Origin of the sequence: Micromonospora antibiotica (assembly GCF_017599305.1) — a bacterium.
Lineage (GTDB): Bacteria > Actinomycetota > Actinomycetes > Mycobacteriales > Micromonosporaceae > Micromonospora > Micromonospora antibiotica.
Genome location: NZ_JAGFWR010000005.1, coordinates 113700 through 344385 on the forward strand (window position 1 = coordinate 113700; position 230686 = coordinate 344385).

Annotated in this window: 186 protein-coding genes, 5 tRNA genes and 3 pseudogenes (2 of these 194 only partly in view); 82 read left to right on the top strand and 112 right to left on the bottom strand. The window is 71.4% G+C overall.

Annotated features, from left to right (window positions below):
- The 3 genes from JQN83_RS12335 to JQN83_RS12345 all read left to right on the top strand — a co-directional run.
- On the top strand, positions 1-18 hold the 3' portion of the coding sequence (locus JQN83_RS12335; RefSeq protein ID WP_208567252.1) for a cold-shock protein. Its footprint begins 180 nt before the window's first position; 18 of the gene's 198 nt are visible here — the last part of the coding sequence; the start codon falls outside the window, past its left edge; the stop codon is at positions 16-18.
- Between the two features lie 219 nt (positions 19-237).
- Positions 238-2397 (top strand): RNA degradosome polyphosphate kinase, encoded by a 2160-nt coding sequence (locus JQN83_RS12340; RefSeq protein WP_244252338.1) that lies wholly within the window; start codon positions 238-240, stop codon positions 2395-2397.
- A gap of 120 nt (positions 2398-2517) precedes the next feature.
- Positions 2518-3402, top strand: a complete 885-nt coding sequence (locus JQN83_RS12345) for an NUDIX hydrolase (RefSeq protein ID WP_208567254.1) — start codon at positions 2518-2520, stop codon at positions 3400-3402.
- A gap of 316 nt (positions 3403-3718) precedes the next feature.
- Here JQN83_RS12345 and JQN83_RS12350 read toward each other — a convergent pair whose 3' ends face one another.
- From JQN83_RS12350 to leuC, 3 genes are all read right to left on the bottom strand, one after another.
- Positions 3719-4450 carry an HU family DNA-binding protein gene (locus JQN83_RS12350; RefSeq protein WP_208567452.1) on the bottom strand — a complete coding sequence of 244 codons (732 nt, stop codon included), beginning with the start codon at positions 4448-4450 and terminating at the stop codon, positions 3719-3721.
- A 172-nt stretch (positions 4451-4622) separates the two neighbouring features.
- Positions 4623-5210, bottom strand: a complete 588-nt coding sequence (gene leuD / locus JQN83_RS12355; protein WP_208567255.1) for a 3-isopropylmalate dehydratase small subunit — start codon at positions 5208-5210, stop codon at positions 4623-4625.
- 15 nt (positions 5211-5225) lie between these two features.
- On the bottom strand, positions 5226-6668 hold the full coding sequence (leuC, locus tag JQN83_RS12360; protein WP_208567256.1) for a 3-isopropylmalate dehydratase large subunit: 1443 nt from the start codon (positions 6666-6668) through the stop codon (positions 5226-5228).
- Positions 6669-6717: 49 nt separating this feature from the next.
- Between leuC and JQN83_RS12365 the strand changes: the two genes are divergently transcribed.
- Complete coding sequence (locus JQN83_RS12365) at positions 6718-7404, top strand: IclR family transcriptional regulator (RefSeq protein WP_088646078.1); 687 nt, start codon at positions 6718-6720, stop codon at positions 7402-7404.
- Between the two features lie 285 nt (positions 7405-7689).
- On the opposite strand, the gene JQN83_RS12370 is transcribed toward JQN83_RS12365, so the two are convergent.
- From JQN83_RS12370 to JQN83_RS12385, 4 genes are all read right to left on the bottom strand, one after another.
- Positions 7690-7765 (bottom strand) — tRNA-Glu (locus JQN83_RS12370).
- Positions 7766-8325: 560 nt separating this feature from the next.
- Positions 8326-8398 (bottom strand) — tRNA-Glu (locus tag JQN83_RS12375).
- Positions 8399-8538: 140 nt separating this feature from the next.
- A tRNA-Gln gene (locus JQN83_RS12380) sits at positions 8539-8610 on the bottom strand.
- Between the two features lie 108 nt (positions 8611-8718).
- Positions 8719-9522, bottom strand: a complete 804-nt coding sequence (locus JQN83_RS12385) for a fumarylacetoacetate hydrolase family protein (RefSeq protein WP_208567257.1) — start codon at positions 9520-9522, stop codon at positions 8719-8721.
- 155 nt (positions 9523-9677) lie between these two features.
- Here JQN83_RS12385 and JQN83_RS12390 point away from each other — a divergent pair, with 155 nt between their 5' ends.
- The gene (locus tag JQN83_RS12390; RefSeq protein WP_208567258.1) at positions 9678-11327 is read left to right on the top strand and encodes a hypothetical protein; all 1650 of its coding nucleotides are present in this window, start codon (positions 9678-9680) and stop codon (positions 11325-11327) included.
- 71 nt (positions 11328-11398) lie between these two features.
- Positions 11399-12283: a 3-methyladenine DNA glycosylase gene (locus JQN83_RS12395; RefSeq protein WP_208567259.1), complete on the top strand. Its 885-nt coding sequence runs from the start codon at positions 11399-11401 to the stop codon at positions 12281-12283.
- Positions 12284-12436: 153 nt separating this feature from the next.
- Here JQN83_RS12395 and JQN83_RS33770 read toward each other — a convergent pair whose 3' ends face one another.
- The 8 genes from JQN83_RS33770 to JQN83_RS12435 form a co-directional block, all read right to left on the bottom strand.
- On the bottom strand, positions 12437-13609 hold the full coding sequence (locus JQN83_RS33770) for a cellulose binding domain-containing protein (protein WP_208567260.1): 1173 nt from the start codon (positions 13607-13609) through the stop codon (positions 12437-12439).
- An 89-nt stretch (positions 13610-13698) separates the two neighbouring features.
- A complete protein-coding gene (locus JQN83_RS12405; protein ID WP_208567261.1) occupies positions 13699-14097 on the bottom strand; it encodes a DUF4180 domain-containing protein in 399 nt (132 codons plus the stop codon).
- 178 nt (positions 14098-14275) lie between these two features.
- Entirely contained in the window at positions 14276-14701 is a 426-nt protein-coding gene (gene arfB / locus JQN83_RS12410; RefSeq protein ID WP_208567262.1) for an alternative ribosome rescue aminoacyl-tRNA hydrolase ArfB, read from the bottom strand.
- A 79-nt stretch (positions 14702-14780) separates the two neighbouring features.
- Positions 14781-15644, bottom strand: coding sequence for a S1C family serine protease (locus tag JQN83_RS12415; RefSeq protein ID WP_208567263.1), 864 nt, complete (start codon positions 15642-15644; stop codon positions 14781-14783).
- 57 nt (positions 15645-15701) lie between these two features.
- Complete coding sequence (locus JQN83_RS12420) at positions 15702-16661, bottom strand: VWA domain-containing protein (RefSeq protein ID WP_208567264.1); 960 nt, start codon at positions 16659-16661, stop codon at positions 15702-15704.
- Positions 16658-17659: a DUF58 domain-containing protein gene (locus JQN83_RS12425; RefSeq protein ID WP_208567265.1), complete on the bottom strand. Its 1002-nt coding sequence runs from the start codon at positions 17657-17659 to the stop codon at positions 16658-16660. The genes JQN83_RS12420 and JQN83_RS12425 overlap by 4 nt, the downstream gene beginning before the upstream one ends.
- Positions 17656-18705 carry an AAA family ATPase gene (locus JQN83_RS12430; protein WP_208567266.1) on the bottom strand — a complete coding sequence of 350 codons (1050 nt, stop codon included), beginning with the start codon at positions 18703-18705 and terminating at the stop codon, positions 17656-17658. Before JQN83_RS12430 ends, JQN83_RS12425 begins: the two co-directional genes overlap by 4 nt.
- 233 nt (positions 18706-18938) lie before the next feature.
- Complete coding sequence (locus tag JQN83_RS12435; RefSeq protein WP_208567267.1) at positions 18939-19460, bottom strand: hypothetical protein; 522 nt, start codon at positions 19458-19460, stop codon at positions 18939-18941.
- Positions 19461-19855: 395 nt separating this feature from the next.
- On the opposite strand from JQN83_RS12435, the gene JQN83_RS12440 reads away from it, so the two are divergent.
- The gene (locus JQN83_RS12440; protein WP_244252346.1) at positions 19856-20791 is read left to right on the top strand and encodes an endonuclease/exonuclease/phosphatase family protein; all 936 of its coding nucleotides are present in this window, start codon (positions 19856-19858) and stop codon (positions 20789-20791) included.
- A gap of 15 nt (positions 20792-20806) precedes the next feature.
- Here the strand turns inward: JQN83_RS12440 and cimA are convergent, their stop codons facing one another.
- Positions 20807-22390 carry a citramalate synthase gene (cimA, locus tag JQN83_RS12445; protein WP_208567269.1) on the bottom strand — a complete coding sequence of 528 codons (1584 nt, stop codon included), beginning with the start codon at positions 22388-22390 and terminating at the stop codon, positions 20807-20809.
- A 287-nt stretch (positions 22391-22677) separates the two neighbouring features.
- Here cimA and JQN83_RS12450 point away from each other — a divergent pair, with 287 nt between their 5' ends.
- Positions 22678-23136 carry a PRC-barrel domain-containing protein gene (locus JQN83_RS12450; protein WP_208567270.1) on the top strand — a complete coding sequence of 153 codons (459 nt, stop codon included), beginning with the start codon at positions 22678-22680 and terminating at the stop codon, positions 23134-23136.
- Between the two features lie 112 nt (positions 23137-23248).
- Positions 23249-24004, top strand: a complete 756-nt coding sequence (locus JQN83_RS12455) for a tyrosine-protein phosphatase (RefSeq protein WP_208567271.1) — start codon at positions 23249-23251, stop codon at positions 24002-24004.
- A gap of 20 nt (positions 24005-24024) precedes the next feature.
- On the opposite strand, the gene JQN83_RS12460 is transcribed toward JQN83_RS12455, so the two are convergent.
- Positions 24025-25122, bottom strand: a complete 1098-nt coding sequence (locus tag JQN83_RS12460; RefSeq protein ID WP_208567272.1) for a branched-chain amino acid aminotransferase — start codon at positions 25120-25122, stop codon at positions 24025-24027.
- A gap of 109 nt (positions 25123-25231) precedes the next feature.
- Complete coding sequence (locus tag JQN83_RS12465) at positions 25232-26263, bottom strand: 3-isopropylmalate dehydrogenase (RefSeq protein WP_208567273.1); 1032 nt, start codon at positions 26261-26263, stop codon at positions 25232-25234.
- Between the two features lie 220 nt (positions 26264-26483).
- On the opposite strand from JQN83_RS12465, the gene JQN83_RS12470 reads away from it, so the two are divergent.
- Complete coding sequence (locus JQN83_RS12470) at positions 26484-27359, top strand: FAD:protein FMN transferase (protein WP_208567274.1); 876 nt, start codon at positions 26484-26486, stop codon at positions 27357-27359.
- Between the two features lie 356 nt (positions 27360-27715).
- Positions 27716-28072 carry a hypothetical protein gene (locus JQN83_RS12475; RefSeq protein WP_208567275.1) on the top strand — a complete coding sequence of 119 codons (357 nt, stop codon included), beginning with the start codon at positions 27716-27718 and terminating at the stop codon, positions 28070-28072.
- Positions 28073-28236: 164 nt separating this feature from the next.
- Here the strand turns inward: JQN83_RS12475 and serA are convergent, their stop codons facing one another.
- The 5 genes from serA to JQN83_RS12500 form a co-directional block, all read right to left on the bottom strand.
- Positions 28237-29835 (bottom strand): phosphoglycerate dehydrogenase, encoded by a 1599-nt coding sequence (serA, locus tag JQN83_RS12480; protein WP_208567276.1) that lies wholly within the window; start codon positions 29833-29835, stop codon positions 28237-28239.
- Between the two features lie 554 nt (positions 29836-30389).
- Positions 30390-31403: a ketol-acid reductoisomerase gene (gene ilvC, locus JQN83_RS12485; RefSeq protein ID WP_208567277.1), complete on the bottom strand. Its 1014-nt coding sequence runs from the start codon at positions 31401-31403 to the stop codon at positions 30390-30392.
- A 70-nt stretch (positions 31404-31473) separates the two neighbouring features.
- On the bottom strand, positions 31474-31989 hold the full coding sequence (ilvN, locus tag JQN83_RS12490) for an acetolactate synthase small subunit (protein WP_208567278.1): 516 nt from the start codon (positions 31987-31989) through the stop codon (positions 31474-31476).
- Positions 31990-32055: 66 nt separating this feature from the next.
- Positions 32056-33942 (bottom strand): acetolactate synthase large subunit, encoded by a 1887-nt coding sequence (locus JQN83_RS12495; protein WP_208567279.1) that lies wholly within the window; start codon positions 33940-33942, stop codon positions 32056-32058.
- A gap of 239 nt (positions 33943-34181) precedes the next feature.
- The gene (locus JQN83_RS12500; RefSeq protein WP_208567280.1) at positions 34182-36593 is read right to left on the bottom strand and encodes a putative bifunctional diguanylate cyclase/phosphodiesterase; all 2412 of its coding nucleotides are present in this window, start codon (positions 36591-36593) and stop codon (positions 34182-34184) included.
- A gap of 110 nt (positions 36594-36703) precedes the next feature.
- Here JQN83_RS12500 and ilvD point away from each other — a divergent pair, with 110 nt between their 5' ends.
- A complete protein-coding gene (gene ilvD, locus JQN83_RS12505; RefSeq protein ID WP_208567281.1) occupies positions 36704-38551 on the top strand; it encodes a dihydroxy-acid dehydratase in 1848 nt (615 codons plus the stop codon).
- 88 nt (positions 38552-38639) lie between these two features.
- Here the strand turns inward: ilvD and JQN83_RS12510 are convergent, their stop codons facing one another.
- Entirely contained in the window at positions 38640-38909 is a 270-nt protein-coding gene (locus tag JQN83_RS12510; RefSeq protein WP_244252302.1) for a hypothetical protein, read from the bottom strand.
- Here JQN83_RS12510 and JQN83_RS12515 point away from each other — a divergent pair.
- Together JQN83_RS12515 and JQN83_RS12520 are read left to right on the top strand one after the other, a co-directional pair.
- Positions 38908-39609 (top strand): DUF5753 domain-containing protein, encoded by a 702-nt coding sequence (locus JQN83_RS12515; RefSeq protein WP_244252303.1) that lies wholly within the window; start codon positions 38908-38910, stop codon positions 39607-39609. The genes JQN83_RS12510 and JQN83_RS12515 overlap by 2 nt on opposite strands.
- Positions 39602-39796 (top strand): DUF397 domain-containing protein, encoded by a 195-nt coding sequence (locus tag JQN83_RS12520; RefSeq protein ID WP_208567283.1) that lies wholly within the window; start codon positions 39602-39604, stop codon positions 39794-39796. Before JQN83_RS12515 ends, JQN83_RS12520 begins: the two co-directional genes overlap by 8 nt.
- Before the next feature lie 51 nt (positions 39797-39847).
- On the opposite strand, the gene JQN83_RS12525 is transcribed toward JQN83_RS12520, so the two are convergent.
- The 4 genes from JQN83_RS12525 to JQN83_RS12540 are packed head-to-tail and all read right to left on the bottom strand — an operon-like array spanning position 39848 to position 47002.
- The gene (locus JQN83_RS12525) at positions 39848-42778 is read right to left on the bottom strand and encodes a type I restriction endonuclease subunit R (RefSeq protein WP_208567284.1); all 2931 of its coding nucleotides are present in this window, start codon (positions 42776-42778) and stop codon (positions 39848-39850) included.
- Positions 42775-44013 (bottom strand): restriction endonuclease subunit S, encoded by a 1239-nt coding sequence (locus JQN83_RS12530; RefSeq protein ID WP_208567285.1) that lies wholly within the window; start codon positions 44011-44013, stop codon positions 42775-42777. The genes JQN83_RS12525 and JQN83_RS12530 overlap by 4 nt, the downstream gene beginning before the upstream one ends.
- The gene (locus tag JQN83_RS12535) at positions 44010-45503 is read right to left on the bottom strand and encodes a type I restriction-modification system subunit M (protein WP_208567286.1); all 1494 of its coding nucleotides are present in this window, start codon (positions 45501-45503) and stop codon (positions 44010-44012) included. The genes JQN83_RS12530 and JQN83_RS12535 overlap by 4 nt, the downstream gene beginning before the upstream one ends.
- Positions 45500-47002: a type I restriction-modification system subunit M gene (locus JQN83_RS12540; protein ID WP_244252304.1), complete on the bottom strand. Its 1503-nt coding sequence runs from the start codon at positions 47000-47002 to the stop codon at positions 45500-45502. The genes JQN83_RS12535 and JQN83_RS12540 overlap by 4 nt, the downstream gene beginning before the upstream one ends.
- 486 nt (positions 47003-47488) lie before the next feature.
- On the opposite strand from JQN83_RS12540, the gene JQN83_RS12545 reads away from it, so the two are divergent.
- Positions 47489-48886: a stress response protein gene (locus tag JQN83_RS12545; protein ID WP_208567288.1), complete on the top strand. Its 1398-nt coding sequence runs from the start codon at positions 47489-47491 to the stop codon at positions 48884-48886.
- A gap of 23 nt (positions 48887-48909) precedes the next feature.
- Here JQN83_RS12545 and JQN83_RS34095 read toward each other — a convergent pair whose 3' ends face one another.
- A complete protein-coding gene (locus tag JQN83_RS34095; RefSeq protein ID WP_208567289.1) occupies positions 48910-49971 on the bottom strand; it encodes a helix-turn-helix domain-containing protein in 1062 nt (353 codons plus the stop codon).
- 141 nt (positions 49972-50112) lie between these two features.
- Between JQN83_RS34095 and JQN83_RS12555 the strand changes: the two genes are divergently transcribed.
- A complete protein-coding gene (locus JQN83_RS12555; RefSeq protein WP_208567290.1) occupies positions 50113-50583 on the top strand; it encodes a DUF2690 domain-containing protein in 471 nt (156 codons plus the stop codon).
- Between the two features lie 124 nt (positions 50584-50707).
- Here JQN83_RS12555 and JQN83_RS12560 read toward each other — a convergent pair whose 3' ends face one another.
- The 8 genes and pseudogenes from JQN83_RS12560 to JQN83_RS12595 all read right to left on the bottom strand — a co-directional run bounded on the left by JQN83_RS12560 (position 50708) and on the right by JQN83_RS12595 (position 62084).
- A complete protein-coding gene (locus JQN83_RS12560) occupies positions 50708-52372 on the bottom strand; it encodes a SulP family inorganic anion transporter (RefSeq protein WP_208567291.1) in 1665 nt (554 codons plus the stop codon).
- A gap of 131 nt (positions 52373-52503) precedes the next feature.
- Positions 52504-52824 (bottom strand): annotated as a pseudogene (locus JQN83_RS12565) (ArsR/SmtB family transcription factor); the annotation flags it as partial.
- A gap of 185 nt (positions 52825-53009) precedes the next feature.
- Complete coding sequence (locus JQN83_RS12570) at positions 53010-53939, bottom strand: acetyltransferase (RefSeq protein WP_208567292.1); 930 nt, start codon at positions 53937-53939, stop codon at positions 53010-53012.
- 161 nt (positions 53940-54100) lie between these two features.
- Entirely contained in the window at positions 54101-56143 is a 2043-nt protein-coding gene (locus JQN83_RS12575) for an FAD-dependent oxidoreductase (RefSeq protein WP_208567293.1), read from the bottom strand.
- A gap of 239 nt (positions 56144-56382) precedes the next feature.
- On the bottom strand, positions 56383-58860 hold the full coding sequence (locus JQN83_RS12580; protein ID WP_208567294.1) for a glycoside hydrolase family 2 protein: 2478 nt from the start codon (positions 58858-58860) through the stop codon (positions 56383-56385).
- Positions 58857-59762 (bottom strand): carbohydrate ABC transporter permease, encoded by a 906-nt coding sequence (locus JQN83_RS12585; RefSeq protein WP_244252305.1) that lies wholly within the window; start codon positions 59760-59762, stop codon positions 58857-58859. The genes JQN83_RS12580 and JQN83_RS12585 overlap by 4 nt, the downstream gene beginning before the upstream one ends.
- Positions 59759-60766, bottom strand: coding sequence for a carbohydrate ABC transporter permease (locus tag JQN83_RS12590; protein WP_372444016.1), 1008 nt, complete (start codon positions 60764-60766; stop codon positions 59759-59761). Before JQN83_RS12590 ends, JQN83_RS12585 begins: the two co-directional genes overlap by 4 nt.
- A 37-nt stretch (positions 60767-60803) precedes the next feature.
- Positions 60804-62084 (bottom strand): ABC transporter substrate-binding protein, encoded by a 1281-nt coding sequence (locus tag JQN83_RS12595; RefSeq protein WP_208567295.1) that lies wholly within the window; start codon positions 62082-62084, stop codon positions 60804-60806.
- A gap of 385 nt (positions 62085-62469) precedes the next feature.
- On the opposite strand from JQN83_RS12595, the gene JQN83_RS12600 reads away from it, so the two are divergent.
- Complete coding sequence (locus JQN83_RS12600; RefSeq protein WP_208567296.1) at positions 62470-63489, top strand: LacI family DNA-binding transcriptional regulator; 1020 nt, start codon at positions 62470-62472, stop codon at positions 63487-63489.
- Positions 63490-63519: 30 nt separating this feature from the next.
- Here the strand turns inward: JQN83_RS12600 and JQN83_RS12605 are convergent, their stop codons facing one another.
- On the bottom strand, positions 63520-66081 hold the full coding sequence (locus JQN83_RS12605) for a putative bifunctional diguanylate cyclase/phosphodiesterase (protein ID WP_307799209.1): 2562 nt from the start codon (positions 66079-66081) through the stop codon (positions 63520-63522).
- A 177-nt stretch (positions 66082-66258) separates the two neighbouring features.
- Between JQN83_RS12605 and JQN83_RS12610 the strand changes: the two genes are divergently transcribed.
- The gene (locus JQN83_RS12610) at positions 66259-66633 is read left to right on the top strand and encodes a PH domain-containing protein (RefSeq protein WP_208567297.1); all 375 of its coding nucleotides are present in this window, start codon (positions 66259-66261) and stop codon (positions 66631-66633) included.
- Positions 66634-66729: 96 nt separating this feature from the next.
- Here JQN83_RS12610 and JQN83_RS12615 read toward each other — a convergent pair whose 3' ends face one another.
- Positions 66730-67656 carry a 2-hydroxyacid dehydrogenase gene (locus JQN83_RS12615; protein ID WP_208567298.1) on the bottom strand — a complete coding sequence of 309 codons (927 nt, stop codon included), beginning with the start codon at positions 67654-67656 and terminating at the stop codon, positions 66730-66732.
- Positions 67657-67821: 165 nt separating this feature from the next.
- Between JQN83_RS12615 and JQN83_RS12620 the strand changes: the two genes are divergently transcribed.
- The 3 genes from JQN83_RS12620 (at position 67822) to JQN83_RS12630 (ending at position 72597) form a co-directional block, all read left to right on the top strand.
- Complete coding sequence (locus JQN83_RS12620; RefSeq protein WP_208567299.1) at positions 67822-69627, top strand: GAF domain-containing SpoIIE family protein phosphatase; 1806 nt, start codon at positions 67822-67824, stop codon at positions 69625-69627.
- Positions 69628-69697: 70 nt separating this feature from the next.
- On the top strand, positions 69698-70861 hold the full coding sequence (locus tag JQN83_RS12625) for a PQQ-dependent sugar dehydrogenase (protein WP_208567300.1): 1164 nt from the start codon (positions 69698-69700) through the stop codon (positions 70859-70861).
- A 101-nt stretch (positions 70862-70962) separates the two neighbouring features.
- On the top strand, positions 70963-72597 hold the full coding sequence (locus JQN83_RS12630) for a metallophosphoesterase (RefSeq protein WP_208567301.1): 1635 nt from the start codon (positions 70963-70965) through the stop codon (positions 72595-72597).
- A 794-nt stretch (positions 72598-73391) separates the two neighbouring features.
- Here the strand turns inward: JQN83_RS12630 and JQN83_RS12635 are convergent.
- The 6 genes from JQN83_RS12635 to ligA form a co-directional block, all read right to left on the bottom strand.
- Entirely contained in the window at positions 73392-75749 is a 2358-nt protein-coding gene (locus JQN83_RS12635) for a thiamine pyrophosphate-binding protein (protein ID WP_208567302.1), read from the bottom strand.
- Between the two features lie 154 nt (positions 75750-75903).
- On the bottom strand, positions 75904-77403 hold the full coding sequence (gene gatB / locus JQN83_RS12640) for an Asp-tRNA(Asn)/Glu-tRNA(Gln) amidotransferase subunit GatB (RefSeq protein WP_208567303.1): 1500 nt from the start codon (positions 77401-77403) through the stop codon (positions 75904-75906).
- Positions 77404-77416: 13 nt separating this feature from the next.
- Positions 77417-78892, bottom strand: coding sequence for an Asp-tRNA(Asn)/Glu-tRNA(Gln) amidotransferase subunit GatA (gene gatA / locus JQN83_RS12645; RefSeq protein ID WP_208567304.1), 1476 nt, complete (start codon positions 78890-78892; stop codon positions 77417-77419).
- 94 nt (positions 78893-78986) lie between these two features.
- The gene (gene gatC / locus JQN83_RS12650) at positions 78987-79292 is read right to left on the bottom strand and encodes an Asp-tRNA(Asn)/Glu-tRNA(Gln) amidotransferase subunit GatC (protein ID WP_088641698.1); all 306 of its coding nucleotides are present in this window, start codon (positions 79290-79292) and stop codon (positions 78987-78989) included.
- A 189-nt stretch (positions 79293-79481) separates the two neighbouring features.
- Positions 79482-81854 carry a putative bifunctional diguanylate cyclase/phosphodiesterase gene (locus tag JQN83_RS12655; RefSeq protein WP_208567305.1) on the bottom strand — a complete coding sequence of 791 codons (2373 nt, stop codon included), beginning with the start codon at positions 81852-81854 and terminating at the stop codon, positions 79482-79484.
- 191 nt (positions 81855-82045) lie between these two features.
- Complete coding sequence (gene ligA, locus JQN83_RS12660; protein ID WP_208567306.1) at positions 82046-84184, bottom strand: NAD-dependent DNA ligase LigA; 2139 nt, start codon at positions 84182-84184, stop codon at positions 82046-82048.
- A 182-nt stretch (positions 84185-84366) separates the two neighbouring features.
- Between ligA and JQN83_RS12665 the strand changes: the two genes are divergently transcribed.
- Positions 84367-84879 carry a type II toxin-antitoxin system PemK/MazF family toxin gene (locus JQN83_RS12665; RefSeq protein WP_208567307.1) on the top strand — a complete coding sequence of 171 codons (513 nt, stop codon included), beginning with the start codon at positions 84367-84369 and terminating at the stop codon, positions 84877-84879.
- A 184-nt stretch (positions 84880-85063) separates the two neighbouring features.
- On the opposite strand, the gene JQN83_RS12670 is transcribed toward JQN83_RS12665, so the two are convergent.
- The 7 genes from JQN83_RS12670 to JQN83_RS12700 all read right to left on the bottom strand — a co-directional run bounded on the left by JQN83_RS12670 (position 85064) and on the right by JQN83_RS12700 (position 92222).
- Positions 85064-86065, bottom strand: coding sequence for an ADP-ribosylglycohydrolase family protein (locus tag JQN83_RS12670; RefSeq protein WP_208567308.1), 1002 nt, complete (start codon positions 86063-86065; stop codon positions 85064-85066).
- 162 nt (positions 86066-86227) lie between these two features.
- Positions 86228-86596: a VOC family protein gene (locus JQN83_RS12675; RefSeq protein WP_208567309.1), complete on the bottom strand. Its 369-nt coding sequence runs from the start codon at positions 86594-86596 to the stop codon at positions 86228-86230.
- A 37-nt stretch (positions 86597-86633) separates the two neighbouring features.
- Positions 86634-87641, bottom strand: a complete 1008-nt coding sequence (locus JQN83_RS12680) for a methionine synthase (protein ID WP_208567310.1) — start codon at positions 87639-87641, stop codon at positions 86634-86636.
- Positions 87642-87775: 134 nt separating this feature from the next.
- Positions 87776-88849 (bottom strand): tRNA 2-thiouridine(34) synthase MnmA, encoded by a 1074-nt coding sequence (gene mnmA / locus JQN83_RS12685; protein ID WP_208567311.1) that lies wholly within the window; start codon positions 88847-88849, stop codon positions 87776-87778.
- Positions 88850-89244: 395 nt separating this feature from the next.
- Positions 89245-90420 carry a cysteine desulfurase family protein gene (locus JQN83_RS12690; RefSeq protein WP_208567312.1) on the bottom strand — a complete coding sequence of 392 codons (1176 nt, stop codon included), beginning with the start codon at positions 90418-90420 and terminating at the stop codon, positions 89245-89247.
- Positions 90421-90726: 306 nt separating this feature from the next.
- A complete protein-coding gene (locus JQN83_RS12695) occupies positions 90727-91395 on the bottom strand; it encodes a class F sortase (RefSeq protein WP_208567313.1) in 669 nt (222 codons plus the stop codon).
- Positions 91392-92222, bottom strand: coding sequence for a DUF4397 domain-containing protein (locus tag JQN83_RS12700; protein ID WP_208567314.1), 831 nt, complete (start codon positions 92220-92222; stop codon positions 91392-91394). Before JQN83_RS12700 ends, JQN83_RS12695 begins: the two co-directional genes overlap by 4 nt.
- 251 nt (positions 92223-92473) lie before the next feature.
- On the opposite strand from JQN83_RS12700, the gene JQN83_RS12705 reads away from it, so the two are divergent.
- On the top strand, positions 92474-93079 hold the full coding sequence (locus JQN83_RS12705; protein ID WP_208567315.1) for an RNA polymerase sigma factor: 606 nt from the start codon (positions 92474-92476) through the stop codon (positions 93077-93079).
- Entirely contained in the window at positions 93033-93911 is an 879-nt protein-coding gene (locus JQN83_RS12710; protein WP_208567316.1) for an anti-sigma factor, read from the top strand. Before JQN83_RS12705 ends, JQN83_RS12710 begins: the two co-directional genes overlap by 47 nt.
- A 253-nt stretch (positions 93912-94164) precedes the next feature.
- Here the strand turns inward: JQN83_RS12710 and JQN83_RS12715 are convergent, their stop codons facing one another.
- From JQN83_RS12715 to JQN83_RS12730, 4 genes are all read right to left on the bottom strand, one after another.
- Complete coding sequence (locus JQN83_RS12715) at positions 94165-95124, bottom strand: electron transfer flavoprotein subunit alpha/FixB family protein (RefSeq protein WP_208567317.1); 960 nt, start codon at positions 95122-95124, stop codon at positions 94165-94167.
- Between the two features lie 11 nt (positions 95125-95135).
- Entirely contained in the window at positions 95136-95915 is a 780-nt protein-coding gene (locus tag JQN83_RS12720) for an electron transfer flavoprotein subunit beta/FixA family protein (protein WP_208567318.1), read from the bottom strand.
- A gap of 403 nt (positions 95916-96318) precedes the next feature.
- Positions 96319-96735, bottom strand: a complete 417-nt coding sequence (locus tag JQN83_RS12725) for a hypothetical protein (RefSeq protein WP_208567319.1) — start codon at positions 96733-96735, stop codon at positions 96319-96321.
- A 2-nt stretch (positions 96736-96737) separates the two neighbouring features.
- Positions 96738-97535: a GNAT family N-acetyltransferase gene (locus tag JQN83_RS12730; protein ID WP_208567320.1), complete on the bottom strand. Its 798-nt coding sequence runs from the start codon at positions 97533-97535 to the stop codon at positions 96738-96740.
- Between the two features lie 11 nt (positions 97536-97546).
- Between JQN83_RS12730 and JQN83_RS12735 the strand changes: the two genes are divergently transcribed.
- The 3 genes and pseudogenes from JQN83_RS12735 to JQN83_RS12745 all read left to right on the top strand — a co-directional run.
- Positions 97547-97966, top strand: a complete 420-nt coding sequence (locus JQN83_RS12735) for a YidH family protein (protein WP_244252306.1) — start codon at positions 97547-97549, stop codon at positions 97964-97966.
- On the top strand, positions 97963-98289 hold the full coding sequence (locus tag JQN83_RS12740) for a DUF202 domain-containing protein (RefSeq protein ID WP_307799210.1): 327 nt from the start codon (positions 97963-97965) through the stop codon (positions 98287-98289). The genes JQN83_RS12735 and JQN83_RS12740 overlap by 4 nt, the downstream gene beginning before the upstream one ends.
- A gap of 27 nt (positions 98290-98316) precedes the next feature.
- Positions 98317-98706: pseudogene (locus tag JQN83_RS12745) on the top strand (PLD nuclease N-terminal domain-containing protein); the annotation flags it as partial.
- Between the two features lie 158 nt (positions 98707-98864).
- Here JQN83_RS12745 and JQN83_RS12750 read toward each other — a convergent pair.
- From JQN83_RS12750 to JQN83_RS12765, 4 genes are all read right to left on the bottom strand, one after another.
- The gene (locus JQN83_RS12750; protein WP_208567323.1) at positions 98865-99683 is read right to left on the bottom strand and encodes an ABC transporter permease; all 819 of its coding nucleotides are present in this window, start codon (positions 99681-99683) and stop codon (positions 98865-98867) included.
- The gene (locus JQN83_RS12755; RefSeq protein ID WP_208567324.1) at positions 99680-100672 is read right to left on the bottom strand and encodes an ATP-binding cassette domain-containing protein; all 993 of its coding nucleotides are present in this window, start codon (positions 100670-100672) and stop codon (positions 99680-99682) included. Before JQN83_RS12755 ends, JQN83_RS12750 begins: the two co-directional genes overlap by 4 nt.
- 144 nt (positions 100673-100816) lie before the next feature.
- A complete protein-coding gene (locus JQN83_RS12760) occupies positions 100817-102439 on the bottom strand; it encodes an acetolactate synthase (protein ID WP_208567325.1) in 1623 nt (540 codons plus the stop codon).
- A 146-nt stretch (positions 102440-102585) separates the two neighbouring features.
- Entirely contained in the window at positions 102586-103359 is a 774-nt protein-coding gene (locus tag JQN83_RS12765) for an enoyl-CoA hydratase-related protein (RefSeq protein ID WP_208567326.1), read from the bottom strand.
- Positions 103360-103457: 98 nt separating this feature from the next.
- Here JQN83_RS12765 and JQN83_RS12770 point away from each other — a divergent pair, with 98 nt between their 5' ends.
- From JQN83_RS12770 to JQN83_RS12780, 3 genes are all read left to right on the top strand, one after another.
- Positions 103458-104045 carry a DUF6232 family protein gene (locus JQN83_RS12770; protein WP_208567327.1) on the top strand — a complete coding sequence of 196 codons (588 nt, stop codon included), beginning with the start codon at positions 103458-103460 and terminating at the stop codon, positions 104043-104045.
- Positions 104046-104191: 146 nt separating this feature from the next.
- Positions 104192-104674, top strand: a complete 483-nt coding sequence (locus JQN83_RS12775) for a DUF6232 family protein (RefSeq protein WP_208567328.1) — start codon at positions 104192-104194, stop codon at positions 104672-104674.
- Entirely contained in the window at positions 104671-105042 is a 372-nt protein-coding gene (locus JQN83_RS12780; RefSeq protein ID WP_208567329.1) for a DoxX family protein, read from the top strand. Before JQN83_RS12775 ends, JQN83_RS12780 begins: the two co-directional genes overlap by 4 nt.
- A gap of 23 nt (positions 105043-105065) precedes the next feature.
- On the opposite strand, the gene JQN83_RS12785 is transcribed toward JQN83_RS12780, so the two are convergent.
- Positions 105066-106781 (bottom strand): alpha/beta hydrolase, encoded by a 1716-nt coding sequence (locus JQN83_RS12785; protein ID WP_208567330.1) that lies wholly within the window; start codon positions 106779-106781, stop codon positions 105066-105068.
- A 351-nt stretch (positions 106782-107132) separates the two neighbouring features.
- Between JQN83_RS12785 and JQN83_RS12790 the strand changes: the two genes are divergently transcribed.
- A complete protein-coding gene (locus JQN83_RS12790; RefSeq protein WP_208567331.1) occupies positions 107133-107945 on the top strand; it encodes a hypothetical protein in 813 nt (270 codons plus the stop codon).
- 283 nt (positions 107946-108228) lie between these two features.
- On the opposite strand, the gene JQN83_RS12795 is transcribed toward JQN83_RS12790, so the two are convergent.
- Complete coding sequence (locus tag JQN83_RS12795) at positions 108229-109122, bottom strand: ribokinase (protein ID WP_208567457.1); 894 nt, start codon at positions 109120-109122, stop codon at positions 108229-108231.
- Positions 109123-109317: 195 nt separating this feature from the next.
- A complete protein-coding gene (locus JQN83_RS12800) occupies positions 109318-110148 on the bottom strand; it encodes an ABC transporter ATP-binding protein (RefSeq protein WP_307799214.1) in 831 nt (276 codons plus the stop codon).
- 131 nt (positions 110149-110279) lie between these two features.
- Here JQN83_RS12800 and JQN83_RS12805 point away from each other — a divergent pair, with 131 nt between their 5' ends.
- Both JQN83_RS12805 and JQN83_RS12810 read left to right on the top strand, forming a co-directional pair.
- Positions 110280-111311: an ABC transporter ATP-binding protein gene (locus JQN83_RS12805; RefSeq protein ID WP_208567333.1), complete on the top strand. Its 1032-nt coding sequence runs from the start codon at positions 110280-110282 to the stop codon at positions 111309-111311.
- The gene (locus JQN83_RS12810; protein ID WP_208567334.1) at positions 111308-112321 is read left to right on the top strand and encodes an ABC transporter permease; all 1014 of its coding nucleotides are present in this window, start codon (positions 111308-111310) and stop codon (positions 112319-112321) included. The genes JQN83_RS12805 and JQN83_RS12810 overlap by 4 nt, the downstream gene beginning before the upstream one ends.
- A 95-nt stretch (positions 112322-112416) precedes the next feature.
- On the opposite strand, the gene JQN83_RS12815 is transcribed toward JQN83_RS12810, so the two are convergent.
- Entirely contained in the window at positions 112417-113592 is a 1176-nt protein-coding gene (locus tag JQN83_RS12815; RefSeq protein WP_208567335.1) for an ROK family transcriptional regulator, read from the bottom strand.
- 200 nt (positions 113593-113792) lie between these two features.
- Between JQN83_RS12815 and JQN83_RS12820 the strand changes: the two genes are divergently transcribed.
- Positions 113793-115274, top strand: a complete 1482-nt coding sequence (locus JQN83_RS12820) for a glycoside hydrolase family 3 N-terminal domain-containing protein (RefSeq protein WP_208567336.1) — start codon at positions 113793-113795, stop codon at positions 115272-115274.
- Positions 115275-115465: 191 nt separating this feature from the next.
- Here the strand turns inward: JQN83_RS12820 and JQN83_RS12825 are convergent, their stop codons facing one another.
- Positions 115466-115828, bottom strand: coding sequence for an STAS domain-containing protein (locus JQN83_RS12825; RefSeq protein WP_208567337.1), 363 nt, complete (start codon positions 115826-115828; stop codon positions 115466-115468).
- Between the two features lie 427 nt (positions 115829-116255).
- On the bottom strand, positions 116256-116918 hold the full coding sequence (locus tag JQN83_RS12830; RefSeq protein WP_208567338.1) for a GNAT family N-acetyltransferase: 663 nt from the start codon (positions 116916-116918) through the stop codon (positions 116256-116258).
- Positions 116919-117121: 203 nt separating this feature from the next.
- Here JQN83_RS12830 and JQN83_RS12835 point away from each other — a divergent pair, with 203 nt between their 5' ends.
- A complete protein-coding gene (locus JQN83_RS12835; RefSeq protein WP_244252307.1) occupies positions 117122-117316 on the top strand; it encodes a DNA repair protein in 195 nt (64 codons plus the stop codon).
- 105 nt (positions 117317-117421) lie between these two features.
- Positions 117422-117940, top strand: coding sequence for a hypothetical protein (locus JQN83_RS12840; protein WP_208567340.1), 519 nt, complete (start codon positions 117422-117424; stop codon positions 117938-117940).
- Between the two features lie 102 nt (positions 117941-118042).
- Here JQN83_RS12840 and JQN83_RS12845 read toward each other — a convergent pair whose 3' ends face one another.
- The gene (locus JQN83_RS12845) at positions 118043-118759 is read right to left on the bottom strand and encodes a Clp protease N-terminal domain-containing protein (protein ID WP_208567341.1); all 717 of its coding nucleotides are present in this window, start codon (positions 118757-118759) and stop codon (positions 118043-118045) included.
- Positions 118760-118940: 181 nt separating this feature from the next.
- On the opposite strand from JQN83_RS12845, the gene JQN83_RS12850 reads away from it, so the two are divergent.
- Entirely contained in the window at positions 118941-119840 is a 900-nt protein-coding gene (locus JQN83_RS12850) for a hypothetical protein (RefSeq protein ID WP_208567342.1), read from the top strand.
- Positions 119841-120012: 172 nt separating this feature from the next.
- The gene (locus JQN83_RS12855) at positions 120013-120864 is read left to right on the top strand and encodes a DUF72 domain-containing protein (RefSeq protein WP_504739795.1); all 852 of its coding nucleotides are present in this window, start codon (positions 120013-120015) and stop codon (positions 120862-120864) included.
- Between the two features lie 136 nt (positions 120865-121000).
- Here the strand turns inward: JQN83_RS12855 and JQN83_RS33775 are convergent, their stop codons facing one another.
- Positions 121001-123451: an ATP-binding protein gene (locus JQN83_RS33775; RefSeq protein ID WP_307799215.1), complete on the bottom strand. Its 2451-nt coding sequence runs from the start codon at positions 123449-123451 to the stop codon at positions 121001-121003.
- A 362-nt stretch (positions 123452-123813) separates the two neighbouring features.
- On the opposite strand from JQN83_RS33775, the gene JQN83_RS12865 reads away from it, so the two are divergent.
- The 6 genes from JQN83_RS12865 (at position 123814) to JQN83_RS12890 (ending at position 133205) form a co-directional block, all read left to right on the top strand.
- On the top strand, positions 123814-125109 hold the full coding sequence (locus JQN83_RS12865; protein WP_208567344.1) for a chymotrypsin family serine protease: 1296 nt from the start codon (positions 123814-123816) through the stop codon (positions 125107-125109).
- A 552-nt stretch (positions 125110-125661) separates the two neighbouring features.
- Complete coding sequence (locus tag JQN83_RS12870; protein WP_208567345.1) at positions 125662-126996, top strand: MFS transporter; 1335 nt, start codon at positions 125662-125664, stop codon at positions 126994-126996.
- On the top strand, positions 126993-128810 hold the full coding sequence (locus JQN83_RS12875) for an alpha/beta hydrolase family protein (RefSeq protein WP_208567346.1): 1818 nt from the start codon (positions 126993-126995) through the stop codon (positions 128808-128810). Before JQN83_RS12870 ends, JQN83_RS12875 begins: the two co-directional genes overlap by 4 nt.
- Before the next feature lie 253 nt (positions 128811-129063).
- Entirely contained in the window at positions 129064-130998 is a 1935-nt protein-coding gene (locus JQN83_RS12880) for a RiPP maturation radical SAM C-methyltransferase (RefSeq protein ID WP_372444020.1), read from the top strand.
- 11 nt (positions 130999-131009) lie between these two features.
- Entirely contained in the window at positions 131010-131693 is a 684-nt protein-coding gene (locus JQN83_RS12885; RefSeq protein ID WP_208567348.1) for a DUF5825 family protein, read from the top strand.
- Between the two features lie 480 nt (positions 131694-132173).
- Positions 132174-133205 (top strand): glycoside hydrolase family 11 protein, encoded by a 1032-nt coding sequence (locus JQN83_RS12890; RefSeq protein ID WP_208567349.1) that lies wholly within the window; start codon positions 132174-132176, stop codon positions 133203-133205.
- 84 nt (positions 133206-133289) lie between these two features.
- On the opposite strand, the gene JQN83_RS12895 is transcribed toward JQN83_RS12890, so the two are convergent.
- From JQN83_RS12895 to JQN83_RS12930, 8 genes are all read right to left on the bottom strand, one after another.
- The gene (locus JQN83_RS12895) at positions 133290-135731 is read right to left on the bottom strand and encodes a ricin-type beta-trefoil lectin domain protein (protein ID WP_208567350.1); all 2442 of its coding nucleotides are present in this window, start codon (positions 135729-135731) and stop codon (positions 133290-133292) included.
- Between the two features lie 327 nt (positions 135732-136058).
- On the bottom strand, positions 136059-137279 hold the full coding sequence (locus JQN83_RS12900; RefSeq protein WP_208567351.1) for an RCC1 domain-containing protein: 1221 nt from the start codon (positions 137277-137279) through the stop codon (positions 136059-136061).
- Between the two features lie 176 nt (positions 137280-137455).
- Positions 137456-138826 (bottom strand): ricin-type beta-trefoil lectin domain protein, encoded by a 1371-nt coding sequence (locus JQN83_RS12905; protein WP_208567352.1) that lies wholly within the window; start codon positions 138824-138826, stop codon positions 137456-137458.
- A gap of 466 nt (positions 138827-139292) precedes the next feature.
- A complete protein-coding gene (locus JQN83_RS12910; protein WP_208567353.1) occupies positions 139293-141986 on the bottom strand; it encodes an RICIN domain-containing protein in 2694 nt (897 codons plus the stop codon).
- Between the two features lie 550 nt (positions 141987-142536).
- Positions 142537-143799 carry a DUF6357 family protein gene (locus JQN83_RS12915; protein ID WP_208567354.1) on the bottom strand — a complete coding sequence of 421 codons (1263 nt, stop codon included), beginning with the start codon at positions 143797-143799 and terminating at the stop codon, positions 142537-142539.
- 84 nt (positions 143800-143883) lie between these two features.
- A complete protein-coding gene (locus JQN83_RS12920; RefSeq protein WP_208567355.1) occupies positions 143884-144537 on the bottom strand; it encodes a hypothetical protein in 654 nt (217 codons plus the stop codon).
- Positions 144538-144677: 140 nt separating this feature from the next.
- A complete protein-coding gene (locus tag JQN83_RS12925; RefSeq protein ID WP_307799216.1) occupies positions 144678-146285 on the bottom strand; it encodes a glycoside hydrolase family 44 protein in 1608 nt (535 codons plus the stop codon).
- Between the two features lie 283 nt (positions 146286-146568).
- Positions 146569-150015: a DEAD/DEAH box helicase gene (locus tag JQN83_RS12930; RefSeq protein WP_244252375.1), complete on the bottom strand. Its 3447-nt coding sequence runs from the start codon at positions 150013-150015 to the stop codon at positions 146569-146571.
- Between the two features lie 348 nt (positions 150016-150363).
- On the opposite strand from JQN83_RS12930, the gene JQN83_RS12935 reads away from it, so the two are divergent.
- Together JQN83_RS12935 and JQN83_RS12940 are read left to right on the top strand one after the other, a co-directional pair.
- Positions 150364-151104 carry a hypothetical protein gene (locus JQN83_RS12935; protein ID WP_208567459.1) on the top strand — a complete coding sequence of 247 codons (741 nt, stop codon included), beginning with the start codon at positions 150364-150366 and terminating at the stop codon, positions 151102-151104.
- Positions 151104-153161 (top strand): NACHT domain-containing protein, encoded by a 2058-nt coding sequence (locus JQN83_RS12940; RefSeq protein WP_208567358.1) that lies wholly within the window; start codon positions 151104-151106, stop codon positions 153159-153161. The genes JQN83_RS12935 and JQN83_RS12940 overlap by 1 nt, the downstream gene beginning before the upstream one ends.
- Before the next feature lie 577 nt (positions 153162-153738).
- On the opposite strand, the gene istB is transcribed toward JQN83_RS12940, so the two are convergent.
- A complete protein-coding gene (istB, locus tag JQN83_RS12945) occupies positions 153739-154533 on the bottom strand; it encodes an IS21-like element helper ATPase IstB (RefSeq protein WP_208567359.1) in 795 nt (264 codons plus the stop codon).
- Positions 154534-155814, bottom strand: a complete 1281-nt coding sequence (gene istA / locus JQN83_RS12950) for an IS21 family transposase (protein WP_208567360.1) — start codon at positions 155812-155814, stop codon at positions 154534-154536. It lies immediately after the preceding gene.
- Positions 155815-155887: 73 nt separating this feature from the next.
- Here istA and JQN83_RS34320 point away from each other — a divergent pair, with 73 nt between their 5' ends.
- Together JQN83_RS34320 and JQN83_RS12960 are read left to right on the top strand one after the other, a co-directional pair.
- Entirely contained in the window at positions 155888-156430 is a 543-nt protein-coding gene (locus tag JQN83_RS34320) for an ATP-binding protein (protein WP_208567361.1), read from the top strand.
- A 397-nt stretch (positions 156431-156827) separates the two neighbouring features.
- The gene (locus JQN83_RS12960; RefSeq protein WP_307799217.1) at positions 156828-158210 is read left to right on the top strand and encodes a hypothetical protein; all 1383 of its coding nucleotides are present in this window, start codon (positions 156828-156830) and stop codon (positions 158208-158210) included.
- Here JQN83_RS12960 and JQN83_RS34325 read toward each other — a convergent pair.
- The 5 genes from JQN83_RS34325 to JQN83_RS12990 form a co-directional block, all read right to left on the bottom strand.
- Entirely contained in the window at positions 158173-159516 is a 1344-nt protein-coding gene (locus JQN83_RS34325) for a transposase family protein (RefSeq protein ID WP_372444021.1), read from the bottom strand. The genes JQN83_RS12960 and JQN83_RS34325 overlap by 38 nt on opposite strands.
- 1413 nt (positions 159517-160929) lie before the next feature.
- On the bottom strand, positions 160930-162222 hold the full coding sequence (locus JQN83_RS12975) for a hypothetical protein (protein ID WP_208567363.1): 1293 nt from the start codon (positions 162220-162222) through the stop codon (positions 160930-160932).
- The gene (locus JQN83_RS12980; protein ID WP_208567364.1) at positions 162219-164681 is read right to left on the bottom strand and encodes an ATP-binding protein; all 2463 of its coding nucleotides are present in this window, start codon (positions 164679-164681) and stop codon (positions 162219-162221) included. The genes JQN83_RS12975 and JQN83_RS12980 overlap by 4 nt, the downstream gene beginning before the upstream one ends.
- 88 nt (positions 164682-164769) lie before the next feature.
- Positions 164770-166308 carry an Eco57I restriction-modification methylase domain-containing protein gene (locus JQN83_RS12985; RefSeq protein WP_208567365.1) on the bottom strand — a complete coding sequence of 513 codons (1539 nt, stop codon included), beginning with the start codon at positions 166306-166308 and terminating at the stop codon, positions 164770-164772.
- A 1203-nt stretch (positions 166309-167511) separates the two neighbouring features.
- A complete protein-coding gene (locus tag JQN83_RS12990) occupies positions 167512-168744 on the bottom strand; it encodes a helix-turn-helix domain-containing protein (RefSeq protein WP_208567366.1) in 1233 nt (410 codons plus the stop codon).
- Between the two features lie 163 nt (positions 168745-168907).
- Between JQN83_RS12990 and JQN83_RS12995 the strand changes: the two genes are divergently transcribed.
- From JQN83_RS12995 to JQN83_RS34100, 7 genes are all read left to right on the top strand, one after another.
- Complete coding sequence (locus JQN83_RS12995; protein WP_208567367.1) at positions 168908-169261, top strand: dihydroneopterin aldolase; 354 nt, start codon at positions 168908-168910, stop codon at positions 169259-169261.
- A complete protein-coding gene (gene folE, locus JQN83_RS13000) occupies positions 169258-169845 on the top strand; it encodes a GTP cyclohydrolase I (RefSeq protein ID WP_208567368.1) in 588 nt (195 codons plus the stop codon). Before JQN83_RS12995 ends, folE begins: the two co-directional genes overlap by 4 nt.
- Positions 169842-170300 carry a 6-pyruvoyl trahydropterin synthase family protein gene (locus JQN83_RS13005; RefSeq protein WP_208567369.1) on the top strand — a complete coding sequence of 153 codons (459 nt, stop codon included), beginning with the start codon at positions 169842-169844 and terminating at the stop codon, positions 170298-170300. Before folE ends, JQN83_RS13005 begins: the two co-directional genes overlap by 4 nt.
- Positions 170297-171079, top strand: coding sequence for a hypothetical protein (locus JQN83_RS13010; protein ID WP_208567370.1), 783 nt, complete (start codon positions 170297-170299; stop codon positions 171077-171079). The genes JQN83_RS13005 and JQN83_RS13010 overlap by 4 nt, the downstream gene beginning before the upstream one ends.
- Complete coding sequence (locus tag JQN83_RS13015; RefSeq protein ID WP_208567371.1) at positions 171024-171944, top strand: DUF2797 domain-containing protein; 921 nt, start codon at positions 171024-171026, stop codon at positions 171942-171944. The genes JQN83_RS13010 and JQN83_RS13015 overlap by 56 nt, the downstream gene beginning before the upstream one ends.
- Positions 171913-172563, top strand: a complete 651-nt coding sequence (locus JQN83_RS13020) for an AAA family ATPase (protein ID WP_279632736.1) — start codon at positions 171913-171915, stop codon at positions 172561-172563. Before JQN83_RS13015 ends, JQN83_RS13020 begins: the two co-directional genes overlap by 32 nt.
- 89 nt (positions 172564-172652) lie before the next feature.
- Positions 172653-173810 carry a glycosyltransferase family 4 protein gene (locus JQN83_RS34100; protein ID WP_208567373.1) on the top strand — a complete coding sequence of 386 codons (1158 nt, stop codon included), beginning with the start codon at positions 172653-172655 and terminating at the stop codon, positions 173808-173810.
- On the opposite strand, the gene JQN83_RS13030 is transcribed toward JQN83_RS34100, so the two are convergent.
- The 3 genes from JQN83_RS13030 to JQN83_RS13040 form a co-directional block, all read right to left on the bottom strand.
- Positions 173807-174295, bottom strand: coding sequence for an NUDIX hydrolase (locus JQN83_RS13030; RefSeq protein WP_208567374.1), 489 nt, complete (start codon positions 174293-174295; stop codon positions 173807-173809). The two genes, JQN83_RS34100 and JQN83_RS13030, sit on opposite strands and share 4 nt — an antisense overlap.
- A 78-nt stretch (positions 174296-174373) precedes the next feature.
- Positions 174374-174928, bottom strand: coding sequence for a GNAT family N-acetyltransferase (locus JQN83_RS13035; RefSeq protein WP_208567375.1), 555 nt, complete (start codon positions 174926-174928; stop codon positions 174374-174376).
- On the bottom strand, positions 174925-175713 hold the full coding sequence (locus JQN83_RS13040) for a GntR family transcriptional regulator (protein ID WP_208567376.1): 789 nt from the start codon (positions 175711-175713) through the stop codon (positions 174925-174927). Before JQN83_RS13040 ends, JQN83_RS13035 begins: the two co-directional genes overlap by 4 nt.
- Before the next feature lie 128 nt (positions 175714-175841).
- On the opposite strand from JQN83_RS13040, the gene JQN83_RS13045 reads away from it, so the two are divergent.
- From JQN83_RS13045 to JQN83_RS13120, 16 genes and pseudogenes are all read left to right on the top strand, one after another.
- Positions 175842-176084 (top strand): hypothetical protein, encoded by a 243-nt coding sequence (locus tag JQN83_RS13045; RefSeq protein WP_208567377.1) that lies wholly within the window; start codon positions 175842-175844, stop codon positions 176082-176084.
- 351 nt (positions 176085-176435) lie between these two features.
- Positions 176436-176714: a hypothetical protein gene (locus tag JQN83_RS13050; RefSeq protein ID WP_208567378.1), complete on the top strand. Its 279-nt coding sequence runs from the start codon at positions 176436-176438 to the stop codon at positions 176712-176714.
- Positions 176711-176941 (top strand): hypothetical protein, encoded by a 231-nt coding sequence (locus tag JQN83_RS13055; RefSeq protein ID WP_208567379.1) that lies wholly within the window; start codon positions 176711-176713, stop codon positions 176939-176941. The genes JQN83_RS13050 and JQN83_RS13055 overlap by 4 nt, the downstream gene beginning before the upstream one ends.
- On the top strand, positions 176938-177678 hold the full coding sequence (locus JQN83_RS13060; protein WP_208567469.1) for a GOLPH3/VPS74 family protein: 741 nt from the start codon (positions 176938-176940) through the stop codon (positions 177676-177678). Before JQN83_RS13055 ends, JQN83_RS13060 begins: the two co-directional genes overlap by 4 nt.
- A 131-nt stretch (positions 177679-177809) precedes the next feature.
- Positions 177810-177986 carry a hypothetical protein gene (locus JQN83_RS13065; RefSeq protein WP_208567380.1) on the top strand — a complete coding sequence of 59 codons (177 nt, stop codon included), beginning with the start codon at positions 177810-177812 and terminating at the stop codon, positions 177984-177986.
- Between the two features lie 232 nt (positions 177987-178218).
- Positions 178219-179714 (top strand): annotated as a pseudogene (locus JQN83_RS13070) (APC family permease).
- Between the two features lie 18 nt (positions 179715-179732).
- Complete coding sequence (locus JQN83_RS13075; protein ID WP_208567381.1) at positions 179733-180389, top strand: GNAT family N-acetyltransferase; 657 nt, start codon at positions 179733-179735, stop codon at positions 180387-180389.
- Between the two features lie 5 nt (positions 180390-180394).
- Positions 180395-181048, top strand: coding sequence for a GNAT family N-acetyltransferase (locus tag JQN83_RS13080; RefSeq protein ID WP_208567382.1), 654 nt, complete (start codon positions 180395-180397; stop codon positions 181046-181048).
- A gap of 128 nt (positions 181049-181176) precedes the next feature.
- Entirely contained in the window at positions 181177-181950 is a 774-nt protein-coding gene (locus JQN83_RS13085) for a hypothetical protein (protein ID WP_208567383.1), read from the top strand.
- Positions 181951-182074: 124 nt separating this feature from the next.
- Complete coding sequence (locus JQN83_RS13090) at positions 182075-182986, top strand: S1 family peptidase (protein WP_208567384.1); 912 nt, start codon at positions 182075-182077, stop codon at positions 182984-182986.
- A gap of 698 nt (positions 182987-183684) precedes the next feature.
- Positions 183685-185472, top strand: a complete 1788-nt coding sequence (locus JQN83_RS13095; protein ID WP_307799220.1) for an Hsp70 family protein — start codon at positions 183685-183687, stop codon at positions 185470-185472.
- Between the two features lie 22 nt (positions 185473-185494).
- Complete coding sequence (locus JQN83_RS13100; protein ID WP_244252311.1) at positions 185495-187504, top strand: AfsR/SARP family transcriptional regulator; 2010 nt, start codon at positions 185495-185497, stop codon at positions 187502-187504.
- A gap of 1013 nt (positions 187505-188517) precedes the next feature.
- Complete coding sequence (locus JQN83_RS13105; RefSeq protein ID WP_208567386.1) at positions 188518-189009, top strand: hypothetical protein; 492 nt, start codon at positions 188518-188520, stop codon at positions 189007-189009.
- Between the two features lie 1030 nt (positions 189010-190039).
- Positions 190040-192802, top strand: coding sequence for an AfsR/SARP family transcriptional regulator (locus JQN83_RS13110; RefSeq protein WP_208567387.1), 2763 nt, complete (start codon positions 190040-190042; stop codon positions 192800-192802).
- Positions 192799-193746, top strand: a complete 948-nt coding sequence (locus JQN83_RS13115) for a DUF2637 domain-containing protein (protein ID WP_208567388.1) — start codon at positions 192799-192801, stop codon at positions 193744-193746. Before JQN83_RS13110 ends, JQN83_RS13115 begins: the two co-directional genes overlap by 4 nt.
- 20 nt (positions 193747-193766) lie before the next feature.
- Complete coding sequence (locus JQN83_RS13120; RefSeq protein WP_208567470.1) at positions 193767-194003, top strand: hypothetical protein; 237 nt, start codon at positions 193767-193769, stop codon at positions 194001-194003.
- A gap of 73 nt (positions 194004-194076) precedes the next feature.
- On the opposite strand, the gene JQN83_RS13125 is transcribed toward JQN83_RS13120, so the two are convergent.
- The 18 genes from JQN83_RS13125 to JQN83_RS13210 all read right to left on the bottom strand — a co-directional run bounded on the left by JQN83_RS13125 (position 194077) and on the right by JQN83_RS13210 (position 211975).
- Positions 194077-194733 (bottom strand): hypothetical protein, encoded by a 657-nt coding sequence (locus tag JQN83_RS13125; RefSeq protein ID WP_208567389.1) that lies wholly within the window; start codon positions 194731-194733, stop codon positions 194077-194079.
- A gap of 182 nt (positions 194734-194915) precedes the next feature.
- On the bottom strand, positions 194916-195311 hold the full coding sequence (locus JQN83_RS13130) for a hypothetical protein (RefSeq protein ID WP_208567390.1): 396 nt from the start codon (positions 195309-195311) through the stop codon (positions 194916-194918).
- Positions 195308-195973 carry a hypothetical protein gene (locus JQN83_RS13135; protein ID WP_208567391.1) on the bottom strand — a complete coding sequence of 222 codons (666 nt, stop codon included), beginning with the start codon at positions 195971-195973 and terminating at the stop codon, positions 195308-195310. The genes JQN83_RS13130 and JQN83_RS13135 overlap by 4 nt, the downstream gene beginning before the upstream one ends.
- A complete protein-coding gene (locus JQN83_RS13140; protein WP_208567392.1) occupies positions 195973-196392 on the bottom strand; it encodes a hypothetical protein in 420 nt (139 codons plus the stop codon). Before JQN83_RS13140 ends, JQN83_RS13135 begins: the two co-directional genes overlap by 1 nt.
- A 102-nt stretch (positions 196393-196494) precedes the next feature.
- A complete protein-coding gene (locus JQN83_RS13145) occupies positions 196495-197016 on the bottom strand; it encodes a hypothetical protein (protein WP_307799221.1) in 522 nt (173 codons plus the stop codon).
- A 124-nt stretch (positions 197017-197140) separates the two neighbouring features.
- Positions 197141-198127, bottom strand: coding sequence for a DUF932 domain-containing protein (locus tag JQN83_RS13150; protein ID WP_208567393.1), 987 nt, complete (start codon positions 198125-198127; stop codon positions 197141-197143).
- 173 nt (positions 198128-198300) lie between these two features.
- Positions 198301-198873 carry a hypothetical protein gene (locus JQN83_RS33050; RefSeq protein WP_307799222.1) on the bottom strand — a complete coding sequence of 191 codons (573 nt, stop codon included), beginning with the start codon at positions 198871-198873 and terminating at the stop codon, positions 198301-198303.
- Entirely contained in the window at positions 198870-199502 is a 633-nt protein-coding gene (locus JQN83_RS13160) for a hypothetical protein (protein WP_244252312.1), read from the bottom strand. Before JQN83_RS13160 ends, JQN83_RS33050 begins: the two co-directional genes overlap by 4 nt.
- Before the next feature lie 83 nt (positions 199503-199585).
- Positions 199586-200860, bottom strand: a complete 1275-nt coding sequence (locus JQN83_RS13165) for a hypothetical protein (RefSeq protein WP_208567394.1) — start codon at positions 200858-200860, stop codon at positions 199586-199588.
- A gap of 407 nt (positions 200861-201267) precedes the next feature.
- A complete protein-coding gene (locus tag JQN83_RS13170; protein WP_372444022.1) occupies positions 201268-201933 on the bottom strand; it encodes a M23 family metallopeptidase in 666 nt (221 codons plus the stop codon).
- A 2-nt stretch (positions 201934-201935) separates the two neighbouring features.
- Positions 201936-202745 (bottom strand): replication-relaxation family protein, encoded by an 810-nt coding sequence (locus JQN83_RS13175; RefSeq protein ID WP_208567396.1) that lies wholly within the window; start codon positions 202743-202745, stop codon positions 201936-201938.
- 62 nt (positions 202746-202807) lie between these two features.
- Positions 202808-204391 carry a type IV secretory system conjugative DNA transfer family protein gene (locus tag JQN83_RS13180; protein ID WP_208567397.1) on the bottom strand — a complete coding sequence of 528 codons (1584 nt, stop codon included), beginning with the start codon at positions 204389-204391 and terminating at the stop codon, positions 202808-202810.
- Positions 204388-205641, bottom strand: a complete 1254-nt coding sequence (locus tag JQN83_RS13185; protein ID WP_208567398.1) for a hypothetical protein — start codon at positions 205639-205641, stop codon at positions 204388-204390. Before JQN83_RS13185 ends, JQN83_RS13180 begins: the two co-directional genes overlap by 4 nt.
- Positions 205642-205718: 77 nt before the next feature.
- The gene (locus JQN83_RS13190; protein WP_208567399.1) at positions 205719-207518 is read right to left on the bottom strand and encodes a VirB4 family type IV secretion system protein; all 1800 of its coding nucleotides are present in this window, start codon (positions 207516-207518) and stop codon (positions 205719-205721) included.
- Entirely contained in the window at positions 207515-208441 is a 927-nt protein-coding gene (locus JQN83_RS13195) for a PrgI family protein (RefSeq protein ID WP_208567400.1), read from the bottom strand. Before JQN83_RS13195 ends, JQN83_RS13190 begins: the two co-directional genes overlap by 4 nt.
- Positions 208441-210234, bottom strand: coding sequence for a hypothetical protein (locus JQN83_RS13200; RefSeq protein ID WP_307799225.1), 1794 nt, complete (start codon positions 210232-210234; stop codon positions 208441-208443). Before JQN83_RS13200 ends, JQN83_RS13195 begins: the two co-directional genes overlap by 1 nt.
- A 209-nt stretch (positions 210235-210443) precedes the next feature.
- The gene (locus JQN83_RS13205) at positions 210444-210866 is read right to left on the bottom strand and encodes a pilin (RefSeq protein WP_208567401.1); all 423 of its coding nucleotides are present in this window, start codon (positions 210864-210866) and stop codon (positions 210444-210446) included.
- A 287-nt stretch (positions 210867-211153) separates the two neighbouring features.
- Positions 211154-211975 carry a hypothetical protein gene (locus JQN83_RS13210; RefSeq protein ID WP_208567402.1) on the bottom strand — a complete coding sequence of 274 codons (822 nt, stop codon included), beginning with the start codon at positions 211973-211975 and terminating at the stop codon, positions 211154-211156.
- A gap of 704 nt (positions 211976-212679) precedes the next feature.
- On the opposite strand from JQN83_RS13210, the gene JQN83_RS13215 reads away from it, so the two are divergent.
- From JQN83_RS13215 to JQN83_RS13235, 5 genes are all read left to right on the top strand, one after another.
- On the top strand, positions 212680-214173 hold the full coding sequence (locus JQN83_RS13215) for a hypothetical protein (RefSeq protein WP_208567403.1): 1494 nt from the start codon (positions 212680-212682) through the stop codon (positions 214171-214173).
- A 329-nt stretch (positions 214174-214502) separates the two neighbouring features.
- Positions 214503-215219, top strand: a complete 717-nt coding sequence (locus JQN83_RS13220; RefSeq protein WP_208567404.1) for a hypothetical protein — start codon at positions 214503-214505, stop codon at positions 215217-215219.
- Complete coding sequence (locus JQN83_RS13225; protein ID WP_208567405.1) at positions 215212-216456, top strand: TRM11 family SAM-dependent methyltransferase; 1245 nt, start codon at positions 215212-215214, stop codon at positions 216454-216456. Before JQN83_RS13220 ends, JQN83_RS13225 begins: the two co-directional genes overlap by 8 nt.
- On the top strand, positions 216453-216659 hold the full coding sequence (locus tag JQN83_RS13230; protein WP_208567406.1) for a helix-turn-helix transcriptional regulator: 207 nt from the start codon (positions 216453-216455) through the stop codon (positions 216657-216659). The genes JQN83_RS13225 and JQN83_RS13230 overlap by 4 nt, the downstream gene beginning before the upstream one ends.
- Before the next feature lie 3 nt (positions 216660-216662).
- Positions 216663-217880 (top strand): tyrosine-type recombinase/integrase, encoded by a 1218-nt coding sequence (locus JQN83_RS13235; protein WP_208567407.1) that lies wholly within the window; start codon positions 216663-216665, stop codon positions 217878-217880.
- Positions 217881-218023: 143 nt separating this feature from the next.
- On the opposite strand, the gene JQN83_RS13240 is transcribed toward JQN83_RS13235, so the two are convergent.
- Positions 218024-218099 (bottom strand) — tRNA-Lys (locus JQN83_RS13240).
- Between the two features lie 187 nt (positions 218100-218286).
- On the opposite strand from JQN83_RS13240, the gene JQN83_RS13245 reads away from it, so the two are divergent.
- Complete coding sequence (locus JQN83_RS13245; RefSeq protein ID WP_208567408.1) at positions 218287-219561, top strand: L,D-transpeptidase; 1275 nt, start codon at positions 218287-218289, stop codon at positions 219559-219561.
- Positions 219562-219733: 172 nt separating this feature from the next.
- Positions 219734-221029 (top strand): L,D-transpeptidase, encoded by a 1296-nt coding sequence (locus JQN83_RS13250; protein ID WP_208567409.1) that lies wholly within the window; start codon positions 219734-219736, stop codon positions 221027-221029.
- 197 nt (positions 221030-221226) lie between these two features.
- Here the strand turns inward: JQN83_RS13250 and JQN83_RS13255 are convergent.
- Together JQN83_RS13255 and orn are read right to left on the bottom strand one after the other, a co-directional pair.
- Positions 221227-221299 (bottom strand) — tRNA-His (locus tag JQN83_RS13255).
- A gap of 99 nt (positions 221300-221398) precedes the next feature.
- Positions 221399-221989, bottom strand: coding sequence for an oligoribonuclease (orn, locus tag JQN83_RS13260; RefSeq protein WP_091251653.1), 591 nt, complete (start codon positions 221987-221989; stop codon positions 221399-221401).
- A gap of 73 nt (positions 221990-222062) precedes the next feature.
- Here orn and JQN83_RS13265 point away from each other — a divergent pair, with 73 nt between their 5' ends.
- Positions 222063-223322: a glycosyltransferase family 87 protein gene (locus JQN83_RS13265; RefSeq protein ID WP_208567410.1), complete on the top strand. Its 1260-nt coding sequence runs from the start codon at positions 222063-222065 to the stop codon at positions 223320-223322.
- 231 nt (positions 223323-223553) lie between these two features.
- Here JQN83_RS13265 and JQN83_RS13270 read toward each other — a convergent pair whose 3' ends face one another.
- Both JQN83_RS13270 and JQN83_RS13275 read right to left on the bottom strand, forming a co-directional pair.
- Positions 223554-224288, bottom strand: a complete 735-nt coding sequence (locus JQN83_RS13270; protein WP_208567411.1) for a YcnI family copper-binding membrane protein — start codon at positions 224286-224288, stop codon at positions 223554-223556.
- 17 nt (positions 224289-224305) lie between these two features.
- Positions 224306-225961, bottom strand: a complete 1656-nt coding sequence (locus JQN83_RS13275; protein ID WP_208567412.1) for a copper resistance CopC/CopD family protein — start codon at positions 225959-225961, stop codon at positions 224306-224308.
- A 337-nt stretch (positions 225962-226298) separates the two neighbouring features.
- Between JQN83_RS13275 and JQN83_RS13280 the strand changes: the two genes are divergently transcribed.
- From JQN83_RS13280 to JQN83_RS13290, 3 genes are read left to right on the top strand one after another with little or no spacing between them, the layout of a single operon-like run.
- On the top strand, positions 226299-226826 hold the full coding sequence (locus tag JQN83_RS13280) for a MauE/DoxX family redox-associated membrane protein (protein WP_208567413.1): 528 nt from the start codon (positions 226299-226301) through the stop codon (positions 226824-226826).
- Positions 226819-227535: a thioredoxin domain-containing protein gene (locus tag JQN83_RS13285; RefSeq protein WP_208567414.1), complete on the top strand. Its 717-nt coding sequence runs from the start codon at positions 226819-226821 to the stop codon at positions 227533-227535. Before JQN83_RS13280 ends, JQN83_RS13285 begins: the two co-directional genes overlap by 8 nt.
- Positions 227532-228626, top strand: a complete 1095-nt coding sequence (locus JQN83_RS13290; protein WP_208567415.1) for a hypothetical protein — start codon at positions 227532-227534, stop codon at positions 228624-228626. Before JQN83_RS13285 ends, JQN83_RS13290 begins: the two co-directional genes overlap by 4 nt.
- 134 nt (positions 228627-228760) lie before the next feature.
- Here JQN83_RS13290 and JQN83_RS13295 read toward each other — a convergent pair whose 3' ends face one another.
- The 3 genes in view from JQN83_RS13295 to JQN83_RS13305 are tightly spaced (at most 14 nt apart) and all read right to left on the bottom strand, a layout consistent with a single transcriptional unit that may run on beyond the window.
- Positions 228761-229525, bottom strand: a complete 765-nt coding sequence (locus JQN83_RS13295; RefSeq protein WP_208567416.1) for an energy-coupling factor ABC transporter ATP-binding protein — start codon at positions 229523-229525, stop codon at positions 228761-228763.
- Positions 229522-230292 (bottom strand): cobalt ECF transporter T component CbiQ, encoded by a 771-nt coding sequence (gene cbiQ, locus JQN83_RS13300; RefSeq protein ID WP_208567417.1) that lies wholly within the window; start codon positions 230290-230292, stop codon positions 229522-229524. The genes JQN83_RS13295 and cbiQ overlap by 4 nt, the downstream gene beginning before the upstream one ends.
- Positions 230293-230306: 14 nt before the next feature.
- On the bottom strand, positions 230307-230686 hold the 3' portion of the coding sequence (locus tag JQN83_RS13305; protein ID WP_208567418.1) for a PDGLE domain-containing protein. It continues 34 nt past the right edge of the window; only the last 380 of its 414 coding nucleotides appear in the window; its start codon lies off the right edge, out of view; the stop codon is at positions 230307-230309.

Here is a 230686-nt window from a genome sequence, read left to right on the forward strand (position 1 = left end):
TTGCCGACGATGGCCTGAACAACCCGGCCCAAGTTCATTTTGCGTTAACCGTAATCGGGTGATTATGAGCGGGTGAGCACCCCTCGCGAGCACCCCACCAGCCCGTCCGCCGCCACCGACCCGACCCGCAACGGCACCCGCCGCCGGGGCGGTTCCCGCACCCGCCGCGCCCCCGAGGACGTCGCCGCCACGGCACCCGACTCCCCCGCCGCCAGCGCCGCCGGGGCCTCCGCCGGCCTGGACGAGGTGCTCGACACCGGCGACCGGCCCACCGCCGACGGCGCGTCCACCGCCACGGGGTCGAGCACCGCCGACGGGGCACCCGCCGTCGAACCGCTGCCGGCGGACCGGTTCCTCAACCGGGAGCTGTCCTGGCTCGACTTCAACGGCCGGGTGCTCGCGTTGGCCGAGGACCCCGGCACGCCGCTGCTGGAACGGGCGAAGTTCCTGGCCATCTTCGCCAGCAACCTCGACGAGTTCTACATGGTGCGGGTGGCCGGGCTCAAGCGCCGCCTCTCCGCCGGTCTGCCGGTACGCGGCGGGGACCGGCTGCCGCTGCGTACCCAGCTGGAACGGATCACCGAGTGCGCCGCCGGGCTGGTCGCCCGGCAGGCCGCCTGCTTCGTCGACGACCTGCTGCCGCAACTGGCCCGGGAGGACATCCGGATCCTGCGCTGGGCGGAGCTGGACGACCCGGAACGGGAACGGCTGCGCACCTACTTCCGGGAACACATCTTCCCGGTGCTCACCCCGCTCGCGGTGGACCCGGCGCACCCGTTCCCGTACATCTCCGGGCGGTCGTTGAACCTGGCCGTGGCGGTACGCGACCCCGACGGCGGTTCGGAGCTGTTCGCCCGGGTGAAGGTGCCCAACAACGTGCCCCGCTTCGTCCGGGTGGCCCGCGACCAGCCGGGGCTGCGGATGCTGCCCGTCGAGGAACTCATCTCGGTGCACCTGGGGCAACTCTTCTCCGGCATGCAGGTGGTCGAGTGCCACCTGTTCCGGGTCACCCGCAACGCCGAGGTGGAGGTCGACGAGGACCGCGACGAGGATCTGCTCCAGGCGTTGGAACGGGAGCTGGCCCGGCGACGCTTCGGCCCCCCGGTCCGGCTGGAGGTGGCCGCCTCCATCTCCGACCACATGCTGGAGCTGCTCGTCCGCGAGCTGGACATGGACGGGCACGACGTGCTGCGGGTGCCCGGCCTGCTGGACCTGTCGGCGCTGTGGCAGCTCTACGGCGAGGCGGACCGCCCCGACCTGAAGGACAAGCCGTTCGTGCCGGCCACCCACCCCCGGCTGGCCGAGGGCGAGGTGCCGCGCAGCGTCTTCGCCACCCTGCGCGACGGCGACGTGCTGGTGCACCACCCGTACCACTCGTTCGCGACCAGCGTGCAACGCTTCGTCGAGCAGGCCGCCGCCGACCCGAACGTGCTGGCCATCAAGCAGACCCTTTACCGCACCAGCGGCGACTCCCCGATCGTCGACGCGCTGGTCGACGCCGCCGCCGCCGGCAAGCAGGTGGTGGTGCTGGTGGAGCTGAAGGCCCGCTTCGACGAGGTGGCCAACATCGGCTGGGCGCGCACCCTGGAACGGGCCGGCTGCCACGTCGTCTACGGCCTGGTCGGGCTCAAGACGCACTGCAAGACCGCCCTGGTGGTACGCCAGGAGGGCAACCAGATCCGCCGGTACTGCCACATCGGCACCGGCAACTACCACCCCAAGACCGCCCGACTGTACGAGGACTTCGGCGTGCTCACCGCCGACCCGGAGATCGGCGCCGACCTGACCGACCTGTTCAACGTGCTCACCGGCTACAGCCGGCAGACCGCGTACCGGCGGTTGCTGGTCGCCCCGCAGGGCATCCGCAGCGGGTTGGTGGAGCGGATCGAGCGGGAGATCGCGCACGTCCGGCTGGGCATGCCGGGGCTGGTGCAGTTCAAGGTGAACTCGCTGGTCGACGAGGAGATCACCGACGCGCTCTACCGGGCGTCGCGGGCCGGCGTGCACGTGGACCTGCTGATCCGGGGGATGTGCACGCTGCGGCCGGGGGTGCCGGGGCTGTCGGAGAACATCCGGGTCCGCTCGATCCTCGGCCGGTTCCTGGAACACTCGCGGATCTTCCGGTTCGGCAACAACGGCGACGCCGAATTCTGGATGGGTTCCGCCGACCTGATGCACCGCAACCTCGACCGCCGGGTCGAGGCGCTGGTGCAGGTCAGCGACCCGGTCGCCCGAGCCGAACTGGACCAGGTGATGACCACCGCGATGAGCCCGGACGTGGACGCGTTCGAGCTGGCCGCCGACGGCAACTGGACCCGGCGTACCGGCAGCGCCGAGCAGCCCCTGCACGACCTGCAGGAGCTGCTGCTGCGCCGGGTGGGCAGCTCCGCCGGCTGACCGTCAGGTCGCCCGTCCGGCGGGCCGGGCGGGCGACGGGCCAGGCGGGCGACGGGCCAGGCGGGCGACGGGCCAGGCGGGCGACCGACGGGACCGATTCTCCGGACGTAGGGTGACCAGATGGTGGACGAGGAGGCGGCCGGGATCCGGGCGGCCGGTGGGGTGGCCTGGCGGCCGGCCGGTGACGGCGGGGTCGAGGTCTGCCTGGTGCACCGACCCCGCTACGGCGACTGGTCGCTGCCCAAGGGCAAGCTGGAACGCGGCGAGCACCCGCTGCTGGCCGCCGTCCGCGAGGTGGCCGAGGAGTCCGACGTGCGGGCCGTGCCGCAGGTCCGGCTGCCCACCGTGCGGTACCGCAGTGAGGGCCGGCCGAAGGTGGTCGACTACTGGTCGATGCGGGCCGTGGCCAGCGGCGGGTTCCAGCCGGACACCGAGGTCGACGACGTGTGCTGGCTCGACGTCGACGCCGCCGTCCGGCGGGTCAGCTACCCGCACGACGCGCAGGTGCTGACCGCGTTCGCCGCCCTGCCCCGGGTCACCGGCACGGTGGCCCTGGTCCGGCACGCCCACGCCGGTAAGCGGGCGACCTGGTCCGGACCGGACACCGGCCGGCCGTTGGACGCCGAGGGGGTCACCCAGGCACGGGCGTTGGCCCCGCTGGTCGCCTTGGTCCGCCCGGTACGGCTGCTGTCGGCCTCGCCCCGCCGCTGCGTGCAGACCCTGGACCCGGTGGCCGACCTGCTGGATCTGCCGATCGAGGTGTGCGGGGACTTCGACGAGCCGCAGCCGGGTCAGCAGGTCGACGAGTGCGCGTTGGCCGCCGCCGGCCGGTTGGCCGAGCTGGCCGCCCGTGGGCAGCCGGTCGGGGTGTGCAGCCAGGGCAAGGTGATCCCGGGGGCGTTGGCCCGGCTCGCCGGGCGCGACGACGACTTCGGCACCGCCAAGGGGGGCGGTTGGCTGCTCGCCTTCACCGCCGACCGGCTGCTCGCCGCCGACCGCCTCTGAACACCCACCCCCGACCGGCCCCGGACACTCGCCGTTGCACCCTCGCGGCCGACCGGGCGCAGGACCCTCACGACCGGCCGACGCCGGACAGTCGCGGCCGGACGCCGCTGCGCCCCCGCGGCCGACCGGGCGCAGGACCCTAACGGTCGGCCGACGCCGGACAGTCGCGGCCGGACGCCCGTACGCCCTCGCGGCTGACCATGTGCAGGACCCTCACGACCCGGCCGACGCCGGACAGTCGCGGCCGGCCCCCGGTTGGAGGTCGGAAACGGGCGCCCACCGTGGCGGTGGGCGCCCGTTTCGTCGTACCGGGAAATCAGCGCTTGGCGGCGGTCCGCTTCGCCGGCGCCTTCTTCGCGGTGGTGGCCTTGGCGGTGGTGCTCTTGGCCGCGGCGGTCTTCTTGGCCGCCGCGCTCCGGGCGGGAGCCGACTTGGTCGCCGTGGCGGTCTTCTTCGCCGGAGCGGCCTTCTTCGTGGCCGCCTTGGTCGCGGTGGCGGCCTTGGTGGCCTTCGCCGCGGTGGTCTTGGCGGCACCGGTGGCCTTGCTGGCCGCGGTCGTCTTCTTGGCCGCGGTGGCCTTGACGCCGGTCGCCTTCGTCCCGGTCGCCTTGCTGGCCGCGGTCGTCTTCTTGGCCGTGGTCGCCTTGGCCGTGGTCGCCTTCGCGCCGGTGGCCTTGGCGCCGGCCGCCTTCGCGGCGGTGGCCTTCGTGCCGGTGGCCTTGGCGGCCGCCGTGGTGGTGGTCTTCTTCGCCGGAGCGGCGGTCTTCGGCACCTTGCCGGTGGCCACCATCTCCTTGAAACCGGCGCCCGGCTTGAAGGCCGGCACGGATGTCTTCTTGACCTTCACCGCCTCACCGGTACGCGGGTTGCGCGCTGTTCGCGCCGCCCGGACACGCTTTTCGAACGATCCGAATCCGGTGATCGCCACTTTGTCGCCCTTGGTGACCGCCGCCTGGACCTCGGCGAGGACCGCGTCGAGCGCCGCCGTCGCCGACTTCCGGTCCCCCAGGCGAGCGGCGAGCGCCTCGATGAGCTCGGCCTTGTTCACGACTTCCTCCCGATTGTGCAACTGACTCGACGCGAGCCATTCTGCGCGCACCGTATGCCCTGTGCAGCCTGGACACAAACATTCGGTGGAAAAAAGCCCTTGTGTCGTAACGGATTCGCCCCCACCGGATGAACCGGTGGGGGCGAAAACGGTGCCGTGGCCCGGCGTACGGCTAGACCACGGCGGGGGTGAACGACGGTCGGCCGGCCTCGTACGCCTCAATGTCGGCGACGTGCCGCAGGGTGAGTCCAATGTCGTCGAGGCCCTCCATCAGCCGCCAGCGGCTGTGGTCGTCGAGCGGGAACGGCCAGGTGGAATCCCCGACCCGGACCTCACGGGTGGTCAGGTCGACCGTCACCGGCGTGGTCGGATCGGCCTCCACGAGGTCCCAGATCTGCTCGACCGCGGTCAGTTCCAATTCGACCGGGAGGAGCCCTTCCTTGAGCGCGTTGCCCCGGAAGATGTCACCGAACCGGGGCGAGACGACCGCCTGGAAACCACCGTCGCGCAGCGCCCACACAGCGTGCTCCCGGGACGACCCGGTGCCGAACTCGGGCCCCGCCACGAGGATGCTGGCCCCGGAATACGCCGGGTTGTTGAGCACGAATGCGGGATCGTCGCGCCAGGCCCGGAAGAGCCCGTCGGCGAAGCCCGTCCGGGTCACCCGCTTGAGGTACACGGCCGGGATGATCTGATCGGTATCCACATTGGAACGCCGCAGTGGCGCGGCGGTGCCGGTGTGGGTGGTGAACTTGTCCATCTCTCGGCTGCCCTTCTACAGATCGGCCGGGGCGGCGAGCCGGCCGGTCACGGCGGTGGCGGCGGCGACCGGCGGCGACACCAGGTGGGTACGCCCGCCCCGGCCCTGCCGGCCCTCGAAGTTGCGGTTGGAGGTCGAGGCCGAACGCTCGCCCGGCTTCAGGGTGTCCGGGTTCATGCCCAGGCACATCGAGCAGCCGGCGAACCGCCACTCCGCTCCGGCGTCGGCGAAGACCTTGTCCAGGCCCTCCGCCTCGGCGGCCTCCCGCACGGCGGCGGAGCCGGGCACCACCAGCATGCGTACCCCGTCGGCGACCCGGTGGCCGCGCAGCACGTCGGCGGCGGCCCGCAGGTCCTCCAGCCGGCCGTTGGTGCAGGAACCCACGAAGACCACGTCGACGGCGAGGTCACGCAGCGGGGTGCCCGGGGTGAGGTCCATGTACTCCAGGGCCCGGCGCGCGGCGGTCCGCTCGGCGTCGGTGGTGAACTCCTCCGGATCCGGCACGGCCGCGCCGAGCGGGACGCCCTGACCGGGGTTGGTGCCCCAGGTGACGAACGGGGTGATCCGGCTCGCGTCGAGGGTCACCTCGGCGTCGAAGGTCGCGTCGTCGTCGGTGGGCAGCGTCCGCCAGTAGGCGAGCGCCGCGTCCCAGTCCGCCCCGGCCGGCGCGTGCGGCCGACCCTTGAGGTACGCGAAGGTGGTCTCGTCCGGCGCGATCAGGCCCGCCTTGGCACCCCACTCGATGGACATGTTCGCCACCGTCATCCGGCCCTCCATCGACAGCGCCCGGATCGCCTCGCCCCGGTACTCCACGATGTGACCGCGTCCGCCGCCCGTGCCGACCTGGGCGATCAGCGCGAGGACCAGGTCCTTGGCGGTGACGCCGGGGCCGAGCTGACCGGTGACGTTGACCGCCATGGTCTTCGGGCGGGCCTGCGGCAGGGTCTGGGTGGCCAGGACGTGTTCGACCTCACTGGTGCCGATGCCGAAGGCCAACGCGCCGAACGCGCCGTGGGTGGCGGTGTGGGAGTCGCCACAGACGATCGTCATCCCCGGCTGGGTCACGCCCAGCTGGGGGCCGATCACGTGCACGATGCCCTGGTTCTCGTCGCCCAGGGGGTGCAGCCGCAGGCCGAACTCGGCGCAGTTGCGGCGCAACGTCTCGATCTGGGTACGCGAAGTCGGGTCCGCGATCGTCAGCAGGTCGCCCCGGCGCAGCCGGAACGCGGGATCGTCGTACCCGGTCGGGGTGTTGTGATCCTCGGTCGCGAGCGTGAGATCGGGGCGGCGGACCTGCCGGCCGGCCTGGCGCAGCCCGTCGAACGCCTGCGGGCTGGTCACCTCGTGCAGCAGGTGCAGGTCGATGTAGAGCAGGTCCGGTTCGCCCTGGGCGGTCCGTACGACGTGTGCGTCCCAGACCTTCTCGGCCAGGGTCCTCGGTTGAGTGACTCCCACCATCTGGACATCCTAAATTCTGGGAGGTAAATTTCGGCTTGTGGGACACAGTATGAGCGGTGTCGGCGTGCTCGACAAGGCGGTGGTCATCCTGGCCGCCTGTGTCGACGGCGCCAGCCTGGCCGAACTAGTCGAACGCACCAAGCTGCCCCGAGCCACCGCACACCGGCTGGCCCAGGCACTGGAGATCCACCGGATGCTGGTCCGGGACACCCAGGGACGATGGCGTCCCGGGCCCCGGCTCGGCGAGTTGGCCAACGCCGCCCCGGACGTCCTGCTGACCGCCGCCGAGCCACTCCTGGCCGCACTGCGCGACGCCACCGGGGAGAGCGCCCAACTCTACCTACGCCGGGCCGACGAACGGGTCTGCGTGGCCGCCGCCGAACGGGCCAGCGGCCTACGGGACACCGTCCCGGTCGGCTCGGTGCTGCCCATGACGGCCGGCTCCGCCGCGCAGATCCTGCTCGCCTGGGAGCCACCCGAGGCGGTCATGCCGCTGCTGCCCCGGTCCAAGTTCACCGGCCGCACCCTCGCCGAGGTACGCCGCCGGGGCTGGGCGCAGAGCGTCGCCGAACGGGAGGCCGGTGTGGCGAGCGTCTCCGCCCCCATCCGGGACCGCACCGGCCGGGTGATCGCCTCGATCAGCATCTCCGGCCCCATCGAACGCCTCGGCCGCCGCCCCGGCGAACGCCACGCCATGGCCGTCGTCCGCGCCGGCCAACGCCTCTCCGGCCTCTAACCCCCTCCCCCGCCCACCCTCCCCTCCCCCGCCCCACCCGCCCCGCCCGCCTCACCCACGTCCCGCCCGCCTCACCCGCCTCGGTGATCAAGAGGTTTGCGTCATTTTTAGAGATCAAAGTGACGCAAACCTCTTGATCAACTGACGTAAACCTCTTGATCACCGCAGCGAGACCGGCGGGAGCGGGAGGGCAAGGGAGATGGCCGGGAGCGGGGCCGGGGCGGGGAGCGGGACCGGGAGAGATGGCGATCGGCCCGCCTCGCGGGGCGAGACGGGCCGATCGTGTGGTAGCCCCGACCGGATTCGAACCGGCGCTACCGCCTTGAGAGGGCGGCGTCCTGGGCCACTAGACGACGGGGCCAGGCACTTTTCCTGCTTCACCACCCCGGGGGGCGGCGCGGGATTAGTCTAACGGCACCGACATCCGGCCCCCAAGACGGGGGTCGGGGCCCTGCGGTCGTGCGCCGACCGGGCCATCGCCGGCCAGCACCGGGGGACGTGGGCACCCCCAGGGGGCGGCCAGGCGTGTAGGCGCCCGGGGATGTGGGCGTCCCAGGGGCGAAGTAGCGGTATCTGGTGGCTGGGATGGCGCAACAGCGCCCCACGTGGGGTTCTACCCGGCCGGGAAGGCAAAACAGCCCGGGCGGACAGCCGGACATTCCGGCCGGGCGGCGGACAGGCGGGGCGGAGCGGCCGACCGACGAACAAATAGGGCAGGCAGGCGCGAAACGGTCAGGCGGCGGGACAGGCGAGGCAGGCGGACGCGGAACGACCGGCCGACAGACAAACGAGGCAGGCGGACGCGGAACGACCGCCGGCCGGCGGACAAGCGAGGCAGGCGGGCGGGCGGAACGACCGGGCGGAGCGCGTACGGATGCGAAGAAGCCCGCCCCAGCGAGGTGGGACGGGCTGTCAGCGTTGTAGCCCCGACCGGATTCGAACCGGCGCTACCGCCTTGAGAGGGCGGCGTCCTGGGCCACTAGACGACGGGGCCAGAACATAGCTTGTGCTTCCCTGCCCTGCCGGGCGGGGAAGCTGCACTCTATCAGAGATCAACTTGACTCCCGCGGCGGGAGCGGTGTCGATCACCGTCAGAATCCAGCGTCCGCGGATTCGGGTGAACCTGCGGTTGCGCTGGGGTACCAGGACTCGAACCTAGACTAACTGAACCAGAATCAGTTGGGCTGCCAATTACCCCATACCCCATTGGCCCCTTGTGGCGCCGGGAAGGAACTTTACCCTCCCCGCGCCAACAGGCCAAATCCAATCCCCCAAACCACCCTTGAGCTGCGGAAGCAGGGGGTGTCGTACGGCTCAGGCGACCGGGACCACCGAGTTGGTGAGTTCGCCGATCCCCTCGATCCGCACGGTGACCGTATCCCCGTCGGTGAGCGGACTAACCCCGGCCGGGGTGCCGGTCAGCACCACGTCGCCGGGCAGCAGCGTCATCACGTGCGAGATGTACGACACCAGCGCCGGCACGTCGAACACCATGTCCTTGGTCCGACCGAGCTGGCGTACCTCCATCTCGTCCGGGTTGCGCCCCACCTCGCAGCGGACCTCCAGGTCGGAGACGTCCAGGCCGGTGGTGATCCAGGGGCCGATGGGGCAGAACGAGTCGAAGCCCTTGGCCCGGGTCCACTGCGAGTCGGACCGCTGCAGATCCCGCGCGGTGACGTCGTTGGCGCAGGTGTAGCCGAAGATGGCCCGCTCGGCGGCGGCCCGGTCGGCCCGGCGGGCACCCGGCGCACCGATCACCACGGCCAGCTCCGCCTCGTGCTCGACGTGCTTGGAGAAGATCGGCAGCCGGATCGCGTCCCGGGGGCCGATCACCGAGGTGGACGGCTTGAGGAAGAGCAACGGCTCCTTCGGCACCTCGTTGCCGTGCTCGGCGGCGTGCTCGGCGTAGTTACGCCCGACACAGACCACCTTGCTCGGCAGGATCGGCGAGAGCAGCCGAACGTCGGAGAGCGCCCAGCGGGCGCCCGAGAACTGGATCTGCCCGAACGGGTGGCCGTCGATCTCGGCGATGGTCAGGCCCTGCGGCCCGGCCTCCGACTCGCCCTCGACGACCCCGAACGACATTCCCTTGGCATGAGCGAAACGAGCGATACGCACCCGGCCAATCTATCCCCCACGGCGGTGTCGCCCGTCGGCCACCGGGAAACGTCGGCGCAGCGTAGGCCATCGGTCGGCGCTGCGGGCGGGGTTCGGGGCTTCGTACCCGCCCGGAGGGTCCCCGCTCCTAACGTCGGCTCCGGAGGTTCGTTGGTATGCCTGCATCGAGACGACACCACAGGGCCCTCGCGGTTTTCGTGAACTGCCTGGGCATTCTCGCCGCCGTACCGGCGCTGCCCGGCACGGACCCCGCGCCCCGCGCGCCGGCGACGACCACCCCGGCCGCGGCCACCCAGGCGACGACCGGCACGCCCGTGGTCCGGGCACCGGCCGCCGAGCCCGCCACCGGGGCGGGACGTACCACGGCACCGGGCCGGGCACCGGCGGCAGACCCGGGCGGCGCGGCGGATCCGGGCGGCACGGCGGATCCGGGCAGCGCCCCGGCGGCACGCCGGGGTGGTGAATTCGACCCGGCGGTCGCCGCACCGGCCCGTCTCGCCGCCTGGGCCACGCCGGTGGCGGCGGCCCGGGAGACACCACCACCGGCGGTACGCCCTCGGGCCGCACCGGCCGCACCCGGGGTGGCGGCGAGCGGCGCGGTCGTGCCGGTCACCCCGACGGCACCCGCCCCGGGGATGACCACCGCCGGCAACCCGGGCGTACCCCGACCGGCTCCGCAGGTCACCGTGGCCGTGGCGCCAGCCGCGACGTCGGTGCCGGGCTACCGGATCATGGTGCGCAACACCGGCAGCGCGACGGTGCAGACCATGGTCCGGCAGGAGGTGCCGGCGGGTGCCTCGATCACCGCGGTCAGCGCGGGTGGGCTGGCCACCCGGCCGGGCGGGGCCACCGGCGGCGGGGAGGTCACCTGGCGGCTCGTCGTGCCGGCCGGGTCGACCCGGACCCTGGACACCGCCCTGGCCGCCACCGCGCCGGGTCAGGCGCTGACCGCACCGGCCTGCGCGTACACCAGCGACGGTGACCAGCCGTACGACTGCGCGACGGCCACCTGGCGCAGCGCAGCGGTCCCGGAGGCGGCGGTGCCCGCGACGCCGGCCTGGCGGCAACCGCCGATCCTGCTCGGGGCGGCCGTGGTGGTGCTGGCGCTGCTGGCCGGCGGTTCGTGGTGGTGGCTGCGGGCCCGACGACGGGTGAGCGGTGTCGAGCCGACCGGCACCGCGCCGGTAGCCGCGGGTCACCCCCCGTACGCCGGCGGGCCGGCGGCCCCGGGTGGCGGGACGGTGTACCCGCGCCCCGCCGCCCCGGGACAGCCCGCGCGACGACGTAACCCGTCGGTGTGGCTGGTGGTGGGGGTGGCCGCGACCGTGCTGGCCGGGGTGGTCTTCGCCGCCGCCTGGACGGCCACCCGGGAGGTCGCCGCGATCGACACCACCAATCAGCCGACCGCCGGGGCCTGGACGGGCACCACCATGACCGGCGCGGTGGGGACACCCCTGCGGGAGAAGGCGTTCGAGTTCACCGTCTACCGGGTGGCCTGCGGCACCGCGAAGGTGGCGAGCCAGCAGTGCCAGGCCACGGTCGGGGTCCGCAACGTCACAGCGGAGCAGCAGAGCTGGCACGGTCAGCTCCAGCGGGCGTACCTGCCGGGGGGCACCTGGGTCAGCACCGACGAGGACGCCACCCGGCTGGCGAACCTGGGGCGGGACGTCTTCGCCCAACCCGTGTCGGCGGGCAGCCGGGTGGTGCTGCCGCTCGTCTTCACCGTGCACGGGATGCAGAAGCCGGAGCAGTTGGAGCTGCGCAGCGGGGTGTTCTCCGCCGGTGTCCGGGTGGACGTGCCCTGACCCGGCGGGACACGCCGGACGGCAGCGACGTGCGCTGACCGGGGGCGGGCGGCGGTCGTACCCTGGTGGGTGTGACCGCCGCCCTCGCACCCGCCGCCCTCGACGCGGCCGACTGGCGGGCCCGGCGGGCGGCCCACGAGGCGCGGGTGGCCGGCTGGCTGGACCCGCACCTGGCCCGGCGTCGCACCGGCGGCCGGCACCCGGTGGAGGACTTCCTGTTCACCTACTACTCGCACCGCCCGGCGCAGCTGCGCCGCTGGCATCCGGGCGCGGGGGTGCTGCTGCGCGATGCGGACCCGGCCGAGTTCGGCCGGGACTACCGCGCCGGCCCCGCCGGGGTCACCCTCGACACCGACGGGGTACGCGACCGCCGCGCCGACTCGATCGCCTGGATCAGGGGTCTGCTGGCCGCGACCGCCGGCCGGCCGGCGCACCTGGGCTGCTTCGGGATGCACGAGTGGGCGATGGTCTACCGGCAGACCCAGGAGGAGGTACGGCACAACGCCTGGCCGTTGCGGCTCAGCCCGGACGACACCGCCGCCGTGGTGCGCGAGCGGGGCGTGCGGTGCAGCCACTTCGACGCGTTCCGGTTCTTCACCGCGCCGGCCCGGCCGCTGAACCTGCTCCAGCCCACCCGGGAGACCCAGCACGCGCTGGAGCAGCCGGGCTGCCTGCACGCCAACATGGATCTCTACAAGTGGGCGTACAAGCTTTCCCCGCTGGTCGCCTCGGAGCTGGTCGCGGACTGTTTCGCGCTGGCCCGGCAGATCCGGGCGCTGGACATGCGGGCCAGTCCCTACGACCTGGCGGCCCTCGGCTATCCCCCGGTCCGGGTGGAGACCCCCGAGGGTCGGGCCGAGTACGCGGCGGCGCAGCGGGGTTTCGCCGAGCGGGCCGCCGTGCTCCGCGCCCGACTGCTGGCCGCCCTGGACCTCGCCGGGGCTGTCCACAGCTGACCGTCCGACGCACGCCTCGACTGCCGGCTGCCCGCCCGTCTCCTGCGTGATCACGCTCGATCCACGAAGTAGTGGCCTCCGTCGTCCGGGAGGCCACTACTTCGTGGATTCAGCACGATCTTGCGGGTGTTCTTCGGCGAACGGGTGGACCGGTCAACTGGCGGTGCAGGTCGCCGTGGGGGCGGTGGCGGTGCCGGTGTGGGTGCCGAGGAACCCGAAGGTGGCCTCGGCTGCCGGGGCCAGCGCGCCGTTCCAGTTGACGTTGCGGGCGGTGACCGCGCTGCCGGTCTGGGTCAGCTCGGCGTTCCAGGTCTGGGTGATCTGTTGCCCGGCGGGCAGGGTGAAGGTGACCCGCCAGCCGGTGGTCCGCGCGGTGCCGGTGCTGCGCACGGTCACCTCACCCTGGTGCCCGCCCTGCCACTGGTTGGTGATCCGGTAGCTGGCGGTGCAGGCGATGCCCACCGGCGGCGAGGTGGTCGGCGGGTCCACCGTGGGTGACCCGGTGGGGCTGACCGTGGGGCTCGCCGTCGGGGTGGGCGAGGCCGTCGGGGTGGGCGGGGTGGTGGGGCTGACCGTCGGGGTGGGCGAGGCGGTCGGGGTGGTGCCGCCGAGGGCGGCCACCAGCGCCGGGTACCACCGGTCGGACATCTTCTGGTCGCCGGCCGCGTTGGGGTGCACCCCGTCGTAGGTGTCGGTGCTGGTGCTGAACCCGGTCCACTGGTCGACCACCACGATCGGCGACGCGGCGGTGGTCTTCCCCGCCGCCCAGCCGTCGATCACGGCGTTCAGGGCCACCGCCCGCTGCCCGCACTCGGCGCAGCTCGACGGGGCCATCGGGATGATCTTGGCGACGATGATCCGCATCGCCGGGTTGCCGGCCCGCATCTGGTCCACCAGCTTGGAGTACGCGGCCAGGATGGTGGCCGGTGCGATGTTGCTCCACACGTCGTTGGTGCCGAAGTGCATCAGCACGACGTCGGGGCGGGTGGCGGCGAGCCAGCCGGGCAGCAGGTTCTGGTTGGCGACGTTCGTCACCAGGTAACCGCCGTGGCCCTCGTTGTCCCCGTCGTACGGCTGGCCGCAGCCCTGCGGGCCGAGGGTGCCGACGAAGTCGACGTCGGTGTGACCGGTGGACTGGAGACGGTTCCAGAGGATGGACCGCCAGCAGCCGGGCGAGCCGGTGATCGAGTCGCCGAGCGGCATGACGCGGACCGGGGTGGCGGCGGCGGGCCGGGCCGCCGGGGTGGCGACCAGCCCGACGAGCAGGGTGAGGGGGACCGCCGTGAACGCGGCGAGCAGGGCGGAGAGGAACGGCCTTCGGAGCATGGTGAGGGGACTCCTGTCACGTGACGACGTGCGGTCGGTGACGGCCCGGTTTGCTCCCACGGACATCCCAGCAGACCGGGTGCCCCGACTCAACGCCCTCCCGCATCCTGGCGAAGCGCTTCGACGCGCAGCCGCTCCTCCAGCGCGGCCAGGGTGTCGACGAACCACAGCTGGCCACCCCGGTTGGCCTCGACGACGAAGTCACGCAGCGCGGTGCTCCGTGTGACGTGCCCGGAGATGTCACCGACCACGGCCAGCCGCAGCCGGTAGTTGACGAACTTCTGCACCACCTCGCCCGCCACCCCGGTGCGCAGCGTGAAGAACTCGACGGCGAGCCGGCGTACCGGCAGCACCACCAGGTCGACCCCGTGGCCCAGGGCCGCGCCGATCACGTCGGTGGCGTCGTCGCCGCCGCAGATCCTCGGCCCGTCGGCGGCGCCGGCGAGCGCGGTGGTGCCGGCGAGGGTGACCAGGGTGTCGGTGGACATGCCCGCCAGCCTAGGCAGCGCCGGGCCACACCGGCCCGGGTTTCGCCGTGCACGGCCGGCCCGGGTTCGCGCGAGGCCACACCGGCCGAGGATCTCGCGGTGCACGGCCGGCCCGGGTTCGCGCAGGGCCGCGCCGACCACGGGTTGCGCGGTGCACGGCCGGTTCCGGTGGGGCGGCTCAGTCGCCGTCGGCGCGGCGGTCCCGCTTGCGCTGCGACTGGCGTTTCTTGTCGGCGAGACGGCGTTCCTTGGCGCCCCGCGAGGGCCGGGTCGGACGGCGGGGCGGCGGAGGTGGGGCGACGGCCTCGCGCAGCAGCGCGACCAGCCGTTCCCGGGCCGCCTCCCGGTTGGCCAGTTGCGCCCGGTGCTCGCTCGCGGCGATGGTGAGCACCCCGTCGACCAGCCGGCCGGCGAGCCGCTCCAGCGCCCGTTCCCGCAGCACCGGGGGCAGGCTGGTGGTGCCGGCCAGGTCGAAGCTCAGCTCGACCCGGGAGTCGGTGGTGTTGACGCCCTGCCCGCCGGGCCCGGACGAGCGGGAGAACCGTTCCCGCAGCTCGGCGGCGGGCACGGTCCACCGATCGGTCACCCGCAGTCCGTCGTCCACCCCGCGAGGCTAACGCCCCCGCCCGACGCCGTGCGGCGCGGTCACCGGGGGCGCGGTCCGCCGGACCCGCACGGGAGGCTCAGCCGCCCTTGCCGATGATCGTGTCGGCGGTCTGCTGCACCTGGTCGATGGGGATGGCGAAGCCGATGCCGATCGAGCCGCTGCCGTCGATGGTGGCGATCGCCGTGTTCACCCCGACCACCTCGCCCCGGGCGTTGACCAACGGGCCACCGGAGTTGCCCGGGTTGATCGACGCGTCGGTCTGCACCGCGCTGCGCCGGTTGGTGCCCAGCCGTACCTGCCGGTTGAGGGCGCTGACGATCCCGGCGGTCACCGTGCCGGCCAGGCCGAGCGGCGACCCGACCGCGAGCACCGGCTCACCGACGCGGGTGGACCGGGGCTTGGCCAGGGGCAACGGGGCCAAGCCGGCGGCCGACGGCACCTTCAGCACCGCCAGGTCGCTGCCGGGTTCCCGGCCGACCACCTCTGCGGCGTACCGGCGGCCGTCGGGCATCTCCACGGTCACCGCACCACCACCCCCCTTGGCCAGGATGTGGTCGTTGGTGACGATGTGCTGCTCGTTGTCGATGGCGAAGCCGGAACCGGTCGCCGACTGCCCGGTGGCACCCCCGCCGACCAGCACGGACACCACCCCGGGGACGGTCTTCTGGGCGGCGGAGACCAGTTCCGCCGGCACCGGGGCGGCGGAGGCCGCCGTCGGGCCCGCCCCGCCCTGGCCGGCCACCCAACCGCCGGCCGCCGCCCCGGAGACGGTGGACAGGGCGACCACCGCCACGGCGGTCCACAACCGGCCACGCCAGCGCCGCCGGGACGGGTCCTCCCCCGGATCCGGTACGTCCCACCGGTGCCGGCCGTCCGGCCCCAGGTCGGGTGAGAGGAACCAGGGACCCCGGGGTTCCCCCAGACCGGTCTGTACTGCCATACGTCCGCTCCTCACTGTTGTGACGGATCAGGGGCAGGTGGGCCCGCGTCGTCCCCCTCAGGGCAGGCGGGAGAACCAGCGCATCGACCCGGCCGCCGCCCCCATGGCGAAGACCAGCCCGAGCCCGATGAACCGGGCGGAGATGTCCTGACGTTCCTTGCGGTAGCCGACGGACGAGCCGATGTCCTCGTAGACGTCGCGCAGTTCGGCGCTGCTGCCCGCCTCGTGGAACCCGCCCCCGGTCTGGTCGGCGACCTCCCGCAGGGTCTGCCCGTCGACCGGCACCTGGATCGGGCGGCCACCCCGGTCGACGAACCCGCCCGGGGTGCCGAACGAGATGGTGTGCACCGGCACCTTCGCCTCGACGGCCGCCGAGGCCGCCTCCATCGGGTCCGCGCCGGAGGTGTTCGCCCCGTCGGAGAGCAGGATGACCCGGGCCGGCGGCGGTTGCTTGGCCGCCTTGTCGTCGAGGCTCTTGACCGCGCCGAGACAGGCGCTGATCGCCTCGCCGATGGCGGTGCCCTGCACCCCGGTGATCCCCTCGGCGAGCCGGTCGATCCCGTCGTGCAGGGCGCCCCGGTCGGTGCTCGGCGGCACCAGCACCGCCGCGCTGCCGGCGAAGGCGACAAGTCCCACGTTGAACTCGTCGGGCAGCCCGTCGACGAAGGTCCGGGCGGCCTCCTTGGCGGCGGTCAACCGGTCCGGTTCGACGTCGGTGGCGAGCATCGACGTGGACACGTCCACGGCGACCATCACGGTGGCCCGCTCGCGGGGCACCCGTACCTCGGCGGTGGGCCGGGCGAAGCCGACCACCAGCAGCGCCAGCATGGCCAGGAACAGCCCGGCGGGCACGTGCCGTCGCCAGGCGGGCCGCTGCGGGGCGACCCGGTCGAGCAGTCGCAGGTTGGTGAAGCGGACGGCGTACCGGCTGCGTCGGCGCTGCGCCAACAGGTAGCCGGCGGCCAGCGCGACCACCCCCAGCAGCAGCAGGAGCCGGACGGGTGACTGCCAGTTCACGCGAGACCTCCCCGGGAGGCGGCGGGCGCGGCCGCCAGCCGACGCTGGGTGTGCACGTGCCGCACGATGTCGGCGGTCCAGTCCCGGTCGGTGCGCAACGCCAGGTGACCGGCTCCGCTGCGGCGCAGTGCGCGGGCCACCTGGGCGCGTTGCGCGGTGGCGGCGTCGGCGTACCGGCGGCGTAGCCCCGGGTCACCGGTCCACACCTCGCGCCGCCGGCCGGTCTCCGGGTCGACCAGGGTGATCAGGCCGACGTCGGGCAGTTCCAGTTCGCGCGGGTCGGTCACCTCGACCGCGAGCACCTGGTGCCGGGCGGCGAGCCGGCGCAGCGCCGGTTCCCAGGGTGCCGGGGTGTCGTGGTCGTCGGGGAGCCCGTCGAGGAAGTCGGAGACCACCACCACCAGCCCCCGCCGTACGGCGGTCCGTTGCACCGCCGCGAGGGCCGCGGCCAGGTCGGGGCCGACCGGCGGGGTGGCCGGTGGCTCGGCGTCCGCCCGGGGGGCGTGCAGCAGCGCACGGAGCAGGCTCAGCAGGTGGGTACGCCCACTGCGGGCGGGGAACCGGCGCAGCCCGTCGGTGCCGAGCACCTGTGCGCCGAGCCGGTTGCCGGTGCCGGCGGTGAGGAACCCGATTGCGGCGACGGCCGCCACGGAGAGTTCCCGTTTGTCCAGCTCGGCGGTGCCGTACTCCATGCTGGGGCTGGCGTCGACCAGCAGCCAGGTGGTCAACTCCCGGTCGGCGTCGACCTCGCGGACGTGCGGGACGGTGGTGCGGGCGGTGACCGCCCAGTCGATCCGGCGTACCTCGTCCTCGCCGGGGCGGTACTCGCGGCTGCCGGCGAGTTCGCTGCCGGGGCCGGGCAGCAGGCCACGCAGCTGGCCCTGGAGCAGCCCGTCCAGCCGGCGGGTGACGGTCAGTTCGAGGCGGCGCAGCCGCTGTTCGGGGGCGAGGTCGGCCAGGGTCGGGCCGGCGGGTGCCGGGGCGGTCCGGGGTCTCACGCCGCCGCCAGGTCGGGCGTGTACTCGGGGTGGCCGGTGGCGAGCACCGGCGGCGGCACCGCCTGGACCAGCCGGTGCACCACCGCCTCGGCGCTGACCCCGTCGGCGACCGCGTCGAAGGAGAGCACCAGCCGGTGGGCGAGCACGTCGACGGCGAGTTCGCGGACGTCCTCGGGGAGCACGTACTCGCGGCCCCGCAGCAGCGCCTGGGCGCGGGCGGCGGCGACCAGGCCGAGGGTGGCCCGGGGGCTCGCCCCGTACGCCAGCAGCGGGGCGATCTCCGGCAGCCCGAAGCGGGCCGGGTCGCGGGTGGCCAGGATCAGCCGGACCACGTACTCGGCGAGCGCGTGGTGCACGAAGACGTGGGCGGCCCGGCGCTGGTAGTCGCGCAACCGGACCGGGTCGAGCACCCGACGGGGGCGGGGCCGGTCGCTGCTCATCCGGTAGAGGATGGCCAGCTCGTCGGCGTCGCCCGGGTAGTCGACGACGATCTTCATGAGGAAGCGGTCGCGTTGTGCCTCGGGGAGCTGGTAGACCCCCTCGGACTCGATCGGGTTCTGGGTGGCCAGCACCAGGAACGGCTCCGGCACCGGCCAGCTCCGGCCGCCGATGGTGACCTGCCGTTCGGCCATCGCCTCCAGCAGCGCGGACTGCACCTTGGCCGGGGCCCGGTTGATCTCGTCGGCGAGCACCAGGTTGGCCATGATCGGGCCCAGCTCGACGTCGAACTTCTCGGTCGAGGCGCGGTAGATCCGGGTGCCGACGATGTCGGAGGGGACCAGGTCGGGGGTGAACTGGATGCGGGTGAAGGTGCCGCCGACGACGGTGGCGAGGGTCTGCGCGGCCAGCGTCTTCGCCACCCCGGGCACCCCTTCCAGGAGGCAGTGCCCGTCGGCGATCAGCGCGGTGAGCAGTCGTTCGACGAGCCGGTCCTGCCCGACGATCACGCGTCTGACCTCGAAGAGGGTCTGTTCCAACTCGGCGCCTGCCGCATCGGCTTCGACCGGGCTGGGCAGGCTGGCCAGGGTGTCCGAGATGTCCGTCACGGTGCTTGCTTCCCGGGGCGGCGGGCAGGCAAACGTCGGAATTTCCGCCCCTGGCAGGCCCTTTCCCGGCCGGACCGGGACGACCCGCCCGTAGGGGCGGCAACACCGTGGGACGGCAGGACCGGTACGTCAGGTGCCGCGCGTCGACCCCCGCCCGGCGGCGGGAAACCTGCTCCACAACGGACGGTGCCGGCCCCCGGGCTGGGGGCCGGCACCGTCGACGCGGCTGCGCGTCAGTTGGCGACGAACAGGTGGAACGGCTTGCTCGACACCGAACCGCCGGAGCTGTACGTCTGGATGAAGACGCCGTTCGGGGTCTGGTTGCGGGGCGCGACCGAGATCTCGCCGGCCGGCGGCACGTTGAACTGGTCGTTGGTGCCGATGGTGGCCTGGAACGCCTTCCCGACCACGCTGTAGTCGAGCAGCACCTGGTACTGGCCGGTGCCGTACTTGGTCGACGACACGACGTTCGCCGAGTGCTGGAGCAGGGTGCCGTCGCTGGCGACGACGGCCCAGGCGACCGAACCCGCAGCCGGCGGGGCGAGCGAAACCTTCAGCGCGGCGCGGGCCTGCTTGGCTTCGGCTGCCGTCACCGGCGGCTGACCGGTGGCACCGGCCAGCCGGGCCCCCGGCTGAGCCACCTCGGCCGGGGCCTTGGTCGTGGGCTGGGCGGCGGCGATCCCGCCGCCGGCCAGGGTGAGCGCCAGGACGCCGAGCGTCACCGCCGCCGCCTTACGCCTGAAGAATGTGGCCATGACAGGTCTCCCTCTTGTGACCGTGGCGATACGGCCGGCCCACCGTTCGGAGAGCCGGATGGGTCTGGTGCGGACGGGCCGGAAATGACGCGGACAGTAGAGTTCCATCCGCGTCGGAAATGTTGACCGATCAACACTCCCGACCGGCCTGAGCTGGGATTACTACGCTCTGTTGCGGCACCTCAACGAGGAGGAACCTAACACCGACAAAAGCGGAGCGTCAATAGCGGACCAATCCGTTTTGCCATCTCGAAAACGATGTTGAAAATTGCGAAAGATGAACTCTCGACCATTCACGAATGGATGCCGGGGCGCTGCGGACGGCGTCGGTCACTAGGCTGACCGCCGTGCTCACGAGCCTGACGCCGCCCACCACCCGTCGCCCCGCAGCCACCCTGCTCTGCTGGCTGGCGGTGGCCCCCGGCCTCGCCTGGGCGGTGGTCCGCCTCGCCGGGCTGGACCGGGGCCCGCTGGTGCAGGCGCTCGCGTTCACCCCGTACGTGGCGGGGTGGAGCCTGCTGGTGTTGACGCTGACCCTCGCCCTGCGACGCCGGTGGCCGGCGGTGGCCGCGGCGGTGGCGGCACTGGCCCTGGTCGGGGCGGTGGCACCCCGCGCCCTGCCCACCGGGCAGCCGACGGTCGACGGGCCCGAGCTGCGGCTACTCACCGCCAACCTGCTCAAGGGCGGTGCCGACGCGGCCACCCTGGTCGAGCTGGTCCGCCGGCACCGGGTGGACGTGCTCACCGTGCAGGAGTTCACCCCGGCGGCGCGCGACGCCCTCGACCGGGCCGGCCTCGCCGGCCTGCTCCCCCACCGCCAGCTCAACCCGGAGGTGGGCACCACCGGCTCCGGGCTCTACGCCCGTTTCCCGCTCTCCGACGGCGGCTTCCGCCGCAACGCCGGCTTCGCGTTCACCCAGGCGTACGCGACGGTGGCGGTGCCGGACGCACCCCCGCTGCGGGTGGAGTCGGCCCACCCGGCGGCACCCTGGTCGGTCGGGGTGGTCGGCGAGTGGCGCACCGACCTGGCCGGCCAGCCGCGCGCCACCCCCGACGGTCAGCTCGGCATCCTCGCCGGGGACTTCAACGCCACCCTCGACCACGCCCCGCTGCGCGCCCTGCTGGCCAGCGGCTACGTGGACGCCGCCGACGCCGTCGGGGCCGGCCTGGTGGGCACCTGGGGCCCGTACCACGGCACCCCGATCCCGCCGGTGACCATCGACCACGTCCTGGTCGACCGCCGGATCGCCGTCCGCGCGGTCACCGTCCACCGGGTGCCCGCCACCGACCACCGTGCCGTGCTGGCCACCCTGCGGCTGCCCACCCGCTGAGGCCGGGGCGGCGGATCAGACCCGGGCCCGGTCCAGGCCGTAGGTGAGGGCGTCGACCAGGGCGTGCCAGGAGGCTTCGACCACGTTGGGGTGCACACCGACGGTGGTCCAGTCGCGGCCGGTCCCGTCGGCGGTCTCCACCAGCACCCGGGTCACCGCCCCGGTGCCGTGGGTGCCCTCCAGGATGCGCACCTTGTAGTCGGCCAGCTCGAAGTGGCGCAGCTCCGGGTAGTACCGCAGCAGTCCGACCCGCAGCGCCTCGTCGAGGGCGTTGACCGGTCCGTTGCCCTCGGCGGTGGCGATCACCCGCTCACCGCGTACCCGGATCTTCACGGTCGCCTCGGAGACCACCGCACCGTCCTCCCGGTGCTCCACCAGCACCCGGTACGACTCCAGCGCGAACGGTCGCACCGGGGCGGCGTCCGGCAGCTCGGAACGGACCAGCAGCTCGAACGACGCGTCGGCGGCCTCGAACGACCAGCCGCCCGCCTCCAGCTCCTTGACCCGGGTGGTCACCTTCGACACGGCGTCCGGATGGCCGGCCAGGTCAAGACCCAGCTCGCGGCTCTTCAGCTCGATGCTGGCCCGGCCGGCCATCTCGGTCACCAGGATCCGCATGTCGTTGCCCACCACCGACGGGTCCACGTGGTTGTAGAGCAACGGGTCGACCTTGATCGCGCTCGCGTGCAGCCCCGCCTTGTGGGCGAAGGCGGCGGCCCCGGCGTACGCCTGGTGGGTGTCGGGGGCGATGTTGGCGATCTCGGCGATGGCGTGCGAGACCCGCACCATCTGTTCCAGGCAGCCGTCGGGTAGGACGGGCAGCCCGAGCTTGAGCTGGAGGTTCGCCACGACGGCGAAGAGGTCGGCGTTGCCGGGGCGTTCGCCGTACCCGTTGGCGGTGCCCTGCACGTGCCGGACCCCGGCCTCGACGGCCGCGATGGTGTTGGCCACCGCGCAGGCGGTGTCGTTCTGGGCGTGCATGCCGAACAGCTCTGGGGCGATCCCGGTCCGCGCGGTCAGGTCGGCGATCGCGGCGGTCACCCGGGACGGGAGCATCCCCCCGTTGGTGTCGCAGAGCACGAACCGCTCGGCCCCGGCGGCGAGCGCGGTCTCGACCACCGAGGCGGTGTACGCCGGGTCGTGCCGGAACCCGTCGAAGAAGTGCTCACCGTCGACGAAGACCCGTCGTCCCTGCGCGACCAGGTGGGCGACCGTGTCCCGGACCATCGCCAGGTTCTCCGCGCCGGTGGTGCGCAGGGCGCGTTCGACGTGCCGGATGTCGGCCTTGGCGACCAGGGCGACGGCCGGGGTCTGCGCGTCGAGCAGCGCGCGCACCTGCGGGTCGTCGGCGACGGCGATCCCGGCCTTGCGGGTGGCCCCGAACGCGACCAGCAGGGCGTGCCGCAGGTCCAGCTCGGTGCGGGCGCGGCGGAAGAACTCGGTGTCCTTCGGCACGGCGCCCGGCCATCCGCCCTCGATGAAACCGACGCCGAACTCGTCGAGCAGCCGGGCCACCGCCAGCTTGTCGATCACCGAGTAGCTGAGCCCCTCGCGCTGGGCGCCGTCGCGCAGCGTGGTGTCGTAGACCTGGAACGTCATCGCGAGTCCCTTTCTTCGGACCGTCGAACCTTGCGGGGGGCAACAAAAAGACCCCCCGCGGATGCGGGAGGTCTGCGCGCTCGGCGGAGGGGAGGCCGGCGCGCTAGCTGCCAATAATGCGGGCGGAGCTGGTCACGGTGGCCACTCTGCCACTCCCACCCGAATCTGGGAGACAGAATCCACATCCCGGGACGGGATGTGTGGGACGTCTCCCCTCGGGTACCTCAGATGCGGACACGAAGCGCTTTTCTCCGATAACGACTACGACAGTCGAGGCAGGAGTTCCGATGGACAGGCTCGATCCGCACACCGCCCACGGCACCACGGACCCGATGGTCGACGACGGTCAGGGCGCGATCGCCGGCGGCGCCCCCGGTGGGGCGTTCAACCCGTGGAGCTACCGCGACGAGGCCGGGGTCGCCGACGCCGACCTGGTCGGCTACAAGGTCGAGGCGACCGACGGCGGCATCGGCAAGATCGACGAGGCGAGTCACGAGGTCGGCGGCAGTTACCTGGTCGTCGACACCGGGCCGTGGATCTTCGGCAAGAAGGTGATGCTCCCCGCCGGCACCATCAACCAGGTCGACCACGACGACCGCAAGGTCCACGTCGACCGCACCAGGGACCAGATCAAGGCCGCCCCCGAGTACGACGAGACCAGCCACAGCGACCCGGCCTACCGGGACAAGCTGGGCGGCTACTACGACGACACCTACGGCAACCTCCCCCCGGGCACCGCCCGGTAGGCGACAGGCGGGCGGTCCGACGCACCGGCAGACCTCGGACACCAGACCCGTCGATCGACGACGACGGCCGACGGGGCGGCATCCACGCCCCGCCGGCCGTTACCGTGTCCGGGTGAACCCCACCGAGGACAGCCGCCGTATCCCGTTCTCCGCGATGTTCAACTTCCGCGACGTCGGCGGCTATCCCGGCCACGACGCCCGGACCGTCCGCTGGGGGCGGCTCTACCGGTCGGACTCCCCACACCGCATCGACGGCACCGACCGGGAGGCGTTCAGCGCCCTCGGCATCCGCACCGTGATCGACCTGCGCCGCCCGACCGAGGTGGACCGGGACGGCCGGGTGCCCGACCTGGACGGCCTGGCCTACCGGCACATCCACCCCGAACACGCCGACTGGGCGCTGACCCGCCACGAGCCGGAGTCCAGCCTGGCCCGCTACCTCGCCGACCGCTACGCCGACCTCGCCGAGACCGGCACCGCCGGGCTGGCCGAAGCCGTCGGCCTGATCGCCGACAGCACCAACGCCCCCGTCCTGGTGCACTGTGTGGCGGGCAAGGACCGCACCGGCATCGTCTGCGCGCTGACCCTGGCGGTGCTCGGCGTCGACGACGACCGCATCGCCGAGGACTACGCGCTGAGCAGCGAGGCGTCCCAGCGGTTCAGCGCCTGGCTGGCGGCGTCCATGCCGGAGGCCGAAGCACCGCCCGCGCCCTTCCTGGGCTCCCCCGCCGAAGCGATGTCGCTCTTCCTCGTCGAGCTGCGCCGACGGCACGGCTCGGTCGAGGACTACCTGCGCCACGCCGGCGTCACCGACGCCCAGCTCGCCGCCCTGCGCGACCACCTGCTGGAGCCGCCCACGCCGCAGTGACCCCCTCGGGGGGCCGCCGGTCAGCTCAGGTGCGTCACCCAGCCGTGCGGGTCGGGGGCTTCCCCGCGCTGGACCGCCACCAACTGCTCCCGCAGCGCCGAGGTGGACCGGCCCGGCTCACCGCCGCCGATCACGAACTCGCCGCCGGGGTGCCGCACCCGCGCGACCGGGGTGATCACCGCGGCGGTGCCGCAGGCGAAGACCTCACGCAGCCGGCCGCTCTCGGCGTCGGCCTGCCACTCGTCGAAGCTCACCCGGCGTTCGACGACCCGGTGCCCGGAGGCGGCGGCCAGGTCGAGCAGCGCGTCCCGGGTGATGCCCGGCAGGATCGTGCCGGTCAACGGCGGGGTGACCAGGGTGTTGTCGTCGTAGACGAAGAAGACGTTCATGCCGCCGAGTTCCTCGACGTAGCGGCGCTCCACCGCGTCCAGGAAGACCACCTGGTCGCACCCGGCCTCGATCGCCTCCGCCTGGGCGGACAGCGACGCGGCGTAGTTGCCGCCGCACTTGGCCGCGCCGGTGCCACCGGGGGCCGCCCGGGTGTAGTCCGGGGAGACCCAGAGGGTGACCGGCTTGACCCCACCGGCGAAGTACCCGCCGGCCGGCGAGGCGATGACGCAGTAGAGGTACTCGTTGGCCGGGCGGACACCGAGGAATGCCTCGCTGGCGAACATGAACGGCCGCAGGTAGAGGCTGGTGTCGGCGCCCTCGGGGATCCAGTCCCGGTCGATCTCGACCAGCTTGCGCAGCGACTCGACGAACAGCTCCGCCGGCAGCTCCGGCATGGCCAGCCGCCGGGCGGAGGCGATGAACCGGGCCGCGTTGGCCTCCGGCCGGAACATGGTGATCGAGCCGTCAGCCGTCCGGTAGGCCTTCAGCCCCTCGAAGATCTCCTGCGCGTAGTGCAGGACGGCGGTGGCCGGATCCATCGGGATCGGCGCGCGGGCCTCGACCCGGGGGTCGTACCAGCCCTTGCCGTCGGCGTACCGGATGGTGACCATGTGGTCGGTGAAGACCCGACCGAAGCCGGGGTCGACCAGCAGGGCGGCCCGTTCGGCGGCGGATACCGGCGCGGGATTCGGACGGATCTCGAAATCGAGCATGTCACCACCGCTCATCGCGCTGACCTCCCTGCGGGTTGACGGCACGCGGGGACCACGCACCGAGCTGCTGTCCAGAAACCTACCCCGAACGGTCGTTCAGTGGATAGGGCCGCTACCGGCGGGATCAGGCCACCGCGTGCGCGGCGAGCCGGTCCCCCACCTCGTCGGTCCGCAACGCCACACCCGGGGTCCGGCCGGCCAGCTCGGCGGCGACCGCGCCGGTCACCCGGGCGGCGGCGTCGGCGTGACCCAACTGGTCGAGCAGAAGCGCGGCGGAGAGCACGGCGGCCACCGGGTCGGCGACCCCCTTGCCGGCGATGTCCGGCGCCGAGCCGTGCACCGGCTCGAACATCGACGGGTACGCCCCGGTGGGGTTGATGCAGCCACTGGCCGCCAGGCCGATCCCCCCGGTGACCGCGGCGGCGATGTCGGTGAGGATGTCGCCGAACAGGTTGTCGGTGACCACCACGTCGTAGCGCTGGGGCTGGGTGACCAGGAACATGGCGGCGGCGTCGACGTGCTGGTACTCGGTGGCGACGTCGGGGTGCTCGGCGGCGACGGCCGCGAACGCCCGCGCCCACAGCGAGCCGGCGTGGGTCAGCACATTGGTCTTGTGCACCAGGGTGACCTTGCGCCGCTCCCGGCGGGCGGCGCGGGCGAAGGCGTCCCGGATGACCCGTTCCACCCCGTGTCGGGTGTTCAGGCTCTCCTCCGTGGCCACCTCGGCCGGGGTGTCCCGGTGCAGGCTGCCGCCGGCACCGGCGTAGAGGCCCTCGGTGCCCTCCCGGACGACGACCAGGTCGACCTCACCCGGCTTGACGTTGACCAGCGGGCCGGGCACGCCGGGCCAGAGCCGGGACGGGCGCAGGTTGACGTACTGGTCGAAGGCGAAGCGGAGCTTCAGCAGCAGGCCGCGCTCCAGCACGCCCGGCGGCACGGTGGGGTCGCCCACCGCGCCGAGCAGGATGGCGTCGTGGCCGGCCAGCTCGGTCAGCACCGAGTCGGGCAGCACCTCGCCCGTGCGGTGGTAGCGCGCCGCGCCGAGGTCGTACTGCGTCGCCTCGACCCCGGGGAGCACGGCGTCGAGGACCTTGAGGGCCTGCGCGACCACCTCGGGTCCGATCCCGTCCCCGGCCACCACCGCGATCCGTGCCACCTGCCGCTCCTCACCTCGTCCGCTGGGGTGAACGGTACGTCCCCGTCCCGGTTCCCGGTACGAGCCTTCCATTATCTGGGAGGACGAAATGCTCAGCAGGCTCCCAGCCAGCATTCATGGTGCGGTCATCTCCACTGCCTAGGGTCGGTGCAGGACGGGTCGTGGGGCCCGGGACGGACCGGTCGCGACGTCGCGGCACCGTCGGTGAAGGAGCAGTGTGATGCGGACCGAGCAGCAGCGGGGGCCAGGCCGACTGGACGAGCAACCGCGCACCCGCTGGGTGGACCAGGCGACATTCTCCCGCCGCCGCCCCGACCTGCGCCTGGGCACCCGCAGCCACCGCCTCGACCGGGCCGGTGAAGCGTCCGGCGGCCGGATCACCGTGCAGCACGCCGTCCGGACCGGCACCGCCGAATACTCGCTCCTGCTCAACGCCCCCGAGGACCTGGGCCGGCGGGTGGTCGGTGACGCGCTGCGCGACGCCGTCGCCGAGCTACGGGCCATCGACCTCACCTACGGGCCGAACCGGCCGGAGAGCCTGGTCTCCCGGCTGCGGCGCGGCGAGATCAGCCCCGAGTCGTACCCGCCGCTGACCGACCTGGTGGACCGCTGCGCGGCCATGCGGGCCGCCACCGACGGCTGGTTCGACGCCTGGGCCGTGCCCGGCGGCTTCGACCCCGGCGGCCTGCTCAACGGTTGGGCGGTGGAGCGGGCCGCGGCCCGGTTGCGCGCCGCCGGCATCACCGACTACGCGGTGCTCTCCGGCGCCGACCTGACGGTACGCGGCCACGCCGCGCACGGCGGCCCGTGGCGGGTGGCGGTGCACCACCCGACCGACGGTCGACGGGCCCCGCTGGTGCTGGAGATGACGGCCGGCGCGGTGGGCACCTCCGGGGTGACCGGCCGGCAGGGGCACGTCGTCGACCCGCACACCGGTGAGTCGGCCCGGCAGCTGGTCGCCGCGACCGTCGTCGGGCCGGACCTCGCCGTCGCCGACGCCTACGCGACCGCGTTGTACGCGGCCGGGCCGGTGGGGCTGGCATGGTTCCGCACCGACTCGGCATATCAGGCTCTCTTCGCCCACCGGCGCCGCTGAGCGGTGCCGCGGCGCGTCGGCCGACCTGTGGAGGGGGTCCACGGGGTGGCGCGGTCGACGGGCCGGCGATCGGCCCCCACGGTCTCGGCAACGACCGTGGGGGCCGGTCAGCGACGAGTGCGCGTGGCTCGCGCATTCGAGGGGTGCAGGCCGGCCGGACGGACGTTCGGCCTCGTCACCCGAAGACGGGTCGACGTCCGACGCTGCCGGTGACCGCTCCGATACGCTAGCGAATCGACGCAACTCGACGCAAGAGTCTCCACAGCGGACCGTGTCCTCCGGACACTCGAACCACCTGCGGGAATCACGGCGGGTCAGTGTCGCCCGCAGGAGCGCGTGATGGCACGCTGTCCGCCGTGAGTTTCGATCTGAGCGTGTGGGCCCTCCACGACGGGGCCACGCCCGAGGACGTCCGGGCGGCGGTGCGGCGGTGCCACGAGGGGCAGCACGGCGAGCGGTATCCGGACCCCCGGGTGGTGGGCTTCTACCGGGCCCTCACCGCGTCCTACCCCGACCGGCCCGCCCACCAGGGCACCCCGTGGGAGGTCTCGCCGTTGCACGCGGCGTCCGACCATGTGGCGTTGCACCTCGTCCCGACCTGCGACGACCAGGTGCTGCTCGACATCGAGCGGTTGGCCGGCGAGTACGACCTGATGCTCTTCGACCCGCAGGACGGCTCGGTCTACCCGCCACCCTCCCGCGTCACCCGCTGACCCGACCCGCACGAACCGGGTGTGTGTCGCGTGGTCGGCGAACGCCCGCTCCTGCCGCGACCCGGCGCACCCGCACCGGCTCGGTCCCGCGTGGCAGTCCGTCGGGTGTGGACGGCGCAGGGCCCGGCCGGGTGGCCGGGCCCTGCGCCTGCGTGCGGGTGCGACTACTCGTCGCGCAGGTCCGCCGCGCTGGCGGCGGTCGCGCCGATCGAGTCGGCCGCGGAGGTGAGCAGGTCCGCGCCGAGCGCCTGGTCGACGGTGAGGGTCATCAGGGTCTCACCGCCGGCCTCCCGGCGGGCCACCTGCATCGCGGCGATGTTGATGCCGGCCTCACCGAGCAGCGTGCCGACGGTGCCGACCACGCCCGGCCGGTCGGCGTAGCGCAGGAAGAGCAGGATGCCCTCGGCGCCGATCTCCACGTCGAACCCGTCGACCTCGGTCAGCTTGAGGACGTCCCGGGCACCGGCGTGGGCGACCGTGCCGGAGACGCTGACCGTACGGCCGTCGGGCAGCGCACCCCGGATGGTGACCAGGTTCGGGTGGTCCGCCGTCTCGGCCTGGGTGACCAGGGCCACCTCGACGCCCCGCTCGGCGGCCAGGTGCGGCGCGTTGACGTAGGTGACCTGCTCCTCGACGACCGAGCTGAACAGCCCCTTGGTGGCGGCGAGCTTGAGCACCGACACGTCGTGGTTGACGATCTCGCCGCGCACCTCGACGGTGACGCTGGCGGCCACCCCGCCGGCCACGGCGGTGAACGCCCGGCCCAGCTTCTCGGCCAGCGGCAGCAGCGGCCGGACGTCCTCGGCGACGACGCCACCGGCCTGCACGTTCACCGCGTCAGGCACGAACTCGCCCTGCAACGCCAGCTTGACGCTCTTGGCCACGGCCAGGCCGGCCTTGTCCTGCGCCTCGTGGGTGGACGCGCCCAGGTGCGGGGTGGCCACCACGTTGTCGAAGGCGAACAGCGGGGACGAGGTGCACGGCTCCTTGGCGTACACGTCGACGCCGGCGCCGGCGACCCGGCCCTCGGCGATCGCGTCGGCCAGCGCCTGCTCGTCGACCAGCCCGCCCCGGGCGGCGTTGACGATCCGGACGCCCGGCTTGACGATCGCCAGCTCCTTCTCGCCGATCAGGCCGACCGTCTCCGGGGTCTTGGGCAGGTGGATCGAGATGAAGTCGGCCTCCCGCAGCAGCTCCTCCAGCCCCACCAGGCGGACGCCGAGCTGGGCGGCGCGGGCCGGCTGGATGTAGGGGTCGTACGCGATCAGCCGGGTGCCGAAGGCGGCGATGCGGGACGCGAAGAGCACGCCGATGCGGCCGAGGCCGACCACGCCGACGGTCTTGCCCTGCAACTCGACGCCGGTGTACTTCGACCGCTTCCACTCGCCGGCCTTGAGCGCGGCGCTGGCGCTGGCGGTGTTACGCGCGACGGCGAGCAGCAACGCGACGGCCTGCTCGGCGGCGGAGACGATGTTGGAGGTGGGAGCGTTGACGACCATGACGCCCCGCGCGGTGGCGGCCGGAACCTCGACGTTGTCCAGCCCGACGCCGGCCCGGGCGACCACCTTCAGACGCGGCGCGGCGGAGATCGCCTCGGCGTCGATCTGCGTGGCACTGCGCACGATCACCGCGTCGGCCTCGGCCAGCGCGGAGAGCAGGGCCGGGCGGTCGGTGCCGTCGACGTGGCGCACGTCGAAGTCGTGCGCGAGCACCTCGATGGCGGCGGGGGCGAGTTCTTCGGCGATCAGTACGACAGGATTCATCGGTCCTCGTAGACGTCGTATTTTAGGTCGGCCGGGGCGACCGGGCGCCGCGATGCGCCCTGCGCCGATCCGTGCCATGGCCGTCAGGTGCCGGTCACGCACCTCACCAAGGATCGTAGGGGGCACCCCGGTCGGCATGTCCCGGTCTGCGGGGTGAGGGCCCTCACACAGCGTTGTCGCACGCCTGTCATCCCCCGTTCATCCGGCCCGGGAGCGCGGCGGGTGGGCCGATCGGGGCCGATGAGGCATCGATCACCCCGTCCCGCCTGGTGAACCGGCCAGCGCGGACCGCGACGGCGACCGCCGGGACGGGTGACGCCTCGGCGGGGACCGGCGGTGGCAGCGGACCGGCCCCGGCAGCTGAGGAACGTGCCCACGCAGAAAGCGGTATGACTGGCAGGCATATTTATGCCTTCCAGTCATACCGCTTCACGTCACCAGTTCGACCGGTCCGCGACACGCCCGGCGGGAGCCGGAGGCCCGGTCGGGGCCGACGACCCGGGCGGCGCTCAGCGCGACGGACGGGTCAGACGGCGCTCAGCGCGACGGACGGGTCAGGCGGTCTCGGTGAGCGGGCGGTCCACCCAGCTCATCATCGAACGCAGCTTCTGCCCGGTCTCCTCGATCGGGTGCGCCGCGCCCTCGGCACGCCACTTGGCGAAGTTCGGCCGGCCGGCCTCGTCCTCGGCCACCCACTCGCGGGCGAACTCGCCGGACTGGATCTCGCCGAGGATCTTGCGCATCTCCTCCTTGACCCGGGAGTCGACGACGCGCGGGCCCCGGGAGAGGTCGCCGTACTCGGCGGTGTCGGAGATGCTGTAGCGCATCCGGGCGATGCCGCCCTCGTACATGAGGTCGACGATGAGCTTCAGCTCGTGCAGGCACTCGAAGTAGGCCACCTCGGGGGCGTAGCCGGCCTCGGTGAGCACCTCGAAACCGGTCTGCACCAGGGCCGCCGCGCCGCCGCAGAGGACCGCCTGCTCGCCGAAGAGGTCGGTCTCGGTCTCCTCGGTGAAGGTGGTCTTGATGGCGCCGGCCCGGGTGCCGCCGATGCCCTTGGCGTACGCCAGGGCGAGCGGGAAGGCGTTGCCGCTGGCGTCCTGCTCCACGGCGACCAGGCAGGGCACGCCCTTGCCGTCGACGTACTGGCGGCGGACCAGGTGGCCGGGGCCCTTCGGGGCGACCATCGCCACGTCCACGTCGGCCGGCGGGGTGATCAGGCCGTAGCGGATGTTGAAGCCGTGACCGAAGAAGATGGCCTTGCCGGGGGCGAGGTTGGGCGCGATCGACTCGGCGTAGATGGTCCGCTGGGCGGTGTCCGGCGCCAGAATCATGATCACGTCGGCCTCGGCCGACGCCTCGGCCGGGGTGAGCACCCGCAGGCCCTGCTCCTCGGCCTTGGGCCGGCTCTTGGAGCCCGCCGGCAGGCCGATCACCACGTCGACACCGGAGTCGCGCAGCGACAACGCGTGGGCGTGGCCCTGGCTGCCATACCCGATCACGGCGACCTTGCGGCCCTGGATCAGGCCCAGGTCGGCGTCGTCGTCGTAGTACACCTCAACGCTCATTGACTTCCCTTTCGTACGGCGGTCTCGTCGGACCGTCGTGGACTGTGTGCGGTGGCGGGTGGGCGCGCGGTCAGGCCGCGCGCAACGAGGGGCCGGCGGTGATCGACCGCGAGCCGCGCCCGATCGCCACCGTGCCCGACTGGACCATCTCCTTGATCCCGAACGGCTCCAGGTCGCGCAGCAGCGCGTCGAGCTTGTCGGGGGTGCCGGTGGCCTCGACGGTGAGGGTGTCCGGTGCCACGTCGACCACCCGGGCCCGGAACAGGGCGACCGTCTCCAGCACCTGCGCGCGGGCCGCGCGGTCCGCGCGCACCTTGACCAGCAGCAACTCCCGGGCCACCGAGACCTGCGGGTCCAACTCGACGATCTTGAGTACGTTGACCAGCTTGTTGAGCTGCTTGGTGACCTGCTCCAGCGGCGACGAGTCGGCGTTGACCACGATGGTGATCCGGGAGACGTCGGGGTTCTCGGTCTCCCCGACGGCCAGGCTGTCGATGTTGAACCCGCGCCGGGAGAACAGGCCGGAGACCCGGGCCAGGACACCGGGCTTGTTCTCCACCAGCACGGACAGGGTGTGCAGGGTCATGCCGCCGTCTCGCTTCGCTCGGTCGGGCCGTGCCACCGCACGGTCCCGGGGATTCGGGCACTCATCTCAGATGTCGTCCTCGTCGAACGCCGGGCGGACACCCCGGGCGAACATGATCTCGTCGTTGCTGGTGCCGGCTGCGACCATCGGCCAGACCATCGCGTCCTTGCCGACCGTGAAGTCGATGACCACCGGGGCGTCGGTGATCGCCATCGCCGCCTCGATCGTCTTGTCGACGTCGGCGGCGTTCTCGCAGCGTAGGCCGATGCAGCCGAGCGCCTCGGCCAGCTTGACGAAATCCGGGATACGGTGCTTGTGGGTGCCCAGCTCGGTGTTGGAGTAGCGCCCCTCGTAGAACAGGGTCTGCCACTGCCGGACCATGCCCAGGTTGCCGTTGTTGATCACGGCGATCTTGACCGGGATGCCCTCCAGGGCACAGGTGGCCAGCTCCTGGTTGGTCATCTGGAAGCAGCCGTCGCCGTCCACCGCCCAGACCACCGTGTCCGGCCGGCCGACCTTGGCGCCCATCGCCGCCGGGACGGCGTACCCCATGGTGCCGAGGCCGCCGGAGTTGAGCCAGGTGCCCGGCTTCTCGTACGAGATGAACTGGCTGGCCCACATCTGGTGCTGGCCGACCCCCGCCACGTAGATCGCGTCCGGACCGGCGATCTCGCCCAGCCGCTTGATCACGTACTGCGGGGACAGGGTGCCGTCGGCGGGCTCGTCGTAGCCCAGCGGGTAACGCTCACGCAGGTCGTCGAGCTGGTGCCACCAGTCGCCGAGGTCGGTCCGCCGGCCGGCCTTCTGGTCGGTGGTCACCGCCGCGATCAGCTCCTCGATGACGTGCTTGGCGTCGCCGACGATCGGGACGTCGGCGTGCCGGTTCTTGCCGATCTCGGCCGGGTCGATGTCGGCGTGCACCACCGTCGCGTCCGGGGCGAACGAGTCCAGCTTGCCGGTCACCCGGTCGTCGAACCGGGCGCCGAGCGCCACGATCAGGTCGGCCTTCTGCAGGCCGTAGACCGCGGCGACGGTGCCGTGCATGCCGGGCATGCCCAGGTGCTGGCGGTGCGAGTCGGGGAACGCGCCCAACGCCATCAGCGTGGTCACCACCGGGATGCCGGTCAGCTCGGCGAGCTGGCGCAGCGCCTCGGTCGCGCCGGCCTTGAGCACCCCGCCGCCGACGTAGAGCACCGGCCGGCGGGCGCCGCTCATCAGCCGGGCCGCCTCGCGGATCTGCTTGCCGTGCGGGTGCAGGGTCGGCCGGTAACCGGGCAGGTCCAGCGTCGGCGGCCAGGAGAAGGTCGTCGCCGCCTGGAGGACGTCCTTGGGGATGTCCACCAGCACCGGCCCCGGACGCCCGGTGGCGGCCAGGTGGAACGCCTCGGCGAGGACCTGCGGGATCTCCTCGGCGGTCTGCACCAGGAAGTTGTGCTTGGTGATCGGCAGGGTGATGCCCTGGATGTCCGCCTCCTGGAAGGCGTCGGTGCCGATCGAGGGCCGGGCCACCTGGCCGGTGATCGCGACGATCGGGACGGAGTCCATGTAGGCGTCGGCGATCGGGGTGACCAGGTTCGTCGCGCCCGGCCCGGAGGTGGCGATGCAGACGCCGACCCGGCCGGTGGCCTGCGCGTAGCCGGTGGCGGCGTGCCCGGCGCCCTGCTCGTGCCGGACCAGGATGTGCCGCACCGACGAGTCGTAGAGCGGGTCGTAGGCGGGCAGGATCGCGCCGCCGGGGATGCCGAAGACGACGTCGACGCCGAGGGCCTCCAGCGACCGCACCAGTGAACCGGCGCCGGAGACCGGGACCGGCCCGGACGGCCGTACGGCCGGGGTGGCCGCGGCGGCGGTGCCTCGCGGCGTGGTGGTGGGGTCGGCGTCGCCGGCCGGCTCGGTGACGGTGCGGGCCCGCCGGGCGGAGTGGGCGAGGGTCTCTGGCGTGGGTCTCGTCATGGCGGTTCAGGCCTTCGGCTGGAGTTGGGTGGAGCTGCTACGGCAGGTGCGACAGGGGCGACTACGCGCCCCGGTGGTTCCGACGGCAATAAAAACGGCCCTCGTGCAGATGCACGGGGCCAGCGCACTCTCGACAGCAGGAGAGTGCGCTCAGGTAAGTACTCGCAGCGACCGGTTCGACGACATGGGCCAAGCCTGACGCATCTCACGCGATGAGTCAACTGATCCCACATGTTGGTTCACGAACGGGGGACACCATCCCCGGTAGGGGTCTCGTCAACCGGCCCGGCCTGCGCGGACTCCTCGTACGCGGGGCGTGGTGCGGGCACCGGCGGCGTCGCCGGTGGGTGGGATCGCAGCCGGGGCAGCAGCGGCGATGGGGTGGGTCGACGCGGGGCGGGCGGCGGTGCCGGCGGGGCCGACGCGGGGCGGGCCCCCGGCGAGGTGGCCGCCTCCAGCATCGCCTCCAGGTGCTCGGCCGGCACCCCCCAGCCGAAGAGCGCGCCCTGGCCGAACCGGCACCCGGCGGCGACCACCGCGGCCAGCTCCGTCGGGGTGGTGACCCCCTCGGCGATCACCTCCATGCCCAGCTGGTGACCCAGCCGCATGACGATGTCGACCATCGGGGCGAAGGCCGGCCCGTCCCGCCCCACCGGGCGGACCGGCTCGTGTTCGGCGACCAGACTGTGGTCGATCTTGAGGATGTCGATCGGCAACCGGCGCAGCTGCCCCAGCGACGAGTAGCCCGCCCCGAAGTCGTCCAGCGCGATGCGTACCCCGGTCAGCCGCAGCGCGGTCAGCCGACGGATCAGCTCGTCGAGGTCGGTGGCGACGGCGTGCTCGGTGACCTCCAGCACCAGTCGCTGCGGCGGTACGTGGTGGGCGCGCAGCGCCTCGGCGACCTGCACCACGTACTCCGGGGCGTGCAGCTCGCGCGGGGAGACGTTGACCGAGACCCAGACGTCGTGGCCGTCGGCGAGCCACCGGGACAGCTGCCAGCACGCCTGGTGCAGCACCCAGGCTCCCAGCTTGGCGATCATCCCGCACTCCTCGGCCAGCGGGATGAACTCGTCCGGCCGGATGTTGCCCAGCTCGGGGTGGCGCCAGCGCAGCAGAGCCTCGGCGCCCACCGGCCGGACCGAGGGCAGCGACGCCACCGGCTGGAAGGCCAGCCGCAACTCGTCGCGCTCGATCGCGCCGCGCATCTCGTGCTCCAGCCGGGTCCGCCGGGTCAGCAGTTGGTCGTAGCTGCCGTCGTAGCGCTCGATGCGGTTCTTGCCGCGTTGCTTGGCGTAGCGCAGGGCCAGGTCGGCGTGGCGCAGCAGGCCGACCACGTCCGGGTCGCCGCCCTGGCCGGCCACCCCGATGCTGACCGAGAGGAAGACCGCCCCGCCCGCCTGGTCGTACGGCCGGCCGAGGACCCCCAGCAACCGCTCGGCCACCACGTCCGCGTCGGCCGGGCGGCCCCGCATCAGCACCGCGAACTCGTCCCCACCGAGCCGGGCGGCCAGGTCACCGGGGCGCAGGTTGCTCCGCAGCCGCCGACCCACCTCGGCGAGCACCATGTCGCCGACGTCGTGGCCGCGCATGTCGTTGACGTTCTTGAAACCGTCCAGGTCGAGCCCGAGCAGCACGCAGTCGCCCCCCTCGGCGGCGCAGCGCTGCATCTCCCGCAGCAGGCCACGCCGGTTGGCGAGGGTGGTCAGCGGGTCGGTGTGGGCCAGTTCACGAAAATGCGCCTCCCGTTCGGCCAGCCGGCCGGCATAGCGGCGCACGTCGTTGAGGGTGAGGTACTGCCGGGTGACCAGCGCGAACCCCTCCAGGCTGCCGGCGACGATGCCCAGCGCGTCGAACCGGCCCCCCTGCATCAGGTGGTACATCGCCGAGCCGGCCATCGCGACCATCGGGATGAAGGCGTACTCCCCGTCGCGGCGGATCAGGTCGATGTCGACCTGGCCGGGGGCGTCGACCCGGTGCACGGCGAACGCCCCGGCGAGCAGGCCCACGGCGAGCAGCGCCATCCCGGTCACCGCCATCGCCGAGCCGCCCTGGCAGACCCCGGCGGCCACCACGAGACCACCGGTGGCGGTCGCGGTGATGCCGGTGCCGAGCACGGCCAGGCGGGTCCGGGGGCCGTCGGCGCGGGCCACCACCATGCCGGTGAGGCCGGCGGTGATCGCCGCGGTCACCGAGGCGAGCAGGATCGCCGGGCAGGCGCTCGGCGTTGCCGGCCCGAGCAGCCGGGTCGGCTCCGACAGGAGCACCCAGCCGACGAACCAGATCGAGGTGGCCACGACCAGCCCGTCGAGCAGCAGCCGGGCGGCGGCGGCCCGGGCCACCATCGCACCGGGCAGCCGGAGCAGCCCGGCGCAGAACGCCAGCCCGGTCAGCGCGGTGCCGCCGGCGATCACCGACGCCCAGCCCGGGTGCCGCCCACGCTGGTGCGCCCCGTGCTCGGTCGCGCCGAGCAGCGCGACGCCGCCCGCGACCAGGGTGGCCAGGGCGACGGCGGCGGCCAGGGCGAACAGCAGGTGTGCCTGGCGGTGCGGCCCGCCGCGACGCCGGGCCGAATCGGCCAGCAGTGCGGTGGCGGCGGCGGCCAGCAGGCCACTCAACACCGCCACGGCGACCATGCCCGGGGGTAAACGCACGACCACAACTGTGCCGGATCGGCGTCGGCCACGGGGTACCGGGTGTGCAACTGTTGGGACACGGCGCGCGCGGTGGTTGCCGCCCGCCGGACGGTGCAAGACTGGTACCCATGCCTGAGCTGCGGTCGAGGACCTCCACCCACGGTCGGACGATGGCCGGCGCCCGGGCCCTCTGGCGGGCCACCGGGATGACCGACGACGACTTCGGTAAGCCGATCGTCGCCATCGCGAACAGTTTCACCCAGTTCGTCCCCGGCCACGTACACCTCAAGGACATGGGTGGCCTGGTCGCGGACGCGGTGGCCGAGGCCGGCGGGGTGGGGCGCGAGTTCAACACCATCGCGGTGGACGACGGCATCGCCATGGGCCACGGCGGGATGCTCTACTCGCTGCCCAGCCGGGAGCTGATCGCCGACGCGGTCGAATACATGGTCAACGCGCACTGCGCCGATGCCCTGGTCTGCATCTCCAACTGCGACAAGATCACCCCGGGGATGTTGCTGGCCGCGCTGCGGCTCAACATCCCGACGGTCTTCGTCTCCGGCGGCCCGATGGAGGCCGGCAAGACGGTCGCGATCGAGGGCGTGGTGCACTCCAAGATCGACCTGATCGACGCGATGATCGCCTCCTCCAACGAGGCCGTCACCGACGACCAGCTCGGCGAGATCGAGCGCTCCGCCTGCCCGACCTGCGGCTCCTGCTCCGGCATGTTCACCGCCAACTCGATGAACTGCCTCACCGAGGCGATCGGCCTGGCCCTGCCCGGCAACGGCTCGACGCTGGCCACCCACGCCGCGCGCCGGTCGCTCTTCGTCGAGGCCGGCCGCACCGTCGTCGACATCGCCAAGCGGTGGTACGACCACGACGACGCCTCCGTGCTGCCCCGCAACGTCGCCAACCGCAAGGCGTTCGACAACGCGGTCGCCCTCGACGTGGCGATGGGCGGGTCGACCAACACGATCCTGCACCTGCTCGCCGCCGCCCGTGAGGCCGAACTCGACTTCACCGTCGCCGACATCGACGCCGTCTCCCGGCGAGTGCCCTGCCTGGCCAAGGTCGCCCCGAACTCGCCGAACTACCACATGGAGGACGTGCACCGGGCGGGCGGCATCCCGGCCATCCTCGGTGAGCTGGACCGCGCCGGGCTGCTGCACCGCGACGTGCACGCCGTGCACTCCCCCTCACTGGCCCAGTGGCTCACCGACTGGGACGTCCGGAGCGGCTCCCCCACCCCGGAGGCGGTCGAGCTGTTCCACGCCGCGCCCGGCGGGGTGCGCACCGTCGAACCGTTCTCCACCACCAACCGCTGGTCCACCCTGGACACCGACGCCGCGCAGGGGTGCGTGCGGGACCGCGAGCACGCCTACAGCGCCGACGGTGGGCTGGCCATCCTGCACGGCAACCTCGCGCCCGACGGTTGCGTGGTCAAGACCGCCGGCGTGCCCGACGAGTGCCTGACCTTCCGGGGCCCGGCCAAGGTCTACGAGTCGCAGGACGACGCGGTCTCGGCGATCCTCGCCAAGGAGATCGTCGCCGGGGACGTCGTGGTGATCCGCTACGAGGGCCCGAAGGGCGGCCCCGGCATGCAGGAGATGCTCTACCCCACCTCGTTCCTCAAAGGGCGCGGGCTGGGCCGGTCGTGTGCGCTGCTCACCGACGGCCGGTTCTCCGGCGGCACCTCCGGGCTGTCCATCGGGCACGCCTCCCCCGAGGCGGCCTCCGGTGGGCTGATCGCCCTCGTCGAGCCCGGCGACGAGATCGTCATCGACATCCCGGCCCGGTCCATCGAGCTGAACGTGCCCGACGACGTGCTGGAGGCCCGCCGGGTGGCGCAGGAGAAGCGGGACCGGCCCTACACCCCGCTCGACCGGCAACGCCCGGTGTCCGCCGCCCTGCGCGCGTACGCCTCGATGGCCACCTCGGCCAGCGACGGCGCGTACCGCCGCGTGCCCGAGTAGTCCGGCCCGGCCGGCCCACGTCGCCTCGGGGGCGAGGTGGCGGTATCCCCCACGCGAGGACACCGCCACCTCGCCCCCGCCGCGCCGATCAACCCTCGACCGCGCACACCGTCAGGTCGAATATCGGCTCCTCGATCGCCTTGAGCAGGGGTCGGGACGCCGCGTGTTCGGGATTGACGTGCCGGCCGAGCACCACGACACCTACCGACGAGGCACGGGAGATCTTCAGCGCATGTGCGAGCGACTGCGCCCGGGAACCAGTCGTCCAGGTGTCGTCGAGGACCAGGGGCAGCCGGCAGAAGGTGTGGCGCATCGAGAGCGGGCTCGGCTCGGCACGCAGCATCGACGTCCGGGCCATGTGCGAGCTGTACCGGGCCAAGAACGAGCTGACCCGGGCGCTGATCGCACTGGCCGGCGAGACAAGGGCGAAAGGCTGGTGGCACGCGTACGGCGACGCCATTCCCGACTGGTTCGAGTTGTACGTCGGCCTCGAATCCGCCGCATCCCACATCCGGCGATACGACGAGGCGTTGATTCTGGGGCTGTTCCAGACGCGCGGCTACGCGCTCGCCGTCTATCAGCACCGCGAGGAGGTGACCGAGGACGAGCGCGAGCGCTTGGTCCAGGTGCGGCTTCAGCGGCAGTTCCTGCTCACCCGCCGACTGCCGGTGGCACCCCGGCTGGAAGCCGTGATCTCCGAGGCCACACTGCTGCGGATCGTAGGCGACCGCCCGACCATGGCCGCCCAACTGCGCCACCTGCTCGACGTCGGCGAGCGGGACCGGGTCGGCATCCGGGTCCTGCCGCTCTCGGTCGGCCTGCACCGGGGCGTCGAGGCCGGCACCTTCGTCATGCTGGAGTTTCCGCTCGGCAACCGGGCGACGCCCGACCCGCCGGTGGTATACAGCGAATCCTGGACCGGGGCGCTCTACCTCGACCGACCAGACGAGTTCGCAGCCTATGAGAAGGTGTGGTCGAGCCTGGATCAACTCGCCCTCGATGAAGGACAATCAAGAAATCTGATCAACAAGATCGCCACGGAGGTCCACCATGGCTGATCTGAGCGGTGCGCACTGGCGCAAGAGCACCCGCAGCGGCGGCAACGGCGGTGAGTGCGTCGAGGTCGCCGATAACCTGCCCGGCATCGTCGCCGTCCGCGACAGCAAGGACCCTACCGGCCCTGCCCTCACCTTCATCCCCGCCGCCTGGGCCACCTTCACCGGCCAGGTCGGGCGCACCCGTTGACGGCAGTCGGGTGGGGCGGGCGTCTGACCCGCCGCACCCGGCAAGCCGCTGTCAGTAGTACTCGCGGATGTAGCCGAGGGCCCGCTCGTACACATCGGGGTCACGGATCTTGAACTTGATGTAGAGGGTCTTGCGGAGGGCCTGCTGGACCAGGCGGTCGCCGTCGCGGGTGTCCTGCCAGCCGGTGAACCGCACCGCCCGCACGACCTCGTCGACCTCGGCGACGATGCGCTCGGCGATGATCGGGGTTCCGCTGCCCTTGAGGGACTGGAACAGCTCCGTCAGGGCCGCCTTGCCCTGGTCCTCGCGGGGGACCTCGGCGGCTTCCTTCTCTGCGGCCACGGTGTCCTTGGCCAGGAGGAACAGTTCCTTGAGAAACTCCAGGCTGGCCTGCTGGGAGTGCGCGTACTTCTCCCGCAGGGCCGTAAGTCGCTTGCCGAGTTCGATGAAGACAGGATTACCGAGGTGCCTGGCGATGCGGGCGGTAATCCACTTTTCGACCTCGACGGGGTCGACGTCCGTCGGCCGGCCCGACATCAGGTCCTCGATCACCTGGGCGTCCAGGACGATCGTGTCGAGGTCGGTGCGGGGCACCTCAACGGTGACGTGCGCGTTGATGAGTTCCAGGGTTTTCGCGCCGAGGGTGTGCCATACCAGCCGGCCGGCGACGTCCGCCGGCCGCACCGACTCGTAGACGTCGGTGAGCCACCGGTAGTCGGTTTGGTGGGTCGAGAGGATCGGGTCGGGGCTGAGGGTCTCCCAGAGTTGGGCGACGACGCTGAATGCCTGGCCGAAGGCGTCGCGGGCCGCGTCGCCGCTGATCGCGGTCTGCGCGGCGATGAGCCCTTCGTAGCCGCCCACGGTCCGGTCGACGCCGGGAAAGAAGGCCAGTGCGGCCTGGATGGCCGGGCCGAGCTGACCGCGCAGCACGTCGATGTTGCTGACGACCTGCTGGACGCTTTTTTCGTCGAAGGCGAACGCCTTGGCGACGTCGTCGAAGATGCCCAGGTAGTCGACGATCAGACCGTGTGTCTTGCTCGGCGGGTAGACCCGGTTGGTGCGGGTGATCGCCTGGAGCAGGTTGTGCTCCTTGAGCGGCTTGTCGACGTACTGCGCGTAGAGGATCGGCGCGTCGAAGCCGGTGAGCAGCTTGGCCGTCACGATGATGATCTTCAGCGGGTCGGCCGGGTCGTTGAACCGGGCGGTGATCCGCTCCAACTCGACCCGGTCGGGGGTGTATTCCTTCCATGCCTTCGGGTCCCGCGCGCTGTGGCTCATGACCACGGTGGAGGCGTCAGGGCCGAGGAGCTTGTCGAGTTCCGCCTTGTAGGCGACACAGGTCGGCTTGTCGTAGACCACCACCTGTGCCTTGAAGCCCTGCGGCTCGACCTTGGCCCGGAAGTGCCCGGCGATGTCGGCGGCAATCCTGCGGACCCGCCCGTCGGCCTTGATCAGCGACTCCAACGAGGCGGCCCGCCGCGACAGCGTGCTCTTGTCGGCCTCGGTCAGCCCATGCTGTTCGGCCAGTTCCGCGAACGCGGCGTCGATCGCCGCCGCGTCGAGGTGGATCTCCGAAAGACGCGGCTCGAAGTGCAGCGGCAGTGTCGCCCCGTCCCGGATCGAGTCCTGGAACGAGTACCGCGACAGGTAACCACCGTCGTCCAAAGTGGACCCAAACCACATAAAAGTATTGCGGTCGCGCTTGTTGATGGGAGTGCCGGTCAGACCGAACAGGAACGCGTTCGGCAGCGCCTCGCGCATCTTGCGTCCGTAGTCACCCTCCTGGGAACGGTGGGCCTCGTCGACCATGACGATGATGTTGTCGCGGTCGTCCAGCACCCCGGGTGCCTCGCCGAACTTGTGCACGGTGGTGATGATGACCTTGCGCGCCCCCGCACCGAGGAGGGCCTGCAACTCTCGACGGCTGTCGGTGGAGACGAGGTTCGGCACGTCGGAGGCGTTGAACGTGCCGGTGATCTGCGTGTCCAGGTCGATTCGGTCAACCACGATGATCACAGTCGGGTTCGTCAGCCCGGCCGTGGCCCGCAGCTTCTGCGCGGTGAACACCATGAGCAGCGACTTGCCCGAACCCTGGAAGTGCCAGATCAGGCCCTGCTTGATCTCGCCGGTCAGCACCCGCTCGACGATCAGGTTCGTTGCCTGGAACTGCTGGAAGCGGGCGATGATCTTGATCTTGCGGTGCTTCTTGTCCGTGGCGAACACCGTAAAGAACCGCAGGAAGTCCAACACCGCCGCCGGGCTGAGCACGCCCTTGACGGCCTCGCGCACCGCCGCCAGGCCGCTTGGTGCCGGGACGTCATCGTCGGATTCCTCCCGCCACGGACCCCACAGGTCGACGGTCATGCCGACCGAGCCGTAGCGGAAGTCCTTGCCCTCGGTAGCGAAGTTGAACACGTTCGGCACGAAGAAGGCGGGGACGTTGACCTCGTAGTCCTCGTTGATCTGCGCCGCCGCGTCGATCCAGGTGTACGCCGGCCGGACCGGCGACTTCGCCTCACCCACCACCAGCGGGAAGCCGTTGCACCACAGCACCAGGTCGAAGCGGCGCTCCACCCGCCCGACCTTGTACGTCACCTCCGTGGAGATCATCCACTGGTTGGCGCTCGGTTCCGGGTTGTCGAAGTCGACGAGCCGGACCGTGACGTGCTCCCCGGCCGGGCCGAACGGCATCGACTTCTGCCCGGTCAGCCACGCGGCGAACTCCTCGTTGGCCACCACCGGATTCGGCGTTCGCCGGGCGGACAGGATGATCGCCCGCAGATGATGGATGACCTCGTCCGCCCGCCGGGGATCGGCCTCGATCGCCGGGTTCAACCGCCGCAGCGCCTCCGTGACCGGCCCCTCCAGCAACACCTCGTCCGCCCGACGCGGCAACTCCCTGCCGGCCACGAACTGAGTGTCGGTAGACGTGACAAGATCCCGCAAAAAGTCCCGGACCGCGTTTGCCTCGGTGAACGTCACCGCCCACCTCGGAAGATGTCAGCGAGAAGCGCCCTACGGGAGACCGTCAGAGAAGCGCTATTTTTTTCGCTTTTATGAATTGCTCCCTGAATCAGCGCCAGCAAATCGAGTATCTGCTTCTGCTCGCCGACCGGCGGGAGAGGGAAATCAAACCTCTCGACATCCCGTTTAGTAATATTTGGATCCTTTCGAGAGCTGGCTGCAACCTTTCGCCACTTGGATCTGCCAGCCTTGAGGACCTCGTGCATGAACTGAGGAAGCACCTCCTTCCGCAGATCAAGCAAGGCGCTCACCGCCTGATTGGTGGCCGCGTCGACACCCAGTCGAGCGGTGCGCCCGATCTGACCGAATCCGCCGTACATTGCAACAAGAACGGTACCCTCCGGCAGGACCACGGCAGACGTTTCCGACACCGCCGAATCAGTGATCCGCTCGTCGGTAACCAATATTACCGACTCGTTCAGGTCGAGGGTCTTCACCCACGGGATAGTTCCGCCGTCAAAATATCTGGCCTGCTGTGAGCGACTAGGAGTAGCACCGGATCGAACGGTACTCACGTCGCTGACAGTTGCCGCCGTCCAACCCTTCGGCACGTTCCGAGTCCAAAAATCAGCAGCGTCGAGGGGAACGGCAGCCGTACGCCACGGTCCATTCGGCCCAACAGTCAGCAATGCCAAACGCGCCTGTAGATATGCCTCCTTGAGGACGCCCCGGACCTGTCGAACGGCGCCAAGATGGCGTTCAACGGCCCAGAGAAGCCTCACAAGATGCTGCTGCTCGTCGACCGAAGGCAACTCGAACTCGTAGTTGGCCAGGTCCCGCCAGTTCGTGCGCGGCGACAGCGAGCCAGCCGACGTGCCCAGGGCATGATCATAGAATCCTTCACTCCGCACAAGAAAGGGCAGAAGTTCGGGCAGGAGCTGGGTATCGTCCGCCTCAAAGACGAGAATATCCCCAGAGGTGATGGCGTCGAACTCGGCAAAGGCAGCTTTACGCTGGTAGGCGCGGCGCTTGCCGAACAGGGTCTGCCCGGGCCGGACACGACGGGTGAAGGTGCTGCCGTCCTCGACAGTGCCCCAACGGCTGATCCTCAACTCACCGGGGTCGAGGTGCTCCATGGCAATCACGCGGTCGATCCCGGCAGCTTCGGCGTCTCGCACAGTGACGTTCAGGTTCCTGACCACGTCACCGAAGGCCACCCGCTTCCAGCTGCCCCTGTCGAGGTTGAGGGTCACGGGGCTACCTCCTGTCGCAGCAGTGCGAGTACGCCGTCAAGCGCGGCATCGGCTTCCGTGGCAGCGGCTCGCCATACGGTCAGTCCCTCAGTGACGCTCGTCCGCTCGTCCTCATGAGCCGTAGCATTGGGAACAACGTAGAGCGGGATCGCCAGACTGTACTGCTTGTCGGCAATCTGGTCGAGACTCGCGACAGTCGCAAATCCTCCGTCGCCTACGAATGCCTCGTATGCGGCAAGGATTCTATCCTGATGCTGCACGCGCAGAAACGACTGCGCCCGTTCGCGGGTGACCTCGTTGACCGCGTTGATGAAGAGAACTTTGCCGCGTTGCTCGGCGGACTTACTGGCGCGCAGCGTGACCACCACGGCCTCCATGGGCGAGTTGTAGAACAGCCCGGCTCCGAGTCCGATGACGGCTTCCAGCAGGTCGGACCGCACCAACTTCTCGCGCAGAGCCGCCTCTTCCCGGCGGAACAGCACGCCGTGCGGGAAGAGGATCGCGGCGCGGCCGGTCCTCTGGTCGAGGCTGGCGGCGATGTGCTGGAAGAAGGCGTAGTCGGCGCGGCCCTGCGGCGGAACGCCCCACATGTTTCGGCCGTACGGGTCGTTGGTGAACGCGGTGCGGTTCCACGCCTTGATGGAGTACGGCGGGTTGGCCAGCACCACGTCGAAGGTCCTCAGCTGACCACCACGATCGAGGAAGGCGGGCTTGGTGAGCGTGTCGCCGTGCGCGACGTGGCCGTCGGCGATGCCGTGCAGGAACAGGTTCATCCGGGCGATGGCCGACGTGCCGTAGTTGAGTTCCTGCCCGTACAGGCGCAGGTTGCGCCACTCCTTGCCCTGGCGGCGCAGCTCGGCGGCGGTGGAGATGAGCATGCCACCGGTGCCGCAGGTCGGGTCGTAGACCGACTCCCCCGGCTCGGGCCTGAGCATCATCGTCATCAGGTGGACGAGGGTGCGGTTGGTGTAGAACTCCTGCGCGGTGTGGCCGGAGTCGTCGGCGAACTTCTTGATGAGGTACTCGTACCCCTGACCGAGTTCGTCCTCGGGCAGGTTGGCCACCGTGAGCGTCTTGGTGGAGAAGTGCTCGACGAGCTGCTTGATGGTCGCGTCGGGGAGCAGATTCTTGTTGCCCCAGTCGCCGTCGCCGAAGACACCGGCAAGAGTGTCCGGGTTGGCCGACTCGATCGCCCGCATGGCGGTGAGGATCGCCGCGCCCACGTCGCCCGTGACCTTGCGGACGTCCTGCCAGTGGGCACCGTCGGGGATGGCGAAACGGTGGTTCTCCGGCAGGTCGGCCAACTCGTCGTCACCGTAGACCTTCAGCGCGGCTGCATGCTCCTCGTCGTAGACGTCGGAGAGCCGCTTGAGGAAGACCAGCGGGAAGATGTACTGCTTGTAGTCGCCGGCATCGATGAGGCCACGCAGCACGACGGCTGCGCCCCACAGGTACGACTCCAGTTCGCGCTGGGTGATGCGGGCGCTCACGCCGTCACCTCCGCCGGGGCGAGGCCCCACCGGGCGAGTTCGGCTTCCAACGCGGCGCGGGTCTCCCGGGCAGCGGCGTGGGCCGCTTCGAGGTCGGTCAGGGCCTGCTCCAGGGTCGGCTGGTCGCCCCCGTCGGCGGGGGCGACGTACAGCGGGATGTTGAGGTTGTAGCCGTGGGCCCGGATGTCGTCGAGCGTGGCAACCGCCGCCAGGCCGGGCGCATCGGCGAACTCCCGGCAGGCGCGCAGCAGGATGTCGGCGTGCCCGGGTTCGAGGGTGTTCTGGTTACGGCCGCGCTTGAACAGCGTCTCGCCGTTGACGAACAGCACCCTGCCTTTGCGCTCGTCGGCCTTGCGGCGGCGCAGGATGAGCACGCAGGCGGCGAGGCCGGTGCCATAGAAGAGATTCGGTGCGAGACCGATCACGGCCTCGACCAGGTCCGCCTTCAGGACGAACTCACGGATGCGCCCCTCGGCACCCTGGCGGAACAACGCGCCCTGCGGCAGCACGACGGCGACCCGACCGGTCCCGGGCGACGCCGAGTCGATCATGTGCTGGACCCAGGCCCAGTCGGCATAACCCTTGGGCGGTACTCCCCCCAGGCGGTTGCGGCCCCACGGGTCGGTGCCCCAGGCCACGTCGCCCCAGTTCTTGAGGGAGAACGGCGGGTTGGCGATGACACAGTCGAACTGGGCGAGGCGCGAGCCGTCGTAGAAGGCCGGCGAACGGAGCGTGTCCTCCTGGGCGATCTTGAAGTCCTCGACGCCGTGCAGGAGCAGGTTCATCTTGGCGAGGCCGGAGGTGGCGAGCACCTTCTCCTGACCGAACAGCTTGCCCCAGAGGGTCTGCGGCCGGCCACCCTGGCGCTTCACGTGCTCGATGACCTCGATGAGCATGCCGCCCGTGCCGCACGCCGGGTCGTAGACCGTCTCACCCTCCTGCGGGTCGAGGATGTCGACGAGCAGCTTCACCACCGGGCGCGGGGTGTAGTACTCGCCGGCCTTCTTGTTGGACTGGTCCGCGAACCGCTTGATGAGATATTCGTACGCCTGCCCGAACACGTCCGGTGCGACGACCGCGTTGCTCAACGTCCTGGTCGAGAAGTGCTCGATGAGATCGCGCAGCTTGGCGTCGGGCAGCTTGTCCTTGTTCGTCCAGGCGGCGCTGCCGAAGATGCCGTACAGCACGTCCGGGTTGGCCTTCTCGATCGCCCGGAAGGCGGTCACCAGGGCCTGCCCCACATTCTGGGTGCGGGCACGCACGTCTTCCCAGAGGCTGCCCTCCGGAATGCCGAAACGGTGGTTCTCGGCGAACGACGCGTACTCGTGGTCACCGTCCGACTCCGCGAGCGCCCGCTCATACTCCTCGGTGTAGGCGTCGCTGATCCGCTTGAAGAACACCAGCGGGAAGATGTACGCCTTGAAGTCCGCCTGGTCGATGCTGCCGCGCAGCAGATCAGCAGCCCTGGCCAGATATTGCTCCAGCTCAGACAGGCTCAACGGGACGGCCAGTGTGTCCCGGGCGGACACGGGGGGTCGCGCGAATCGGTCGGTCATGACAGGTACCCGTTCACGGTCATACTCGGTGGTGTCTCCTCACGGGCCGCGTGCTGGCGCTCGCGCCGGTCCCACCGTAGTCGCAACTATGCACAGCGAGAGTTCCCGCCCGAGCGAGTTCTGCGTGCTGTCAGGCGGCTCCCGCGTTCCCAGCATCGGCCAGCCAGAGCAGCGCCCTTCTGGCCGCCCCGACTCGTCGAGCCAACATCCAGCTCGCGGACCGGCCGCAGTCGACTACCTGACAAAAGTGCCGTCAAGGACCGAAGCGGCGATGTCGACATCGCCGTTCGACAGCCGCTGACAGCCGGGCGGATCGGCTGCCGTCCGACCCGGCAGCTTCTTCGGTGCGATCGCGCCGACAGTCGCGCCGGTTTCTCCCCGGTTCGCCGAGTAACTTCTCGTACCACCGCCTTCACGAGGAGTCATCGCATGTCCGAGGAGACCTGGCTCGCCGCCCGCCTCATCCCCACCTCAGGCATCAACGGCGCAGAGGAACAGGAACGCCGGGCGACCTCCGCCCTGCTGGCGGTGATGAGCGCGGTACGGGAGTTCGGGCGCGTCCTGACCCAGTCCCTCGGTGCGCCGGCCGGCACGGTGCAGACCTTCATCGAGGTCCCCTTCAAGCTCGGCACCCAGCAACTCTTCCCGGACGGCCTGATCCGCGTCACCCGGGGACAGCGCCAGTGGACCGCCCTGGTGGAGGTCAAGACCGGCAGCAACGTGCTGAAGACCGACCAGCTGGAGGCGTACCTCGACATCGCCCGGGAGCAGGGTTTCGACGCCCTGATCACGATCTCCAACGAGATCGCCCCCGTACCGGGCCAGCACCCGACCGTCGTCGACCGCCGCAAGCTGCGCAAGGTCGCCCTGTACCACCTGCCCTGGTCGGAGATCCTGACCCAGGCGGTGATCCAGAAGGAGTATCGCGGCGTCGCCGACCCGGACCAGGCGTGGGTCCTCGGCGAGCTGATCAGGTATCTGGAACACCCCCGCTCCGGCGCGCTGGAGTTCAGCGACATGGGACCGGCGTGGGTGTCGGTACGCGACGGGGTGTCCGCCGGGACGCTACGGGCCAACGACGGCGGCGCGGCGGAGGTGGCCGGCCGCTTCGACGCGCTGATCCGCTACGCCTGCCTGCGTCTCGGTCGACAGTTGGGCACCGAGGTGACCCCGGCGTTGAGTCGCCGGGACCTGGCCGACCCGGCCGCCCGCACCCAGTCGTTGGTGAACCAACTCGTCACCACCGGCACCCTGACCGGCAGCATCAGGATTCCCGGTGCGGTCGGAGCGCTCCAGGTCATGGCCGACCTGCGGGCTGGGCAGATCGTCTGCCATGTCGACGTGGACGCCCCCCGCTCCGGTCGGCCGACGACGAGGGTGAACTGGTTGGTCCGCCAACTGAAGGACGCGCCGGACACCGTACGGATCGAGGCGTTCGCCATGCACGCCCGGGGCGGCGGGGCCACGGACCTCCTACGTCGGGTCCGCGAGGAGCCCACCACGCTGGTCACCGATCCGTCCCGTGAACTGCGGGCCTTCCGGGTCGCCCAGAGCACCACGGCGGGCACCAAGCGCGGCAGTGGCCGGGGTGCGTTCATCGACTCGGTGCTGCACTCGATCGACGACTTCTACGAGCAGATCATCCAGAACCTCAAACCGTGGATGCCCGCGCCGCCCCGGCTGCGTACCCCCGATGACGTCACCCCTGTGCAGCCGGTGGCCGCCAGTCTCGTCTCCACCGCCATCTCCTCCCAGGACAACCCGGAGTTCGACACCCCGCCCGCAGGGTCCGAGCATCGCGCGGGCGTCGGCCAGCCGGGGGAATGACCGGGACGGCTGCCGGGGCGGGTTCAGGGGATCGGGCGGACCTGGGTGGCACCCCGGTAGCAGCCGGTCCGGGCCGGCGGTGACGTCCAGCCCGCGCCGGTGATCCGCACTTCGGCCCAGACGCAGGTCCGGGTGCTGGTGAGCAGGTTGCCGTAGGCGGAGATGCCGGCGTAGTCGATGGTGAAGTCGTGGCTGCGGGCCGGGGTGTCCCCGTCGGTGACGGCGAGCACCACCCGGGCCGGCCGGGGCACGGTCGGGGTGCCCGCCGGGGCCGGCATGAACCGGGGCCAGCTCGCCCCGCAGACCGGTGAGTATCTCAGCTCCACCAGGCCGATCACCCGCTCGTCGATCAGCACCGCCGCGCTGTCGACGGTGGTGACGGCGGGGTCGGCGGCACACCCGGCGTCCTTGGGGTCCGCCCCGTCGTGCACCCGCAGGGCGGGAGCGGACCCGGTGGGTGTCGGGTCGGACACCCCGGCGGGTTGGCCGGACGTGGCCGAGGTGACCGGTGGTTGGTCGACGGAGCGCCAGCCGATCGAGGCCAGGCCGACGGCGAGCACCATGAGCAGGCCCGCCCCGGCGGCGGGGAGCAGCAGCCGACGATCGGACCGACCGGCCGGCACCGCAAGCGCCGGTCGGCCGTCGGGCGAGGACTCGGCAGCAGGCGAGGACTCAGTAGCGGGCGAGGACTCGACGGCGGGCCGAGGCTCGACGGTAGGCGGGGAACCAGCGACGGGCAGGGGCTCGACGGTGGGCAGGGAATCGGCAGCGGGCGAGGGCTCGGCGGTGCCGGGTTCGCGGTCGTCGGCCGCCGGGTCGGGGGTGCTCGCGGCGACCCGGTGCCAGCGCCGGGCCCAGGCCGCCTCGTCGCCGCCGAGCACCCGGACGTACGCCAGGGTGGTGTCCAGGGTGGGTAGCTTCCGGCCGCCGGCCGCCTCGGACAGCGAGCTGGACGACCGGTGGGCCCGGCGGGCCATCGCCTGGTACGTCGGCCGGCCGGCCCGGTCGCGCAGGCTGCGCAGCTCGGCGGCGAACGCCTGCACCGGGTCGGCGTCGGGATCGAGCGGGCGCTCCGTCCGGGCCACCGTGACTCCTCGGGGTTGATTGACCAGCGCCGGCTATTGATTGTCCAACGCCACACAGCGTAGAGACGACCGTCGACGGAAGGTAGAGATGGGAGTCGACCCAACCCGGTCCGAAAGTCGACCATCCACATCGGAGGAACGATGACCACCGCACCCCGAACGTCGAGGGCCCTCCACCGGACGTTGGCCACCCTGGCCGCCGGCGCCCTGGTCGCCGCGAGCCTGCTCGTGGCGAGCCCGGCGAGCGCCGGCTGCCCCACCACCGGCTGCGACGGCACCGACCCGATCAACACCCAGTGCTCGGCCGACGCCCGCAACGCGACCAGCCAGCCGGCGTACATCGTGAAGGGCGCGACCACCCTGGCCGTGGTGGAGCTGCGGTACAGCGCCGCCTGCGGCACCAACTGGGGCAGGATCAGCAACCGGGTGACCCCGAACCGGGTCCAGGTCACCGTCTACCGGGACAGCCCGCGCAAGTCGACGCCGTGGTACGGCGGCACCGGTGCCCAGTACTACGGCGACCAGCTTGACGGCCAGAACTCGACGATCTGCGCGGTCGGCGAGGTCGTCTACAACGGCACCACGTACACCAGCACGCCGCTCTGCGCCTGACCGCTACGGCTCCGGCCTGACCGGGGCGGCTGCGGGCCGGCCGGGGCGGCGAGGTGCGCGCCGCCCACCGGGCGGCGGTGGGTGACGGTGGTCGCCCACCGCCGCGTGCGCCGGCCGGCCACCGTCAGGTGGTGACGGTGCCGCGCAGCAGGTCCCGGGCGTGGGCGATGGCCGCCGGGGTGTCGGCGAAGACCAGCCCGGCGCGGCGCAGCTCGTCGGCCACCCCGAGGGTCGCCAACACCTGGTCGTGGTCGGGGGTGATGCCGGAGAGCAGCACGGTGATCCCCCGGCCCCGCAGTCGCCGGACGGCGTCGCCGAGCACGTGTGCGCCGGTGGCGTCCAGCGCCGACACCCGCGACATCCGCAGGATGACCACCCGGACGTCGGCGACCTCGGACAACTCCAGCAGGAAGGTGTGCGCGGCGGCGAAGAACAGCGGGCCGTCCAGCCGGTAGGCCACGATGTGCTCGGCCAGCAGGGCGTGCTCCTCGGCGCTGTGCTCCCCCCGGTCGAGCGGGACCTGTTCCAGCCGGGCGCTGCGGGCCACCGCGCGCAGCGCGATCACCACCGCCACGGCCACCCCGACGGCGACGGCGGTGACCAGGTCCCAGGCGACCGTGACGACGAAGGTGAGCACCAGCACCAGGGCGTCGCCCCGGGTGGCGCGGGCCAACGCCCACAGCGAACCGGCCTCGACCATCCGTACCGTGGTGGCGAGCAGCACCCCGGCCAGCGCGGCGAGCGGAATCCGGCCGACCAGCGGGGCGGCGGCCAGGACGATCGCGGCGAGCGCCACCGCGTGGGTGAACGCGGCCAGTTTCGACGACGCCCCGGCGCGGACGTTGACCGCCGTGCGGGCGATCGCGGCGGTGGCCGGGATGCCGCCGAACAGCGGCGAGGCGAGGTTGGCCAGGCCCTGACCGAACAGTTCCCGGTCCGGGTCGTGCCGTTGCCCGACGGTCATCCCGTCGGCGACGGTGGCCGACAGCAGGCTCTCCAGCGCGGCGAGCGCGGCCACCGCCAGCGCCGACGGCAGCAGCACGCCGACCGCGCCGGGGTCGAGGAAGCCCAGCGACGGCGCGGGCAACCCCTGCGGCAACGCCCCGATCCGGACCAGGTCGACCGGGGCGGTCTCGGCGAGCACCGTAGCGGCGGCCACCCCGAGCAGCGAGAAGGGTACGCCGGGCCGGAAGCGTGCGCCGAGCAGCATCAGCGCCGCCACCCCGAGCGCGACGGCCAGCGCCACCGGCCGGGGGTGCACGACGAACCGGGCGACCGCGTCGGCGGCGACGGCCCAGACCCGGTCGCCGTGCGCGTCGGTCACCCCGAGCGCGGCGGGGAGTTGTTGCAGGGCGATGACCACGGCGATGCCGGCGGTGAAGCCCTCGATGACGGGGGTGGGCAGGTAGCGGACGTAGCGGCCGAGGCGGGCCAGGGCGAGGGCGATCAGCAGCAGCCCGGCCAGTGCGCCGACCATCAGCACCCCGGTCGGGCCGAACTGCTGCACCACCGGCACCAGCACCACGGTCATCGCCCCGGTGGGGCCGGAGACCTGGAGGTGGGAGCCGCCGAACACGGCCGCCACCGCCCCGGCGACGACGGCGGTGACCAGCCCGGCCTGCGCACCCAGCCCGGAGGTGACGCCGAAGGCGAGGGCGAGCGGCAGGGCCACCACGGCCACGGTCAGCCCGGCGACCAGGTCCCGGCGGGGTGCCCGGCGTACCGCCTGCCAGTCGGCGCGGTCGGGCAGCAGGCCGAGGATCCGGTCGGCGACGGCGGCGGCGCTCACCGGCCGGGCCGGGTCGGTGGGCCGTTCGTGGCGGGGGTACGAGGCCCGTCGCCGGCCACGACGGGACCGGACGGTCCGGCGGCGGGTGTGGCTGCGGTGCTGCCGGCGACCGGGTCGGCGGTGGCGGTGCCGGTGCGGAGTTCGTCGAGGAGGGCGTCGCGGTCGGTGAGGACGGTGCCGAGGATGCGTCGGCCGGCGGCCAGCAGGTCGGCCACGTCGGGGGTGCTCAGCGAGTACATGACCAGCGGGCCGTCCCGGTAGGAGGTGACCATGCCGGCCCGGCGCAGCACGGCGAGCTGCTGGGACAGGTTGGACGGCTCGACCTCGATGACGGCGAGCAGGTCGCGGACCGGCTTCGGCCCGTCCTGGAGGAGTTCGAGCACCCGGATGCGTACGGGGTGACCGAGGGTGCGGAACAGCTCCGCCTTGGCCTGGTACAGCGGCACCGACACCGGCGACCTTCTTCCCGTTCGACGACGTGAAGACTTTAGCACTTGCAGAATTCTTCAATTCACCTGTCGCGTGGTTCGTGACTCCCGCTTCGGGGCGGATCGCGCGGTGTGCCCCCGGCGGACCTGCCCGGGGGCACACCGCAACGATCAGTCGACGCCCGGCCGACCAAGCACGGCCGCAGTGGTCAGCGCGGCCGCCCCGGATCACTGGTCGACGCCGACAGCGCACCGCCGGCCGGCTCGAAGATCAACCGGGAGCGCAACTGCCGGAAACCGGTGCGTTCCAGCTCGGCGACCACCGCCACCCGGTGGGCGTCCACGTCGGCCACCACCTCCCGGGCGCCGTCGGCCGCCAACGCCGCGACCGAGTCGGCCAGCAGGTCGCCGCGCGCCGACGGATCGAGCACGCCGACGTAGCCGAGCATCGGGAAACAGGCATCCCCGGTCGGCCCGGCCAACCCCACCGGCTCCCCGGCGGCCAGGGCGACCCGCCAGGTCGTGGCCGGGCCGGCCAGCCAGGCCCGTGGATCCGTGGCCAGGTCCACCCCGGCCACCGCCTGGGCGATCTCCCGGCCGGTCAGCACGTCCGGGTCGGCTATCCGGGCGACCAGGGCGTCGATCTCGCCGGTGTCGGTGGCCGGACGGAAGGCGCGACGGCCGGAGGGTGCCAGAAGCGGGGTGCCCGCCCACGAGCACCGGAGTCGCTCACCCCGCTCGACCAGCCCGGCGAGCCGGGCCGCCGCCAGCGGTGCCCGGACCACGGCCAGCACCTCCGGCCGACGCCGCCAGTGCGCCGGCAGGCCGGCGTAGTACCGGTGCGGACCACCGAGCGCCTCGTGGGCCGCGCGCAGCAGTGCCGCACCCACCTCCGGCCCGGCGGCCAGGTCGAAGCGGTCCAACCAGGGCGTGCCGGCAGCCCCGGGTGGCAGGAGCCACGCGGCCCGGCCCACCACCCGGCCGTCCCGCAGGGCGATCCAGGTGCGCTCGGGCCGGTAGCCACCCCCGGCGACACCGTCGGCGTAACCGACCTTGCGCAGTTGGGGCAGCGGGTCGGGCATGGACTCGAACAGATCTTCCTCGCCCGCGACGAGCGGGCGGATGACCAGGTCGGTCATGGGGAATCCTCCGGAAAGCGAACGCCCCGGTCAGATCCGCGTGGACGCCGGGACGCGGAGGGGGCGCAGAACATCGGACATTGTTCTGACCTCCTTCCGGCTCGACGGCGTGCCGCAAAACGTACTCGACGCGCCAGCACGGCCGCAACACCGCCGACGGGTCAGGCCGGGACGAAGCGGACCGCGTCGGCGACCACGTAACCGTCGGTGCCCTCGGTGCGGATCAGCACGCTGCCGGCCGTACCCGCCGGGAACTGGTACGTCCCCAGCGACACCCACTGCCCACCCGACGTGCGCTGGTCGACCAGCCGGGTGGTCACCCCACCGCCGTGCACCACGTCGACCGGGACGTTGCCGGCCCGGTTCGGGTCGGCCGTCCAGCGCAACTGGACCGCCCAACTCCCGGCCGTCGGCAGGGCGGGGGTGAACCGCAGCCGGTTGACGCCCTTGCCGGTGTTGCCGTCGTGCTCGTAGTCCGACCCCCAGTAGCCGCCGATGGCGGTGCTGCCCACCCAGACTCCGGCCCGGGTGACCCCGGCCGCCCGGTTGTCCACCACGATCTCGCCGTCGGCGGTGGGCGGCCAGCTCAGGATCTGCCCGTCCCGGCGCAACCGGGCCTGGAGGGCGGCGACGTCGACCTGCTGCACCGGCACCCCGGCATCCACCGCCAGCAGCGCCGCCGTCGCCGCGGACTGGGCGAGGATCATGAAGACCGGTTCCATCCGGATCGAGCCGTAGGCGATGTGGCTGGCCGACAGGCAGACCGGGACGAGGAGGTTGGCGCACTGCCCGGTGGTCGGCACGATCGACCGGTAGCTGACCGGGTACGGGCCGGGCACCCCGACCTGCACGTCGCCCTCGTTCTTCACCAACCCGTCGACCACCACCCGCTGGCAGTTGTGCGAGTCCATGGTGTAGCTGGCCAACCCGACCGAGTCGGCGGCCCGTACGCTGCCCCGGCAGTCCCGCTCGGTCATCACGTACGCCGACACCATCCGGCGGGCCTCGCGGACGTAGAGCTGCGGGGGCCACCCGCCGGTGGCGGTGAACTCGTCGGCGGCCAGGCCCCAGCGGGCCACCCCCGCCCGGACCGACGCCGGCAGCCGGGGGTCGTTGGCCAGGAACCACATCAGCCCCTGCTGATACGTCAGGTGGTCGGCGACCATGCTGTCCCGCTGCGCCCGGGTCGCCGTCGGGTAGGCGTAGTTCGCGCCGATGAAGTCGGTGGAGAACGCCCCGGTGTTGTTCGAGTCGGTCTTGCCGCCACCGACGCTCTGCGTGGTGAAGAACGGCCCGGTGTACCCGGCCTGCACGTACCGCAGCAGCAGTTCGTAGTCGGCCGGGTCGTAGCCGGCCGGCTGCGGGAACGGGACCCGACCGGCGGCCTGGGTCAGGCACATTCGGAAGTTGTACGCCTGGATCCGGTCGTCACCGGTGCCGTTGCTCCCGACCGGGGCGGCGGAGATGCCGGGGAGCAGCCCGCTGGCCGGGCTGCCCGGCACCACGTACGGGTCGACCGGCAGGGTGAACTGGTGTGCCCCGCGCAGCTGCACCCCGTTGATCGTCTCGCCGTACGCGGTGTTGGCCTCCCGTCCGACCGTGTACGCCACCCCGGCGGCGGCCATCAGGTCACCCTCGTAGGTCGCGTCGATGAACATCGGACCGGTGAAGAGCTGCCCATTGTCGGTGACCAGGCCGGTGATCCGGTCCCCACTGCGCTGCACGGCGGTCAGCCGCGCGTTCAGGTAGACCGGCACCCCGTGCTCGGTGAGCAGCTCGTCGAAGACCCCGGCGGCCACGTGCGGCTCGAAGACCAGCCGCATCGGCGAGTCGGGGGTGACCGGGACACCCTGGTACCTGGCGTACACCCGACGGTAGAACTCCCCGGCTAGACCGCCGATGGCGGCGCTGGTGCCGCTGTCGGTGTAGCCGAGCCCACCGGTGGTGAGCCCGCCGACGTGGCTGCCCGGTTCGACGATCACTGCGGTGCGCCCCAACCGGTGTGCCTGCACGGCGGCGACGATGCCGGCCGAGGTGGCCCCGTAGACCACCAGGTCGACGGTGACGGTGCCGGCAGTCAGGGCCGGCAGGCCGAAGCCGGTGCCGGCGGCCGGGGCAGGAAGCCCGGGACCGGTGCCGGCGGCGACGACGAGGGTGGCCCCGCCGAGGCGGATCAGCTGACGGCGGGTGAACGCAGGCGACATCACGGCTGCCCTTCGCAGACGAGGGGAGGAGCGCGCCGCCGCACCCGGAACGCATCGACCCTCGCTGATCGGGTCGGGGCTGTCAAGAGGCGGACCGGAGCCCTCCTCCCCCGCGCCGAAACGGGAGCCGGACTCCGGCCGCCGCTGGCCTGCTGGCTCCGGCCGCCGCCGGGTTGCTGACCCGGCGTGGGTCGGGGTGGCCGGGCCGGGCCTGTGGAACGGGCACCCGGGTAGTCCGGTCAGCTCTCCGCAGCCGGAGCCAAAGCCGCGTCGTCGACCAGGTCGTTGACGCAGCGCAGCACCGGCCGGGCGGTCAACGCCGCCGGGTCCAGCGGCGCACCGCAGGTCACCGTGAACGTCACCGACTCCCCCGGCAGCAGGGTGACCAGCGCCGCGTCGACCTCGGCGGCCGGGTCGAGCCGGTCCGGGAAGAGCGTCAGGTCACGCAGCACGGTCCGCGCGGTGACCCGGACCCGCTGCCCGCCGACGACCGGCTCCACCGTCGCGTCGAAACGGGCCGCCGGCCACCGCGCGTCCCGGTCCTCGGCGAAGAACCACAACGCCCGCTCGGCGCTGGCACCGGCCTCGGCGACCAGCAGTTCCCGGCGTTCCTCCTCCGCCACCGCCAGGTCCGCCGGCAACGGCACCGCCACCGCCGCGTACGCCGGCACGTCGAGCGGGTACGACGTCTTCGCCCTCGGCTCGCCGGTCAACGTCGACCGGGTCACCGTCACCGGGGCCCGCCACGGGTCACCGGTCTCGTTCACCGCGACCAGGGCCAGCCCACCGTCGCGGGGCTGGACGGTGAGCAACCGGTCGGCGTACGCCCGGCGCAACGCGTACCACAGGGGTTTGCGGCGGCCGTCACCGTCGACGGCCGACCACGAGGTGACCGGCCAGCAGTCGTTGAGCTGCCAGACGATGGTGCCGGAGCAGACGTCCCGGTGCGACCGGAAGTGCTCCACCCCCAACTGGATGGCCCGCGCCTGGTTGAGCTGGGTCAGGTAGTGCCAGTCGTCGAAATCGGCCGGGACGGGCAGGTGCGCGTCGAGACCCCGTTGCAGCTTGGCGTCCCCGTCGGCCGCCTTCTGGTGGTGGGCCATCCCCGGCGAGTCGTGCGCCAGCGGCTCGTCGGACAACGCCCGGCGCAGCGTCGCGTACGCCGGGGGCGCCTGGTAGCCGAACTCGGCGACGAACCGGGGGACGTACTCGCGGTACTTCGTGTAGTCGTCGGTGTTCCACACGTCCCAGATGTGGGTGGTGCCGTGCGCCGGGTCGTTGGGGTGGATGTCCTCGACACCCGACCACGGGCTGCCCGGCCAGTACGGGCGGGTCGGGTCCAGCTCGCCCACCACCCGGGGCAGCAGGTCCAGATAGAAGCCCCGCCCCCAGGTGCGCCCGGCCAGCGGCTCCTGCCAATCCCAGTCGTGCCAGCCCCAGATGTTCTCGTTGTTGCCGGTCCACAGCACCAGCGACGGATGCCCGACCAGCCGGGTCACCTGCTCCCGCGCCTCCGCCTCGACCTCCGTGCCGAACGGCTCCTCCTCCGGGTAGGCCGCGCAGGCGAACAGGAAGTCCTGCTGCACCAGCAGGCCCCGCTCGTCGGCGAGGGAATAGAAGTCGTCCGACTCGTAACGCCCGCCGCCCCAGACCCGCAGCAGGTTGACGTTGGCGTCGGCGGCCTGGGTGAACCGGTGCGCCAGCCGGTCCCGGGTGACCCGGGTGGGGAACGCGTCGTCGGGGATCCAGTTGACCCCCCGCACCAGCACCGGCACGTCGTTGACGTGCAGGGTGAACGGGGTGCCGTGGGCGTCGGGGGTGGTGTCCAGGCGTACCGAACGGAACCCGATCCGCTGCGACCAGGTGTCCAGCGGGCGACCGTCGGGCGTTGCCAGGGTCACCGTCAGCGGATGCAGGGGCTGTGCGCCGTACCCCCGGGGCCACCACAGTTCGGGGTCGGCGACGGTGAGGGTCAGCGCGGCCGTACGCCGCCCGGCCGCGACGGTCGCCTCGCCGGTCACCCCGGCGACCTCGGCGCGGACGGCCAGTGGCACGTCGGCCACCCGCTCGACCTCGACGTGCAGCTCGACCCGGCCCCGGCCGTCGACGACAGTCACCAGTGGACGGACGGTGCCGAGCCGGGCGGTGGACCAGGCGTGCAGCCCGATCTCCTGCCAGATCCCGGCGGTCACCACCGTCGGCCCCCAGTCCCACCCGAAGTTGCAGGCCATCTTGCGGATGAACGCGAACGGCTCCGGGTAGGCGTTGGGCCGGTCGCCGAGCCGTTCCTGCTGCTCCCCGGCATAGCGGTACGCCGAGTCGAACCGGACGGCGAGGGTGTTCTCCCCCGGCCGCAACGCCGGGGTCACGTCGAACCGGTACGACCGGTGCATGTTCGCGGTGCGGCCGACCTCGACGCCGTTGAGGGTGATCGTGGCGACCGTGTCCAGCCCGGCGCAGACCAGATCGACCCGGTCGTCGTCGCCGGGCCGGTGCACGAAGGTGGTCGCGTACTCCCAGTCGGTGCGGCCGATCCAGGCCGACGCCGTCTCGTTGTCGTCGAGGTAGGGGTCGTCGATCAGGCCGGCGGCGAGCAGGTCGGTGTGCACACACCCCGGCACGGTGGCGGGTATCGACCGCCCGGCGACGGCGTCGGGCACCTGCGGCCCGGACACCGCGCGCAACTGCCAACCCTCGTGCAACGCCAGACGGTTCACGATTTCACCGCGCCTTCCATGATTCCCCGGACGATCTGCCGGCCGCCGACGAAGAGCATCACCAGCAGCGGCACCGTGGCGATGAACGCCCCCGCGAGCACCCGACGGTAGATGACGTAGTTGCCGCTCGCCAGATCGGAGACGGCCACCATCGAGGTCGGGTAGTCGGTGCCGCTGAGCGTGATCAGTGGCCACTGGAAGTCGTTCCAGGTCGCCACGAAGGTGAGCAGGCCCAGCACGGCCAGGGCCGGGCGGATCGCCGGCAACACGATGCTGCGGTAGATCCGCATGGTGGTCGCCCCGTCGACCCGGGCCGACTCGACCAGCTCGTCCGGCACGCCGTTGACGATGAACTGCCGCATGTAGAACACCCCGAACGCGGTGACCAGACCGGGCGCGATCACCGCCAGCAGGGTGCCGTTCCAACCGAGCCGGCCCATCACGATGTAGAGCGCGACGATGCCGAGCTGGTTGGGGACGGTGAGGGTGAGCACCACCAGGAGCATCAGCGTGTCGCTGCCCCGGAACCGCAGTTTGGCGAAGGCGAACCCGGCCAGCGAGCAGAAGAACAGCACCGAGGCCGTCACCACGGTCGACACGATGACGCTGTTGACCAGGGAGGCGGCGAAGTAGACGTCCTGGAGCGAGAAGACCTCCTCCAGGTTGGCCAGGAACCGGTTGCCGGGGACGACCGCCGGGGGCAGCTTGGCCAGCGCCTCGTCGTCGCTGGTGGCGATGACGAACATCCAGTACAGCGGGAACGCGGCGAACAGAAAGGTCAACGACAGCAGCAGGTACGTGCCGAGACCGGCCGGGGTGTCCTGCGGCGCGCGCCCCGACAGAGCGGGCCGGCGCCGCCTGCGTGCCGGCCCGGTGGGCCGTGGCGGTGCGACGGCGGTCATCGGTGTCCCCCGGAGAGGCGGTTGGTGAGCAGGATGTTGAGGCCGGTCACCAGCAGGATGATCAGGAACAGGGCCCAGGACATCGCCGCGGCGTAGCCGAGGTTGAGGTCCTTCCAGCCGACCTTGTAGATGAGCTGGGCGATGGTCTGCCACTCGCCGTTCGGTCCGCCGGTGGCGGCCTGCGCGTTCAGGTCGAACAGCATCGGCTCGGTGAACAGTTGCAGCCCGCCGATGGTGGACAGCACCACCGTGAAGACGATGACCGGTTGGATCATCGGTACGGTGATCCGCCACAGCTGCCGCCACGGGCCGGCCCCGTCGATCGCCGATGCCTCGTAGACGTCACGCGGGATGGACTGCATGGCGGCCAGGTAGAGCAGGGCGTTGTAGCCGATCCACTTCCAGTTGACCATGGTGGCGATGGCGATCCAGGCGTGCGGCTTGTCGGCCCGCCAGTCGATCGCCGCGTCCCCCGTCCCGCCGATGCCCACCTCGGCGAGCAGCCAGTTCGCCATCCCGAAACTGCGGGAGAAGAACGCGCTGAACACCATCGTCGAGGCGACGATCGGGGTGACGTACGGCAGCAGCACCCCGACCCGCCACCAGGTCTGCGCCCGCAGTTTGCGGTTGAGCAGCGACGCGACCACCAGCGCCAGCAGCAACTGGGGCACCGAGGAGAGCAGGAAGATGCCGAAGGTGTTGTAGAGCGCGTTCCAGAAGTCCTCGTCGCCGAGCAGCCTGGTGAAGTTCGCGACGCCGGCCCAGTAGGGCAGGGTCGGGTCGTCGAGCCGGTAGTTGCGTAGCGCGACGACCCCGTTGAACAGCAACGGGAACAGCCCGAACACCCCGAAGAGCAGGAAGAACGGCGCGATCATCAGGTACGGCAGGTAGCGCATGTCGAAGCGGTACAGCCGGTCGCGCCAGCCTGACGGGCGACCCGTCCCGGCGGCGGATGCCGACCCGGGGTGGTGACTCGACGGCGGCGCGGCTCGGGTGGTGGGCACGGGACACCTCCGGGGACGGGACGGGGCTGGCGGACGGTCAGGACGTGCGGGCCTTCTCGGCTTCCTTGACCGCCTCGGCCCAGGCGGCGTCCGGCTTCAGGGTCTTGTTCTGCACGCGGTTGATGACGTTCTCCACGGCCACCCGGGTCGGGCCGTTCTTCCTGCCCAGGTACTGCGGGGTCAGCCCCTGCGCCATCTTGGGGAAGATCTGCCCGACCGGCGCGTCGTTGAAGAACGGGTTCTTGAAATCGGCGATCGCCGGGTCGGCGTAGAGCGCGGGTTGCGAGGGCAGGTTGCCGACCTTCTTGAAGATCTCGATCTGCTGTTCCGGCTGGACCAGCCACTCCAGCAGCTGGTATGCCTCGTCGACGTGCCTGCCCTGCTTGGGGATGGTGAGGAACGAGCCACCCCAGTTGCCGCCGCCACCGGGCACCGCGGCGATGTCCCACTTGCCCTGGGTGCCGGGCGCGGTGTCCTTGATGTGGCCGAGCATCCACGCCGGGCAGGCGAGGACGGCGAACGAGCCGGCGGTGAAGCCCTTGTCCCAGTCGGCCTGGAAGCTGGCCAGGTTGGCCGACAGTCCGGCCTGGACCGCCGTGATCGTGTAGTCGAAGGCGACCTTGGGACCCTGCTCCATCCGGAGCTGTTCCTGGTCGTCGTAGAAGCCGACGGGCTGCTGGCCGAGGATCGGGTTGAACAGGTTGGTGCCGGAGTCGAGGAACTTCTTCTTCGTCCGGCCGGTGTACTGCTGGCCGACCTGGATGAACCTGTCCCAGGTGGGCCAGAGGGCGGAGACCTGGTCCCGCCCGGTGGGCAGCCCGGCGGCGGCGAACAGGTCGGTGCGGTAACACATGGCCAGGCCGCCGACGTCGGTGCCGAGGCCGATCTGGGTCTTGCCGTCTGCCGACAACGACTGCTTCCACTTCCACGGCAGGTACTTGCTCTCGTAGGAGCCGGCGCCCTTGTCGAGCAGGTTGACGAACTTGTCGGACTGGCTGCGGAACTGGACCATGAAGCCTTCGTCGATGGCGGCGATGTCGGCCGCGCCGGAACCGGCGACGAGCTTCTTCTGGAGATCCTCGTGCTGGGCGTTGTACTCGCCCGAGTTGAGTTGGATCTTGACGTTGGGGTGGTCGGCCTCGTAGCGGGTCTTGAGGTCCTGGAGACCGAAGTCGCCCCAGAAATTGATCTTCAGGGTGACCTGGCCGCCTCCGCCGCCCGAGTCGGTGGTGCTCCGGCCGCTGCACGCGGCGACCATCGTCAGGCTGACGACGCCGACCGCCGCCGCGCGCGCCCAGTGGGTCCAGGACCGTCTCATCTCATCCTCCGCGCACACATCGGGGACGCCCATGACATCGACAGGCGTTGACTGAACCGGATAAGTGAGGCCACCGTACGGGCCACCCCACACGGTGTCAACGGCCGGTCAACAGCACCTCGAACCGGCAACCTGGGCGTGCCCATCGGCCCGTGAGGGCAGGGCCGGAGCGCCTCCCGCCCTGCTCGGCGCGCTGGTATACCGCCGCCACGCACCTCCCGCCGCGTACGCTTAACCGGGCAAGCGAATCCCGCTCAGCGGTAATGGCGGAGCACCCCGGCCGGGAGCGTCGACCGGACCAGGCACCGGTAGCGTGGGCACCGCCGGTGATCCCGGCCCCCGTCGACGGCCCACCCAGGCCGTGAGAAGTGGAGGAGACACACCGGTGAAGCGGCCGACCATCGCCGACGTCGCCCGACGCGCCGGAGTGTCCAAGGGCGCGGTGTCGTACGCGCTCAACGGGCAACCGGGGGTCTCGGAGGCCACCCGGCAACGCATCCTGGCGATCGCCGCCGAGATCGGCTTCAGCCCCAGCAGCGCCGCCCGCGCACTCTCCGGCGCCACCGCCGACGCGGTCGGCCTGGCCCTGTGCCGACCGGCCCGGATACTCGGCATCGAACCGTTCTTCATGGAGCTGATCAGCGGCGTCGAGGCCGAACTCTCCGCCCGGTCGTACGCCCTGACCCTCCAGGTGGTCGCCGACCAGGAGGCGGAGATCGCGGTCTACCGGCGCTGGTGGGCCGAGCGGCGCGTCGACGGCGTCCTCGTCTGCGACCTGCGGACCAACGACATCCGGGTGCCCGCCCTGGAGGAGTTGCAACTGCCCGCCGTGGTGATCGGCGGGCCGGGGCACACCGGCACCCTGGCCCACGTCTGGGCCGACGACGCGGCGGCGCTGGCCGAGGCGGTGGAATACCTGGTCGCCCTCGGCCACCGCCGGATCGCCCGGGTCGGTGGGCTGCCCTCGCTGCTGCACACCGAGATCCGCACCGACGCCTTCGCCGAGGTGTGCGGCCGGCTCGGCCTCACCGACGCGGCGACCGTGTGGTCCGACTACACCGGCGAGGAGGGCGCCCGCGCCACCCGGCGGCTACTCAGCTCCGCCCGACGCCCGACCGCGGTGATCTACGACAACGACGTGATGGCGATCGCCGGGCTCTCCGTGGCGCAGGAGATGGGCCTCGGCGTACCCGCCGATCTGTCCATCGTGGCCTGGGACGACTCGCCCCTGTGCCAACTGGTGCACCCGCCGCTGACCGCGCTCGGCCGGGACATCCCCGCCTACGGCGCGCACGCGGCCCGTCAACTGCTCGCCGTCATCGCCGGGGAGTCGGTGGGCGGGCTCCAGGACGAGACGGCGCACCTGACCCCGCGCGGCAGTACCGCACCGCCCCGGGTCAGGTGAACCGGTTAAGTCAGGTCGTACCGGCGCAGGTCACCGGGAGGACGTGGGGAACTCCTCGAAGTACGCCTCGACCCGCTCGGCGGTGGCCGGACGGGCCAACGCGAAGCCCTGGCCGTACCGGCAGCCGGCCCGGGTCGCCCGGTCGACCTCCGGCTCCGACTCCAGGTCCGCCATCACCACGGTCACCCCCAACCGCTCCCCCAGGCCCACCACCACGTCGATCAGCGGACGGGTCTCCGCATCCGGCCCGGCCGGCCGGGGCTGCACCTTGAGCAGGTCGATCGGCAACCGACGCAACTGCGCCAGGGAGGCGTGCTCCGCCCGGAAACTGTCCAACGCGACACGCACCCCCATCGACCGGAGCCCGGCCAACCGGGCCACCACCGTCGGCAGGTCCGCGCCCAGCCTCGACTCGGCGATCTCCAGCACCAGCCGTTCCGCCGGCAAGCCGTGCCCGGCCAGGGCCGCCTCCACCCGGGGCACCAGATCCGGGGCCAACAGCTCGGCCAACGTCAGGTTGACCGCCAACCACAGCTCCCGCCCCCCGGTCGACCAGTCGGCGAGCTGCCGACAGGCCCGGTCCAGCACCCACCGCCCCAACTCACCGAGCAGACCCAGATCCTCGGCGACCGGCAGCAACTCGGCCGGCAGCACCGTGCCCAGCACCGGGCTGCGCCACCGCAGCAACGCCTCGATGCCGGCCGGCCGCCGATCGGCCAACGCCAGCACCGGCTGGTAGACCAGGTCCAGCTCACCCCGGGCCGCCGCACCGGGCAGTTCCCGTTCCAGGTCCAGCCGACGGACCAGCTGTTCCTCCAGGCAGGCGTCGTACCACTCGATCCGGTTGCGACCCAGCTGCACGGCCCGGCGACGGGCCAGGTCGGCCTGGCGCAGCACGTCCTGCGGTGCCGCCCCGGTCAGCTCGGTCAGGCCCACGCCGACCCGCAACCGGGCCATCCCGGTCGGTGCCAGGCACGGTTCGGTCAATGCGGCCAGCAGCCGTTCGCCCAACGCGTACGCCGGCACCGACCCGGCGTCGGTGACCACCGCGAACTCCTCCGCGGACAACCGGGCGACCAGGTCCCGGGGGCCGACCACGTCGCGCAGCCGGCGGGCGGTGGTGACCAGGAGGGCGTCGCTGCCCACCGGCGCCGGACCACCCTGCGTCGGGACGGGCACGTGCACGTCGACCAGCAGCAGGGCACCGGGTGGGCCACCCCGCGCGCCGAGCACGCGCAGCAGCTCCTGCCGGTCGGCCAACCCGGTGAGCGGGTCGGTGGCCGCGACCCGCCGCAGCTCCCGCTCCAGTCGGCGACGGTCCCCGACGTCGCGGACGTGCAGCACCACCGCGGCCACCTCCGGCACCGCACGCTGGTCGCTCACCGTCGACTCGATCTCCCGCCAGCCGCCGTCGCCGGTACGCATCCGGGCCACCAGCAGCGGCGGCGCACCGCCGTCGGACCGGGCGGCCAGTCGGGCCAGGACCCCCGGCGCGTCGTCGGGGTGCAGCAACCCGGCCAGCGGCAGCCCGCACACGTCGTCCTGGCGCAGCCCGAACCAGCGCTCACCGGCCGCCGAGAGCCACTGCACCCGCAGCCCGTCGTCGAGGACCACCACCAGGTCACGACCCCCGGAGACCAACGTCCGGAAGTACGCCTCCCGGGCGGCCAGCCGCCCGGCCCACCGGCGGTTGTCGGTCACGGAGATCAACTCCCGGGCCACCAGCGACGGGATCACCGCCAGCCCCAGCAGGACAGCGGTCGGGGTGAACCCGTCGGCGAACGCCAGATGCCCGCCCGCCGCCACGGTGGCCACCACCGCCGGTGCCGTCACCCGGGGCCAGGCCGGCGGCGGACCCGCCGGGTCGGCCGGGTCGCCCGCCGCGACCCGGGCCATCCCCGCCGCGGTCAGCAACGCCCCACCGACCAGCAACGGCACCGCCGTCAGCAGCGACACCTCCGACGCCCGGTAGGCGAACAGCCCCACCAGGACGGCCAGCCCGAGCAGGACGGCCGCCACCCCGACCCGGCAGCGGGCCGCCCCCGGGCGACGACGGCGGTCGGCCAGCGCGCTCACCAGCAGCCCGGCCAGTCCGACCGCGCCGACCACGGTGACCACCCGGACCACCGGTGGCACCGGGCCGGGCGGGACCAGCACCCAGCCGGCGAAGAGCAGGGCGGTGCCGGACCCGAGCACGTCCACCCCACGGCGCAGCCGGGCCCGGGAGCTCAACCGGACATGGCCGGGCAGCAGGAGCAGCCCGACCGCACCGGCCAGGGCGACCACGCCGAACCCGGTCGCCACGACCCCGGCCCGCCAGGACGTCGGCACCAGTGGCAACACCGCCACGGTCAGCCCGACCACCGTCACCGCGACGTTGAGCGGGGCGGCGGCCAGGCGGGACCGACGGGAGGTGGCGGCCGACCGGAACAGCCGGACGGTGGCCAGGGCACAACCGACCGCGCCGGCCATGGTGGTCGCCGCCAGTGGCCGGAGGAGACCGGCCAGGCTGGCACCGGCCAGCAGCGCGACCAGCACCGACAGCGTGGTCGGCGCGGACGGGAAGCGACGGAGGAGGTGAGCGACGGTCACGGCGGTCGCCTTCGTGAGGGGGAACACGGGGCGGTATGACGGGGGTTAGCGGTTCAACGATTCGCCACCACACGGGTTATGCCCGCCAACCGTGATCCGCGTCACCAGCCGCGGTCGTCCCCGGCTGGTCGACCGCCCGGCCGGAACCATCCCGGCCAGGGGTGGGATCATCGGGGGGTGAGTCGCGCCGACACCATCCGTTTCCGGCACAACCAGGCCATCCTGGTCGCGGCCGTCATCGCCACCATCGGCGCGCTGCCCCTGGCCGCCGCCCGGTGGTACCTGCTGCCGGTGCTGCTGGTCCCGTTGACCGTCGCGATCTGGGCCTGGCGTTCCGGCACCGACGCCGACCCGCGTGAGCTGCGCCTGCGGGCGCTGGCCGGGGGGCGACGCATCCCCTGGGAGCAGGTCGTCGAGCTGGCCGCCGACCCGCGCGGCCGGGCCGTCGTCCGGCTCGCCGACGGGCAGCACCTGCCCCTGCCGGCGGTCCGGGGCGTCGACCTGCCCCGCCTGATCTCGATCACCGGCCAGTCCCTGCCCGAGGCCCACTGACCCCGGGGCCCACGCCGGGCCGGCCGGCCCCCGCGACCACCACCGGTCCGCGACCACCGCCGGTCCACCGCGGCCGGCCCGCCGCGACCGACGGCGTCAGTAGCCGTCGACCACCGTGTTGACCAGCGGTTCCCCGGCGACGAACCGCCGCAACTGCTCCCCCACCAGCCGGTACGCCCGGGGCAGCAGCCCCCGTACCGAGCCGGCGACGTGCGGGGTGAGCAGCACGTTCGGCAACCCCCAGAGCGGATGGTCGGCGGGCAGCGGCTCCGGGTCGGTCACGTCCAACGCCGCCCGCAACCGGCCGGAGGTCAGCTCCGCGACCAGCGCCGACGTGTCCGCCACCGGGCCCCGGGCGGCGTTGACCAGCAGCGCCCCGTCCGGCATGGCGGCCAGGAAACCGGCGTCGACCAACCCCCGGGTGGCCTCGGTCAACGGCACCAGCAGCACCACCACGTCGGCCTCGGGCAGCAGCCGGGGCAGTTCGGTCACCGGGTGCACCCCCTCCGCCGGCCGTGCGGTCCGGGCGACCAGGGTGAAGGTGACGTCAAACGGGGCCAGCCGGGCCCGGACCGCCGCACCGATCGAACCGGCCCCCACGATCAGCACCCGCTTGCCGGTCAGCTCGTCGGTCGGCGCGACCCGGTCGTACGCCCACTCCCGCCGCGACTGGGCGCGGGCCAGCTCCGGGAAGCCCCGCAGCTGGGCGAGGATCGCCGTGACCACCCACTCGGCGGTACCGGCGTCGTGCACCCCCCGGGCGTCGCACAGGGTCACCCCGGGGGGCACCCGGCCGGCCCAGGCGTCCGCCCCGGCGGAGAGCAGCTGCACCACCGCCAGCTCCGGCAGCCGGCCCAGCATCGCCGTGGTGTCCACCCCGGCCAGGAACGGCGGCACCCAGAACCGGACTCCGGTCGGGTCGCCGGGCGGATTCTCCGGATCGGTCCACGGCTGTACGGTGACACCGGCCGGCACCGCCCCGAGCAGCTCGACACCGACAGGATGCGCAATCCATACCTTCACGCGTGCCGACGATAGCCCTCCGTCGGCAGGCTGTTCCGAGGGGCCGGCCCACCGACGCCACACCGGGCGATGTCGCCCACCTCCCCGGGCGCGCGACGGTCGGGGCGGGTATAACCGGGGGTCGGACGTCGATCGGCGTCCCCCGTCCAGGCAGACAGGTGGTCGATGACCGAGCGCAGCGAACGGCCGGCCGTCGGGATCGCCGCGCTGGCCGACCCGGCCCGACTGCGGTCGCTGACCGACACCGGGCTGGACGCCGCGCCCGACGAGGCGTTCGACCGGTTCGCCCGGCTGGTCAGCGACCTGCTCGACGTGCCGGTGGCGCTGGTCTCCCTGGTCACCGAGACCCGGCAGTTCTTTCCCGGCGCGGTCGGGCTGCCCGACCCGTGGGCCGCCCGCCGGCAGACCCCGTTGAGCCACTCGTTCTGCCAACACGTGATCGACACCGAGATCCCACTGGTGCTGCCGGACGCCCGGCTCTACCCCCGGGTCCGGGACAACCTGGCCGTGCCGGAACTGGGTGTCGTCGCGTACGCCGGGATGCCGTTGACCGACCTGGACGGCAGGGTGCTCGGCTCGCTGTGCGCGATCGACAGCAAACCCCGGGCGTGGACGAAGGCGCAGCTGCGGACGCTTGCCGACCTGGCGGCGGCCTGCTCCTCGGAGCTGCGGCTGCGGATCGCCCTGGACGCCGCCCAGCAGGCCCGCCGGCTGGTCGAACACGCGCACGACCGGCTCAACCTGCTCGCCTCGCTGAGCGAAACCCTGGCCGGCACGCTCGACGTCGAGACGGCCGTGGCGCGGCTGGCCGACGCGGTGGTGCCGCTGCTGGCCGACTGGGCCATGGTGACCCTGGTCGACCAGGCTGGCACCCCCCGGTGGGTGAACACCGTGCACCGCGATCCGGCCCGCGCCGCCGAGGCCGCCCGGTTCGGCGAGCTGGCGCTGCGCCGGCTCGGCCCGGCCTCGATCACCCGGACGGTGCTGCGGACCGGCCAGCCGGTGCTGCGCCACGTCGCCGACCTGGACGACGTCCGGCAGGCCAGCGACGAGCCGGAGCTGGTGACCCTCGCCGAGCGGCTGGGCTTCGCCTCACACCTGACCGTGCCGGTGCCGGCCCCCGGCCGGGGTACGGCGATGGGCGCGGTCACCCTGGTCGCCGGGCCCGACCGGCGGGCCTTCGACGACGACGACCTCGGCACCGCGCTGGAGATCGGCCGGCGTGCGGGGCAGGCGGTCGGCAACGGCTGGATCTACGGCGAGCAACGGCACGTCGCCGAGGTGCTGCAGCACAGCATGCTCCCGCAGTTGCCGCAGAGCCCGTGGGTCGAGCTGGTGGCCCGCTACCAGCCGGCCGCCGACCGGGTGGAGGTGGGCGGCGACTGGTACGACGCCTTCGTGCAGCCCGACGGCGATCTGGTCGCGGCGATCGGGGACGTCGCCGGCCACGACATCGAGGCCGCCGCGACCATGGGTCAGCTGCGCAACCTCGTCCGGGGCAACGCGTACGGGCGCACCGATCCGGTCGACGAGCTGATGCGGCGGTTGGACGCCACCATTTCCGGGCTGCGCATCCCGACCGCCGCCACGGCGGTGCTGGCCCGGCTGCGGCCGGTCCCCGACGGGGTGGCGGTCACCTGGTGCAACGCCGGCCATCCCGCCCCGCTGCTGGTCACCGCCGACGGCACGGTACGACTGCTCGACGGTCGGCGGGAACCGCTGCTGGGGTTGACCCGGCCGGTCCCCCGCACCGGGGCACGGGTGCTCCTCGCCCCCGGGGACACCCTGCTGCTCTACACCGACGGGCTGGTGGAGCGGCGGGACCAGCCGATCGACGAGGGCATGGCGCAGTTGTGCGAACGGGTCACCGCCGCCGGGGTCCGACCCGCCGCCGACCTGTGCGACCTGCTGCTCGGTTCGGAGGAGCGGCGTGAGGACGACGTGGCGTTGCTGGCCATCCGGGCCCGCTGAGGCGGTCGCCGACCGGTGGGCCGTTCCCGGTGGCCCGGCGGGCCCCGATTCGCGGGCTAGGCTGGGCCGGGTGAGCGCCCGTCTCCCGTACCCCCGCACCGCCCGGGTCCGCGCGGCCCTGGCGACGTCCGGTGTCGCGCTGCTGCTGAGCGGGTGCAGTCTCGGCCCGCCGGATCCCGATCCGGCCGGTGAACCACCCAACCTGCCGACCCCGTCGGCGTCGGCGAACACCCCCGAGCAGCAGGTGGTGGCCACGGTGCTGGCCAAAGGGTTGCGGGTGCCGTGGGGGATGGCGTTCCTGCCCGACGGGGCGGCGCTGGTCACCGAACGGGACAGCGGCCGGATCCTCAAGGTCGGGCCGGAGTCGGGGCCGCAGGGGTTGACCGTCACCCCGGCGCAGACCGTGCCGGGGGTGGCCGCGTCCGGCGAGGCGGGGCTGCTCGGCATCGCCGTCTCCCCGGCGTACGCGCAGGACCGGTCGGTGTTCGTCTACTACACCACCGAGCAGGACAACCGGGTGGCGCGGTTGACGCTGGGTGGCGCACCCACGCCGATCCTGACCGGCATCCCGAAAGCCGGCAACCACAACGGCGGTGGGCTCGCCTTCGGCCCGGACGGGCAGCTCTACGTCAGCACCGGCGACGCCGGTGACCGGGCCGCCGCGCAGGACCGGGCCACCCTGGCCGGCAAGATCCTGCGGATCACCCCGGACGGCAAGCCGGCCCCGGGCAACCCGTTCCCCGGCTCGCCGGTCTGGTCGCTGGGGCACCGCAACGTGCAGGGACTGGCCTGGGACGCGGGCAAGCGGATGTACGCCACCGAGTTCGGACAGAACACCTGGGACGAGATCAACCGGATCGACAAGGGCGCCAACTACGGCTGGCCGACGGTGGAGGGTCAGGCGGGTGACGGCAGGTTCGTCGACCCGATCGTGCAGTGGGGCACCGACGAGGCGTCCTGCTCGGGGCTGGCCGCGACGGGCCGGCTGTTGGCCGCCGCCTGCCTGCGCGGCGAGCGGCTCTGGCTGGTGGAGTTGACCGACACGGGCACCGTGCTGGGCGCACCCCGGGAACTGCTCACCGGGAAGTACGGGCGGCTGCGGGCGGTCGCCGCCGCCCCGGACGGTTCGCTCTGGGTCTCCACCTCCAACCACGACGGGCGGGGCCGGCCGGTGCCGGAGGACGACCGGCTGCTGCGGTTGGTCTTCGCCGACGGTGGTGCCGGCCGGAGCTGACGACACGCCGACGTTCGGACAGCAGGGCAGGTACCGGGCGGATCGGCCGCCCGTCCGCCAGGTTTGCCAAGATCTTTCAGTGGGCAGGTCAGAATCTCAGCATGGACGGTCAGGAGAACGAGCAGCGCGGGCCCGGGGACGACGACACCCCCGCCCGGCGTGAGCGGCGCTGGTCGCCCCGGTGGCCCACCGGCCGGTCAAGGGGGATGCGCCGGGCCGGCGTGGTGCTGGCGGTGCTGCTGGTCGCGCTGACCGGAACGGTCATCGGGGTGTTCGCCGGTGGTCGGGTCAGCACCGACATCGGCCCGTTCCGCGCCGACCTGACCCTCGCGCCGGCAGTGCGGGGCGGCACCACCGTCGACATCCCCCCGCTGGGTGCGCTCCAGCTCGACAGCCACCAGGGTCCGACCCACCTGACGGTGGGCCTGGGGGCGCTGGACCAGCGTAAGACCGAGGCGTTGATCGACGACCCGGCCAGCATCAGCCGGGCCAGCCAGTCGGCGGTGACGGACGTCCGTAACGGGGTGCTGCGGCTCGGTCTGCGTACCCTCGGCGCGGCGGTGCTGGTCACCCTGATCCTGGCGGCTCTGGTCTTCCGGGACGCCCGGCGGACCGCCTGGGCCGGTGGGGTGGCCCTGGTGGTCACCGTCGGCAGCCTCGGGCTCGCCGCGGGCACCCTGCGCCCGCAGGCCATCGAGGAGCCACGGTACGAGGGGCTGCTGGTCAACGCCCCGGCGATCGTCGGTGACGCCCGGCGGATCGCCAACGACTACAGCCGTTACGCCGAGCAGTTGCAACGGTTGGTCGGCAACGTCAGCCAGCTCTACACCACGGTCTCGGCCCTGCCCGTGTACGAGCCGGCGCCGGGCACCACCCGGGTGCTGCACGTCTCCGACATGCACCTCAACCCGACCGGCTGGCAGTTGATCCGCACCGTGGTCGAGCAGTTCGGCATAGACGTGGTGATCGACACCGGTGACCTGACCGACTGGGGCAGCGAACCCGAGGCGTCGTACGTCGGGTCGATCGGCCTGCTCAAGAAGCCGTACGTCTACATCCGGGGCAACCACGACTCACCCAGGACAGCCGCGGCGGTGGCCCGGCAGCCGAACGCGGTGGTGTTGAACAACTCGACCACCACGGTCGCCGGGCTGACCATCGCCGGCATCGGGGACCCCCGGTTCACCCCGGACAAGGAGACCTCGCCGGCCGGCAGCGGTCTCACCGCGCAGGTCGCCGACCAGGTCATCGGGGCCGGTGAGACCCTGGCCGCCACGATCCGCAGCTCACCGCGACCGGTGAACATCGCGCTGGTGCACGACCCGGCGTCGGCCGGGCCGCTCTCCGGCACCTGCCCACTGGTGCTGGCCGGGCACACCCACGCCCGCCAGATGTCGAAGTTGCCGCAGGCGGACGGCCAGCAGCCGACCCAGCTGATGGTGGAGGGCTCCACCGGCGGTGCCGGCCTACGCGGGCTGGAAGGCGAGAAGCCAACCCCGCTGTCGATGTCGGTGCTCTACTTCGACCAGGAGAAGCTGCTCCAGGCGTACGACGACATCACGGTCGGCGGCACCGGGCAGGCCCAGGTGAACCTGGAACGTCACGTGATCCGCGACCCGGCGAAGGGCGCCGACGTCCCGGTCACCCCGACCCCGACCCGGGGCGCATCGGAGTCGGCGTCCCCCTCCGGGAGCGCCCCGACCCCCACCTCGCCGGCCCCCACCCCGACCAGCTGACCCCCGACAGGCGGACCGCCGACACACCGTGGTCAGGCAGGCGGCTGGGACAGGCGGCCGGGGCAGGAGCCGGCAGCCCGGCACGGACCGGCAGCCCGGGCACGGACCGGCAGCCGGAGCAGGCAGCCGGGGCACGGATTGGTGGCCGGGGCAGGCGGCGGCGCACAGCCGACGTCCGCCAGGCGACCGGCGCACAGCCGACGTCAGCGGGTGGGCCGCCGCCACACCACCGCCGCTGCCGGCGCATGGCCGATGGCGATGGCTACACGCCGACCGCCAGGGCCTCTGATGCGCGAACACCCCGCTCACCCAACCTCCACCAATGTCACCGAGGGATACCTTCAAGCCGCACGCACCTATGCACACCCGCATCCTTTGCTCTGCTGCCCTCACCGCGACAGCTACCTTCCGTAACGGAGCTGCCAACAACCCCCAGTCGCGGCGTTCCGCATTATCCCTGCTCAGCACCGTGTCGCCTCTATGGCAGCAGAGCAAAGGATGCAGACCCACATCACGAGGACCGCCAGAAAGAACACTCAGAGTGACCTGGAGCGGCGCCGGCCATAACGATGACAGAGGGTAATCAGATAGGTGGTCTGCCCCGCTGAGGGGCGGGTTTCCGTCCCCGCCAGCACCGAACAGGTCCGCTGTCGCCGCCGGGTCCGCGCATGGGCCCGGCGGCGAGGGCGATGGCCGGCGCTCCAGGTCTTCCACCAGACCGAACCGTCTTCCACCAGACCGAACCGGAGATGGCCCGGGCCACGCGCGGCACCGTCGCGGCACCCGCTGACCCGTCAGCGTAGGGACAGGGCGGCCAGGGCGGCGTTGACGATGCTGCCGGGGAGCAGGTCGTGCAGCTCGTACAGCTCGCGGACGCTGCCGGACTGGCCGAACTCGTCCACCCCGAGCGGCACCGCCGGCACACCCAGCGCCGAGCCGAGCCAGGCCATCGCGTGCGAGGCGGCGTCGTGCACGGTCACCAGGGGGGTACGGTCCCCGAAGGCGGCCCGCAACGCGCCCGGCACGCTCGGCACGGTCGCCGTACGCACGCCCTGGCGCAGGGTGCGCTGCCACGCCCGGTAGAGGCGGTCCAGGCTCGTCACGTCGACCACGTGCGCGGCGATGCCCTCGTCGGCCAGTTCGGCGGCGGCGGCCAGCACCTCCGGCAGCACCGCCCCCGAGGCGGCCAGGGTCACCACCGGCGCGTCGGCCAGCTGCGGGTACGCCTGGTGCGCGTCCACCAGCCGGTACGCCCCGGCGACCACCTGCCGGCGCAGCACCGCGTCGCCGAGGCGGACCCGGGCCGCCTCGAACGGTGCCTGGTCCAGCGGGCGGGTGCTCAACCGGAAGTAGTACGCCCCGTCCTCGGCCGGCGCGGCGGTGGCGGCCGGCGCAGCGCCCTGCGCGATCTGCCCGAACGCGTCACAGAGCAACCAGTCGAGGCTGGTCGCGTACGCCGGTTCGCAGAAGGTGACGCCGGGCAGTTCCAGGCCGACGGAGGGGGTGATGGTCGACTGGTGGGCACCACCCTCCGGGGCCAGCGTGACGCCCGACGGGGTGCCGGCCACCACGAACCGGGAACCCGAGTAGGTGCCGTAGAGGAACGCGTCCAGCCCGCGCAGCACGAACGGGTCGTAGACGGTGCCGACCGACAGCAGCGGCTGCCCGGACAGGTCCCAGGACAGGCCGAGCTGACCCAGCAGCAGGAACAGGTTCATCTCGGAGATGCCCAGTTCGATGTGTTGCCCGGCGGGGCTCTCCGTCCAGCGCAGCATCCGGTCCTGCGACCAGGACCGCCGCTCGGTCGGGGCGAACACCCCGGTCCGGTTGATGAACCCGGCCAGGTTGGTGGAGGTCGCCACGTCCGGCGCGGTGGTGACCAGGTAGGGCGCGACCTGCGGGTCCCGGGCCAGCTCCACCAGCACCCGCCCGAACGCCTCCTGGGTGGAGATGGGCTTCTGCGTGCGTACCCCGGTGGACTCCGGGACGGTGACCCCCAGCGACCGGTGCCGGGGCGCGCGGGCCAGCGCCTCACGGCGCGCGCCGGCCCGGATGCCGGCCGGGCCCGCCGGGTCGAGCCGGTCCCACTCGGTCGCGGTGGTCAGGCCGTGCGCCGCCCGCAACGCGTCGACCTGCCCGGTGGACAGCAACGCCGAATGGTTGCGCGGATTGCCGGCGAGCGGCAACCCCCACCCCTTGACGGTGTACGCGAAGACGACGCTGGGCCGGTCGGTGACCGCGTCACACTGGGCGTACGCGTCGAGCATCGCCGCCAGGTCGTGCCCGCCCAGGTCGGTGACGAGCGGGGCCAACTCCTCGTCGGTCAGATCGGCGATGAACCCGGCGATGCCGTCGGGCGCCCCGTCCAGGAACTGCTGCCGCAGCGCCGGCCCGGCCAACCCGAACAGCGACTGGTACTGCTCGTTGGGCATCCGGTCGATCCAGTCGCGCAACGCCGCCCCACCCGGCCGGGCGTACGCCTGCGCCAGCCGGCGGCCGTACTTGACCTCGACGACGTGCCAACCGGCGGCCTCGAACTGCCCCCGCCACTGGTCGATCCGGATGCCGGGCACCACCCGGTCCAGCGACTGCCGGTTGAAGTCGACAAGCCACATCACGTTACCCAGGCCGGTGGTGGCCGGGTCGGCGACCGCCTCCCAGATGTTCCCCTCGTCCAGCTCTGCGTCGCCGATCAACGCGACGAACCGGGAGTGCGGGCGGGCCCCGAAGTGGGCGTCGACGTAGCGGCGGGTCACCGCGGCGAACAGCGGGGCCGCCGCGCCCAACCCGACCGAGCCGGTGGAGAAGTCCACCTCGTCCGGGTCCTTCGTCCGCGACGGGTACGACTGCAACCCGCCCCGCGCCCGCAACCGCGTCAGGTACGACCGGTCCAGGTTGCCGAGCAGGTATTGAATCGCGTGGAACACCGGGGAGGCGTGCGGTTTGACCGCCACCCGGTCCTCGGCGTCCAGGTGGGCGAACCACAGCGCGGTCATCGCGGTGACCAGGGAGGCGCTCGACGCCTGGTGCCCACCGACCTTCACCCCGTCGCCGGTGTCCCGGTCGTGGTTGGCCGCGTCCACGATCCGGGTGGCGAGCCACAGCACCCGCCGCTGGATCTCGTCGAGGACGTCGAGGTCGTGCTCGTTCACGGCAACTCCATCCGGGCGTCGCCGTTGACGCCCTCGGTGGGGGGTCGCGCGGGTCGCGCGCGTACCCCGGGGGAAGGGGTGAGGGCCACCGTCGGGTCACGACGGCGGCCCTCGCCGGTCGCGGGCGGGAAGCCTCGGCTCCGGCCCGCTCGGGTCAGCCCTGGACGCCGAGGCGCTCCAGGATCAGGTCACGGAGGGTCTTGGCGTCGGCCTGGCCACGGGTGGCCTTCATCACCGCGCCGACCAGCGCACCGGCAGCGGCGACCTTGCCGCTACGGATCTTGTCGGCGATGGCCGGGTTGGCGGCGATCGCCTCGTCCACGGCGGCGGTGAGCGCGCCGGTGTCGGAGACCACCTCCAGGCCCCGGTTGGTCATGATCTCGGTGGGCGAACCCTCGCCGTCGACCACGCCCTCCAGCACCGTCCGGGCCAGCTTGTCGTTGAGCTTGCCCGCGTCGATGAGGCCCTGGAGCTCGGCGACCTGCGCCGGGGTGGCCCCGATGTCGGCCAGCTCCACACCGGTCTCGTTGGCCCGGCGGGACAGCTCACCCAGCCACCACTTGCGGGCCGCCGCCGGGGTGGTGCCGGCCGCCACGGTCGCCTCGATCAGCTCGACCGCACCGGCGTTGAGCACCGACTGCATGTCGAGGTCGGACAGGCCCCACTGCTCCTGGAGCCGGCGACGGTGCAGCCGGGGCAGCTCCGGCAGGGCCGCCTTCAGCTCGGCCACCCAGGCGGTGTCCGGGGCGAGCGGCACCAGATCCGGCTCCGGGAAGTAGCGGTAGTCGGTAGCGGTCTCCTTGGACCGGCCCGGCGTGGTGTCCCCGGTGTCCTCGTGGAAGTGCCGGGTCTCCTGGGTGATCCGGCCGCCCGCGTCCAGCACCGACGCCTGCCGCAGGATCTCCGAGCGGACCGCCCGCTCCACCGACCGCAACGAGTTGACGTTCTTGGTCTCGGTGCGGGTGCCCCACTCCTCGCCCGGCAGGTTGAGGGAGGTGTTGACGTCGCAGCGCAGCGAACCCTCCTCCATCCGCACGTCGGAGACCCCCAGCGAACGCAGCACGTCGCGCAGCTCCGTCACGTACGCCTTGGCGACCTCGGGGGCGAGCGCACCGGTGCCGGGAACCGGCTTGGTGACGATCTCCACCAGCGGGATGCCGGCCCGGTTGTAGTCGACGAGCGACTCGGTCGCCCCGTGGATGCGGCCGGTGGCCCCACCGACGTGCAGCGTCTTGCCGGTGTCCTCCTCCAGGTGCACCCGCTCGATGCCGATCCGCACCAGCTCGCCGTTCACCTCGACGTCCAGGTAGCCGTCGGAGCACAGCGGCTCGTCGTACTGGCTGATCTGGAAGTCCTTCGGCATGTCCGGGTAGAAGTAGTTCTTCCGGGCGAACCGGCACCACTGCGCGATGGAGCAGTTCAGCGCCAGCCCGATCCGGATGGTCGCCTCGATCGCCGCCTTGTTGGCCACCGGCAACGAACCGGGCAGGCCCAGGCACACCGGGCAGACCCGGGTGTTGGGCTCCCCACCGAAGTCGGTCGGGCAACCGCAGAACATCTTGGTGTTCGTGCCCAGCTCGACGTGGGTCTCCAGGCCGATCACCGGCTCGTAACGCGCAACGACCTCGTCGTACGCGGGCAGTGTCGTCGTCATCTGAACTCCAGCCTCACAGTGCCGGTGGGGTGAACGTGCCGACCACGGACTCCAACGCGGCGGCGACCCGGTACATCCGGTCGTCGGCCATCGTCGGGGCCATCACCTGCAGACCGACGGGCAGCCCCTCGGACAGGCCGCACGGCACCGAGATGCCCGGCCCGCCGTACAGGTTCGTCGGGATGGTGAACAGGTCCGCCAGGTACATCTGGTACGGGTCGGCGGTGCGCGCCCCGATCGGGAACGCCACGAACGGCGTGGTGGGCGAGATCAGCGCGTCGACCTGCTCGAACGCCGTGGTGAAGTCGCGGGTGATCAGGGTACGGACCTTCTGCGCCTGCCCGTAGTAGGCGTCGTAGTAGCCCGACGACAGCGCGTACGTGCCGACCATGATCCGCCGCTTGACCTCGGCACCGAACCCGGCCTCCCGGGTCAGCGACATGACCTCCTCCAGCGACCGGTTGCCGTCGTCGCCGACCCGCAGCCCGAACCGGACCCCGTCGAACCGGGCCAGGTTGGAGGAGCATTCGCTCGGCGCGATCAGGTAGTACGCCGGCAGCGCGTACCGGAAGTGCGGGCAGGACACCTCGACGATCTCGGCGCCCAGCTTGGCCAGGGTGTCCACCGACTCGCGGAACGCGGCCATCACACCCGGCTCCGCGCCCTCACCGGTGAACTCCCTGACGATGCCGAGCTTCACCCCGGTCAGGTCGCCCGTCGCACCGAGCTTCGCGGCGGCGACCACGTCCGGCACCGGCTGCGGGATGGAGGTGGAGTCGCGCGGGTCGTGCCCGCCGATGACCTGGTGCAGCAGCGCCGCGTCGAGCACCGTACGGGCGCACGGGCCGGGGGTGTCCAGCGAGGAGGAGAACGCGACGAGGCCGTACCGGGAGGTGCCGCCGTAGGTGGGCTTCGCGCCGACGGTCCCGGTCACCGCGCCGGGCTGGCGGATCGAGCCACCCGTGTCGGAGCCGATGGCCAACGGGGCCTCGTACGCGGCCAGCGCGGCGGCGCTGCCCCCGCCGGAGCCGCCCGGAATCCGGTCGGTGTCCCACGGGTTGTGGGTCGGGCCGTACGCCGAGTATTCGGTGGAGGAGCCCATCGCGAACTCGTCCATGTTGGTCTTGCCGAGCATCACCGTGCCGGCCGCCTGTAGCCGCTGCACGATCGTCGCGTCGTACGGCGGACGCCAGCCTTCGAGGATCTTCGAACCGACGGTGGTCGGCACGCCCTTCGTGGTGAGCACGTCCTTCACCGCCACCGGCACCCCGGCCAGCGGTCCGAGCTGCTCACCGGCGGCCCGCCGCTCGTCGACCGCGCGGGCGGCGGCCAGCGCCCCCTCGGTGTCGACGTGCAGGAACGCGTGCACCCGGTCGTCGACGGCGGCGATCCGGTCCAGGTGGGCCCGGGTCACCTCGACCGCAGAGGTCTCCCCCGAGGCCACCAGCCCGGCCAGGTCGGTCGCGGTCATTCTGGTCAGGTCGGTCATGCCGTCGCCTCGCTCCGCTCACCGGTGCCCCGGGCAGCCGGCGCACTGGGCTCGATGGTTCGCCTGTCATGCCCGGTGTCAACTACACATCCGCTCACGACGCCACGTCCTCGTCCAGGATGCGCGGGACGCGGAACCGCTGCTCGGCGACGTCGGGGGCACCCGACAGCGCCTCCTGCGGGGTCAACCCGGGCACCACCACGTCGTCGCGGAGCACGTTGGTCAGCGGCACCGAGTGGGAGGTCGGCGGGATGTCCGCCGCCGTGACCTCACCGACCTGCGCGACCGACTGGAGGATCACGTCCAGTTGGCCGGCGAAGGTGTCCAGCTCCTCCTCGGTGACGGCGAGCCGCGACAGTCGCGCGAGGTGCGCGACCTCCTCGCGGGAGATGGCGGCCATCGGTGCCCCCTTCGTGGCTGTGCTGCTGCGTCTCGGTGTGCCGGCCGCGCCGTCGACGGGATGACGCGCGGTGACCGGAGCGAGTCTATTGTCCTGCGCTCACCCCGACACCTCCGACTCCCCCTGCGTCCGGGCCGCCGGCCGGTCCGGGGGCCGCCCGCCCACCCCCTGTGGATGTGCCGGCGACCGTCAGCGGGCGTGCCGGCGGGGGATCTCGGCGTCCGGGCTGGGGACGGGGCTCAGCGGCCGGTAACGGGCCAGCCAGGCGGTCAACTCGTCGGCGGGCATCGGGCGGGCGTAGAACCAGCCCTGCGCGGCGTCGCAACCGGCCGCGTGCAGCAGCCGCCAGGTCCGTTCGTCCTCCACCCCCTCGGCGACCACCCGCAGGCCGAGCGCGCCGGCCAGCTCGATCGTCGACTTGACGATCGCGGCGTCGTCGGCGTCCTCGGCCATCCCCAGCACGAACGACCGGTCCACCTTCACCTCGGACAGCGGCAGCCGGCGCAGGTGCTGCAACGACGAGTAGCCGGTGCCGAAGTCGTCCAGCGAGATGGCCACCCCCAGCTGGTGCAGCCGGGTGATGGTGGCCAGCACCCGTCGGGGGTCGGCCATCAGCGCCCCCTCGGTGATCTCCAGTTGCAGCCGTTCCGGGCTCACCCCGGCACCGGCGAGCCGGTCGGCGATCCGGTCGACGATCTCCCCGGTGTGCAGGTCCCGGACGCTGACGTTGAGCGCCGCCCGCAGGGTGATCCCAGCCGCCGACCACGTCGCGAGCTGCGCCACCACGTCGTCGATCACCCGGTAGGTGAGCAGGCGCATCACGGCGCTCTGCTCGGCGACCCGGATCAGCTCCTCCGGGTCGACCATCCCCCGGCGCGGGTGCCGCCAACGCAGCAACGCCTCCACCCCGACCACCTCGCCGGTGGCGATGGCGACCTGCGGTTGGTAGTACATGGTGATCTCGCCGACCTCCGCCGGGCCGGCCGGGGGCGCGACGTCCTGCGCCGCCGGGGTCGGCACGGCCGGCCGGTGCTCCGGGACCCCACCGTGACGGCGGACCGGGTCGGCACCGGTGAGGATCCGGTTCAGCAACTCGTCGGGGTGCACCGGTGTGGGCCGCTGCCGTCGGCGCGGCAGCCACCACCGGCCCGGTTCGCCGACGCGGGGGGCCGGGCCGCCGGCGGGTCCGTCGACGGGGGCCAGCCGGGACGGCAGTGTCGCGCCGTCACCGCCGCGCACGGCCCGCCCGCCCGCCGGCCCCGCCTCCAGTACGCGCCGCAGGTCGGCCAGGAGCGCCAACCGCTCGGCGGAGTTGTGGTCGGACTCGGCCGCGTACACGGCGACGGTGTCGTTGCGGTGCTTCGCGTCGTACATGGCGACGTCGGCGTGGCGCATCAGGGTGGCGTAGTCCTCGCCGTGGTCGGGGAAGAGCGCGATGCCGATCGAACCGCCGACGTCCAGTGGCAGCCCGTCCAGCGACACCGGTTCGGCCAGCGCGGCGACCACCCGGTCCGCCAACTCCCGGGCCTCGGCCACCCCGTCGAGCCCACCGGCCACGATCGCGAACTCGTCCCCGCCCAGCCGGGCCAGCAGGTCGCGCTCCCCGATCACCTCGGCGAGCCGGGCACCCACCTCGACCAGCAGCCGGTCACCGACCGCGTGGCCGAGCGCGTCGTTGACGTTCTTGAACCGGTCCAGGTCGATGAGCAGGAGCGCCACCTGTGCGCCGCGGTCCCCCCGGGCGACCCGCTCGGCGTGCCGGTGCACCTGCTCGGCCACCTCGGCGAGCAGCGCCTTGCGGTTGGGCAGGCCGGTGAGCGGGTCGAGGGCGGCGAGCTGGACCTGTTCGTCGGAGAGGTGCGCCATCCGGTAGACCGCGAACAGGGGCACCAGCACCAGCGGGATCAGCGCGGCGTTGGCCCGCGCCGCGGTCACCAGGACCGGGGCGAGCAGCAGCAGCGAACCGGTGGAGAGCAGTTCGAAGGGCAGCCCCTGCCGGGCGGCCGGCCACCACCGGCCACCGAAGCGCAGCCGCAACGCGGTGCTGACCAGCCCGTAGTTGACGACGAACCAGGTGACGGTCGCGCCCCCGGCGGTGAGGACGTCGGTCCAGCCCACCCGGTCGTCGTCGAACAGCCCGCCCGGTCCGAGCCGGAGCACCAGGTGGGCGGCGGTGAGCGCACAGGCGTACTGGGCGGCGTTGAAGGTGGTCCGCCAGGGGGCGTGGCCCAGCCGTACGCCGGAGACGGCGACCGCGACGGCCTGCACCAGCACCGCCGGCCCGAGCCCCCAGCCGAGCAGGATGGCGAAGGTGAAACAGGTGGACGGGAAGACCGCTGAGGTCTGCCGGCGTCCCGAGGGGATGAAGGGTCGGGCGTCGCAGCCGACCGCGAGCACCGCCATCGTCCAGAACGCCACCGGGAGCTGGTCCAGCCGGCCGACGAGGTCGATCAACGGCCCGACGCAGGCCAGCACGGCCAGGCCGATCACCCCGACGACGAGGCCCAGGAACGGCCCCTCCCGCCCGCCCGGGAACGAGTTGCGGGGGTCGGCGGTCTCCATCGCACCTCCCGGGCACGCCCCATCAGGGTGTACGCCGGTCGCACACCTGCCACCATGAAACGCCCTGGGTGCCGGTGGACCCGTACGACAGCCACGAATCGGTCGTAGTCGTGACTAAGTTGGTATACGACCCCAAGATTCACCTATGGGCGGAGCAGGACGGGCGGACGGTCAGGTCAGCGGCCGGACGCTCAGCTCTCCTCGACCCGGGCCACCTCGCGGGCCGCCTCCGGGCCGGCGTCGAGCAGCACCCGGAAGCCGTCCTCGTCGAGCACCGGCACCTTCAACCCGGCCGCCTTGTCGGCCTTGGACCCGGGGTTGTCGCCGACCACCACGAAGCCGGTCTTCTTGGAGACCGAACCGGTGACCTTGCCACCCCGGCTCTGGATCGCCTCGGCCGCCTGGTCCCGGCTGAACCCGGCGAGCGTGCCGGTCACCACCACGGTGATCCCCTCCAGCGGGCGCGGCCCCTCGTCGACCGCCTCCTCGGCCATCCGGACCCCGGCCTCGGCCCACTTGCGGACCACGTCGCGGTGCCAGTCGACGGCGAACCACTCCTTGATGCTGGCGGCGATGGTCGGACCGACCCCGTCGACCGAGGACAGTTCCTCCTCGGCAGCCGCCTCGATCGCCGTCACCGAACGGAAGTGCCGGGCCAGGGCCTGCGCGGCGGTGGGCCCGACGTGCCGGATGGAGAGCGCCACCAGCACCCGCCACAGGTCGCGTTCCCGGGCCACGGCGAGGTTGTCGAGCAGCTTGGTCGCGTTGGTGCCGAGGCTGCCGTCCTTGTTGACGAAGAACGGCGAGCGGGCGAGCTGCGCGGCGTCGAGGGCGAACAGGTCACCCTCGTCGCCGATGATCTCGGCGTCGAGCAGCGCGGCGGCGCCCTTGTAGCCGAGCACCTCGATGTCGAAGCCACCCCGCCCGGCGAGGTGGAAGACCCGTTCCCGCAGCTGCGCCGGGCAGCTGCGGGTGTTGGGGCAGCGGATGTCGACGTCGCTCTCCTTGGCCGGGGCGAGCGGCGTGTCACAGGACGGGCAGTGGGTGGGCATGACGAACGGGCGGGCGTCGGCGGGTCGCAGCTCGATGACCGGGCCGAGCACCTCGGGGATCACGTCGCCGGCCTTGCGCAGCACCACCGTGTCGCCGATCAGCACCCCCTTGCGTTCGACCTCGCGGGCGTTGTGCAGGGTGGCCTGGGCGACCGTCGAACCGGCCACGTGCACCGGCTCCAGCACCGCGTACGGGGTGATCCTGCCCGTCCGCCCGACGCCCACCTCGATGTCGAGCAGCGTGGTGTTGACCTCCTCCGGCGGATACTTGAAGGCGATCGCCCACCGGGGCGCCCGGCTGGTCGAGCCGAGCCGCCCCTGGATGGGCACCGGGTCGACCTTGACGACCACCCCGTCGATCTCGTGCTCGACGTCGTGCCGGTGCTCGGCGTAGTGGGCGATGTATTCCGTCACGCCGGCCAGGTCGGGCACCACCCGCCAGCGGTCGCTGGTCGGCAGCCCCCACGCCTTCAGCGCCGCGTACGACTCGGACTGGGTGGCCGGCCGGAAGCCGGTGCGGGCGCCGGTGCCGTGCACCACCAGCCGCAGCGGCCGGGACGCGGTGATCCGGGGATCCTTCTGGCGCAGGCTGCCGGCGGCGGCGTTGCGCGGGTTGGCGAACGGCGCCTTGCCCTGCTCGACCAGGCTGGCGTTGAGGTCGGCGAACCCGGCGACCGGGAAGTAGATCTCGCCCCGCACCTCCAGCAGCTCCGGCACGTCGGGGAACTCGTCGGACGGGGTGAGCCGGGCCGGCACGCTGCGGATGCTGCGCACGTTGGCGGTGACGTCCTCACCGGTGCGCCCGTCGCCCCGGGTGGCGGCGCGGACCAGCCGACCCTTCTCGTAGGTCAGGTTGATGGCCAGGCCGTCGACCTTCAGCTCGCACAGGTAGGGCACCGGGCCACCGGCGTCCCGCTCGACCCGCTCGGCCCAGGCGGCCAGCTCCTCGTCGGCGAAGGCGTTGTCCAGCGAGAGCATCCGCTCGGCGTGGGTGACCGGGGTGAAATCGGTGGAGAAGGTGCCGCCGACCCGCTGTGTCGGCGAGTCGGGGGTACGCAGTGCCGGGTACTCCGCCTCCAACGCCTCCAGCTCGCGCAACTGCCTGTCGAACTCGGCGTCGGTGATGGTCGGCGCATCGAGGACGTAGTAGCGGTACTGGTGTTCGGTCAGCTCCTGACCCAACGTGGCGTGCCGCTCCCGGGCCTCGGGGGTGGGCTCACCGCCGGCCGCCGCCTCCTGGGCCGCGCTGACCTGCTGGGGAATCTCTTCTTCCGACACCCTGTCGCCTCCGGACACCGTGCGAACCTCCCCCGTGATCACGCTACTGGAGCACGGTAACCGGCCGGTGGGACATTCCCCCTGCCTGCCCCACCCCGCCCGACGGGCGACCGGCCCCGGGGCGTGCGACGATCGCCGCACGTCGGCGGCGCGGTGGCCGCCCGGAGGAAGGCGGGGTACCGATGCCGGAGTGGTTGCTGTGGGGGCTGCTGATCGTCCTGGCGGTCGCCGCCGGCTGGGCCTGGAACGAGTGGCGACGCCGGGGCGGACGACCGTCGAGCGGCGACGGGCGCACCCGACCGGAGCGGGGCACCCCGCCCCGGGACCGGGCCCGACCGACCGCGCCACCGCGTCCCCGCACCCCCACCGGCACGCCCCGCCCGGGTGACATCTGGTGGGCGGACGTGCCGTTCCACGACGGCACCGGCTCGAAGGTACGCCCCTGCCTGGTGGTAAGCGCCGACGACCGGGGTATCGAGGTCCTCAAGATCACCAGCCAGGACAAGAGCGACCGGGACGACCACGTGTCGATCCCGACCCGGGACTGGGACCCGGACGCCGAACACGACAGCTGGCTGGATCTGGCCGAGCCGCTGCGTATCCCCGCCGACGCCTTCTCCCGCCGGGCCGGTAGCTGCGACCCGGCCCTGTGGCGGCGGGTGAAGCGACTGCACGGGCGACGCAGCCCGGCCTGAGCACCGCACACCCCCGGTGCTCCCGTCGTGGTGGCCGACACCGCGGCGGCGCGGCATCCGGGCTGCCGGTCGGTCGGGCATCCGGCCGGGTGGCATCCGGCCCGGCGGTCGGCCGGGCGGTCCGGCGGTCGGGCATCCGGCCCGGCGGGCGGTCGGGCGGGCGGCATCCGGCCGGGCGGGCGGGTCAGTCCCAGGTCGCGCCGAGGGTGGCGAGCTGGTCGGCGTACTCGATGCGGGTGGACCAGGCGGGCGGCCAGCCGGACAGCCCGTGGGCCGCGCCGAGGAACGCGCCGGCCAACGCGGCGATCGAATCCGAGTCACCCGCGGTGGTCGCGCCCCGGCCGAGCGCGGCCACCGGGTCGTCGGGGTGCCACCGGACGCAGAGCAGCGCGGTGGTGAGCGCCTCCTCGGCGATCCAGCCCTCACCCGTGTACCGGCACGGGTCTCCCCCGTCGTCCGGTCGGCGCAGCGCGGCGTCGAGCCGCTCCAGCGCCGACCGGCACTCGTCCCAGCCGGTGGCGATGAACTCCGTCGGGGAGTCCGCCCCGCACCGCCGCCACAGGTCACCCAACCAGTCGTCACGGTAGGTGTGACGCTGGTCGCGGGCCCGGTCGGTCAGCAGGCCGGGCAGCTCCGTCAGCGCCGCGCCGTCGCGCAGCACCCGCACCGCGTACGCGGTCAGCTCACTGGCGGCCAGGCCGGTGGGGTGGCCGTGGGTGAGGCCGGCCTGGAGCTGGGACAGCCCGGCGAGGGTGTCCAGGTCGACGTCGAGCAGGCCGACCGGGGTGACCCGCATGTTCGCGCCGCACCCCTTGGAGTCGACCACCGTCGCCTGCTGCCAGGGCAACCCCCGACCCAGCTCGCCGCAGGCCCGCAGGCAGGTCATCCCCGGTGCCCGGTTGTTCTCCGGGCTGGCGGCCCAGTCCAGGAAACGCCGACGCAGCAACGGTTCGACCGCCTCCGGGGTGTACCCGGGTGCGTCGTGCAGGGCCCACGCCACCGCGAGCGCCATCTGGGTGTCGTCGGTGACCAGCACCGGATCGCCGACCAGTTCCCGTGGCCCCGCCAGGCCGTACCGGCGGTGGATCTCGGGCACGGACAGGAACTCGGTCGGCTTGCCGAGCGCATCGCCGTAGGCGAGCCCGAACAGCGAACCGGAGGCACGACGGAGCGAGGAGTCGATCACGACCCGATCATGCCCCGCCCAGGCCACCCCGGCACCCCGGACACCGCCGGCCGGGCAGCGCCACGGCGGCACCCGCCGCCGCCCGTCCGCCACCTGATCGGTCGAGGACGGGCCGGTAGACGGCAGCACCGTCCGGCGAAGGCCCGGCCGGCGGCGGCAGTGTCAGTCCCAGCAGAGGCAGAACGGGTGGCCGACCGGGTCGGCGTACACCCGGAAACCCTCCCCCTCCCCGGGCAGCCGCCGGGCGCCCAGGGCGAGCGCCGCCTTCTCGGCCACCTCGATGTCGTCGACCGTGACGTCGAGGTGGACCTGCTGCGGACGCGCCGGATCGGGCCAGGCCGGGGGAATCAGGTCGGTTGCCTGTTGGAAGGCGAGCCGGGGCTGCTGCCCGAGCGGACCACCCAGCACGACCCACTCGTTGCCGTCGGAGTCCGCCTCGACCAGGGGCAGACCGAGCAGCTCGGCGTAGAAACCGGCCAGGGCCCGCGGATCGGGGCAGTCGATGGCGACGGTACGCAGTTTTCCAATCATGACCGTCATCCTGCCCACCCGGTACGACGGAAAACCCTCACTCCTCGTGCAGCCGGCGGGCGGCGTCCCGGCAGGCGGTGAGCACCGCGCGGGCGTACTCCGGGCTGGCTCCGGCGAGACCGCAGGCCGGGGTGACCACCACCTGCTCGGCGAGTTGGCGGCGCGGAAAGCCGAGGCGGTCCCAGAGTCCGCGTACCCGATCGGCGAGCTGGGCCGACGTCGGCGCGCGGCCGGCCGACGGCGGCTGCGTCGGCGCCACCCCGGCCAACAGGCCGAGACCGGCGTCGATCGCCTCGCCCACCGGGTCCAGGTCGGTGAGCAGGGCGAGGTCCAGCGCCACCCCGACCGCCCCGGCGGTGCGCAGCAGCTCCAACGGCACGTCCGGGGCGCAGCAGTGCACCACCGTCGGCACCCCGGCCGCCGTGATCACTTCGCTCAGCAGGGAACGGGCGACGGTGGTGTCGACCGGCCGGTAGGTGCCCAGACCGCTCTCGGTGCGGACCCGGCCGGCGAGCGCCGCCGGCAGCGACGGCTCGTCGAGTTGGAGCAGCACCGAGGCCCGGGGCAGCCGGCGGGCCACCGCCTCGACGTGCAGCCGCAGCCCCTCCGCCAGGGACGCGGTCAGCTCCCGCACCGCACCCGGGTCGCGCAGCAGCCGCCCGCCGATCGGCAACTCCACCGCCGTGGCCAGGGTGAACGGCCCCGCCGCCTGCACCTTCACCGGCCCGGCATACGCCTCGGCCTGCTCGGCGAGCTGGTCGAGGTCACGTTCCAGCAGGTCCCGGGATCGGCGCAGGTCCCGACCGGGGCGGGGGGCGATCCGCCAACGGGCGGCGTACAGCTCCACCGGCAAGTCCACGAGCAACCCGCCGGTACGCCCGATCAGGTCGGCGCCCGGCCCCCGGGCGGGCAACTCGGGCAGGTGCGGTAGGGCGGGCAGTTCACCGATGACGATCCGTTGCGCCTCGGCGATGTCGGTGCCGGGCAGCGAACCGATGCCGGTCGCCGCGCCCGCCGGCCAGGGCCAGAGCTGCTGTCGAGTCACCGCCGAAGGGTAACCGGCCCCCGCCGACCCACCCGGCCGACGGTCAGCTCAGCAGCGCCCCACCCGACCGACGGCCAGCCCGACGGCACCCACCTGGCCGACGGCCAGCCCGACGGCACCCCGTCGTGGGCGGATCAGCCGGTGATGGTGGCGGAGCCGAGCACCACGTCACCGGCCGGATCCGGCCGGTACGCCACGACGGCCTGCCCGGCGGCCACCCCGCGCACGGGACGGCGCAGCTCGGCGACGAGCGTGTCGCCGTCCACGCTCACCGTGGCCGGTACGACGTCGCCGTGCGCCCGCAACTGCACCTCACACTCGATCGGCGCGGTCGGCCGCGCACCACCGGTCCAGACCGGACGGCTGGCGCGGACCACGGAAACCTCCAGCGCCTCGGCGGGCCCGACGGTGACCGTGTTGGTCTTGGGGGTGATGGAGAGCACGTAACGCGGTCGCCCGTCCGGGGCGGGCCGGTCCAGGTGCAGGCCGCGCCGCTGGCCCACCGTGTAGGCGTACGCGCCGGTGTGGCTGCCGACCACCTCGCCGGTGGACGCGTCGACCACCTCGCCGGGCGCCTCGCCGAGCCGCCCGGCGAGGAAACCCCGGGTGTCGCCGTCGGCGATGAAGCAGATGTCGTGCGAGTCGGGCTTCTCGGCGACCGCCAGGTCACGCCGGGCCGCCTCGGCGCGGACCTCCGCCTTGGTGGCGTCACCGAGCGGGAACACCGACCGGTCGAGCTGCGCGCGGGTCAACACCGCCAGCACGTACGACTGGTCCTTGGCGAGGTCGACACTGCGGCGCAGCAGCCCGTCCGGGCCGAGCCGGGCATGGTGACCGGTGACCACCGCGTCGAAGCCCAGCGCCACCGCCCGGTCCAGCACCGCCGAAAACTTGATCTTCTCGTTGCAGCGCAGACACGGATTCGGGGTACGCCCGGCCGCGTACTCCGCGACGAAGTCGTCCACCACGTCGGCGTGGAACCGCTCGGCCATGTCCCACACGTAGAAGGGGATGCCGATCACGTCGGCGGCCCGCCGCGCGTCCCGGGAGTCCTCCAACGTGCAACACCCCCGGGCCCCGGTCCGGAAGGTCTGCGGGTTACGGGACAACGCCAGGTGCACCCCGGTCACGTCGTGCCCGGCGTCCACCGCCCGCGCCGCCGCCACAGCGGAGTCCACCCCGCCCGACATCGCCGCCAGAACCCTCACCAGCCACACCCCTTCTCCCCCACCAACCCTACCCACCCACCCCACCCCGTCCCTGCCCCCGTCCCTGCCCCCGCCCCGTCCCTGTCCCCGCCCCGCCCGCTCCCGCCCCGGCCCGCCCCGGTGATCAAGAGGTTTGCGTCATCCCGGCGCCCGTTCCTGACCTGAACCTCTTGATCACCGAACACCACCACCGCCCACGTACGACGGGGCGGGCTGGAAGGCCTGCATGGGCAGGTGGGGGTGGAGGCCGGCAGGGGGCCGGGCCGGCAGAGGCGGGTGATCAAGAGGTTTGCGTCAGAATCCGGCCGACGGGTGACGTAAACCTCTTGATCACCGGGGCGGGGCGGGAGCGGGCGGGGCGGGCGGGGCGGGAGCGGGCGGGGCGGGAGCGGGGGTTAGCGGGGGGTGCGGAGGGCGGCGGCTCGGCGGGCGCGGTCGACGGCGGCGGGTAGGGCGGCGATGAGGGCGTCGACGTCGGCGGAGGTGCTGGTGTGGCCGAGGGTGAAGCGCAACGAGGAGCGGGCCCGGTCGTGGTCGGCGCCCATCGCCAGGAGTACGTGGCTGGGCTGGGCCACCCCCGCCGAACAGGCCGAGCCCGTGGAGCAGGCGATGCCCTGGGCGTCGAGCAGGAGCAGCAGGGCGTCCCCCTCGCAACCGGGGAAGGAGAAGTGCGCGTTGCCGGGCAGCCGGTCGACGGGGTCGCCGTTGAACACCACTTCGGGCACCGCCTCCCGGACCCGTCGGACCAGGTCGTCGCGGAGCGCGGCCACCCGGGCGGCGTACTCCTGCTGGCCCTTGACCGCTGTTTCGACGGCGACCGCGAAGGCGACGATGCCGGCGGTGTCCAGGGTGCCGGAGCGGACGTCGCGTTCCTGCCCGCCGCCGTGCAGCAGCGGGGTGGCGGCGACGTCCCGGGCGAGCAGCAGCGCGCCGACCCCGGTCGGGCCGCCGAGCTTGTGCCCGGTCACGGTGAGCGCGGCGACCCCGCTGGCCGCGAAGTCGACGGGGACCTGGCCGACCGCCTGCACGGCGTCGGTGTGCAACGGCACCCCGTGTTCGGCGGCGACGGCGGCCAGTGCGGCCACCGGTTGTACGGTGCCGACCTCGTTGTTGGCCCACATGGCGGTCACCACGGCGACCCGCTCGGCGTGCTCGGCCAGCTCGGTGCGCAGCCGTTCCGGGTCGAGTTTGCCGGCGGCGTCCGTGGGCAGCCAGGCGACCTCGGCGGCTTCGTGGTCGGCGAGCCAGTCGACCGCGTCGAGTACGGCGTGGTGCTCGACCGCGCTGGAGACCACCCGGACCCGGTCGGGCCGGGCTGCCCGCCTGGCCCAGAAGATGCCCTTCACGGCGAGGTTGTCGCTCTCCGTGCCGCCGCCGGTGAAGATGACCTCGGAGGGGCGGGCGCCCAGCACCGCGGCCACCCGCTCGCGGGACTCCTCCACCCGACGCCGGGCACGCCGGCCCGTCGCGTGCAACGACGACGCGTTGCCGACCTCGCGGGCGGTGGCGACGTACGCCGCCAACGCCTCGTCGAGCATCGGGGTGGTCGCCGCGTGATCCAGGTATGCCATCACTGTTCAGCGTAACGGCCGGGGCACGGACCGTCGGATGCCGGATCGCCCGTACCGAAGCGTGGGTCGACCCGGCCCGGTCGGACCGGGACCGGTTCGGTCCCGGTCCGACCGGAAGCCGGGCCGACCCACCAGCGCATCACCGGCCGTCCGGACGGCGGCACGCGGGTACGCCGGCGCGGCAGGCCGTCCGGAGGGCGGCACGGCAGCGCCCCAGGCCCGCACATCAGCGCCCCAGGTACGGCAGCGCCGCAGGCACAGCAGCACCCCAGGCCCGCACGGCAGCGCGTCAGGCAGCGCAGCGCATCAGGCAGGTACGGCCGTGACGACGATGTTGTCCCGGTAGTGCCGGGTCTTCGGGTCGAACGGGCCACCGCAGGTGATCAACGTGAGGCGCGGCTTGCCGTCGCGGGCGAAGTACCGGTCCAGTGGGATCTTCGTCTTGGCGTACTCCTCACGGGCGACGACCCGGTAGGCCCGCTGTTTCCCGTCCGCGCCGGTGGCGGTGAGGGTGTCGCCCCGGTCGAGTTCGCGGAGCCGGAAGAACGCCCCCTTGCCCTGCTCGGAGCTGTCGACGTGGCCGGCGATCACCACCGAGCCGGCGTCGGTCTCCAGCCCGGGGCCGTACCGGTACCAGCCGATCTGGTCCACGCTCGGTGGGACGTCGAACTCGTCGGTCCGGGTGTCGACGCCCACCGGGTTGACCGTGGCGGTGACGTCGATCGCCGGGATGCGCAGCTTCACCGGTGGCACGGTCCGCTCGTCGGTCGGCAGGCCCCCGGCGGTCACCGGCACCGAGGGGCCGCCGCCGGTGCCGGTCGTCGGACTCGGCGGGTTGCTGCTGGCCAGGGCCGCCGCCTCGTCGGTGCCGACGTCGTCGGCCGGTTGCGATCCGCAGGCCACGACGGTGGCGATGGTGAGCGCGGCGACGCCGGCGGCCATCGCCGCCAGCGCCCCGCGGTGTCGCACCGTCACCGGCGACCGGTCCGGGTGGTGGCCACCCGCGCCCCACCGCCGACCAGCAGCAGTACGCCGGCGCCGGCCAGCACGTACCACCAGGTGTCGACGCCGGTGCCGGCCTGCCCGCCGGTGCCGCTGGGGACCCCGCCCGGGGCGGAGTGCAGACCGGTGATGGTCTGGGCGACCACGTCGAGGTTCTTGGCCTCGGCCGAGCCGATCGCGTAGACGATGGTGGCGGTGCCCTCCTTGAGGTTGAGGTCCGCCGGGCCGATCGCCACGGTGTCGGTGCCGGCCAGTACCACGTCGGCCTTGACCGTGCCCGCGTCGACGTCCGCCTTGGCCTCCTTCGGGTTGGTGAGGTCCTCGAAGACCGGCTTGCCACCGGCCCGGACGTCGACGGCCGGGGCGGCGGCGGTGTGCCGGACGATCAGTCGGGCCTTGCCGGCGGCCAGCTTGGCGGTGTCGTTGACGAAGGGGGTGATCTGCGGCTTGCCGTCCGCGCTGAGGTGCGCGGCGAGGCTGATGTTGGCGCCGCCGGGCACCTTGGCGTCGTCGACCTTGAGGATCGCGCTGCCGACCGGCTCGCCCGGCTTGGTCAGCGCGATGTCGTACTCGCCCTCGGGCAGGGTCAGCGGGCCGGCCACGTCACCGGGCTTGAAGTTGTCGAGGGTCTTCTCGCCGTTGACGTAGACGTCGACCGGGGTGTCCGGGATGCCGTGCACGACGGAGACCTTGGACGAGGCGGCGTATGCCGGGGTCGTGGTCGCGGCGCCGACGCCCGCGAAGGCCAGGGCGGCCACCGCGCCGCCTGCGGCGACCCGACGGAAGATAGCGAGCTGCATGTCTGCCTCCTGGTGATTGGTACTGGTTCGTCAGGTCTGGCTTGCAGAACGGGTTACGCCACCCGTCGCACCGCCGGATGCAGCCGGACACCACTTTCTTTTTCTTCGTCCGGGGTGCATCCGGGGCCGCCCCCGGTGACGAAGAGCAGGTGAGACGAGTGGAGGCGAACACGGACCGGGAGAGTGGGGCGGAGGCTGTGGGCGTTACAGTCGGGCATGCCCCAGGGAAGGCGACCCGCCCGGTGACAGCGGTGGGAACAGCAGGCCAGGAACCCGAACCCCCACCCCCCGACGAGTTGGCCGCGCGCTTCCGGGCGGGCGACGAGAGCGCGCTGCGGGAGGCGTACGACCGGTACGGCCGGGCCGTGCACCACCTGGCCACCAGCACGTTGGCCAACCGCAGCGACGCGGAGGACGTGACCCAGGCGACGTTCGTCGCCGCCTGGTTGGGACGGGACACCTTCGACCCGGCCAAGGGTTCACTGATCGGTTGGCTGCTCGGCATCGGCCGGCGCAAGGTGATCGACCGGCTGCGCGCCTCGGCGCGGGAGATGCGGGTGGTGGAGACGGTCCGGCAGCTGCCCGAGCCGGTCGCCACCGGCGGGGACCCGGACACCGTGGTCGACCGGCTGGTGGTCGCCGACGAGTTGGCCCGGCTCCCGGACGACCAACGGCGGATGTTGGAGCTGGCCTTCTACGACGACCTGACCCACCAGCAGATCGCGACGGTGACCGGAGTGCCGTTGGGCACGGTCAAGAGCCACATCAGACGGGGCATGGCGAGCTTGAAACGCAGATGGGAGGTGGACGGTGCAGCACCTGGACCACGACCGGCTGGTCTTTCTGGCGCTCGGTGAGAGCGAGGCGGACCACGGTGAGACCGACCATCTCGGCGGCTGCGTGACCTGCCGGGGCGAGCTGGACACCCTCCGGCACGTCGCCGGGCTGGGCGCGCAGACCCAGGGCCTGCACGACCTGCCCGACCCGCCGGCCCACCTCTGGGCGGGCATCCTGGCCGAACTCGACGCCGTCGCGCAGGCGCCGTCGTCGGCGCAGGCACACCGTCAGGATCTCGGGCCCGACCCGACGGGGGTACGTCCCGTGCCGGCACAGCCGGCCACCGGTGACGACGTCGACCCGGCGTACCGGCAACTGTCGGCGGTGACCGGCGACCGGCCGGGTTCCCGGCGGCGGCAGTCGTCCCCGGGCAGCGGGCGGGCCGCCGGACGACCGGCGGGCCGGTCCCGACGGTGGCCCCGCTGGGCGACCACGGTCGTCTCGGCGACCGCCGCCGCGGCGATCGCGGTGCTCGGCACCGTCGCCGTCCTCGGTGACCGGGACTCCACACCCCGGCAGGAGGTGCTGGCCAGCGCACCACTGGCCGCGTACGGCAGCACGCCGAAGGACGCCAACGGTGACGCCCGGGTCTTCGCCGACGGCCGACTGCATCTGCACGTCGCGAATCTCCCGGACGTTGCGGGGTACTACGAGGTCTGGCTGATCAATCCGACGAGCATGGAGATGTTCTCGGTGGGTGTGCTGCGGGGTAGCTCGGGTGACGCGCTGCTGCCCCTGCCCCCGAATGTGGATCTCCAGGCGTACTCGGTGGTCGACGTCTCCGCCGAGCAGTACGACAACAAGCCCGCCCACTCCGGCGACAGCCTGCTGAGGGGCACCCTGACGGGCTGATCGGTGGGCCGGTTCAGCTCCCCGGCCCGCCGATCAGCTCCCCTCACCACGGCCGGAACCGGGGTCGTGCCCCCGTCTTCCGGGTCGTTGCGCAATCCGGCGCCGGCCGGGTCGCCGGGCAGCGCCGCCGCCCGCCCGGCACCACGCCAGACCCGGCACCACGCCAGACCCGGCACCACACCGGACACGGCACCACGACGGAGCCGCCGCCCGGGCGGACCGGACGGCGGCTCCAGTGCTGACCCGGTTCGGGTCACTTACGCTTGCGGATCTCCTCGGCGGCCTGCGGCACGATCTTGAACAGGTCGCCCACCACGCCGTAGTCGGCCAGCTCGAAGATCGGGGCCTCGCCGTCCTTGTTCACGGCGACGATCGTCTTCGAGGTCTGCATGCCGGCCCGGTGCTGGATCGCACCGGAGATGCCCAGCGCGACGTAGAGCTGCGGGGAGACGGTCTTGCCGGTCTGCCCGACCTGGAACTGGTGCGGGTAGTAACCGGAGTCGACCGCCGCGCGGGACGCCCCGACGGCACCGCCGAGCAGGTCGGCCAGCTCCTCGACCAGCTTGAAGTTGTCGGCGTTGCCGACGCCGCGACCGCCGGAGACGACGATGCCGGCCTCGGTCAGCTCGGGGCGGGAGCCCTTCTGCTCGGCGACCCGCTCGACGACCTTCGCCAGCTTGTCGGTGTCGGTGACCGCGACGGTGAGCTGCTCGACGGCCGGGGTGGCCGCCGCCGGCGTCGGGGTGACCGAGTTCGGCCGTACGGTGACCAGCGGCAGGCCCTTGGTGACCTTGGACTTGACGATGGTGGAGCCGGCGAAGGCGACCTGGGTGGCGGTGCCGTCGGCGTCGAGGCCGACCACGTCGGTCAGGATGCCGTTGTCCAGCTTGACGGCCAGCCGGGCGGCGATCTCCTTGCCCTCCTGGGCCGAGGCCAGCAGGACGGCGGCCGGCTGCACCCGGTTGACCAGTTCGGCCAGCACGGTCGCCTTGGGGGCGACCAGGTGACCGTCGATCTCCTCGCTCTCGGCGGCGTAGATCTTCTCCGCGCCGTACTCGCCGAGCTTGGCGCTCAGCGCGTCGGCGGCACCGGCGCCGCCGAGCACCACGGCGCTCGGGGTGCCCAGCCCGCGGGCGAGGGTCAGCATTTCCAGGGTGACCTTCTTGACGCCGAACTCCCTGGTGGCTTCGACGACGACGAGTACCTCAGCCATGTTCAGACCCCTCAGACGAACTTCTCGGTGGCGAGGAACTCGACCAGCTTGACGCCGCCCTCGCCCTCGTCGGTGATCTTGGCGCCGCCAGAACGCGGCGGACGCCTGGTGTGCTCGACGACGGCGCTGGTGGCGCCCTCGAAACCCACCTCGGTCGGGGCGACGCCCAGGTCGGCCAGGGACAGCGTCTTCACCGGCTTCTTCTTGGCGGCCATGATGCCCTTGAAGGAGGGGTAGCGCGGCTCGTTGATGGTGTCCCAGACGGAGACCACGGCCGGGGTCGAGGCGGTGACCACCTCGTAGCCCTCCTCGGTCTGCCGCTCGACGGTCAGCGTGCCGCCGTCGACGGTGAGCTTGCGGGCACCGGTCAGCGCGGCGACCCCCAACCGCTCGGCGAGCATGTGCGGCATGACCTGGACCCGGCCGTCGGTCGACTCGGCGCCGCAGATCACCAGGTCGGCGCCCAGCTGCCCGAGGGCGGCGGCGAGCACCTTCGAGGTGGCCACCGCGCAGGACCCGTGCAGGGCGTCGTCGAGGACGTGCACGGCGGCGTCGGGGCCCATGGAGAGCGCCTTGCGGATCGACTCGGTGGCCCGGTCGGGCCCCATGGTCAGGATGGTGACCTCGCCACCGTGCGCCTCCTTGATCTTCAGCGCCTCCTCGATGGCGTACTCGTCCATCTCGTTGATGACGTTGTTCGCCGAACCGCGGTCGACGGTGTTGTCGTCAGCACGCAGGTTGCGGTCCGCGCCCGAATCAGGCACCTGCTTGACGAGTACGACGATGTTCATCGCGATTCGACAACCCTCCTGTTGGTGGTGTGCGATCTGCTCGCCCGGTTAAGGGCGGAGCTTTGCGCGTCGTTGACACCCGGTCAACCGCGGGCTGCTGTGCAGTTGCCCACGAACGCAATGTTACCTGCCAGTAGGTTAACCCTCCGGGTCACCCGCGGTGACACAGCTCACCGCGACAGGCGCACCCTGACACAGAGCCGGCAGCCCGCCCCTCGACCTGACCACCCCACCGAGAGTCGGGCCACGACCTCGTCGGGGCGGCGGACGTCGAAAGCGGTGAACCGCAGGAACCGGTCGGCACCAGCACGACCGACCACCCCGGGCCGGCGACCTCGGCGTCGATCAGGGCCGCCGACCCGGCCCCGGGCCAGCCCGGTGCAACCGGGCACACGCGACCCGATCAGGCCGGCTCGACGGGCCCGGCCAGGGCGGTCCTGATCCGCTCGATGGCGTCCGCCTCGGCCGGCGTCACCCCCCGGTGCGCACCGGCCACCTGCTCCGCCGCCGTCACCACCAGCTCGCGGTACGCCGACAGGTCGGCCGGCGACTTCTCCCGCAGGATGTCCACCGCACGCCCCAACGCCGGCAGCACCACCGACTCGACCTCCAGCGCCGAGTCCCGGGGCAGCCGGGGCAGCCCGCCCGCGGTCAGCGCCTCCTTCACCAGGCCACTGGCCCCGGCGAACGCCCCGGACGCGGCGAAGCTCTCCCGGATCATCGCGAACACGCCCGGATCGGCGTTCGACACCAGGAAGACCGCCCCGAAGGCACCCGTCTTGAGAACCTGCTGCTCGTCGTCCGTCAGTCGCTGCTCCATCATCACGGAGTGTAGACGTAGGGGGTGGTCGTGGTGACCGGTACGAAGCCGAGTCGCTCCAGGATCGGCCGGCTGTCCTCCGAGGCGTCCACCTGCAACAGCGTCTTGCCCCGCTGGTCGGCCAGCCGGGCCCGGTAGGCCACCAGCGCCCGGTAGACGCCCCGACGCCGCCACTGTTCGAGCGTCGAACCGCCCCACAGGCTGGCGAAGCCGGTGCCGTTGAGGTAGCGCACCCAACCGGCGCTGACCACCGTCTCCCCCGCCTCGGCCACCACCACCGTGATCGACTGCGGGTCCGCCTCGATCTCCCGGGCCAGCCCGGTGACCAGGTGGGATCGGTCGCTGCGCCAGACCTCCTCCTCCATCGCGGCGATCCGCTCCAGGTCGACCAGACCGGTGACCTCGCGCAGCCGTACCCCCTCGGGGAGCACCGGCACGGCACCCGCCAGCGGCGCGACCGGCCCGATCAGCACGGTCTCCCGGTCCTCCGGCACGAAGCCGGCGGCGCGCAGCCGGTCCGGCAGGTCGGCGGGCTCGTCGTGGGTGTTGTGCTTCCACTCCACCGACTCGCCGCGCTGCCGGAACAGCTCGACCTGCCGGGCGATCAGCGCATCCAGGTCATCCCCGACCAGCCCGTCCAGGGTGCGGTAGGTGAGGAAACCGCCATGGTCCAGACCCAGGATGCGCACCAGCGGGCCGTCGTGTTCGACGGTCACGCCGGCCGGGACCGGGTCGGGGATCTCCGGCCGGAGCTGCCGGTCGTAGGTGTCGCGCAGGGTGGAGGCATCAAGATCGGTCATCGCCCCAGGCTATGTCGACGGTAAAGCGGATAATCGGCGTCGTGTGGCAGGCGATCAGACGGTGGTTCGACCCGTCGGACCTCAACTCCGTGGGCAGCACCCCCGACTACCGCTTCTCGCTGGCCAACGAACGGACCTTCCTGGCCTGGCTGCGCACCGGGCTGGCGCTGATCGCGGGCGGGCTGGCCGCCGCCCAGTTCCTCCCACCGCTGCCACTGCGCCACCTGCGGGAGGCGATCGCCGTGGCGCTGCTGCTGCTCGGCGCGACCGTCGCCGTCCGCGCGGTGGACCACTGGTCCCGCACCGAACGGGCCATCCGGCTCGGCGAACGCCTGCCGGCCTCCCGCTTCCCGGCCGTCCTCGCCCTGATCGTGGCGGTAGGCGCGCTGCTGCTGGTGGTGGCGGTCCTGGCGCGCGGGGTGAGCGGGTGACCGGGGTGCCGGCGGGCGGGGACGGCACCCGCGATCCCGGCCTGCAACCGGAGCGCACCCGGCTGGCCTGGCGGCGCATGGGGCTGGCGTACACGGTGGTGACCGTGCTGGCGGTCCGGTTGGCGCTGACCGGCGACACCGCCGGTGCCCTGCTGGCCGGGGTCACCGTGGCGACCTGGTGGGCGACGCTGGTGGTGGGCTGGGGGCGGGCCACCGGTCGCCGGCAGGCCCGGATCGACACGCACGCCGTTCCGCTGATGGCCCTCGGCACGACCGGTCTGGCACTGCTGTGCGTGGCGCTGGTGCTGCGTGGGGTGTGGTGACGCGCACGGCTGCGCCATGATGGGGGCATGGCCCGGCTCTATGTGGTGTTGTTCCTGCTCCAGGTGGTGCTCGCCGCCGGTGCGCTGATCAGTTGCCTCTCCGCGGAGGACGAGGGGATCCGGGGGCTGCCCCGGTTCGCCTGGGTCCTGGTCATCCTGGTCTTCCCGTTGGTCGGCTCGATCGCCTGGTTCCTCGCCGGTCGACCCGCCCCCACGGGTGACCGGCGCGGCGGATGGCCGTCCGGCACCGGCTCCCGACGACCCGTCGCGCCCGACGACGACCCCGAGTTCCTGAAGTCGATCGACGAACGTGCCAGCCGGGACGACAACGCCCTCTTCCAGCGCTGGGAGGAGGACCTCCGCCGCCGGGAGGACGACCTGCGCCGGCACGACGGGAAGCGCCCCCGCGACGGTGCGCCGCCACGGGAGGACACCCCGCCCGCCGACCACCCGCCGACCCGACAGGACGCCGCACCGCACGACGGCGAACGCCCCCGCGAGGGCGACCGGCCCGAGATCTGACCCCGCCGGGGTCACCCGCACACACCGGGTGACCCCGAACGCCGCCACCCCGGTCACAACCGGCGGCGTAGACCCCTGACCGCGAGCGGGGCGAAGACGGCGGCGATGACGACCGCCCAGAGCAGCGACTGGAGCACCGGCCCGGCGACCGGCCCGCCGACCAGCAGGCCGCGCAGCGCGTTCGCCAGGATGGTCACCGGGTTCACCTCGACCCAGTGCTGGAGCCAGGACGGCATCGTCTCGGTCGGCACGAAGGCGTTGCTGGTGAAGCTCAGCGGGAAGATCACCGTGAAGCCGAAGATCTGCACCTTGTCCGGCTCACTGACCAGCACCCCGACCAGCACCGACATCCAGGCGGCGGCCAGCGAGAAGACCAGCAGCAGCGCGAACGCGGCGAGCAGGCCGAGCAGGCCGTTGCCGAGCCGGAAGCCGAGGATCATCCCGACGCCGAGCAGCAGCGACAACGACCACGCCTGCTTGACCGTGTCGGCGACGATCCGGCCGGCGAGCGGGGACCACCGGGCCACCGGCAGCGACCGCAGCCGGTCGAAGACACCCTTGGTGAGATCCTGGTTCAGCCCGAAGCCGGTGGTCATGGTGGCGAAGAAGGCGTTCTGCACGATGATGCCGGGCAGCGCGAAGGTGAGATATTCCCCCGGGCTGCCCGAGATCGCCCCACCGAAGACGTACGTGAAGAGCAACACGAACATCACCGGTTGGATGCTCAGGTCGAGCAGCTCCATCGGGTTGTGCTTGATCTGCACCAGGCTGCGCCAGGCCAACGTGCCGGTGTGCCGCAGACCGGCGGCCGGGCTGAGCCGGCGGGCCGGTACGGGTCGGGCCGACGGGGCGGCGACGGTCACGGCGGTCATGCCGGGCTCCCTTCCAGGGCGTCAGCGGTGTCGGCCAGGTCGGCGGTGTCGGCGGTGTCCTCGGCGCGGTGGCCGGTGAGGGAGAGGAACACCTCGTCGAGGCTGGACCCGCGCAGGGCCAGCTCGGCGACCTGCACCTCGGCGTCGTCGAGCCGGCGCACCACGGCGGGCAGCGCACCCGGACCGTTGACCGGCGCGCTGACCGTGGTCTGGGTGACCTCCGGGTCGACCCCGGTCACCTCGCCGACGACGGCAAGCACGGTGGCCAGGTCGGTGGCCTCGACCGGCCGGACCGTCAGCACCTGGCCGCCGGTCTTGGCCTTCAACTCCTCCGGGGTGCCCTGGGCGATCACCCGACCGTGGTCGACCACGGCGATCTCGTCGGCCAACTGGTCGGCCTCCTCCAGGTACTGCGTGGTCAGCAGCACGGTCACCCCCTCGGCGACCAGACCCCGGACGATGTCCCACAGGTCGTTGCGGCTACGCGGGTCGAGACCGGTGGTCGGCTCGTCGAGGAAGAGCACCTGCGGCCGACCGACCAGGCTGGCCGCCAGGTCGAGCCGGCGGCGCATCCCGCCGGAGTAGGTCTTCGCGGCCCGGCCGGCGGCGTCGGTGAGCTGGAACCCGGCCAGCAGCTCCGCGGCCCGGTCCCGGGCGTCGCGCCGGGACAGGCCCAGCAGTCGGCCGATGAGCAGCAGGTTCTCGGTGCCGGTCAGGTTCTCGTCGACCGAGGCGTACTGGCCGGTGAGGCCGATCAGCTGGCGGACCTGGTGGGCGTCGCGGCGGACGTCGTACCCGCCGACGGTGGCGTGGCCCGCGTCGGCGGTGAGCAGGGTGGCGAGCACCCGTACAGCGGTGGTCTTACCGGCGCCGTTGGGGCCGAGCAACCCGAAGACCGTCCCGGTGGGCACCTCAAGGTCGACCCCGGCCAGGGCGGTGGTGGCGCCGAACCGGCGCACCAGACCCTCGGCGCGGATGGCGAATGTCATCAGAACTCCCGTCGTTATCGCTGGATCGTCCAACGATGGGCGAGGGGTCTGACGTTACGTGTGTCGCCGCTGACATTCCGCCGATTTATCCGCCCGGCAGAACACGACCGCCGCCGGGTCCGGCGGCGGCCGTGGGCCGGGTGGTCAGGCCAGGTTGGACGAGCGCGGGTACGCGTCGGCCGGGTCGGTGAGCACGTTGACCAGGTACGGCACCCCGGCGTCGAACGCCCGCCCCAGCGCCGGGCCGAGGTCGGCGGCCTTCGCCACCGTCTCCCCGGCCCCGCCGAGCGCCTCGACCACCTTGTCGTAGCGCAGTTCGGGCTGCAGGTCGGCCGCGACGTCGTAGCCGTACATGGCCCGCATCGGGTGCTTCTCCAGCCCCCAGATGCCGTTGTTGCCGACCACGATCACCACCGGCAGCCGCTGCCGCACCAGCGACTCGACGTCCATCAGCGAGAACCCGGCCGCGCCGTCGCCCATCAGCACGCAGACCTGCCGGTCGGGGTGGCTGACCCGGGCCCCCATCGCGTAGCCCATCCCGGTGCCCAGGCAGCCGTACGGGCCGGGGTCGAGCCAGGTGCCGGGCTGCGACGGCTCCAGGTAGCGCCCGGCGTACGAGACGAAGTCGCCGCCGTCGCCGATGGTGATCGCGTCCGGGGCGAGGGCCCGACGCAGCTCGCCGTAGACCCGGGCCGGGCGGATCGGGTCGGTGTCGGCGGCCATCTCGGCGGCGTCCCGGGCCCGCGCCGCGTCCTCGGCGGTGCGCAGCCGGGCGATCCAGTCGGCGTGGTCGGCCCGGTCGCCGGTGTGGTCGGCGAAGGCGGACAGGATCAGCCGCAGGTCACCGGCGGGGCTGGCGGCGGGCTGGACGTGCCCGGCCCGCTGGGTGGGGGCGTCGACGACGTGCACCACCGCCGCGTCGCCGAAGTCGCCGAAGCTGAGCCGGAAGTCCAGCGGGGTGCCGACGACGACCACCACGTCCGCGTCGCCGAGGGCGACCCGGCGGGCCTTGGCGAAGGCGAGCGGGTGCTGCGGCGGGAGCGCACCGCGGCCCATGCCGTTGGTGAAGACCGGCACCTGCAACGCCTCGGCGGCCTCGCGGAGCGCGGCGACGGCGTCCCCGGCGTACACGTCGGAACCGGCGATGATCACCGGGCGGTCGGCGGCGGCGATCAACCGGGCCGCCTTCGTCACCTCGTCCGGGTCGGGTTCGACCGGGGCGACGGCGGTCGGGGCGGCCAGTTCGGTGTCGCCGACGGAGAAGATCGCCTCCAGCGGGAAGTCGAGGAAGACCGGGCCCCGGTGCGGGGTGAGCGCGGTGGTCAACGCGGCGGAGACCGCGCGGGGGATGTCGTCGGCGGTGAACACCGTCTCGGCGTGCTTGGTGACGGGGGCGACCAGCGGCAGGTGGTCCATCTCCTGGAGGCTGCCGGAACCCCAGCGGAACTGCGGGGCCCGGCCGCCCAGCACCAGCACCGGTGAGGCGTTGAAGAAGGCGCTGGTCAGGCCGGAGATGCCGTTGGTGACGCCGGGGCCGGCGGTGAGTACGGCGAGGCCGGGGCGGCGCTGAAGCTTGGCCACCGCCTCGGCGGCGAAGACGGCGGACTGCTCGTGCCGGACGTCGTAGATCGGGAAGCCGGTGGTGTGCGCGGCGTCGTAGAGCGGGAAGACGTGCCCGCCGGAGAGGGTGAACATCTCCCGTACGCCGTGCGCCCGCAGTGCCGCCAACGCCAGCGCTCCGCCGTGGCCCTCGACCCGTTCCGTCATCGCCGCTCCCTCGTCCGCTGACCGGAGTCACACGCTACTGGCCGGTAGGCGGGATGTGAACACCTCCCGGCACGGCGTCGGCGGCACCACCATCGCGCCGGGAGTCCGCCCCTCACCGGCAGGAGCGCGGCCCGGGGCGGGACGGGTCAGCGGCCGGTGAAGTCCGGCTTGCGCTTCTCGACGAACGCGGCCATCCCCTCGCGGCGGTCGTCGGTGGCGAAGAGCGCAGCGAAGAGCTGGCTCTCCCACGCCAGCCCGGAGGTCAGGTCCATGTCCAGGCCGGCGTCGACCGCCAGTTTCGCCGCCCGCAACGCCTGCACCGGCCCGGTCAGGTACGGCCGCACCAGCGCGACGGCGGTGTCGTAGACCTCGGCGGCCGGGGCGACCCGGTCGGCCAGCCCGATCCGCAGCGCCTCCGCCGCGTCCACCATCCGGCCCGACATGATCAGATCCTTGGCGCGGGCCGGGCCGACCAGCCGGGCCAGCCGCTGGGTGCCGCCCGCACCGGGGATGACGCCGAGTTTGATCTCCGGCTGGCCGAGCTTGGCGTCCTCGGCCACCACCCGCCAGTCACAGGCCAGCGCCAGCTCACAGCCGCCACCGAGGGCGTACCCGGTGATCGCGGCGACCACCGGCTTGGGGATCCGGGCGAGTGCGCCGACGGCGCTGGACAGGTCGGCGGCCCGCTCCGCCATGTCCACGTAGGACATGTCGGCCATCTCCTTGATGTCGGCGCCGGCGGCGAAGACCTTCTCCCCGCCGTACACGATGACGGCGCGGACGGCCGGGTCGGCGGAGGCGGCCGTCGCGGCGGCCCGCAACTCCTCCTGGACCTGCTTGTTGAGCGCGTTCATCGGCGGCCGCTCCAGCCGGATGGTGCCGATGCCGTCCCTGGTCTCCAACCGCACGAACTCGCTCACGCCACCCCTACTTCCTCGTCGAAGTCGTGCCAACCTTACGACCCGGATCGTTGGGGTACGTAGTCTGGTGTTCGCCACCCGCGCCCGGGAGTCCCGCCATGATCACGTATTACGACGACCGGTCGGTGCAGGTCACCTCCACCGCCATCCGGGTCGACGGTCGCGCCTTTCCGCTGGCCGAGATCGGCCTGGTCTGGCACCGCCGGGGCGACCGCTCCTGGCGGGTGCTCGCCGGACGGGGGGCGATCGGCGCCGCCCTGGCCGGCCCCCTGGTGGCTGCGGTGATCGGCATCGCGGTGGCGGTCTGGCTGCACCGCTCCCCCACCGTCACGCTCGCCATCGTCGGCGCGTCGGTGCTGGTCGGGCTGGCCGTCGGGCCGGTCGCCGACTTCCTCTTCGACCGCCTGGACCGCTCCTACGACCAGGGCAGCCGACAGCGTGAGCTGTGGGTCCGCTGGCATGGACGGCCGGTGCTGCTGCTGCGCACCGGCGACGCGCTGCGCTTCGGCCGGATCTACCGGGCGGTGCAGCGGGCGATGGAGAACACCGCGCCACCACCCCGGGCCGGCCACGACCCCGGGCCGCCGTTGCGCACGGAGCGCCACGGCGGGTCGACGGCCGGCACCGGGCGGCAGCACGCGACCGGCTCGCCCGGCGACGGCCCCGGGCCCCGCCGCAGGTCGTAGCCGTCCGCACCACCCGTCGTCCCGGGTACGGACCACCAGGTCACCGGGCCGGCGAAGCACCGGCCGACCGGCAGCCGGCCCCCAGGAGGGCCCGATCGACCGAACACGGCCCGGCACCGGCCGGCTGCGAACGGTTAGGGTTAGTGATGACCCTCTATTACCGGGACGACACGGTGCAGGTGACCTCCGAGTCGATCACGGCCGGCGGGCAGATCGTCCGGATCGCCGACGTGGCGTACGTCTGGCACGCCCGGGGGGCCACCACGATGGCCGTCCGGTCCCGCATCCTCGGACGCGGCGTACTGGTACTGCTGCTCTCGCTGCCCCCCTTGGTCGCCCTGGTCTGCGTGGTCTCACTGCTCTGGTCGGCACAGGACCGCGGCGAATGGAAGCCGGCCCTGCTCGTGCTTGCCGCCTGCGCCGTCGGGGTGCTCGCCCTGCTGCCCTTCCTGGAGCTGCCGCTGGGCTGGCTGGACCGCTCCTACGAACGCGGCAACCGGGTCAACGAGCTGTGGGTGCAGCACCTCGGTCAGGAAGTGATGCTGCTGCGCACCCCCGACGCGCTACGGTTCGGACAGATCTACCGCGCCGTCCAACGCGCGGTCGAACAGCAGGGGGAACACCGATGAGCACCCGTCGCGGCGAGGCCGTCGCCCTGGCCGGTCTGCTCGCCCTGGCCGGCGTCACCCACTTCGCGAAGCCCCGCCCGTACGACCGGATCGTGCCCCGGGCACTGCCCGGACCCGCCCGCCGCTGGACGTACGCCAGTGGGGTGGTCGAGCTGCTGGTGGCGGCGGCGCTGGCGCACCCGGCCACCCGACGCCGGGGCGGTCTGGCCGCAGCGGCGCTGTTCACTGCGGTGTTCCCGGCCAACGTGCAGATGGCGGTGGACTGGCGACGGCAACCCCCGCTGCGCCGGGCGGTCGCCTACGGGCGGGTGCCCCTGCAGGCGCCGCTGATCTGGTGGGCGCTGCGGGTGGCCCGCGCCCGGCCGTGACCCCCCGCTGCGCCGGCTGCGGGTCAGCTCAGGGGCAACGCGGTGGCGACCGGCCAGGCCAACAGGACCGCGCCCACCACCGCCGGTGACCACCGGGGCGCACCGGCCCGCCGCAGCACCGCCGCCCAGGCGGCCTGCCAACCGAGGAGCACCGCGAGCAGCGGCACCACCAGCAGTACGAACCCGGGGGCCAGCCCCACCACGGCCGCCCCGGTCAGCGCCGGCACGACCAGCGCGCCGACCGCCGCGTACCGCCAGCTCCGGCCGTCCGTCACCAGCTCGGCACCGGCCAGGAAGACCAGACAGGCGACCGCCACCACGGGCAGCAGCCACCACCGGGGGCCCACCGGCACGGCCCAGGTGAGGCCCAGGTGGATCGGCACGGCGACGGCGATCGCGGCGTACCCGGTCAGCAGCAGAACGGCGACCACGGACCGCACCGGCGTGCGGCCCCCGGGTGGCGCGGCGGCCGGGTCGGGCCCGCCGGCAGGAGCCGGGGCGGCGGGGACCGACGTGGCCGCGCCGACCTGGGTTGCAGCCGTGGCCGGGACGGCGGCCGGGGTTGCGGCCGGGGCCGGGGTTGCAGCCGGAGAGGTGGCCGCAGCCGGAGCGGTGGCCGCAGCCGGAGCGGTGGCCGCATCGAGGGCGGGGGGCCACGTGTGCAGCGGCCACCAGCGTGCGGCGGCCAGCAGGACGCCGGTGACCAGCAGGAAACCGGTGAGGTAACCACCCATCGCAAGGGGGAGCCGGTCGGTGGGCGTCACCGCACCCGACAGCACGCCCACGCCGATGGCGCACGCCGCCACCGCCACCACGACCGGGGCGACCGTGACCGGTCGGCCGGGCCCGCGGCGGGCGGACGGCGGCACCCGCCGCGGGCCCAACAGCAGCGCCGCCAACGGGGCGAAGCCCAGCACGAACCCGAGCAACAGCAGCCCAGCCGGGACCAGCCGGGCGACCGGTCGCGGTGCCGTGGTGCCGCCACCGCCGACCCAGGCGGCGACCTCCGCGTGGGTACGGCCGGCGAAGAGCACCGAGACGTGTTCCGTCCCCGGCACCACCACCAGTCGTCGGCCGGCACCCCGGCGGGCGGTCGCCTCGGCGGTGGCGCGGAAGTCGGGGAACTCGAGACCGCCGACGATCAGCAGCAGCCCCTCCGGCCGGCCGTCGGGCAGCTCGCTGCCGTCGGGCAGTGAGATCGCCACGGTCCGGGCGATGTCGGGATGACTGGCGGCGTACCGGGTCACCGCGCCCGCGCCCATCGAGTCGCCGAGCAGCACTATCCGCGCCGGGTCGATGTCGGGCCGGCCGCGCAGGTGGGCGACGGCGACGGCCAGGTCGTGTTCGAGGACGGCACGGGAGTCGACGTCGTCGCGCCCCGCCCCGACCAGCGGTGCCGGATTACCGCCGTGCCCGGCGAAGTCGACCAGCAACGCGACCACACCCTGCCGGGCGAGCGTGTCGGCGAACGGACGCATCAGCCGGGCCGAACCGGCGAAACCGTGGGCGATCACCACCCCCGGCCGATGTCCCCGCGCCGGCCCGGCCCCCGTCCCGCCCGGTGTTTCGGCCCGTACCTCGGTCAACGGCACCCCGTCGACGGTCACCTGCCGGGTGGTCAGCCCGGCGTCCGCCCGGGACAGCCCGTAGCCGCCGGCGAACACGGCGAGCACGGCGAGGATCGCGAGGCCCGCCAGACCACGACCGGCCGGCGTCACCCCGCAGGGGCGGACCGACATGCCGGCACCCTACCGCCCGGCGCGACGGCCGCTTTCCGGCCGGCCCACACCCACGCCCCGGCCCTGACCGAACCCCCTGGCCCCGCCCCCGTTCCCGTCCCACCGTGGTCCCGCCGTCCCGGCCCCTGGTCCGGATCTGGCCCCGCCGCTGGTCCGGACCTGGCCCTGGCTGGGATCCCACCCCGGTCCGGACCTGGCCCCACCCCTGGCCCGGACCTGGCCCCGGCTGGGATCCCACCCCCGGTCCGGATCTGCTCCCGCCCCTGGTCCGGGTCTGGTCCCGTCCCTAGGCCGGCCCGGCCCGACCGTGCCGACGGGCAGCACTGGCCGAGCCGACGCACACTGGGGGACATGGCCCTCTCCCTGCCCCGACCGACCGCCGTCGTCGGCCTCACCCGTGCCGCCCTCGACCAGGCGGTCGGGTCGGCCGCCTCGTTCGCCGCCGTGCCGGCCCGTGCCTTCGCCGTGCTCGACGGGGTGGAGGCGCTCCTGACCCGGATCAACGGGGTGGTGGACCGGATCGAGGAGACCCTGGACCGGACCGACCGGGTGCTCACCGACGCCGAGACGGCGGTGCGTGAGGTGGCGGTGATCAGCACGGCGGCCACCACGGCCATCGTGCAGGCCACCGAGGTCGCCGGGGCGGCGGCCGTGGTGGTGGCCGAGGCCGAACGGGTCTCCGGGGCGGCAGCCGTGGTGGTGGCCGAGGCCGGACAGGTCGCCGGGGCGGCAGCCGGCCTGGTGGCCGAGGCCGGACAGGTGTCCCGGGCCGCCGGCACCGTGATCGCCGAGGCCGGGGCGGTGGCGGGTCGGGCCGCCGGCACGGTGGCCACCGCTGAGGGCGCCGCCACCGTCGCGGCGGAGCTGCTGACCGCGTACGAGCCGGCCTTGCGTCGGGGTGCGCCGATGGCGAACCGGTTCGTCGCCGAGCTGAGCCACGAGGAGGTGGTCGCGGCGATCCGGCTGGTCGACGAGCTGCCCAAGCTCAAGGAGCACCTGACCTCGGACGTGCTGCCGATCCTGGCCACCCTGGACCGGGTCGGCCCGGACCTGCACGACCTGCTCGACGTGACCCGCGACCTCAAGCTCGCCGTCGCCGGCATCCCCGGCCTCGGCATGTTGCGCCGCCGGGGCGAACGGCTCAGCGACGACCCGGCCGGCTGAGCCACCGGTCAGCAGGATGACGCCGGGCCGGGCCGCGCGGTCGGTCCGGCGGCCGGGGCGATCGCGACGTCGGCGACAGGGCGGACGGGAGGCGACCGTCGGGGCGATCGCGACGTCGGCGACACGCCGGGCCGGGCCGCGACGGGAGGCGACCGTCGGGGCGATCGCGGCGTCGGCGACAGGGCGGGCCGGGACGCGACCGTCGGGGCGGGTGGTGGACCGGGCTCGCGGTCGGGCGGTCGGTACGCCGACGTTCCCGTGCCGGCCGGCCCCGCCCCGCTCGTCACGGGGTGTACAGGGCGTCGATCTCGGCACGGCGGGGCAGGGCCACGGACGCGCCGAGCCGGCGGACGCAGGCCGCACCGGCCGCTGCCGCCCAGCGCACCGCGTCGACCACCTCGCGACCCTCACCCCAGGCCACGGCCAGGGCGGCGGTGAACGCGTCTCCGGCGGCGGTCGTGTCGACCACGTCCACGGCGACGGGTGGCACGTGCACGGCCCGGCCGTCCCGCTCGACGTACCAGGCGCCCTCGCCGCCGAGGGTGAGTACCGCCCTGGGCACCAGGGCCAGCAGCGCCGCCGGCTCCTCGCGCCCCCGGCCGGTGAGCAGCTGCGCCTCGGTCTCGTTGACCACCAACAGGTCCACCGCGGCGAGGAGCTCGGCGGGCACCTGCCGGGCCGGCGCGGCGTTGAGGATCACCCGGGTACCGGCGGCACGGGCGGCCACCGCCGCCTCGGTCACCGTCTCGACCGGGATCTCCAACTGGGCGACCAGCACGTCCGCCCCGCGTACGACGTCCAGCTCGGCGTCGGTGAGCGCGGTGAAGGCGGCGTTCGCGCCGGGGGTGACCAGGATGGCGTTCTCCCCGGCGGCGTTGACCATGACCAGCGCCACCCCGGACGCCCCGTACACCACCCGCAGATGGCTGGTGTCCACCTGCGCGGCGGTGATCCGGGCCCGCAGGGTGACCCCGAACGAGTCGGAGCCGAGCGCGCCGAGGAAGGTGCAGGCGGCCCCGGCCCGGACGGCGCCGACGGCCTGGTTGGCGCCCTTACCACCAGGCACCATCACGAAGTCGTCGCCGAGCACCGTCTCGCCGGGCCGGGGCAGCCTCGGTCCGGCCCCGACCACGTCCATGTTCGCGCTGCCCACCACGACGATCCGGCTCTGCCGCACCCCACCTCCCACCGACACCACGCCCTCCCCACCGCCCCGCCGGACACGACCACGACGAGTCTAAATCCCCACCCTCGCCCACCCATCCCGTCGATCATGGACTTACGGTGGCCGCAAAAGGGGCATGGGAGGGCGTTTCCCCCACCACAACTCCATGATCGAAGTGGGGGTGGGGTGGGGTGGGGCAGGGTGGGGTTAGGTGGCGCGGGCGGTCCAGCGGGGGCCGTGGCGTTCGACCAGCAGGGGCAGACCGAAGGTCTTGCTGAGGTTGTCGCCGGTCAGCGTGTCGGCGAGCAGTCCCTGGGCGACCACCGCGCCGTCACGCAGCAGCAACGCGTGGGTGAAGCCGGGCGGGATCTCCTCGACGTGGTGGGTGACCAGCACCATCGCCGGGGCGTCCGGGTCGTACGCCAGCTCGGCGAGCCGGCCGACCAGGTCCTCGCGCCCACCCAGGTCGAGCCCGGCGGTCGGTTCGTCGAGCAGCAGCAGCTCCGGATCGGTCATCAGGGCGCGGGCGATCTGCACCCGCTTGCGCTCGCCCTCGGAGAGGGTGCCGTACGTCCGGTCCGCCAGGTGCCCGACGCCGAGCTGCCCGAGCAGGGCACGGGCGCGGGCCTCGTCGGCCGGGTCGTAGCTCTCCCGCCAGCGGCCGACCACCGACCAGGCGGCGGTGACCACGACGTCGCTGACCCGTTCCTCGGTGGGAATCCGCTCGGCCACCGCGGCGGTGGTCAACCCGATCCGGGTCCGCAGCTCGGTGAGGTCGGTACGACCGATCCGCTCGCCGAGCACGTGCGCCACACCCGCGCTCGGGTGCAGCCGACCGCAGGCGAGGTTGAGCAGGGTGGTCTTGCCGGCGCCGTTGGGGCCGAGCACCACCCAGCGTTCGTCCAGCTCGACCTGCCAGTCGACGTCGTGCAGCAGGGCGGTGCCGGATCGCCGGACGGCGACGCCGTCCAGGCTGACCACCACATCCGCGTCCACGGGCGAGGGGGCGGCTGCGGCGGGGAACGGGTCAGCAGTCACCGCTCCATCCAACCACGCAGCCCGAGACCGCCCCCCACGGGCGGTGGCCCGGCCATAGGGTGGGGCACCGTGTCATTGGTCACCACACCCGGAGGACGGCCCATGCCCGTGAGCGACGAGGAGCGGTGCGGATGAGCGCGGTCATCGAGATAGCCGGTCTGCGCAAGACGTTCCGTACCCTGCGCCGGGGCAGCCGGGTGGCGGTGGACGGTTTCGACATGGTCGTCGAGGCGGGCCAGGTGCACGGCTTCCTCGGCCCCAACGGCTCCGGCAAGACCACCACGCTGCGCGCCCTGCTGGGGCTGGTCAACGCCGATGCCGGTGAGCTGCGGGTACTGGGCGCGTCGGCCCCGGAGCAGTTGGGTCGGGTCGCCGGGCGGGTCGGCGCGATCGTGGAGAGCCCGCAGTTCTTCGGCAACTTCACCGGGCACCGTACGTTGCGGTTGCTGGCGGTCGCCGGGGGTGTGCCGACGTCGCGGGTGGACGAGGTGCTCGACCAGGTGGGTCTGCGGGACCGGGGCGAGGACCGGGTGAAGGGCTATTCGCTGGGCATGAAGCAGCGTCTCGCCGTCGCGTCGGCGTTGCTGAAGAACCCGGAGCTGCTGATCCTGGACGAGCCGGCGAACGGCCTGGACCCGGCCGGTATGCGGGAGATGCGCGAGCTGATGCGCACCCTCGCCGAGGCCGGGGTGACCGTGCTGGTGTCGAGCCACCTGCTCGCCGAGATCCAGCTGATCTGCGACCACGTCACGATCATCGCGCGGGGGCGTCGGGTGGCCGCCGGTCGGGTGGACGACGTGCTGGCCGGGCACGACCCGCACGAGTGGCGGGTCCGGGTGGCCGAGCCGGAGCGGGGCGCGGAGCTGCTGCGGATGGTCGGGCTGACGGTCACCGTCCACCCAGACGACGTGCTGGTGGTCGGGGGCGCACCGGAGTCGGAACTGATCAGCAGCACCCTCGGCGGCCAGGGCCTGTGGGTCCGCGAACTGACCCCGATCCGGCCGGACCTGGAGAGTGTCTTCCTCGAACTCACCGCCGGGGCGACCCCACCCCGGCAGTCGGACGGCACCGCTGCGGACGACGCCCTCCCCGCTGACACCGGCGCCGCCGCTGAGCCGCTGATCGAACTTGACCGGACCGAAGGTCGGAGGGTGGACGCGTGAACCTGGTCCGTGCCGAGGTGGAGCGGTTGGCCGCCCGACGCTTCGTCCAACTGATGGTGCTGCTGCTCGCGGTGGCCTTCACGGTGACCACCGCGACCACCCTGCTCGGCTCGCACCGGCCGACGACGCAGGAGATGTACGCCGCGCAGACGCAGGCCGCGCAGGCGGTGGCCGCGATGGAGGCGGACCACACCCGCTGCCTGCGGATCAGGGCGGGCGAGATCCCGATCATGGAGGACGCCGGGTACGTGCCGGCCGACTGCGGGGAGCTGGACCCGGCGCGGATGGAGCGGCTGCCGCTGGCCACCGACTACCTCACCTCGGTCTTCGTCTTCTCCGAGGAGGCGCGGGGGCTGCTCTACTTCCTGATCGCGTTCCTGGTGCTGTTCGGCTTCCTGGTGGGCGCGTCGTACATCGGGGCCGACCTGAACTCCGGCGGGGTGGTCAACCTGCTGCTGTGGCGGCCGGGTCGACTCACCGTGCTCGGCACGAAGTTGGGCACCCTGGTCGGGGTGGTGGCCGCGCTGTCGGTGCTGGCGTCGGCGCTCTACCTGGGCACCTTCTGGACGATCGGGCAGACGGCCGGTGTGCCGGGCCCGCTGGGCGGGGAGTTCTGGGGGCAGCTCGGCGCCATCTACGGGCGGGGTCTGGTGCTGGTGCTGCTGACGACGGTGCTCGGCTTCGGGATCGCCACGTTGGGCCGGCACACCTCGGCGGCGCTCGGCGCGGTCGCCGCGTACGCCGTGGTCTGGGAGCTGGGCGCCCGGCTGGTGCTGCAGATCCTCGACGTGGCCCGGGCGGACCTGTTGATGCTCTCCAACTACCTGGGCGCGTGGTTGTCCGGTCGGTTGGAGCTCTGGGACGACCGGGGTTGTCCGCCGGGCAGCGGCGTCTGCGACGGCGGCACCTACGTGATCACCTGGGGACCGGCGCTGCTGGTGCTGTTGGCGCTGACCGGTGCGGTCACCGGGTCCGCGTTCGCCGCCTTCCGCCGCCGCGACCTGCTCTAGTCGACGGCCCACCGCGCCACACCCGACAACATTTTGCCGAGTACGACGAGCTAGTGAAGTATTCCTTCATGATGGCGAGCGGGCGGGGTGGGCGGTCACCCGACGGTCGACCCGAACACCTCGTCCCGGACGGCGTCCAGCGCGGTGCGCAGCGCCCCCCGCAGGATCGGCTCCTCGGTCAGCCCGGTCGGCACCACCCGGGGCCGGACCAGGGTGATCGCCGCCACCTCGTGCTGCACCCGCTCGGCCAGCGCCGCGCCACCGGCCTGCCCGACCTCACCGGCCAGCACCACCAGCGGCGGGTCCAGCACCACGCAGGTGCTGGCCACGCCGAGGGCGAGCCGGCGGGCGAGTTCGTCGAGGAGCGGGCCACCGGCGGTGCCGGCGGCGATGGCGGCGCGCACCGCGTCGGCCGCGTCGGGCGCGTCGACGCCGTGCTCACGGGCCACCGCCCGGACCGCGTCCGCCCCGGCGAGCTGCTGGAACGCCGGCTTGGCCCGGCGCGAGACGTCCCGGGGGATCGGCACCCCCGGCACCGGCAGGTAACCGATCTCGCCGGCCGCGCCGCTGCTGCCGTGGTGCAGCCGGCCACCCAGCATGATCGCCAGGCCGACGCCGGCACCCACCCAGACCAGCACGAAATCCGTCATCCCCTGCGCCGCCCCGGACTGCGCCTCCGCGACGGCGGCCAGGTTGACGTCGTTCTCGAACACGACCGGGGTGTGCAGGTCCTCCCGCAGCGCGGCGAGCAGCCCCCGGTGCCAGCGGGGCAGGTTGAAGGCGAAGGTGATGTCGCCGGTGGTCGGGTCGACCAGACCCGGGGTGCCGAGCACCACCCGCCGTACGTTGTCCAGGTGCGCGCCGGCCCGGCTGGCCGCCTGCACCACCGCGGTGTGCACCACGCCGACCGGGTCGTCGGTGTCCCGGGTGGACTGTTCGACCTGGCTGACCACCGCACCGGTGATGTCCGCGCAGGCGGCCACCACCCGCTCCGCCCCCACGTCCACCCCGACCACGTACGCGCTGCCCGGTCGGACGGCGTAGAGCTGCGCGTTCGGCCCCCGCCCACCGGCCTGCTCGCCGACCCGGGCGACCAGACCCCGCTCCTCCAGCCGCTCGACCAGCTGCGAGGCGGTGACCTTGGACAGGCCGGTCAGCTCACCGAGGCGGGCCCGGGTGAGCGGGCCGCGTTCGAGCAGGAGTTCCAGCGCCGCACGGTCGTTGAGCGCCCGCAACAGTCGGGGGGTGCCGGGCAGCCGGGTCGCACTCATGCCACGTCCTCTGTTTTTCGTAAACTCTGCTAACGAATCGCGCTGGTCAGGGATGTCCGTAGCGTATCGGCCGACCCACGCCGGGAAACTCGGACGACCCGGCCGGCCGCGCCGACACTCGTGCCATCCGGCGGCACAGGGCCGCAAACCCGGGACATCCGGGCAGCCGTACGGCACACACCGGCGGAAAGGAGATTCAGGTGGGGGATCCGGGGCTGCGCCGGCTGGCGCTGGGCACACTGCTGGCCGCCTACCCGGGGCCGGTGCCACCGGACTGGGCGGTCGACCTGGTCGCCGAGGGACTGGCCGGGCACACCCTCTTCGGCACCAACGTGCACGACCCGGCCCAGCTGGCGGCGAGCACCGCCGCGCTGCGTACCGCCCGGTCGGACGTGCTGGTCGCCATCGACGAGGAGGGTGGTGACGTCACCCGGCTCGCCCACGCCACCGGCAGCCCGTACCCGGGCAACGCGGCGCTCGGCGTGGTCGACGACACCACACTCACCCGGCGGATCTATGCGGCCATCGGCGGCGAACTCGCCGCCGTCGGCGTCACCGTCGACCTGGCCCCCACGGTGGACGTGAACACCGCCGACGAGAACCCGGTGATCGGCACCCGTTCGTTCGGGGCCGACCCGGGGCGGGTCGCCGCCCACACGGCAGCTGCCGTGGCGGGTCTCCAGTCGGTCGGGGTGGCGGCCTGCGCCAAGCACTTCCCGGGCCACGGCGCGACCGTCGCCGATTCGCACCACGAGCTGCCCACGGTGGACGCCGACACGGCGCTGCTGCGGGCCCGGGACCTGCCGCCCTTCGCTGCGGCGGTCGACGCGGGCGTACAGGCGGTCATGACGGCGCACATCCGGGTGCCGGCGCTGACCGGGGACGGGCCGGCCACCTTCAGTCGGGCCGTCCTGGTCGACCTGCTGCGCGGCGAACTCGGCTTCACCGGCACGGTGATCACCGACGCGTTGGAGATGAAGGGCGCGGCCGTCGCCGCCGGTGGGGTCGGCCCCGCCGCCGTACGGGCGCTGGCCGCCGGGGCGGACCTGCTCTGCGTGGGCGCGCGGGTGGACGCCGCGCTGGTCGAGCGGGTGGTGGCCGAGATCGTCGGAGCGATCGGCGACGGCCGGCTGGACCGGGCCCGGGTGGAACAGGCCGCCGGCCGGGTCGCCGCGCTCGCCGCCTGGACCCGGGTCGCAAGCCAACCCCGCCCCCTCCCGGCCGGCGCTGACCGCACGCCCGGGTCAGGCCCGCCCGGCATCGGTTACCGGGCTGCCCGCCGGGCCGTCCGGGTGGAGGGCGAGCTGCCCCGGGGGGAACGGCCCCTCGTGGTGCAGGTGTACGCCGCCGCCACCATCGCCGAGGGGCGGGTGCCCTGGGGGCTGGGCCCTCACCTGTCCCGGGTCGAGCAGGTCCGGGTGGTTGCCGCCGAGGCGGATCCGGCAGCGTTGCGGCGTCTCGCCGCCGGGCGGCCGATCGTACTGGTCGGCCGGCACCTGCACCGGTTGCCCGGCGGGCCGGCCCTCGTCGGGTCGCTGGCCGCGACACACGCGCTGACGGTGCTGGAGATGGGCTGGCCGGGGCGGTGGCGACCGAGCGGGGTGCGGGCCTTCGTCACCACCTACGGCGCGAGTCATGCCAACGGTCGCGCGGCGGCGGAGGTGCTCGGCCTGACCGACTGAGTCAGGACCTGCCTGCCGGGCCCGGCCCGACCGGCGACGCCGGGGCCGGCCGACGACGCCGGGTCACGGCCGCCGTCCGCGCCGGGGCACTTCACGGACCGGTGCTCACCCGCCGGTCCCCCACCGGCAGCCGGCCGACGACACCCGGGGGCCCGGCGGGGACAGTTGCCGTGGTCGCCCGGGGAGGTCGGTCAGCGACGCCAGGGGGCCGGGTCGGCGACGCCGGGGGGCCGGTCGCCGTGGTCGTCGGGGAGGCCGAGCAGCCGCCCGACCGCGGTGATCCGCAGCACCCGGGACACCACCGGTTGCGGGTCGACCAGCCGCAGGGTGGCTCCCCGGCCGACCGCCTCGGCCGCCCCGCGCAGCAGTGCGGCCACCGCCGTGGAGTCGAGGAAGGTGACGGCGGCGAGGTCGACGACGATCTCCAACAGGCCGGCCCGGCCGAGCGCCTCGTCGAGAGCGTGTTCCAGCCCGGGAACGGTGGCGATGTCCAGGTCACCCTCCGGTGCCAGCACCACCCGGCCGGACTCCTCGCCCGGCGTCGGCAGCTGCATACCCGTCCATTTCCGCTTCGCCGGCCACCGCTGACCGCGCGCCGACCCTCGCCGCGACGGCCGACCATACCGGTGGCCCCTGACATCGTTCGGCCGGGCAGCCGCCGGAGCATCTCCGGCCGCCTGCACAGCACGGTGCGTCACCGGAGCGCGCCGGGATGCCGGCCACCTGTCTGGGCAGCTCAAGTCCACTACCGGACAATGTCAACGCGCCGGGCACCCCTTGCCCGGCACGCCAACGAGCACATAGCGTAACCAGCGCCGTAGGTCGGCCGGCGGCGCCGGTCACGGCGGGGCCTGGGGCGGTTTGCGGACCGTGGATCCGGCCCGGGATCCACGGTCCGCGCGCCATCCGACCGACCTGGCCGGCGAGCGACCGGGTGCCCATCTCGGGCTGGACGCCACCCGTACCGCCACCGGACGCCGGTCAGGGCGGGTAGACGCCGCACGACGACCAGCCCCGGTCGGGGAAACCGGCCGCCTCGGCGACCCGGGCGGAACCGAGGTTCGCGGGGTCGTGGCGGTAGGTCGGCACCGCACCCTCGTCGAGCACCCGCCGGGCGGCCTGCGCGACGAGTCTGCGGGCCAGCCCCCGGCCGCGCGCCGCCGGGACCGTGCCGACCGCCAGTTCGTGCCCGTACGCGTCGTGGCGTTTGATCCCGACACCAGCCAGGTAGCCGCCGTCGTCGTCGCGGACCACGAGCACGTCGGAGTCGAACAGGTGCAGCCAGGGCGGCAGGGCCGGATCGGTGGGAGCGGTCCACCCGCCGACGTCGGGCAGCGCCGGCGGGGTGAGACACCACCGGAACACGTCGTCGTGGACCACCCAGCCGGGCTGCCCGACCATGGCCGGCAGGGCCTCGTGCAGCGCGGATCGTGACCTCGCGGCGAGCGCCCGGACGGCTTCGACCCGTCGCGGCGGCACGGAGAGCACCGTGCTGCCGGCGACCCGGACGGCGATCGCCGGGCGGAGACGGCCGTCCCAGGCCGGGCGGGTGCGCCGCCAGGAGCCGACCACGTGCAGACCGGGGCCGGCCGGCCACTGCCCGAGCCAGGTCGCCAGGTGCAGGTACAACCGCCGCTCCAGCACCGCCCGCCCCTCTCACCCGGTGGCCATCCCATGATCCACGGTACGCCGCACCGCCACCGACGGCGGTCCGGTTGCCGATGGCGGTGCGCGGGTAGCAGAGGAATGGACCGTGACCTGCCTCACCGGAACCCGGTCCATCGACGATGCGTCATATCTATTTCCATACATGTACACCTTTCTTTGGGACGGTAATGGTCATGCCCATGCAGCCGAATGACCGATACCAGCAGCACGGCGTGTGTTTCTGGGGTACGGCGGAGGCCACCGGCCTCTTCCCCGCCCAACCGCGGTACCGGGAGATCCGGTGCGGTCGCGGCGTCGAGGGACGACTCTCCTGGAGCGAACTCGACACCCTCCCCGCCGGCTCCTCCGCCCGACGCGGTCTCACCGCCCACTGAGATGCGGACCGGCGCCCCTACCGGGGTGTCCGGCCGGGGCGTTCGCACACCTGTCGGGTAGCGTCTTGTGGTCGATTCCGGCCAGCGACAGGAGAAGCGCAGCGCATGGGCAAGAAGACGATCCACGTCTCCGACTTCAGCGGCACCGTGCTGCGTCCCGACGACGAGGTGGTCCGGGTCGTCGTGCTGGAGCATCCCGACCTGGTGGCCGGGCCCGTGCAGTTGGACGCCACCGTGACCGAGGTGGAGGGCATCGACGACGCCGCGCTCGACGTGGCGGTGGTCGAGATCCACGACCTGCACGCGGGCGGGGAGCCGCGCCGGGTGGTGCTGACCGCGAGCGAGTTCGACGCGATGGCGACGGACACGCCGATGGCGCAGCTGTTGCGGACGGCGGAGCGGGTCCGTCCGCCGAAGGCCCGCAAGAGCACCGAGAAGATCGACTACGGCACCCTCGACCACGCCGGGAGGCCGCACCGGGGCCGGGTCACCGAGGAGGAGGCCCGGCTGGTGCGCGAGCAGCTCGACGAGGTCAACAAGCGACTCGCCGACGCCGGGGTCCGGCAGATCGACCCGGCCGACCCGGAGCACGCCCTGCGTTACGGCTTCCCGGCCACCGACTGACTCACCGGTGGCCGGGCATCCCGGTCCCGCGCCCGGCCGTCGGTGGGACCGCCCGGTCCCGCCGGGCCGGTGTGCGTCGTCCCGGCCGCCGACGGGGGTGCGCTACCGCCCGGAGAGCGCGGCGGCCACCCGTGCCTCGACCCCGTTCTTGGTCAGGCCCAGGCCGGACAGCACGCCCGCACCGTCCTCCAGCTCCAACAGGGCCAGCAGGACGTGCTCGGTGCCGATGTAGTTGTGCCCGAGCCGCAACGCCTCCCGGAAGGTGAGTTCGAGGGCTTTCTTGCCCTGCCCGTCGTACGGGATCAGGTCGGGGACCTGGTCGGTCGGGGCGGGCAGTGTCGCCGCGACCGCCTCCCGGACGGCCGCCGGGCTCAACCCCTCGGCGAGCAGGGCCTTGGCGGCGAGGCCGTCCGGTTCGGCGAGCAGGCCGAGCACCAGGTGTTCCGGTCGGATCTCGGCGTTGCCGGCGCCCCGGGCCTCCTCCTGCGAGGCGATCACCACGTTGCGGGCGCGCGGGGTGAACCGGCTGAAACCCGCGTTGGGGTCCAGGGCCGCCGCCGCGTCGGCCTTCGTGGCGGAACGCTTCTGGGCAGCCTGCTTGCTCACCCCCATGCTGTTGCCGATCTCGGTCCAGGAGGCACCGGAGCGGCGGGCCTGGTCGACGAAGTGGCCGATCAGGTGGTCGGCGAGGTCGCCGAGGTGGTCGGCGACGAGCACCGCGTCGCTGAGCTGGTCGAGGGCGGCGGGACGGGCCTGCTTGATGGCCTGGATCAGCTCGTCGAGGCGGACAGGGTGCGGGAGTTGAGTGGGTTCCGTCATGCGTCAACCATAGGTTGACGCGCCCTCAATCGTCAACCACGGGTTGACGATGAACTTCGCGGTGAGTAAATCCCGACACTCACGGTGATCCTGTGGACCCGTACCGCAACATCAGTGGGGCCACTAATCGATATCGGTCTCTGTAGACCGGAGGAGGTTCCGTCCCCTCATGCTCGGAACGATGAAACGCCTCGCCGCGCTCACCACCACAGCGCTGCTCCTCACCACAGCCCTCGGCGCGACCGCCGCATCGGCCGCCCCCGACGCCGCCCGGTCGGCCCCCGACCGCGCCGCCAAGACCACCCTCGTCGCCTCCTGGTACTCGGGCACCCTCGCCGCGGGCGCCACCCAGAACTGGCAGTGGAACAACAACCCGGCCGGCGCCGTCTACCAGGTCGGGCTCTCCCCCACCGGGGCCAGCACCACCCAGCCGTGCCAGTTCCAGGTGACCCGGAGCTGGTACACCCAGCTCTACAGTGGTGAGCGCCGGTTCAACTGGACCATCCGCAACACCGGCGCGATCGCCTGCGGCACCCAGGTCATGCTCAGCTCGCTGAACTCCGGGGCCAGCTGGGCTCTCGGCGGCATCTCCCCCGGCGGCTCGGTCACCTCGGTCTGGAACAACAACCCGGCCAACATGGCGTTCCTGCCCGGGGTGGCGCCCAGCGGCGCCACCAGCGCGACCCCCTGCCAGTTGGAGGTGACCAGCTCCTGGTACGCCCGGCAGACCAACGGTGAGCGCAAGTTCTACTTCACCGTCAAGAACGTCGGCTCCATCACCTGCGCCGGCACCGCGCTGCTGGGCAACACGTCGACCTCGACCACCTGGTCCACCGGCACGCTCGCACCGTCGGCCAGCAGCGGATCGGTGTGGTACAACGCCAACCCGACGACGCTGGTCTACCTGCCCGGCCTCAACCCCGCCGTGTCCACCAGCACCTGCCAGTTCGGCGTCACCAGCAGCTACTACCAGCAGGTGGTGAACTCCGACGGCACCGTCCAGCGGCAGTACCTCGCCTACTACACCAACAACGGCGCGGTCAGCTGCTCCGCCACTTTCCTCCTCGCCTCGATCACCTGATCCACCGGCGCGGCGGCCCACCCGACCCGGGCGGGCCGCCGCACCCGTCTTCCAGCAGGGCACCCGTCGCCCGGCAGTTCCGGTACCGGTCCGCCCGACGCGGGTCGCCAGCGCTCCGATACCGTGCGCCCACGGACCGGATCGGACGGCGCTGCGGGAGAGGATCGGGATCATGCGGTTGCACGTCGGCTGCGCGATGTGGACCCACCGGTCGTGGCAGGGGCGGCTGATCGCCCACCCGCTTGCGGCCCAGGAACGGCTGCGGCACTACGCCGGCTGGTGCGACGCGGTCGAGGGGAACACCACGTTCTACGCCACCCCGACCCGGGAGACCGTGGAGTCCTGGGCCCGGCAGACCGGGCCCGACTTCCGGTTCGTCCTCAAACTGCCGAAGGCCGTCACCCACGAACGCCGGCTCGTCGACGCCGACGCGCCGCTGCGGACCTACTTCGACGCGATCGCGCCGCTCGGCAGCCGGGCGCACGCCCTGTGGATCCAACTGCCGGGGTCGTTCGCGCCGACGGACGTCCCCGTGCTCGCCGACTTCCTCCGTCGGCTGCCTACCGAACACCGGTACGCCGTGGAGGTCCGGCACCCCGCCTTCTTCCGGGAGCCCGGCGCGACGCGACTGCTGGAAGGGGTGCTCGCCGACGCCTCGGCCGAGTGGGTCCCCTTCGACACCACCGCGTTCTTCCGTACTCCGCCGACCAGTGACGCGGAGCGGGAGGCGTGGACGAAGAAACCCCGCCTGCCGTTGCGGACGGCGGCGCTGACCGACCGGCCGATCATCAGGTACCTCGGCCGCGACGCCGAGTCGGAGACGGTGCAGGGCTGGCAGCGCTGGGTCGAGATCGCCACCGGCTGGTTGCGGGAGGGCCGGTCACCGACCATGTTCGTGCACACCCCGGACAATGCCGACGCACCCCTGCTCGCCCGCCGGTTCCACGACGAGGTACGGGCCCGGGTGCCCGCGCTGGCGGCGCTGCCCGAGCCGATCCCGACCGGACCGCTCACCCTGTTCTGACACCCGTACGACCTGCCGTCGGGGCATCAGGCCGCCCGCACCCCGGCGGGCGTCGCGCCGGGCGGGCCGCCGCACCGGGGTGGGATCAAGAGTTTCGTGAGCCTGACCCCGGCCGGCCTGTCGGGCACAGCACCGATCAACCACTCCCCTCCACGCCCGGGCCAGGAGTCCCGCCCGCACCTGTCCCGGCGGTGACCCGGGTCAGCAGGTCACGGACGCGGGCGGCGTCCGGGTGGCCGAGGTCGTCGAAGATGTCCAGCGCCCGCCGCCAGGTCCGCAGGGCACCGGGTACGTCCCCCGCCGCCTGCCGGGTCGCACCGAGCCGGGTCAGGGTGTCGGCCTCGTCGTACCGGTCACCGATGCGCCGGTAGAGCGCCAGCGCCAGGCCGTAGCAACGGATCGCCCGCCGGTGCTGGCCCAGCCGGTCGTGGATGAAGCCCAGGCTGTCCCAGGTGTTCGCCTCGCCGTGCCGGTCGCCGGTCGGGCGTAGCAGGGCCAACGCCTGGGAGCAGTGCTCCAGCGCCGGCCCGTACTGGCCGAGTTGGGCGTGCGCCCAGCCGACCCCGTTGCGGGCGCTGGCCTCCCCGGCCAGGTGCCCGGCGGCCCGGTAGAGCGCCAGCGCCCGCTGCCCGTGCTCCAACGCCTCGGCGTACCGGCCGAGCCCGTCGAACATCGCGCCGAACGCCCGGTGGGTGCGCGCCTGCCCGGTGTGGTCGCCCAACGCGGCGAACAGGGTCAGCGCCTCCCGGTAGTGCGCGACCGCCTCGTCCAGCCGACCCAACCGGTAGAGCACCCGGGCCAGGTCACGGTGGGCGTTCGCCTGCCCCGCCCGGTCCCCCGCCCGTTGCGCCCCGGCCAGGGCGGCCTGCTGGGCGGCGGCCAGGTCCAGCCAGTTCCCCCGGCGCTGGAGGAAATCCACCAGGGTCCAGGCCAGTTGCCAGGCATGGCCGTCGAACCCGGTACGCCGCGCGTGCGAGACCGCCGCCAACAGCACCGGGTACTCGGTGGTGAACCAGGCCAGGGCCGCAGCGTGGTCGGTCAACTCCTCGGGCGTCACCCCGGGCAGGGCGGTCGCCAGCACCACCGGGTCCCGACCGGGTTGCAGCAGCAGCGCCGCCGTGTGCGCGGTGTGCAGGTAGTGGTCCAGTCCTCGCCGGACCGCGGCCTGCCGCTCCTCGGCGGGGTCGAGGCTCTCGGCCAACTCGCCCGCGTACGCCCGCAGCAGGTCGTGCGCGGTGAACCGGCCGGGCGCGTGTTCGGTGACCAGGTGGGCGTGGGCCAACTCGGCCAGCAGCCGGGACACCTGGCTGCGGGGCAGTCCGGCCAGGCTGGCCGCTGCGGCGATCCCGACGTCCGGCCCCGGGTGCGAGCCGAGCAGCCGGAACAGTCGCGCCGCCGGTGGGGTCAGGTTCCGGTAGGACCAGGAGAAGACCGACTGCACGTCGGTGCCGGTGTCCCCGCCGTCGAAGGAGTCCAGCAGGCGGGGCGCCTCCCGCAGCTCGGTGACGATGGTGGACAGGGGGAACGCGGGGTGCGCCGCCCCGCGCGCGGCGAGCACGGCCAACGCCAACGGCAGCCGTACGCACCGCTCGATCATTTCCTCCACCGCCTGTGGTTCGCCCGTCAACCGGGCCGCGCCGAGCCGGCGGGCCAGCAGTTGCCAGGCCTCGGCGGTGCTGAGCAGGTCGACGGCGATCTGCCGGGCCCCCTCGGTGGCGATCAGCCCGGCCAGCCGGTTGCGACTGGTGACCAGGAACAGGCAGCTCGGGCCGCCGGCCAACAGCGGCCGGACCTGCTCGACGTCGCGGGCGTTGTCCAGCAGCACCAGCATCCGCCGGCCGGAGAGCAGACTGCGGTAGAGGCCCACCTGCGCGGGCAGGTGGGTGGGGATGCGCTCGGGCGGCACCTCGAGGGCCTCCAGGAATCCCCGGACCGCCTCGGCGGCCGTCACCACCGCCCCGGTGGCGTCGAAGCCACGCAGGTCGACGTAGAGCTGGCCGTCCGGGAAGCGGTCGGCGACCCGGTGGGCCCAGTGCAACGCCAACGTCGTCTTGCCGACCCCGGCCGTGCCCGACAGGGTCATCGTGGTGGTCGACTCGGCGCAGCCGGGCGTGCCGTGGCCGGCGCAACCGGCGTCGAGCTGGGCGAGCTGCGCGGCCCGCCCGACGAAACCGGGCAGCGCCGGGGGCAGTTGCCGGGGCACCGGAAGCCGCGCCGCCGGTGTGCCGGCCCGGGTGCCGCCGGCTCTGGCCCGGACGGTCGCGCGGCCGGCCCGGCCGGCGGGCGGGTGTTCCGGGTTGGTGTTCCGCCGGCGTTCCTCGACCCGGTCCCGCGCGGTGGCCAGCGCCCCCTGCTCGGCGGGGCTGGCCCCGAGCAACCGGATCAGCGTGTCGAAGCGCTCCGGTGGGGGCAGGATGTTGCCGGCGAAGTACTCCCCGATCACCCCCCTCGACCAGCCGGTCTTCGCCGCCAGTTGGCGGTAGGTCAGTGGGGTCTCACCCTGCTGCCGGGCCTCCCGGCGGCGCAGCTGGCGCAGCAGCCCGGCCAGCTCCTGCACGGTCTGCGCCCCGGCATCCAGGTGGGTCACCGCCGCTGCGGGACGGTTCGTCCCGGTGCCCCCCTGTCGCGCGCCCGAAGGTACCCGTTGGTCGGACATGCGCCCTCCACCCCCGTCATCCCGTCGCCCCGGAATGCCGACACCGGCAGGGTAGAACCGGTCACCCGATGCCGGTAGGTCACCGCCGATGTATGACAGTTCCATGTCGCGCTGGTTTCGCCTGATGGGATGTGCCCCGCCCACCATCGGCGTGCGACCGGTCCGGGGGCCTCCGTCCGACGCTGTCCGGGGGTGTCCAACGGTGTCCAGGATGGACCGCCGGACACCCTCGACACCTGCCAATGTCCCCAGGGCGGGCTGGTGCCCGCACCACTCTGGGGAAGGAACACTTCATGACTCGTCCACACCCGACCGTGCTGCGGTCGGCAGGGATGCTGCGTCGCGTCGCCGTCGCCGCATTCGGCGTCACGATCCTCGTCGCGGGGGTGGCCACCGCGCCGGCCACCGCCGCACCCGCTCCCGCCGCGCCGGGCGGCAAGGCGGCCACCACCGGATCGTTCGTCGACAGCACGCCGGTGCCCGGGGGCTTCGCCTCCTGGAAGGAGCTGCTCACGTTGCAGCAGCGGATGAACACCGCTGCCGCCCGAATCACGAAGATCGCGCAGCGTGACGCCAAGTCCGGTTTCGCCGGTGTGGTCGCCGACCCCACCGCCCGTAAGCTGCAGGTCTTCTGGAAGGGCGAGGCACCGGCCAGCCTGGTGGCGACCAGCCGGGCCACCGTGCCGACCGAGGTGCTGCCCGCCGCGTACACCCGACGGGAGCTGGACGTCGCGGCGGCCAAGCTGCGCCGCTCGGCCGGCAACAAGATCACCACGGTCGGCCCGCGCGCCGACGGCGCCGGCCTCCTCGTCGGTACGCAGAGCGGCCTGCTCGGCGCGGCCAGCATGGCCGGCGTCCCGGTGACCGTGCAGACCGGGGTCTCCGCCACGCCCGCCACCCGGTGGGACGACACCGCCCCGTGGTGGGGCGGCGGCGCATGGCGCAACACCGCCACCGGTGGCGGCTGCTCGACCGGCTTCGGCGTGTTCCGCAACGGCGTCGCGCGGCTGCTCACCGCCGCGCACTGCGCCAACATCAACGTCGTCGCGGCCGACCCGACCGGTCAGACGATCGGCGCGGTCGGCATCCGCAACACCGGCACCGACACCCTGCTGCTGACCACCAGCGCGGGCGGCCGGGTCTTCAACAACAGCACCGACGCCAACGGCGCGGTGGTCAGCGAGTTCAGCAACCAGGTGATCGGCGCGCAGGCCAGCCAGGTCGGCAACTTCGTCTGCACCTCCGGGGCGTACTCGGGGACCCGCTGCTCGATCCAGGTCAAGGCCCGCGACCTGTGCATCAACGTACGTGACTTCGCCACGGTCTGCGGCCAGGTGCAGGCGGAGAGCACCACCCGTACCAACGCGGTCGGCCAGGGCGACAGCGGCGGCCCGGTGGAGATCGTCAACGCGGCGAACACCCTCCAGGTCTGGGCCACCGGCACCAACACCGCCATCGACGACGTCAACACGCTGACGGCGTGCACCGGCTACGTTCCCGCCAACCGCAAGTGCGCCTGGCGGATGTACTACGAGGACATCAACTCCGGGATGTTCGGCGTCAGCGCCACGGGCGTGGTCCTCGGCTGACGGACCCGGTCCCCGGTCGACGAGGGCTGGCGGAGGAGGGTCGGTCGGCGGGGCAGGCTCCGCAACCGTCGATCGACCCGGCGGCCGGGTCGGCGTGCGTCCAGCACGCCGGCCCGGCCGTTCGTCGTCCACCGGCCCGGCCGTTCGTCGTCCACCGGGCAGGCGGGCGCGGTGGCGCGTCAGGCGTTCGGGCGTCGGGGGCCGGACCACCGCGGGCGGTCGACGCCACTGCGGCGACGCCGTCGAAAATCACGAATTCAGCGGAGATTGTCGTCAATGAAACGGTCGACTCCGGGCACTGTTCGGAGGTTCGGCGCGTAGCGCGGATTATCCGAACAGAGACGTACAAGCCTCTCATCATCCCCACAACCCAATAACCACCGAACAACTAGACGTATTTGAATCCTTGCGTTCGGCACACGGCATTGTTAACCTCATACGCACCCCACTCCACATTGGGGTAAAGGAATTCAGCCCCGGATCGCGCGAACTCGTACCGAAAAACCTCGCACCGATATTTGGGAAAATCATGAGCACAATGCGGCCAGGGCAATGACGGCTGCCCCCAGCCAGGAAACAAAACCCGCAAATAGCCCCCACCGGGGCCGTGATTTCCGCCTCTACTGGATCGCCGGCGCAATCGACCAACTCGGGTCGCAGGCGTCCGGGATCGTTCTTCCCCTGGTCACCCTGGCCGTGACCGGCTCACCGGCGGCGGCCGGACTGGTCGGCGCCCTCGCCCTCGCCGGGCGGCTCGTCGCCGCTCCGGTGGCGGGGGTGCTGGCCGACCGGCTGCCGCGTAAACGCATGATGGTCAGCTCGCTGCTGGTCGCCGCCGCCGCGATGTCGACGATCTTCTTCGTACTGGTGGCCGACGTGGCGACCCTCGGCCTGCTGGCCGCCGCAGCGTTCGTCGAGGGGATCGCGCAGAGCGGCTACGAGGCGGCCGGCTCCGGTGCCATCCGCCGCCTGCTGCCGGCCGACGACCAGAAGGCACTGTCGCGGTTGGAGGCCCGCAACCACGCCGCCCGGCTCACCGGCCCGTTGTTGGGCGGGGTGCTCTACCAGCTCGCCCGCTGGCTGCCGTTCCTGGCGGACGTGCTGTCCTACCTGCTCGCGGCAGCTCTCGTCGCCACCATCCGGACCGACCTGACACCCGAACGCGCCGAGCGCACCTCGTTCCGCACCGACCTGCGCGTCGGGCTGCGCTTCGTGTGGCGGCAGCCGTTCCTGCGGTTCGTCACGATCTGGGCGGCCGGCATCAACTTCACCTTCGGCGCCCTCGTCTACTACGCCATCCTGACCGCTGGTCGGCAGGGTGCCCCCGCGGCGTCGATCGGCCTGATCCTCACCATCGCCAGCGTCGGTGGCCTGAGCGGCGCGCTGGCCGCTCCGATGATCTTCAGCCGGGTCCGGCCGACGACCGTCATCGTGTTCGCCTCGTGGGCCATGGTCGGCCTCGTCGTCGCGATGTCCCAGGCCCGGCAGACCTGGAGCTACGGGCTGTTGTTCGGGTTGGTCTTCCTGCTCAGCCCGCTGCTCGGGGTCATCTTCCAGTCCCGGGTGATCGCGTTGACGCCCGACGAACTCCAGGGTCGGGTGGCGACCGTGATGGGCACCGTCGGCGAGGCGCTCCAGACGCCCGCGCCGCTGCTCGCCGGGGTGCTGGTGGCCTGGTACAGCCCGGGCACCGTCGCCCTGGTCTTCGCCGCCGCGCTGGCGCTGCTGGCCACGTACACCACCGTCAGCCTGCGCCAGCTCCGCGCCGGCGCCGGTGCGACGGCCGGCACCGACCCCGGCCCGACCGACGGCACCGGCCCGACCGACGGCACCGATCCCGGCCCGGCCGCCGGTGCCGCCCCCGACCCCGAGGAGGCCCGCCGATGAGTCGTGGTCACCGGCTGTTCTATCCGGCGCTGCCGGTCGTCGCCGAGCACGCGCCGCACCGGGCGGTCTACGTCGGTGACGCCGGGGGGCGCTGCGAGATCCTCACCTGGGACCGGCTCGCCGGCACCGCCCGGCAGGTGACCGACCGGGCGGCCGGCACGATCCGGGCGGCGCTCGACCCGACCGGGTCCACCATCTGGTGGTTCGACGACGATCTCGGCGGCGTCGGCACCTGGCGGACGTGCGACTTCGACCAGCCCGACCGGTCCGTCGCGGCGCTGCCGTCGGTGCCGCCGGCCCGCCACGCCGGCATCGCCATGGCCACCGACGGCACCACCGCGATCGGCCTGTCCGACGACGGCGGGATGACCCTGTTCCTGCGCACCGGCGACGGCCGGGTGAGCGAACGGACCCACGTCACCGGCTACGCCTACCTGGTCGATCTCGATCCGGCCGGGCGGCTCGCCGTGATCGGCGCCGATGCCGCCACCGACGCGGCGGTCACGGTGGTCACCACCGACGGCGTCCGGGTGGCCGGCATCGCCGGTTGCGCCGACGGGCGGGTGTGGGCCCTCGGTTTCGCCCCCGGCTCCGGCCCGGCCCGGCTGCTGCTGGTGATCGAGGACGAGGGCGGCTACCTCCCGGCGACCTGGACCGAAGAGGAAGGTCTGGTCCGGCACGACTGGTGCCGCTTCGACACCGAGGTCACCGCCGGTTGGTTCCCGGACGGGCGGCGGCTGCTCGTCCGGCAGGACCGGCACGCCCGCAGCCTGCTGCACGAGGTGGACCTCGCCGGGCGGACCCGGGCGGTCGTCGACACCCCCACCGGCAGCATCCTGGACGCCGCGGTGTGGCCCGACGGGGACGTCGCCTACGTGTGGACCGACTCGGTGACCCCGCCCCAGCTGCGTTCCGTGCGTGGGGTGCAGCTGCCGGAGCACCCCGGCGGTCAGCCCGACGTGGGCGGGCCGGACCCCGTCGCGACGCCGGTGGAGCACCGCCGCGAGGAGATCCGGGTGCCGGGCCCCGGTGGGCCGATCCCCGCGCTGGTCGCCCTGCCGGCCGACCGGCAGGGACCGAGACCGGCCGTCTTCCTGGTCCACGGCGGGCCGTTCCAGCACGCCCGCGACGCCTACGACCCGCTGGTCGAGATCCTGGTCAGCACCGGCTGCGCGGTGGTCCGGGTCAACTACCGGGGCTCCAGCGGGTACGGCGCGACCTGGCGCAACGACTTCTCCGCCGGGGTCGGCCTCACCCAGTTGGCGGACCTCGCCGCGGTCCGGGCCCACCTGGTCGCCGCGGGCGTCGTCGAGGACCGGCGCACCGCCCTGTGGGGAACGTCGTGGGGCGGCTACCTGACCCTGCTCGCGCTCGGCCGGCAACCGGAGCTGTGGCGGCTCGGGATCGCGATCAGCCCCGTCGCCGACTACGTCGCCGCGTTCGAGGCGGCCACCCCGGCGGTACGGGCGCTGGACGTGCTGCTGTTCGGCGGCACCCCCGACGAGGTGCCGCAGCGGTACGCCCGGTCCTCCCCGATCACCTACGTCGACCAGGTCCGGGCCCCGGTGCTGCTGGCCGTCTCCACGGGTGACGTGCGCTGCCCGCCGGCACCGGTGGAGCACTACGCGCGGCTGTTGGCCGAGCGCCGCATTCCCCACCAGGTGGTCCGGCGGCGGGCCGGTCACGAGGACTTCGACGCGCAGAGCCACCTGGCTCTGATGCAGACCGTGCTGCTGTTCATGCAGCGGCACTTCGACGGCGTGCGGGACGAAGGCACACCGGTGGCGCTCGCGATGGCGCGACCGGCGGGCTGACCCCGGCACGTGACCCGATCCCCTCGATAACGGAAAGGAGGTGAACGACATGCGCAAGAACGTTGTCGAGAACGACCCGATCAACGGCAACCGCGACCAGCTCCGGGCCTCGAACGTCACGGTCACGGTCACGGTCAAGGTCAGCTTCTAGCGGCCGTACGGGGTGGGGCCACCCGCCCGGGCAGGTGGCCCCACCCCGTATCCGTCATCCGGTCCGAACAGCTCACGAGAGAGGAGAGGTTACGTGCGGGTCATGCTGGTCAATATGCCATGGACTTCCATCGACGTCCCTTCGTTGGCGATTGGAATCCTCACCAACAGTGTCCGGCAGAAAATGCCGGATGCCGAAGTGGAGGCCGTCCACGCGAATCTCGACTTCGTCGACTGGGTGGTCGACCGGACCGAGTTCGGATTGAGCGACTACTACTACTATTCGCTGTTCACCTATTTCGCGGGCTGTGGTGACTGGGTCTTCTCCTCGGCCCTGTACGACGATCCCCAATGGCGGGTGCAGGAGTTCACCGACCGGGTCCGGACCCAGATGACCGAACGGGAACTCGCGCTCAACCTGGAGCTGCACCGGCTGGCCCCGGAATTCGTCGCGGAACTGGCCGACCGGATCGTCGCCCAGGCACCGGACGTCGTCGGCTTCACCTCCACGTTCCAGCAGAACGCCGCCGCCCTCGCCACCGCCCGGGCGATCAAGAAGCGGTCACCCGGCATCCGTACCGTCATGGGCGGCGCGAACTGCGACGGTGAGCAGGGTGCCGCGATCCACCGCAACTTCTCGTTCGTCGACTTCGTGGTCCGGGGTGAGGGCGAGACCGCGTTCCCCCGGCTGCTCGCCGCGCTCGACCCGGCCCGGTCGGCGGCCGTCGGGGCGGAGCCGGCGGGCGGGCTCGCCGACATCGAAGGGCTGTGCTGGGGCGGCCCGGACGGCCGGTCCGTGGCGAATCCGATGAGCACCACACCCCTGCCCCCGGCCGAGATCGTCGCCCCGGACTACGCGGGCTACTTCGAGCGGTTGGCCGCGTCCCGGGCGCAGCACTGGGTCGAGCCCCGGCTGGTCGTCGAGGGCGCCCGGGGCTGCTGGTGGGGCGAGAAGCACCACTGCACGTTCTGCGGCCTCAACGGATCGTTCATGCAGTTCCGCAGCAAGCACCCGGGCAGGTTCTACGACGAGATCATCGAGCTGGTCGAGCGGCACCAGGTCCTGGACATGTTCGTCGTGGACAACATCCTCGACATGAGCTACGTGACCTCGCTGCTACCCCGGCTCACCGAATCCGACTACGACCTGCGGTTGCAGTACGAGATCAAGTCGAACATGAAGGGCCCGCAGGTGCAGGCGCTGGCCGACGCCGGTCTGGTCAGCGTGCAGCCCGGCATCGAGAGCCTCAACAGCCGGGTGCTCAAGCTGATGGACAAGGGGGTCAGCGGCTGCCTCAACATCCGGATGCTGCGTGACGCCGAGACCAGCGGGATCACCATCGCCTGGAACTACCTGTACGGGTTCCCCGGCGAGACCGAGGACGACTACCTGCCGGTGATCGCGCAGATGCCGGCGCTGCACCACCTGTGCCCGGCCGACGGGAGCACCCGCATCGCCATCGAGCGGTTCAGCCCCTTCTTCGTCCGCCCCGAACTCGGCTTCACCGACCTGCGGCCGGCGGCCCAGTACCGGCTGATCTACGACCTGCCCGAGTCGGAGCTGATGGACCTGGCGTACCTGTTCGACGTACCGCCGCAGGGCATCGGCGGCGAGACGGCCGACCGGCTGGACCGGGCGGTCACCGAGTGGCAGCACGAGTACGCCCGCAGCCGGCTCACCCACCACGACCTCGGCGACGAGATCGTGCTGGTCAGCCGACGCAGGCACTTCGACTGGCACGTCCTGCGGCTGACCGACCCGGTGGAGGTGGCCGTGTTCCGGCAGCTCGACCAGCCGCACAGCGTCAGCGCGCTGGCCCGGCGGCTGTCGGTCGACGAGCCGGTCCTTACGGCGTTGCTGCGGCGCTGGCGCGGTCTCGGCCTGGTCTACGAGGACGCCGGGCAGTTCATCCAGATCGCCCCGCAGGCCATGAACCAGGATCTGCTGCGCATCGACCACCTGCACCTGGAACGTGAAGCCGCCGAGACCAGGGCCGCCGCCGAGGCGGGCGAGCCGGCCGCGCTCAGCGCGGTCTGAGGGGAGGGAACGTGTCCACCATCGACGCCGGTCTGCGGCCCATCCTGGTCGGTCTCGCCCGGGACCACGACCCGGCCGTCCTGTCCATCCCCGGCATGACCATCGGTCCGGCCGAGCTGCGTGAGCCGGCCGCCGACGCGGTCGCCCGCTGGCGTTCTGCGGGGGTCCGTCGGGTCGACCTTCCCGACGTGGTGGACCTGACGGTCACCGGGGACGACGCGACGGCCGTCGACACGGTCCGCCGGCTGGTGCTGGTCCGGGAGCTGACCAGCCACGGTATCGCCGTGGACTGGCGGCTGCGGCTGCCCGGTGTCGAGGCCGACGAGTGGCTCCCGTACAGCCACCTGCGGGCGCCGGTCGAACTGCTCCCCGCGCCGGGGGGCGAGGGCGACCCGGTCGCGCAGCTCGACGCCTGGGTGAAGGGTTTCTACTTCGACAAGTGCACCTACCGTCGGGGCCCGGGGTTCGTCCAGGTGCGGGACCGCCGCGCCGGTCGGTTGAACCTGCTGACCATCGACGATCCGGCCTACCTGGCGGTGCTCGACCAGTTGCTGGACGGTGCCGCCGTCACCGGGGTCGACCTCTCCATCGCCCGGGACTTCGGCGCGGAGGGCCTGGTCACCAAGATCGGCGAGCTGCTGGTGTGGCTGCCGCACCGGCTGCGCCGCTGGCCCCTGCCGTCGATGGTGATCTGACCGCCCGGCGCCGGCCGCGTCACCGACCGCCCGACCGCCCGCCCGCGACCCCGGGCCGGGTGGGCGGGCGGTCTCGCGTTCGCCCCGGCTGGCGGTTCCCGAAAGTTTCGGGTATACAGGGAAGGCGGCTCCGTTGAGGTCGAATTAATACCTCCCCCTCGCGGGCCCATCTCGGTGACAGCCGACGTCAACCCGTCGAAATCCGCCCCGCGTCCGGCCGCCGCTCGGGGCGATGTTTCGGGAAGATTTCCGAAACTTGTTGACAGGTGGAGCATCGACACCCTACCGTCGCCATCGACGGCACTCGATGCTGTCGACACCACCCACCGCGACCCGTCCCCCCGGTTCTGCTGGACGACCGGCCCACCACCGCGTGGTGACACCCACCGCATGGCCGGCTGCCGTACCTGGCCACGGACAGTCCACCGGGTCGTACCGCGTCGCTGGCGTCCGCCAGCTGTCACGAGGAGGAACACGTACATGAGCGACACCTCGACCCGACCGCGAAGGAGCGGTCGCCTGCGGCTGCTGCTCAGCGCCGCGTGCGCCGCGGCGCTCGCCGTCACCGGCACGTTCATCGCCTCGCCCAACGCGTACGCGGAGAACGACCGGACCCTCACCTCCAACCTCACCGGCACGCACAACGGCTACTTCTTCTCGTTCTGGAAGGACAGCGGCAACGCCAGCATGACGCTGCGCGCCGACGGCCGCTACAGCAGCAGCTGGGACCGCAGCACCAACAACTGGGTCGGCGGCAAGGGCTGGGCCACCGGCACCCGGCGGACGGTCAGCTACTCGGGCAGCTACAACCCGGGCAACAACAACACCTACCTGGCCCTGTACGGCTGGACCCGCAACCCGCTCATCGAGTACTACGTGGTGGAGAACTTCGGCAGCTACAACCCGAGCAGCGGCGCCACCCGGATGGGCACGGTGACCACCGACGGCGGCACCTACGACATCCTGCGCAGCCTGCGGGTCAACGCCCCGTCGATCGACGGCAACCAGACGTTCTACCAGTACTGGAGCGTCCGGCAGCAGAAGCGCAGCAGCGGCACCATCACCACCGCCAACCACTTCGACGCCTGGGCCCGCGCCGGCCTGAACCTCGGCACCAACCACAGCTACCAGATCATGGCGACCGAGGGTTACCAGAGCCAGGGCAGCTCCGACATCACCGTCCGCGAGGGTGGCGGCAGCAACCCGACCAGCGGGCCGACCGGCAACCCGACCACCCCGCCCGCCGGCGGCAACTGCACCGCGGTGCTCTCGGCCGCCGAGCAGTGGGGTGACCGGTTCAACCTCAACGTCGCGGTCAGCGGCACCAGCAACTGGGTGGTCAGTCTCGGGCTCAACGGCGGCCAGAGCATCCAGAACAGTTGGAACGCCTCGGTCAGCGGCACCACCGGCACCGTCACCGCCAGGCCGAACGGCAACGGCAACAACTTCGGCATCACCATCATGGCGAACGGCAACTGGACCTGGCCCACGGTCAGCTGTCGAACGGCCTGACCCCGACCAGTTCCTGAGCGCACGCGACGGCGGGCGGTCCCGGTGCCACCGGGACCGCCCGCTTGCTGCGTCAGGTGTCGCTGGTCAGCCGCGTATCCACTGTTGGTTGGTGCCGCCGTTGCAGGTCCAGAGCTGGACGGCGGAGCCGTTGGCGGTGGCCCCGCCGTTGATGTCCAGGCACAGCCCGGAGGCGACCCCGACGATGGTGCCGTCGGCGTTGAGCCGCCACTGCTGGTTGGTGCCACCGGTGCAGCTCCAGATCCGGGCCCGGGTCCCGGATGCGGCGCTCGGCACGTCGAGGCACTTGTTGCCGTAGACGGTGAGCTGGTTGGTGGAGCTGAGCGACCAGCGCTGGTTGGCGCCGCCGTTGCAGTCCCAGATCTGCACCACCGCGCCGTCGGTCTGGCTGGCCCCGTTGACGTCGAGGCACCGGTTCGAGCCCGCGCCCCGGATCTCACCGGTCGGGGTGCCCGGGGAGCCGACGGCGGTCACCGAGAGGTTGTCGAACTGGGCGGTGACGCCCTGGCCGGTGCCGTACCCGATCTGGCCGGCGACCCAGGTGGAGTCGGTGGCCGTGCCGACGGTGGTGCCGTCGATGGCGGCGGTCAGGGTGCTGCCGTTGAGCGTGAACGACAGGTTGTGCCACCGCCCGGTGCCCAGCGCCGAGGTGTTGCCGCTGGCCAGGGTGCGCCAGTTGCCGCTGGTGTTGTTGCTGCGGATCGACCAGGCCCCGCCGTCGGTGACCCGGAAGTAGTACCCGTTCATGTTCTGCGGGCCCTGGTGGTTGTAGGTGTTGCCGCGCCCGATGAGCTGCGCGTAGCCGGACTTCTCCAGCAGCACGTCGGAGGAGACCGTGTAGTTGCGCCAGGTCAGGTCGCCCAGCAGGGTGTACGGCTCGGCCTGCCCGGAGGTCCAGTAGATCGGGGCCTGCTCGGACATCTGCCGCACGCACTGCCCGGTGCGGCCGGCGGCACACCCGACGACCTCGAACGAGCCCTGCTGGTCCATCAGGTACCGCGCCTCGCGGCCGGTGGCGTACGAGTCGAAGGTGTCGGCGTACGGCAGCTGCAGGTTGCCCTGCGCCGGGCTGGTCGCGGTGCCCTTGCCCTGCCCGTTGGTGGTGGTGATGCTGTAGACGTAGCCGGGCTGGACGGTGAGCGAGAAGCGCCCGCCGTTCGGGGTGATGTCGCTGCCCCGGACGAAGTGGTCGGCGGTGTTGTTGGAGCGCACGTTCGTCGACCAGACCCGTACCGTGCCGGTGGACAGGCCGCCGGTGACGGTGAAGTCGAGGGTCTGCGCGCCACCGGCGTCCATCGTCTCGACGATGGTGCTGTAGTCGCTGTTGTTGGTGGACTTCAGCGAGACGTAGCTGCCGTTGTTGCGGTTGCCGCCGATGTACCCGCTCGACGCGTCGAGGTAGCGCCAGCCCGGTGCGGTGAACTGGGTGGTCTGCGCCATCACCCAGGCGTTCTTGCCGATCGAGTAGGCGCCGGACCAGGGCTGCTGGGCCACCGCCACGCCCGTGGTCGCCCACGGGATGTTGGGGGTGATGGCGGCGATGACCGGCCAGTTGATGTAGCCGGTCATCTTGCCGTCGAGGTAGCCCCGGTTGATGCCGCGGGCGAGCGCCTGCGCGCCCGCGTTGTAGTCGTCGGAGCCGTTCTCACTGGCCCACAGCGACTTGCCGGTGGAGACGGCGTTGTTGGAGCTGGGGCAGTTGGTCTGGGCGCTGCGGTAGCCGCAGACGTAGTGGCTGCCGAAGACCTGCACGGCGTTGCCGAAGGCCGGGTCGCGCAGCGAGTCGTCGGCCGCGCCCCAGCCGAAGTCGTCCGAGGCGACGATCTTGACGCTGCTGTAGCCACGGGCGTTGAGGGTGGAGCGCAGGTTCTTGTACCAGGTGGTGTTGTAGCCCTTCTCGTTCCACCCGCCCAGGTAGTTGATGGTCAGCCCGTGGGTGCCCGCGCAGTCCAGCCAGGCCACCAGGTAGTCGATCGAGTCGGTGGACCAGAAGTTGCCGTTGCCGATCCAGCCCGGCGCACCCCAGGCCAGGCCGACCAGGGCGATGTTGGGGTTACGGGTACGGGCCTGCTCCATCAGCCACCACTCGTAGCCCCGGTTGCAGTTGATGCTGCCCCGGGTGTGCTCGTGGCTGGGCTCGGCGCCGGAGGTGGAGTTGGTGTCGCCGCCGATCTCCACCTTCATCAGCTGCATCGCCGCGCCGTAGCCCGGCTTGAACAGGTAGTCCAGGATGTCGCTGCGCTGCGGCTCGGGGTAGTCGACCAGCAGCCGGCTGTTGCCACCGCCGCCGCTGACCGCGCCGATGCCGTCCAGCGTCCGTCCGCCGGACCCGCCGTTGATCGTGATGGCGGTCGCCGCCTGTGCGGGTGCGGCGAAGCCGGTCAGCACCGCCGCCGCCGTCACCACCACTCCCAGCACCGATGCGGTCAACCGACGCGGACGCCACGCGCTGCGCCCCGGTCTGCGGCGTGGCTCGCCGTCGTGTCGACGGCTGCGTGCACTGAACATGTGACTCGCCTCCCCAGCCGGTCTCCGACCTCGAAGCGGTACGGCACACGTCGAACTGTCGCACCCCGCGCAGCACGGAAATCGGCGAACATCAATGATAAGACGTCGTATGTTAGGCACCGCAGCGCTTACCGGTCAACGTCCTGTTCGGAGGGAAATAATCCATACTCACCCGCACCGCACCCACCTGGGAATCCCGAATAGATCAGATGTATGGACTCTGCTGTGACGGGCGGGAAAACGGGACACGCCGCCGACCCGGACGCCACCGGATCGGCGGCGGTACGGGTCGGCGGCGCGGCATCGGCGCTTCCGGTTCAGCCGGTCCTACAGGACCAGCTGCGCCGGGGTCGACCGGTGGGTGGTGGTGCCGTCACCCAACTGCCCGGACATGTTGTTGCCCCAGCACCACAGGCCACCGTCGGTGCGGACGCCGCAGCTGTGGTAGCTGACGCCCAGGTTCTGCGTCCAGGTGGTCGCGGTGCCGACCCGGACCGGGGCGGACCGGTGGGTGGTGGTGCCGTCACCCAACTGCCCGAACCCGTTGTTGCCCCAGCACCACAGGCCACCGTCGGTACGCAGCGCGCACGACGAGTCGACGCTCGCCACGACCCCGGTCCAGGTGGTGGCGGTGCCGACCTGGATCGGACTGGTCTGGACACCGGTGCCGCCACCCACCTGGCCGTACCCGTTCTCGCCCCAGCACCACAGCGTGCCACCGGACTGCACCGCGCAGGTGTGCGCGTGGCCGGCCGTCACGCCGGTCCACGTGCTCGCGGTGCCCACCTGCGCCGGGGTCGCCCGGTAACCCAGGATGCCGACACCGAGCTGCCCGTCCGTGCTGTCACCCCAGCACCACAGCGTGCCGCCGGTCTGCACGGCGCAGCTGTGCGCGTAGCCGGTGGTGACGCTGGCCCAGGTGGTCCCCGTACCCACCTGCACCGGGCTGGTGGCCTTGGAGGGCGAGGTGCCGACGCCCAGCTGCGCGTTGCGGTTCAGGCCCCAGCACCACAGGGTGCCGGTGGTCTGCACGGCACAGGTGTGGTTGGCGCCCGCGCTGACGCTGGCCCAGTTGGTGGCGGTGCCGACCTGCACCGGGGTGCTCCGGCTGGTGGTGGTGCCGTCACCGAGCTGCCCGCTGTAGTTGCCGCCCCAGCACCACAGCGTGCCGTCGGTGCGGATCGCGCAGTTGTGGCTGGTGCCCGCGTCGACCCGCGACCAGGTGGTGGCGGTGCCGACCTGCACCGGGCTGGTCCGGTTGGTGGTGGTCCCGTCACCGAGCTTGCCGCCGTAGTTGTCACCCCAGCACCAGAGCGTCCCGTCGGTACGGATCGCACAGGTGTGCAGGTCACCCGCGGTGACCTGGGCGACCGGCGCGGCGGCGAACGCCGCGTTCGTCGCGACCCCCCCGACGCCCGCGACGGCGGCACCCGCCGAGAATCCCACCGCGAGCGCGGCCACCCCGAGGGACACCGCCGCCGCGGTGACCGCGCTGCGGGCCGCTCGCCGCCATCGGGCCCACAGGCGGCTGTTCTGTCGTTGCTCCATGCTCTGTTCTCCCCAGAAAAACGTCGATTCGTGCACGATGAGGGCAGCGTCGCCCCGGCGGGCCTCCATCGGCCCACCGCGTACAGCAGTGACCCTATGCATTGAATGCAATCAATGCGAGTTCCCGCCGGGGTTACGCTCGGCCTACTGCCGCCCTCCGTCGACGTCCGCCGGGCTCAGCTCCGGCTCCACCGCTGGCCGGCGGCGCCGTTGCAGTCCCAGATCTGGGTACGCGTGCCGTTGGCCGTACCGTTGCCGACCACGTCCAGGCAGCGGCCCGAGCCGACGGCGGTGATCGTGCCGTCGGCGTTGAACCGCCAGCGCTGGTTGGCCTGGCCGTTGCAGTCCCAGATGATCACCGAGCTGCCGTTGGCGGTGGCCGCGCCGTTGACGTCCAGGCACTTGCCGCCGAAGACCCGCAGCTCCTGGGCGGCCGTCGCGGTCCAGCTCTGGTTGGTCTGCCCGTGGCAGTCCCAGATGATCGCCGCCGCGCCGTTGGTCTGCGTACCACCGTTGACGTCCAGGCAGCGCCCGGAGGACGAGTTGCGCACCGCGCCCGTGCCGGACGGCGGCGGGGTGGTCGGGTTGCCGGTCGGCGTCACCGTCGGGGTCGGCGTCGGGGTGGTGCTGTCGAACTGGGTGAAGAACCGCCACACCTCACCCTTGGTCCAGGTCCGGGCACCGCTGTCGCCGCCACCGTCGACCGGGCCGGGGGTGTGCCCGCCGTCGAACGCCGCCCACACCACCGGGTAGCCGGAGCGGCAGCCGGAGTAGGTGGTGGTGACGTGGGTCAGGCTGCCGGCGCGCGGCTCGGGCGGGCTCTGCGCCGTACACCCGTTGTTGCGCACGAAGGTGTCCCGCAGGGACCGGCCGGCCGAGACGTTGAGCACCGGGTCCCCGATGCCGTGGATGCCCATGTAGGCGATCGGCTGGCCGCCGCCGCTGCACCCGCTGAGCTGCCCGCCGGAGTAGACCGCGACGGCCCGGAAGACGTTCGCCCGGGAGCAGGCCAGCGAGTAGCTCATCCCGCCGCCGTAGCTGAAGCCCAGCGCGAACAGCTGCGTCGTGTCGACGCACAGGTCGTTCTCGATCAGCCGGACCATGTCGTCGACGAAGGTGACGTCCTGGCCGCCGGGGTTGGCCCAGCCGTTGCCGTTGCCCTGGGGGGCCACGAAGATGGTGCTGTTGTTCGCCTGCTGGCGCAGCCCGTAGTAGGACCAGGCGGCCCCGTCCGACCCGCCCCCGTCGACGTCGTTGGCGGTGCCGCCGTTCCAGTGGAAGCCGAAGATCAACCGGTACTGGTGGTTGCGGTCGTAGTTGTCGGGGATCCGGAGGATGAAGCTGCGGTTCTGGCCGCTGCTCTGGATCGACCGTTGGCCGCTGGTCAGGGTGGGGGCCTTGCCGCACCCGGCGGTCGCCGCCGCTGCCGAGACGTCGGCGGCGGCGGCCGTGGTGGTGAGGCCACCGGCGAGTGCCGTCGCGCCGACGGTCACGACGAGGGCCGCCGCCGCCGCTAGGGAACCAAGGATGGGTCTGCGCCTGGTCATGATGGGGCTCCTGCCACTCAGCCTGTACTGCTTCAGGTATGTAGTCGACGGCGATCCCGACGTGTCGCGCCCGACCGACCCCGCTGACCGCACCCGCCAAGGACGGAACACCGGAGGACACTCGATGCGCTCACCGCGCCGGCTGGCTCATCGCCGCGGCTGCCAGCCGCTGGTTCCGCTGCCCAGGCAGGACCGACTGGTCGTCGAACCGATCGGTGGCCACATCGCGCCCGCCCGGACGCCACCCGGTCGACCGCCGGTGCCGGAGCACCGGGCTCGACGTCGAATCGATTCGGCAAGACCCTAGGTCGGAAAGTGAAATATGTCAATGCTGTGTCGAGCGGGTTGCGACCCTGGAACGTCCACCCGACGGCGACGAACCGCAGGCCACACCCGCAGTCCCCCGCCGCCCGCGACGGGTCCGGTGCCCCCGGGGCCGGCGTCACCCGGCCCCGGGAACGCCCGGTCAGTTGCGCAGGCTCCACTGCTGGTTGGCGCCGCCGTTGCACGACCAGAGGATGATCTTCGTGCCGTTGGCGCTGGCCGCGCCGTTCGCGTCGAGGCACAACCCCGACTGGCCGTTGGTCAGGGTGCCGTTGGCGTTGAGGTTCCACTGCTGGTTGGCCCCGCCGTGGCAGTCCCAGATGATGACGGCGGTGCCGTTGGACGTGCCCGCACCGCTCGCGTCCAGGCACTTGTTGCCGTACACGGTCAGCTGCCTGCCGGCGGAGTAGGTCCACTGCTGGCCGACGCCACCCGCACAGTCCCACAACTGCACCTGCGTGCCGTTGGTGGTGCTGGCGTTGGGTACGTCCACGCAGCGGCCGGACTGGCCGCCCACCAGACGCCCACCCTGCTGGCCGCTGCCGGTGCCCTGCTGCCGGACCAGCGAGCTGGACTCGGCCGACCGGTTGCCCTGCGCGTCCACCACGAACAGCCGGTACTCACCCTGGTTGGCGGGCACCGCGATGGACGTGGCGGTGCCCGTCGCCCGGGTCATCGTCGGACCGGCGGTGAAGGTGGTCGTGCCGGCAGGGGCCAGCCAGACCGTCCTGGCGGCGTCACCGGTGCTGCGGATCGGGATCGACGCCGTCGAGCTGGTGACGAAGGTGCTGGCCGGCAGGACGTGGTTCGGCAGGGAGAGGTTGCCCGCCGGGACGATGTCGCGGTACGCGTCCTCCAGCCCCGAGGCGGCGGCGATGCCGTACGCCTGCGCCGGCCAGACATAGTCGGAGGAGACCAGGATGTCGCTGACCGTGCTGTTGGGCAGGTTCTTGTTGGACACCTTGTTGATCGGGCCGTAGATCTGGGTGATGCTCAGGTCGTGCTTGCGCCCGAAGTCGTCTGAGTTGATCATCCAGGTGATGTTCTTGTCCACGCTCAGCACGTTGTCGCGGAAGGTGATGTACGCCGAACCCTCGTCCGGGTGCAGGCCGTACTTGTGCCCGGACGGCACACCCTGGAGATAGTTGTTGGTGATCGTCGTCCCCGGCTGCGCGCCCAACGTGTAGATGGGTGCGGTGTCGCTGAGCCGCTGCACCGTGTCGATGATGTGGTTGTAGCTGATGGTGTTGTTCCGGGCCGTCGTGGTGGGCCGGTTCGGCGCGATCGAGCCCGATGACCCGTCGAAGTTCCACCAGCCCCAGCCGAGCGTGATGCCCGACCACGGCGACTTCTCGATCCGGTTGCGCTGGATCGTCAGGGTGTCCACGAAGTACGCCGAGATGGGGCTGTGCCCGTTGAACAGCACCGCGCTGTCGTACAGGTAGTTGTTCTTGATGTCGATGTTCTTCGGCAGCCCCTCGACCTGCGGCAGCCACTTCTCCCGGTTGGTCGACGTCCCGTCGCCGATGTAGACGTGCTGGGGATGTCCGACGGTGATCGCGGAACCCGCGATGTCGTTGGTGAAGTTCCCGGTCAACTGGGTGCCCTGCACGTCGTTGACCATGTTGACGCCGTCCGCGCCGCTGTGCTGGATGCGGTTACGGTTGAGCAGGATGCCGTCGGCGTTCTCCACCTGGATCATGCCCGGGGTGACGTCGACGTTGCGGTAGTAGTAGTCGTGGAAGTTCCGCTTCGCGTACGCCTGCGCGCCGAGGTTGCCCTGCTGCGCCTGCTTGTACGACGAGCCGGCCACGGAGAACAGGTTCCAGTCGGAGTGCTGCACGGTGAGCCCGGCGAACGTGAGGTTGCGGGCGTGGTTGCTCGTCGACGTGCCGGCGACCCGCAGCAGGGTGGTCACGTTGTTCGGCGCGAACACCGACGCGGTCGTCATGTTCTCGGCGCTGCTCTTGTAGTAGTAGAGGGTCCTGCTGCCCTTGTCGAAGAAGAACTCACCCGGCGCGTCCAGGAACTCGTAGGCGTTCATCAGCTTGTGGCTGCCGCCGGCCTGGGCGTTGCCGTTGAACGCGCCCTGGGCGATGGCGGCACCCGGCTGCTGGAACAGCGCCACCCGGTTCGCCCCGTCGGAGGTGACCTGGCGTACCCCGACGATGGCGGTGGTCCAGGTGGTCGCCGTCTCGATCTCGATGTCCTCGGCGTTGCGGGCGACGGCCGGGAAGTCGTTGAGGTTGTACTTCGCGCCGTCGCACTGCGAGCCCGACTCCCAGGCCCACGCCGCCTGCCCGGCCGTGATGTTGTACGTCCCGTAGCAGCCCGCCGAGCCGACCGTCTTCGACGCCATGAACGTCCGCTTGTCGTTGACGTAGAGCGCGCGCAGCTTGTTGGCCCGGTCCAGCGGGGCCTTCCAGATGTTCCCGCTGTGCTGGGTCCACCCGGTCACCGGCACACCGCCGTCGAGCACCGGGGTCTCGCCGGGGTAGGCGGAATAGCTGACCCGGTAGCCGTTGCTGCCGGAGTCGGCCGCGCCGAACTCGATGGTGCTGGTCACCGGATACCGGCCACCCCGCAGGTAGACCTGGATGTCGCCGGTCATGTTCGCGTTCACTGTCCGCACGACGTCCCGGGCGCGTTGCATCGTCCGGAACGGCGACTGCATCGTGCCGGGATTGGCATCGCTGCCGTCCGGCGCGACGTAGTAGGTCTCCTGGACTGCCGCCGACGCCGGCAGTTGATTCGCGATCACGGCCGGGAACGCGGCGGCGACGAGCAACACGCCGGCCAGCAGCGACCTTCGGGCGGTGGAGAGGGCTGGTTTCACGTACCGTTCCTTTCGCAGGCCACCGACAGACATGTCCGCTGGACAGTCGTCCTGGGGGTGCGACAGTGAACCCGCCATGCGAACATGGGCCGCCGCGCCGGGAGACGGGGTGCTCCGGGCGGGTTCGGCCGTTGGCGGGTTACTGGGAGACACCGTGACCGGCAGTGGCAAGGTGCACGTGTGAGCGACCAGCATCAACCGGCGACAGTCCCCCGCCACAGGGAACTCCCGCCGACCACCCGGCCGCTCTTGCCCGTGGTCACGGAATTCTGCCCTGAAGCGTATGCGTCCGACCCATAGGCCGCAACCATCAATTGTCAACCACCTATGCGTAATCGTGACCGCAATGATCAGCCGATAGACCGGGCGGCGGGTCGGCCCACCAGCGGTGGCCCACCTGGCAGCCGGGTCGCGCCCGCGTCAGGTCCGCCGGCCGGGCCAGGCGTCGCGGCCCTGTCGACGGGCGGTGGAGCACCCCACGCCGTCCGGTCCTGCGTGGTGTGGGCGTCGCCGACCAGCACGGTGTCGCGGGAGTGGACGTCCCCGGGAACTACCGGTCGTCGCGTCGACGACGCGCCCGCTCGAACTCGGCGACATCCGACGTCCACGGGCCGTGCTGGTCGAGTGCGGCGCAGCCGCCACGGACGAAGGCACCCACCAGGGTCCGGTACCCGCCGATCCCGTCGACCAGGCGGTACTCGACCCGGTACTGCGGCGCCGACCCCGCCTCCCCGGGCCGCACCGTCGTGATCCGGGCGATGGAGTCCGCATAGAAGAGCAGCTGGATCCCCTCGCCCCGCTCCTCGTCCTCGATGGTGAACACCTCATTGTCCCCGGCGGAGCGACCGGCGACGAAGTCCCAGAACGCGGCGGAGGCGGTGCGGGGGCCGCCCCGAAGCCACGTCTGCTCGCCACCCTTGTCGTCGGTGAACGACAGGGCGGTCTTCCGCGCGCTGTCGTCGCCCCCGGGGTGGTCGTCGGCAGCCTCGTCGTCGGCAGCCGGCGTGTTCCGGGAGCGGTCCGCAGCCTCCGAGCACATCAGGAAACTCACCGACCGCACCGCGTCATCGACGAGTTCGGGGTACGCCCGGCGTACGGCCGCGTCGACCGTCGCCGTCATCCGCTCCCAGTCGCGCTTGTCCGTCGCCCGGTTCCCCCGGCGCGGATCGAGGCCGATCCGCATCCCGGCGCACGCCTGCTCCGCCGTCGCGATCACGCCCATGACCTGGGGCAGCAGGGTGGGGTCGACGGCATCGGGCAGCCGCCGGGGCACCGTCGCGCCGTGCAGGTACTGGCCGGTGAACCGCAGGATCCCCGCGTCGAGAGGCCCGAGGACCACTGCCCGCTCGGCGCGACGTCGGGCCGCCTGATGCTCCTGGGCACGTCTCTCGTCCGGCTGCTCCGACGCCCCGCGCATCGCCGCGCAGACCTGACCGCGCTCCAGGAGGTCGATGTCGGCACCATGGGCGACGAGTCGGCTCCGGTCCCACCGGATACGCCGGAAGAGCGCGTCGACGTCCGTGGGCGCGGACAGCAGGACCGGGTCGAGCAGCGCGACGGCAGCCTCCTCGTCGAGCCCGCCCCCGATTCCGGCGGCGTCGCACAGCGGAAGGAGCGCACTCCACAGCAGCAGGTGTCTGGCCAGGTCCTCCCGGATCACCGCGAGATGGGCCTCGCCGATCGGGACCGTGAACATCCGAGGCTCGTGGTTGGCGTCGGCCCCGGCGGCGAGCGTCAGCTCCAGCGCACCGTTCGCACGGATCACCTGCGGAAGCCAGCCGCTGCCACGTCGCGTGAAAACGACCTCACGCACCGCTCGCACCCCCTCGGAACCGTACCGGCCGGACCCGACCGGGTGAGGTCCCCAGCGTCTGGCGACCCACCCGGCACCCGCTGCTCACGACCACCTGGCGCACTCGGCGTCGAGGCGTGGTTCGGTCCGCACCCAGACCTCGCCCCCGGCGGCCCCGGCCGGGGCGTCGACCCGTTCGAGACCGAGGAACCCGATCAACTGGAGCAGTTCGGCCCGCTCGGCCCGGTCGTCGTCGACACCGTGCGAATCGAAGAAGACGTGGTACTCGCCGCTCGGGTCGACGCAGCCCGAGTCCGCCCAGATCCGGGCGACCTCCACGATCGCCGCCGCTTCCGTCGTGAACGTGGCGGCGCGGGCCGCACCACGGGCCTCCGGTGACGCGTCGAGGTCGGCGCGGCCGGGGAACCACTGGCCGAAGCGGTCGAGGCCGCCGTACCCGTTCTCGAAGAACAGCATCGCGCCCGGCAGGTAGCGGTTGGCCCGGTCGGTCCGCAGGTGTTCCGACCGGGGCTGGTCCCCGCGCCTGATCCGGGAGATCACCCCCGCCCGGGGCATGAGCACCACGCGCTGCCCCGCCGCCTCGTCCTCGATGGTGTAGGTGTCGCAGTCCCGCCCCCGGAAGAACGCCGAGAACGCCAGGTACGCCTCCTGCGGGTCACCCACCGAGACGTGTTCGACACTGCCGTCCCCGGCGGTGAAGACGAACTGCTTCGGTCCGGGCTCGTAAGGGCGGGCCATGCACGTCCTCGGTTAGCGGATGACAGCTCCACCGGGCGGTGGACCAGGGCAGACATGCCTACGGCCTTGATCATAGGCATGCCTGGCCGGGTGGTCCTGTGCTGGCGGTCAGCCGCCGGCCCGCGCAGGGCGGTGGGCGCTCAGTGCCGGCGCTGCGGCACGACGAGCAGCGTCACGGAGTTCGCCGGGTACGTCGCGCTGACGCCGCCCCGGGTCACCCGCAGATCCGCACCCCGGACGATCGAGGTGAGGTCGGCCGGGCCGTAGGTGAACCGCTGCGCCCGGTCCCCGCCGCGCAGGCCGGGGAGCGCCAACCGGGACGTCAGGTCACCGCCCGTCTTGTTGACCACCATCACGGTCAGTGCCCGGTCGGACGAGCGTTGCGCGGCATAGACCGCGAGCTGCCCCTGGTCGCTGCTGACCGCCGAGACACTCACGTCGCCGAACCTGCTGCCGACGCCGTCGTAGTTCCGGTACATCCGGAAGGCGTACGCGCCGGGGTCCGTCGGTTTCGGCTCGCCCCAGATCGTGGCCAGGTCCAGCCCCTCACGGCCGAAGATGCCGAGGACGTCGGCCTGGGCGAGCGCGCCGTTGATGTCGTCCAGCGCACCCCAGTTGTATTCGGTGATGGCGACCTTCGTACCCGGGTAGTGCTGGGCGACCCACGCCTTCATCTGCCGGATGAACTGCAACGGCGGCGCGTTGACCCCGCCCGGCCCGATCCACGACTCGTCGACGTACGTCGGGTCCCACAGCGACCGGGTGGACCGCAGCCGCAGCGCGTTGGCATCCGGGTCCTTACCGCCGCTGATCTGCGGGTAGTAGTGCTGGTCGAAGTAGTCGAGGAAGCGCTTCCCGCCGTGGGCGTCGCTGAAGTCCTTCATGTTCTTCAGGTACCACTGGGAGAGGTTGAGCCCGCCGTGCGCCGCCGCGTCCGCACCCGGCGCGCAGCCGTCCACACCGGACGCCACCCACTCGCAGTATCCCCAGCCGGACGGGCCGAGCACCGCCGCATGCGGGTCGGCGGCCTTGATGGCAGCGGCGGTCGCGGTGCCCTTGCCACCCAACTCGTCGTAGCTCACCGGCTCGGGATGCACGTCACGGTGGGTGGAATTCCACAGGACCGGCTCGTTGTCGAGTTCGTAGATCTTCACGCCCCCGCGTGCCGCCGGGCCGAACTGGTTCACGAGATGGGACACCATCTCCCCGGCGAACGACGCGCCGGCCGGGATGGAGGTGTCGGTGGGAACCGCGCCGGTCAGGTTCGCGTCGGCACGCCGACCGTTGCCGCAGTTGGGATCCCACTGGTCGAACGAGTCCTGCTCCGGGAAGCGGGTGGCGGGGAAGCCGCAGGCGAACGGGTGCGACGAGGGCGAGTCCTTCGCCACCCAGCCGATCAACGGCACGGCGACCACCTGTTTCGTCCCGTGGTCCCGGTTGCGCTGGACGAACGCCTCGACCGTGTTGTCGGGCCCGGCGACGATGTTCTCGAAGTACCAGTCGCTACCCGTGTTGTAGGTGTGGTTCTTGAAGTTGTAGCGGCTGCTCGCGTTACCGCCCCAGCGGGCCACCGGCGTGTCGAGCTCGGCGACGAGGGCGGGGTCTCCGCCGTTCATGCCGTAGATGTCGGGGCTGATCCGGTGCCGGGCGGCGGACACGTCCACGGTCAGGGTGAGATCGGCGGCGGCGGCCGCCGGGCCGACGCCCGCCTGGGTGGCCAACAACCCCACCACGAGAGAGCCGGCCACCCCGATCACCGTGGCCGGTCGTGGCCTGCGCCGTCGTCGCACACCCATCAGAGTCTCCTGCCGCCGATCGGCCCAGAGTGGCCGAACCGTCACCCACATTACGTGTCGTCCAGATCAAGTCAATCGATTCATTCAATTGACATGCGACGATCTTAATTGCTGCCGCCATCGCCATGCGGACGGCAATCAGGGAGGCGGAAAAGGCCGACGGCTACCGTGCCCGGCTCCGTCCCCGGGCACCGGGCACCGGCATTTCGGCCGTCCGGGTGCCGGCTGTGGGCAGCTAGGGCCGAACCGGGTCCTGGCGCGGCAGCTCGGCTGACAGGACCTTGAAGTAGCGCAACGGCGACCATGCCTGCCGGTCGCCGATGACATAGAGCCGGCGCTTGGCCCGGCTCACCGCGACGTTGAGCAGGTTGGGCCTGCTCGACGCCCACCGGCGGGCACCCACCCGGTCCGGCGCACCGCCGAGCACCAACACGACGATGTCGGCCTGCTTGCCCTGTGCCGTGTGGACGGTGCCGGCGACCAGACCGGGATACCGCCGGGTCCGCCGGCCGACCTCGCGGGCGACGTCCCGGAACGGCCCGATCACCATGACCTCGGACATGTCGAAGTCCAGCTCGGCGAGGGTGGCGAGGATACGGTCGAGCTGCCGGCCCTGGTCGGGAATCCAGTGGCCCTGCGCGCCGGTGCCCGCGACGTCGATCCACTTCGACGGGGGCAGCGTCGGGTAGACGAGCTGGAAGCGGTCCGCTGCCCCGGTGCCGGTGCCATCGATCATCAGACCGCCGTAGGCGACCTGGTTGACGATGTCGAACATCGGCTGGTCGCAGCGCCGGTGCACGGTCAGCGGCACACCAACCCAGGTCGGCTCGTCGTCACCGTCCAGCCAGGTGCCCAACGGCGTGAGCCGGTCGGCGAGGCGCTGGACGGAGGTACGGCTGGTCAGCCACTGCTCGTCCACCGCCTGCTCGGTCCGGATCGCCTGTTCGGTGCGGAACGGCAGGGTGGTGATCGGCTCCAGTTGCAACGGGTCGCCGACGACCACCGCACGCCTGGTGCGCCAGAGCGCCCCGACCGCGTTCTGTGGTGTCGCCTGCCCGGCCTCGTCGATGAGCAGCCAACCGAGCGCTTCCCTGCCGAGGTGACCGAACACCCGGGCGTACGAGGCGAAGGTGGTGGACACCACCGGCACCACGAAGAAGAGGCTCTGCCAGGCCGCCAGCGCCGCATCGGGGGCCAGATCGGTGGGGGCGTCGCCGCCTACGAGATCCATCGCGGCCTGCAGGTTGCGTCGCAGCCGGGTGGCGTTGTGTCGCAGGAACGCCTTGTGCAGCGCCAGGGCCGCCAGGAACAGGTCGCTACGCGCCTCGTTCCACTCCCGGTCGGTCCAGAGCGCCGCCAACTCCCGGCGCTGGCGGTCGGCGTGCCATTCGGGGTCGGGGAAGTGCCGGCCGAGCACGCTCGCAGCCCGCCTCAGCCGCGCCTGGAGGGTGGAGAGGTCGGCCTCGGCCGCCCGGATCGCGTCCTCGGCCGCGCCGTGGGCCTGGACGGCCGTGGAGAGTTCCTGTTCCGCCGACGCCACCGTCCGCCTGGCCGCGGTCAGCGGCGCGTGGTCGACCCGCGGCTTGGGTATGCCCGCCGCCAGCATGCGTCGGATCTCGTCCGCCTGCCGCCGGGCGGTGTCCACCGCCCGCTGTACCACGTCGATCTCCACCTGCACGGCAGCCCGCTCCGCCCGGGCCGCGTCCAACGCGACCTGGGCCTGCCGGACCCCGGCCAGGAGCTGACCGTCGTGGTACGACCAGCGCCGTCGTGCCTCGCCGAGGGTACGCAACCACTCCCACGGGCCGGGCTGCGCCCGTTGGTGCGCCGCCTGCGCGGTCAACCACCGGCTCAGCTCCGCCTCACTCGACCACAGGGCCCGCTCGGCGGTGGCCCTGCGGCCGGTGCTCAGGTGCTCGACCTGCCGCTCGGCCGTCGCGAGGGTCTGGTCGGCAGCCGCCGCGCGACGGCGGGCGTCCCGTTCGGCCTCGGCCTGGAGGGCCGACGCGATCCGGTCGGCCTCGGCCACCCGCTCGCGCTCGGTGTCCAACGCCACCACGTGGCGACGCCGTGCCGACTCGACCGAACCCGCCGCCACCTTCACGGCGTGCCGCAGCTCGGCAAGGTGGAGCTCGGGATGATCCCGGCGCTCGACGTCGCGGTACACCTCGGCCCGCTTCGTACGCACCGCCTCGACCCGTGCCTGCGCGGCCCGGAACCGCGACACCGCAGTCGACCACGGGACCTCCGGGCCCGTCTGCTCGTACCCTTTCAGCACCGACAGCAGGCCGGACCAGATGTGGCCCTCGCCGGCTCCCTCCCGGGGCTCGTCCGGGGTGTGGTACCAGAACGTGTTGACGAACCGGCTCCGGTTGGCCTTGTTCCCCAGCCGCGCCGCGACCAGGGCCCATGCCCGCTCGCCGACCTGCGGTTGCTCGGCATCCGGCTGACCGGCCAACAGTGCCGTGGCGATGTCGGGAAAGTAGTCGGCCGCCGCCGCCCGTTCCCGCCACGAGTCATCGATCGCGTCAGCGGCGGGAATCTCGTCGGTGACGTTCTGCACGGCACCGTTGTTGGCCGAGGCGACAACCATCTCGAAGCCCGTGAGGTCGGGCTGCCACACGTCGACGACCCGCGTACGTTGTCCTGTGCTCCAGCGGAGCTGCCGTCCGGTGAACGCCCGGGCCGGATCGGTCAGCGCGGCCAGCCGCCGGGCCCGCTCGACGACGAGCGCCGCGACGAGGTCGCGCAGCATCGTGGTCTTACCGGTGCCCGGCGGGCCGTTGACGCCGAGAATCCCGGCGGTCATGCCCAGCGCGGTGCAGACGGCCACCTGCTGGTTGAGCGCGAGCGCGTGCTCGGGATGGCTGGGCCACCGCCCCGCCGGCACCACCCCTGGTGCCGTCGCCGCCAACACGGCGTCGACACGGTCGCACACGTCGACCCGGCCGGCGGTGGCAAGATCGGCCTCGGGCCGCAGATAGTCGCGCAGTGCGACGCCGACCTCACCCTTGGCGACCTTTTCCGCGACCCGCTCCAGGTCGTACATGATGAAGCTGTTGAGAAACGCGTGGCCCGCGGCGCTGTCCGGGTTGCGACGGGCCACGAGCTGGCTCTTGATCCGGATGTCGGTACAGGGTAGGGCTGCGCCGATCCCGGCCACCCCCAGGGCCAGATGCAGGCAGTCGGCGAGCAGGCCGTGGTCCACCACCCGCGGAGCCATCTGCGGCGCACAGTTCTCCGTACCGTCGCTGGTCACGGTCACCAACTCCTGGAGCGACTCGTGGAGACCCTCGGTGGCGGACTCGAACCGCGCGAGCCAGTCGCCTCTGGCACGCCTGTCCCGCACCAACCGGCCGGTCGCCCAGGCGCAACTCGACAGCACCAGCGAGTCGAGCAACACGTGCCCCTGCTCGTCGACCGTCAGAGCGACGACGGCGCTCTCCCCCGCCGGCCTTTCGTCGTAGCTGTCCGGGTCCGGTTCGAATATCCGGGACAGCACCCCGAACAGTTCGTCGAGACGGTGGATGCCCAGATACACGACGTGTCGCCACGTCTGGTTCGGACGCAGCTTCCACCGCGAGAGCTCGTGACCCGCCTCCCACGGCAACGGCTGTCCCGGCTGGACCGCGAAGACCAACCGGTCCCGGCTGACCCGCTCGACGCTCTGCGGACTGAACATCTCCACGGTTCGCCAGAACCTGACAACCTCTGCCTGTGCGGCCTGCGCGCTCCGTCGCAACACCACTCCGATCGTCGATCAGATCGTGCCCGGGCGGAGGATCGTATCGTTCGCAGAACGCCGACGGGCACCCGATGAGGCTCCCGTACGGGGGCACCGGATCTCGGTCGGCTCCGTCCTTGTCGTCACGGCCCGAGTCCTGTGTGGACACCGGTTTTCCTCCCCGCCCATCGTGACCGGGCCCGGCACGATGAAAGCCTCATTGTTGGGGGATTCGCTGTCGCCTCGGGATGGTAGAAACGAACCGACCGACCGGTGTGCCCAGCGGAGGGTGAATGGGTGTCTGACATCGCGGACCCGAGCCGGCATCTCGTCCTCACCGTGGACGTGGAGCGGTACAGCGGGCGGGACAACGTGCTCCAGTGGCGTGTCCAGCAGGCCCTGCCGAGGATCATGCAGCGGGCCCGGGAGGAGCTGGGCCTACTCCCGGATGGCTGGCTGGTCCAGCCGAGCGGCGACGGGCAGCTCGCGATCCTGCCGCAGGGCACCAGCGAGCGGACGATCGTGACCCGACTGGCACCGACCGTGGACCGGCTGCTCCGCGAACACAACCACGGACTGGCCCCCGAAGCCCGCATCCGGCTACGGATCGGCGTCCACGAGGGCCTGGTCCACCTCGACGGCGGCAACGGCTTTCCCGGCGAGGCCGTCGTCACGGCCTGCCGACTGGTCGACTCTCCACAGCTCAAGGCCACCCTGCGACGGTTTCCCGAGGCGCAGGTCGCACTGATCGTGTCGGACCGGCTCTACCAGGATGTCGTCCGGCACTACGGTGACCTGCGGCCAGAGCACTTCCTGCGGGTGACCGCCAGCCTGCCGGAAAAGAGCTTCGACGCCGTCGCCTGGATCCACCTGCCTGGCGAGAACGCCGCCGCAGAACAGCCCTCCCCCGCCACCACCCCGGTCCAGCCCTCCGCCGGCGGTCAGACCTTCCAGCACATCACGGCGCACGGGCCGACAGCGTTCGGCAACGGCAACGTGATCACCACGTACGGTTCCGCCGGCAGCGCGACCCCGCACCGGCCCTGATGACGGCGCAGGACCGTCCCCGCACCGACCAGGTGGCACCGTCACCCGGGCCGGGCACCGGCATCCACCAGGCCAGCTACTCCGGGATCACCACCCACGGGCCGGCCGCCTTCGGTGACCACAACATCGTCAACCAGGTCAGCTACCGGAGCGCCCCGCCCACGCACGCCGACGACGTGCTGGTGTCGAAGGCCCTGGAGGCCCTGGCGGGACAGGTGGAGACCGAGCGACGGCGGGACGAGGAACGCAGCCAGGTGCTGCGACGCCCGCTGCCCGTCCGCTGGGCGGTGACCGCCGCCGCCGGCTCGGCGATGGCCGACGTCGACTGGTCGTCGATCGGGGTCACCGACGACCAACTCCCGGCTGGCGGGTTGGACGACCTCGCCGGTCTTCTCGCCCGACGGCTACCGCACCGCCGGCTGGTGATCCTGGGTACCGCAGGGGCGGGCAAGACCGTGCTGGCCACCCGGCTCGTGCGCGGTCTGCTCCGGGAACGCCTGGCCGGCCAGCCGGTCCCGGTGCTGCTGCCCGCCGACACCTGGCACCCGGGCGAGCAGCACCTGCGGGAGTGGATGGCGCAGCGGCTGACCCAGGACCATCCCCACCTGGGGACACCGGCCCCGGGCCGCTCACGCACCCGTCGGACGATGGCCACCCACCTGATCGAGAGTCGGCTGGTGCTGCCGGTCCTTGACGGGTTGGACATGATCGGCGACGGGCTGCTCGGCACAGCGCTCAGCGAGCTGAACAGCCTCGGCACGGGAGAACCGCTGGTGGTGACCAGCCGCATCGAGCCGTACGAGGGCGCGGTCCGGATCGCCGGCTGTGGGTTGTCCGGCGCTGCGGTGGTGGAGGTGCTGCCCCTCCGGCTGACCGAGGTCCGGGACTACCTCGCCCCCGCAGGCGGAACCGGGCGGTGGCACCGGGCTTTCGCCGAGTTGGCGAACGAACCGGACGCCCCGCTCGCCCAGGCCCTGCGGACGCCGCTGATGGCCTGGCTGGCCCGCACCAGCTACCCGACAGCGACACCCACGACCGTCACCGCCGACCCGGCCACCACCGTGGCCGATCCGCACGAGCTGGGCGACCGGGCCCGTTTTCCGGGCCGGGACGCCATCGCCGACCATCTCATCGACGGTCTGCTGCCGGCGGTCTATCCGGCCGAGCCGACCCCGACCAGCCGCCGGGACTCCGACGAACGGTGGCACCGTCAGGATGCGGAACGGGCGCTGGTCTTCCTGGCCCGGCATCTGCACCAGAACGGCACCCACGAGATCGCCTGGTGGCGACTCGACCGGGCGGTCCGGCACCAACGAACCCTGTGGATTCCGCTGCTCGGCACGCTCTACGGACTGTTCTTCGGGCTCGGGCACAGCCTGACCGCCGGCCTGGCGATGGGGACGGTCATGGGCCTGGTCGGGACGAGCCGGCGGGCCCGCACCAAGCTGGGCTGGGTCGCCAGCGAGACGCCGTACCGCACGAAGGTGAGCTTCCGCCGGCTCCGGGTCACCCTCTGGCACGGCCTCGTCTCCGCCACGAAGCTGGTCGTGCCGCTGCTGGCGGGGCTGGTCCTGTTGAGCATGCCGGAACCTGGTCCGCTGGTCATCACGGCAGGCGTGCTCCTGCTGGTGACGACAGCCGTCCTACTCGTCCGGCAGACCTGGCCGGGAAGAGAACACGACCCGACCCGGGAACTCGTGGTGCCTGCCGATCCGTCCCGTGCCGTCAGTCCAACCTCGACGTTGCACGGCGACCGGGCGGCAGGACTGATAGTCATGCCGCCCGTGATCCTGTTCGGCGTACCGCCGGCGATCCTGTTCGACACCGGCCGCCCGATGATGGTCGCGACCGCGTTCACCATCGGCTGGATCGGCGCCGGCGCCTGGGCCAGGTACACGGTCGCCCGGGCCGTCCTCGCGGCCCGGGGGCACCTGCCGTGGCGGACCATGGCCTTCCTCGACGACGCGGTCGACCGGGGCGTGCTGCGGCGGGTCGGTGCCACGTACCAGTTCCGGCATCCCCGGCTCCGCGACCGGCTGGCCGAGCATCCCCGGTGACCGCCCCACCGGGTGCGAAGCCAGCAATCGAAGACGCCCGCCCGGCCGGAGCGCCAGGTGCGCCGCCATGGGCCTCAGTCCATGTGGGCACGCAACGGTCCAACGGCGCGCACGTCCACAGACAGAAACGCCAAAAAGCTCCGACCCAGGGTGAAACCCCAGGTCAGAGCCTTTTTGGTGGTGCGCCGCCAGGGACTCGAACCCCGAACCCGCGGTTACCGAAAGTAGCGACTCCAACATTGTCGCCGCCTGTCGAGAATTGGCGCTGAGCTGCCCAGACATGCCCGCGTAATGATCGCTTCCTGTCACTGCTTGTCACCCGCCGATGTGGGTTTTCGGGGGGTAAACGAGGGATGCCGACAGCGCGTTGCCATGATCCATCGGCCCCTGCTCAGAGTGGGGCACCATCGGCACATCGACGACCAGCGTCCGCCCTCATCGCGGCCCGCCCCCGACCGGCAGGGGTTCGTATCGGCGGGGTGATCGATACCGAAACCCCACCCTCACAGTGTCAACGGCGGACTGGAACTGACCCCCTAACGACGGATTGGGATTGACCCCCGGTGGTCGTTTCGTGTTACTTGTCGCGGTCCTTTGCGAGGAGTTCTCGGCGGGCTCTGGTGCGGTAGGACTCGCCTGCGAGGGTGAGGACTTCGGCGTGGTGCACGAGGCGGTCGATCATCGCGGCGGCGACGACTTCGTCGCCGAAGACCTCGCCCCACCGCCCGAAGGGCAGGTTCGAGGTGACGAGGATGGAGCCGGTCTCGTAGCGAGATGCGACGAGTTGGAAGAACAGGTTCGCTGCGTCGGTGTCGAAGGGGATGTAGCCGACTTCGTCGACGATGATGAGCTTGTAGCGGCGGATCTTCTTCAGCTCGGCTTCCAGGGCGCCGCGGTGGTGGGCGCGGGCGAGGCGGTCGATCCAGTTCGTCGCGGTGTCGAACAGGACCGAGTAGCCGGACTGGGTGGCCTTGATCCCGAGCCCGATCGCCAGGTGTGTCTTGCCCAGGCCAGGCGGGCCGAGCAGGATCACGTTCTCCGCCTTCGGGATGAACGTCGCCGTGGCCAGGTGCGCGAGGACGTCCTTGCGGAGGCTCGGCAGGTGGTCGAGGTTGAAGTCTTCCAGGGTCTTGATCGCTGGGAAGTGCGCGGTGCGGATCCGCATTGTCGTGCCGGCGGACTCGCGGTCGGCGACTTGCCGTTCCAACACGGCGGCGAGGTACTCCTCGTGCGACCAGTTCGCCTGTCTGGCTTGGTCGGCCAAGGTCTCCCAGGTCCGCCCGATGGTGGGTGTCTTGAGGACTCTGGTGAGGTAGGCGAGCTTGGATCCCAGCCCGTCCGGTGTCGGTCTACTCTTCGTTGTCGTGGTCATCTACGTTCCTCCGGCTGCGCATTCCTGGACCGCCTCAAGGTTGGGGCGGGGGTCGAAGTCCACGCCGAACAGGGCGTCGTAGTCCGGCAAGGCGCGGATCGCCACGACGTGTCCATCGGCGTGTAAACGAGTCGAGGCCTGCCGCCGGCGGGCGGCCAAGTCCTGGCGCAGCAGCCGGGCGGTGGCCTGATGCTCGGGATCGGTGATCGTGCGGGCGTGACCCCAGTCGCGGTCGTGATCAGCCACGACCTGCCCGGCGCACGAGGCGACCATCCGGGAGGGGGTGGCGAGCACGTCGACGAACCTGCCGATGCACCGAGGGTCCACGGAGTAGTCGTTGCCGTCGATACGCACGTAGTAGTCCCGCCCCAGCCGCACCCGATGCGTGAGCCCGATCGCCGGCGCCACCGGCGGCAGAGCCACCATCGCGGCCCGGTCCGCCGCCCACCTGGCCGTGGGCGTCATCGAGCCGATCGCCCGCAGGACGCGCGTGTTCGCGCGCTGCACGAGCCAGTCGCTGATCTGGACGTTGAAGTCGAACGGCGAGGTGAACACGCGCCCAGGCAGGAACGAGGTCTCGAAGAACCCGTTGCGCCGCTCGACCAACCCCTTGAACTCCGGATCCCTGCGTGGGGCCAGGCGAATGCGCACCCCGATCGTCCCGGCGAACGACGCCGCCTCCGTCGTGAGCTTCCCGGTGCCGCCGATCGCGGCCTCCCGGTCCCAGACCAAGGTCCGTGGACAGGCGCCCCACCCGGCCACGATCTCCCACATCCCCGCCAGGATGTCTCCGGCCTTCCGACTGGGGATCATGACCGCGTCCGTGACTCGCGAGTACCCGCAGGTCATCGCGAGCACCGGCAGGATCCGCTCAGCCCCGCTGCCAACCGGGATCGGCTGGGGTGGGAACCACAGGTCGCACTGGGCGACCTCGCCCGGGTCGTACTCCACTCGGTCGGTCGGGTCCGGTGGAACGAACAACGGGCGCAGCTCCCGGACCCGGTCTTTCAGGATCGTCAGCGACTTCGTCCACCCGATCCGCTCAGCGATCACCGTCGCAGGCATCCGCGGGAACTCCGCGAGCAACGCCCGGATCTGCGGCTCGACCCCGTCCACCAACGAACCACGAGGGCCACGCTCACGCGACGGCGGCGCCTGCGCCCGAAGCGCCGAACGGACCGTGTTACGCGCCACACCCAACCGACGCGCGATCTCCTTGATCGGAACACCCTCAGCCCGATGCAACCGACGGATCTCAGCCCAGTCTTCCAATGCGATCACCCCTCCAGCCTCGGAGGGGTCAGTCCCAATCCGCCGCTAGAGGGTCAGTCTCAGCGCGTCGTCGACAATAGGTGTGGCTATCAACATCCTGACGGCGCGAACGGACAGCTGGCGTGGGCCGTGGCGTCTCGTCCTTGATTTCGCCTACCTGTGGCTCCCGCTTTGCGTCGTCCTCTGGCTTGGCTGGCGCTTCTTCGTACACCGTCGGACAGCGGTCACGTGGCGCGGGGCGGAAAGCCCATACCCCGGCCTCGCGCCGTTCACGGTGGAACGCGCGGGCGTGTTCTTTGGTCGTGACCGCGAGGCAAGGGACGTGCTGCACCGACTCGAGCGGTCGGGGCCGAGCCCGGCGACCCGGATAGTCGCCATTGTCGGCCCGTCGGGAGTGGGTAAATCATCACTGATCCGCGCCGGCATCCTCGCTCGACTGCCAAGGCGGTGGACCGTAGTAGGTCCGCTACGCCCGGCTGCCGATCCCTTCATGAGCCTCGCCGCAGCCTTGACGGGCGGCCAGGGGGCTGCACTGCAGACGGCGCGGCTACTGCGCGAAGAATCGGCAGAATCTGTCGCTGACCTGTGCAGACGCAATCGTCGCCTTGCCATTCCCTGTTACTGACCGTCGAATCTAGGCAGGGGTTTCGAGGGGTGAACGGGGGGCACCGTTGACGGCTGCCGGGACGTCTGCGGCCCCGCCGGGGGGTGCCTTTGCAGGCGACCCATCATCCCGCCAAGGTCGCGTACCCGGAAGGTAGCTGACCTGGCCTGGAGGCTGGGCTTCGCCATCACTCCAGCGGACGCGGCGTAGTTGGCGTTCAACCGTCCGAGCAACGGGCGTCCTACGTGCCGGCACACCAGATCAACGAGCCGACCATGATCGGTCGATACCAGACAAGAGCTCCATGTCTCGACGCGGCCGAGGCGAAACTGGTTGCGCCGTCGGCCGCCGCCGACGATCCTGTAGAGCTGGCAACACGCCGGCCGTCCCAGCAGGGAATACGAGAGGCGAGGTCGGCGTGACCAGTCCAGGTTTCGATGAGCGGGCAGCAGCGGTCGAACGGCTCGTGCGAGCGGTGCTGGGCAGGCTCGCCAGCGAAGTGGGATCGCCTCGGATTGACCGCCTTTCGGACAATCAGCACTGGTGGCGCTACGGACAGGAGTCGTTCGTCGGTTTGCGCCCTCGCGCCTGGCTGATGCCGCCGGACGTCCCGATTGTCGGCTGGCTCGACCGTATTCCGGAGATGGGAGCCGTGCGTGCGTCCTACGCTGCGGACCCGGTGCTCGGTCCCCGAGTCGATGCGTTGCTGGGGACCATCGCCTCCCGAGCCGCTCGCAACTTCGACTGGCTGCTCATTCAGCACGTCATCGAGCCGATGGTGCTGGCCACCGGCAGCTACGAGTTTCGCGAGGATGTCTTCTGGCGGGTGTACGCACAGTTCGAGCTCGGCTTCGGGGCCGCCACGGTCACGATGGTGGAGTTTCTGCCGCTTAACGGATTCGAGTCGACGATGCCTCGTCTGGAACTGCCAGGAGGTCTGGTCCTGCAGCCGATGAGCGACGGGCAGATGGACCACGCGATCAACGCGCTCGCCGTGCCACGAGTCGCTGCTAGCGGTGTCAATGGGGTGCAGGTCTCGCGCCTGGATCAGTGGGCGCTAACCCGGTCGCGCGTCGTTGAGGTGGTCGCCGGCCATGTTGATGTGATGCCGCCTGACACGGATCAGTTTCCGACTCTGCTTGAGCCCGCGTCGTGGCTGATCACAGCGCTGCGGATCGTCTGCGGTGGTTCGGCCATCACCACCCGTCCGTTGTACGCGCAGACCGACGACGAGTTTCCCATCGTGCGCGGGGCGCGTGCCGCGCTGACATCGTTCGGTGCAGCTGACAACGCCCGCCCGACTCACCTGATGTCGCAGGACGCCGAGACCGTCCGCATCGTCTACCTGGCGCTCGGCCTACCCGCCGTTCAGCAGGACCGCTCCCTGCAGGTTGCAATCCGGCGCCTCGTCGCCGCCGGCACGAGAAACGACGACGGCGACCGGCTGATCGACTTGTCGATCGCCGCCGAGGCCCTGTTCATCCAGCGCGTGAACCTCGCCGGGGCGAGCAAGGGGAACAAGATCGCGGCCGGGGCCGCGCAGATGCTCAGCAACGACCCGCAGATTACTGCGGACCCGACTGAGATCAGCGACTTCATGGCTGAGATCTACCGGGCACGCAACGCCGAGATCCATGGCGACGGCCAGCCCTACGGTCGGCTCCGGAGGCTCTCCGGGGTGCCGACCGAATCGCTGGCACTGGCCGTCGCCGAAGCGGAACTCGTGATGCGCCGCGCGGTGCACATGGTCTTGCAGGACCACGTCACGGCCCACGGGTTGGCCCTGGCGGCACAGACCTGATAAGTACGCGCGCCGTCACTAACCAGGTTGCTCGATGATCGATCGGCGAGACGTCACAGGGGCAAGGCGGCATCGAGACGGTAGCCTGCACCGGTGGCAGCCCAGGCTCAGGTATGTGGCTTCCTCCTGGAGGAAGTCCTGGCCTGTCCCTCTGGGTAACCTGAGACGTCGCTCGTTTACGTGATGAATCGGGCGAGCAGAGGGTGGCAGTGAGCGCAGTCGAGCAGGTGTTTCTGGAGCGCGACGCGGTCTCCCCAGTGAGTTTCGGCGAGGTGTTCACTAACGACCTCGTGCACAGTTGGTGGCGCGATGATGAGCGCGTCTTACCGAACGTGAGGTGCGGCGGGTAGGGCCCTACGCCGCCGGGTGGTGTTCTTGCTGCGGCTGGTGTGTTGGTGGTCGGACAGGAGGCCGGCGATCGCGCGGATGGTGGTGTCGAAGGACTCCCGCCGGCCGTGGTAGCGGCCGAGGATTCGCCAGTTCGTGAGGTGTCCGATGGCCTGCTCGACTCGGATGCGCTGGGAGGAGTGCCGTTTGCGGGCCGCCTCGTGGGCGGCGATGACACTCGGTGGTAGGGAGGTTTGACGTTTGCGTGGCTTGGGTCTGGGGGTGATGACCGCGCCGCCTGTGTCGGTGCCGAGGCCCTGGTAGCCGGCGTCGGCGAGGATCTGTACGTCCAGGGGGCGTTCAGGAGAAGGGCGACCGGTCCGGCGGTGCGGGCCTGGGTGATGTCGTGCATCGACCCGGGACGTGTCTCGCCGCAGAACAGCAACCGCCCGAGCGGATCACCGATCACCAGGGCTTTCATCGTGTTCAGCCGGGCCTTGCCAGACACGAACCGGTCCCGGCCCGCTCGGCCCGCGACCGGACGGCGCACCCGCACCTCGGTGGCGTCCATCAACGCATGCGGCTGGTAGCCGAGGTGGGCCACCACGTCGGAGAGGGGCCGGAGCCGGACACCGTCGCGTACCCGGCAGCCGCGTTCGGCCAGCAGAGGGCGGATCTGGGAGATGCTGCGGCTGATCGTCGAGCGGTGCACCCCGAACCAGGCCGCGATCACGTCGTGGGTGAGCCCGTGACGGAGATGGACCAGCGTGGCCAGCAGCCGATCCACGAACCCGAACCGGTGCCTGGCACCTGCTCCGATCCGGCGACGGCGTATCCGCGAGGCGAGCCGGTCACGGTGCTGAGCCTGCCACCGCGGCCTCAACTCGCTGACCAGGTCCTCAATCACGGAGCGGGACAGGCCCGTCAAACGCCGGTTGGTCATGATCGCAGCGCCCACCATGACGCGAACAACGATCATCGATGCTCAAGGATTCGCTACCGCGCACGAGGTCGTTAGTGACCTCCATTCTTGTCGGCAACTCGGCTGCGAAGCGGATCCTAGGGCCGCTGGTCGGTCAGGTTACCCCGCACTGGGGACGGCTGATCGTGGAGTCGATTCCCGAACCCGCCATCGAACAAGGCCAACAAGGTTCTCGGCGAGCGGTTCATCACCAGGTGGGGAAGCGGTCCCCGTGGGATCGCCCTGGGACTACGAGTCTCCTCGCTCCTTGGCGGGGTGATCGGCGGTAGCTGCAGTGGCCTGTTCGGATGGTCCGTGATCAAGTCCTCGCGCAAGATCCGCGGCACGCCACCCGATTCCTGGGCCGCCCGCTGATCCGACCGAGCGGCAGGCCCGGTGATCAATGGACCCGAGACTCTAGGTAGGACGGCAGATCAACCGAGAGTCGGGTCCCCGACCGGGAGTCCCGCCATGCTGTCCTACCCCGCCGTGATCCCGTTGTCCGACTGGGCAACCGGATCAGCTCGCCGAGCCCCATCCGTGGCACCACCGGCCAGCAGCGTACGGCCCGCTGTAGAAAGCTGAGCCCGGTCCGCCAGGTGCTGCTCGTCCTGGCTGTATCGAGCAACGGCGCCGCTTTTCGGCCGCAACTGTCGCATCGGCAGAAAGTGACCAACCGGGCACATGCGAACACCCGCGTCCGTGGCGAGCGCCCGATCGCCGATGGATGCGACTCATTGAGATTAAAGAACGCGTAGCGCGACGCAACTCAGCCTCGTCGCTGCGGTGGAATCGGTGGTCGCCGGCGCGGCATCAAGTCGAGCGGTCCTCTAATGTACTCACCCGGGTCAATTCCATCTCTCTGCAGCTCCAGGAAGCCGTTGGCGAGCTGCCTTGCGGACGCTCGCTCTTCGGCAACGAGATGTCGAGCCAGATCGACTAGGGTTGCGGCCGACACTCCTAGTTGCTTGGCGACCCGACGGGCGTCGTTATCGTGGGAAAGAAGGGTGTGGTCGTAGCGGCTCGCGTGCAGCAGGCATTGAGCCTCACCCAGGTGCTCTCTTGGATCGGACGAGACGGCCTGACCAGGCCGTCGCTTGCTTGCCGCTAGAGCCTTTAGGCTGTCCCAAATCGGAGTGAGGTCTTGGTCATCGGCGGCCGTAAAGGAAATGGTGGCAGTCAGCCAGGACGCTCCCCTTCCGCTGTATGCTCTCGCCGCCAGAGCTACAGGGCCTGAGCCTCTTGACTGATGCGCAAGCTCGGCGCGAACCGCCTCTACCCAGTGAGTCTTGCCATGACAGCGAGCCGTGACGATATCGCGGAGCAGCCTGCCTGCCCTCGCCCCTAAGCAAAGCAAAGGCCCCGTGTCTGCTACGTAATTCGTGTCGGCGCCAAGGTCAGGAGCATGCCGGGAGATAGCCTGACCTTGACTCACCGCTGACACGTCCCACCTTCTGGACGAATGGCCTTCGTAGGCAGGGTCTCCTCGTGAATAGGAGGACTATACTGGCCCTCGTTCGGCGCGCCACTATCGTCTTGATGAATGCGCCAACGGTCGGTCGACACGACGAGAGCCAGCAGTTCCGGATCAACATATTCTCCGGTCAGGACATCCCGTGCCGCCCAAGCGTCGTCGGCGTAGGGCGGCCAGTCGTCGGGCTGTAGACGGACAGCCGAGGCCGCGCTGAGGGGAACAGATAGCGAAGAATAGTCGGCTTTGACTCCGACGACAGGGTCTTCGACCTTGATCGCTTTGAGAGGGCGGCCGTGCGAAGCTGCCGCCGCGGCCGCGATGGCCTGGATGTGGTCCGAGCCGTTCTCGGGGTTAGCCTCCAGCAGTTGTTCCACGAGATGGCTCAATCCTGCCCGCCACCACCTCTCGCCGAGAAATTCGCCGAGCGGACCACCGTATCTCAACTCATCGAGCCGTACAGCAAGCGGACTTTCGCTGCTCAGGACATCCTCGATGGAGGCCATGTCGAGTCCTAGCGTTACCGCCAAGTGTGTCCGGTCGAGTAGAAACGTGGGGAAGGGAAGGATCCTCTGCAGGAACCACCGCAGCCAAGCTAAGCCGGCGGTCCTCTCTGCGACAACATGTTGGGGCGGCCGGCACTGTTCAATCTGCCAGCGGGCGTCCTCGGCCCAGGCAACGTCGGGAAGTGCGAGCCAATGTAGACCGGGATCCTGGCTACCAGGACCCCAATTCGCCGGCAACGTACTGGTGGCGCGAGCGACGGCAGCAACGCGACGGGCCGGCGACGGCATGTTGGGCAGCGGCTCTTCGCCCTTATTGAAAACCCATTCCAGATTGTACTGTCGAGCAAGGAGATACTCGCGCGCAGCCTTAGGGAGGCCGACGCCCAGCCTATCCAGCTCGCCTGTTCGAAGCATGATCGCTACTGGAGCGGGGCGTGACTGCGTATCGGAGCGAATACCTTCGACATGCGAGCGGAGTACAGCTGAGAGTGCGAGTCCGTCGGGCACACTAAGCGCGAGCGGAAGACCGTGCTGATCACGACCCGGCCATGTGTCGAGATATTGATCCAACACCAGGGTTGTGGCCCTGTTTAGCAGCTCAGGTTCAAGATCATCCGGCTTGAGCGAGACGGCCTCGACTCCTTGATCACGGATAAGCTCGGCGAAGTCGTCCTGATCTTCATCATCGATGATGATCACCAAAGGTTCACGTGCACCATCGAAATTCGCAGGGAGGGGTTTAGTCATCGACGCTCCTGAGGGTCGGGGAGATCGACACGGATGCTAGTAGCATAGTCCGGCGGAGGCTGAACGAATTGAATAGAGCCTCGGTAATCCTCAACCAGCGCTCGGGTGATTGGTAGACCCAGCCCGAGCCCCTGGCCTAATACTTCATTGACCTCGACCGTCGTGCTTTCGAAGGGCAGGAACCAGCGCTCTGCATCCTCGAGGTCAATGGCCGTGCCGGTGTTGTGGATAAAGATCGTGGCACCTCGGACGCCAAGCGGTTTTCCGGTGATGTGGACAACGCCTGGCGATCCCGCGTTCTTGACGGCGTTAGTGAGCAAGTTGGTGAGCATCACGCCGACTTCTGCAGGAAACATAGGGGGTGTCTTCAGATCTGCCGGCAGAGCATCCTCGATTGTCACCTCCAGACGCACAACTTGATCAGCAAGGAGCCTGCGTACGACATCAAGCCGGTCGGTTACGAGCACCCGTGATCGCCTACGGCGAGGATCGGCCACGAGAACGTCTGTAAGGTAGCTGCTCTGCCGAGCCAGGGTATGAGTCAAATCATCGAGCGCGCGGATAACGCGCCGTACGCGTGCGGCTTGTTGCCGGCTGAGCCCTGGATCTGAGGCGAGCGGATCAAGCAGCTCCTTTACGGTCCGCGATTGCCCCAGCATTCCATTAATATCATGCACGAAAGCCCCGAGCTGAAGGCCGACGCTGGCGAGTATTCGAAGCTCCGGCTGGACTTCACGCAGGCGAACAAGTTCGGACTCGGCCACCTCGAATCCCGCGGCAATTGCTTCCGCTGTCACGGCATCTAGCACGGGAGTCGTTGCCGTTCGCAGCGCGGTCACTGCTCGATGCGCTTCCTCGACGACGCGCCTAAACCTTGCCGGGCGCACAGAGGGTTGCAGGGCGTCAGCGGACCGCGCCTCGGTTCGGGTATCGACTGTAGAGCCGGCTCCGCCGCTCCCGTCTTGCTCGTTCCTCTCGTTGGCCTGACTGTCCGATTTTGATCCAGGTTCCGCTTCGAGCTCTTGTGGGGCCGGCTCGTCCGGGTGGGTAGCTTGATGAGCAGGGTTCGGGAATGGCCTGCTGGTCTTCACTGCCGCATGCTGGGCGGCGGACTCGGCCTCCTGGCGTTGTCGCTGGCGTTCCCCGATGCGAAGAAGCACCGACCTGCGGACGCGTACGCTCAGGCGGATGCCAGTTTGAACCAGATCTACAAGAGCTTCGTATGCTGAGTCGGGAACGAACCCCTCTCGGTTAACCAGACTGCGGAGTCCCCCAGCACCTTCTTCGGTCAGAAAAACAGCGCCAAAATAGCCCGTATTGCCGGTTGCAACAAGGCCTTCTTTTCGATCGACTTCGATTTGATCACTGGCCTCAGCGTCGATATCGATCGCGTAGAATCTTGGACCACCTCTATAGTCACGGTCGATACCGAGCCAGTCATCGCCATACTCTCCGTACGGCAAAACCCTAAAGCCCTCTAAATACACTCGCACACCGCTGGTGGAGCGTACGAAACCGGATAGCGGACCGCGTCGGGTGCTCGCGTTCGGCATCGTCAGAACGCGAGCCTGAAAGCGCGGGCGACCTACTAGCGAGGCTCTTCTCTGAAATCGGTATGTCTGAGCCTCCGGTTCAGCCTCCGCATACCGGCGCAGAGGAGTAATCTGGTATTGGACCTCTTCCGTTGTAGCGTCGATCTCCAACAGCCATTCAAAATCATCTCCGGCACGCTGCCATAGATCATCACCTATGTCAAGGTCCCCGGTGAGTCGTACACGAAACCCAGGATCCCTATCGTGGCCCGTATCCCGCACAATTGGGTGCCGGATTAGTGGTGGAGATGCGGGGGCGGCAGACAGCCACGCGGGATCGGTCAGGGCGCGTGGAGGCTGCGCAGACCTCAATTCCGTAACGAACGTAGCCAACTGCCGGTCAGTCCAGGAGCTCCGCAATCGCCGAAGCTCCAACGCCGTCCCATGCGCCACGCCGGGAGAAGACGGCAAACCTACAACATTCAGCCCTTCAGCAAGATCATCCAGGTTCTCCTGCTTCTCGATGAGGTCCCAGTCCAAGACAGCTCGGACTCCGACAGAATCCGGTTCCCCCCGCTGCTGATCGTCTTTGATCCGAGGAACACTCGTGACACCCAGCCAGGCCGCAAGCTTGTGCGCCGCCAACCGGCCGATGCCCTTCTGGCCCGTATAGCGGCGACGATAGTTCGGCGACCGCCTGTCGTCCGCTTCCTTCACGCGACTAGCGATACGCAGGAAGGCCGACTCGAACCGCTGCCGCGACATGCCATTTCCATCGTCTACGACCCGCAGAACTGCCCCTGACTTCCCAAGGTCAACCGCCTCAACGGTCACCTGCGATGCATCAGCATCGTAGGCGTTCTTAATAAGTTCGAGGAGTGCGGTACTTTCGCGACCGACGAGCAGTTCGCCGAGTTCGCGCAGCAAGTGCGTGTCGAAGCTGAATCCAGCCGTGGCCGCTCACCTCCCGGGTTAGTTGAGAGTCACGCTACCAAGATCGCAAAGGCAGCATAGTTCAGCTATGAGGGGTCTCCAACCCCTGTGGCACCCTCAGCCAACGAAGCGACTTAGGTTCGATCTTGAGCGACCCTCCGTGGTAGTGACGTGCAAGCTCCGCAAGCGGCCGCTGGCCATCCTCTGAGCGTAGCCAGCGGGCCAGGGCTTCCTTGCTCCAGGGCGCGTCCTCGCTCAAGTAGATTCCGTACAGGTTGTTGCTGGCCACGGCCGCCGCGTCGTTGATGATCACTCGGTGAAAAGGCTTACCTACGGGGACCAAGAACAAGTCCGGCGCTTGCACCGGTTCTACCTTGTACCAGTTTGTCGGCCGGTGGCTCGTCAAGTGTCTGGTATCGATGCCCAGTTCCCGGCCACGGTCGAGGTATGCCGCCACTCGCTCGTCGGTCTCCGCCAGCTCTGATCCGTTCAAATCCAAGAGCCAGCGGGGCAGGCCGGCAAGGCCGAGGGCGTCATGGGCTCGCACATCAAGGCGAACACCTGTGCAGTGGGCCGGCTTCACGAGTGCACGGCGCATACTATTGCTCGGCAGACGGTGCTCGTCGCGTTGGGCATCTGAGACAAAGAAGAACTCACTCGCACCGGTAGCTACGCCGCGACGAATCTTCGCCACCTCCCCAAGCGCCACGGTGGCCAACACCGTGCGCGGCGCAGGACGACGAAGAAGACTGGTGAACGTAGCCGGACAGCTTCCGGTCCTGTCGGGCTCGACTGATCGCCCTGGAGCCACATCAGCTCGCGGGTCATCGGCAGGCAAGTCGATATGTTGGGCCACGAAGGGCTGGTCAACACGCTTTACCGGCCCTATGAGTAGTACCATTGCGGTTACCTGAGTCCCCGGAAAGACCTCTAGCTCGCTCGGGAAGAAGTGCGCCTCGACGCGCCTGCGGCGAGCTTCCCACAGCCATTGGCGTATCTCCCGGCCGTATCGGGCTTCGCACCAGGATGCTGGGAGAAGGAAACAGACTGCGTCCTTCGGGCCGAGCGCATTAAGGGTGGCGGCCAGAAAGTAAGCGGAAAGGCCAGCTAGCCCACTCGTTATAAGATCCCCTGCAATCTTTCGCGCCGCTTGCTTATCCTTCTCCGTCATCCGCTGATGTCGCGTATACGGCGGATTTCCCAGAATTAGACGCGGACTTTCCAGCCCCGGCCATTCTTCCTGCAACCACGCGAGATAGTCGGCGGGGGCGAACGTTAATCTGCCTACTTTTGGCTGGCTCTTAGCCTCCCGCACAGCAGCCCGCGCGGCAAGCAAGCCAAGCGTAACGACGTTAACGTCGACAGCCGTAACTGACGCCCGCCGCCAGGCTGAGAGCGCAGCCAAGGTAAATGCTCCAACACCCGCACCAGGATCAACCACGTATCGCGGAGGCCCCGCAAGCAATCGTCGTGATTGGTTGACCATGTACCGCACAATGGGTGCGGGTGTGAAGAAAGTGCCGAGCTGACGGCGATTTACGCCGCTGACTATATATTCATAGGCGATTGCAAGTACGTCTTCGTCACCTTTTTCTAGGGAGTCGCGCACCGCCGTTGCCACTGATTCATCCACGACGACGTCGGCATCTCTAGCCCAAGACGCGAGCGGCTCGGGCCACGCCTCGACCATCGACGGCGCTAGAACGCGGGCCAGAGCGCCGAGTGCGGCGAGGCGGCTCAGTTCGGGACCTTCGGCGCCCGGCACCCGATCAGGAGTTAGTGGAGCCGCTTGGCTCGCGTCCGCCCACCGGATGAGATCGATTGCTGACTGGGGAAGGTTACCAGGGAGGCGGCGCATGGGACTAGTCTCCCGTATTACGTAGTGTGAGCATCCCCATCCTCCATCCACATGCTAGCAGCTAGACAATCGCTAGCAGGTCGAGACTTTCGTCGAGGGCGACCATAGTTGACCAAGTCCCGACCCGGGAGTCGCTGGCCGCAATGCGGCTTGCCCCTCCGCCGTAGCGACAGGCGTGGGCTGCTCGGCCACACCACCTACGACACGGACAGCGATGAGTGGATCCTGCCGCTCCGACCGCCGAACACTTATCAACTTTTACCGACCGTCATGCTCTGAGGCTTGTCATTGATCGTCGCTTCTTGCCACTGGGCTGCATGAACGTCGCCGGATCACGGCCACTGCTTGTCACCGGTGGTCACGCCTAGAGGGAGTTTTCGGGTAAACGGGGGCATGAGCCGGTGCCCCGTGTCCCTTGCGCCGAGGGAACGGGATGCTGGCACACCGGTTGGTGCAGCCGGGGCACCTCGGCCTACATGGCAAGGACTTGGCGCAAATCGCCGCCCCACCGGGTCGGGTCTGCAGCTGCCCAGCCGGCGGCAGCTCGGATGCGAAGCGTCAGCGAGGGGCGGGGACGCCACGGTGGCCACCGCCATGAACCAGGACGGGTCTTCTGCGCCGTAGGACTTCGCCAGCGGGTGTAGAACCGCCGACGTCATCGGAGACCCGGTCGGCACACTGGTGATGGTGCACAAGCCGCCCCGACCCCGATTCCGGCTCTCGTTGCTCGCGGAGGACTGCTCGCAGTCGTGCGCGTGCGTCCCCGTCCGCAACCCTCAGAAATCATTCAGCCGTTGCCGCCATAGTTGTGATCTTGCAGATCGCCGTCGTGGGCAATGCCCCGACCCCGAGGCCCGCGTCGGCTGCGATGCGGCGTAGGTGGACCTATTGGTCTCGGGTGATGCCGGGCAAGGGCTCGCGGAAGCCGAGGGCATCCCAAGCGGCATAACCGTCTTCGGCTCTGTCTCACATTCGTTTTACAGTCCCCTGCGCCGTGACGAACTCCGTCACAGACGCCGCCTTGCGGGCGTGGGGCTGCATACGGCGGGCCAGCCCGGCGAAGCGTAGAGAGAGCCTGCCGGAACGGATGTCGCCTGCTGCCTCCGTCGCTGCGAGCGCGACGCGACCGGCTTCGTCGAACTCGCCGGCATACAGCAGCGCTTCGGCCAGGCTGAGCTGGTCGAGGACGCGGTTGCGGGCCAGAGACACGCCGCGTAAGTCCAGGGCCTGGTTGAGGCGTTCGATGGCCGCGTCGGCGTACCGGTGGTTGGTACGGGCCAGGTCGGTGTAGGCGGCACCGGAGAGGCTGTAAAGCTCCGCTTCGGTGACGTGCTGCGCTGCCCAGTTTGGCGTACCCGTGTTGTCGACACGCGTGAACGCATCCTCGGCGTCGCCCACAGCACGACGCACCATGTCGGCGTCACCGACCTGCGCATACGCCCAGGCTCGGATGCACGACTGGTTGGCGCGGTCGCCCGGGGTGAACAGGTCACCGGCTCGCTTTGCGGCTGCGTCCAGCAGCGACAGCGTCTTCTCGGGGCGGCGCAGTTCGATGTTGTGGCCCGCCATCCGGACCACGGTATGGCCGCCGAGCGCGGTGTTGCCGGCGGCGGTGGCGGCGGACAGGGCGAGCCAGGCGTGCTCGTCTGCACTGCGGTGGTCACCGATGTCGCGGGCGATGTAGGCGCCGAGCCCGGCGAGGTCGGCGATCGCGACGAGCAGCGCGGTTCGGACCTTCGGCTCGGAGGCAGCGGTGTGCATGGCGGCGGCCCGATCGAGCAACTGCGCGGCCGGCTTTTGAACGGCGGCTCCGCCGTGGCGGGACACCCAGCCTCGGTAGACGGCGGTGGTGTCGGTGATGTCGGTGACGTGGTCTATGCCGACTCTGCGGGGCGTTTCCGCCGAGGGGAGGGGCCAGCCGGCTACCGCCATGCCGGCCGCGCTGAGGGCCTGAAGTACCGTTCGCCGCCGCACGTCCTCACCGCCTTCCTGTTCTTCGCTCGCCAGGGCGAACAGTGCGCCGTTGGCACCGAGGGCCTGGTCGAGGCTGGCCGTCATGTCCGGGCCGGGCCGTCGGTGGCCGTTCTCGACCTTGCTCAGGTACCCCTGGTCGCAGGGGACCAGCTCGGCGAGCTGGTGCAGGGAGAGGTTGGCTTCCAGCCTCCGGCGGCGCAGCTCGGTACGGAAATTGTCGCTCACGGTGCTTCGCTCCTTGGCGATATGCCTCGCTGCTGGCATGGGGCAACCCCGTGGGGATCTGATCGCGCACTCGTACGGTCAATCTACACAGCCCGCTACACCCTGATTGCCTCATGTGACCGCGGGGTGGATGGGGTGAACGGTCTCGACCCGGGAGTGCAGAGTGGATCTGATCGAAGTGACGGCGCTACGGCTCCGCTGCATCATCGGCGTACGCGCCGAGGAACGTCGTGACCTCAGCGACCTGGTCATCGACCTGGCCATCGGCACCGAAGCACGGCCGGCTGCCCTCGTCGACGACGTCACGGAGGTGTGGAACTACCGCACCGCCACCAAGGGCGTCATCGCCCTGGTCCAGCAGTCCGAGTACCACACGATCGAGGCGCTGGCAGAGGCGATCGCGACGCACCTGGTGGACGATCACCACGCCCCGTACGCCAAGGTGCGGGTGTCCAAGCCCGGCGCGCTGCGGTTCGCCGACGACGTCGCCGTGGTCATCGAGCGGGGCCACCGGTGACCGCCCCGGCCGTCGTCCGGCCGGACCGGGACCTGGTCGCCGCCGAGGAAGCCGCCCGCGCGTTCCTGGCCGCCCTGGGCTGGGACCTCAACACCCCGTCGACACGGGACACCCCCCACAGGATGGCGAAGGCGTATGCCGATCTGGCTAGCCCGCGTCAGTTTACCCCTACCGCCTTCGACAACGAGGAAGGCTGCGACCAGCTGATCGTGCAGCAGGCGATCCCGTTCGCCAGCGTGTGCGAGCACCACTGTCTGCCGTTCGTCGGCAGCGTGGACTTCGGCTACTTGCCGGGTAGCCAGATCATCGGTCTGTCGAAGTTGGCCCGTGGCGTTGAGCTGTTCGCTCGGGGTCCGCAGGTGCAGGAGCGGTTGACCAGCCAGATTGCGAACTGGCTGGTGGAGACTCTCCGGCCGAAGGGTGTCGGGGTGGTGGTACGCGCGGAGCACATGTGCATGCGGCTGCGTGGTGCACAGGTATCCGGCACGTTGACGATCACGTCGGCGCTGCGCGGGCTTGTGCTCGACGACCCGCGTACCCGGTCGGAGTTCTACTCCTTCGTCAACGCGGGGGCCGGCCGGTGACCGCTGTCATCGTGCTGCGCGGCGGTGAGTTCAGCTTCTGCGCCGCGCACGCCGGCCTACACGCCGACGGCTACGAGCCCTTGCACGGGCACACCTTCGTAGTCACGCTGCGGCTGGCCGGCCAGGCTGACGACAACGGCATGGTGACCGACTTCGGGCCCGTGAAGACGACCCTGCGGAGGGTTATCGCACCGCTGCGACGGCGGACCCTGGTCGCCGGCCGGGCCTCGGGCGTCGACCTGAGCGTGCCCGACCAGGTGCGGTTCGGCGACTACACCCTGCCCGCCCTCGCGGTGGCCGTCCTGCCGGTGGTTAACACCACCACGGAGGCCATCGCCGGTCACCTCCTCGACCAGGTGCTGCTGCACGCCCCGGTGCCCGGACTGCACTGGGCGGAGCTGGACCTCGCGGAGGCCCCGGACGTCTCCGCCACCGTACGCAGGCTGCTCGCATGACCGCCCCGGCGTACCGCGCCAGGGTCGCGGCCCTGCTCGCCTACGTCACCGAGTCCCACCTGATCGGTGCGCACGTCGCGCCGGTCCGCGCCGACAGCCCGTGGGACATCTGGTGGGTCTGCTACCGCGCCCAGACACCGGCGCCCGACCTCGGCCTGCGGGTGTGGGCGCACCCCGGGGCATGCGGAAGGTGCTTCGACACGGCCACCGCCCTGACGCAAGCCGGCCCGGTGCGGCACCCGGACTCGCTGACGCAGAGCCCCTGCACCTGCCTCGTCGACTGGGCGAAGCTGATGCGCGCAGCCGGCGGCGACACCGACTGGCCGCCACTGCGCACCAGCGTCGCCATGGTCAAGCCCGGCGGCGACGCACCCGCAGTGCTGCAGGCGCTCAGCCGCGACCACCTGGTCACCGCCGTCACCACGAGAACGTTGACGGCCACCGATGCCAGAAGGCTCTACCCCGACGCGTACGGCGCAGAGTACGTCGCCCGGCAGGACGACTACCTCACCAGCAGCCCGGTCACCGTGTACGCCCTGCTGCTCAACGGCGATGCCGCCCGGAACCCGAAGGACCTCAAGCTGGGCATCCGGGCACAACTCGCCGACGGCGACGTGTTGCGCAACCACCTGCACATGCCGGACTCTCCGGGGGACGCGCTCTGCGACCTGGCCCACCTGATCAGCGAAAACACCCGCGACGACCTGTACGGGAGGTACGACCGTGTCGCAGCCGAGCACCGGATTGCTCGCTACCGGGACTGTCTGGACTTCGGGTAGCGCCACGCTGGCGCTCGCCGCGTCCGACGGCACGATCCGCCAGCAGCCGCTCTCGCTCGGCCAGCTCGTCGGCTGGAACCTGCACGGGCCGCGCCGCTGCATCGGCACCTGGAACGGCGAAACCCGGCGGCAGCAACTGTGCCCCCACCGACACCCCATCGAGGTGGACGCCTCCGCCAGCCAGTGCCCGCCCTGCCAAGCAGCAGACCCCGGCCGCCGGTTCGCCAGGGGTGACGATCTGACCGACCCTCGCACCTTCGGGCTGTACCTCGCCTGGTTCGCGCCCGGCCTGATCAAGGTCGGTCTCACCGCCGTCGACCGCGGCAACGACCGGCTCACCGAGCAGGCCGCCGTCGCCTTCACCTGGCTCGCCGAAGGACCGCTGCCCGCTGTCCGTCGCGCCGAAAGGCTGATCTCTGGGCTCGGCGAGTTCGGCGAATCAGTCCGCCGAGACCGGAAGGTCAGCGCGTGGTGGCACCTCGGCGAGCCGCAGCAGCGCATCGCGCAGCTCCGCGACGCGTGGCACCGCACCGTGCCGCAGATCGCAGGGGACGCGCGGCTCACCGTCGCCAGGCCGCGCATGTGCGACCTGGCCGACACCTACGGCCTCAACACACGGCCATCCTCACCCGCCCGAGAGATCGGGCCGCTTCGCGTCGACGTGACGCTGGTCGGCCGGATCAGCGCGGTCGCTGGCAGCGACCTCATCCTCGACACGATCGCCGGACCGGGCCTGCTGAACACTCGCACGCTCGCCGGCTGGACCCTGACCAGCGCGGACGTACGCGGTGCCGCCGCACCCCCGATGCGCGCCCTGAACCTGGTAGGAACCCATGAGCAGAACGTTCCCGAGACGCTCTTCTAGCCATCACGCCCGACTGGGCCGGCTCGTCGTCCTGGAAGGCATGCCCGGCTCCGGAAAGACCACCACGGCGAACACCCTCGCGGCCGCCGGGTACGCCGTCGTCGGCGAGTACGTCACCCCCGGCGGGATCACGATTCCGGTCCCGCACCATCCGCACGTCGGCGACGACGACGCGCACCAGGCGAACTGGCTCCTCAAGCACCGCCACATCACTTCGGCGTCCCACGGCGGGCCCGTCCTCAGCGACCGTGACTGGCTCTCCGCGCTGGCGTACGCCGCGTCGCTCGGCGACCAGGCGCTCCTGGCCCGCCGCGCGTCATGGGCGTACGGGCACCTGGCCCTCGGCCATCTTGCCGTTCCCGACGCGTACCTCATCGTCGGGTGCAGCCCGGAGACAAGCCTGGCCCGCCGCGCCGAGCGGCTCACCCCCGACCACCCATGGAGCACCCCGTCCAGCCTCGCCCGGCTGGCCGACTTCTACACCGACCCGCCAGCGGCCATCGGCCGCACGCACCCAGCGCTCGCCGCGGAACTACGGGCCGCCTCGTGGCACCGGCTCCCGGCGGTCGACCTCGCCACGATCCGCCAGCACGCCACCAGCCTGCTGACGACACCATGACCCGCCGAACCCTCATCGTTTGCCTCCACGACGGCTTCTACGGAGCAGGCACCGGAGCCGGGTACGCCAACCGGGCATTCCTACGCGCAGTGATCCGGCATCTCGCCCCGGACGTGCAACTGGTGGTCGCCCCGGTCTACCTGAACCCCACCAGCACCGAGTACGACACGGCGTGGGCGGCCGACATCGCGCACACGCTCAGCAGCATCGGCGCGCACGTCGCGCCCCTGCACAACGGCTCCGGCGGCGTCACCCGCTTCGGTGGGCTGGCCGCATTCCAGCACCTCGCCGCCAAAGCCGGCCGGATCCTGCCGGAGATCGCCCCGCCGACCGGCGCACCCCCGGCGATCGTCGCGTTCGACGTGCCCTTCGCTGGCCTCGCGCTACACCTACCCGCGCCGTACCTGCCATGCCTGACGTACGTGCCCCGATCGAGTGCCCTCCAGCATGACCCCGGCAACACCGATCGCATCGACTACGAGCATCGCGGCGTGGCGGCGGCCATCGCCGGTGGTACCCGGATCGGGGTGATCTCCGAACACATGCGAAGGCACCTGAACGACTCCCTGGCGGTGCCGGCCACAGCGATGGTCGACCTTCCCGACGGGCTCACCGTCGACGAGCGCCGCCCACTGCCCCCAGCTGACGACCTGATACCCGCCACCGCCAGAGCCGACTTCCTGCTATCGCTGGGCCGAGCGGAGCCCTACAAGGGCTTCGACGACCTTCTCGACGCACTGGCCCTACTGCGTAGCGATCATCCCGGCGGCCGTCTCCCGCACCTGGTGCTCGCGGCGGTGACCGACGGCGACTCGACCAACGACCACCAGCGGCACCTCGCCAGGCGGATCGCCGACCTGGAACCCGAGGTCACTCTCTACACCCGGTTCGACACCCGGTTGCGCACCCTACTAGCGCATCCCGGCTTGAGGGCGGTGGTGGTGCCGTCGCGACAGGAGCCGTTCGGCCGCATCCCCCTGGAAGCGTTCGCGGCCGGTGCCGCGCCGATCGTGACCACCACCGCCGGCGGCCTGGCCGAACAGGTGACGGACGGGGTCACCGGGTTCACCAGCGAACCGAACCGCCCTGACGCCCTGGCAGCCGCGATCGATCGGGCGCTGGCCACCACCCCGAAGCAGCGGGATCGGATGCGCCAGGCAGGCCAGAACGCGCTGAACTCCCGCTTCAACCACGATGCTGCGGTGGGCCGGTTCCTGGGTGAGGTCGCGCCGTGGGCTGTCCGCTAGTCGATCACGGCCGCCGGTGCCGTCGGCGACCCAACAGGCAGACCCCACCTGGTCGCTGCGACCCGGGCCGCGGCAGCCGCCTGCTCGGCTCCCGAGTCGCCCCACCCGAGCAGGGGAGGAACGTCGACCACCGGAACCAGTCGTCGCCCGAGCAGCCGGCCGCCATCCGGGTCCGGACGGCGCGCGTCGAATCCAACGATCCGCGCTGCCATCCGCAGGTACGCGTGACCGTCGGCCAGCTCATGGCCGAGGAGCACCGGGTCAGTCAGGCGCACCTGGGACTCCTCGGCAGCTTCCCGATGCAGGGTGGCGGCCGGGTCGGCGTCGACCAGCTCGGGGCTTCCGCCGGGGAGGTTGTGGCCGTCCGGGGTGTCCTGCACGAGCACTCGCCCGTGGTCATCGAACAACCAGCCGTAGACCTGCACCACCGTTGCGGTTGGTGCTGGCCGGTCAGCGATCCACCGGAATGGGAGGGTGATGGACATGGCGGCAGGCTACGGGGTGGGCAGGCGCACGTCCTGGAGGCCCGCCGAACTGATCGTGCGGTGGGCGTGACCCGCTGCTCAGGCTCCCTCGGTCTTGAGTCTGCCGCTGACGTACGGCTGCGCCGGCCGCTGGAAGCAGGCACCCGATACCCGGGACTCAACGGTGCGGATGTGCTGGAAGTCCTGCCTGCGGTAGTAGTCGTGCAGCCGAGAGTTGGTCGTCCAGGCGTCCAACCGCAGCCACGTCAGCCCGGCCTCGTACGCCCGGCCGCCAGCCCAGTCCAGCATCTCGCCACCCAGCCCCTCGCCGGCATACCGCAGCGGGATCATCATCTTCGCCGCATACAGCGCGTCGGCCGGGTCGTCCTCCGGATACCACAGCGCCTCGGGATCCCGGTCAGGTTTCCACAAGCCGTCGACGTCGACGTACGCGGTCAGGGTGATCGTAGCGATCGGATCGTTACCGTCCCAGACCATCCATGTCTGCCCGGCGGAGACGGTCGACGCGACGGCGGAGCGCGGTAGGGGTATGGACCACTGCTCCTCGCCCCTCGCTGCGAGCCAGATGGCGCGCTCGCGTCGCCAGCTCATGATGACGTCGACATCGCTCAGTCGCGCAGGCGTGATGATCATCTGGGCTCTTCCTCCGGCCGGAATCGAGCGATGATGCTGGCATCGCCGTGAGTGCTGACGATCCGGTTTCGGTCGCCAGCGAACGGGGTCACGGACACCCGCACCGGCCGCTCCTCGGTGTACCCGGTGCGGATGTAGTGCAGCACCGGCGTGCCGGGCTGCAACCGCAGCAGCGTCGCCTCCTCCGGCGTCGGCATGCGCGAGACGTACTCGTCGTAGTACGCGACCTGCTTGTATCCGCGCTCGGCGAGCAACCTGGTGGTCCCTTGTGGGATATCCCTCGGCGACAGCAGCTCCGGCACCTTCTCGGCCAGGTCCATGGGGTAGTAGGTGTCCTGCACGGACGATGGCTGCCCGTTGACGAACCGGACGCAGCGGCGCAGTACCGCAGCAGACTCCGGTTCCACCTTCAGCCGTTCGGCAAGTTCCCCTGGCAGAACCTCGATGGTCAGCCGAAACTCCTGCGTCGCCTCGTATCCCTGCTGCTCTACTTCCGAGCGCCACGCATCAGTCTCGGCCGTCGGGCCCGGCATCTCCGCACGGTGGGCGTGGAAGGTCAGCGTGACCTTCTCACGGACCAGCATGCCGCCGCTGCGGCCCGGCACGCTCTCGACCAGCCCTTCGTGCACGAGTAGCGCGGTGGCGTCGCGGACGGTGTTGCGCGATACGCCGTACTGCTCCTGAAGCTGAGGCTCGGTCGGAAGCCGGTCGCCCACGCGCAGCGCTCCGGAGACGATGCGTTCCCGGAGCTCGTCTGCGATCTGGCGGCACTTCGGCTGCGCCACGCTCTCACCCTCCCTTATTTCGTCCCAACCAATCTAGCGGGATGGCCTTGACTGTGCCCCATCACACTGCAATGGTTGGTATGATTCCAACGTTACCCACGTTGGTTGATGATCGCCAGGGAGCAGACATGAGCGATGAGGGCAGGCAGGCTACGCCGGCCAGTCTCGAAGCTGGGGACTTCGCGCGGGAGATGGAACGCGTGAATCGTGCGCTCGACAACGTCGGTGTCCTGCTGGCCGGTCTCGACCAGGCCGACAGCGCACGTGCTCTGAGGAACCCGAGCTACTCGCCGCTGCGCACCCTCATCGAGCAGGCCAGAACGTCGGCCGCCCGGGTGACGGAGTACCTGCGGGCACAAGCCCGCCCGTGAGCCGGCGCAGGACCGGCCCCCGTCCCCGCGCGGGGCGGTCTCTGCGCCCATCGGTCAGGGTCCGCACCCCGCACCAGGGAGTGCTCGGACGCGAATCTCACACAGGGAGGTGATGGCATTGACCCGTATCAAGTGGTTCGTTCCTCGGGAGGGGCAGTCGTACCGGCCGTTCGGTATCGATCGGGAGGGCGCGGCCACGCTCTACGGTCACCGGGGCGGTTGGAGCCGAACCGCAGAGGCCACGGCCCAGGACGTGGCACGCGACAACCGCCGATTCTGGGCCAGCCTCAGCCTCCCGACGCAGACTCCCAACCGCCCGAAGCGACGCCGCTGGCGTTGGTGGCCACGCGCATGAACGGCAGCAACCATCCCCCACCCCGGGTCGACCCCGGCACCCTGCTGCAACTCGACGGCGACGACTGGTCCTTCGGCCGCAGCCTCACACCCGGAGTCCACGTCGATGTCGTCCTGGTACGGCTACGCACCGACCTCGCACATCTCAGTGACGAGTGGATGTGGGTCCTCGGCCACCGTCCACAGTGCGAGTACACGCACGTGGAGCAGCACCCGCCCTGCCTGGAACTACGGGTCCGCATCACCGCGCTGCGTCGTTACGGCCCCACACGATGACCGGCACCCACGAGAGCGACCACCCCGGCGCACGGTACGACTCAGCCCGCAGGACGGTCCTGGGCCACCTCGGCCGCACCTGCTTCGAGTGCCGCGACAACGGATGCGCGCAGCACCGCTGGGCCGTCGCGGAGCTGCGCGACCACCCGATCGGCCGTGGCCTCCTCCAACGTCACGGCCTCCTCGACCCCTCCGACGACCCGACCCAGGAAGGCCAGCAGCGGTGACCACCTCCCCCGCCGACGGCGACGAGCACACTCGGCCCGCCCACCACGCACCCGCCCCCGCCCACCGGCCGGCCCGCGCGGTCGCCACCGCACACCGTCAGCCGCCACTGATCGCCAACGACTTCTACTTCCTCGCCCACCACGATCAGACCGGGCAGCCCCGCCTGTTCCACGCCGCGATCTCCCTCGGGCTGGCAGCCGGACTGCTCATGGAGCTGCACTACGCCGGCCGAATCAGCTTCTCCCACGGCGCGGTCCACGTCTGGCGCGACGGCCCCACCCCGGCGGACTGGCTGCAACACAAGATCCTCGACCGGATGCTCACCGAGCCGCAGAACACCCCCGTACGGCAGTGGCTGTCGTACCTCGCCACCACCGCCGAGGAACAGGTCGCCCAGCGTATGACCCAGGCCGGTCTGCTCCGGGAGCAGACGACCGGCCCGAGGTGGCGACGGCGCACCGTCTACGTACCGACGGACATCAACACCGCCGCCTGGCCCTGGGCCCGGCTGTCCCAACAGCTCCGCAACCGCAGCGACCTCTTCGAGCACGACGTCCTCCTCGCCGGCCTGGTCCTACGCACCCAACTGGACATGGCGCTGCTCGACGGAGCCTCCTGGCTCGCCCGTGACTACCTGGCCCGCCTGGTCAGGCAGCTCTGGCCGCCCTGGCCGGAACTGCTCGGCGAACTCGGCGCCGCCGTCGGCGCAGCCGTGCTGAGCCACCGCACCTCCTGAGGGTGCGCGAAGCATCGCCTGCCGCCGATAGCCGGCAGCACCTCATCGATCTCAAGAGACGTTCCATGACCAACGGAGAACCACGCCCACCTCGGGCCTCCACCGGTCGAGACCGCCGGCCGCCGGGACAGGTGGGCGTCATCGTCGGTGTGCTGGTAGCAGCCGCCGTCGCCGCGGACCTCGCCGCGTGCGCCGCCCTCCTCACCAGGCCGTTCGTGGCGGAATCCACGGCCACGCTGGTTCGCCTGCTCCGGCCGCTGCTCAGGCTGTTCATCGACGCAACGGTCCTCACCGGCGGCGGAACCTAGCCCACCGGCCGAACCCCCTGCCCGCCATCCCGTCGCCTGTTCCTCATCGCCCCCGGGGAGTCCCGCCATGCCCGCTCCCGTTCTCCGTCCACCCGCGCCGGGCTCGCCTACGCCTCCGTGACTCGCATCCTGGCCGCATCGCACCCGCCGCCGTGTTCCCGCCCCACCCCACCGCCTAGCCCGCCCCGACCTCCCCCGCCCATCCCCAACCCACCCGTATGGAAGAGAGCCCATGTCCCCCACCTCACCCGACACCATCTCCGCGACCCTGGCACGCGGTCGACTCGGCATCCCCGCCGTCGTGTTCTTCGTGATCGCCGCCGCCGCGCCGCTGACCGTCGTCGCCGGAGGCGCGACCACCGGGTACGCCGTCACCGGTGTCACCGGCATCCCGGTGGCGTACCTCGTGGTCGCCGCCGTGCTCGCGCTCTTCGCGGTCGGCTACGTGGCGATGTCCCGACACATCGTCAACGCCGGAGCGTTCTACACCTAACCTACGTCACCCGGGGACTCGGCCGCCCGGCCGGCGTCGCCGCCGCAGCCGTCGCGCTACTGGCGTACAACGCCATGCAGATCGGCCTGTACGGCGGCTTCGGCGCGGTCCTCGCCCAGTTCCTCCACGACCGGTACGGGTGGGGCGTCACCTGGTGGCTGTGTGCCCTGGCCGCCTGGGCGGCGGTGGCGGTCCTCGGGGTGCTGCGCATCGACCTCAACGGCGCGGTCCTGGCCGTCATGCTGATCGCCGAGTGTGCGGTGGTGGTCGTCTTCGACGCCGTCATGGTCACCCACCCCGCCGGCGGGACCGTCACCGTCGACACCCTCGCCCCGACGCACGTCCTCGCCGCCGGGATCGGCGCGGCGCTGGTCACCGCGATCACCGGGTTCGTGGGCTTCGAGGGCACGGTCGTGTTCTCCGAGGAGACGAAGGACCCGCGCCGCACCGTCGCCCGCGCCACGTACCTCGCCGTCGCGGTCACCGGCCTGCTCTACGGCCTGTCCGCGTGGGCGATGTCGGTCGCCACCGGCCCCGACCGGATCGTCGATGCCGCCCGCGCCGACGGCACGGACCTCATCTTCCACCTGGTCTCCCCGCACCTCGGCGCGAGCGTCGTGACCATCGGCCGGGTCCTCTTCATCACCAGCCTGTTCGCCGCGCTGCTCAGCTTCCACCACACCGTGGCCCGGTACCTGTTCGCCCTCGGCCGGGAACGAGTCGTCCCCGCCCCGTTCGGCCGCACCAGCCGGCGCACCGGCGCGCCGAAGGTCGGCTCGATGACCCAGAGCGGCCTCGCACTCGCCGTCCTCGTCGGCTACGCGGCAGCCGACGCCGACCCGATCGTGCACCTGTTCTTCTGGGTCACCGTCACCGGCGGGCTCGGCGTCCTGATCCTGATGACCGTCACCTCCGCCGCCGTCGTCGGCTACTTCGCCCGGACCAGCCACCACGAGGGCCACTGGCGGGGCACGGTCGCGCCGCTGACCGCCACGCTGGCGCTCGCCGCGATCCTCGCCGTCACCCTCCGCGAGTTCGACACCCTGCTCGGCGTCGACCCGCACTCCCCGCTGCGCTGGCTCTTCCCCGCGGCCTACGCCGCCGCCGCGCTGCTCGGCGCGGTCTGGGCGCTGACCCTGCGCACCACGAACCCGCCCGTCTACGCCGCCATCGGCTTGGGCGCGGACAGCCACACCCTGCCCCTGCGCAACGACCCGATCCGCCAACCGGCCTGACCCCGCGAGGGAGACACCATGCCCGACACCCACACCGTCGCCGTACGTCGAGCGACACCCGAGAACGCGGGGCCGCTGATCGCCGTCCTCGCCGAGGCCTTCCACGACGGACCCGTCGCCGACTGGCTGATCCCCGACCCCGCCGACCGGCGCGTGGTCTTCTACCGCTACTTCAGAGACGCGTTCCAGCACGGCCTGGCGCACGGCCACGTCGACACCACCGCCGACCTGTCCGCCGTAGCGATCTGGTACCCCCGGCTCGACCCACCCCAGAGCCACACCCGGGAACGCCAAAAGGCGCTGGAACACGCCACCGGCCCCTACGCGCCGAAGTTCACCCTGATGGAGGCCATGTTCGACGCCTTCCACCCCGACGAGCCGCACCACTACCTCGCGTACCTCGCGGTCGACCCGGAGCAGCAGAACCGGGGCATCGGGGCCGCCCTGCTCCACGAGCACCACCGGCACCTCGACAAGCTGGGCCTTCCCGCGTACCTGGAGGCCAGCAACACCCGCAACCGGCAGCTCTACCGTCGGCTCGGCTACACCGCCGGCCCACCGCTGATCCTGCCCACCGACGGCCTACCGATCTGGCGGATGTGGCGCGGCCGACAAACCCCCACCGGCCGGTCGCCGTTCCCACCCGCCCCGCAGCCCCGACGGCCGACCCGGTGAACCCGATGGCCGAGATCCGACCCGCGCAACCCGGCGACGTGCCCACGATCACCGCCCTGCTCGTCGACGCCGTCACCGACGACCCCGTCGCCGAATGGCTGGTGCCCGACCCCGCCGAACGGCAGACGGTCTTCCACGGCCTGCTGGCCATGGAGATCGACCACGCCGTCGAATGGGGCCACGTCGACGTCCCCCTCGACCTGACCGCAGTGGCGGTGTGGCACCGCCACCCCGTCCCCGACACCGCCGTCCTGTCCGAACACCACCTGGGCGTCTTCGCCGGCCGCGCGCTGCCCCGCTTCCGGCAACTGCACGCACTCGTCGGCAGCTACCGATCCGACGCGCCGCACCACTGGCTGTCCTGGCTCCACGTCACCCCCACCCGACGGCGACAGGGCATCGGCGGGCGTCTGCTCGACCGGCACCACCACCGGGCCGACCACCTCGACGACCCCTACGACACGGTCGTGACGACGGAGGCGACCCGGGACTTCCTGAGCGGCCACGGCTACCGCGCCGGCCTGCCCCTGCACCTGCCCAGCGGACCCCGGCTCTGGCCGCTCACCCGCAGCGGCAACCCGGCCGCCACCACGGAGAGCGCCGGGTCCGCATCACCTGAACTGGCCGTTCCCGACGACCTCCGCGACAGGAGGCACTGACCATGACCAAGGTCCGAACCGCCGCCGGGTGGCAGCGGCCCACCCGCGCCCTGGTCTTCGCTCTCGTTCTCGCCGTCACCGTGCCCACCGCCTGCGCCCCCGTCCGCACTTCCACGCCATCCGCCGACGTGGCCGTGCAGCCGCCTGCCTCTTCGACACCGACGAACGAACCGCGGACGGCGCAGGAGCGGCTGCGCCTCCTGGCCGACGCGATCACACCGGTCGCGGCCGACGCCGAGCCCGGCCCGCACACCTACCTGCACATTCAGTCGTGGTCCCGAGCGACGACGCTCGTCAGCCGGTGGGACATCCGTCGCTGGAGCCAGCCGGACGGGTCCGGCCGGGTCATCGAGCGCCGATTACCCGACCGAGGAAATCTCACCCGGCTACCGGACGGCAGCGACCGGGACGCCCTCGCGGCGGCACCCATGGTGTCCGACGAGACATACGCACGCGGCGGCCTCGCGCGCCCCGGCTCCGAGCCGATTCCCGGCGATCGTGCCGGCCTCCAACAGCAACTCGGCACCATATCCCCGCCCGAGAACGGCCCCGGCTCGGTCATCACCGGCGTGGTGAGTCTGAACAACGAGCACTACCTCGGCCACCGACAGCGCCAAGTCATCCTGCTGATCCTGGCCGACCTGCCCGGCATCACGATCGACACCACCGCCGCCGACATCGCCGGTCGCACCGGGATCGCCGTGAGCCTCAACCGCGACGGATCCACCAAGCGCCTGATCATCCACCCCACGAGCGGGGAACTCCTCGCCTTCCAGGAAACCTTCAACGCCTGCCCAGCCCGAGGCAAACCATGCCCCCGGCCCGGCCTGTTCGACTACCGGCTCTACCTCGAACGCAGCCGCACCGCACCGGCCAACGGGTCACCCACAACACAGCGTTGAACCCGGCACCGGGAAGCCGTCGACACCACCTCGCGGTGATGCGCGCCCCGGTACCCCTCAGTCTCGCCGCGTTCGTCGCGGCGATCCCTCCGGCACGGTGCCGGAGAGGACGAGAAAGGAACCCATGAAGATCACCCTGTACCGGCCGATCGCCACCGGCGCGGCCGTGCTCGGCCTGCTGGCCAGCGCCATGCCGGCCTCGGCAGCACCGCTCGATCAGCAGCCCGCGCCCTCGGAGGTCACGCCGTCCGTCGTCGGTGGACACGACGCCACCGAGGACTACCCGGGCATGGCGACGTTGCAGTACAACCGCAACGGAGTGTTCGGGCATCTGTGCGGTGCGACCCTCGTCGACCGCCGTCACGTCGTCACCAACGCACACTGTGTGACCGAACCCGACTCCGGCACCGTCGACCCAACGCTGTTGCAAGTCCGGATCGGCTCAGCCGATCGGACCAACGGCGGCGTGGTCGTCGGCATCGAACGGGTCCTCCCACACGCCGAGTGGGACTGGGGCACCGGAACCGACCGGGTCGCAGACGTGGCCGTGCTCCGCCTGAACAACCGGGTCAACCTCAAGCCCTTCACCATCGCCCCTCGCGTCACCGGGCGAGGGGCGGTCACCCGCATCCTCGGCTGGGGATCGACCAAGGCATCGGGCGAAGGACCGCTCCCGGTCACCCTCCAGGAGCTGGACACCACCGTCACGGGCAAGACGGCGTGCGCGGCAGCGGGCATCACCGCCGGTGAGATCTGCATCGCGAACGTGAACGGCACCGACGGTGCCTGCTACGGCGACAGCGGCAGCCCCGCCCTCCAACGGCTCACCCCACGCACGTGGGCCGTCATCGGCGGCGCAAGCCGCGAGACCGCACCCATCTGCGGAACGGGCGCAACCGTCTACACCTCCCTGCCCTACTACGCGGGCTGGATCCACCGAGTGATCGCCACCGGCAAAGTCCCGCCGCGCACCACCCCCGCCGACAACACCCCCTCGGCAACCACCCCATCGCTGCGCTGGACCAGCACGGCGTAAACGCCTGCGGCCCGGCCCGCCCCGGCAACACCCTCGCCGGGGCGGGCTGGCAGCAGCAAACCTCCAAATCCAGGGCGCAGACCGTGATCGGCCCTCGTGATGGCCGTGTTCCACCGAGCCTCCGCGACCGATAGCCGAACTTGGAGCATGCCCCTGATGCCCCTGTGGTAAGCGGCGGCTCCTCGTGATCGAGCTGGTTACCAGAGCCCTCCCCGAACGGGCCGAGTTCTCAACGGTGCCCGACCGGACGGCGTGATCAACGGGCACACTCCCGATCCGGCGGGAGTTCCGCCCGATGGCCCGTTGACACCGGAGCCGGTCCGGCTGTGAGGGGCACTGGGCGACCGGGGGCGCCAGCCTCATCGGCAGCAGCTCTCCCCAGCCCGAGCGCCGCCATGCACCGTTCGTCCGGAACGCTCGGTTGCAAGCAACAGGTGTCACCGGCTCAACCCGCTACCGCAACCCGCCAACCGTAAGCCCCAACCAGGAGGAGCAGCGGATGCCCGCCAAAAGCACCACGATCGCTAGGAGGTGCCCCTGGCCTGGACTGCTTCGATTCTCCTGAGTGATCAGGAGGTGACTTGAATGGGCATTCATGTTTGACTACCTGCGTGGGGGCGGGGGGAGCACGGCTGTCGATCGACTGCGGTAGCGCGAGCACCGTAGCCGTGCTGGCGTGGGCTGACGGTGGTGCGTCGGTGTTGCCGTTCGATGGTCTGCCCTACCTGCCCAGCGGCCTGTTCCTGGCCGAGGGTGGGCAGGTATGGACGGGCCGGCAGGCGTGGCAGGCCGCCGAGACGCAGCCGCACCGGTTCGTACCGAACCCCCGCCGTACCGGCGATGGCGAGTCGGTCGTCGACAGCGCTGAGGCAGAGGCGGTGGAGCTGGCAGCGGCACCTTTGCGGCGGGCTGCTGCGGAGGCCGAAGGTGTTGTCGGTGAGCCGGTACGGGATGTGCGGTTGGTGGTTCCAGCCGGGTGGGGGCCACGTCGGCGTACCTGGATGCGGCAGGTCGCGCACCGGGCAGGTCTCGGGCAGCCGCGCCTGGTGGAGGCTCCGGTGGCCGTCGCGGAGCACCTGGTAGCCACAGGTGCACGGCTGACGGCCGGATCCTTCATCGTCGTATGTGATGTCGGCGCGGGCGTCGAGGTGACGGTGCTGCGCCGAGGCCCGGCAGGGTTCGAGGTCCTCGCCACCCTCGCCGACCCTACGGCCGGTGGTGCTGCCGTCGACCTGGCATTGACCGCTGCTGTACTCAACGGCCGGGAGGTGCCTACTGGCGGGATGGGCCAATGGGTGATGGCGGAAAGCGTCCGGGTCGCGAAGGAAACCCTGGGCTCGCACCCGGCGGTCACCGTGCCGGTCGCCGGCCACCACCCGGTCATCGCGGACCGCGCCATGCTCGACGCCGCCGCCCAACCGGTCGTACGGCGGGTCGCGGAGTTGACCCAGCAGTGCATCGCCGCCGCCGAACTGACCCCCGGCGACCTCGCGGCAATCTACTGCGTCGGCGGCAGTGCTCACCTTCCGCGCCTAGACACCGCCATCGCCGAGCACACGGGAACCAGTCCGGTGCTGGTGGCAGAGCCTCAACTCGTCGCGGCGCGGGGCGCCGCCGAGGTGAGCGCTCCCGCAGTCGGGGTGGGTGCGGTGGAGGTGACGGTGCCGCCGATCCGGCGGGCCGTCGCCATCGCGGTGCCCGGCCTCGCCTCCCTGGCACTGCTGTGGCAGGCCCTTCTGACCGCCGAACGCAACAACACCCTGAGCGCGTACTACTACGTCCTGTTCAACCTGGGCGAGTTGACGATGGCGGCGGTGTTCGCCCTGGTGGCCTGCATCGCGGCGGGCACCATCCTCGGCTCGTTGATCGCCGCCCGCAGCCCCACCCCCGAACTACACACCGAAGGCGGGAAAGTCAGCATCGGCATTCTCGCCGGAGTCTCCCTCGGCGTCGCCATCGCCGCCCTCTACGCAGTCGTCATCAGCCAATACTTCGGCCTACCCCTGCGCGGGTTCCTCACCTGGGCGCTCTGGCCGATCGCCCCCACCGCCGCCCTCGCCGTGGTCATGGCGATGATCGCCGCCCGACAATGGCGTACACCCTCCGGCGGCTGGTCCACGCTCCTGGCCACACCGACCGGCTCGGTCGTCACCGCCGCCGTGGGCATGGGACTCATCCAGTACGGACGCACCGCCGACCGATGGCCGCACCTGGTGGTATGGCTCGACCTCACCGCCCGCATCGGCGGACTCCTCCTCGGCATCGGCACCGTCATGGCCCTCGTAACACCCCTGATGTTCCGCATCGTGCTCGCCATCCCAGTAGCGTTGATCAGCGCGGCGATCGTCACAGGCCCCGCCACCGGCATCCTCGGCGTCAGCTACGCCATAGCGATCACCGTCTGGTGGGCAGCACGCGTATGGACCCGCCTCATCCACCCCACCACCGGCCCCACCGCCCTCAGCCCACCGGGTCGAGGCGGGTGACATGCGCTGGCCACGACAATTGATGTCGCTGCTGTTCGTCCTGGCGTTCCTGGTCGGCCCACCGGCGGTGCTCCTGACCTTTATCGGCCCGCCCCTTCGCGGGTGGCCGACCTCGGAGCAGTTGCGGGCCTGGTTGCAGCAGCCGTTGACCGAGGAGACGCTCACCGCCGGACTCGCCATCGGCGCGTGGCTGGTCTGGCTGCTTGTCGCCTACACCGTTGCCGTCCGGGTCATCATCCGCCTCCGCGCGACCACGGCGTGGCTACGGCGGATGCCCCTTCCCACACCGTTACAGGCGACGGCCAGTGGAATGGCTGGTGCGGCCGTCTTCGGCGTCGCTACCAACACCGTCACCACCACCCCGCCGGAACCGCCACAGCCTGTAGCAACAGGCACCGCCACATTCCACGACGAGACCGCCCCGGACGACCATCGCGACCAGGCCGTACGCGAGGACGGGGTCACGGTTACCGGCGGTTGGCTGCCCCGGGACGTCGCCGAACAGGTCACCGCCGCCGCAGCACTGGTCTGGCTACGCCGCCGCCGCGACTACCAACCCCACCCCACCCACCCCGACGACACCGACCTCACCCCACTACCGCCCACCGTCACCGCCGTCCAAGCCGCCCTCGCCGACACCCCCTCCACGCCGCCGTCGAACGAAAGCGCGGCCCCCTTCGAAGCCCTGCCTGCCGGCGGGGTGGGCCTCACCGGACCTGGCACGCTGCCCGTCGGGCGAGGACTGCTGGTCACCGCCATCCTGGCTGGACAACGCCGCAGCTCTACGTCGTTGATCGTCACGAAGGCAACGCTGGCCATCCTTCTCGGACCGGCTGCGGAGACGCTCGGTCAACGCCTGCCACTGACGATCGTCGACACCGTTGACGAAGCAGCACAGCTACTCCAGCCCGCCAACCCCGTCGCCGGTGAAGCCATCCCTGGCCAGCGTCCGGGCGAGACGTCGAGTGGACACGGCCATCGAAAGATGGTGCTGCTGAACGACCACGACGGCAGCGAGCAGCAGTTGAAGCACCTCGCCGAGACAGGCACCGCCGCTGCTGCTCTCGTCGTCGTTCTGGGAGAACAGCCGGACGGGCCAAGCTGGCACGCCGACTCCACCGGCTATCTGCGCGACCCACACCACCCCGACATGCCTGGCCCACGGCTATGCATCCTGGACTGGACGGCGACCACCGACCTGCTCACCGTCATCGCCAGTCCCGGCCCGGCACCCGCCCATCCCGACAGTGGACGCCCACCACTCCCCTACGCGGGATCACCAGAGCTGCCACTGTCACGACAGGTTGCCCGGCACGAACCTACGCGCCTGTCCACCGCATCCCGGCAACGGCTTCACCTGCGCGTCCTGGGTGACCCGCAACTGCTCATCGACGGCGAGCCCCTGACCATCCGCCGCAGCGCCAGCCTCCAAGTCCTCGTCTACCTGGCCATCCACCCCAGCGGGGCCGACACCGCACAACTCACCGACGCCATCTGGCCAGGACTGCCCCGTCACTCCCTCACCGGCCGCCTCTACACCGCCCTCAGCGACCTCCGCAGCACCATCCGAACAGCAAGCGACCTACCCGTCATCGACCACTCCGATGACCGCTACCGCCTCAACCCCGCACACATCGACGTCGACCTGTGGCAGCTCCACACCACCATCCACCAAACCGCCGCCACCCTCGCCCACACCACGGCAGCCTGGCAGGCCGTCCTCGACGCCTACCCCGCCGACCTCGCCACCACCCGCACCTGGCCATGGCTCGACCCCCACCGCGAAGCAACCCGCCGCCGAGTGATCGACCTATGCGCCGCCCTCGCTGCCAAGGAGTCCGACCCACACCGCGCCCTGCAGTTACTGCAGGATGGCATCGGCGTCGACCCGTACAACACCGACCTACACAGGCTCGCCGACGGTGCCCTCACCGACCTCGGCTGCACTCAAGCAGCCGCTAAGCTGCAGCACCGCCACCAGCAGACCCTTCGACGTGCTCGATCGGCATACCGCCTCCGAGAGGATCAGTAGTCGAAACCGCTGCGCCTGTACGTATATGCGGGTAGCATCATCGAGCCGTCGGCTGGCGGGCTCGCTACGGCCGGCTACCTCCAAGGTGCTTACAGTTCTCGTCTTGCGACCCGCTGGAGTCCGCGCCCTTCTCTGTCAGGCACTTGCGCAGCCACCATTGAGGGCCATATGACTGTCAGCGCTAGGTCGCGACAGGAGGTCAATCTGAGGCGAGATCCTGCACCCAATCCAGCTGATCTCGATCGAGGATGGATATCGCAGAGAAGCGATAGCAATTGCGCTAGCGCATCGGCGACGCACGACCGAGATGTTCCGAACCCCCAACTAGCCGCCCCCTCTACAGCGGTAGTTTGGCTGCCCTCGCTTGCCATTTCCTCAACAAAGGATTAGGCGACGAATGAAGCAACTCATGCAAGTTTCCGCTCCAAAATCGCCCGTATAACCAAATGCGGCATTTTATCCGCATTAGATAGTTAAAAACGTATAACCGATAATTTGATTGCCTTCAACGAGCCTCGACCGAAAAGGATACGGGCACTGTCGGATTCTTTACACTACTCCCCGTACACCCTTGGTAACTTCTGCTTCCCTCGACGGCGCGGCTACCGAAGGCGGACCGAGATTGCCCGGCCAGAGAACCAACAAAGCCCAGCCCTTGCATCTGAACGATGACGTTGAGCTCACCCAGTTTGGGGAGGATGGCGTCGGCTACCGCAACGCCCTGCGGATGGAAATCGGCGAGAACGAGATGTCGCTGGTCATTGGCCGCCAGACTCCTCTAGCTGCCGCCTTGCTGGTGACCAAAACAGCCCCACCCTGGGCAATCGCCCGATACACGACCGTTGGGGCCCTTCGAGCAGCTAGGTTCCGTGTAGAGCATACGCCGACGCGAGGCAACTCCCTTCATGTCTCAGCCTATCCACCTGATGGGACACATGGGCCTGCCGAGTGGGACGACAGTATGGCGACCAGCTTCGATAAGTGCTTCACTGGGGAGACAGGAGGTGTCTCTAATGAGTAGATCCGTTTTGCCGGACGTGGGAAACTTGGCTTGGGCGCCCATTACCTCACTGGAGGAAGTCGAGATTTTTGACCGCCACAACGGCGTTCCAACACTCGGCATCTTTCGCACGAATGGCCAGAATCATCTTTTTTGGCGCGTGATCGGATATACAGGAGACATCTCTCTCTGGCTGTACGTACCCCTCAGCCCAGAAGAAGACGTAATTGTCGAAGAGGATGAAGGTCCCGGAATTCTCGACGGCATCATTTTCCGATGCAAAGAGCCGCGATATGTTGCGGTTGGGGTAGCCGACTATCACAGAATTGTGTTTGAGCGTGAGTGGAACATCCCTCCTGGCCTCAGCAATACTGACCTACTGCAGCCCCTTCTGGAGTTTGTTGCAGAGGCGTTGCAGCTAGCTATCAACCAAGGGCTACCAGCCAGCCGTAGAGATCTTTTCCAGAAGGCTCGCGAGGCTGTACGAAATCTCGTCTCCTGCTGAAATAGTTGGGTACCGAATCGCGACTCCGATAGTGCAAGATCCAGCACTTCCGCAGAAGCCACAGCAGCACCAGCGAGCGTAGCCTTCGCCATTGCCCTGCCTTCCCGTCTGCCGCCAGCCCACACATCGTGGAGTAGGTCGGGGCCAGGGTGACAAGGTGGAGCGCCCTACCGTACGAACGACCTTGTCGCCCCAGCCCTGACCTGCTCGGCTCTCTGCCCGGGCCAGTGGCTGCCGGGATGGGCATCCCACCGCCCACTTCCCCGCCCTCATTCCTTCCCTACCTCGGACCCGTGAGCGCCTGACGGAATCCAATCGGGTAACTTCGTCCCGGCCGGCCGTCGACCGGTCCAAGGTGAGACGTCACGTGGTGGAAGACCGCCGGGAGGATCGGGGTTGTCGTCCTGCTCTTGGTCAGCGTGGACTCGTGATCGGTTCCCTTCACGGAACCAGTGGGTGACGCGCGGGGCGGGCCTGGGCTTCGGGCCGGCTGACTTTCCGCCCCGCCGCCGAAGGCGAGCAGGGCGGCGGCTCCGCAGGAGCCGGTTACCGCGCGCGCGTAGCGCGCTTGATCTAGTACAAGCTATTCGGCAACAGATCACCGCAAGCTTCGAGCCAACCAGAGCCAGCACGACGACACCAACCGCCTGGCATCTCTCACCCGCAACGACTGCGCAGCCCGCATGGTTCTCGGCTCATCGTGCCCGTCGATCTTGATCCATTGCCATGACGCGAATAGGCCGAGCCTTGCGCACGTACGTGCCCTGCCCCCTGCACGGACCCGACCAGACCCTGCGACTTGAGGTCGGACGTGCGACCTGCTCAGGCCCAACGATGGTCCTCGACTAGGACGCCCTCGACATCCTCAACCCCGGGGGGGCGACCAGCTACTCCGGTAGCCCTGTGACCTGCGGTTGTGAGGTCGTGTAAGGAAGTGTGAGGTGTTGTAAGGTCCTCAACCCGCCGTCTCGCCCATCGCGCTCTTACGGTCTGTCTCACCAACCGCGGCAACGCCGGAGGGAGACAGGCCATGGCGAAACGGGTCTCGGCAGCAGCCGTACACGCCGTCACCGCAGTCCTCGCGTTGGCACCGCCAGCGCTGCTCTACCAGGTCGGCTGGCTCACCGTCCCCGTGCTTCCCACGGACCGGCTCCGGGCGTGGGTGCACCAACCGCTGACCGCCGGCTTCATCGCCATGTTGGGATACGCCGGAGCTTGGGCGCTGTGGGTGCTACTCGTGGCCGCCGTCGCCGACCACGCACACCAGTACCTCACCGCTCGCCTGCGATGGCATCTCACCCTGCACCTACCCGGCCCTCTGCAGGCGCTCGCGGCGGCGCTGCTGGGTACTACCGCCGTCACGACCGCTGCTGCCCTTCCCGCCGTCGCGCACGACCACACCGCAGCCGATACCGATCCACCCCCGGCCGACAGGGCCACCCCGATCCGCGATGCCCCAGCCCAACCGCCGCCAGCCGAACCTGTACCTCCCCGCCAGGGAGCCACTGCCACCTCGACAACAGCGACCGCCGCCTCGCCGCCGCCGACGACGGGATCCGCACGTCACGCTTCCCCGCCGGTCCTCAACCGCACCAGCGCCCATCCCCCACCTCACGCCTCGGGCGAGAAGGTTCGGGTCGTTGCCGGAGACACCCTGTGGGACCTGGCTGCCGAGCATCTCGGTGATGCGACCCGTTGGCGGGAGATCTACACCCTTAACCGAGGACATCGCCAAGCCAACGGCCACGCGCTTACCAACCCCGACACGATCCACGTCGGATGGAAACTCACCCTCCCCTCCCACCAGGCCACATCAGCACCCGTTCCACCTCGTCCCGAGCCTCCTGCCGCCGGCAACTCCGGCCCCGCCGCACCCGAAGCAGAGACGACGCCCTCTGCCCCATCCACCCCTCACACGTCGCCAGCCCCGCAGCACTCGACGCCGCACACCACTACGCCGAGCACACCAGCAGAGACGACCGGCGCCACGACATCGGCCCCGCAACCCGAGCGACCCCACACCGAGCCGTACGACGAGACAGGCATCGTGCTGCCGGCGCAAGGCTGGATCAGTCTCGGTCTGGCCGCCGCCATCGCCGCCGTAGCCACGCTGCTTCGCCTTCAACGACGCCGCCTCGCCCGGCTGACCTTCACCGCAGCCGCATGCACCGCGCCGCACTCTGCCCCGGTGCCGCCGCCTCTGGCGCACGCCGATGCGATCGGTTGCCGCCACCTCGGCCTCACCAGCAACGACCAACAGCCCGCTCACCCCACCATGCCGGCTCCCATCGGAGTCCACGGCAACGGCACCGAGGTGAGCCTGTTCCGCCTCCCCGGCCACGGCCTCGCCTTGCACGGTGAAGGGGCCGTTCCGGCGGCCCGCGCGGTCCTCGCCGCCGTGCTGACCACCGGCGCGGCCGACACCGCTTCCACTCGCCCGGTCGTCGTCACGACCACCGACCTACTGGGGCAGCTTCTGCCTGCAGACGTCCCGGTGGTGGGGTTGGATCCCGACGGCACCGCATACGACGGAGAGCGCCTGATCGTCCTCGCCGACACCGACGCCGCTGTCACTCACGCCGAGGAGGAGATGATCAGCCGACGACGACTGCTGGACACCTTCGACACCACCACCATCGCCGACGTGAACGCCCGCAGCGACCATGCCGAGACCCCGCCGCCGTACGTCCTGCTCATTGAACCGGCCACTCGGTACGCGGGCCGCGTGCAGGCCATCGCCGCTCACCGCAGCGCCCTGGATCTCCACCCGATCGTCCTCGGCCTTCACGACGGCCTTCCCACGGTCGAGATCACCCGCGACGGCATCACCCGCAGCGACCGCCCGCACCCCCTGAGTCGGGTGTCCACCCTGAGCGCGGAGGACCTGGCCGCCGTTCTGGCCATGCTCACTGACGCCCAGGCCCGCCCGGAGCCCGGTGTCGAGTTCGACGATCCGGCCGCCGCCGCCACACCGACCGTGCCGACCGTCGAGCCCTGCCCGGTTCCGCCGGAGAACCCGACAGCCCTGGTGCACCTTCGGGTCCTCGGCCCGGTCACCGTCACCACCGCCGCTGGCCCGGTGACCACCGGGATGCGCAACGGCTCCTACGCCGTCCTCGCCGTCCTCGCCGCCCACCCCGCCGGCCGCACTCTCTACCAGCTCACCGCCGACCTGCACCCCGACGTGGACCCGGCCTCCGCCGTCAAGCGCGTCCGGACCGACATCACCACCGCCCGCCGCGTCCTGCGTACCGCGAGCGGCCACGAGGAGCACATGTTCATCGTCTTCGACCCCGCCACCGGTCGCTATCACCTCGACCCGCAGACCGTCACCGTGGACCTCTGGCACATGCTCACCGCCATCAACCACGCCACCACCACCGACAACGACGACGAGGCGCTCGCCGCGCTACGCCGCGCGACCGACCTGTATGCGGGTGACTTCGCCGAAGGCCACGACCACCCGTGGGCCGTCGACTACGCCACCATCTACCGCCACCAGATCCTCACCGCCTACGCCCGCATCGCCGAGTTCCTCGAACCCGACCATCCTGACCGCGCGGTGGCCGCCCTCGAACGTGCCACCGACCTCGACCCGGTCAATGAGGAGCTGTACCAGCGGATCATGCGGATCCACGGCCGGCAGCAACGCCCCGACGCCGTCCGGCGCACCCTGCGCCGTCTGGAGGAACGCCTCGCCGATCTGGTCGACGCCGAACCGTCGCAGGCTACCCGCCGTGTCGCCGAACGCCAGCTTCTGCCCGCCGCTTCCCGGGTGGGGAGGGCGTCATGACCGAGACCCGGCTCCGTCGGATGCAGTGGGCGGTGCGGGCCACGCTGGCCCTGGGGGTGGCCGCGTCGGTCACCGCGAACATCCTGCATGCGCAGGCAGACCCGATTGCCCAGGCCATCGCGGCATGGCCACCTCTGGCCCTGCTGATCACCGTCGAGCTGGTCACCCGCATCCCCGTGCACCAGCGGGCGCTGGGCGCGATCCGGGTCATCGCCGCCTCGACCATCGCCGCCATCGCGGCCTGGATCAGCTACCACCACATGGTCGGAGTCGTCGCCCGCTACGGCGAAACCGGCACCGTGCCCTACCTCCTGCCGCTCTCCGTCGACGGGCTCATCATCGTCGCCTCGGTTTCCCTGGTGGAACTCTCCGCCCGCCGCCGCGAATCCGAGAACCCCCGACCGGCACCCGCCACAGCGACGCCCCCGCCCGCCGCGCCCACAGCGACAGCGCAGCCGCCGGTTCCCGATAACACCGCACCACCCCATCCGAATCCCGCACTCGAACGCCATGACGACGGCGACCGGTCGCGCCCGGAGGTCATACCCGTCCCCGAGCAGCGCCCGGCCATCCACAGCTTGCAGGGCCCCCGGCTCCAGAGTGATCGGGACAGTGAGCCGCCTGCGGACGAAGTCTCCGCTAAGGAGATCGACGCGGACGATGACGTGGGCCTGTCTGCGGATCTCGTGCCGCTGCTGCCCGCCGCCCGCACTGCCCGCGACGAGCTGATCCGCGAAGGCCACACGGTCAGCCGCGATGCCCTCGCGCGCCGGTTACGCCGCAACGGCCATTCCCTCCGCAACAGCGGGGTGTCGGAACTTCTCGCCGCCATCCGGCCGAAGACCTCTCCGGCCGTCGGTTCCCGTCCGCTGTCCACCGCTGGTGAGCCTCACCTCGTCGCCTCGCGCGCAGAGGCCGCTGTCCCCGGCCCCGGTTCGCCCTGACCGGCGGTCTTGATCGGGGCGTGGAGGTCGACGTGGATGGGCACGGCTGCCCGGTCGGGCAGCATGCCGAACAACGTCAGGAGGCACCAGAGATGACCGACCATCCACCCACGCGCCGCACCGTTGAGGTCGACGCTGACGTGTACGACGTGTTGGCGCGTACTGCCGCCAGTCGAGACACCGACGTCAACGGCGCGCTGCGCTACCTGATCGAGGCGCCGACGCCTCGGACCGTCGCGGACGACGACGAAGACTGAAGCAGCACACAGGACACGTCGCCCGGTCCGCGCTGGCGGACCGGGCGACGTGTTCTGCGGGTCCGCGTGACCCCTACGCGGGTGCAGCGCCGGTCGCGTCGGCGGCAGCGGCGAGGAGTCGTTGCGCGGTGCGCGGGGTGATGCCGAGTTGTTGAGCAAGGATCACGCCGAGCCCACGCCGGTCCTGCCCGGCGGCATTGGCCTCGGCGAGGAGCGTGACGGCGGCCCGGAGGCGAGGGTCGTCGGCGTAGGGGTGCGGCTGGCGAGCACCGGACGCGCCGAGGGGCCGGCCGGTGGACTGCCGGCCGGTGCGGGCATCGGCGACAGCCCAGACGGTGCGGCGGAACCACAGGCGGCGGACCCGTCCGTCGGGCAGCGTCTCGACCCGGTCGGGATGGTGGAGCAGGGTGTCGGGCAGGTTGCGGTACGAGCCGTAGCCGAGAACCTTCGCCGCCGCGCCCGAGCCGAGGAGATCCTCCGGGTCACCGCGGCGGTCGACCCTCGTCAGCTCCGCCCGTTTCGCCCTCAGGTGGGCGGCGTGGAACGCCTCGATGTCGTCGAGCCAGAACCACTCCCGGCCGTCGTGGGCGAAGCCTTCGGGGAAGCCGAAGCGGGCGCGGTGGCTGCGCCAGTGGATGACGGTGGAGTAGGCCGCGCCGGTGTGCGCGGCGACTCCGGCCCGGTCGAGGGCGATCCGTCCGTCGATGACCTGTCGTGCCACGCCGTTCATCTTCCTCTCCGGCCAGCGGCTACCGCTCGCGTGGTCGAGATGGCGGTGCTCGGGCCAGAGGGTCGGGTACTTCCTGGCTCGGTGGGAAGCCGTGTACTCAGCGGCCCCGCAGCGGGCGAGGTGACCGGCCGGGCGGTGCCCGCACTTCCGGGTCCGCCCGCCGGTCACCGTTCCTCACCCGGTCACGTGGGTGGGCGTAGCACCTTCCATGCCACCTGCGCCATGCGGTCGATGCGCAGCGCGGCCAGTTTCGCGCGGGTGGCGGGCTTGAGCGCGTCGTACACGGTCAGGATCGCGGCGGCGGTGGTCGCGTCCACCAGCACCCCGTCGATCTTGCGGCACGCGCCGCCCTTCGCCTCGCGCAGCAACTCGATGACACGGGGGTCACCTGCGGTGGCGTCGTCGGGGAGCGCGTCGATGTCGGCCAGCCCTTCACAGTCGGGGCAGGTGACAAGGTGCGGGTCCTCGGTGATCCGGCCCACCGGCACGCGCTCTGCGCCGCACACCGGCCCGACCCGGCGGCGGGTCTTCGCGTGGGTGAGCACGGGCCACCCGGGCGTCCCCGTGTCGGTGGTCATGGTGCCTCCCCCGTCGGATGGGTCCAGATGCCGAGCGGGCGGCCGGGCACGATCCGGCCTCGGCCGGGGACGAGGGTGTCGAACACGTCGGAATACCGTTCGTGGAGTTGGCCCCGGGTGCGCATGAGGTGTTTGCCTCGGGTGAGCTTCGCGGGCAGGGCCTCGACCACCCGCCCGATCAGCCCGTACAGGTCCCGGGCCTCAATGAAGGCGGCGCACCCGTCGCACGCCGACCAGCCTTCGCCCCACGCCTGGGTGAAGGCGTGCTCGGTGTCGGTGCGGCGCACCCGTGCCGCGTGGTGTCGAGTCTGGTAGTCGCCTACGGCGAAGACCCGTGCGGTGACTCGGCGGGCGTCGGTGATCTGGTTGGCGCACCGGTAGATCCAGGCGGCCCCCGGTGCGGAGCAGAAATCACAGTCGATGATCGGATCGGGGATCTCGGTGACGGGTGCGGGCTCGGGGCGGTGGTCGCTGGACTGGCCGCGCTGCTCGGCCGCGTGCAGGTACTCGACGATCAGACCCCGGTTGTTGAGGCGTACGTTAAGCGCGCGACGGCAGCGGCGGCAGTAGAACGGCTCCGGGACCGGCGCCACACTCGCGCTGACTACTACCGCCTCGGGGAGTCGGGCGGATTCCTCGTGGTGCGGGGAGTGCGGTGGCATTACTGGTCGCCTCCGTCCTGGTTGCGGGTGGGCTGCGGCGGGGCGGGGTGAGCGGGGCCGAGAGTCAGGCCGAGGCGCAGGGTCGCGAGGTCGACCAGGCGTCGCAGCAGGCTCGCCGTGCCGGTGCTGAGGTCGGCGTCGTAGTCGCGGGCGATACGGCAGGCCTCGCGCACCGCCACGCACGCGGAGGTGAGGGCGGCCTCCAGGGCGGCGCGGTCGTCCTCGCGGGTGGCCCGCCTGACGTTCTCCGCCGGGTAGGTGCGCTCGTCACCGGTGGGAAAGCGGAGGGTGTAGCGGCGGGCGTAGGTGGTGTGCGGGGTGGAATAGCGGACATCGGTGACGGTGCCGAGGCGGTACTCGACCGGGTCGGCCGGGCTGATCACCCGGGCGGTGTCGCCGTACTCCAGGGACCGGTACATCAGGACTCCGTTCAGGGGTGCGTGCTGGTGGGATAGCCGTTCTCCGGGGGGTGCCGCGCGTCCCGGGGGTGGGACCGGGTCGCGCGGCTCCCGTCGCGGCGGTCAGGGTTGGGCGGCGGCCGGTGGGCGGTCGGCACCGCCGGGGGTGGCCGGTGGCCAGGTGGTCCCTTCGGTGGGGAACGGTGGTGCGGCCTTCACGTGGGGCAGGCCGGGGTCGAGTTTCTGGCCGATGCGGTCGAGGCTGACCGCTCCGTACGCGGTCAGGTGCGCGCCCACGGCGAGGGCCTGTGCGCCGGTGAGCAGGACGACGAGGCGGCGGGCGTGGGTGTCGTGGACTCGCAGCTCGACGTACCCGGTGGTCAGCGGCCGGACCGGGAGGAACCGCTCGACCTGTGCGCCGCCGGGTGCCGTCGCCCAGATCGCCGCGCACAGCGCGTTCCACTGCTCGTTGACAAGGGTTTCCCAGTGCTCCGCGCGGGCGGTGAGGGTCGCGTGTTCGGCCTGACTGGTGGAGTGTTCGGCGAGCGCGCGGGCGACCTCGGCCGCCGCGAAGTTCGCGCACACCCGGTTGGCCAGCGCGATCATGGTCCCGGCGGTGTGTTCCGGCGTCGGCAGCGTCGTCACGGGAGACTCCGGTGGAGGCGGGGGCGTCGAGGCAGGCGGGGTGGGGGCGGTATCGGCGGCGGGGTGCGCGCCGGTACCGGAGCCGGGCGGGGTGTTCCCGCGCCGGCCCCAATGCCGGCCCACCTCAGACCGCCAACAGCTCGAACGCGCGGGCCTTGAGGTCCGCTCCGGCACCGGTCAGCGCCCGGCTCGCCCGAACGAGGTTGGTCTTCGCGGGGGCGAAGTGGTCCACGTACTCGGTGATGGCCTGGTAGCCGGCCCACCGAGTGCCCTTGATCGCCCTCTGCGTGTCCGCGTCCCGGATGAGGTAGCGCAGCGTCGCGGTGCGCTGCTTCGCGTTGTTGCGCGCCGTGTCAGAGGCGTCGTCGGCGAGGGGCCACACCTGCGCGACGATCTTCTCGAACTCGCCCATCGTCAACGACTCGTTGATCATCTTCTCGGCTTCGGCCTCGAACGCGTCGAACGCCGTCCACATCAGCCCGAGGGCCTGCCGCGCCTCGGCGATCTTGCTGGTCACGTTCGACGTGTGCCGAAATGTGTACGAGCTGCGCGACCGCTGGTAGGCGAGGGCCTGGGTGTTCGCGCACACGATCCGCACCGGGGTCGCGTCCAGGCGCAACGAGGCGGTGCCGTCGTGGGAGGTGGTGGCCGCGAGGTACAGGTCCATGTCATCCACCCCGGCAATCCGCATCGCCGTCGGCAGCTTCATGGTCACGAACACCGACCGGCCCTTCCGCATCGAGCCGGCGGTCTCGAAGTGCGCGCCGGAGGCGTCGACCAGAAGGTTGAGGGTCTCGGCGACCTGCTCGTTCTGCACCACCGAGTAGTCCTCGCCGACCACCCCGAGGTACTCGGTCTGCCCAGTGGCCGGGTTGGTGCGCACGGTCATGTACTTGTCGGGGCAGTCGACCTTCGTCACCCCCCGCTCGGTGACCTCGATGCCCTGAAGGGCGATCTTGCGGACCTCCCAACCGCCGAGCCACGCCTTACTCATCACCTCCTGCGCGGTCATGCAGGCATCGGTGACGGTGCCGAGCTGGTGCCAGGCGGTCAGCCGCGCGGAGGCGAAGGCCGTCTGGCCGTTGGCGAGGGTTTCCAGTTCGTGTGCCACGGTGGCACCCCTTCCCGGTCGTGTGGTGTTCGGGTGGGGCGGCGGGCCGGGGATTCCGGCCCCGACCGCGCCGTCAACATCAATGTTTCCTACCTCCACGTGTCGATCAAGGCGATTGGTTCGAGTCGATGGAGGTTTCTGCGGCGAATCTGACGCCCGCCGCCGGGCGCGGCCTACCGGGTGTCGGTGGCCGGGCGTAGCCGCCCGTCCGGCCCGTACAGATACGCGCGGACGGTTGTGAACGGGGCCGGTAGGTACACGGTGAACCCGTGTTCGGCGATGAACCGGGTTCGGTAGGTGCGGGTGACGCCCAACAGGTACCGGTCGGGTTTGTCACCGTGCGACCCCGGCGGAATGATGCCCGCCCCGGGCCGGTCGGCACGGGCGCGGCCGTGCCGACCGAGCGCGATGTGCGGGCACAGCGACAGGGCGGCGGTCATACACTCGGGGTGCCCCGGCGGGTCCGCGTAGCGCATCAGCTCAGCGGCCCGGGGGCCGCCGAGGAACGCCACCCAATAGCCCATCGGCTCACCGCACAGCGAGCACCTCCGTTCGACCGCGAGGCGGGTCGAGACGGTGGTGTTGATCGTGGTGAAGTCCACGTGCGACCCGCCGCCCGTCGAGTCGGGGTGGATGTTGACCGGTGGGATAGGCAGGCCGCGTCGCGAGTCATGAGGACGCGCGGCCAGCGAGGGCGGGATGCCGGGCCCGTCGGCGGCCGGGCCGGGAGCCGATGGGCCGGTCACGAGGCACCGTCCGCGCGGGTGGGCCGGGCATCGGTCACGGTGACGTGCGGTAGCTGCGCCCGCAGTACGGCGTGTGCCTGTTCCCATTCCGCCTCGGTCAGACACCGGCTCACCGGTTCGAGGTGCGCGGCAGTCATCGTCACGGCCATGACGTCGGCCTCGTCCGCCGAGTCGAACACGGCCACCATGTCGCCCCCGGCAACCACATAGACGCGAGGGTCATCGGCGGGTGAGGCCACCGGGGCGGCACGGCGGTGTTCGGCCAGCCACCGCTCGACCACCTCGGCCGGGTTGCCGGTCAGGGTGCCGGTGTCGTAGCCCTCGTCATCAAGCCACCCGAGGTGATCGGCGGCGGTCCAGTCAGGGTGGATGAGCCACGATTGCCGTACGGCCTGCCACATGGTCAGCCGTGCCGGGACGCCGATCGGGTCCGCCGGTTGCGAACCGTTCGTGCCGGGCACCGGGCATAGCGGGGTGCCGTCGCGGTGGGACGTAGCCGGGCGCGAGGCGAACCCGTCGAGGGGCCAGTCACGCGGCGGCACGGTCCGGGCCGGTTCCCCGCATTCGGGGCAGCGCAGCGACCCCGGCGCGTGCATCGGGCCGTCGGGGTGGTCGTCGGGGCTGGTCATGGTCTGTTCCTTCCGTGACGCTGGTGGGTGGGCGTGCGGGTGCCGGGGCCGGGCGTGGTGCCCGGCCCCGGCGGGGCGGTAGGTCAGGCCGCCACCGGCGCGGTGGCGGCCTCGTCGGTGCCGGCCTCGTCGGCGCTGGTCTCGTCACCGGCGGGCGGGGTGGTGTCGGTCTCGGGCGCGGCCATGAACGCGCGAACCTCGGCGGTCGGGGCGGGCGGGTTGTCCGCGAGGGCGTAGGTTTCCGGGGCCTCCCGCGTCAGGATCAGCACCCCGAACCCGGTCAGCTTGTCCATGCCGTTGCGGACCGCCCCGGGGCTACGTCCGCCGATCTCCCGGGCGACGGTGCCGGGGGTGACATCGTGGCCGGGGCCGAGGTCACGCATGAACGCCTCGACCCGGTTACGCAACTCGTTCTTGCCCAACTTGGCCGACCCGTCGCTGTTGACCTCGCCCGTTCCACGACCGGTGCCAGCCACCCGCCGCGCGGACGGGCGGCGAATCTTGCGGGTGTGCCCGCACGTCGGGCAAGTGGAGTGCGTCGGGGCGTTGGCCGGGTCCACCGTGGCGAGGTCACCGTCGCCGATCACCCACAGCTCGTCACCGTCCTCGGTGACCGGCAGGCGACGGGCGGCCCCGGCAACCTCCATCGCGGCGAGGATCGTGTCACCCATCGCCACCGACAGGCCGCTCTCATTGATCGCCGCGTCGGCCGTGATGCCGTCCGGGTGCCCACCGAGCACCCCCGCCATGATCAGCACTTTGAGGTCGGGCTGCGCCCCGACCGGTGCCCCGGACACGGGCACGCCGGACACCGGGGCGGGCACCCCGGACACCGGAGCCTCCGGCAACGTCGTCTCAGCCGTCGGGGCGTCGCTCGTGGGGGTCGGCGCGTCGGCGTCGGTCGGGGCGTCGGCGGCGACAGCCGCGTCGGGCGTGGTCACCGCGTCAGCCGCCGGGACGTCACCGGTAGGCGACGGCGGGTCGGCCGGGTCGGACGTCGCGTCACCGGCCGCCGCAGCGTCGTCGGTGAGGGCGGCGGGCTCGGTGGCGGCATCCGGCGTCGTGTCCGGGGCGTCCTGCTCGGGTGCGGTGTCCGGCGACATATCGTCGGCCGCCGAGGCGTCGGGGGTGAGGTGCCAGACGTCAGCGCTCTTACGATTGCCCTTGGCCGGGTCGGAGGTGCGGGCGGCGGTACCAGCGGCCTCCATGGCCGCGAGCGCCTCGGTCACCACCGACAGCGGCAGGTTCCCCTGTCCGGCCAACTTGCGGGCGGTGACGCCCGGAAGGCGACGCAACTCCTCGGCGACGGCGGACCGGGCCTCGTTGGTGCCGGGGGTGAGATTGATGTTTGCGGTCATGGCAGAACACCTCCACAAAAAGGGGTCGGCAATAGCGATTCCGCATGCGCGGCGCGCATCGTTTCTGCGGTTTCGCTGGGGCGGTTTTCGTTGCCCACGTCCATGGACGCTCGACGCCCGATAGTTGTCAACCCCGCCCACCAAGACTCTTTAAATGGTTCGCGTCGCGCTCCATTCGGGAATCCGTCGCCGTGTCCCGCAATGCCATTTGACGGCCCCCACATCGCCGCCTTGCCCCCTGCCGCGCCGCCCCCTACCGCTGCACAGGGACGGTGGCGACACGTCGGCAGGGCGGGGCGGCAACCTCCCCACTGTCGACAACACTCCCCGTACCCGTGGCCGGGATGCGCGGCGGACGGCGGCCGTCGTGGCCACTTTCGCATGGTGCGGAAAATCACTTCACCGATTTACAGGGACACCCCTTTGCGTCGCATAAACGGAATGGGGTCAACAGCGTTGTCCTCGGTGGCGGGATAACCCTCGTGGGCCTCGTAATGCAGGTGAGGGCCGGAGGAGTTTCCGGAGCTGCCGACGTGGCCGATAGGCTGTCCCGCCGTCACCGGCTCGCCTACCGTCACGGTCGGCTGTCGGATCAGGTGGCAGTAGCGCGTCACCACGTCGCCCGGATGGCGGATCTCCGCGTACCAGCCGCACCCACCGAGGCCGGGGTATCCGTCGCTGTCGCACGGCATCGGCCCGCCGGTGGGTTCCCACGAGTCACCGCCGACGTTGCAGCGCACCCGCACGACGACCCCGCCCGACGCTGCCCGGACAACCGTCCCTCTCGCCGCCATGATGTCGACCCCGTCGTGGCCGGGCCGGTCACCGGTGCGGAAGCCGGAGCCCGCCTCCCCCACCACCGGGCGGGTCCACCCGCCGACGGACACCTCCGCGCAGACACGCGACGGCGTACCGGCTGTTGTCGCCCGCGTCTCGTGTGCGGCGTCCGCGTCCGGGTGCACCGCCCCGACGCAACCACCCCCACCCCCGCCGCCGAACGCTGACGAGACGACTCCGGCGGTAGCGGCGGCGACCAGCAGCAATGCCCCGGCAAGTCCCACCGCGATCGCCACGGCTACCCGTCCCACGGCACACCGTCGGTGATCGGTGCGGGCAGTTCGGCCAGGCTCACCCGGTCCCGGTGACCCACCACCCGCCAGACCGGCCCCGCCGGGCCCCGGGGGTCGGCGGTGGCGGTGGCGGTGGCGACGGTCACCCCGTCAGGTAGCCCGACCCGGCGCAGGTGGTCGTGCAGGTTGGCCTCGCGGGCGGCGGTTGGCAGCCAGAACAGCACCGGATACGCGCGGCGGGGCGGCAGTGCGGCGTAGCGGCCCAGCTTGCCCACGACCCGGCTCAGGGTCTCTGTGCCGAGGTCGACCTCGGCCCAGAACGGCACCGCCCGCCCGTTGTCGGCCCACACGCCGTGTCCGTCCGGGCGTACCAGGTTGCCGCACGCCTCCCGGCAACGTGCCTCGTTCCACCACCGCACCAACCGCGCGCCGGGGTATGCGCGGGCGTGGGCGGTGAGCGCGACGAAGAACCCGTTCACCGTGAGCAGGTGCGCCAGGGTCGGGGACATGGCGAGTCGGGCGGTGGCGTCGCGTACAGCGGCGGGACGGGGCAGCAGTGCGCCTCGTCCGGCGGCGAGCAGGGCCGCGCCGACCGGGCCGAGGGTCCACCTCCACGCTTGTGAGCCGGGCCGCTGGTAGTGGCGGAACCGGTCGAGGATGTCTCGATCGTGGAGGGTGTTGAGGCGGTTGCGGGCTCGGCCGACGGAGCCGAACGCGAGGTCGACGAGTTGGTCGGTGGTGAAGGTTCGGTGCTGGTCGAGCAGGTCGAGCAGGAGCCGGTCTCGGGGGGTGAGCCGGCCGAGTTCGGCGGCCACGACGGACGCCGTCAGGCGGGAGCTGCCGGTGGCTGACGTGCGGGTGGGAGGGATATCTCTTATCAGTCGGTTCCGGTCCACCAGTCCTCCTCACCGCCGTCGACGTGCCCGTACGACGTGTTCATGGGGGCGTGTTCACCCGGCTGGTCACGGTCGTTGGAATGCTCGTTTGATCGCTCGTTGGAGGTCTCGTTAGACCACTCGGGGTCGACGAACGTGTTGTGGCCGACCAGGTCGGTGACGGCGGGGTCGGCGGGCCCGGGTGGCTCGACGCGGGCGCAGGAGGTGGCGGCTTCGCCGAGCAGGCGCCGCCGCTCGGCGACGGTGAGGCCGGTGTGGTCGCGGGCGGCACGGCGTAACGCGTGCGCGCGGCCGGGTTGCGCCGGTGGTGGCGGCTCGGTGTCGACGGTGACCGGTGGAAGGACCCGGCCGCCGGCGACCGGTCGCAGGACGACCTCGTAGCCGCCGAGGCGGATCAGGTCGCCGTCGTCGAGGTACGGGCGCAGGTGGCGGGCCTGGTCGATGGCGTCGCGGGGGGCCAGGGCGAAGTACACCTTGTTGCGGGCGTTGGCGTCGATCGCGGCCACCATGTCCGCCGACAGCTGCCCGAGGTACTGGTGGGCCAGGACGAACGAGGTGTGCAGGCCGCGGGCCTCGGCGAGGGCGTCATCGATGCCGATGGGCAGGTGCAGGAAGTTGTGGCACTCGTCGAGCACGATCATGGCGTCCGGGCGGTCGTCTTCGGGTATGCGGGCGCGGGCGGTGGTGGCCTGCCACAGCCCGGCAAGGAGAAGGGAGCCGACCAGTCGGGTGCCGTCCTCACCGAGGATGCCCTTGGGTAGCCGGGCCAGCAGGACACCACCGTCGAGGATGTCGGCGAAGGAGAACGTGGTCGCCGGTACGCCGAACAGGCTGTTCGCCATCGGGTGCGCCATCACCAGCCGCAGCCGGGACAGCAGCGGGGCCACGAGACCGGAGCGTTGTGCGGCGGGCAGGTCGTTGAACCCTTCCCAGAACTCGCCGAGGGTGTTGCCCTCCCACGCGTTCAACCTGCTGACGACCGCGTTTACCCGGTCGGTCCGCCACGAGGCGTCCGAGAGCAGCCTGGGTAGGTGGGCGAGAGTGGCGTCGTCGAAGTGGGCGAGGGTGAGCAGGCCGTGGTAGCAGATGTCGGCGGTGCGGTGCCCCCACCACCGCGACCACACCTTCGCCATCACCGCCGTCAGGTTCGCGGCCACGTCATGGGCGCTACCGCCGTGCACGCTCGGGTCGAGCAGGTTGATCGCCGGTGGCGCAGCCCGTTCGTCGGGGTCGATGAGCACCAGGCGGTCACCACACGACGCGGGTAGCCGGGCAAGCAGGTCACGGATCAGGTCACCCTTGGCCGGGTCGAACGCGGCCACGCCGCGCCCGGCGTCGACATCGTCGAGGATCATCCGCATCAGCAGGGTCGTCTTGCCGGTGCCGGTCGGGCCGAGGGCGTGCACGTGGTAGCGGCAGTCGGTCAGAGAGATCCCGACCCGCATCGCGGGCCCGGCGTTGGCGACACCGATGACCTTGCCGCCCAGGCCGTGCCGCTGCTCGCGCGGCACCAGATGCAGCCGGCGGGAATCGGGCGGGGTGCCCTCCTTACGAGTCGTGGTCATGGGCTGCTCCAGACGGTGGGTGCGTCGGCGGCGGTCGTCTCCGACGGTGTGGTGTCGGGGCTGGCCGTGGCGTGGCCGGTGGTGCGGAAGACCTCGCGGGTGGCGGCCCGGCGGCGGGATGCCGCGCCGGGCAGGCCGTAGGCGGTGGGTTCGGCGGGCAGTCCGGCGAGCGCGGCGGCGTCGCCGACGCCGGCCAGGCTCATCCGGGACGCCGGCACCCACCGGTCGACAACGGCACGGGTGCCGCGCCGGAGCCGACGGCGCGTGAAGTGGGGCGACAGCAGCCCGAAGCCGGAACTGACATCGGCAGCAGCAGCCGACGCGGCAGCCCGGGTCGGGCCGACCGCAACCGTCTGCACGGCCACCAGCAGATGCGGCGCGTCAGTGAACTTCACCCGCGCCTGCCGCGCCAACTCCGCCGCGTACGGGTCCAGCCGACCGGTGGGGTGCCGACGGATGCCGGGACCAGGAGTGATCAGGTCGAGCGTCGCCTGGAGGACGGCGCGGACGACGCCTCGGGGGTGGCGGGCACGGTGCGGGTGGGTCATCGCCCGGCGGAGCTGCCGCATCCGGTGGGCCGGTGCCCGACCGAGGTGGACCTGCAGCAGCGCGCCGCCGGTGCGCCCGGCGGAAACCAACCCGCCGTAGACGGCGCGCAGCCGATCGTCCTCCGGGGCGGCGACGTCCATCCCCCGCCGGGACGCCGGGGTGGTGTCCTCGACCAGCGGCAGCCACTCCGGTCGGGTGGGCCGCACCGCGACCGCGGCCACCGCACCCACCGTCGGCACCGCCGGAGGCGCGCATTGGGCGGCGCGGACGCCGGGCCAGCCTCGGTGCAGCAGCCGCACCACCGCGGTGGGGTTGACCCCCGGCGGGAGCCACAGCCCGCAGCGCAGCCCGTCCGGGTCAGCGGCAACCTCCCACACGATCCGGGCTGGCCGCCACGCCCACCGGCGCGGGGCGGGTAACACGGTGGCGAGCAGTCGCCACAGGCCGACCGTCGCGGCCGGAGTCGCGGTCACCGGCGGGGTGATCTCCAACCACCGCGCCCGCGCGGCATGCCGACGCCAGACCTGCCGCCGGCACACCGCCCATCCCACCCGCACGGCGGCGAGCATGGTCAGGGCGGCGAGGAGCAGCGGCCACCGTTCCCGCGCCAGGTGCCATCCGGTGTCGGCGGCATCGGTGCCCCAGGAGCCACACCACAGCTCACCGACGAACGACCCGGGCACCCCCTCACGGCCGGGCACGCACCCACCGGGAGGAGCCGGCACCGACACACGCAGAACGACGGCGGACATCATGGACACCTCCGTGCGAGAAGGGCTCACCTGCAGGTCGACGACGGGCGGGGGCCGGCGACCGGGCCTGTGAGGATCAGCTCGTGTTCGGTGGCCGAGGCGTGGCTGTGGAACGCCACCCGCGCCGACCCGGCCGACAGGAGCGCATCCCCCCGTTGGCAGGACAGCAGGAACGCCCGTTCACCGTCGGTGAGCCCGAACGCCTCGGTCACGGCGTCGATGGCCTGCGGTGCCTGCCGCAGCAGGATCTGCGTGGCGGCGTTGGAGACGACAGCCCGGCCGGTGGTGGTGGCGAGCACGTCGGCGGCGTCCTGGGTGACGACGGTCAGGCCGGTGCCGTACTTGCGGGCGGACTTGGCCAGGGTCTGCAGGAAACGGCCGCCACGGCCGCCGGACAACAGCTTCCACGCCTCGTCGACCAGCACCATCCGCAGCACGTCCGGGCGACCGCCACGAGAGGTGGCCCCCCGTACGGTGCGCCAGATCGTGTCCAGGGTCAGCAGCGTGCCGACCGGGTGTAGCTGCTCGGGCAGGTCCTTGAGGGCGAACACCACCAGGTAACCCTCGGGGGCGGTGGTGGTCGGCCCGTCGAACAGGCCCTTCATGCTGCCCACCACGTACGGGTGCAGGCGGGCGGCGACCCGCCGGCCCGCCTCATCGGTGTCGCCCAGGGCTGCCATCACCTCCCGCAGCAGCGGTGCGGGACGTCTCCAGGTCTGCGGATCGGTAGTGATGCCCTTGGCCCGGTAAGCGGCCAGCACCGCCACGTCGAGGGAGCGGGCCTCGTCGCCGGGCAACGGCGCGTCGACAGCGGTGTCGCCGCTGGCCATGACCGCGACAAGGGTCTGCAGGAACCGTGCCCGATCGTGCAGGGCATCGTCGTCACCGGCCGGCAGGTCCAAAGGGTTGATGGTCACGCCAGCCGCGCCGAGGCGGACGACCGTCCCGCCGACCGCATCAGCCAGCCGCAGGTACTCATCCTCAGGGTCGATGACGAACGCCTCCACCCCGAGGCACAGATTGCGCAGCAGGTCGAGCTTGGCCAGGTACGACTTGCCTTCCCCGGAGCGGGCCAGGATTACGGCGTTGTAGTTGGACTGCGCCCACCGGTCCCACACGACCACCCCGGCCGAGTGCAGGTTCAACCCGAACAGCACCCCCATGCCGGTGTCCCCTGCGGTGTCGGGCAGGTCGGGGCTGGTGAACGGAAACGCTGCGGCGAGGGCATCGGTGTCGAAGACCCGCTTCATCTCCAGCGCGTCATACGCGAGGGGGAGGCCGCTGATCCAGCCCTGCAACTGCCGCCACGTGACCGGCGCGGTGTGTAGCAGCAGCGACGAGGCGAGGGACCGCACCTCCGACACCCGGTCGGCGAGATCGTCCGGGCTGGTGCCGTGGACGGTCAGGTACAGGCCGAGACGGAACAGGCGGGCCTCACCTCGGGCGACCCGGGTAGCCAACTCGGCGGCGTCAGCTGCGGCGGCATCGAGTTCGGGATCGTCGAGTCGCCCCTTGGCGGCATCCTGGCGGCGGGAGGACTCGAACCGGCCCCGCTGCTTACGCAGCCGCTCGGAGGCCACCACCGGCGGGACGGGCTCGATGTGGAAGGTGACGTCGACCAGGCCTGGATAGGACAACAACGGCTCAGCCCAGCCGGGGCCGACCTCGGCCGGGTAGCCGACGACGGCGAGGGTCGCCAGGTAGCCGTCCCCCACCCGCACGTGGCGTCCGTCGACATCGACGGCGTCCGGCGAGCCGGGCAGGACCGTGGCCGACGTGGGCGTGGCACGCCGCCGCGCCGGCAGCAGCGCGGAGAACAGGCTCACCGGTCGTCACCTCCGTCAGATGGGGCGTAGGGGATGTGGGTCGGGGCGGTGGGGTCGAGGCTGGCCGCGAGCCGCGCCACGGTGGCCCGACCATCGAGCACGCGGGCGGGGACCTCGCAGCCGCCCAACGCGCGGACCGTCTCGGCCGCCTGGTGCGCGGCGTAGTGCGCGCCTCGCCGGCTGCGCACCGCCACGGTGATCTGCCGGTGCAGCAACTCCCGCTGCCCGGCCAGGTCGGCGAGGAACGCCACGTGCGCGCAGGCGGCCTCCTCCAACGCGGGATGCGGCAGCCCCGGGGCAGCGGTGAGGAACCGGTCGGCGAGGTAGGTCAGGTCGACCCGCTGCGCCCGGACACCGATCTGCACCGGGCTGTCGAGGCTGTGCAGCCACCGGGCGAACCCGGCCACCAGACCGTTCTGCTCGGCGGGGGTACGCAGCCCGAACGCCACCGTCGACGCGGCCACCAGGCCGGTGGTGCCGTCCGCCCCGAGATCGATCAACCCGTCGCCGGTAACGCCTCTCGCGGGTAGGCGCAGCGGCGCGGGCAGCGGTATCCGGTCCCCTGGGCCGCGTGTGGTGGTCACCCATGCCGGGGTGGGGATGATCGGCCGGTCTGTCGGCACGAGGCGACGTGGGCCGTGGCGGTGCCGCAGCGCGGCGAGGACCCAGGCATCGAGGCTGAGGCCGTCACGGCGGCCGACCGCGAGGAGGAACGCCGCAGCGGCGACAGGCACCGCCCCGGCGAGGAACACCAGCGGATGCACCACGGTGGCCGCCGCCGTCCACACCCCGTAGAGCAGCAGGCCCGTGACCGCCAGGATCACCAGCTGCCGTCCGGACAGGCCGAACGCGATCCGGTCCGGCCGGTCGATGTCTGCGGGCACCCGAGCCCGCATCGGCGCCTCCTCGTCGCGGCGACTCATCACTGATCACTCCTCGGGGGCGAGGACCGACGTCGCGCCGGGGCGGACGGACGGGCCGGCGGCGGGGACGACTCGCTGCGGACGGCACCCGTACCCGCCGCTGTCGCACCGCCCGCCGGGGACGGTCGTGACGGGGTGGGGACCGCTGTGTCGCGCCCGTCCGGGGACGGTGTTGCGGACGGGGCTGGTGGACGGCGTCGGCGCGGGCCGGCGGACGAGGCTCGCCGGGCGGTGGACGGGGCGGCCGGACTGGCGGCGGCCGAGCCGCTTGGGGTGACGCGTCGCGCCGCCGTGGGCCGTGTCCGAGGGGTCGAGGCTCGTGGGCTGGTGGCCGCCGGGTCGGCGGAGAACACCGGTGTGACGGGGCCAGGTGGCCGGCGCGGCGCAGTCTGCGGCGTGGGTGCTGACGAGAACGTCACCACCGGTGCCGGCCTGTCGGCTGCTGTCCGCGCGGTGGTGGCCGTGGCGTCGCTGAACGCGACTCGGGCCGGTGGGAGGGCCGGGGACGGCGGACTCGACTGGGGCGATGCCGGGTGGGAGAACCGCACCGGCGGGACAACGCCGGACGGCGCGGCCATCGGGGTCGACGGGTCCGCCGGGTGGCTGAAGGTGGGGGCGGCGTTCGTCCCAGCAGGTGCGGGCAGCGGCGTGTGCGGGACCGGGGCATGGCTGAAGGCGGCCGGCCCTGCTGGGGACGGCGGACGGGGAGTCGGCCTCGAACGGGATGGGCGCGGCGGACGGGGCGGACGAGAGCCACCGGGTGATGGACGGCTCCCGAGCGGACGAGGAGGCGTCCGTCCGGCGGCCGGTGACGATGGTGCCGTCCGTCCCAGGATGCCGGCCGCCGCACCCAACGTCTTGGTCATCACGAAGGCGCGGACGATCTGCCCGAGCAGCCCTCGGCCGTTGCTCTGTCCGAGCGGACCGAGAACGAACTGCCGCGTCCAGCCCGGCAGCTTGATCAGCAGCCACAACATGGTCAGGCAGACCACGACACCGAGGAGCCCGTTGCCGGTGGAGGGGACGCCCAGCACGGTCGGGCCGGCGGGGGTGAGGAACACCTTGACGGTGGCCATCACGACGACGGCCTGGGCGAGCTGCAGACCCAGGCAGGCCAGGAATGCGCGCCACCACAGCTGAGCCAGGCCTTCTGTCAGCGGGCTGGCGTGGCAGATCAGCGCGGCCGGGGCGATCCCGAGCAGGATGACCAACGCGGCCAGCCTGAGCACGAACGTGAACTCCAGCAGGAGGCACATCACGACCACCGCGATGACCAGCAGCACCATCAGGAACCCCTGGCCCCGTAGCGCGTCGTCGGTGATCTGCCGGATCGCGGTCGCGGCAGCCGGGCCGTCGACGCTGTTGCCCGCGAGGGCCACGGTCAGCGCATTGGTCGCCTCGATGGCCTTCTGGCCGATAATCATGCTGCTGTTGGCCAGCACCGCGCCGACGGCGATGCGGGGCAGGACCTGCTTGAGGCCATGCCGGGTCTGCAGCGTCTCCCGGGTCGTGACCAGAAACCCGTTGGCCACGACGAACAAGACGAAGACACCGTTGGCGGCGATGAGGCTGGTCGTCCAGAACGCCTTGACGTGCTCGTTGGCGGTGAGATCCGGGGTAGACAGCCACGAGTTGCCCAGCGCCTCCAGCACCGGCTGGAGGGCCTGCTCCGCCGCCCACACCACCAGGTCCACCACAGCGGTACGGACCTGGCCTCCGATGTCGTACCACGCCGGATCGTCGTCGTACGACGGCCGCCCGAGAGCCGGGCCGGGCGTGGGCGCCGGCGTCACGGACGGAGCCGGTGCCGCTCCCGGCGGGCGGACGCCGGGATCAGGCACATCAGTCGTCGGTGGTGCGGCAGGCATCGCCGGAGGTGGGGTCGGCTCGGCGTGTGCCGGCCCGGCCCCAGCAACGGCCAAGCCGGCGAGGAGCACCACACCGAGCAGCAGCACCACCGCCGGATGCCTCGTTCGGCGTAGGGGATCGGTGACGGTAGCCATCAGGCCACCCACCTACCGACGATGGTCACGAACAGCGGTGCCAACAACGCAAGGCCGTAACCGATCGCGGCGGACCGCATCGCCAACTTCGCCTTCTCGATCTCGCCGGGATCACCATTCGCGGCCAGGTACCGCAGACCACCGACGGTGAGGAACAGGCTGGCGACGGAGACCAGGATCCCGACGAGCCAGACACGAATGTTGTTGGCGACCTGCTGAATCGACTCGACGGCCAGCACCGGACCGGGCTCCGCCGCGTACGCCGCGTGGGGAGTGAAGATCAGAGCCACCGTCACCGCGGCGGCCCCGCACAGCATCAGCGCACCCACCGTCCGGGGGCGCTGGGCGATCGAGCGGCCGTGTGGGCCGGCCCCGAGGCGGCGGATCGCCGCCTCGGGGCGCAGGGAAGGGACATTCCTCATGGCTGGGCACCTCCGGAGCGCACGCCTGAGCAGCCCTCATCGGGGCGTAGGCGCGAGTGGGCTTGGCGAAGACGCGGGACACCGGGCGGTGCGCTCATCGGTGACCTGTGGTGCCGACCGGCGCGGCCGTCCTCCTCACAGGAAGCGACGGGTGGGCATGGGACCGTGCGGGTGTCAGCGCCGTCAGCGGTCCGGTCGGAAACAAGGTCACCTACGCGGAAGAGTCCCGCACCAGGGGATTACACATCCGAGCCTCGGATTGGAAATCCGCAGCTCAGGGCGGGTACTTACGGGCGCTTACGGGCCGTCGGCGGGTCGAGCGTGACCGTCGACGTGGCCTCGGTGATCACCTCGGCGTACGGGTCAGACAACGCGCCGGATTCGATCGCGGCCCTGAGCCGGGCGACGGCGGCAGACCGCCGCTTGTAGAGGTTCCAGCGGGGCTCGCCGGTACGTTCGGCGTAGGCGGTGAGGCTGACGTCCTCCAGGTACGTCGCACCAATCAGCTCGGCATCGTCGGCGCTGATCACCCCGGCGGCAACCGCGCGAGCCAGAACGACATCCGGATGCCCGTACACGGCCGGCGACGACACCGCACCCGGGGCATGGCTCAGCGTCCCGGACGAGGCCGGCTCCAGACCTCGCAGCTCGGCGCGGGCCTTGGAGAACGCCGCGGACAGCAGGTTCCCGACCACGCCCGGCCTGTCCAGGTCGACCGTGCCGAGCACGCGAAGGAAGTGCTCGACGATGGCGGCCTGCACATCACCGGTGAACAGCTTGGCCAGCAGGTACGCCTTGAACCGCAGGCCCGGCAACGCGACGCCCACCGCACCGACACGCCACGACGGGTCTCCGCTACGGGCGTGCTGCACCAGCAGCCGCCACACGGCGTCTCGGGCGGCGTAGCCGCAGGACGGGTGCATCAGGATCGCCGACAGCTCCGGCAGGGCGATGGTCCGGCGGGGCAGGCCCAGGCCGAGGCTGCGGCCATCGACCGACAGCGGACTCGGCCCCTGCCCCATCAGCCGGAACCGGTACTCGATGTCGTTGAGCAGCGTCTCGCCACGGCGCCCGGCAGCCGAGCCGGTGGCGGGCATACGACGGTCCATGATGGTGCTCCCTCGTGGTGACCATGTGCCGCTCGGCGGGAGTGCCGATCGGCGCTGTGCCACCACGCCACCAGGGCCTTTGCACAGATCATGAACACTGCTGATCTTGTTCTAGGCGTCTCGACGCGTGTTCAACCCCGAACCTCGCCGTCACTCGTCAACGCACTGCGGCATGAACCGAGGACATCGCGCTCCACGGTGCGCAATGCGCGGCCAGGCCGTTCACGGGCCACAGTGCCAGCCACACCTACGAAAAGGCTGCGCCCCTTGAACACCCGGCGGCCATGACCCAGCCATGGCATCGCGGAGGAAGGCGGCTAGACCTCCTACCGTGCCCATGACGATTCTGTTCAAGGCCGGGATGGTAAGCGGGGGTCCAACGGCATCGAAGCAAGATGATCTTGTTCAATCCATCGAGAATCTTGTGCAGGCGGGTGGCGCCGGATGACATACCTTCACCGAGTTCGGCCAACATCCGATGGCCGCCCCTCCGACGGCGGCGGTGACCGAAGTGGGCGACGTTACCCAACACTCAGAGGTCGAACATCACGCCCGCGCGACGGCGGAGCTGAAGATTCATGCATATCGGGCATATGTGGTGCGCGTCCACCAACTGTCGGGAAGGCGTCAGGTGACAATCGGCGCAAATCTGCGGGCATGCCGATACCATGCCCTCGCCGATAGCGAGTCATGAGGAGCATTCCGTGCTGCGACGAACGGCTAAGAAAGTGCGGATCGGCCGTGCGGTCGCATTCGTTGCGGTTGCTGCGCTCGCCGCGTACTTTTCGCTGGTCGGACTGGACAGGGCAGACAAGTTGGCCAGCGCCATCAGCGTACTGGTCGCTATCACCGCACTCGGAGCACCTTATCTTCTCCCAGTTGGACCGCCACCCTCGACACCAGACTCTAGTGCAAGCAGTGCGCCGCCAGGACCGGTCAACATCTCTTATTCACAAGGTGTACAGGTAAACCAGGCCTCGGGCAACGTCCAGCACAACAGTTGGCCGTTCATTAGCCTCGTGCTAAACCCTAAGGTCATGATCTTCGCGGTAGTTGCGATGATCGCCATCGTGATTGCGGTCCTTTACGTGAAGCCATGGGCGGCCACCGCAGACGTGCGCCTCGTTGAATATAGTGTGGCTTCGCCGGCCGCCGTCGATGGTACCAGCTTCGAGGTCGGGAGCATGGGTGACGGGCCCGTGAAGCGCACCGATCGTGGCGCACTCGAGGTATCGGCCACGCCGATCGACATCACCGTCAAGAACAATGGAAGCGCTTCCGCTGTCATCGTGGAAGCGGCGGTGGAGGTAGTGTTCGCAGAGCACTTGGAGGATTGCGCCCAGACCGGCGGCCCGCTCCAGGTCGAAGCGAACTACGACGTGGCCCTGCCACAGGATCCGCCAGCACGCCCCTTTACGGTGCGGCATGGTATGCGATTCGAGGTGGAACCACACCGGTCTGAGCGCTTCACGCTGACGATCGGCCCACGCGAACAGGGCATCGAGTCCTGGGACGCGCGGCTCTACGTTGCTAACGTTTCACTCAAGCTGGATGACGCGGATCATCCGCTCAAAGTGGGCCGGGCAGCATGGGTAGCTCAGTCAGGCGACGGGTACGATAACCTCAACGCAGGCCTCGGCCGCGACGAACCGTGCCTCAGAAGAAACGCCTCCGTGCTGGCGCAATTTGGTCGCCTCGACGCCAAGCGTTCCGAGGAAGCCGCGATACTGGTTGAACGATGGGCACACCTGACAACTCAGGACGGCTCCGTTCACAAACCGACCTGTCAAACCGAGCAGCCTTACCAGCCAGAACGACAGGTCTACGGTTACTGCGCGATCTATACTAAGAGCCTCCTGTTCGTCGACGTCTCCATCACCAGCTCCGGAGAGGCGCCCGAGACAGATCTGCTGCTTCGAATGATCAGCGCCGACGGCGTGGTCCGTCACAGTGTGCGCTGCCGTGTCACCGACCGTGCGACAGCCCGCGACGTCCCTCTAGCCGCAGGAGATGCGAAAGGCGTGGGCGTCGAGCCGTGCAGCGACAAGGACCAGAACGGCGTGACGCTTTACGCATACCCCGAACAGGGGCTTGGCGAGGATGAAATGTTCATCAGCGTGGAGGCCATCGCCGCAGACACACGCACGCTTCCTGATACGAACGCCGCGCCAACTACACTAGTGAAGCGCAGCGGGTAATCGGCAGGCTGGCGTACAAGGCCACAGGCCGCATCGCTGGCGCCGCACGACTCATCCCAGCCGCGTACGTTTACTGTAATTCCGCGATCCGGCGCGAGCGCGACCACCCAGCAGTGACGGATTGTGGTCGGCAGGACGGCCCGCCGTGCGGCGTGGAAGGTGCTCGACAAGGTCGTCGCTTCTTCTGGAACGTCGACCCCTGGGCGCTTCGGCCGTACCTGCTTGTGCATCTGGACCCGTACGCCGACGGAGAGCCTGGTTTCCAATCCGAGGTCCGGATTTGTAATCCCTTGGTGTCAGCGCTCGTCGGCGGACGTGGCCCACACGCCATGCCGAAGCCCAGTTCCACCGCTCCCGGTGACCGGCAGCAGCCGGTACCGGTCGGGTTGCTCCTCCCCCACACCCGCAAAGGGCGAACGCACAGCCCGGAAGTGCCGGACTGGCACGGACTATCCCCGAACCATCTCGCCTACCTCATCCGCCGGTACACCGACGCCGGAGATGTAGTCCTCGACCTCGACGCGCACCCCGCCGCCCTGGCCGCGACCACCTACCTGCACCGGATACCAGCCCAACTACTCACCGACCCCTGCGGTCTGCCCATGTGGCCTTCACCTTCCGCAGGTCCGAACTCTGGCGTTCCTCACCCGGCCGATCGGGGTGTCGACCTGATCCTGGCGGTGCTACCCCGGACGACCGAGGGGCCCTCCCCCGACGACCCGACCACAGCGATGAGCACCTGGCGGCCACTGCTGCGCCCCGGCGGGTTCCTGATCGCCGGACTCACCACCACGCCACCCCCACCCGGCGGGTTCAGCTACCGCGCGACGGTCATCGCCGCCGCACGCGCCGCCGGCCTCTTCTACCACCAGCACTTCCCCGCCGTCCTCGTCCCGCTACCCGAGCACGAACCGCGCACCGACCCGGAACGCCCCGACGAAGGCGACGGCCGACGGCGGCTGCTCGCCGGTCGGCACCTTCCGACGTTTCGGGATCTGGTCGTGTTCGGGACCACCGCCACCGGTGAGGAGAACGCCCATGCCTGAGCCCTACCCGTCGCAACGGGCCACCGGGCTGCACAACTCCAAACCGCCGTACCCTGACGGGCCCGATCTGGCGGCCCTACTCGCCGAGGGCTACCTCGGCACGGTCTGGCTCACCGGCCAGCACCCGTCCCGCGACCTACGACGCGGCCGATACACCCCCGAGTCACTGACCCACCCCGGCAAGATGCTGCCCACCATCGCCCGGTACGCCATCCGCACCTACACCAACCCCGGCGACCTGGTCCTCGACCCCATGGCCGGCATCGGCACCACCGTCATCGAAGCCATGCACCTCGACCGCCACGGCGTCGGTGTCGAGTACGAAGCCGAGTGGGTCGCCAAGGCAGCCGACAACATCCGCCACGCCCTCCAAGGCGGCGCACCGGGTCGGGGCGAGATCTACCACGGAGACTCCACCGCCCTACCGGCCCTGCTGCCGGCCAGCCTGCATGGACGGGTGTCCCTGGTGATCACCTCACCGCCCTACGGGCCGTCCACCCACGGCCACGTCCGCACACCAGGCCCAAGACGCGGACAGGTCCGCAAAATCAACCACAGGTACGGCAGCAGCGACAATCTCGCCTACCGCACCCCCGGCCAACTCGCCGACGGGTTCACCGCGATCCTCGCCGGCTGCCGCCAACTCCTGCGGCCCGGCGGACACGTCATCGTCACCGCCCGCCCCTACCGCCGCCATGGCGAACTCATCGACATCCCCGGGATGGTGGTCGCCGCCGGAATCAACGCCGGCCTCGAACTGGTCGAGGAGTGCATCGCCCTCATCTGCGGCGTCCGCGATGGCCGGATCATCCCCCGCGCATCGTTCTTTCAGCAGAAGAACATCCGCGACGCCATCGTCACCGGCGACCCGCAGTGGCTCGTCCAACACGAAGACGTGGCAGTCCTCCGCGCCCCACTGAACTCCGCCCCACACGACGCCGGGAGCTGGCCAGTCGGCACCACGGCGCACGCTAACCAGCTTGATGACTTCACCCAGCAACGCGTGGATCGACGTGCACAGGCGGTGCCCCTGGGAAACGCCAATCCCGGCGGCAGCGCCATCGATCCCCGGCCCCACCCCGGCCGGAACGATGAAAGGACACCAGATCCGTGCCCGCCCCATCTGCATCCCACGCCAGGGGACGTACGACGCGCCCCTACCGACCGCCGGTGGTCCGACGATCCCCCCAGGCCACACCCCCTGCCCGGCTCACCCACCACGACGAGTCCGCAGTGAACACCCCGGCCGCCGAGTGGCGACCCGACCCCCTCCTGACCATCGATGACGTCGCGACCTGGCTGGGCAAGCCGAAGAACACCCTCTACGCCTGGCACAGCCGAGGCAAAGGACCACGCGCCATCCGCGTCGGCAACACCCTGCGCTACCGACGCAGCGAGGTCGAACGCTGGCTCGACGCCCACACCGACCCGGAGCGCTGACCCATGGCCCGACCTCCGCTGCCCATCGGTACCTGGGGCAACATCCGCACCGAAAAGCTCGGCCCCAGCCGGTACTGCGCCCGAACCCGGTACCGCGACCACGACGGCAAGACCCGCGACGTCGAGGCCACCGACACCACCGGCCCGGCCGCCATTCGCGCGCTGAAGATCAAGTTACGCGACCGTGTTGCCCCCAACGACGACGAGATCACCCGGGAGACGCACGTCAGCACGCTCGCTGCTCGGTGGCTGGAAGAGATCACCGCAGAGGAGCGAGTCTCGCCGCAGAGCATCAGTAGGTACGAGATCAGCGTGCGGGTCTCCATCGTGCCCGCCCTGGGTGACCTACGGATTCGGGAGGCCAGCGCGGGCCGCATCGACAAGTTTCTGCGCAAGATCGCCGAGGATCGCCCCTCAGCCGCCAAGAGCGCGAAGGTGGTCCTCGGCCAGATGTTGGCCCTGGCCGTACGTCGCGGCGCGCTCACCACCAACCCCATCCGCGACACCAGCCGCCTACGCAAGCCACGCAAGACCGTCGTCGCCCTCGAACGGGAACAACTCGACGATGTCCGCGCGGCGATCCGGAGGTGGCAACAGCCGACCCCCGGCAAGTCAGGCCCTCGCCCGACCAGCGACCTGGCCGACATCGTTGACCTCATGCTCGCCACCGGTGCCCGCATCGGCGAGATCCTGGCGCTGCGGTGGGAAGACCTGGATCTCGCCGTCGAACACCCCGTCCTGACGATCTGCGGCACCATCATCTACGTCAAAGGCCAGGGCTTCTTCCGCCAGGAGTGGACGAAGACCGACGCGGGCTTCCGGTCAGTGGTCCTGCCCCGCTTCGCGGTCGGAATGCTGATGGCCCGCAAGCTCGACGCCGCCGACAACCCCTACGACGCGATCTTCGCCTCCCGACGCGGTACCTGGCTATCACCACCGAACGTCCGCCGGCAGTGGCGTGCAGCCCGCGCCGACACCGGCCTCGAATGGGTCACCCCGCACACCTTCCGCAAGACCGTCGCCACCCTGATCGACAGGGAGGCCAACACCGACAGCGCCGCCGCCCAGCTCGGGCATGGAAGCAACGAGATCACCAAGAAGCACTACATCGTCAAGGCCGCCCTCGCCCCGGACAGCTCCGCCATCCTCGAACAGCTCGGCGGAAGGCCAACGTCAGGCGATCCGGAGAACCCCGGCCCTGGCCCGCAGCCGACCGCGTAGACGGGCAGCGTCCGGCAGTACCACCCGCCCCGTCGAATGTGATCGCCCCAGGGCGTTACTGAGGGGTTTACGGGGGGCGGTTCAAAACTACATAGATAAACATCAAGGCCCTGTCCAGCTATACGCTGGTCAGGGCCTTTTTGTGGTGCGCCGCCAGGGACTCGAACCCCGAACCCGCGGATTAAGAGTCCGCTGCTCTGCCAGTTGAGCTAGCGGCGCTCGTTGGCAACGGAGAGAACACTAGCACGGGCCATGAGCGGGGTTCCAATCCGATACCCGGCTCCACTCTTCGGGCGAGCTTAACGGGCAAAAGGCTTCAGATCCCCCCGCCGGGGAGCTTCCGGCATCGAGCTGGTGGCCGACATGGGGCACGATGTCCGCCAGGTACGCGAGAACAGAGGTGGGGATGGGCAGGTTCACGCGGGGCGGGGCGATGGCGGGCGCTCTCGTCCTGGCGGCGTCGCTGGCTCTTGCCGGCTGCGGCGGCGACCAGAAGAAGGAAGCCGAGTTCGTCGGCGGCACCGGGGCTTCGCCCAGCGCCGAGGCGGTGACCCCGGCGCAGTCCGGCGGGGCGTCGCCGTCGGCACCGGTGGCGGACGGCCTGGCGGTCAGTCCGGCCGACGGGGCGAAGGGCAGACCGGTCAGCACCGAGATCAGCGCCGACCTCCCGGGCGGCGGGAAGGTCTCCTCGGTCACCCTGACGACGGGTGACGGCAAGCAGGTCGGCGGGAAGCTGCGGCTGGACGGCAGTTCCTGGGTGCCGTCGTCGGCACTGAAGTACGGCACGAAGTACAAGGCCACGGTGATCGGCACCGGTGCCGACGGCCAGCCCCGGCAGGGGGTGAGCACGTTCACCACGATGGCCAAGCCGAGCTCGATGATCGGCTCCGGCCTCTACCTCTTCGACGACCGGACCTACGGCGTGGCCATGCCGGTGGTGGCCGAGTTCAGTCCGGGCATTCCGCAGAAGGACCGGGCAGCCGTCCAGAAGCGGATGTTCGTCAAGACCGATCCGCCGCAGCCGGGTGCCTGGCACTGGGTGTCCAGTGGCACCCAGGCGTACTACCGGGGGCCGGAGTACTGGCAGCCGGGGACGACGCTGAGCGTCCGGATCGCGCTGGCCGGGATTCCGCTGAGCAACGGCCGGTACGGCAACGTGGACCGGTCGGCGACCGCCAAGATCGGGCGGGCCTTCGAGATGAAGGTGGACAACGCCACCAAGCAGATGGAGGTGTTCCAGGGCGGCCAGTTGATCAAGACGTTGCCGGTCAGCCTGGGCAAGAAGAGCACCCCCTCCTCCAGCGGCACCATGGTGGTGATGGAGAAGAAGGAGAAGACCGTCTTCGACACGATGGACGAGCCGGACCCGGCCAACCAGTACCGCACCGAGATCGATTTCGCCCAGCGGCTGACCTGGGGCGGCGAGTACATCCACGCGGCACCGTGGTCCGAGGGGGTGCAGGGTCGGCGCAACGTCTCGCACGGCTGCGTCAACGTGTCGATGGCGATGGGCAAGTGGCTCTTCTCCCAGACGAAGGTGGGCGACCCGATCACGGTCAAGGGCACCCCACGCAAGCTCGAAGCGGGCAACGGGTGGACGGCGTGGAGCCTGACCTGGGCGGAGTTCGTCAAGGGCAGCGCGCTGCCGGTTCCACAGGGCGGCTCGGGTCCGCTGGTCTGACCTCCGCTCCGGGTCGACGCAGGTCGCCGACCCGGAGCGGCACGGGCCGGTGACCCGTCGTCATCGCACCCCGCTCGGCGGCGTGTTTCAGTTCACCCTTCGCAACCGACGGGCGTGCCGCCGCGTCTGTGAGGGACGATGGGACATCGGGGACCACGACTGTGAGGGAATCATGCGAGTTGTCCAGGACCACCTGACCGGGCGTACCGGTCGCCGCCGGGTGCTCGCGGCGGGGGTCCTCGCCGCGGCGCTGGCCCTCACCTCCGCCTGCACCGGCTCGGGCGGCGACAAGCCGTCGAGCTGGCAGGGCGGCGGCGAGGAGGCCGCGCCGAAGGCCAGCGCGACGATCACCGAACCGAAGGCCGACGCCACCGACGTCCCGGCCTCCACCGGCATCGTCTTCACCGCCAAGGATGCCAAGGACACCACCGTCGCGCTCACCGACGCCGCCGGCAAGGCCGTCGAGGGCAAGCTCGCCGCGGACGGCGCGAGCTGGCTCCCCGACGGCACCCTGGAGTACGGGGAGAAGTACACCGTCACGGTGACGGCGACCGGTGAGGACGGCAAGCCGGCGACGGCCACCAGTGCCTTCACGGTGATGGCCAAGCCGGACAAGCAGGTGCGGGTCACCAGCTTCCTCGGTGACAACCAGGTGGTCGGCGTGGCCATGCCGCTGATCGTGAAGTTCGGTCGGGCCGTGCCGGAGGACTACCGCGACGACGTGCAGCGCCGGATGACGGTCACCAGCACCCCGGCCCAGGAGGGCGTCTGGCACTGGGTCAGCCCCACCGAGGTCCGCTACCGGCCCAAGGAGTTCTGGCAGTCGGGCACCACGGTGTCGTACCAGGTGCGGGCCGGCGGGCTGCCGATGGGCGGCGGCTGGTACGGCCGGTCCGACCTGACGGTGGACGTCAAGGTCGGCCCGTCGGTGGTGATGCAGGTCGACAACAAGACCAAGCGGATGACCGTCACCAAGGACGGCAAGGTCGTCAAGACGATCCCGGTCAGCCTGGGCAAGAAGAGCACCCCGTCGTCCAGCGGGACGATGGTGGTGATCGAGAAGCTCCGCAAGACGGTCTTCGACACGATGGAGGAGCTGGGCCCGGAGGAGGGCTACCGCACCAAGATCGACTATGCCCAGCGGCTCACCTGGGGTGGCGAGTTCATCCACGCCGCCCCCTGGTCGGAGGGTCAGCAGGGCACCACGAACGTGTCGCACGGCTGCGTCAACGTGTCGATGAAGGACGGTGCCTGGCTGTTCGCCAACACCAAGATCGGTGACCCGATCACGGTCAAGGGCACCGAACGCAAGCTCCAGAACGGCAACGGCTGGACCGACTGGAACATGAGCTGGGACCAGTACGTCAAGGGCAGCGCCCTGCCGTACGACCCGGACGCCGGGCAGCCGGACACCGACGCCTCCCCCGACGGGACCACCGCCACGCCGAGCGCCGAGCCGACGCCCTGACCGACCGCAGCCGGCCAGCCGGGTCCTGACCGACCGGCACGCGCCGATCTTCCACGACCGGCCCCCGTCATCAGGCGGGGGCCGGTCCGCGTGCGGGGTGTACTGCCCGCCGGGCCAGCCCCTGGCCGCCCCCTGGAACGACTCAGGCCCCCTCGATTGAGGGGGCCTGAGCTGCGGTGGAGCGGATCCACCAACCGGGTGACTGATGGGAATTGAACCCACGACAACCGGGACCACAACCCGGTGCTCTGCCAACTGAGCTACAGCCACCATGCCGTCCGCGCCGGTTTCCCGGGCGGGTGCGGACTAATAATAGCCACACCCGGGCGGGGGCCGTCCAGCGGGTTCCGCCGGCCGGCCGGCACCGGCCTAGAGCTGTGCCGCGATCGCCTTCGCCGTCTCGACGTCCGGGCCGGGTAGCGGCACGAACAGGGTGCGCCGGTAGTACTCCAACTCCCGGATGCTCTCCTGGATGTCGGCCAGGGCCCGGTGCGCCAGCCCCTTGCGCGGCTGGCCGAAGTACACCCGGGGGTACCAGCGCCGGCACAGTTCCTTGATCGACGACACGTCGATCATGCGGTAGTGCAGGTGGGCGTCGAGCCGGGTCATGTCCCGGGCGATGAAGCCCCGGTCGGTGGCGATCGAGTTGCCGCACAGCGGCGCGGTACGCGGGTCCTTCACGTGGCTGGTGACGTACTCCAGGACCAGGTCCTCAGCCTCGGCGAGGGTGACGGTGGAGCGGCGCACCTCCTCGGTGAGACCCGATTTGGCGTGCATGGTGCGGACGACCTCCGGCATCGCCTCCAGGGCCGCCTCGTCGGCGTGGATGACCACGTCCACACCCTCACCCAGCACGTTGAGGTCGGGGTCGGTGACCAGTGCGGCCACCTCGATCAGCTTGTCGCTACCGAGGTCGAGCCCGGTCATCTCACAGTCGATCCAGACGAGAAGGTCAGCCACCGGGACAGACTACGCGCAGCCCAGGTGCCCGCGCCTCGGCACTGTCGCGGGGTGGGACCGCTAGGGTTTCCCCGTGCCCGCCGAATCCGTCGCTTCCCCCGTCAACGCCCCGGAGGACCAGCGGAGCCGTACGGCCCGCCGGGTCGTCACGGTGGTGGCGTTGGCGGCCGTGCTGCCGGCGCTCTACCTGCCGGGCCTGGTGCACGACTTCTTCGACCTGAAGATCTACATGCGGGCGATGGACTGGTGGGCGTCCGGGCATCCGCTCTACGACTACGTGCAGCCCGACCGGGTGCAGGGTGAGCTGTACTTCACGTACCCGCCGTTCAGTGCCCTGCTGTTGCGGCCGTTCGGGGTGCTGCCGCTGGGCCTGACGATCGTCATCTTCACCGCGCTGACCTGCGTCGCCGTGGTGGTGACCACCCGGTGGCTGGTGCTGCCGGTGATCGAGCGGCACGGTCTGCACCGGACGTTCGCGCTCACCGTGGCGGTGCTGCTGGTCTTCGCGGTGGAGAGCACCCGGGAGACGATCACCTTCGGTCAGATCAACATGCTGCTGGTGGTGCTGATCCTGGCCGACCTGCTCTTCGCCGTACCGCAGGCGCGACGGTGGGCCGGGGTGGGCGTCGGGCTGGCCACGGCGCTCAAGCTCTTTCCGGGCATCTTCATCGTCTACCTGTTGGTGACCCGGCGCTGGCGGGCGGCCGTGGTGGCGAGTGTCACGGCGGCGGCGGCGACGCTGCTGGCCGCCGCGGTGGCCCCCCGCGACTCGTGGCGGTTCTGGACCCATGAGTTGTGGGCCACCGACCGGGTCGGGCGCACCGACTACACCGGCAACCAGTCGCTGTTCGGGCTGCTCAGCCGGATCGACGCCCCGCAGGAGCCGAACCGGCTGCTCTGGCTGGTGCTGGTCGTGGCGATCCTCGGGTACGGGCTGTGGCGGGCGGCCCGGGCCGCTGCGGCCGGCGACTGGTTGACCGGACTCACCCTCACCGGCCTGGTCGGCGGACTGGTCAGCCCGATCACCTGGACCCACCACATCTACTGGTTCATTCCGGCGGTGGTGGTGCTGGTGGACGCCGCGCTCGACGCCGACCGGGAGACCGAGGCGGGGGCGCGACGCCGTCGCCGGCTGCTCACCCTCGCCACCGGCACCGGCCTGGTGATCGTCTACGGGGTGGTCTCGTTCTACGACTGGGGGGTGGCGCCGGCCCGCACGGACACCCCCTGGGAGTTCCTCCTGCGCAACGCGTACGTGCTGCTGGCGCTGCTGCTGCTGGTGCTGTTGCCGGTCCGACGGGAGCGGCGGTCGACCGGTCGACCGACCCCATAAAGGGACAGATATTCCACTATCCGACTTTTAGCGGTAATCTGGTGTCAGCCAGTCATGGCTCGCAGCGCACCGATCCCCCGGTGAAGACGGCCCTCCGCGTCGGCAGCGCGGAGGGCCGTCACCGCGTCCACGCCCATCCGACGCCACCGCACGACGCGACCGTCCGACGCCACCGCACGACGCGTCCGGCCCGCCGGACAGGTCCGACGGGCCGGTGCGCGGTGGAACGGGTCAGGACTTCGGCGTCGGCTCCCGCCGGGTCCGGGCGAAGGCCAACCCGCCGAGGGCCAGCCCACCGAGCCCCGCCAGCAGACCGACGACACCCAGCACGACCGCCGTCGAACCCGAGTCGTCGTCATCGTCGTCGTCCTTCGCGGCCGGCGTGCCCGCCGCCGCCGGGGCCGCCGAGGGCGACCCGGCCGCCGCGGTCAGGGTCAGCACCGGCGCCGGGTTCTCCGGCTCCTCCGCGCCCGGCGTGGGCTCCTCGATCCAGCGCGACACGTTGCCGTCGGAGTAGGTCTGGAGCGTCTTGAGGACCATCTTGTCCACCTGCGGCAACGGACCCAACGAGATCGGGAACTCCTGGAACTCGCCAGGCTTGACGCCCCCACCGGCGGCGGCCGTCCAGGTCAGCTTGGACACCGCCTCGGTGAGCTGGCTGCCGTGCACCTCGATCGGCGGGTCCACCTTGCGCTTCTCCACCGCGACCGTCCACCCCGGCACCGGCATCGTGGAGACCGAGCCGACCGGGGCGTTCTCCGGCAGGTTCACCTCGATCTTGACGGTGGAGGCGGTGTCGCTCTCGTTGGGCACCCGGATGGCGAACCGGCCGTAGCCGCCCTGGGTCGCCTCCTTCGGGTTGACCGTGACGTGCGCCGCGGCCGGCCCGGTGAAGCCGAGCACCGTGGCGGTGACGGCGGCGAGGGTGAGCGCGGCGGCGGATGCGGAGCGCCGGATACGGATCATCGGGGACGGGCCCTTCCTTACTTGATCGGCACGGTGGCGGTCACCGTGGCCTGGTCGATGTCGGACGTACGGACCGTGAAACGCAGTTGCCACTGGCCCGCCGACGGGAAGCTGAACTCCCCCGTCGCGTGGTTGTCGGTGAGCTTGAGCAGCGGAATGTCGATCGGTTCCACCCCGGCCGAGGGCAACGCGGCGGTGGCCTTCCACTCCACCACCGGCTGCGGGCGGTTGTCCGGCGTGTAGGCGTACAGGTGCATCGAGTTGTTGCCCCGCTCGGCCGGGTCCAGCTCCACCTGGAGCGAGAAGAGCGGGCTGGTCAGCGTGGTCGAGTAGTAGCCGGCGTCGGCACCGGAGCCGCCGTCGACGGCGGTCCGGGCCGGTGGGGTCTGCACCAGGGTCGCCGTGACGCCGAGGATCACCGCAGTGACCGCCAACTCCACCCACACCGCACGCCGCACCGGCACCGGCCGGGCCGCCGCCGTCCGCCGTCGCACCAACTGTCGGGAGTACGCGGCCACCCCCACCACCAGCGCGAACAGCCCGATCTTGGCGAGCAGCAGCCGGCCGTACGTGGTGCCGGTGAGGGCCGCGACGGTGCCCACCTCGATCAGCCCCTGCACGACGCCGGCCAGCAGCAACGCCGCCACCGCCAACGCCGCCCAGCGGGACCAGATCGGCAGGATCGCCCCCAGCTCCCGCTCGTCGGCCCGGCGCAGCAGGAACCCGGCCAGCATCACCAGCCCGCCCAACCAGACCGCCATGCTGCCCAGGTGCACCGCGTCGACGAGCACCGACACCGCCGGTGCCGGGGAGGCAGCCGGGTGCCCGGCCAACGGCCAGGTGAACAACCCGGCCACCCCCAGCCCGGTCAGGATGATCCCGTCGGTACGCCCCACCGGCCCCCGGGTCAGCGGCCGGAGCAGGAACACCGCCGCCGCCAGCAGGCCCAGCCGGATCAGGTGTGCGGTGCCGTACCCGCTGCCCAGCACCTCGGACAGGCCCTCCCCGGTGACGTCGAACAACCCCCCACCGGCGGTGTACGGCACCTGCATCCACACCTCGGCCACCGTCGCGACGGCGAGCAGCCCCACCCCGGACCAGAGCAGCCGGGCCGGCCCCCGCCGGGACAGCCGCAGCGGCCAGAGCGCGGCCAGCACCAGCGCCGGACCCACCACCAGCAGCAGACCGGCGTACCCCAGGTATTTCGTCACCTTCACACCGACCCCGACCACCGGGTCGGCCCGGCTGTCCGAGCCGGCGTCGGTCGGCGGCGTCGACGGCGCCCCCACCGAGTAGGTGAACGCACCGGACACCGGGTGGCTGTCGGCGGAGATCACCCGGTAACTGACCAGGTAGGTGCCCTGCGGCCCGGCCGGGTCCACCCCGATCGTCACCACCGAGCCCTCGAAGCGGGGCTCACCCCGATCCGCCCGGGAACCGTCCGGGGCGATGACCCGCACCTTGTCGGGCACCTTGCGGACCGACTCGCTGAACGTCAGCACCACCTCCGACGGGGCGCTCGGCACCACCGCCGAGGCCACCGGGCTGCTGCTGGACAACACGGCGTGGGCGCTCGCCGGCCCGGCCGGGGCGAGCAACAGGGCGACGAGGGTGATCAGCAGGCCGGCGGCGGCACCCGCGCGGGCCAACCAGCGACGATCGACGGCGTTCATCCCGCCATGCTCGCTGACCGGAGGCCGATACGCCCACCCGGCCACCCCACGACGGCACGGCGCGTCCACGGCGGCCGGGGCACCTGCCGTAGGTGGTGGGACGTCATGAACGGGTAGTCGTTCGGCGGTGGGGAAAAGTTCCCGGCGTGAGCGGGACCATTCAAAGGGTCGAAGGACCCTGCCCCTCCCCGCCACGCCGCGTAGCGTGGCTAGTCGTGATCCCCGCCCACCGCGACCCCTCCGCCACCACCGGTGACGGCCCGCTGACCGGCCACCGGCCAACGGCGACCCGGCGACCACCCACCCCGGGGAACCCACCGACCGGGCGGTACGACCAATGGGCGTGACCGCAGCGCGTACCCCCGCCGGCCGTTGGCCCGTCGTCCGGCCCCGGCTCGGCCTCGCCGCCCGGCTCGGCCTCGCCGCCGTCTGGCTGTTCGCCGGTGGGGCCAAGGTCGGTGACCTGGCCGCCTCCGGACGGGCCGTCAACGCGTACCAGGTGATGCCCTACGAGGTGGCGACGGCGATCGGGGCCGCGCTGCCGTTCGTGGAGCTGGCGCTGGGCCTGCTCCTGCTCGCCGGGCTGGCGACCCGGCTGAGCGCCGGGATCTCCGCCGCGCTGCTGGTGGTCTTCATCGCCGGCATCGCCTCGGCCTGGGCGCGCGGCCTGGCCATCGACTGCGGGTGCTTCGGCAGCGGCGGGCAGCTCGCCGCCGGCCAGGCCCCGAGCTACCTCCCGGAGATACTCCGGGACCTGGGATTCCTGGCGCTGGCCGGATTCCTGCTGATCTGGCCCCGTAGCCCGTACTCGGTGGACGGCTGGCTCGCGGGCGACCCACCCGTGGAGGAGGACGACGATGAGTAGTCGCAAGGAACGCAACCAGGCCGCGCGGGTCGTCCGCGAGCAGCTCGCCCGCGAGAAGCGCCGCAAGCGGACCCTCTGGACCTCCGTCGGGGCGGTGGTGGTGCTGGTCATCGCCGGCCTGATCGGGTGGAGCGTCTACTCCAGCCAGAAGTCGGACACCTTCACCGCACCGCCCGGGGCGAACGACGCCGGCACCGGCGTCGTACTCGGCACCGGGCCCGTCACCATCGACCTCTACGAGGACTATCTCTGCCCGGTCTGCAAGGAGTTCCAGCAGACCAGCGGGGAGACCATCAACCAGTTGGTCTCCTCCGGCAAGGCCAAGGTGGTCTTCCACCCGGTCGCCTACCTCAACCGGTTCTCCACCACCGAATACTCCACCCGCTCCTCGGCCGCGTCCGGCTGCGCCGCCAAGGGCGGCAAGTTCAAGGAGTTCACCGACGCGCTCTTCGCCCAGCAGCCGCCGGAGGGCAGCGCCGGGCTGAGCAACGACCAGCTGATCGACATCGGCGCGGGCGTCGGGCTGAACAAGGACGACTTCGGTTCCTGCGTCAAGGACGGCACGTACACGGCGTGGACCGAACACGTCACCGAAGACGCCAGCAAGGACGGGGTCACCGGCACCCCGACCCTCAAGGTGAACGGCACCGCCGTGTCCGACCGCAGCCCGGCCGGCATCACCGCAGCGGTGGAGGCGGCCGGCAAGTGACCCCGGCACCCCTGCGACGGGCCGTCCTGCTGCTCGCCGCCGTACTGCTCGGCCTGCTCGGCTGCGCCGCACCGGCGTACGCGCACGGGGCGGACGCCCCCGACGGCACCGACTACCGCACCATGGTGACCGGGATCACCCCGGCCCGGCCGGGGCTGACCGTCCGGGCCGTCGAGGCGGGTGCCCGGCTGGAACTGGTCAACCACACCGACCGGGACGTCGAGGTGATCGGCTACTCCGGGGAGCCGTACCTGCGGGTCGGGCCGGGCGGGGTGTACGAGAACGTCCGCTCCCCCGCCACGTACCTCAACCGCACCCTGGCCGGGGACACCGCGTTGCCCGCCACCGCCGACCCGGCCGCCGCCCCGCAGTGGCGTCGGATCGGCGACGACAGGCGAGTCCGCTGGCACGATCAGCGGGCCCTGTGGCGGGAGTCCGGGGTGCCCGCCCCGGTGGCCGCCGACCCGGGCCGGGAGCACCGGGTCCGGGAGTGGACGGTGCCGTTGCGCGACGGCGACGAACCGGTCGAGCTGCGCGGCACCCTCGACTGGGTGCCGCCGCCGGACCCGTACCCGTGGTGGGTGGCCGCCACCCTCGGCGTCCTGCTGGTCGGCGCGGCGGGGCTGCTGCCGGCCGGTACCGGCGCGGGGACCCGGGCGCTGCGCGGCGTCGGCGCGGTGCTCGCCCTCGGCGGAGCCGCCGCCGTCGCCGTGGTGCTGGGCCGGGAGCTGGACGCCGGGGCGCAGGGCGTCGGCGGGGTGCTGCTCGGGCTGGCCGCCGGGCAACTCTGGCCGCTGCTGACCGGGCTGGGTGCGGTGGCCGCCGGGGGGTGGGCGGTGGCCCGCCGGCCCGCCGCCGACTTCGTGCTCGCGCTGGCCGGGGCGTGCCTGACCCTCGTCGTCGGCGTCGCCAACCTGACCGTGCTGTCCCGCGCCGTCGCCCCCGCGCCCTGGTCCGGCGGCGTCGCGCGGGTGCTGCTGACCGGGGTGCTGGTCGCCGGGGTCGGCGCGGTCGCCGCCGGCCTGCTCCGGCTGCACGCCGCCACCCGCGCCGCCGCGCCCCGACCCGCCGCCGACCCGGCCCGGACCTGACCGGCGACCCGGGGTGCCCCGTCGCCGTCCGGCCCGGGACCCGGGCCGCCGCCGGTGGGGCCCTGCCGACCGGCACCGAACCCGCCCCCACCGCAGCGCGGGGTACGCCCGTGGGAGTCGCCTGTCGGCGGTGGTCAGCCGATCGGTCGGGGGTGGAAGCCGTAGGGCAGTTCCAGGCGGTGGCGGGAGAGCAGCTCCGCGTCGGCGAGCAGGTCGGCGGTGGGGGCGTCGGCGACGATCCGGCCGGCGTCCAGGATGACCGCCCGCTCGCACAGCTCCGCCGCGTAGGGCAGGTCGTGGGTGACCATCAGCAGGGTCACCGGCAGGGCGCGCAGGATCCCGGCCAACTCCCGGCGGGCCGCCGGGTCCAGGTTGGACGACGGCTCGTCGAGGACCAGGATCTCCGGGCGCATCGCCAGCACGGTGGCCACCGCCACCCGGCGACGCTGCCCGAACGACAGGTGGTGCGGGGCCCGGTCCCGGTGCTCGGCCATCCCCACCGCGGTCAGCGCCTCATCCACCCGGGCGGCCAGCTCGGCCCCGCGCAACCCCAGGTTGGCCGGGCCGAACGCCACGTCCTCGGCCACCGTGGGCAGGAAGAGCTGATCGTCCGGGTCCTGGAAGACGATGCCCACCCGGCGACGGATCTCGGCCAGGGTGTCCCGGTCCCGGGACACCGTCAGCCCACCCACGCTCACCACCCCCTCGGTCGGGGTGAGGATGCCGTTGAGGTGCAGCACCAGCGTGGTCTTGCCGGCGCCGTTCGGGCCGAGCAGGGCCACCCGCCCACCGCGCGGCACGGCCAGGTCCACCCCGGCCAGGGCGACGTGACCGTCCGGGTACGCGTACCGGACGCCACGGACGTCGAGGGAGACAGCGGTCTGCACGTACCCGATCATGTCAGGACGACGGCGGTGGCGGCGATCGTCACCGCCACCAGCGGCACGGTGGCCGCCGCCACCCACTGCCCGGCGGTCGCCGCGCCGGACCCCTGCCAGACCGCCGGCATCCGCCCCGTGTAGCCCCGGGAGAGCATCGCCAGGTAGACCCGCTCACCACGTTCGAAGGCCCGCAGGAACAACGCGCCCACCCCGGCGGCGAAGCCGCGCAACTGCCACAGGAAACGCGGGTCGTCGCCCCGGGAGATCCGGGCCACCCGCATCCGGCGGGCCTCACCGACCAGCACGTCGAGGTAGCGCAGCATGAACGTGGCGATCTGGGTGATGATCTGCGGGCAGCGCAGCCGGTCCAGGCCGACGATCAGGTCCCGGGTGGTGGTCGTGGCGGCCAGCAGCAGCGACGCGAGCACCCCCAGGGTGCCCTTGGCGACGATGTTCCACGCCCCGTGCAGGCCGTCCACCGACAGGCTCAACCCGACGAACTCGGTGCGCGCGCCCGCGCCGAGGAACGGCAGGGCGACCGCGAACAGCACGAACGGCACCTCGATCGTGGCGCGCAGCAGCAGCCAGCGCGGGCCGACCCGGGCCAGTGCGGCGACGACGGCGACCAGCACGGCGTACCCGCCGAAGGCCCAGAACGCCTCGCGTGGGGTGGCCACCACGGCGATGGTGAACAGCACCATCGCGGTGATCTTCACCTCGGGCGCCAGCCGGTGCACCGGGGAGGGGGTGTCCCGGTAGAGCACGTGCGCGTGTCCGGCACCCACGTCGTACCGCCCGGTCAGCCGGCGGTGCCGGCGGGCTGCCGGTCGTCACGCGCGCCGCCGTCGGTGCCGGCCGGCTGACCGTCACCGCCCGCCGGGCGGCGACCACGCAGCAGCCAGAACAGGCCACCACCGACGGCGAAGGTGAGCAGCACCCCGACCACCCCGGACAGGCCCGTGGAGAGGAAGCCGTTGTCCACGCCCCGGATGCCGTAGTCGGCCAGCGGGCTGTCGGCCAACTCATGGTCCTTCGCCTGCCGGGCCGGGCAGGAACCGCCGGTGATCTCGTCGTCGGCGTTCACCGTGCAGCCCTTGAGCAGCGACGAGTCCAGACCGTCGGGGTGCGACGAGGCATAGTTGCTGACCACCCCGGCCAACACCAGGGCGACCAGCAGGC

Coding starts and splice junctions, on each gene's coding strand:
- istB (WP_208567359.1), bottom strand. CDS start 154,533: ATGACCACGACAACGAAGAGTAGACCGACACCGGACGGGCTGGGATCC.
- JQN83_RS13080 (WP_208567382.1), top strand. CDS start 180,395: ATGGCCGAGATCCGACCCGCGCAACCCGGCGACGTGCCCACGATCACC.
- JQN83_RS12865 (WP_208567344.1), top strand. CDS start 123,814: ATGACTCGTCCACACCCGACCGTGCTGCGGTCGGCAGGGATGCTGCGT.
- JQN83_RS12790 (WP_208567331.1), top strand. CDS start 107,133: ATGGCCCTCTCCCTGCCCCGACCGACCGCCGTCGTCGGCCTCACCCGT.
- JQN83_RS12720 (WP_208567318.1), bottom strand. CDS start 95,915: ATGAACATCGTCGTACTCGTCAAGCAGGTGCCTGATTCGGGCGCGGAC.
- JQN83_RS12840 (WP_208567340.1), top strand. CDS start 117,422: ATGGGCAAGAAGACGATCCACGTCTCCGACTTCAGCGGCACCGTGCTG.
- JQN83_RS13110 (WP_208567387.1), top strand. CDS start 190,040: ATGGCGAAACGGGTCTCGGCAGCAGCCGTACACGCCGTCACCGCAGTC.
- JQN83_RS12545 (WP_208567288.1), top strand. CDS start 47,489: ATGTCCGAGGAGACCTGGCTCGCCGCCCGCCTCATCCCCACCTCAGGC.
- cimA (WP_208567269.1), bottom strand. CDS start 22,390: ATGACGTTCCAGGTCTACGACACCACGCTGCGCGACGGCGCCCAGCGC.
- JQN83_RS12435 (WP_208567267.1), bottom strand. CDS start 19,460: ATGGCCACATTCTTCAGGCGTAAGGCGGCGGCGGTGACGCTCGGCGTC.
- JQN83_RS12630 (WP_208567301.1), top strand. CDS start 70,963: ATGGACGGTCAGGAGAACGAGCAGCGCGGGCCCGGGGACGACGACACC.
- JQN83_RS13130 (WP_208567390.1), bottom strand. CDS start 195,311: ATGACCACCGACACGGGGACGCCCGGGTGGCCCGTGCTCACCCACGCG.
- JQN83_RS12585 (WP_244252305.1), bottom strand. CDS start 59,762: ATGACCGCCGTCGCACCGCCACGGCCCACCGGGCCGGCACGCAGGCGG.
- JQN83_RS13045 (WP_208567377.1), top strand. CDS start 175,842: ATGAGCGATGAGGGCAGGCAGGCTACGCCGGCCAGTCTCGAAGCTGGG.
- JQN83_RS13010 (WP_208567370.1), top strand. CDS start 170,297: ATGACCGCCCCGGCGTACCGCGCCAGGGTCGCGGCCCTGCTCGCCTAC.
- gatB (WP_208567303.1), bottom strand. CDS start 77,403: ATGACGACGACACTGCCCGCGTACGACGAGGTCGTTGCGCGTTACGAG.
- JQN83_RS12510 (WP_244252302.1), bottom strand. CDS start 38,909: ATGGCCCGGACGTCGATGCTGCGTGCCGAGCCGAGCCCGCTCTCGATG.
- JQN83_RS12655 (WP_208567305.1), bottom strand. CDS start 81,854: ATGGAGACCGCCGACCCCCGCAACTCGTTCCCGGGCGGGCGGGAGGGG.
- JQN83_RS13225 (WP_208567405.1), top strand. CDS start 215,212: ATGCCTGAGCCCTACCCGTCGCAACGGGCCACCGGGCTGCACAACTCC.
- JQN83_RS12390 (WP_208567258.1), top strand. CDS start 9,678: ATGCCTGCATCGAGACGACACCACAGGGCCCTCGCGGTTTTCGTGAAC.
- JQN83_RS12345 (WP_208567254.1), top strand. CDS start 2,518: ATGGTGGACGAGGAGGCGGCCGGGATCCGGGCGGCCGGTGGGGTGGCC.
- JQN83_RS12700 (WP_208567314.1), bottom strand. CDS start 92,222: ATGCAGCTCGCTATCTTCCGTCGGGTCGCCGCAGGCGGCGCGGTGGCC.
- JQN83_RS13020 (WP_279632736.1), top strand. CDS start 171,913: ATGAGCAGAACGTTCCCGAGACGCTCTTCTAGCCATCACGCCCGACTG.
- JQN83_RS13195 (WP_208567400.1), bottom strand. CDS start 208,441: ATGAGTCGCCGCGACGAGGAGGCGCCGATGCGGGCTCGGGTGCCCGCA.
- JQN83_RS13285 (WP_208567414.1), top strand. CDS start 226,819: ATGAGTAGTCGCAAGGAACGCAACCAGGCCGCGCGGGTCGTCCGCGAG.
- JQN83_RS12750 (WP_208567323.1), bottom strand. CDS start 99,683: ATGACCGCCGTGACCGTCGCCGCCCCGTCGGCCCGACCCGTACCGGCC.
- JQN83_RS13115 (WP_208567388.1), top strand. CDS start 192,799: ATGACCGAGACCCGGCTCCGTCGGATGCAGTGGGCGGTGCGGGCCACG.
- JQN83_RS13280 (WP_208567413.1), top strand. CDS start 226,299: ATGGGCGTGACCGCAGCGCGTACCCCCGCCGGCCGTTGGCCCGTCGTC.
- JQN83_RS13100 (WP_244252311.1), top strand. CDS start 185,495: ATGTCGCTGCTGTTCGTCCTGGCGTTCCTGGTCGGCCCACCGGCGGTG.
- JQN83_RS13035 (WP_208567375.1), bottom strand. CDS start 174,928: ATGATCATCACGCCTGCGCGACTGAGCGATGTCGACGTCATCATGAGC.
- JQN83_RS12940 (WP_208567358.1), top strand. CDS start 151,104: ATGACGGCGCAGGACCGTCCCCGCACCGACCAGGTGGCACCGTCACCC.
- JQN83_RS12620 (WP_208567299.1), top strand. CDS start 67,822: ATGACCGAGCGCAGCGAACGGCCGGCCGTCGGGATCGCCGCGCTGGCC.
- JQN83_RS13275 (WP_208567412.1), bottom strand. CDS start 225,961: ATGAACGCCGTCGATCGTCGCTGGTTGGCCCGCGCGGGTGCCGCCGCC.
- JQN83_RS12905 (WP_208567352.1), bottom strand. CDS start 138,826: ATGACCAGGCGCAGACCCATCCTTGGTTCCCTAGCGGCGGCGGCGGCC.
- JQN83_RS12775 (WP_208567328.1), top strand. CDS start 104,192: ATGACCCTCTATTACCGGGACGACACGGTGCAGGTGACCTCCGAGTCG.
- JQN83_RS13220 (WP_208567404.1), top strand. CDS start 214,503: ATGCCGAAGCCCAGTTCCACCGCTCCCGGTGACCGGCAGCAGCCGGTA.
- JQN83_RS12570 (WP_208567292.1), bottom strand. CDS start 53,939: ATGACCGACCTGGTCATCCGCCCGCTCGTCGCGGGCGAGGAAGATCTG.
- JQN83_RS13140 (WP_208567392.1), bottom strand. CDS start 196,392: ATGTACCGGTCCCTGGAGTACGGCGACACCGCCCGGGTGATCAGCCCG.
- JQN83_RS12470 (WP_208567274.1), top strand. CDS start 26,484: ATGCGGACCGAGCAGCAGCGGGGGCCAGGCCGACTGGACGAGCAACCG.
- JQN83_RS13105 (WP_208567386.1), top strand. CDS start 188,518: ATGAGTAGATCCGTTTTGCCGGACGTGGGAAACTTGGCTTGGGCGCCC.
- JQN83_RS12895 (WP_208567350.1), bottom strand. CDS start 135,731: ATGTTCAGTGCACGCAGCCGTCGACACGACGGCGAGCCACGCCGCAGA.
- JQN83_RS12890 (WP_208567349.1), top strand. CDS start 132,174: ATGAGCGACACCTCGACCCGACCGCGAAGGAGCGGTCGCCTGCGGCTG.
- JQN83_RS13165 (WP_208567394.1), bottom strand. CDS start 200,860: ATGACCGCAAACATCAATCTCACCCCCGGCACCAACGAGGCCCGGTCC.
- JQN83_RS12855 (WP_504739795.1), top strand. CDS start 120,013: ATGCGGTTGCACGTCGGCTGCGCGATGTGGACCCACCGGTCGTGGCAG.
- JQN83_RS12735 (WP_244252306.1), top strand. CDS start 97,547: ATGTCGACGGTAAAGCGGATAATCGGCGTCGTGTGGCAGGCGATCAGA.
- JQN83_RS13050 (WP_208567378.1), top strand. CDS start 176,436: ATGAACGGCAGCAACCATCCCCCACCCCGGGTCGACCCCGGCACCCTG.
- JQN83_RS12675 (WP_208567309.1), bottom strand. CDS start 86,596: ATGATTGGAAAACTGCGTACCGTCGCCATCGACTGCCCCGATCCGCGG.
- JQN83_RS12785 (WP_208567330.1), bottom strand. CDS start 106,781: ATGTCGGTCCGCCCCTGCGGGGTGACGCCGGCCGGTCGTGGTCTGGCG.
- JQN83_RS12880 (WP_372444020.1), top strand. CDS start 129,064: ATGCTGGTCAATATGCCATGGACTTCCATCGACGTCCCTTCGTTGGCG.
- ilvD (WP_208567281.1), top strand. CDS start 36,704: ATGCCTGAGCTGCGGTCGAGGACCTCCACCCACGGTCGGACGATGGCC.
- JQN83_RS12770 (WP_208567327.1), top strand. CDS start 103,458: ATGATCACGTATTACGACGACCGGTCGGTGCAGGTCACCTCCACCGCC.
- serA (WP_208567276.1), bottom strand. CDS start 29,835: ATGAATCCTGTCGTACTGATCGCCGAAGAACTCGCCCCCGCCGCCATC.
- JQN83_RS13295 (WP_208567416.1), bottom strand. CDS start 229,525: ATGATCGGGTACGTGCAGACCGCTGTCTCCCTCGACGTCCGTGGCGTC.
- JQN83_RS13075 (WP_208567381.1), top strand. CDS start 179,733: ATGCCCGACACCCACACCGTCGCCGTACGTCGAGCGACACCCGAGAAC.
- JQN83_RS12755 (WP_208567324.1), bottom strand. CDS start 100,672: ATGACATTCGCCATCCGCGCCGAGGGTCTGGTGCGCCGGTTCGGCGCC.
- JQN83_RS12495 (WP_208567279.1), bottom strand. CDS start 33,942: ATGACGAGACCCACGCCAGAGACCCTCGCCCACTCCGCCCGGCGGGCC.
- JQN83_RS12825 (WP_208567337.1), bottom strand. CDS start 115,828: ATGCAGCTGCCGACGCCGGGCGAGGAGTCCGGCCGGGTGGTGCTGGCA.
- JQN83_RS12780 (WP_208567329.1), top strand. CDS start 104,671: ATGAGCACCCGTCGCGGCGAGGCCGTCGCCCTGGCCGGTCTGCTCGCC.
- JQN83_RS12575 (WP_208567293.1), bottom strand. CDS start 56,143: ATGTCGCCTGCGTTCACCCGCCGTCAGCTGATCCGCCTCGGCGGGGCC.
- JQN83_RS13245 (WP_208567408.1), top strand. CDS start 218,287: ATGGGCAGGTTCACGCGGGGCGGGGCGATGGCGGGCGCTCTCGTCCTG.
- JQN83_RS13055 (WP_208567379.1), top strand. CDS start 176,711: ATGACCGGCACCCACGAGAGCGACCACCCCGGCGCACGGTACGACTCA.
- ilvN (WP_208567278.1), bottom strand. CDS start 31,989: ATGACCCTGCACACCCTGTCCGTGCTGGTGGAGAACAAGCCCGGTGTC.
- JQN83_RS12920 (WP_208567355.1), bottom strand. CDS start 144,537: ATGGCCCGCCCTTACGAGCCCGGACCGAAGCAGTTCGTCTTCACCGCC.
- JQN83_RS13135 (WP_208567391.1), bottom strand. CDS start 195,973: ATGCCACCGCACTCCCCGCACCACGAGGAATCCGCCCGACTCCCCGAG.
- gatA (WP_208567304.1), bottom strand. CDS start 78,892: ATGACCGACCTGACCAGAATGACCGCGACCGACCTGGCCGGGCTGGTG.
- JQN83_RS13210 (WP_208567402.1), bottom strand. CDS start 211,975: ATGGACCGTCGTATGCCCGCCACCGGCTCGGCTGCCGGGCGCCGTGGC.
- JQN83_RS13235 (WP_208567407.1), top strand. CDS start 216,663: ATGGCCCGACCTCCGCTGCCCATCGGTACCTGGGGCAACATCCGCACC.
- JQN83_RS12460 (WP_208567272.1), bottom strand. CDS start 25,122: ATGAGCGGTGGTGACATGCTCGATTTCGAGATCCGTCCGAATCCCGCG.
- JQN83_RS12975 (WP_208567363.1), bottom strand. CDS start 162,222: ATGACTAAACCCCTCCCTGCGAATTTCGATGGTGCACGTGAACCTTTG.
- leuD (WP_208567255.1), bottom strand. CDS start 5,210: ATGGACAAGTTCACCACCCACACCGGCACCGCCGCGCCACTGCGGCGT.
- JQN83_RS12850 (WP_208567342.1), top strand. CDS start 118,941: ATGAAACGCCTCGCCGCGCTCACCACCACAGCGCTGCTCCTCACCACA.
- JQN83_RS12900 (WP_208567351.1), bottom strand. CDS start 137,279: ATGGAGCAACGACAGAACAGCCGCCTGTGGGCCCGATGGCGGCGAGCG.
- JQN83_RS33770 (WP_208567260.1), bottom strand. CDS start 13,609: ATGCTCCGAAGGCCGTTCCTCTCCGCCCTGCTCGCCGCGTTCACGGCG.
- leuC (WP_208567256.1), bottom strand. CDS start 6,668: ATGGTGGGAGTCACTCAACCGAGGACCCTGGCCGAGAAGGTCTGGGAC.
- JQN83_RS12450 (WP_208567270.1), top strand. CDS start 22,678: ATGGACAGGCTCGATCCGCACACCGCCCACGGCACCACGGACCCGATG.
- JQN83_RS13030 (WP_208567374.1), bottom strand. CDS start 174,295: ATGTCCATCACCCTCCCATTCCGGTGGATCGCTGACCGGCCAGCACCA.
- JQN83_RS12805 (WP_208567333.1), top strand. CDS start 110,280: ATGAGCGCGGTCATCGAGATAGCCGGTCTGCGCAAGACGTTCCGTACC.
- JQN83_RS13205 (WP_208567401.1), bottom strand. CDS start 210,866: ATGAGGAATGTCCCTTCCCTGCGCCCCGAGGCGGCGATCCGCCGCCTC.
- JQN83_RS13180 (WP_208567397.1), bottom strand. CDS start 204,391: ATGACCACGACTCGTAAGGAGGGCACCCCGCCCGATTCCCGCCGGCTG.
- JQN83_RS12870 (WP_208567345.1), top strand. CDS start 125,662: ATGACGGCTGCCCCCAGCCAGGAAACAAAACCCGCAAATAGCCCCCAC.
- JQN83_RS12515 (WP_244252303.1), top strand. CDS start 38,908: ATGTGCGAGCTGTACCGGGCCAAGAACGAGCTGACCCGGGCGCTGATC.
- JQN83_RS12725 (WP_208567319.1), bottom strand. CDS start 96,735: ATGGAGCAGCGACTGACGGACGACGAGCAGCAGGTTCTCAAGACGGGT.
- JQN83_RS12875 (WP_208567346.1), top strand. CDS start 126,993: ATGAGTCGTGGTCACCGGCTGTTCTATCCGGCGCTGCCGGTCGTCGCC.
- JQN83_RS12930 (WP_244252375.1), bottom strand. CDS start 150,015: ATGTTCAGTCCGCAGAGCGTCGAGCGGGTCAGCCGGGACCGGTTGGTC.
- JQN83_RS12365 (WP_088646078.1), top strand. CDS start 6,718: ATGAGCGGTGTCGGCGTGCTCGACAAGGCGGTGGTCATCCTGGCCGCC.
- JQN83_RS34325 (WP_372444021.1), bottom strand. CDS start 159,516: ATGATCGTTGTTCGCGTCATGGTGGGCGCTGCGATCATGACCAACCGG.
- JQN83_RS12595 (WP_208567295.1), bottom strand. CDS start 62,084: ATGAGACGGTCCTGGACCCACTGGGCGCGCGCGGCGGCGGTCGGCGTC.
- JQN83_RS12415 (WP_208567263.1), bottom strand. CDS start 15,644: ATGGCAGTACAGACCGGTCTGGGGGAACCCCGGGGTCCCTGGTTCCTC.
- JQN83_RS13090 (WP_208567384.1), top strand. CDS start 182,075: ATGAAGATCACCCTGTACCGGCCGATCGCCACCGGCGCGGCCGTGCTC.
- JQN83_RS13125 (WP_208567389.1), bottom strand. CDS start 194,733: ATGAACGGCGTGGCACGACAGGTCATCGACGGACGGATCGCCCTCGAC.
- JQN83_RS12730 (WP_208567320.1), bottom strand. CDS start 97,535: ATGACCGATCTTGATGCCTCCACCCTGCGCGACACCTACGACCGGCAG.
- JQN83_RS12845 (WP_208567341.1), bottom strand. CDS start 118,759: ATGACGGAACCCACTCAACTCCCGCACCCTGTCCGCCTCGACGAGCTG.
- JQN83_RS12760 (WP_208567325.1), bottom strand. CDS start 102,439: ATGACGGAACGGGTCGAGGGCCACGGCGGAGCGCTGGCGTTGGCGGCA.
- JQN83_RS12690 (WP_208567312.1), bottom strand. CDS start 90,420: ATGGCATACCTGGATCACGCGGCGACCACCCCGATGCTCGACGAGGCG.
- JQN83_RS13270 (WP_208567411.1), bottom strand. CDS start 224,288: ATGATCCGTATCCGGCGCTCCGCATCCGCCGCCGCGCTCACCCTCGCC.
- JQN83_RS12715 (WP_208567317.1), bottom strand. CDS start 95,124: ATGGCTGAGGTACTCGTCGTCGTCGAAGCCACCAGGGAGTTCGGCGTC.
- JQN83_RS12835 (WP_244252307.1), top strand. CDS start 117,122: ATGCAGCCGAATGACCGATACCAGCAGCACGGCGTGTGTTTCTGGGGT.
- ilvC (WP_208567277.1), bottom strand. CDS start 31,403: ATGAGCGTTGAGGTGTACTACGACGACGACGCCGACCTGGGCCTGATC.
- JQN83_RS13160 (WP_244252312.1), bottom strand. CDS start 199,502: ATGACCAGCCCCGACGACCACCCCGACGGCCCGATGCACGCGCCGGGG.
- JQN83_RS12665 (WP_208567307.1), top strand. CDS start 84,367: ATGCCGGAGTGGTTGCTGTGGGGGCTGCTGATCGTCCTGGCGGTCGCC.
- JQN83_RS12405 (WP_208567261.1), bottom strand. CDS start 14,097: ATGTCCACCGACACCCTGGTCACCCTCGCCGGCACCACCGCGCTCGCC.
- gatC (WP_088641698.1), bottom strand. CDS start 79,292: ATGGCCGCCATCTCCCGCGAGGAGGTCGCGCACCTCGCGCGACTGTCG.
- JQN83_RS12815 (WP_208567335.1), bottom strand. CDS start 113,592: ATGAGTGCGACCCGGCTGCCCGGCACCCCCCGACTGTTGCGGGCGCTC.
- JQN83_RS13250 (WP_208567409.1), top strand. CDS start 219,734: ATGCGAGTTGTCCAGGACCACCTGACCGGGCGTACCGGTCGCCGCCGG.
- JQN83_RS12555 (WP_208567290.1), top strand. CDS start 50,113: ATGACCACCGCACCCCGAACGTCGAGGGCCCTCCACCGGACGTTGGCC.
- JQN83_RS12520 (WP_208567283.1), top strand. CDS start 39,602: ATGGCTGATCTGAGCGGTGCGCACTGGCGCAAGAGCACCCGCAGCGGC.